The sequence below is a fragment of the Natrinema thermotolerans genome, from assembly GCF_031165565.1.
In the GTDB taxonomy this organism is placed as follows: Archaea; Halobacteriota; Halobacteria; order Halobacteriales; family Natrialbaceae; genus Natrinema; species Natrinema thermotolerans.
The window spans coordinates 779632-1005741 of sequence record NZ_CP101873.1 but is presented as its reverse complement, the minus strand read 5'-3'; the positions used below and the strand labels follow the sequence as shown (position 1 = coordinate 1005741).

Below are 226110 nucleotides of genomic sequence, written 5' to 3'. Positions count from 1 at the left end.
CGCGGCAACGACATCGATTGTGCCGTTCTCTACGTCGACTGCTCCGAAGCGAACACCGAGACCCGTGCGACCCGACAGCTGGCACTCAGTCTGAAAGACCAGACCGACTACCAGCAGAACATCCCGCTTCGCGGCGTCGGAACGATGGAGTACTACCAGCACATCTGGGGGATTCTCGAGGACTGTTTCGACGCCGTCATCGTCATCTTGGACGAGATCGACAAACTGGACAACAGCAACATTCTGATGCAGCTCTCGCGCGCTCGAGAGGCCCGAAAGACCGACGCCTACATCGGCGTGATCGGGATCAGCAACAAGGTCCAGTACCGGGAGACCCTCGACGAGCGGATCGACAGCAGCTTCGGCCACCGGGAGCTGTTCTTCCATCCGTACGACGCCTCCCAGCTCCGCGAGATCATGCGCAATCGCGAGGACGCATTCCAGCCCGACGTCCTCGAGGACGGAACGATCGAACTCTGTGCCGCCCTCGCGGCGAAGAAACACGGCGACGCACGAAAAGCGATCGAGATCCTCAAGGAAGCCGGGGAACTCGCCCGCCGCACCGACAGCGAGACGGTTTCGGAGACCCACATTCAGCAGGCTCAGGAGGTCGCCGAGATCAACCGCATCGAAGAACTCACGAGCGGCGCGACCGTTCACGCGAAACTCGCCCTCTATGCGCTCGCCAGTTGTATCATCACGGGCGATCGGGAGACGTACAAGACCCGGGAGGTGTACGAGCGCTACGTCGGGATCTGTGAACTGGTCGCGACCGATCCGATCACCGAGAACGGCCTCTATCGCCAACTCAAAGAGCAGGCGTTTCTCGGCGTCATCGAATCCGAGAAGACCGGTGGCGGTCGGTCACAGGGGAGTTACCTCCTGCACCGGCTCGTGACCGATCCGAAACACATCGTCAAGGCGGTCCGTCGCGACGCCTCGCTCGAGGACCTGCCGACGTACGACCGACTTCGGGAGACGGGGCCGTCGACTGGGAACCGCGACGCCGATCTCGAGTCCTTTTCCTGATCCGTCGAACTACCACCACCTCGAACACGCGTTTCACTCTGAACGAGGGGTGTGGGACCATTCCCCGGTCCCGCGCTAGACCGCTTTCACGGTCTCGCGCCGGCGTCGCGATCGCCGATCGACGACGCAGCCACAGTCGACACAGACGAGCAGTCGCTCGTCGCCGGCTGTCACGGTCTCCCAGTCGCCGGTAACCGGACTCTCGTGGCCACAGTCCGGACAGAAGAGAACGGTCTTCCGCGCTTCGGGTGGCGGTTCGAAATCGTCGTGGGACGTGTCAGTTGACATGGTCGCTCGTAGGGATCCGACCGGCATAGGGGTTGTGTGGCACGAACGACCGTGACGGATCGACTCACCATTGGTTGGCAGCCCCGCGTACTAAGCGATTCGTCGTGGTCGATCACGGCATGTCAATCGAAAGCACGAACCCGGCGACGGGCGACGTGGTCGACAGCTTCGAGGCGACCTCCGACGAGGAACGCGAGGCCCGACTCGAGCGGGCGACCGAGACCTTCGCGGAGTGGTCCGAGACGCCGATCGAGACGCGCCAGCGGCTGCTCGCCCGGGCGGCCGACGTCCTTCGGGAGAACACCGACGAGTACTCCGAACTGATGACCGAAGAGATGGGGAAGCCGATCGGGCAGGCCCGCGACGAGGTCGCGAAATGCGCGTGGGTCTGTGACTACTACGCCCAGAACGCGGCACAACACCTCCAGGACGAGGTGATCGCCGGCGACGAGAGCGCCCGCACCGTCGTTGCCTACCAGCCGCTGGGGCCGGTACTGGCGATCATGCCCTGGAACTTCCCCTTCTGGCAGGTCTTTCGCTTTGCCGCGCCGAACCTCGCAGCGGGCAACGTCGGCCTGCTGAAACACGCCTCGAACGTCCCCGGCTGCGCCCGGGCCATCGAGGACGTCTTCGACCAAGCGGGGTTTCCCGACGGCGCCTTCACGTCGCTGCTGATCGACTCGAGCGAGATCGACGCGGTCATCGAGGACGACCGGATCCGAGCCGTCACCATCACCGGCAGCGACGCCGCGGGTCGGGCGGTCGCCGAAACCGCCGGCAGCCAGCTCAAGAAGTCGGTCCTCGAGTTGGGCGGGAGCGACCCCTTCGTCGTCCTCGAGGACGCCCCCATGGACGAGGCGGTCGAGACGGCGGTCCAGGCGCGACTCATCAACAACGGCCAGTCCTGCATCGCGGCCAAGCGGTTCGTCGTGGTCGACGACGTCTACGACGAGTTCGTCGACCGCTTTATCGACGAGATGGCGGCCCAGACGGTCGGCGATCCGATGGACGAGGCCACCGACCTCGGGCCGCAGGCCCGCCCGGACCTCATGGAGGAACTCCACGAGCAGGTCGCGGAGACGGTCGAGCAAGGCGGCGAACTCGAGTTGGGCGGCGAGCCGATGGACCGCGACGGCGCGTACTACCCGCCGACGGTAATCACGGACGTCCCCGAGAACACCCCCGCCGACCGGGAGGAACTGTTCGGCCCCGTCGCTTCCGTGTTCCGGGTCCCCGACGAGGACGCCGCCATCGAAAAGGCAAACGACACCCGCTTCGGTCTCGGTGCGAGCGTCTGGACCGAGGATCTCGAGCGCGGCGAGCGGGTCGCCCGGCAGTTCGAGTCCGGGCTCGCCTTCGTCAACGAACTCGTCAAGTCCGATCCTCGGCTGCCCTTCGGTGGCGTGAAGGATTCGGGCTACGGCCGGGAACTCGCCGAACACGGGATCACGGAGTTCGTCAACACGAAGACGATCTGGATCCAGCAGGACGCCGGCGACGAGGCCGATAGGGTCGAGTGATCGGCCGCTGCCGGTCACTCGATGTCGACCGACCACTCGCCGTCGGACTTGATTTCGACGTAGCCGACGCCGTCGAACTCGGTCGGGTTCTCGATACTGTCCTCGTGAAACACGAACTGGGTGGCCTCCCGCGTCGTCGAGAGGATGGTGACGTTGATCTCCGTTCCGTCGTAGTCGCCGGAGGGCTGGTGCGATCCGTCGAACTCGAACGGACCGTGGACTTCGTTTCCGGTTCCCTCGAGGGACACGGGCATGGAATCCCCGGAGGTCTCACGCGGCTCGCGGACGGTCACCGTCCAATCGCCGCCGGCGACGACGCTGAGTTGGTAGGTCCCGCCCTCCATATGCCACGCGGTCTGTCCGTCGTACTCGCCCGACGAATCGGCGAACAGCGTCCCAGTTGACTCCGTCTCGCTTGTGTCTTCCGTGTCGTCCTCACTACCGTCGTCTTCCTCGGGAATCAACCGAACTTGGAACTCGCCGTCGCCCTCGTGGGTAGCGTCGACGACGGTGAGCCCGCCCTCGACACTGACGTCCTCGAGCGCCTCCGATCCGGTCCCGGAGAACTCCCGTTCGTCCGATTCGTCGGCGGAACCGTCTTGGTCGTCAGTGTCGCCATCCGTATCGTCGTTCTCGTCATCGCCCTCGGCCGCCTCGTTCGAACAGCCGGCAAGCGGAACTGCGACGCCGCTCAGTGCAACCAATCGTACGACTTGTCTCCGCTTCATTCGAGCCCGTTGGTACGGTGAAACGCCGTTTAGGAAATGGGGGGCATTGCAGAATCTGAAACCGGAACCGCCGGATTGTCTCCCTTCCTCGAGTCGTTCGACGACACCGCCACTGGTCCCGCCCGTCTTCGGCCGCTCACACGACCGTCGAGATCGTATAGACGTTGAGAACTGCAGCGGCCAGCCACGGCACCGCGAGCCCCGCGGGCACGATCGGCCGATACGCCCGCTCGAGGAGAGGCCGGCAGGCCAGCGCGACGCCGACCGCGAACGCCTTCAGCCCGAGCATGCCGACGACGCCGTAGCTCTCGATCGCGCCGCGGGCCGCGGGGTTGGACTCGGCCAACCCGAGGTTGAGCCCGACGAAGGTCGTGACGATGTCGGCGACCAGCGAGAGCGCGACCAGCCCCCAGAGCAGCCGCTCGAGGTCGACGGGCGTCACATCGCCCGGCAGCCACTGGCCTGGGGTCGCGCGCTCGGAACTCATAGACTCCCGGCCGGAATCGAACCGACCGCTGCCGTCGGGAGCAAGAACCCGTACCAGTACGCGGGGTATTGTTATGGCAGGCGTAGGGGGATCGCCGTCGCTGGTAATCGCTTACAATCGACGGCAAACGGTTCGGGCGGCTGCCGTGACGATTTCGGGGTTGTAACCGGGTCGTACTTCGAAGGCGGGGTCAGCTATGCGTCGAAACCACCTGATACTGGATCTCCTGCCGGCCGAATACTGTCGTTACCGTCGTCTCCGTGTCGGACGGTCACACGAACCGATCACGGACTGGATGGGACAGTAGAGGGGGAGAGGGGTCGCGCCGACGGATCGCCACTGATCGTGTGGCGGTCGTCGCGAGGGGAGACGGATCGACTATGGCGCGACCCGCTCGAGAGTGCGTTCTGTCTCCGTGGTCACCAGCACGGAGACATCATACACTGTCGGGTCCGATGATACGAACGCTCGCGTTCAGTAGTCCACGCGTTACGTGGGAGTCCGCGTTATATGGGTGTCCGAGAGGCCGCGATCGACTGGCGGGCAGCACCACGGCCGCTGCCGACCGACGATCCGGCCGCGAGAAAGACGTTCGACGGCAATTGCAGGCAGCACGGCTTTCCGTCGAATGGCCGTTCGTTTCGACGGTTAGCGATCCGTTCCAATAGTGTGGAGCGGGGTAGATAGCGATATGTCGGAGGTACACACCGAACGTTCGGGACAACGGAGAGCGACGCTTCGCGACCGGATCGGGCGGGGACTGGACCGACGCGAGTTCCTGCGGACGGTCGCCGGCGGTGGCTACGCCCTCGGGATGGCCCACTGGATCGGCGTCGACGACTTCCTCGCCGCCGGCGACGGCGAGGTCCCCGTCGTCACTGCCCTCGTCAGGGACGATCCGGCCGACCCGTGGTCGATCCGGGAACGAACGGAACGCGTCCCTGCAGCGTGGTACGCCGCCGTCGAGAAGGCGCTCGAAATCAATGATCTCCTGTCCCGGGTCGGGTTCACCGGCTACCTCGGGAGTGCCGTCGTCCCCGGTGACTTCGATAGCGGGACCGCAACCGTCTCCGTCGGCGTCTCGAGCGAGGGGCATTCCGTGAACGAACTGCTCGGCGAACTCGCCGAGGGCGTCGAGATCGACGTGGAGACGTTCATCGATGTCGACGACATCGGGGACGACTCCGAGGCGAGCGAACCCCGGCTTGGCTACCCCGGTACGGACGGTCGCGTCCCCAGCGGCGTCGCCTGCGAGACGCCGACGAGTCTGGCGACGCTCGGTCCGGCGCTGTATCACCCCGACGGGGAACGGCGGTTCTTCGTGACGGCCGATCATGCCTTCGACGGGATCGAGGGGTCGACCGAGGAATCCCTCTCGCTGCCCATCGGGGGCGACGACGCGGCCGAACTGGGGACCGTTGCACGACACCATCCGGTCGCCGACGTCGCGACCGTCGAACCGACAGGCGGCATCGAACCGACGAACAGGATCGACGCCCCCTCGAGCCCGCGGGTGCGGGGCCAGTTCACCAAGTTCGGCCTCGCGACGCTCGTCGCACGCGACGCCGAACTCGAGAAGGTCGGTGCGATGACCGGTCACACGGTGGGGAAGATACAGGGAATCGACGCCGTGACCTGTTTCACGGACGACTTCTGCCGGCGCGGCCAACTCCGCTGGGGCGGCGAGATGGACCTCACGGACGGCGATAGCGGCTCCGTGAGCTACCACCGCGATCCCGAGGGCGGGCCCGACGACGTCCTCATCGCCGGCTTCAACAACGCCCGGACCTGGTGGCCCGGCCAGAGCTACGTCTGGGGCGTGGGGGCCTATCGACTGACCGAAACACATGGCTATCACTTCTGAGCGACGACCGACGGGGGCCACGAGGATCGAATCGACGACCGACGGGGGCCACGAGGATCGAACCGACGATCGACCGGAGCCACGAGGACCGAACCGCGATGCGTAACGATACCAGTCGGTCCGAGGAGGGCGCGACCGGACCTGTTAGAACGGCCGTCCAGACGATCGGCCGCGTCGTCGGGGATCTGATCGCCATCTCCCTGTGGGTCCTGTTTCTCACCCTGGCGTTCCTCGCGACCGGCTGGCCCCGCTGGGCGTTCTACGCGCTGTTGCTCGTCGGTGTTGGCGTCTACGTCGCCGTAACGGCCGCCTGGATCGACTGACGATACCAAAAAATGGATCGGCGGGCTACGCGAGGGCCGCCTCGAGGCGCTCGATCAGCTCGTCGTTGCCGACGTGGACCGGCGTGCGATCGTGGAGGGCGTCGGGCTCGACGGCGAGTAGCGAGCGGTCCCCGTTCGAGGAGCGCCCGCCGGCCCGTTCGACGACGTAGCCGATCGGGTTCCCCTCGAACTGCAGGCGGAGTTTGCCCTCGGGCCGGGACTCGAGGCCGGGGTAGCCGAAGGTGCCGCCGTATGTCAGTACCTGATTGACGTCGCCGATCAACGCGCCGCCGTAGCGGAGTTTGAGTTCGGCCTCGATCTCGCGGGCGTACTCGCGGAAGTCCGCGGGCCAGTCGGGGACACGGCCGCCGAAGCCGTAGACGACCGGCTCGTCGGGGAGGGTCACGTCGTCATCGACGACGTTCCGCTCGCCCCCGGAGAGTTCGTACTCGGCGACGGTCTCCTCGGTGGCGATCACCATCGTCGTGATCGGGCCGTAGAGGACGAAGCCGGCGGCCACGAGCGTCTCACCGCGGGCGGGCAGTGCGGCGTCGTAGACGCCGAAGATCGTCCCCATGGTGTTGTTGGACTTGAGGTTCGAGGAGCCGTCGAGCGGGTCGACCGCGACCGCGTACGCGTCGCCGTCGGCCGGACCCACACCGCAGTCGACGACGTCGGCGCGTTCCTCGCTGGCGTACTGACCGACGCCGTCGATCCCGGTGAGGCGCTCGCCGAGCAGTTCGTCCGCCCAGACGTCCGCCTCGGCCTGGGTCTCGCCGCTTGGGTTTTCCTCGTCGACGGTCCCGCGGCGGCCGATCAGTCCCTGCCGTATCTCGGTCGCCGAGCGACTGATCGTCGCGACGATGTCCTCGACGACCGGGTCCGAGACCGTCATCTATTCAGTGGCCTCGAGCGCGGCGTCGGCCGTCGCCTCCTCGTAGATGACCTTCTCGAGGGCGTCCAGCAGCCGCGTCGGGTCCTCGCGCTGCCAGACGTTGCGGCCGACGGCCAGCCCTTTCGCGCCGGCGTCGATGACCGCCTCGACCTGCGAGAGGAACTCGTAGTCGGAGGTCTTCGAGCCGCCCGACATGATGACCTTCATATTGCCGGCACAGTCGACGGCGTGGGCCATCGCCTCCGGGCTCCCGGGGTACTTGACCTTCGCGATGTCGGCACCCAGCTCGAGGGCCAGCCGCGTCGCGTAGGAGATCGTCGAGGGCTTGGTGTCGTTTTTCAGTCCCTGGCCGCGCGGGTAGGACCACATGACCATGGGGAGGTCGTACTCGCGGCCTTTCTCCTGGGCGTCGCGGAACTCCTCGACCATCTCGATCTCGTGGTTCGAGCCGCCGTAGACGGTAAATCCGAGGGCGTCGGCGCCCAGTTCGGCGGCGTAGTCGACCGAGCAGTTGACCGCCGAGTCGGGCTCGCCCATCCAGAGGTTCGAGGTGCCGTTTAGCTTCAGCAGCAGGTTGACGTCGTCCTCGTAGCTGGGATAGTAGCCCTCGGCGATCCCCTTCTGGACCGCCATCGCGGAGACGGCGTCGTGGGTCGCCGTCTCGAAGACCGTCGACGGGTCGAGCTTCTCGGGAACCTCCTCGAAGTCGACGGGGCCGTGTTCTAAACCGTGGTCCATCGCCAGAATCAGTGACTTGCCGTCGCGTACGATCGGGGAATCGTCGATCGGAATCATCTGTTAGACGGTCCAACAGTGCGCTATAAATCTCTGATGGTCCTGATTGTCGAAATTGAGTATACGTGTAGTAATCGCACGCTCTCGAGCCGTGCGACGTGACGGCGATCCGACTCATCGAGTACTCGAAACGGGATCGAAATCAGCTATCGGGAGCCGACTGCCAACGCGGCGTCGGCTCGAGCGACGAGTGCTAGCGACAGCGTCACCGTGCTATCGCCGCGTCACTCGAGCAATTCGCGGGCGTTGTGTCGCCACGTACGGACGTGCAGGACGTTCAGATCGAGCGCCGTGGCGACGGTCATCGCGCTGATCGTCGCCAGCCGCTCGGCCGACTGGATCCCGGCCTCGGCCAGCCGATCGGCGTCGTCCGGGCCGACCCCGGTGACGGCGGTTACCGGGGTCGGCTTCGGATACGGCCGCTGTGAGGGGCGTTCCCGACCGATCGAGACGGCCGCCTCGTCGTACTCGAAGGCCTGCCAGTCCTCGTCGTCGCTGACCGCGATCCACTCGCGTTCGGCCGCGCCGAGCCCGCGGACCTCGCTCGAGCGCCGTTGGAGATCGCCGTCGGACTCGAACGACCACGGCAGCGAGAAGCGCCTCCGGAGAGCGGCCGCGACGTCCTCGTCGACCCCGTCCTCGAGCAACAGTCGATAGGAGTACTCCTTGTCAACGACCGCCTCGGGGTCGATGTCGGCGGCCGCGAGCGCCTCGCGTTCGGTCGGTTCGATCGCCGCGTCCCGCTCCGAACCCGCGGGGGCTTCGTCGTCGGTGTCCGCGGTCGCGGCGTCGGTCGCCGCGAGCAGTTCGTCCTCGTCGAAGGCGAGTTCGACGGGGTCGGAACCGTCGGCGACGACATCGGCGGTGTCGTCGCCGACGTCGACGGTGATCCCGATGTCGACGACGGTCGTGTCCCCGTCCTCCCCATCGCTCGCCGGGCCGGCTCCCGTCTCCGCGTCGCTGACGACTTCTTCCTTGCTCACGCGATTCACCGGTCGTGCGTAGCTCACACTGTCTCGTCTTGAAAGTTACCCTCGCGCGCCGACACGACTCCAGCCGACCAGCACGCTTACGGCCGCGACGACGGAAGGGAGCGTATGGTTCGCGAGCAGCTCGACCGGATCGGCGTCGTCGGCGCGGGGACGATGGGCAGCGGCATCGCACAGGTCGCCGCCACGAACGGCTACGAGGTCGTCATGCGCGACATCGAATCGCAGTACGTCGAGAACGGCTTCGACACCATCGACGACAGCCTCAGCCGCCTCGAGAGCCGGGGTGCCCTCGAGGAAGCGCCGGCGACGATCCGCGACCGGATCGAGGGGACCACGCTCCTCGACGATCTCGGCGACTGCGATCTGGTCGTCGAGGCCGCCCTCGAGGAACTCGCGGTCAAGCGGGAGGTCTTCGCCGACTTAGAGCGGGTGTGTGCCGACGACGTAGTGCTGGCGACGAACACGAGTACGCTCTCGATCACCTCGATCGCCAGCGACCTCGAGTGCCCGGAGCGCGTGATCGGGCTGCACTTCATGAACCCGGTGCCGATCATGGAGGGCGTCGAAGTCGTCGTGGGTGAGAAGACGACCGACACAGTGACCGAACTGGCCCACGACCTCGCCGCGGACCTCGGGAAGACGACCTGGGAGGCCGACGACAAGCCCGGCTTCGTCACCAACCGGATCCTGATGCCCTGGATCAACGAGGGGATCCGGGCCTACGACGAGGGCGTCGCCTCCAAAGACGACATCGACACGGGAATGGAACTCGGGACCAACGTGCCGATGGGGCCGCTGACGCTGGCCGACCACATCGGCCTCGACGTCTGTCTCCACGCCTCCGAGACGCTTCACGAGGAGCTAGGCGACCGATACAAGCCGGCCTACCTTCTCAAGCGCAAGGTCGAGGCGGGAGATCTCGGCAAGAAGACGGGGCAGGGGTTCTACGAGTACGAGTGACATCCTCCTCGCCGTAAACGGCGAGGCTTCCCCGGCATGGGGAATACCAGTCAGTCGTCACTGGCAGAGGGTTTCGACTCTTGGAAGACCGCGAGAGTCATCTGCTGTGGTGAGCTCGTCTCACAGTGAGTCGTGGCGGTGTCACAACCGCTCCCATCCCGAGGCGAGTCATCGCGTTCCGCCTTGTCAAGCGGGACGCTCTCTCCCCACGGGTCAACCCGTTGTGCGATATTCGCGGAAGCATTGATGTCGGCCTGAAACGTCGAAACGTGGCAGTCGTCGTGCAGACACCGGAACTCGGCTTGTGAATCTCGCCGACCGATGCGGTGGCACGAGTGGCACGTCTGCGAGGTGTACGCCGGATTCACGTACTCAACCGGGATGCCTGCTTCCGTCGCTTTGTCCTCGATGCGTCCTTGAAGTCGGGCGAACGCCCATGAGTGAAGGCGACGGTTCATGTACTTCCCGTAGTCGAGGCGTTCTCTGATGTACGTTAAGTCCTCCATCACCAACACCGGGTTCTCAAACTGTTTGGCATACTCGACGGCATGTCGAGATGCTTTCTCTACGATGTCGGTGAGTGCGTTCTGGTAGTGGCTGAATCGGTCTTCAATCCGCCACTCGGATGCATCACGCTCTTGGAGTCGTTTCAGGGTGGTGTGCATCTCTTTGCGGAGGTGCTTCGCTCTGCTTCCGTCACACACGAATGGGTCAGTCGGAGAACCGTCCTTGAGGGCACAGCCCGTTATCAGGGCGGTTTCTCCGATGTCTAAGCCGATGTGTGTGGTGTCACCGTCCGTAGATGGTTTTTCGACCGGGTACTCGACGGTGACGTGCAGTACCCAGTTCTTCCGGTGCTTCTGAAGCCGTATCTCCCCCGCCTTCGCATCCTCTGATACGAGATCATGCCAGAGATCTTTCTGTTCGGGGTTGATGCGGAGCGGTATCCAGAAGTTCGTCCCCCGGCCGGGTCGGGGAACCCACCATGTAAACTCGTATTTCCGTTCATCAGAGTGGTCGAACTTCGCAGCTTGATTCGTGAGCCGTATCGGGTGTTCGTCGTCCAACTCCTCCGCGTTGTACGTCTTGTGAAGTTTCGGAACGTAGTTGCAGAGGGCAGCCTTCGCCTGATACGGTAGGTCGTAGGGCGTCACAATATCGCTTACATCCGACATGGTACTCGCCCCAGCGTCGAACGCCTCTTGTAGGCCCTCACGGTAAGTCTCGAGCAGGTCGTTCAGTTTTGACTGTTTGTGAGCTGTCGGTGGGGCGAGCGTCGCTTGAAGTGTCTTAGTTATCGTCGTCACTGGCGTCTAATCCTTTCTCGATTAGTTCAGCGTAGGCGCGAGGATGCCGGATGCCATTGTCGCGGGCGTAGTCCTTTACTCGTTCATGGAGGTCGCTCCCTCGCTCCATATCGATTTCAGCTCGCACAATTCTTTGTACGTTTTCTTGTCACTAATAGATTCCGTTTGGTATTCGGGCTGCTGTAGTCTGTGGGTTACATAGTCGAGTGACGCGATTCACGCCCGCCCTAAAGGGCGGGATTCTCTCGCTGTTTAAAGATAGTCACGCCTGTCGTTTCAGCTTGGCACAATTTATTTGGTGCCGACATGCGTCTGCGAAGACGATGCGAACCGCCCGCGTTCTCCCGCTCCTCCTCTGTTGGTGTCTCGTCGGACTGATCGCCGTCGTCGCGGTGGCGGCCGCACCGCCTCCGACGCAGCTCTGTGGCGTCTGCGGTCCCAGCGTCGCCAACGACGCCGAAGTCGCGGGCGCGACCGATCACGGAACCCTCGACGTCTACGTCGACGAGACCGGTGATTCGCTATGGCACGCCCGGATCCCCGTCACCGACTCGGCCGCCGAACGCTATCGGTCCAACGAGAGCGCCCTCGAGGCCGCGGTCGACGACGCCTGGGCACACTCTCACGCCGCAGATGGCGACGTTCGGGCCGTCGAGGCGGCGGTCGAGGACGACACCGTCGTGGTGAACTACACCGTCGACGACGTCGCTCGTCGCGGCGTCGGCGACAGTTGGATTCTCGACTACTTCGCGACCGGGACGTCGTCCACGCGCTACGAGTTGGCGGCCGAGCGGCTGACGATCCATACGCCCGACGGAACGGTGATCACGAACCGTCTCCCCGCCGCCGACGTCGACGGTAACGAGGCGACCTGGACGAACGAGAACGACGGGGCACGGGACCGTGGCTTCGACGACCAGACGTACGTCACCTACGGCGAGGGCGGCCTCCTCGGTACCGCGAGCGGCTACGCGACGATCGCCCGCGTGACCGGGCCGCCGGCGCTCGCTTGCGGGTTAGCTATCGGGGCCGTCCCCGGCGCGCTGATCGGTCTCCTCGGTATCGTGATCGGCCGTTCCAGCCGCGGATCCACCGTGGTCGAGCGGGTGACCAGCCGCCTCGGCCTCGAGCGGCCGACGGTCGATGCGGCGACGCTCGAGCGGTTGCTGGTCGCCGTCGGCATCGGCGGCGCGATCGGCTTCCTCGCCTACGGTGCGGTAGCGACCGACCGGGTGTTTCCGCCGGCCGCCATCGTGCTGTCGTCGCTGGGGGTCGGATACGCGTTGATCGGGCTGGCCGCCGCACGGATCGGTCCCCGTCTCGAGACGCGCGGGCTGTTCGTCCTCGCGGTCTTCGCGACGCTCGTCGCCGCCGCTTACACGCGAGCGCTCGCCGGCGGGGTCGTGTACGCGCTACCGCTCCTGTTCGGGGTTGCTACCGCACTCTTCCTGCCGATCGGCCACGCGTTCGAGCGCGACCGGCGCCCGGTCGCGCTACTCGGGGCCGCCGCGCTCGTTCCGAGCGCCGTCGGCGCGCTCGTCTACCCGGCGAGTCCGATCGGCGTCTGGACCGTCCTCGTCGGTATGCTCGTCTTCCTGCCGTGGGTCGCAGTCGTTGGGATTTTCGGCTATCCGCTGGCGCTGCTCGGCCGAACGCTCGCGGCCGCGGACGGCTGACGGCGTAATCTCCCGACTCCCTGTCGCAGTTCGTCCCCGCTCTCAGCACGACCGTTCGACGACCGTCGTCGTCTCCGGCGGCGGGGCCTCGCCCTCGAGCGCGATCCGCCGTTCAGTGTACGTCACGGTGACGTTCTCGACGGGGCTCCCGCTCGCCGCGGTCGCCCGCTCGCACATGTAGCCCGCGAACCGATCGGCGCGGGCGTCGCTCTCGAGCAGCGAATAGAGATACTTCCGCCAGCGGAAGTCGGGGCCCGTGTCGGCCGCGGGCGGGTGGTCGGCCCGAACGGCGGCACCGCGAAGAACGTCGATATCGGGCCCGCCGTCGACGTGGCCGACCGCCGTAAACCCGCCGTCGGTCGTACTCGGATCGGGTGCGAACATCGTCCACCGATAGTCGTCGGGCACCCGCGAGTCGGCCGGCTCGAGGCCTGCCGTCGCGCCGAGCAGCAGTCCGCTCCACAGGAGGACGACGGCCAGAACGCCGACGAGTGCGACCGATCGATACCGACCGATTCGGATCCGGACCGTCGACGGCAGCGGCGAGCCGACGGACCGCGGCGGTGTCACGCGATCGATCCTGAGCCGGCAGGCCGTCAGAGCGCGCTCGAGCGGGGCGACCCGATCGACCGCGCCGGCGGCGACGCGCTCCAGAGCGTCCCAGACGCCCGGTGGGAGAAAGAGGAGGACCGCGGTGAACAGGACTGCCGGGAAGAGGCCGACGGCCATCGAGAACGCCATTCCGGAGACTGCGGTCAGAAACGCCGCGGCGTAGGCAGTTCGGAGACGGCCGGTAAGCAGGAGCAACAGGGGTGCGCCGGTCACGAGTCCAGCCCAGGCGTAGGTGCCGGCCGTGAGCGCGAACGGGTAGGTCGCGACGGCGTCGGCGAGCGGGAGCGTCAGTTGGTCCTGCCGGAGCGCGTAGCCGAGGGCGTCGCCGCTATACCAGGTGCTGCCCTCGGTCTTGAGGACGGCGTTGCCGACGAACAGGGTGACGACGTGAACGAGGACCGCCGCGGTCGCCGGCGTCGCGATCAGCGCGTCGCTGCCTGCTCGCGCCGCGGCGTCGTTCCGTCCCGCCCTCTCTCGAGCGTCGATCGACCAGCGGTTGCCGAGCGGGAGGAAGACGGCAAGCACCAGCAGTTCGCGCAGGAGCCTGTCGGCCCCGTTCAGGACGAACGGGTTGCGAAAGTGCAGCGAGAAGAGCAGGAGTGCAGCGAGGGCCGTCGCGGTTCTCGTCCGGTAGCCCACCAGCAGTGCGACCGCGAGGAGCGCCGAACAGCCGAACAGAACGACTTGGACCCACGGCTCGCCCGACAGCGCGTGGATCGAGTAGCGTCCGAGCGCGTACTGTTCGCGGAGGAGCGCCCGCGGCAACACGCCGTCGTCGGTGTAGAAGGCGCTGAGAAACCGCACCCGGTGAGAGACGTCGAACAGGAGGAGGCCGCCGAGCGCGATGCGAAACACCGCCAGCGCGCGCTCGTCGATGCCGACGCGGCGCTCGAGGGCGGGACGGACCATCGGGGTAGAACTCGTCAGGACGCTCGCATACGTCTTGTGTCTCCGCCGCGGGCCGGGCAACGGCGCTGCCGGTTCGGTTCGACGGCTCGAGAACGGCCCTCGTCGGGCGTTTCAGGCGCAGTGGTGGCCGTTCACTGATGGAGCGGCTGGTTGGCCATCTGCTCGCGCAGTTCGGCCAGTCGCGAGCGGGAGACGCCGTCCTCGAACTGCTGGAGGAGGGCAAAGACCTCCGCCCGGGAGACTTTCACGTCGCCCTCGCGGACCACGTCCTCGGGCCGTTCGCGCAGTTCGCGGAGCGTGCCGACCGCCAGCAGATAGGGGATCGCCCACGCCGAGAGGCGGTTGCCGTTGTGTTCGGGGACGACCTCGAGGTATCGCTGGGCGTCGTCGAGGTAGCTCTCGGCGCGGCCTGTCACCCGCTTGATGACGTTCGTGACGCCACCGTGGTGGGCCTCGTCGGTGACTGCCTCGACATCGACATCTTCCGCGGCGAGCCATTCGGCGGGGAGATAGACGTTGTTTTCCTCGCGGTAGTCGTCGTCGACGTCTTTCGCGATGTTGACCAGCTGCAGGAGGAGGGCAAACGAGCGGGCGTTCTCCCGCATCTCGTCGGCCCGGTCCTGTGAGGTGCCGCGGGCGACCAGCCCGGTGATCAGGGTCCCGACGGTGCCGGCGGCGTACCAGCAGTACTCCTCGAGTTCCTCGATGGTCTGTAAGCGCAGGCCGCCCTCGTCGGCGTACCGGTCGGTGAACATCGCCATCCCGTCGACGAGTTCTCGGACGGGGTCGCGCATGATCTCGCGGGGCTCTTCGTCGAGGGACTCGAACGTCCGCAGGACGCGGGGGGTCCGGGCGACGACCTCCCAGTCGTCGTTACGGTCGTCGGGAATCCAGGGCCCGACGTCGTCCATGAACGCGTCGACCGACTCCGTCGCATCGGGATCGAGCAGCCGGTCGTACCGCGTGAGCAGTTCGGTCTGTCGCGCCGGCGGGATGTGGCCGGCGTCCTCGATGGTGTCCGCGATCCGACAGAGGAGATAGCCGAGACAGATGTGTCTCGCCATCGGCTCTTCGAGCCGATCGATCGTGATCGAAAAAGTCCGCGAAACGCCGTGAACCGCATCGTAACACCACTCGAGGTCGTCCTCGAGGTCGGCGTCTGGTTTGGGTTCGGGCTGGCCCGTGGTCATCTACTCGAGTTAGTTTCGTTATCATCCCGGAAAAACACCGCGGTCGCGGCGCGCTCTTCCGCCCGGCGCTCCGAGCGGGCCGGCCCGACCGATCGGGGGGCCGGCAACTCCCGCCGAAACCCGTATGCGTGCGAGCGGCGAATCCGGACCCATGCATCAGTCGATACTCGTCGCCGGCTCCCACGGCGGGGTCGGTCAGCACGTAACGGCGCTGCTAGCCGAAGGCGACTACACCCCGCGAGCGATGATTCGCGACGAGTCCCAGCGGGAGGAACTGGAACGACTGGGCGGAGAGCCGGTCGTTGCGGACCTGACCGAGCCGTCCACGCTCGAGCGCGCGCTCGAGGGCTGTGACGCCGTCGTGTTCGCGGCCGGCTCCGGCGGCGAGGACGTCTACGGCGTCGACCGCGACGGCGCGATCAACCTGATCGACGCCGCGGGCGAGGCGGGCATCGACCGGTTCGTCATGCTCAGTTCGATGGGGGCAGACGACCCGGATGCGGGGCCGGAGCCGCTGCGGGACTACCTGATCGCGAAGGCCGAAGCCGACGAGTACCTCCGACACAGCGGGCGCGCGGACACGATCGTCCGGCCGGGTGAACTGACGGACGAACCCGGCACCGGCGAGATCCGGGCCGCCGAGGGGCTCGAGCTGGGCGAGGATGACATCCCGCGCGAGGACGTGGCCGCGACGCTCGTGGCCGCGATCGACTGCGAGCCCGTCGTCGGCGAGACGTTCGAGATCCTTTCGGGCGAGAACCCGATTCCGGACGCGCTCGAGGCCGTCGGCTCGGGCTGATCCCCGTCGGGGAACGGACTGCATAGACGAGTCCCTGTTCTATACTGGCAGTCGATGGACGTCCGACCGTACGGCTGCCGTGCGGTCGGTGTGTGAGTCGTTTCGGTCGCCGGTGGCCGGCCACTTCTCGGACTCGCACTTGTCTCGGCCGAGACGGATTGTATCGCCGAAACTCCAGCCGTTACGGGGACTGCAGACGATACGTTGGGGCGGAAGAAGCGTCCGAACCCCATCATATGTATGGAAAGAATAATACAGTATTTCTCCCTCTATATAGGACGACATGCCAGCAGGTACTGATCAAACGCTTCGGCCGTTCTTGTGGCGGGCAAGCAAGCTGTATTCCGAGACGGAGATCGTCTCCCGGAATCACGATGGAATGCAACGATACACGTACGGCGAGTACGAGCAGCGAACGAGCCAACTCGCGAACGCGCTCGACGAGTACGGAATCGAGGAAGGTGATCGGGTCGGAACCTTCTGTTGGAACCACTCGCGCCACTTCGAGACGTATTTCGCCGTGCCATCGATCGGGGCACAGCTCCATACGATCAACCCGTTGCTCCCCGACGCACACATCCAGTACATCGTCGACAATGCCGACGACGAACTGATCTTCGTCGACCAGTCGCTCGCGCCGAAACTCGCGGGTGCCGTCGCCGACGCCGACGACGAGTTCGACGGTATCGACTTCGTCGTCATGGGGAGCCAGCCGGCCGACGACCTCGAGGCAACACCGTACGAGTCGTTCATCGACGGCCACGAGACCGACTACGACTGGCCCGACGTCGACGAGGAACAGCCCGCGGGGATGTGTTACACCTCGGGGACGACTGGCAACCCGAAAGGCGTCGAATACACCCAGCAGATGCTCTGGAGCCACACGATGGCCTCCCAGACGCCACAGGGGATCCCGATGGCCGACGACGACGTCGTCATGCCTGTGGTACCGATGTTCCACGTCAACGCCTGGGGAATGCCGTTTACGGCGACCGCCGGCGGGGCCAAACAGGTCTTCCCCGGCCCCTCTCCCGAGCCCGAAGACCTCGCGTCCCTCATCGAAAACGAGGGCGTGACGATCAGCGCGGGCGTCCCGACCGTCTGGCTGGGGCTGATGGAGTACTGTACGGAGAACGACGTCGACCTCTCGACGCTCGATACCGTCATCGTCGGCGGCTCGGCCGCGCCGAAGTCGATGATCGAGTGGTTCGACACGCAAGGCGTCGAGGTGCTTCACGCCTGGGGGATGACCGAGATGGCGCCGATCGGTGCGGTCTCCCATCTCAAATCCGACCTGCAGAACGCGGACTACGACACGCGGGTCGAAAAGCGCGGTAAGCAAGGGCTGGTCGTTCCCGGCCTCGAGTTCACGGTCATCGACGACGACGGCGAGGAGATCGAGTGGAACGGACAGGAGTTCGGCGAACTGTGGATCCGCGGGCCGTGGGTGACGACGGAGTACTTCGAGCGCCCCGAGGCCAACGAGGCGGACTTCGAGGACGGCTGGCTCAAGACGGGTGACGTCGTCACCGTCGACGAGGACGGCTACATCAAGATCGTCGACCGCGAGAAGGACGTGATCAAATCGGGCGGCGAGTGGATCTCTTCGGTCGAACTCGAGAACGCGATCATGGCTCACGACGGCGTCGCCGAGGCGGCCGTCGTCGGCGTCCCCCACGAGCGCTGGCAGGAACGACCGGTCGCGTTCGTCGTCCCCGCCGAGGGAGCCGATCGGGACGCGCTCGTCGACGAGGTCAACGAGATGCTCGCCGACGAGTATCCCAAGTGGTGGCTCCCGGACGAGATCGAGTTCATCAAGGAGGTGCCCAAGACGGCGACGGGCAAGTTCTCGAAGAAGGACATCCGCGAGGAGTACGCCGACCAGTCCCTCGTCGAGGGACAGGTTCCGGAAGACGCCGCGCCGGACGAGAACTGAGGCGATCGGCTGCCGATTTTTGGGTCCGCGTTCGTACCTGCGGTTCGTCGTCGATTACTGCCGGTCGAGACACTACTGCACGACGTTCCCTCTCATGACACTGACAGACACGATAGCGCAAAGAGAGAACAGTAAAGGATCATGATTCCTAATCCCGCCATATGGACTTTGCACTCTCGGCCGAGCAGCAACAGATTCGGGACATGGTGTCGGAGTTCGTCGACGAGGAGGTCGTCCCCGTCGCCGAAGAGATCGACCACGACGACGAGTTCCCACAGGACCTCGTCGACCAGATGGCCGAACTGGGGCTGATGGGGATGCCCTTCCCCGAGGAGTACGGCGGTGCCGGGCTGGACTATCACTCCTACGCGATCGGGCTCGAGGAGATCGCCCGGGGCTCGGGCGGCCTGGGGACGATCGTCGCCGCCCACACCTCGCTGGCGGGCAACATGCTCTACGAGTTCGGCGACGAGTCCCAGAAGGAGGAGTACCTGACCCCCGTCGCGGCGGGCGAGGACATCGGGGCGTTCGCGCTCTCGGAGGCCGGTGCGGGCAGCGACGTGCCGGCGATGGAGACCACCGCCGAGAAAGACGGCGACGAGTACGTCATCAACGGCGGCAAGCTCTGGATCTCGAACGGCTCCGTCGCGGATACGGTCACGCTCTTCGCCAAGACCGATCCCGACGCGGGGAACAAGGGCATTTCGTCCTTTATCGTCCGTCCCGAGGAGGACGACGGCTTCATCGTCGAAGGCACCGAGGACAAACTCGGCGACAAGGGCTGTCCGACCGCCGAACTCCGGTTCGACGATCTCAGGATCCCCGAAACGCGCCGACTCGGCGATGAAGGCGACGGCTTCGTCCACGCGCTGAAGACCCTGAACGGCGGCCGGATCACGATCGCCGCCCGCGGCGTTGGCATCGCCCGCGCGGCCTTCGAGGAGGCCCGCGACTACGCGAACGAGCGCGAGCAGTTCGGCCAGCCCATCGGCGAGTTCCAGTCGATCAAGCACAAGCTCGCGGACATGGACACCAAGATCCAGGCCGCGAAGATGCTCATGCACAAGGCCGCCGACAAGAAGATCCGCGGCGAGGACTACATCAAAGACGCCTCCCAGGCCAAGCTCTACGCCTCCGAAGTCAGCCGCGAGGTCGCCAACGAGGGCATCCAGATCCACGGCGGCTACGGCTACACCAAGGACTTCGCCGCCCAGCGGTTCTACCGCGACGCCAAGCTCAACGAGATCTACGAGGGAACCAGCGAAGTGCTGCGCAACACGATCGGCGACCAGTTGCTCGAGGAGTAGCGCCGCTTCGCCGACTCCATCTCAGTACTACCTTCGTCGCCCAAATATTGATCCGCCTGTAGCGTCAACGCTGTCAACAGGGATGTCACAGCAAGTTCGCCTCGACGAACACGTGTACGAACGGATCAAATCGAAGAAACGAAGCGACGAGTCGTTTAGCGAGGCCGTCGAACGGCTCATCGGTGGTCGATCACTTCGCGATCTCCGAGACGTATTCGACGCGGAACAGGTAGACGAGATGCGTACGGCTATCGACGAGGCCGATCGTGTCGATCGCGACGAAGTCCGAGACGTCGGCGATCGGTTCAAATGATCGTCGATACGAGCTTCGTTTTGGACGTTATCGACGGCATCAACGAAGCCCTCGAGAAGGAACGGGCACTCGAGACCGAAGGCGTTCCGCTGGTCATTCCGACGATGACGGTGCTGGAACTCTATATCGGCGTCGGAAAAGTCGCGCACACGACAGCCGAACGGCAGCGTGTCGAGGCCGTCCTGGACTCCTATCCGCTCGTGCCGATGACGCCGAGTATCTCGCGACGTGCCGGTCGTCTCCTCGGTCGGCGACTAACCGACGCGGCTGCCGGCGACGGGCCGGGGATCGGCAAGGGAGATGCGGTCGTCGCTGCGACCGCTCTCGAGCGCGACGAACCGGTCCTCACTGGCGATACTCACTTCGAAACGATCTCCGCTATCGATGTCGAGACGTACCGGTAATCGAGTCGACCGGTACGTTTGGCCGTCCGTCGACTCCGGCCGTGTTCGTACGCATTCCCACGCTTATTCGATTCAAAACGGCACTTACGCTGATTCTCCACCAGTATCTAGACACGCTCCGACCCAGTCGGCGTGGTCCCGCATCCGCCGTTCGCCAGCGTCGGTCAGCGCGTAGACGTCGTGGAGTCCCTCGGTCCGCTTCTCGACGATGCCCGCGTCGACCAGCGCCGAGAGCGAGCCGTAGAACGACTTGGGCTCGAGCCGGTCGTCGTAGTGGGACTCGAGGCGCGTTTTCAGCTGCTGGCCGCGCAGTTCGCCGTCCGCGGCGGCGGCGAGCAGGAAACAGATGTCCCGGCGGCGGCCGCTGTGGAGCCACTTGCTCATGGCGCGGTCTGGGTCGGGAACGGGCTCGAGCGTTACGGTTTGTGGGGAGGACTGGAAACCGAGAGTAACAACTGAAACGATTCACACCGATCGCACGACGGCTGTATGCTTGGGTATGACTTAATTCATCACATAAAATTCAGACAAGCATAAAATACTTATATGACAATATTTAATAGAAGATTGTAATATGAGAAAAATGCGACTAATGGGACGACGACGGTTCTTGAGTACTCTCGCTGGACTTGGTGTCTCTGCCAGTGCAGTGGCCGGAATGAGTCAGTCCGTAATGGCCGAGCTTATCGATAATCCAAAACGCGAGGTTCCGCGTGTACACGGGTACACCCATACAAATCACGAAGCGGTGAAAGACGGTGCCTCTCCGAATCGGGAACCCATTTATTACAAGATTTCCCGGAGTCGATGGCGTCGAGTAGAAAGCGCTCACGACGCCCGAAAACGGATAGAACAAAAACTGCAGAATCGTCCCGAAACGATCGCTGTCTGGGTTACGACCAATTCAAACGATGAGAAGCAGATCTCTGTTAATATATATGATAATGGCGAAGTGACGACGCCAAACAGAACGGTTCAACAGATCGAAGACGCTATCCCGAGTACGATAACTGGAGTTGCCGGCCGCGGCACAATGATGGAAGATTCTGTTCGAGACATCCCGGTTTCGGTCGAACGTATTTCGACCAAGTCAGCGACTCCGAGGTTACAAGATGATGAGCCGAACTACTATTGGAGCGATTGGGACGAAATCCCTGCAGGGAGTGCGTGCAAAGTGGCTCTTTATGATGATTCTGTCCGTATCGGCTTTGGGACTGGAACGCTCTGTACACCGATCTATCATAATGGGACAACGAAAATGTTGACTGCTGGTCATAATATTACGGCACCGGGGATATCAGCACAAACGGAATGGCTTGCAGGGAAACCACCAAAAGACGAGTCGGATCTCGTCCCGGATGAAACCCGTCTCACCGGGAGCCCCGGTCCAGACACATTCGATGCAGCGACACTAGGTCTCGAATCGGATACGCAGGTCACATACGAACTTGCTAGAGGGAATGGAATGACAGCCAACGATATCGTTGGCTCGATCTCGGAAGACAAGTTAAAAGATATCGAAGACGACGGAACGATGGACGGAGAATCGTTCCAACGACAGGGTTCCCGAACAGGTACGAGTAGTGGCTTCGGTATCGATAAGATCGGAAGCGATGGGTTCGTAACGACACTAGATCAAGACGAAACTGATCAAGGTGACTCGGGTGGACCGTATCACCTTGCAATCAGCCCAATGAGGGCCAGTCATCTCGTCGGATCGGATATGATTCTGAGTCCGGCGGAACCGACCAGCCATATTGCAGGCGTTCATCAAGGCAATTTTGTTGATGGCAAATACACTGCCGCAACATCGATGTACAGGATCGAGGAGGAATTTGGAGTAACTGTCTAAGCACACGAATAGTGACAAACAAATGTGTTGCTGCCCTGTCCTGTGAATATGTCCACAACGCTTTCATGCCTAGATTTCCAGTGATCGGAGACCCAAGAGCATACACGGACCACTCGATGCCAGAAACTGATCCGTCTAGACCCACCCGTCGTCGTATTCTCGGAACTCTCTCAAGCGCGAGTCTCGCTGCCATCGCCGGCTGTTCGCGCGAGACCGGCAGTGGTGATTCCGAGAGGACGGCCGACGACGGGCCGTGGGACGACCTCGATCTGTCGGGTAACCTGACGTTCGAAGACGATCCGAACTGGCGGATGCTCGGTCACGACACCGGAAACACGTTCACGAATCCACAGGCAGACGGTCCGTCCGACGATCCCTCGGTCCAGTGGACCGTCGAAGATACGGCATCGGCGGCATTCGATGGGTACCGATGCCACCATCCGTTGATCGTCGACGGCACCGTCTACACGAGCGTCGAGGACGAGAGTACTGCAGACGACGTGACCGCCGAACAGCGATCGTTCGTCGCCGTTGACGCCGAGACCGGCGAAACGGAGACTCGCTTCAGTGTCGACGGGCGCATCTGGCGACCGCTGATCGACGGTGACACGCTGTACGCCGCTGTCGGCGGAACGATCCGCGCGTACGACCTCGAATCGGGGACGGAACAGTGGCGATCAGAGACGAAGTTGCCGATATTATCGGCCTCAGCCATACGACTAGTGGGTGATGTCGTACTTGCGACCGACAATGCAGTAGTGTGGTCACCGGACGGCGAACTCCTCCCACAACTGTACGCATTCGATGCCGATACTGGTGAACTACTCTGGGAGCGCGCCGGTAGCAGTAGCGTCGGTATCGAACCGATGCTGCCGGTGACTGCAGATGGAATGACCGTCCTCCACCACACGACTCCGCTCAGAGACGTTGGATCAGGCGATCGATTAGCCGAACTCCCGATCGAGCCCCGGTATCCGGTTCTCGACGACGGAGTGCTGTACGCGCTCGTCGATGGGGACGACGAAACAGTGCTGGCCTCCTACGACTGGTCGTCGATGACGGAACGGTGGACGTACGAACCGGACGAGAGCGTGTATCAAGGCTGGGTCGTCACCGTCGACGATATCGTCGTCGCGAACGGCGGTTCCCATGGACTGCTCGGAATCGACCGCGATACCGGTGACCGTCGCTGGCGAACCCAGCCCTGGGACGACCACCTCGGCACGATATTTCGGGTCGCGACACGGGATACCGTGTACGTCGTTTACGAGGGCGGCGCAGCCGTCGCACTGGATCCAACCGACGGTGGTATCAAGTGGCGGCTCCGGACCGACGAAATGAACTGGGGGCCGATTTCGGGATGCGCACTCGCCGACGATCTCCTGGTCACAGTCGGTGACGATGGAACGCTGTTTGGCATCTCGTAACCGCCGGCGTCGTCTCCGGTCTCGTTTCCGTGACCGGGCGCGTCGAACGCTCACTCGAGTCGCTGTCGCAGCGCCGCCACGACCGTCCACGCCAGTCCGCCGAGGGCCGCCGTCCCGAGCATGGCTCGATCGCCGATCTCGAGGAGGGCGCTCCCGTCGGGGCGGCGGTCGTGCTGGACGAGCAGCCAGCCCCGATCGGGATCGCCGAGGACGACGTCACCGGAGCCGAAGGCCAGCGAGAGCAAGACGGCCACCAGTGCGTAGGTCACGACCACGGCGAGGGTCCCGACGCTTCCGGTCAGGAACCGCGAGAGGAGTCCCATGCCGGGCAGCCGGTCGCTTGTGCCCTCGCCCGTCCCGTAGATGCCAAAGCCCTGGACGCCGCCGGGCGGATCGCCGACGCGGACGTCGGCGGGGTACTGACAGAGGACTGCGGCCATCCAGAGATCGCCGATCGAGCCGGCCGCGTTCGCCGCCAGCGGGACGACAAGCAGCGGCGACGGGGAGACGACCATCGCGGCGAGGCCGACGGCGGTGATCACGGTCACCGGCGCGAGCAGGGCGACCAGCAGCTGGTTGCGGGTGTAGCTCGAGCCGTCGGTTTCGGCGTAGGCGTAGGGGAGGACGAAGTGGGAGACGCCGACGCCGTAGCGCGGCGAGCCGCCGTAGCGGGCCAGAAAGAGGCCGTGCAGCAGCTCGTGGGGGACGACCACGACGACCAGCAGGCCGACGGAGACGGCCAGCCAGACGAGGACCGTCGGCGGCGACGACGGCGCGATCACGATCGGCTCGAGGGCGACCCCGCGGAGCCGGGCGAGGACGCGGGCGAACGCGTAGACCGCGCCGAAAAACCCCGCGGCGGAGACGACGAGCCACTGGAGGGCGACCGCCCGAGTGAGTCGAAACGTCGCGAGCGGGCGACGGGACGTGGCGGCGTCCGATCCGTTCACGGCCCGCATCTCGAAGGCGACCGAAAAATCGGTGTCGATGTTCGCTCCTTCCGGCGGGCCCGACCGGAACCGACAGCTTCCCGGTGATCGATTCCTCACTGTCGCCCATGACCGACGAACGGACCGCCGAATCCAACGGGATCGCGGCGACCTACGACGAGACCGAGACCGAACGGATCCTGTCGTTCGAACGCGAGGCCGGGGCCGGAGCCGGCTCGAGCGCCACGGCGGCGATCGCACAGAACGTCGAGGGCTACGCCATGCTGAAGGTGCGGCCGACGGCCGACGGCGACGAACTCGAGCGCTACTACGGGTTCGACATGGCGCTGGATCACGCCGGGGAACTGCTCGGCGTCTCGCCCCACGACCTGCCGGTCCCCGAGGCCGCCGAGGATATGGGGATGTGAACGGACGGTAACGAGCCCGGGAGTGGACGACGAACGCCGGATCAGACGACGAACGCCGCGACGATCAACAGGCCGAAATAGATGACGACGACCGCGCCGACGGCGTACAGTCGGACTCGCCGCATCGTCTTGCTTTCCGCACGGCGGGCCCGCTCGAGGGCTGCCCGCTCCCGGTCCGAGAGTCGCGCGGGGTGGGCGCGGCCCCGGTGGAGTCGCTCGTAGCGGACTCGCCGAAACGGCCGCCCGCAGTACGGACACCGCGCTGGCGGGTCGCCGTCTTTGCCGCCCTCGGGTGCGTCGACTGCGGGTTCGGTGCCCGTCGTGGCACCACGAGTGAGATTCGCACCCGTCGGCGCGTGATCGCTCGAGTCGCCCGACACGGCGACGACTACGACGACCCGTCATATGCGTTTTCGGTCGGTTTTCGCCGACTGTCTCGCCGGCCAAGACGACCGGCGTCGGTGTCCCGCTGTGGGAAAAAGCGGGAGCCCTAAATACGCGGAGTCGAAGGGTGTAGACGAGAATAGCCGTGGCAACAGAGTCGTTTCCCCGCCCCGTCGGCACGCGACATCGCTTCTCCGCACTGCTCGCAGCGACCGCGCTGGGCGTTTACCTCCTCCTCATCGTCGGCGCGACGACGTCGCTGACGAACGCCGCCGCGTCGTGTTCGACGTGGCCGACCTGTCACGCGCCGGTCGACCCGCTGAGTCAGACCGAACTCGCGATCGCGTGGGCCCACCGGCTCGCCGCCGTCGTCGTCGGCCTGCTCGTGGCCGCGACGGCCGCCGCCGCCGTTTTCGGTGACGTCTCGAGCCGCGTCCGAACGACGCTCGCCGTCGCCGCCGTCCTCTACGTCGTCCAGGTCGGTGTCGGTGCCGTCACCGCGACGATCGGCCCCGCCGCGATCGTCCCCGGACTGCACCTCGGGCTCGGGCTCGTCATCTTCTCGGCGGTCGTCCTCGCGCTCGCCTGGGACTTAGAGATCGCGACCGGGAGCGAAGACGAGGACGGCGTCACCTCCCCGGAACCCCTCGAGGAGTCGGTCCCGACTGCGACCGAACGCACGCTCCCCTCGAGTCGCCTGGCGCGCGCCCGGCTAACCGCCTTTGCCTACTTCCAGATGATGAAGCCGCGCCTGATGTGGCTGCTCTGTCTGGTCGCCGCCGCCGGAATGGCGCTTGCCGCCGGCCCCGGCCTCGAGACTTACACGATCGTCGCGACGCTCGGAGGCGGCGTCCTCGCGATCGGTGCCAGCGGGACGTTCAACCACGTCCTCGAGCGCGACGTCGACCAGAAGATGTCCCGGACCGCCGAGCGCCCGCTCGCGGTGGATCTGATTCCGGTCCGGAACGCGCTGGCCTTCGGGCTCGCGCTGACCGGACTGTCGCTTGCGGCCTTCCTGACGATCAACCGGCTGGCCGCGGCGCTCGGCCTGGCTGCGATCCTGTTTTATAGCGTCGTCTACACGCTCCTCCTCAAGCCGAACACGGTCCAGAACACGGTTATCGGCGGCGCTGCGGGGGCGCTGCCAGCGCTGATCGGCTGGGCCGCCGTGACTAACGAGATCGGCTGGCCCGGCCTCGCGCTCGCGGCGGTCATCTTCCTGTGGACGCCGGCGCACTTCTACAACCTCGCGCTGGCCTACAAGGACGACTACGCCCGCGGCGGCTTCCCGATGATGCCGGTCGTCCGCGGCGAGACGGAGACGCGAAAGCAGATCATCTACTACATCGCCGCGACGCTCGTGAGTACGATCGCGCTGGCCTGGATCACTGACCTCGGCGCGCTGTATGCCGGGACCGTCGTCGTCTTCGGCGGGATCTTCCTCTGGGCCGCCGTGCGACTTCACTTCGAGCAGACCGAAGCCGCCGCGTTCCGCTCGTTCCACGCCTCGAACGCCTTCCTCGGGGCCGTGCTGGTCGCGATCCTCGTAGACGCGCTGGCGTTCTGACCGATCGCGCTCTCGGCTCGAGCGAATGGGGGGCCGTTTCCGTCCCGGTTGAACCCGGCTGTTCGACGGATACAGAGACGTTACGGCCGGAACGGGTGCCAATTTTGGTGCCACGGAATACACCCCTACCGCTGTCGAGACAGAGCGGCGGTTACTGCTCTGACTGATTCGTCGGAGTCGTCCATGAAGGCCCGGTGCGTCTGGGGATCGATCTCACCGATACCCGTTGAGAACAGCGTGCGGAATAGAGTGTGTAGTCTGCGACTGCTCCGCGTTCATTCCGCGGTTACTCGGGTGGAGATACCGGTCACAGAACTGCTCATCCTCCCGTGTTATTGACAATAATCCTCCGAATACATTATTATTGGAACGTAAGAAGGCGAAGTATGAAACTCGTAGAAGCCACAGCAGACGATCTCGACGCGCTGGTCGACCGCTGGCACTCCCTCGCAAAGTCGATGGAAGCATACGACGAATTGAACCGACTCGTCCGCACGGACGTTTACGATGTCGCCGAGGACGGCTTCCAAAAGTTGCTCGATGCCGAGAATACCACCGCCTATCTCGCCGTCCGCGAGAATGAGACTGTCGGTTACGTCCTCCTTCGGGAGGGCCACCACCCGTCTCGCCAGTGTTCGGAGTTCCTTCGCATCGTGGACCTATTCATCGACGACGACCAGCGGAGTCGCGGTCACGGCACAGCGGTCGTCGAACGCGTAAAAGAGATGGCTCGCAACAGTGGCTGTGATTTCCTCAAAGTATCTTGTGAGTGGCAGAACGAAGATGCACGGCGGTTCTACCGGGAGACGGATTTCAGACCGAAACAAATCGAATACGTGCAGTCACTGTAGTGACCGTTCGCACGGTTCCGGTCTACCGCACGAGAGCGAACCGGGATTTCGCGGATCTCGCAACCCCTTCGATCCCACACGGCGACGAGACGCCCCGGTCTCGAATCACTTGCCCCCGAGGCGGGTCACCAGAGCAGGTGCGGCCAGACGAACGTGAACAGGAACCAGATGATAGCCGTCAGCACGACCGTCATGATCGCGTTCAGGACCAGTCCGGCCCGGAGCATGTGGCGTTGTTTGACGTATCCGCTGCCGAAGACGATGGCGTTGGGCGGCGTCGCGACCGGCAGCGCGAACGCGAAGCTCGCGGCGATCGCGCCGGCGACCGAGAGAAAGAGCGCGGTCGAGAAGTCGGTCAGCCCGAGCGTCGCCGAGAAGACGCTTCCGAGGCTGATCAGAATGGGGACGATGATGCTGGTCGTCGCGGAGTTCGAGGTCATTTCGGTGAGGAAGATGACGACCAGAACGACCGCGCCGATGACGAGGATAATGGGCGCGCCGACGAGTCCGCCGAACACGGTGTCGGCGATCCACTCCGTCGCACCCGTGTCAGCCAGCGCGTTCGCGAGGGAGATCCCGCCGCCGAACAGCAACAGCGTTCCCCAGTCGATGTCGACCAGTTCGTCCCACTCCATCGTGTCGGCCAGCACGAGCGCGGGAATCGCCGCGACGCCGACCATGACGTAGTAGAGCAGCCCTTGATGGCCCTCGACGCCGAAGACCGTCATCCCCTCGCCGCCGAACACAGTCGTCATCCAGGTGGCTGGGAGGTACGGCTCGAAGAGGTCACCGAGTCCGCCGAGCATCCAGAGCCCCGCCGTCACGGCGAAGATCGCCGCCACCCGTTTCCCGCGGGGATCGAGTTCGCCTTCGGCCTCGAGTTGCTCCCGGGCGGTGGCTCGCGCCCGTTCGACGTCCGGCACCTCGGGCGGATACAGCACGTACGTCAGGAGGAACCAGACGAGCGGCAGCGTCACGACGACGACCGGGAACCCGACGAGGAACCAGTCGGTGAACCCGATCTCGTAGTCCAGAATGGCGTTGAGTTGGCCGACGAGAATCGCGTTCGGCGGCGTCCCGATGATCGTCCCGACGCCGCCGACGCTCGCGGCGTAGGCGGTCCCGAGCAGCATCGAAATCTGGAGGTTGGTAAAGGCAGCCGTCGATTCGGCGGTCCCGCCGTCGGCGGCCGTCTCGGCGGCATCACTCGCCCGATCCTGCTCGTCCGACGACGCAAGATCGTCCCGGTCGAGGACCTGGCTGAGGACGCCGACTGCGATCGGCATCATCATCGCGGCCGTCGCGGTGTTTGACACCCACATCGACAACACGGCGGTCACGACCATGATCGCGAAGATCAGCCGCCGCGGCGAACTGCCCATTTTGGCGATGGAATACAGCGCGATCCGCCGATCGATATTGTACTTCTGGATCCCGTTAGCCAGCATGAACCCGGCCAAAAACAGGAAGATGATGTGATCGGCGAACCCGACGAGGGCCGCGTCCATCGAGTCATAGACGCCGGTCCCCGTGAGCAAGACGGGGATCGTCAGCGCGGTGACCGCGAGCGGGAGCGCGCCGGTGACCCAGAGGAACCCGGCGAAGAACATCGTTGCGAGCGCGTACTGGCCCGTCATCGACAGCCCCGACGGCGACGGTGCGGCCGCGATTGCTACTGTCCCGATCCCTGCGAGGGCGAATAGGGATGTCCGGCGGTCTAAACCACCCAAAAGTCCGTGTATCATTGATACACGGAGGAATTATCATTATGGATCTTAAGCGCTTCCATTCGAGAGTTCCCTTAGAAGTGGTCGACGATCGCCCGCACCTGTTCGACGGTCAGTTCCGCGGCGTAGAGTTCCAGCAACGTCTTCCGGCGCGGTCGGGACAGGGACCGGCTCCCGCTCTCGAGCATCGAGAGGTGTGCCTGCATGAGGTCGTCTATCTCCCGTTCGACCGCCCGTTGTTCGTATCCGGCCGCAACACGGAGGAGTCGCCACGCCAGCGGGGAGATGCCCTCGGGGTCGGGGAGGTCGGAAGTATCCATGAGCGTCAGTTACGGGAGACATACTACGGTGACTTGAAATGCGTTCCGTCCGGCGGCGGTGGAATCGTCGTTTCTGGCCCACGATCACCACGAATGCCGCGACGGGCGTGTCCGCGAGATCATAGTCGAGTTTTTCACCTATCGGAACCCATGTCGGTGCATGGAGCAACAACGCCGTCGGTTCCTCGACGAATTACTTACCACAGCGACGCCGTCCGGATTCGAGACACCGGGTCAACGCCGCTGGGTAGAGTACGTCGAGGAGTTCGCCGACGAAGTGAGGACCGACAGTTACGGAAACGCCGTCGCTGTGCTGGAGGGGAACGAGACGTCGATCGCCCTCACTGGACACAGCGACGAAATCGGCTTCATGGTGCGGGACATCGAAGAAAGCGGCATCCTCCGAATGACTCCTGTCGGGGGGTCGGACCGGACCGTCTCGAAGGGCCAACACGTCCGTATTCATACCGACGCTGGGCCGGTTCCGGGAGTGATCGGTCAGACGGCGATTCATCTTCGTGATCACGAAGACGAATCGCTCACCGATATCGACGAGCAGTATATCGATATCGGCGCCGACGATGCGGCCGAAGCCGAGGAATTAGTCGAGCGCGGCGATCCGGTTACGTTCGATCAAACGATCTCCGAACTGGAGAACGGACGGATCGCAGCACGCGGGTTGGACAATCGTATCGGTATCTGGGCTGCGGCGGAAGCACTTCGGCGGGCAGCCGAACGTGACCACGAGGCGACGATCTATGCCGTCTCTACGGTTCAAGAGGAGGTCGGGTTACAGGGCGCGAAAATGGTCGGCTTCGATCTTGCACCCGATGCAGTAGTCGCGATAGACGTGACTCACGCGACGGATACTCCGGATATCACGTCAGCGCAAAAAACCGGTGTCGAACTCGGTGACGGCCCGGTCGTCGTACGCGGAAGCGCGAACCATCCGCGACTCGTCGATGCGGTTCGGCGGACTGCCGCTGCGGCCGACATCGATATCCAGTTACAGGCATCGGGAACGAACACCGGGACGGATGCTGATGCGTTCTATACGTCCCGCGGGGGGATTCCATCGGTGAACGTCGGCGTCCCGAACCGCTATATGCACACACCCGTCGAGGTTGTGGACCTGGCGGATCTCGAGACGGTCGCCGAACTGCTGAGCGCCGTCCCAGCTACTGTTGCTGACCGTGACCTTTCCACGAGCATCGAATAGCGCGAGCAGCCCCTCGTAGCGTCCGCCGTTCGTCGTGGGGTAGGGCGATACCGATCGACCCGCCACCCAGCTCACGCAAGTGGCACTCGTCGCCGTAACCGCCGAGTATTAACGGATCCGTCCACTACGCGTGTGTACATGAGTGACGTACGTGTTGCAGGGACAGGGCTGACGCCGTTCGGGAACAGTCCCGAGCGGACCAGCCGTGATCTCTTCGCGGAGGCGAGTATCGCGGCCTTCGAGGACAGCGGCGTTCCCCGCGAGGACGTCGAGGGCGTCTTCTATGGCAACTTTATGGGCGAACTCTCCGAGCATCAGGGCCACCAGGGGCCGCTGATGGCCGAAGCGGCCGGCGTTCAGGCCCCTGCGACCCGGTACGAGTCCGCGTGTGCCTCGAGCGGTACCGCGGTCCGCGAGGCGGTCACACGGATTCGCAACGGCGAGAACGACGTCCTCCTCGTCGGCGGGGCAGAGCGAATGACCAACCTCGGCACCGCGGGCGCGACGGAGGCGCTGGCGATCGCCGCCGACGACCTCTGGGAGGTACGGGCCGGCGTGACCTTCCCCGGCGCGTACGCGCTGATGGCTCGGGCCTACTTCGACGAGTTCGGCGGCGAACACGAGGACCTCGCTCACATCGCGGTCAAGAACCACGCCAACGCCCTCTCGAACGAGAAGGCCCAGTACCAGAGCGCGATCGAGGTCTCGGACGCCCTCGAGGCACCGCCGGTTTCCGAACCGCTCGGGCTCTACGATGCCTGTCCGATCTCGGACGGCGCGTCGGCGCTGGTGCTGACGAGCGAGTCCTACGCCGCGGAACACGACCTCGAGGCCCCGGTCGCGATCACGGGCACCGGACAGGGTGGCGACCGGATGGCGCTGCACGACCGGGAATATCTCGCTCGCTCGCCCGCGGCCCGCGAAGCCGGGGCGGAAGCCTACGCCGACGCCGGCGTCTCGGCCGGCGACGTCGACCTCGCGGAGGTCCACGACTGCTTTACTATCGCCGAAGTGCTGGCGCTCGAGGCGCTCGATCTCGAGCCGATCGGCGAGGGGATCACGGCCGCCCGCGACGGGCGGACGACCGCGGACGGCGAGACGCCGATCAACCTCTCGGGCGGGCTGAAGGCCAAAGGCCACCCGGTCGGTGCGACGGGCGCCTCCCAGATCGCCGAGGTGACCGACCTGCTGGCCGGCGAGCATCCAAACAGCGACCACGTCGCGGACGCGACGACCGGCGTCGCCCACAACGCGGGCGGCACGGTCGCGAGCGCGACCGTTCACGTTCTGGAGGTGATGGAGTAATGAGCGAAGACACCGTCACCGACGCCGGCTTCGACGACTGGCTCGATGCCGCCGAGGACGGCACAGCCTACTACCTCGAGTGTCCCGACGACCACACCGCCCTGCCGCCGCGTCGGGTCTGTCCCGACTGCGGCGCGACCGACCTCGAGGAACTTGCCCTCCCGGACACCGGCGAGATTCGGACGTTCACCGTCACGCACGTACCGACGCCGGCCTTCGAGGAGGACGCCCCCTACGCGACGGCCGTCGTGGACTTCGGTCCCGTCAGCCTGACCGGCCAGGTCGTCGGGATCGACGTCGACGACGTCGAGACCGGCCTCGAAGTCGAACTCGAGATCGCGACCTCGGAGACGACCGGCGAGCGCGTGATCGGTCTGCGACCGGCGTAAGCCGCCGAACGGGGCGGCCGTTGCGGGGCCGCCCGCCGATGGCTATTTCACTCGCGAGACGTCACGGCCGCTATGAACGTCTGGGATACCGTCAGGCGGAGTTTCGTTGCCGGACTCATTCTGGTCGCGCCGCTGGTCGTCACGCTGTACGTCCTCCGGTTTCTCGTCAACTGGTCCTTACAGTTCGTGGATCCGCTCGTACGCGCCGCGGGATTGGCCCAGTACACCGGCAACGTGACGGTCGTCGCCCAGGCGTTCGCCGTGGTCCTGATCGCTGTCGCGGTCGTCGTCCTCGGCTTTCTCGCCCAGTTGAGCGTCGGCCGACATCTGTTCGGGAACGTCGGGCGACTCGTCAACGTCGTCCCATTGGTCAGTACGATCTACGGCAGCGTCCGTCAGGTCGCCGACTCGCTCGTCGAGCGCAAGACCAGCTACGAGAGCGTCGTGTTGGTCGAGTACCCCCGCGAGGGCGTCTACATGATCGGGCTCGTCACCGGCGAGGGGCCACGGGAGGCCGAGGCGATCGCCGGCAGTGACGTCTACAACGTCTTTCTGCCGAACAGTCCGAACCCGACCGCCGGCCGGCTCGTCTTGCTCCCCGAGGACCAGGTCCACGAGACCGATATGAGCGTCCGCCGCGGGATGCGCCTGATCGTAACGACCGGGATGGGCGACGAGCGGGCACCGGAGGGGGTGTCGCCGCAGCTACTCGAGCGCGTCGAACGGTGACTCAGTCGCCGGCGTCGGCCCGCGGTAGTTCCGCGCGCAGGTACTCGACGAACTCGTCGGGGTGTTCGGCGTGGGGCAGCTGGGTCGCGTAGTCGATGACGACCAGATCGAGGTCCGCGGCCGCCGCCAGATTCCGCCCGTCACGCAGCGGGACCAACTCGGCGTCGCGGCCCCAGACGAGCGTGGTCGGGGTCTCGAGGGCGGCCAGCTCCGTCGCGAGGTCGAAGTCGGGATCGAGGGTGCCGGCGGCGAAGGAGGCTGGGGCATAACGCGACCCGGGCTGGTGGGCACTCTCCCAGGCGTACTGGACCTCGTCGGAATCGATGCGATCGGCGTCGTAGTAGCCGTCGCGGTCGTAGAAGTGGCGGATCGATGGCTTGCTCGCGAGCAGGTTGTACAGCGTCGTGCCGACGATCGGCGTCCGCAGGAGGGTGCGGACCCACGGCCGTTCGTCGGTCGTTTCGCCGGTTGGACAGATCAACACGAGGCGTTCGAAGTCGGTCTCGTCGGCGGCCTCGACGGCGAAGGAGCCGGACAGCGAGGAGGCGACGACGATCGGCTCGTCGGTGACCTCGCTCGCGAAGTCGCGGACGAACTCCGCGTACAGCGTCGCGGAGTAGACCAGCGGCGGCCGCTCCGAGCGGCCGAAGCCGGGCAGGTCGACCGCGTAGACGTGGTAATCCTCCGCCAGTCGGTCGACGATCGGCTCGAACTCGTGGCTGCTCGCGCCCGCGTAGACCCCGTGGAGCAACAACATATCGGGGTCGTTCGGGTCGCCGGCGACCGTATACTGCGTCTCGATCCCACGCCAGCGATACGTCCGTTCGATGCCGACGAGCGGGTTCTCGAGGTCGCCAGCGCGCCGCTTCAGGAGGCGGTTACCGAGAACGGCTCCACCGACGGTTCCGAGGGCTGCACCGAGGACTGTTCGGGCTTTCATACGCTGCCGTAAGTTGCCAACGAACTTAGACCTCCGGTTCGGGAACGGTTTCTGCTGGGATCCCGGTCACGGCCGGCGGAGACGGCGGTTTCGCCGGTGGGTCGAAGACCCGAGCGACGCCGCGTCGGTGCCGGCCGGCTCACTCCGTGCCCGATCCGTCCGGCCCGGTCTCGAGGTTCTCGAGGCAGGTCGCGACGGGCTCGAGAACGTCGGTCGCGATCGAGTAGGGATCGGTCTCGCCCTGCCGGACGTCTTCCGCGAGGTCGTCGATTCCCCCGGCGGCCTCGAGTTCGGTCTCGAGCATGGCGTGGACGTCTTCGCGCAACAGGGTGCGGATCTCCTCGGCGTAGCGGGTACGTACCTGCTCGGCGTGTTCGCCGGAGGCGACGAGGTAGTCCCGATGGGCCGCGAGTTCGTCGATGAACTCGTCGACGCCGGTGCCGTGGATGGCGACGGTCTCGACGATCGGCGGCGTCCAGCCCGCGTCGGTCTCGTCGGCGTCGTCGGCCTCGCCGTCCCAGTCGTCGTGGGCGTCGATGATCTCCTGGCTGTGGTGGCCACCGCCCTCGTGACCGCTCCCGTCGCCGAGTTGAACCATATCGCGGAGTTCCTGTACCGTCCGATCCGCGCCGTCGCGGTCGGCCTTGTTGACGACGAACACGTCGGCGATCTCGAGGATGCCCGCTTTCAGCGTCTGGATGTCGTCGCCCGAGCCGGGCGGGACGAGGACGGCGACGGTGTCGGCGGTCCGAACGATGTCGATCTCGTTTTGCCCGGCACCGACGGTTTCGATGATGATCTTGTCCTTGCCGAAGGCGTCCATGGCCTTGACGGCGTCCGCGGTGGCGGTCGAGAGTCCCCCGAGGGTTCCTCGGGCACTCATCGAGCGGACGAAGACGTCCATGTCGCCCACCGTGGAGGCCATCCGGATGCGGTCGCCGAGTACCGCTCCGCCGGTAAACGGTGAGGAAGGGTCGATCGCGATGACGCCGACCGTCTCGCCCCGATCGCGGTAGGTCTCGGCGAGCTTGTCGACCAGCGTCGACTTACCCGCGCCCGGCGAGCCGGTGATCCCGATCACGTCCGCGTTCCCGGTGTGGGCGTACAGCTCCGAGACGAGATCGCGATAGCCCGGCGCGCGGTTCTCGATCTTCGAGATCACGCGGGCGAGCGCACGGTGTTCCCCCGCGAGCAGATCCTCGAGGAGCGACCGGTCGTCGGCGTCCATGGTCATCGCTGGGGCGCGTTCTCGCGGACGAATTCGATGGTCTCCTCGACGGAGGTTCCGGGGCCGAAGATGGCTGCGACACCCTGTTCTCTGAGTTCGTCGCGGTCCTCCTCGGGAATGACGCCGCCGGCCAGCACGAGCGTGTCCTCGGCCGCACCGTACTCCTCGAGGCCGTCCATGATCTTCGGGACGAGCGTGTCGTGGGCCCCCGAGAGGATGGAGATGCCGAGGACATCGACGTCCTCTTGGACCGCTGCCTGGACGATTTCGTCGGGCGCTTTGTGGAGCCCGGAGTAGATGACCTCGAAGCCGGCATCCCGGAACGCGCGCGCGATGACGTGTGCGCCGCGATCGTGACCGTCGAGGCCGACTTTGGCGACGAGACACCGAATCGACTCCGCTTCCTGTTCGCTGCTCATACCCCCTACTTCCCGAGCCCGCGGTTTGACTTTAACGGAAGATCGTGGGAATCGTCGACGGAGCGTCGGGATTTCGCCCGGAGTCTGTCCCGTCGATCGGGGACGCTGTTCGACTCGTGACTGTCACGAGCGGGCGAAACCGTCACGAACCAAAGGCTAAAGAGCGAAACGACCGAACATTCAGTCAATGACTATCGTTCGTCTATTGCGGAGGGATCTATCGTGGGCGTCGAAATAAAGGAGACGCGGGTGTCCGACGCCGAACTCGAGGAGATGAAAGGGTTCGTCTTCGAGTATCTCGCGGCCAGTGTCGAGAAGGAAGAGGAGGGCGGCCGCATGCGCTGGTACCCGTGGCACTCCGCCGAGTACCGACACAACCACATCCTCAACGTGGTCGATCTCGCGACCGAGATCGCCGAGGAGGAGGGTGCCGACGTCGACGTCACTCGCGTCGCTGCCCTCTTTCACGACGTGGCCAAACTCGAGACCGATCAGGAACTCCACGCCGAGGCCGGGGCCCGGGTCGCCCGGGAGTTCCTCGAGTCGCGTGCGGACTATCCCGAGTCGTTCATCCAGCAGGTGTGTCGCGCCATCGAACACCACTCCTATCAGGGCGACCTGACGGACCTCGATCTGGAGACGCAGTGTCTCATCGAGGCCGACCTGCTCGACAAGGTCGGCGCGAACGGGACGGCGTTGATGCTGTTGCGGATGGGGTATGAGGCCCGCACGCACATGGACTGTGACGAGATGGTCCAGCGCGTCTTAGAGCGGGGCTACGACGCCGCCTCTCGCGTCCAAAGCGACACCGCGGAGGGAATCGCCCACCAGCGCCTGAAACGCGTCAAGTGGTTCAGCGAGTGGCTCGAGGACGAGATCGCCGCGCTGGGTGAGTGAGCCGTCGGCGTGTCAGTCCCGTCACGACGGCCACGTATCGGAGCGTCGACCAGTCGATCAGTGAGTTCTTGCAGACATAGTCGCGAGACTGTCGGTAATAGTACGTGCCCCCTCGATCGACATCTATCGCAGCCCCCGCCGTCTGCGAGCCGTTTCCCGTAGCGTCCGCGGCTCAGACGAACTGTACCGTTCCCAGTCCCAGGAAGGCGAGTCCGAACCCCGCGAGGACGACGGCGCTGCCCGCCGCGACGAGGGGGGCAAACGTGTCGACGCGTCGTCCGGCCCCGACCAGTGCCGCCGGGTAGCCCACGATCCAGCAACCGATCCCGCCGAAGAACCCGAGCAAGAGCGCGGGTGAGCCGGTCCGGACGACGAGGGCTCCCTCGAGCAGCTCCCCGACGGCCGGCACGTACGCCAGCACGTCGAGCGTCCCGGGCTCGAGCAGGCCGACGCCGACGGTGAGCCAGAAGCCGATCTGGTAGGGGTTGGTCAGCGAGAGGACGAACGTCTTGCGGAACCCCCTCGAGACGCCCCGATCGGCGTCGGTAAACGAACTCGCGGTCCGGGCCTCCCGGACCGCACCGACCGCGAAGTACAGCATGAGGACGCCGCCGGCGAGATAGAGCGCGGGTCGGACGACCGAAACGCGGTCGATCACGGCGACGAACCCCGCGAGCGTGAGGGCGAAAAAGACCGCGTCGGCCAGCATGGCACCGAGCCCGGCCCGGAAGCCGGCTGGCCAGCCGCGAACGACGCTCTCCTCGGCGATGATCGCGTTCATCGGTCCCGGCGGGGCCGCGAGTGCGAGCCCGAAGACCACGCCGGCCAGTCCCGTCACGACGAGTTCGATCACGGCTATCGGTTTCGGGTGGGAGCCGCGGCGTGAAAAACACGACGAACCGGCCGTGGTGGGGACCGATACTGTCGTCGCTCTTGAACGTCGATTCGCACCCGAACCGCAGAACAGCGTTGCGATCGGTGTGTAAATCCTTTCAAGAGCGACCACGGCCGATGGCGCGGTCGGGGATGCGACCGGCGATGGGGTCGCCGCCGGACCTGTCGCGACCAGTGACTCTTTGCGCGGGGCGTCCATACGAGCGGTATGGACGGAATGGGGACTCATAGCATGGGGACGATCGGCGGCGCTCGTGTCGGACGGCCGGCCGTCCGGCATCGGTGCGACGGGGAGACGGGATCGCGATGAAACGCCGACACCTGCTCGCGACGACGGCCGCGACGACGGCGCTGGTCGGCTGTCTCAGCGGGCCCGACGACGAGGGCGACGGCGAGGACGACGACGCACCGACCGAGCCCCCCTTCGAGATCGCCACGCTCGACGCGCCGGGCAGCGAGAGCGGGACGATCACGGTACCCGACTCGAGCCGGCCGCTCCTCTGTAACTTCACCCGGACCGAGTGTCCGACCAGCCGGGGGTTTCTCTCGACGCTCGCCGAGGCCGCGTCCCGGCTCGAGGGCGGGGGGTACGCCGTCGGCGGGGCGGATCCGGACGTGCGATTCCTCTCCGTGACCGACGGGACCAGCGGCCCCTCGCCGACCGACGACGAACTGGCCGCCTGGTTCGAGGCGAACGGGGGGAACTGGTGGCTGGGCCGTGACGAGCCCGGGACCTGCTACGACTACTACGGCATCGACGGCTATCCGACGACGATCCTCGTCGACAGTGCGGGGACGGTCCACTGGCGCAACCGCGGCGAGAGTTCACCCGGCACCGTCACCGCGACCGTCCGTGACACCCTCGAGGCGGACGCCGGCGGCTCGGACGGCGGTAACGAAAGCGCAGGCAACCGGACCGACGGCTGATCGCCGCCCGCTCGGACTCCCGTCGGTCGCGCCGAGCCACTCGAGCGGTCGATTCCCGCGTTACGGCTCGAGCCTGTCGTCCGGGACGAGCGGATACGACTGCGTCCCGCCGCTCGAGCGTCTGGCGACCAGCGTCGCGACCGCGACCGGCTCCCCGTCGTCGGTCGGCCGCTGCCGCTCGGTATACGAGAGGACCATCAGGTCGAGACACGCCCGCAGCAGGTCGTTCGAGCGGTACCGATAGCGGTCGGTCGAGGGGCCCGCGACCGGGTCGCTCGAGCGGAGGTGGTGTTCGGAGACGAGGACGCCGCCGGCCGCAAGCGCCTCCTTGAGATCCGGCAGGAACTCGAGGGCGGCGAAGTAGCTCACGACGATCAGGTCGTATCGGCCCGGTTCCGGATCGAACTCGGCCAGGTCGGCCCGGGTCCAGTCGACGTCGAGACCGCGCTCGTCGGCCCGCTCGCGTGCCGTCTCGATGGCCTCATCAGCGATGTCGACGGCGTCGACGTCGTAGCCGCGCTCGGCCAGAAAGAGCGCGTTTCGCCCACTGCCGGTCGCCACGTCTAGCGCACGACCGTCGGGAAGCGTCTCGATCCGGCGCTCGAGGACTCCCACCGGATCGTCGCGGAGTTCGCGGTCTCGCTTCTCGTAGCGCTCGTTCCAGCGCTCGCGGTCGTCGTTCACGAGCGTCCCGACGACTGCGGGTCCCTTAGTTCGTGTCCTCTCGCTGGCGTGTTCGACGTTCGGACCAGTGTCTTCTTTCAGTCTCGCGTACGTACTGGGACGTATGACGGCCCATCGAACCCGACCGGCGATCCCCGCCACCGGCTCGCACGTCCGCGCCGCGGAGGTGAGTCGGCGATGAGACGGCGCGAACTGCTCGCGGGCGTCGGCAGTATCGGCGTCCTCGCGGGCGGAACCGGCGTTGTCCTCGCTGGCCTCCCGTCGTTCGGGACCGACGAACCGGCCGCCGACTCGGACGGCGACGACGGCTCGGAATGGCCGATCGAAGTCGAGACGATCGACGCTCGCGGCAGCGACGGCGGGACCGTGACGGTTCCAAACGACGGGGTCACGGTCGTCGAGTTCTTCGTCACGGGCTGTGGCATGTGTCAGGCCCAGATGCCGCGCCTCGCCGAGGCTCGGTCGCGACTCGTCGACGACTACGGGGATGATCTCACGGTCCTCTCCGTTACCTACCAGTCGGCGGACTCGATGCCGGACGACGAACTCCGGTCCTGGTGGCGAACCCACGACGGGAACTGGGCCGTCGGCCGCGATACGACGTCGTCGCTGACGGCGAACTACGGCATCGCCGGCTACCCGGTCACGATCGTCGTCGACGAAACGGGGAAGAAACGCTGGGAGAAACTCGGCGTCGGCTCCAGCGACGACATCGTCGGGGCGGTCGAGGACGTGTTCGAATCGTTCGAGGAGCGCGACGACGCCGAGGCCGAAACGAACGAATCCGCGACGGCCTGATCGGCCCCTGTCAGGTCGACCGTGACTATTCTCACGCCCGCCGCTCGAGGGCGTGGGCGACGTTCAACATCGCCTCGACCGCCGGCGGTTCCCGGGGAGCCGGCCACTCCCGTCGGCCGACTCGTTCTCGCCAGCGCGCCCCGGGTTCGAGGTGCCGAACCGGCACAGGGCCGCCGACGAACCCGACCCAACGGAGCGGCTCGCCTGGACGGCCGGTCGTGAACGGTCGGTCAGGCCTTCGCCTGCCAGCTCCGGATGCGATCCGCACTGACGCCCTCGACGTCGTCCGCGACCGCGTCGGGATCGGCCTCGGTCAGGTCCTCGAGGTCCTCGATCCCCGCGTCGGCGAGTTTCTCGACGGTCTTCGCACCGACGCCGTCCAGCGCCTCGAGATCGGAGCCGGAGTCGCTCTCGCGGGCCTGGAACTCCTGGTAGTTACAGATCGGACAGCCCAGCTCCCAGGGGTCGTCGCCGCTGTGGACGACGAGTTCGGGCAGATCGTGGTCGTCGCAGTACTCGTCGGTGACCTCGATCTCGCCGCGGCGGGGCAGCGGCAGCGAGTACTCGCAGTCGGGATAGCGCGTACAGCCGACGAGTCGCGAGCCGTTCTGGAGCGTTTTGATAGCCAACTCGCCGCCGTGTTCTTCACCGCACTCGGGACACTCACCCAGCACCGGCCCTTCGCCGGCGTCCTCGGCCTTACAGAGCGGACAGCCGTGGACGAACGTCTGCCGGCCCGCGAGCATCTTGACCTCGTTGAGCCCGTGTTCCTCACACTCCTCCTCGAGGATCAGCGGCTTGCCCGTCGAGGGCAGCGGCAGGGTGTTCTCACAGTCGGGATAGCCGTCGCAGCCGATGAAGTACGAGCCGTGACGGCTCCGGCGGACGAGCAGGTCTTCGCCACACTCCGGACAGGGGCCGAGTCGCTTGTCGTCTTTCAGCGACTTCCGGAGGTGATCGCCGATCTCCTCGCGCGACTCGGCGAGGTTCTCGAAGATCTCCTCGAGCATTTCCCGGGACTCGTCGGTCACGTCGTCGAGCGTCGCCTCGCCGTTGGCGATGGCGTCCATGTCTGCCTCGAGCTGGGCCGTCATCTCCTCGCTGACGACGCGGTCGGCGTAGTTCTCGGCCGCGTCGACGACGGCCATCGCGAGCTTGGTCGGCCGCGGCGGATCGTTTTCTATATATCCGCGATCGTATAATTTCTCTAAAGTGTTATGTCTAGTACTCTTCGTTCCGATCCCCATGTCCTCCATGGTCTCGATGAGCCGCGACTGGCCGTAGCGTCGGGGCGGCTGGGTCTGTTTGGCCTCGAGTTCGACGTCGGAGAGCGCCAGTTCCTCGCCCTCGTCGACGTCGGGGACGAAGTTCTCCGTCGTCGAGAAGTAGGGGTAGACGTCGTGGTAGCCGGGCTCGACCAGCCGCTTGCCGTTGGCCTTGAGCCGGTAGTCGTCGACATCGGCGACGACCTTGAGGTGTTCCCACTCGGCGGCGTCGGCGACGGTCGCGTAGAACCGCCGGACGACGAGTTCGAAGATCTCCCACTCGTCGTCGGAGACGTCGCCCCGCGAGGGGATCTCGCCCGTCGGATGGATGGGCGGGTGGTCGGTCGTCTCCTCGTCGCCTTCCGTGGGGGTGATCTCGTCGGCCTCGAGTAGCGATTCGGCCGAATCCCCGAGCGTCGAGTGAGTGACGAACTCGTCGAGGAGGTCCTCGGGGTCTAGATCGTCGGGGTAGACGGTGTTGTCGGTCCGCGGGTACGTGATGTAGCCGGCGGTGTAGAGGTCCTCGGCGATCGACATCGCGCGCTTGGCCGAGTAGCCGATGGCACCGGCCGCCCGGATGAACTGGGTGGTGTTGAACGGCTCTGGGGGCGTGTCGGTGCGGGTCCGACGGTTGACGTCGACGACGGTCGCGCTCTCGCGGTCGGACAGCGTTTCGTAGACCTCGTCCGCGATCTCCTCCTCCCAGACGCGTTCGGCTTCGTTGCCGTCCTCGTCGCGGTAGAAGTACTGGGACTCGAAGGCGGTGTCGTCGTCTCGCGGTTCCTCACCGCTCGATGTCTCCGAGGCGCGTTGCGCCTCGCTCTTTCGTAAGTCCGCGAAGATCTCCCAGTAGTCCTCGGGATCGAACGCCTCGATCTCGCGCTCGCGGTCGACGATCAGTTTCAGCGTCGGCGACTGGACCCGGCCGACGGAGATGAAGTCGTCGCCCAATTGGCCCGCCGACAGGGAGAGAAAACGCGTGAGCGCGGCCCCCCAGATCAGGTCGATGATCTGGCGGGCCTCGCCGGCGGCGGCCAGGTCGAAGTCGAGGTCGTCGGGTTCGTCGAACGCCTGCTGGACCTCGTTTTCGGTGATCGAGGAGAACCGCACCCGACGGATGGGTACGTCCTCGTCGACCTCCCGGACGATGTCGTAGGCTTCCTTGCCGATCAGTTCGCCCTCGCGGTCGTAGTCGGTCGCGATCGTCACGCGCTCCGCGCGACGGGTCAGCAGCCGCAGCGTCGCGACGATGTTCTCCTTCGTCGCCGTCTTCTCGACGTCGGCATCGATCAGCTCGACGGGCTCGACGTCGCGCCAGTCCGAGTACTCCGACGGGAAGTCGACGCCGACGACGTGGCCCGACAGCCCCACGCAGCGCTTGCCGCCCCACTCGTAGACGTTGACGCCGTTCTCCCGGCTCGAGTCGTAGGTGCCGCCGGAGAGGATGTCGGCGATCCGGCGGGCCGCGTTGTCCTTCTCGGTGATTATCAGCTCCACCGCGGCTCACCTCCGGCTCGGCCGTCCGGTCGGGGTCGTCGCGGACGAGTGTCGGTCATCGTCGCTCGGTACGACTGAGGATCTGATAACGCTTTCGCCGAAAACCGAGGGACAGCGCGGGTGTGCGTGCGGTCGGGCGTCGCGCAGGCGCGTGGGGATGACGAAAATAAATGCACAGCACACCGGCAGCGGGGACGGCTCGCTCGAGCGAACGTCATGTGGGATGTTACCAGATAGCTTATCTTCGCTCGAGTCATAGAGGGGATCGCGTGAACTCACGCGGAGAATACTGAAATGAAACACACTCTCGGTGGATTCGATCGCGCCTGGCGCTTGGTCGGCGGCGCGCTCGTCGCGTTCGTCTTCGTCGCCTCCTTCGTCGGCCTCGTCTCGATCGGGCTCGCCCTTACCGTGGTTCTGCTCGTCGCCGTTCCGGTGGCGCTTTCGACCGGTGCCCGTCGGCGGCGCGTCGTCAACCGGTTGCCGGGGATCGACACCCTATCGCGGCGACCCGGTGGAGGCAGGTTGGACTGACGACGTCTCGATAGAACTAACCGATCGACTGGGTCTGTGATCCGCGAGCGGTTCGGAATCATCGCCAGAAGCGGCCGAGCGCCGTCGGTACCGGAACCGGCAACGGCCCCCGTGGGCCAATCCTTTTTATCATGCCTGGCTGAGATTCACACACGAGACCTCGTGGCAGCGACGGACCCCGAGCGAAAGCGCGTCGACATGACGACGGGGGCGATTTCCCCGAAGCTCCTCCGACTCGCGTGGCCGCTGGTCCTGGGAAACCTCCTCCAGACCGTCTACAACCTGGCCGATATGTTCTGGGTCGGCCGCGTGAGCAGCGACGCCGTCGCCGCCGTCTCGCTGATGTTTCCCCTCTCGTGGCTGTTCGTCTCGACCGCGATGGGGATCACCGCTGCGACCATCGCGCTGGTCTCCCAGTACGTCGGTGCGGGCGACGAACGAATCGCCGATCGCGTCGTCGCCCAGACGATCCTGCTCACGCTCTCCGTCTCGTCGGTCCTCGCCGGTCTCGGGTTCGCCGCCCGGCGGCCGCTGCTCGAGTTGATCGGCGCTCGCGGGCCGGTGTTCGTCGAGGCGCTCGCGTATATCGAGGTGATCTTCCTGGCACTGCCGTTTACGTTCCTCTTCTTTGCCTTTCGGGCCTCGCTGCAGGGGGCGGGCGACACGAAGACGGCGATGTGGCTCGTCTTCGTTTCGGCCGGGCTCAACGTCGTCTTCGATCCGTTCCTGGTCCTCGGCTGGGGGCCGTTCCCGGCGATGGGGACGCGAGGCGCGGCCATCGCGACCTTCGTCTCGCGCGGGCTCGCCACTGCCGCCGGGATCGCCGTCCTGCTGGACGGTCGGTTCGGCGTTCGGCTCCGACTCGGCGATCTCACACCCGACGTCGCCCTCCTGAAACGGCTACTCGACGTCGGCTATCCGGCCACGCTCGATGGCTGGGCCCGGAGTTTCGCGGCGGTCGCGTTGGCCGGGTTCGTCGCCCGGTTCGGGGCCGCGCCCACGGCGGCGTTCGGGATCGGGGTTCGACTCATGTCGGTGACGTGGGCCGTGGCCGGGGCCGTCGGGCAGGCGACCGCGGCCGGCGTCGGACAGAACCTCGGTGCGGGGGCACCCGAGCGGGCCGTCGCGGTCACGCGGACGGCCACCGCCGCGACGACGGTCTGTATCTTCGCCGTCGCGGCCGTCCTGTTTGTGTTTCCGGCGACCGCGATGAGAGCCTTCATCGCCGATTCCGCCGTGATCGCCGAGGGCGTGGTCTTCCTGCGGATTACGGCTCTCTTCTGGGCCCCTTACGCCGGTGTCATGGTCATCCAGGGTGCGTTCCGCGGGGCCGGCGATACTCGTACGGCGATGGTCCTCTCGATCCTCTCGCGGTGGGTCCTTCGGTTCCCGCTGGTGGTCGTTCTCGCGTTCGCCTGGTCCGTACCGATCCCCGAAACCGGCCTCGAGATCGCCGGGCTAGGCTGGGGTCCCGAGGGGATCTGGTGGGCGATGGTCGCCGGGATGGTCGGTTCGTTCGTCGTCGCCGTGGTCTGGTTCCGTCGGGGGACCTGGACCGAGGGCGTCATCGACGACCGTCCCGAGCGGCGCCGGTCGCCGGACGAACGGCCGACCGGCGACGAGGACGATGCCGGGTTCGTCGACGACTGAGACGGACCGTCTCGGTTCTCACCCGCTTTTGATGCGACTCGAGGCCGGAGCCGCGTTCGACCGTGCTGACGCACTCACACGGACGGAGCCGTCCGCGGACCGCTCACGACCGCCGATCACGTTCGGGCATCGGCTGCGATAGACTTTTTACTACCAGGTCATACCACCTAGTTGTATGAGCGAATTCGAGCAGTTCAGTCAGGTCGGTGAAGCCGATGTCACCCGCGCGATCGGACAGGAGTGGACCGAGGAGTTCATGGACTTCTCGGACTCGGACGTCATCATCGTCGGCGGCGGTCCCTCGGGGCTGACCGCGGCGAAGGAACTCTCCGAGCGCGGCGTCCAGACGATGGTCGTCGAGAAGAACAACTACCTCGGGGGCGGCTTCTGGCTCGGCGGCTTCCTGATGAACAAGGTCACGGTACGGGACCCCGCACAGGAGATCCTCGCGGATCTCGACGTCGACTTCAAGGAGTCTCAGGACAGCGAAGGGCTCTACGTCGCGAACGGCCCCGAGGCCTGTTCGGGCCTGATCAAGGCCGCCTGCGACGCCGGCGCGAAGATGCAGAACATGACCGAGTTCACGGACATCGTCATCCGCGAGGACCACCGCGTCGGCGGCATCGTGATGAACTGGACGCCAGTGCATGCCTTGCCCCGCGAGATCACCTGCGTCGATCCGATCGCCGTCGAGGCCGACCTCGTCATCGACGCGACCGGCCACGACGCGATGGCGGTCAAGAAACTCGACGAGCGCGGCGTCCTCGACGCGCCGGGCATCGGCGACGCCGCGGAATCGGCGACCGGCATGGACCAGACCGGCGACGACTCCTACGGCGCGCCGGGCCACGACTCGCCGGGCCACGACTCGATGTGGGTCGGCAAGTCCGAGGACGCCGTCGTCGAACACACCGGCCTCGTCCACGACGGCCTCATCGCCACCGGGATGGCCACCGCGACGACCTACGGCCTCCCGCGGATGGGCCCGACCTTCGGTGCCATGCTCGTCTCCGGGAAACGCGCCGCCCAGGAAGCGCTCGACGAACTCGAGGTCGACGCCGACCCCGTCGAACTGACCTCGCGTGCGACGCCCGCGGACGACTGATCGCGGCCCCACATGGTCGAGCGTATCATCTGCTATCGAGCGCCGTCGACCGTCGCAGACGTCGACGCGGTCGCCGACTGGCTGGCCACGCGGGTCGACGCCGACGTGGCCGTCCGGGACCGGTTCCTCGACGTCCACCGCACGGACGACCTCGCGGAGCGGTTCGCCGAGGCGCGGGTCCCCTCGCCCTACGAGCGCGAGACGGGCACCACGATGCTGGGGACGATCCGCTACGAGGAACGCGCCCTCGAGAATCCCGAACGCGAGGGCGGGGTCCTCTACGACGGCGTGCAAGTCCAGCGCGCGCTCAACGCCGCGCTGCCCGCGGCCGAGCGCGGTCTCGAGACGCTGCACGTCCCGATCCTCGACCGGGCGATCGGCACCTGGGGCGACCACGACGGCCGCTGGCACAAGCGCGTGACCGTCCTCGGCCAGCCGGCGCTGGTCTCGGTACCCGGCCTCTACGAGGCCCCCGCTAAGCCCGAGTCCTACTACAAAGAGAAACAGCGCCACGCCCTGCTCTCGGGCGAGACGCCGCCTCGGGAAGTCCTCGAGAACCAGGTCGACGGCGAGTTCCTGATCGCGGACGATCCCCGGACTACCGACGTGCTGAAAGGGACGGTGTTACAGGGGTATCACTACCTCGAGACCGGCGAGGCGTTTTGCGACCGCGAGGGCTGTCGCCTGTTCAACGCCCACTATCAGGCGGACCTGCTCGCGGCCCACCTTCGCGAGCCGGCGTTCTGTGACGACCACGCGCGACTGTACGGGCCGTGAGATCGACCGCCCACGTCGCCGTCTCGCGGACGGGCGGAGCCGTAACCGGTACGTATTTTTGATCCAGTCCGCTTCGACAACGTACAATGAGTGCGGAGTTTACCGTCGACGTTCCCGTTCGCTATCGCGATCTCGACCCGCTGAATCACGTCAATCACGCCGTCTACGCCAGCTACCTCGAGGCGGCCCGGACCGACTACCTCAGAGACGTCGCCGAACTGCACTCCGAGGACATCTCCTTCGTCATCGCGAACCTCGAGATCTCCTACGAGCGGCCGATCAGAATGGGCGACGAGCCGACGGTCGCGCTGTCGGTCTCGCGACTGGGTGAGACGAGTTGTACGATGCGCTACGAGATCCGGGTCGACGGCGATATCGCGGCGACCGCCGAGACGACCATCGTCCACGTCGATCCCGAGACGGAGCGACCGAGCCCCATCCCGGACGGGATCGCCGACCGGATCCGGGCGTACGAAGGGCTCGAGGCCGCAGCGTAATCGGCGACTCTGCGTCGCGCTCGAGCCAGCCGCTGGCGTCGGTCCGAACGAAGCAGTCCGGCGACCGGAACTCTCAGGGGTTGCAATCGCACGGGTACGGTTTTCCGTTCGGGTGTGGCCGAGTCCGATACGGGTTCGATGACGCGACTCGCCGATCACCGTCACTCGGGACAGGACCGCGATGGAACTGCTGTCGACGAGCCGCGTCCGGCTCGAGGAGGACCGAACCGTGGGTGACGGATCACAGTCTCGCGGTCGGGTCCGGTCGGATATCGCCCGCGTTCGAGTGGGGATCACGCGGACCCGGCTCCGTGCGCTCTTCGCCGTGTTGCTTCTCGCCTCGGCAGTCGTCGTCGCCAGCGCGGCGTCGGGGGGCCTCTCGACAGGGTCCGCCGACGCCGTCCCAGAGGCCCCGCCGACGGAGAACCACACGGTCGTCACCGAGTCGGGACGGGCGGGGACGATCACCGCCTACGCACCCGACGGTGAGGTCGTCTACTACAACAATTCGCGGACGAAGTACTTCGACGTCGACCCCGTCGAGGGCGATCCACTGACCGTCGAGTACACCGCGACCGACACGATCCACACGGCCGGGCCGACCTGCGGCGACCCGCCGTGTGCCCGCAACGTCATCGAGCGGGCGAACCTCACCACCGGCGAGGTCGAGGTCGTCTACGAACGGTACGACTACGCGGAGAACGCCGGCGAGTGGCACGACGCCGATCGCATCGACGAGAACCACGTCGTCGTCGCCGACATCATCGCGGATCAGGTCTTCGTCGTCGACACCGAGACGGAGATCGTCGAGTGGCTCTGGGACGCCCAGAGCGCGTTCGACCTCGAGAGCGGCCACTCCTTCCCCAACGACTGGGCCCACATCAACGACGTCGAGTACGTCGAGGACGGTCGGATGGCGGGCCGGATCATGGTCAGCGTCCGCAATCAGGACCAGGTCGTCTTCCTCGACCGGGACGAGGGCTTGCTCGAGGACTGGACGCTGGGCAGCGAGAACGAGTACGATATCCTCCACGAGCAGCACAACCCCGACTACATTCCCGAGCATCGGGGCGGCCCCGCGATCGTCGTCGCGGACTCGGAAAACGGCCGCGTTCAGGAGTTTCAGCGCGAGAACGGCGCGTGGACCCGGACCTGGCAGTGGGAAGATGACCGGATGCAGTGGCCCCGTGATGCCGACCGACTGCCCAACGGCAACACGCTGATCACCGATACCCACGGCAATCGCGTCCTGGAAGTCAACGAGAGCGGCGCGATCGTCTGGCAGGTCGAATCGACATTGGCCTACGACGCCGAACGCCTCGAGACGGGAGCCGAGAGCGCCGGCGGACACAGCGCCCGGTCGCTCGGGCTCGAGTCACGGACGGCCGCCGGCGGCGGTAACGGGGAGCCCGGGTTCCGACCGCTCGAGTCCCTCGGCAGTCTCGTCGAGTCGGTCCTCCCACACCGGGTCACCAACGCGTTGCTCTTCGTCACCCCGGTCTGGGTCGGCAAGACCGAGGCCGTCGCCATCGCCGGCGGCGTCCTGACGGGATTTTGCTGGGCCGCGCTCGAGGCCCGGTGGCGACTCCGTGACGCCGGGATCGGATTCAGATCCCCTGTCGCTCGCGACCGCGAGTGACCGTCGCGGCCGTCAGCGGCGGCCATTGCCGTCCGCCCGACCCGAGGGTGCGACTTCGGTCCGACTCTCGACGCGACTCGAGTGCGGGACGCCGTGTCGGAACGGGAGCCACGTCCAGAGGACGCGGCCGGCGATCGCACAGAGCGCGGTGGCAAGCAGCAGCGAGCAGAAGTACCACGGCTTGGACTGGACTACCGCGAGCCCCCGCGTCGATGCGGGCACGACGCCGATCGCCAGCAGGTAGAACCCGGTGAGGGCGGCCAGCGACGACCGGTGATGGCCGTGCCAGTAGAGCAAGCCGACGAGAACTCCCGAAAGCAGTCCGAGCTGTCCCGAATGCAGTTCCGGGATCGTATTAAAGATCGACGAGAGGACGTTTGCAACGGTCGCCATAGGTGACCGTTCTCGAGCGGGAGGCTATGCGTTTGCCTGCACGTCGACAGTCTCTATGAGGCATCCCCTCTTGTGGCTCGCCTACGCTACCCGACCGCCGGTCAGCCGAACGACGCCGAACAGGTGGGTTTCGTCCGCGACGGCGACCGCCCGCTCCCGGAGTCGCTCGTGGGCAGCGTCGATCTTCGCGTCGAGGCGCAGGTGAGGCGAGTCGTCGTAGCGCAGCCGCGTCGTCGGCGGCGTCGAGAGGACGACGATCGCCCGGAAGACGGCGTTGACCGGCGGGGCGTACCACTCGTCGCTCCGGGCGGCGTTCGCGAGGACGACGTGCCCCCCGGGCCCGACCAGCCCACACCAGTCGTCGACCGCGCCTGCCGGGTCCGCGAGCATACCGACGACGAACGTGGCGAGGACGGCGTCGACGCCACCGGCCGCGACGGCCTCGCCGACCGCACTATCGGCGCCGTTCGAGACCGACCGCGCCGCCTCGAGCCCGACCGGCGGCTCGGTCGCGTCCCCCTGCAGGACGTGGACGTTGTCATACTCGGCGGTGGCGGCGCGTGCCCGCTCGAGGACCGGTCGGGTGAAATCGATCCCGATCACGGTCCCCTCGGAACCCACCTGTTCGCGCAGATGGGGGAGGTTCGCGCCGGTGCCACAGCCCATCTCGACGACGGTGTCGCCGGGCTCGAGGCGGCAGGCAGCGGCCGCTCGTCGCCGGAGACGGGCGATCCCCGGCGTCTCGCGTGCGATCAGGTCGTAGAGGCGGGCCCAGCGGCCGTAGAACTCCTGTGCGGATTCGGACATCGTGGACGCTCAGACCAGCGATCGGATCGTGTCCGCGACCGACTCCGCGTCCGATCCGAGGACGTAGATCAGCGGCTCGATCCCCATCCCGCCGGTCTGGTAGAGGACGGTCGCTTCGGGTTCCTCCTCGATCGCCGCGCCGACGCTCGAGGCCACGTCGCCGGATTCGTCGAACTCGGCGGCGACGTGGCCCCGCTGGGCCAACTCATCGATCAGTTCCGGATCGTACGTGACGTTGATTCCGGCCGCGACGGCGGCCCCGTGGCGGCGGGCGGCCAGCAGCACGCGCGCGACGTGTTCTGAGACGCCGAACTCGGGGTCGGCGGGGACGGTCGCCCGCCCCTTCACGTCGAAGATCCGGCCCGGGACGCCGGCCACGTCGTCGACTCCTTCGGCGTCGGGCGTACAGGCGACGAGGTTCGAGCCGACCGCGGGGATCAGCCCGGTAAAGCCGCTCGTCGTCTCGAGGACCCGCAGCCCCCGGCGCAGCGAGGAGAGGACCCGCTCGCTCGAGCGCAGTTCGCTCTCGGGGTCGTGGACCCGAAAGCTCGAGCCGTGGTCGGCCAGTTCCGGGACGGCCTCTTCGTGGAGTTGCGCGAGGAGGTCGCCGCCGCTCTCCAGCTCGCGGATCAGGACCTCGAGTTCGATCAGAGCCTGGACCGGAGAGGTTTCGCCGCCGGCCAGCCCGCTGCCGAGTTCGTCGACGAGGGACTGGACGCGCTCGTCGTCGGCGATACGGTCGTTGACGGTCACGTCGCCGTGGGCGTACTTCGAGACGGCGCTCTGGCTGATGCCGAGGACCGCGGCCACCTCGCTCTGGGTGAGTCCGCGATCGCGGAGATCGCCGGCAAGCAGCGAGCGGACGGTGGGCAGAAACTCGTCCACGACGATTTCTTCGACGAATTGCATTCGTTGCTCGAGGCTATGACCGGCGCGGGGATAACTTGTGGGTCCTGCGGGACGGTGGGCCGGTCGGTCAGAACAGTACTGGGACCAGCATCGCCGCGAACTCGTAGGAGAAGACGTGATTGAGCAGGGCGTAAGTGACGACGCCCAGGAAGAGGCTCAGGATCCACGCGGCGGCGGCGATCCGCCCGATTCGGGCGTGGGCCGTTCGCCGGAGTTCCGCGGGCGTGTGGGTCAACCCGAGGATCAGGGCGTAGAGGACCACGGGGACCGAGACGATCGAGAGGATGATGTGGATCGCGAGCATGATGAGGTAGGGGTAGTAGACGAGGTCGGGACCGACGAACTCCTTGGTCCCGCCGCCGCCGACCTTCAGCAGGTAGACGACCAGAAAGCCCAGGATCAGGACGAACCCGGAGACCATCGCCAGCCGGTGTTTCTCGACCTCGCCGTTGCGGATCCAGTACCACCCGAGCGTCAGGACGACGGTCGCGGTCGTGTTGATCCCCGCGATGACGTGCGAGAGCAGGTTGACCTGTGCGTTCGTCAGGTCGGGGTAGATCGGCACGTCCAGCAGGAAAGTCCCGAGGACCAGCGCGTAGCCGACGATGGTCAGGACGATCGTCGCGCCCTTCGGCCGCTCCCGGAGTCGCCGTCTCGCGTCAGCGGTTGCCATTGCCGGACGTTAGGAGTACCACCCTTTCACCCTTGCTGTTCCAGCAGACCGCGTCCGAAACGCAACGTCGGTCGCTCGAGTCGGCCGAGCCGTCTCTCGCCCGTCTACTCGTCCGCCATCGCACCGGTTTCAGTCACGCTCGAACGGCAGCCGGCTGCGCCGCTCGCGGACCAGCGGTCGCAGTTCGAAGCGGGAGCGCTCGGTGTCACCGGCCCCGCCACTCGAGCGGCCGGAGGCCGGTGTTGTGGGCGCGGAGAAAGCCACTGTTCCGAGACGCCGATCAGGGTCCGGCGGGCCGTTCAGTCGGCCGGCTCGACCGCCTCCTCGAGCGTGACCAGCCCGTCCCGATCGACGGTCACGTCGTAGCCACAGAACCGAAACGAGACGGTGCCGCTCGGTCGGCCCCTGCCGTCCGACCGGGCAGCGAAGAGTCCGTCGAGCGCCGTCGGATCGACGACGGCATGCAGCGGTTCGTACGCCGGCGGGGCGAGCCCCTCCGGTTGGACGCCTTCGGCCTCGGCGACGGCTTCGATCACCGCCTGACTCGGCGGCCGGTTCGACGGTTCGCCAACGGTATCGCCACCCTCCACCATCGTGTCCGGGGCTTCCGATGCCGATGGAATAAAACTACCTCTCGATCGCCGGGCCACCCACTCACTGCGGTCCGACCACTGGGCGGCTGACCGTCGTCGCTGCCCCGATCACTCGATGCGGATCGCGGGTTTGCCCGGCCGGGCCTTGGCCGCGAGGTCGTCGTCGGCGTCGGCCTGTCGAACGGCGACGGTCGCGCCGAACTCGTCGGTGACGAGCCAGTCGGCGCGCTCGAGGACGGCCAGTTCGCGGTCGGCCGGCAGCACGTCCTCGCCGTCCCCGCCGTCGCGGCCCGTGAGTCGGCCGACGAACGCCGCGACCTGATCCCGGTCGGCGTCGATCTCGAGCGCGCCGTGGTCGAAGAGTCGGTCGACGATTTCGTCGACGTCGATCCCGTCGCCGGCGGCGTCGGCGACCAGTTCGGCGGCCCGGTACTTCCAGTCGGCGGCGACGACGAGTTCGATCCGGTCGGGCTCGTCGATGTCGGCGACGTCGACGATGTCCCGGACGTCCTCGAGGGTGCGATCGACGAGCTGGCGCTCGCGCTGGTAGGCCGCGACGTTGCCGTCGGGTTCGGGCCAGTCGGCCTCGACGACCAGCCCCTCGCCGCGGAGCTTGTTCCAACACTCCTCGCCGAGGTGGGGAGCCATCGGCGCGATCAGCGCGGCCAGGGTCAGCAGGCCGCGTCGGTGGACCGCGCCGTTGGGACGGTCGTACTCGCGGTAGCGCCGGAGCAGTCGGGCGAGTTCCCGAATCTCGGTGGCGGCCCGATGGAATCGGAATCGTTCGTACTCCTCGGTCGCCGCCGCGATGGTTCGGTCGATCTCCCGTGACACGTAGTCGTCGTGGGCCCGACGCTCAATGCGAGTGTCGCCCTCGTCGACGAAGTCCGCGGCCATCCCGTAGAGGGTCTGCTGGAGGTCGTAGGCCCCGCGGACGTTGTTGGCGGTCCACTCGAAGTCCTGTTCGGGGTGGGCTGCCGAGAGGACGAACAGCCGGGTCGTCTCCGCGCCGTACTCCTCGGGGACGACGACGTTGCCTTTCGAACTGGACATCTTCTCGCCGTCGTACAGGACCGTCCCCTGACTCTTGAGTTCCCGAATCGGTTCCCGTTCCTCGAGCAGTCCGAGATCGGCAAGCGCCTTCGTGAAAAAGCGGGTGTAGAGCAGGTGCAAGACGGCGTGTTCGTCGCCGCCGACGTAGACGTCGACGGGGAGCCAGTCGTCGGCGCGGTCGACGTCGAAGGGCGCGTCCGCGAGGTCGGGCGAGAGGAATCGCAGGTAGTACCACGAGGAGTCGACGAAGGTGTCCATCGTGTCGGTCTCGCGCTCGGCCGGCGCGCCGCAGTCCGGACACGTCGTCTGCTTCCACTCCTCGGCGGCGTCCAGGGGGTTGCCGGTCGTCCGGACGAACTCGGGGAGTTCGACCGGGAGTTCGTCCTCGGGCACCGTGACGGGGCCGCAGTCGTCGCAGTGAACGATCGGGATCGGCGTCCCCCAGTAGCGCTGCCGGGAGATTAGCCAATCGCGCAGCCGGTAGGTGACGTCGGCCTCGAGGGCGTCGTTCTCCGCGACGATCCGCTCGCGGGCGGCCTCGCTCTCCATGCCGTCGTACTCGCCGCTTCCCTCGAGGACGCCCTCGCCGGTGTAGGCCTTGGTTTCGACATCGACATCGGCGTCCGCGGGCCGGATCACGCGCTCGATCGGCAGGCCGTGTTCGCGGGCGAACTCGTGGTCGCGCTCGTTGTGTGCGGGGACGCCCATCACGGCCCCGGTCCCGACGTCCTCGAGGACGTAGCTGGCGACGTAGACCGGCAGTTCGTCGCCGGTCAGGGGGTGGACGGCGGTCGCGTCGGTCTCGACGCCGTCGAACCCGACCTCGTCGGGGTCACGGGTGCGGGCGGTGTCGACGTACTCGGCGACGGCGTCGTCGGTCTCGGCCAGCTCCCGGGTGAGGTCGTGGCCGGGCGAGACCGCGAGGTAGGTCGCACCGTGGATCGTTTCGGGGCGGGTGCTGAACACGTCGACGGTGCCGGCGTTACTAGCGTCACCGCGGTCGTCGTCGCCGCCTCCGTCGCGGGACACGTCGAACGTGATCCGGGCCCCTTCCTGTCGGCCGATCCAGTTTCGCTGGATCTCGCGGACCCCCTCGGGCCAGCCCTCGAGGTCGTCGAGCCCCTCGTGGAGTTCCTCGGCGTAGTCGGTGATCGTGAAGAACCACTGGTCGAGTTCCCGCCGACCGACGGGCGTCTCACAACGCCAGCAGACCCGATCACCGTCGGTTTCGCTGACCTGCGCGTCGGCCAGCACCGTTTCGCAGTCCGGACACCAGTTGACCGCCGCCGCCTCGTACTCGACGAGGTCCTCCTCGTAGAAGCGTTCGAACAGCCACTGGTTCCACCGATAGTAGTCGGGCTCGCAGGTGGTGATCTCGCGCGACCAGTCGTAGCCAAAGCCCATCGTCTCGAGTTCCTCGCGCATGCGCCGGATGCAGGCCTCGGTCCACGAGCGGGGGTCGGTCTTGCGCTCGAAGGCGGCGTTCTCCGCGGGGAGGCCGAACGCGTCCCACCCCATCGGGTGGAGGACGTCGTCGCCGCACATTCGCCGATAGCGGGCGTAGGCGTCCGTGATCGCGTAGTTGCGGACGTGTCCCATGTGAAGCGTCCCCGACGTGTAGGGGAACATCCCGAGGACGTACGTCGGGTCGACGGCGTCGTCGTCGAGTTCGTAGACGTCGTCGCGTTCCCAGACGTACTGCCAAAACTCCTGCACCTGCGCGTGATCGTAATGACTCGTCATGGTCGGCGAGATCCGTTGATTCCCACTGGGTGGGCCGCCCATATCATTGTTCGGCCGTGCCGCCGGTCCGTGGGTCCGGCACCCCGCGGGGCCGACGGGTTCTTGCTGATCGGCGATCGAACGCGATCCGCCGTACACCTGTCGAACAGGCCGTTTATCAGGATCTGTTACATATGTTTGGCCATGACAGAGGTGGACGATGCGAACCGGCGGACTCGAGCGGACCGATCGCGGATCGACAGGCGAACCGTCCTGCGGACGGCCGGTGTGGGGCTCGTCGGGACGGCGGCGTATTCGTCGGTGGCGAGCGCCGCGGTTCGAACACGCCGGGCGACGATTCAAGAGACCAGCGAGAGCGAAGAGGAGGGACCGGTCTCGGGCGAGCCCGACGAGCCGAGCGACGACGATCGGGTCCGCTGGGCGTTCGACACTGGGCGGGACGTCCGCTCCTCGCCGACGGTCGTCGACGGGACCGCCTACGCCGTCAGCGGGGACGGCGTCCTGTACACGATCGACGCCGAATCGGGCGAGCAGGAGTGGACGTTCGACACCGGTGTCGTCCGGTCCGGCGGCGACGTGCTGTATCCGACGCCGGCGGTCGTGGACGGCACGGTCTACGTCGGCAGCGACGAGGCGAGTACCGTCTACGCGATCGACGCGGCCTCCGGCGAGCAGCGCTGGAGCTACGAGGCCGGCTCGAAGGTCCTCTCCTCGCCGTCGGTCGTGGACGGCACGGTCTACGTCGGCTGTAACGACGCCACCGTCTACGCCCTGACGGCGGACGGCGGCGACGAGGTCTGGATGTACGAGGCCGAGCGGCCGATTTCGGCGTCGCCGACGGTCGTCGACGGGACGGTCTACGTCGGTAGCTGGGACGGCTACGTCTACGCCCTGACGGCGGCCGGCGGCGACGAAGTCTGGCGGTACGAGGTCACCAGCTCCGTGGTCTCGTCCGCGACGGTGGCCGAGGAAACGGTCTACGTCGGGGGAGCCGATACCCGGGTCCACGCGATCGACGCGAACGCGGGCGAGGAGCGCTGGACGTTCGACACAGGTGGCGTCGTCGGATCGACGCCGACGGTCGCCGACGGCACGGTCTACGTCGGCAGTGACGACGGGACCGTCTACGCGCTCGGCGCGGACTCGGGCGAGACGGCGTGGACCCACGAGACAGACGGCGAGGTCCGATCATCGCCGACGGTCGCCGACGATACCGTCCTCGTCGGTAGCGACGACGGGACCGTCTACGCGCTCGCGGCCGACTCCGGGGACGAGCGCTGGGCCTACGAGACCGACGATCGCGTCGACTCGTCGCCGACGGTCGTCGACGGGACGGTCTACGTTGGCGGCTGGGACGGCCACGTCTACGCCCTCGAGGCCGGCCTCGAGGGCTCGAGCGACGGTTCCCGCGTGCTGCTGGGAACGCTCGGTCACCACGGCGATCTCGAGTGGGGGACCGGCGGCGGGGCGGACGGCGGTGGCGGAACGGGCGGTTCCGACGATGGCGTCCCCGGTTTCGGTATCGGGGCCGGGCTCGCCGGCGTCGGCGGGGCGGCGTCGCTGCTCGCGCGACGACTCGAGCGAACGGCCGGGGACTGAGTGTCGACCGGAGCGCTGGCCCGTCTCGCTCGCTCTCGACCGGACCCGTCCACAGCCGTGACGGTCCGCGCGACCGACCGACGCGGAGCCCCTTCTGTCGGGCCGTCGTAGACGCTCGCATGCCATCGACCGCACTCGTGACCGGCTGTTCGTCCGGGATCGGCTACGAAACCGCCCGCGCCCTGCTGGACGAGGGGTGGCGCGTCTACGCGACCGCCCGCGATCGCGACCGGCCGGGCCTCGAGCGACTGGCGGACCGCGGGGCCGACATCGCGGCGCTCGATCTCACCGAACCCGAGGCGCCCAAGCGCGTCGTCTCGCGGATCCGCGAGGAGGCCGGCGGCGTCGACTGTCTGGTTAACAACGCGGGCTACGGGCAGTTCGGGCCCGTCGAGGACGTGCCGACGCGCCTGCTCGAGCGCCAGTTCGCGGTCCACTGTTTCGGGCCCCACCGACTGATCCGCGCGGTGTTGCCGGGCATGCGCGAACGGGGTCGCGGCCGGATCGTGAACGTGACCAGCGCCGCGGACCGGCTCGCACTGGCGGGCATCGGCGGTTACACGGCCTCGAAGTGGGCGCTGGCGAGTCTCAGCGACGCGCTTCGACAGGAGTTGTCGGAGACCGAGATCGCGGTCGTCGTCGTCCAGCCGGGGATCGTCGCGACGCCGTTCTACGACCGCGCGCTGGCGGCCGTCGAGGACGCGGCTGCGAGCGCGGAGTCGCCGCGACCCGGCGCCGACGGGGCGACCCCCGATCGCGACCCCACGACCGCGGCGCGCAGGAACGTGACCGTCGTCGGATCGGACGGGAACACCGACCTCTATCGGGTCCTCGAGCGGCTCCGAGCCGTCGAAGGCGGCGGGCCGTTCGTCAACGAGCCCGAGCGGGTCGCCGAGACGGTCCGAGAGGCCGCGACCGCTCGAACTCCCGACACGCACCACCGCGTCGGACCGGTCCCGCTGCTGGGCTCGCTGTACGGCACCCTCGTCCCCGCGACGATCCGGGACCGACTCACTCGACTCGGGATCCGCCTCGCCGCGAGCGAACCCGTGCTGGACTTGCTCGAGCGCCGGACGCCCGCCGCCGCGTCGGATCGGTATCCGCGCGGTGATCGATGACGCGGCCGGGTCGTCGTCTCGAATCGTCGGAGACTGAGGAAAACCTATGTGTCGCGGGCCTGACTTGGGAAGGGACACAGCACCGGAGCCGCCCGATCGCTATCGGCTCCTCGCGTCCCGCCGGCCCGCCCGGCCCGCGAGCTGTCCACACAGCTATGCAGTCGCCACACGTTCGCGCCGTTCACGGCCCGTTCTCGAGCGCCTTCCTCGAGCGGCGGCTCCCGGAGACCGACGAGTGGGCCGCGATCGACGACGCCGACTGCCGCGAGACGTTCGACGAACTGCGCCGCTGTTGGGATCGGGTCCGTGACTCGGCGGCGACCGACGCCATCGAGGAGCGATTCGTTCGCCCGGCGTTCCGGACTCTTGGACTGTCGGTCGTCCCGGTCGAGTCGACCGGGCCACCGAGAAGTCGGCCGGATTACGCGGTTCTGGCGGGCGACGCCGGGGCCGAGCGCACGGCACGAACCGACCGTCCAGATCGTGACGATTCGAACGCGGCCGCGAGCGAGGTCCCGGACGCGGCCGTCGCGATCGCCGACGTCAGGTCGTGGGGCCGAGCCCTCGACGGGCGCGGGGCCGCGGGGGACGATCGGCCCGCCGAGAACCCCAGTCACAGGCTCCACGTTGCCGTACAGGAGAACGACGTTCGCTGGGGCATCCTGACGAACGGCCGGCGATGGCGGCTCTACGACGCCTCGACCAGCGGCCGGCTGGATTCGTACTACGAATTCGACCTTTCCGCGATCCTCGAGGCCGGCGACCGTGAGGCTTTCAGGTACTTTTACTGTTTCTTCCGTCGCGAGGCCGTCAGTCCCGACGCCGACGGCGACTGTTTCCTCGATCGCGCCGCCGAACGGTCGGCCGCCCACGCGCAGACGCTCCGAGACGACCTCCGAGTGAACGTCGCCGAGGCCGTCGCCGTTGTCGCCGACGGCTTTCTCGCGTCGCCCGACACCGACCTCGAGCGGGACACGCTCGACGAGAGCGACCGCGACCTCCTCTTCGAGGCCTCCCTCACCGCCGTCTATCGGCTGCTGATCGGCGCGGTGGTCGAGCGGGAACGGACGCGCTCGAGCGCGACCGACCGGTCCGACGGCGGCGGACTGCGGTCGTGCATGCGCTCGATCGCGCTCGGCCCCGACGAGTCAAACGAGTCTGACGATGTCGACGGGACCGACGCTTGGGCGCGCCTCGAGGATCGGCTCGAACGGTCGGCCGGCGTCTCCAGCAGTCGGTCCGTCGACGAGCGCTCGAGCCCCGCATTGCGCTTTCTCGCCGCGCACGGCGTCGGCGACGACAGCCTGTCGCACGCGCTCGAATTGCTCGCCCGACGGGACGGGGACGGACGGCTCGTGTTCGTCCCCACGTCGCTCGACGTCCGCGACCTCGGACGCGTTTACGAACGGTTGCTCGAGGCGCGCCTCGAGGTCGCCGACGAACCGCTCGCGCTGATTGACGGCGAGTACGTCCCGGCCGACGGGGGCCCCGTCGCCGTCGACCGGGGGAAGCCGTATCTCGCCGCCGACGGGAGTCACCGGAAGACCTCGGGCTCGTACTACACGCCGCCGTCCATGGTCGAGTACATCGTCGATCGGATCGTCGGGCCGCTCCTGTCCGAGATCCGCGCCGACCTCACCGATCACGACCCCGAGACGGACGCGCCGGTCGCGGACCGGGTCGCCGACCGCGTGTTCGATCTCGCCGTCCTCGACCCCGCGATGGGCAGCGGCCGCTTCCTGACCGCGGTCGTCGACGCGCTCACCCGGGACCTGGTCGCCGCACAGGAACGACAGGCCCGCGAGCGTGGACTCGAGTCCCTCGCCTCCGAGCGCGACGCCGACTGGGCCCGCCGACGGGTCGTCCAGCACTGCGTCTACGGGGTCGATCGCCGCCCCCTCGCGGTGGAACTGGCGACCGCGTCGCTCCGGCTCCGGACGCTGACCGCCGACCGGCCGCCCGTGGCCCTCAGTGGTCATTTCCGGGCCGGGAACACATTGGTCGGCAGCGACCGCGACCCGCTCGGAACGACGGCGACGGGACGGGACGATCCGATCGATTGGACCGAGGCATCCGTCGACCTCTCGTCTCTCGTTCGGGATCGCATCGCCCTCGAGGCCGACCCGCCAGCCGCTCCCGCGGAACTGGCGGCCGGCGTCCGCTCGTTTGAACGCGATCCCCACTGCCGGCGACTCGAGGCGGTCGCGAACGTTCGGACCGCCCGCGCGTTCGGCCTCGAGTCGGCCCCCGACGACGCGGTCGATCGGCTGCTGGCCGCGCTCGACGGCGACGGGGACGAAGCGTGGGATCACCTCGCACGGACCGACTGGTTCACCGCTGCACAGCGGACAGCCGCGGCCAACGGCTTCCTCCACTGGCGGCTGGCGTTTCCCGAACGGTTCTACGACCCGGCCGGCCGCCCGCTCGAAGCGGGCGGCTTCGACGCGGTCGTCGGCAACCCGCCCTGGGTCGCGACCGCGGGCCGGGCCGACATCAGCGCGTCGCTCGAGCCCGCGCTCCGCTCGTACCTCGCGGACGCGTTCGTCACGACCGAGAACCAGTTCGACCTCTACGTCGCCTGCTACGAGCGGGCGGTCCGCCTGTCGACGGACGGGCGCGTCGGATTCGTCGTCCCCGACTCGATCCTCACCCGCGAGGGCAACGCGCCACTCAGGGCGTTTCTCCTGACGAACGCCCCGCCGTCGACGATCGTCCGCGTCGGCGCGGCGTTCGACGGCGTCGAAACGGGCGCGGCGATCGTCGTCAGCGGCGGCGATACCTCCAGCGACGGCGACGTCACGGTCGACTGTGCCGATACGACCGACGTCGGTGACCTCGACGCGCTGTCCTACAAATCGATCCCCGCCTCGGTCTTCGAGTCTCAGGACGCCGCCCGGTTTCGCATCTATCTGGACGCCGAGACGCGACGCGTGCTGTCGACGCTCGAGGAACGGCCGGCTCTGGGGTCGTTCATCGACATCTCCCGCGGCGAAGAGATCGGCAAGCGCGCCGATTCCCTCGCCGACAGCCCGGGGGCAAACCGCCGCCCGATCGCGCCTGGCGCGGCGATCCGCCGGTATGGACTCGACGCGGACGAACTCCGATACGTCGACCCGGCCGACGTGGCGAAAGCCGAGCGACAGTACGAGAGCCCAAAACTCCTCCTCCGACAGACCGGCGACGCCCTCGTCGCCGCCTACGACGCCGACGGCCTCGCCACGATCAAGTCGGTATACAACGTCCGTCTCGAGTCGGGATCGGCGGCCGAACTGAAACACCTGCTCGGCGTCCTGAACTCGTCGGTACTCGCCTTCTATCACCACTACAAACACGCCGCCTATCGTGCCGTCTTCCCCCAGCTCAACCAGTCCACCGTCGAGTCGTTGCCCGTCCCGATGGCCGACGCTCCCGATCCGGAACTCGTCGCAGCCGTCGACGAACGGCGCTCGCTGACCGCCGAGCGATCCACCCTCTCGCTGGCGCTTCCCGACTACCTCGGCGACTACCGAGATGGTCCGTCGGTCGACGATCTCCCCATCGTCCGTCGAGCTGACGGCGTAGCGACGACGCCCCTCGTGGCGACGACGACCGATCGTCCGACCCTGAAACTCGGCTCCGTCGCCGTCGACGACGGCACGACGTTCCGACTCTCGGCGACCGTCCGGTACAAGCCCGACGACGCTGCCGTCGATACCGACCGCTGGGGATACGCTGAAACCGATCCCATCCCTGCACTCGAGGTCACCGATCCCGACGACGACCGGGCGGCGCTGCTCGCGGCGTTCGTCCCCCACGCGGTCTCGGCGGGCGACGGGGCCGCGGGTTGCAGACGCGACGCGACGAAGACGATCTCCCCGCTCGACCGACTCGAGTCGCTGGCCCTGCCCCGACTCGAGGACGTCGCCGACGGACTCGCGGCCTATCGTGAGGCACGGGAGCGTGTGGCGGCGTTGGACGCACGACTCGAGACCCTCGACCGACGGATCGACGAGCGAGTCAGTGCGTTGTACGGCCTCTCGGCGACCGAACGCGAGACCGTACGACGCGAGTTCGGCAGCGAGTGAGCCGCGTTCGGAATCCGCGATCGCGACGACTCGAGATCGAAGCCGTTCGAACAATTGATCGCTGGTCGATTGCGACGCAACGAGAGGTCTTCGCGCTGTATTACTCTCCGACTCGAGGCAATTGAATCGGTGAGCGATCGCGTCTCGTTCCGGGCGTCTCTCGGCGGTACGATTCAGGCGCGTTCGGGGAAGCGTCGCTCGAGCGTCGTTCCCTGATCACGGCGGAAAATTTCGAGTGGACTCGCCGGGCGGGCAACTGAAATCCTCGGCCATGGTCAATCGCAGTACTGCGGGGGTGTCGGAGCGTGACCCGATACTGTCCACACTGCGGTGGTCAGATGATCACCGAGACCACGACCGGCGGCCTCCCCCGTCGCGTTTGTGAGAATGGTCCACACGATCTACAGGAGGTGGCTCGAGGCCGATGAGTACCTTCCCGAAACCCACTGATGGGAAGCCTATCGACTTCCTCGAGGAACGCGACGGTGAGACAGAGTCGTGGGCTCGAGCGGACCCACGCGAGGCGCTGATCGAATCGTTCGGACGGTTCGGCTACAAGGTCACGCTCAGAGATGGCGAGAGCGTCCACTACTGTGCGCTCGGTCTCGAGGACGGCGAGTACCTCGGTCGGTGCGACTGCAAGGGCTGGGAGTACCACGACGGCCCGTGCGCCCATCTCTGCACGCTTCGGAAGGCCGACTTCCTCGAGTTGATCGACGTGGCGTCGACCGACGGCAGTCCCGACGACGAACACAAGATGCGCCACGCAACCAACGAGGCGCTCGAGGGCGAACCCCACGACGGGCCGATCGAACGATCACGCAACTACGAGCGGGAGATGGAGGGTCGCGCATGACGCGCACGCACACCCGCGCGATAGCCTCCTCCGTAGGCATCCCCACCCCCCTTGCATACGAACTGTCGATCCCGACGCCGTCTGCGTATTCACGGGATATGCAAATCGGGGTGAACCGCTGATGGGACGGATGGATCACGACCCCTCGAGTCGCGTGTCGTTCGGTTGCCCCGACGACCTGCTCGAGACGCTCGACGAGATCGCCGACCGCGAGGATATGAACCGAAGCGAGAAGCTTCGCGAGCTGGTCCAGAAAGAAGTCGAGGCGAAGGGTGATCTCGACGCTCCCCAGCCGGTCCTTCCCGACGACGAACGACTCGCCGAGGCGTACCGCATCCTCCACGAGCGGGCGTCGGCTCCGCACAAGGACAAGCGCCGGGTCAAACTCGAGATGGCCAAGAACAAGCTCTACGACAACACCACGCCCAAGAGCGCCGTCCCCGACGAGATCATCAAGCCCCTCGAGAGCGAGGGCTACGTCTCGGTGTGGGCGGGCAACCAGCACGTCTGGGTGATCGTCCCGCCGATGCGCTACACCGACGGTGAGGATACCGTCGAGCCAGGAGAGAAAGCAGTCGCGTAAGCGGTCCTCTGTCTTCTTTTCGAGACCGATCGTACGGTCGTCCTCGAGTGCTATTCGATCATCCCATCTTTACCCCGACAGAGGCATCAAGACCGTTCGTTACCTCCGATTCCTCGAAGACGAGGACGACCTCGGCCCGGGTCGAGTCGATAACCGTCCGCCGGTACTGATACCAGACGTAGTCGAGCCCGCTGTAGTCCTCAGCCTCGACGAGCAGGGCGAAGTTCTCGTACTCGTTCCGGAGGAGATTAATCTTGAACTCTCCGTTGTCGTCGACCTCTCCAGCGGTCGGGAGGCCGTCCTGAGCGATGACCCACTTCGCGTTGGTGATCCGCTCACCCTCCGGGTTGATCGCCACGCCGTCAACCAGTCGGAAGTACGCGCTCGGGATGTACGCGGCCGTCGGGAACTCCATACCGGCAGAGACTCCGCTGAAGTCGTTGTCCGACTTCGAAGCGGTTGCGGTGGCTTCCGGTTCTATCCCTCCAATATCGTGGTCAGGACGCACGTACTGGCCTACTCGATGCTCGAGGTTGTGGTCGGTCGTCGCTGCTTGGCCTTCGATCGCGGTCCCGCCTCGAGCGACCATGCTCCGACTCGAGAGTGAGACGTTCCCCGGTCGGGCGATCGTCGTCGAGCGAGTCGTATCGCCTTTGCTGCCGAACCCGTCCGAATCGGTCTGTGCAGTGGTCGTCGAGTACGTTGTCATCTATTCGTACCGGAGACCGGCGGTGATCGTCGTGCTGGTTCCGGCCCCGGACTGGCGAACGACCCGGTAGGTTTCCCCGTCGTGGTCGATCGTGTCGCCATGGGCACCACCCTCGTTGATGTCGTTGCCGATGATCGCCTTGAGGTAGGCGACCGGGACGCTGTTGTTCGAGGTTTGGTACATGACCCCCCGGCGGAAGAAGTACGTATCGTCCCCGCTGTCGGGGTTGACCATGCACCATGCGGGATTGTCGAATCCGGAGGCCTTGTACGGGTAACTCGGGTCCGTTTCATTGTGCCCGTACATCGTTTTCCAACTCGAGAGGGCCGTCTGGTTTCCGTGATTGACGCTTGACTGTGCGTAGGCCGCGAACGGGTCGTTGCCGTCGGCCCAGAACTTGCTGTTGACGTACTCGAAGGAGTAGTAGCCAGCTCGGCCGTTTGTGCCGTCTTCAGTGTTCCACGCGCCGAAGTTGATCCAGTTGTTCGTCACCGAGCCGAAGTACGTGACCTCGGTCGACTGGAGGACATCGACACCGTGGTTCCCTTCGAGGATGTAGACCTGCGTCGAGCCGCTTGCGTTGCCGTACGCGTAGTCGTGGTTTCCGGTACCGTAGTCGGTGGTCGTGAACGATGCTCCCGCGTGGTTACCGACATCGCCACTCCACGGGTCGGCCGATCGAACGTCGGTACTTCCTGCCGGAACGTTGTTCTCGGTATCCCAGTCGGTGGAGTGAACGATTCGGATGCCACCAGCGTGACGCGAATTGTAGTCGTCGTCCTCGTGGGCGTATTCGGACGTTTGCAGGAACAGCCCGACGAAGATCCCACTCGAAGAGTGCTGTAAGACCCGTCCGTTATCGACGTAGTTGGTCGAACTGCCGTCGTTGGTAATAGCGGAGTCCGCGTCTGACCACTCGCTGAGGCTGGTTGCTGCCGATGCGATTGCGTCGATGAGATCCGGGAGCGTTCCCGTCGTTTCTGCGATTGTCGTCATTTGTATGCTTTGACCTTCACAGTCGTGTCGTTCGTGTCTTCACTCTGCTTCCGAATCCACGCGCTCGAGGCTCCGAGGCCGCCCTCTGGCGCTGCGTGGTAGGGAGCGTCACCGGGCTCGAGGGGGATCTTCCGATAGTCGCCCTCTGACCGGAACGCGACGTAGATCGGCTCATCGTATCCCCAGACAGTGACCGAGGTCGCCGGATACCCCCAGTTGAGTCGATTCTCGTCGATCGAGTCGACCACCAGCGGGTTCTCCGTGACGAAGTACGCCGCCTCCTGGCTGTCCTCGGACTCGGGGTTGAGCGCCTCGACCGCATTCTCCCCCCGATGCTCGAGCAGGAGCGCGAGGAGCAGTCGCTCGGTGTCGCTCTCGACGAGGTCCTCGCCCCAGGAAGAGGCACCGACGCCGTAGTCCTCGAGGACGCGTTCGATGGGGCTGTTCGGGCCCACTGTCGAGGAGCCGATCACGATGCATCCCCCTCCTGTTCGCCGCCGTCGGTCGCGACCGTCCGCACGTCGCGTCGGAGATCGCGCACCGCGGCCGTGTGTTCCTGGATCGCCTCGAGCCAGTTGCCCCGCTCCTCGCGGCGTTGGTCGCGTTCTTTCAGGTAGAGGCGGTACATGAGCAGGAACGCGACGGTCGGGAAGCCGAAGTTGTTGAGCAAGGCGGTGGGCTCCATCGCTAGATCAGCCCTCCGGTGAGGTTGCCCACGGCGTCGCCGGCACCGTCGACGAAGTTCCCGCCAGCGTCGGTCGCGCCGTCGACGAAGTTTCCACCGGCGTCGGTTGCACCGTCGATGAGGTTGTCGCCGGTATCGGTCGCGCCGTCGACCATGTCACCGCCGGCGTCGGCCGCGTCGTCACCGGCACCCATCAGACCGCCGAAGAGGTTGCCGCCGGCATCGGTGACCCCATCGAAGGTGTCGCCAATCGCATCGCCGACGCCGTCCGCCGCATCGGTCGAGCCGCCCCAGACATCGCCCAGGACATCACCACCGAAGTCACTCGCGCCGTCTGCGAGGTCGGTCGCGCCGCCCCACACGTCGCCGATCGCGCCACCGATTCCGCCGGCTGCGTCGGTCGAGCCACCCCAGATATCGCCGATCGCACCGCCGACACCGGCTGCGGCGTCGCCGGCTCCACCGGCGGCGTTGGTCGTCCCGCCGATGATGTTGCCGAGCGTGTCGCCGATCCCGTCGGCGGTCTGGCCGGGCCCGCGCATCATCTGCATCCAGCGATAGACGACGTAGCCGACGATCGCGATGCCGACGATCATCGCGATGTTGAACCCGCGGCTGTTCTTGGCGGCGTCGCTGAAGTTGTCGGAGACGTTGCTCACGGCCTCCGCAGCGGGTTCGGCGGCATCGCCGGCCTTGTCGGCCGCCTCGCCGGCGGCCAGGGCCGCTGCAGGTCCCGGCATCTAGCTCACCTCCATGTCGATACTGTCGGTGGGGCCCGTCACGAGCCCCTGCGTGTGTCCGTTCATGATCGAATCGTGACGAACACCAGCAGCACCGCCTGCAGCGCGAGCAGACCGATCATGATGTCGTCCTGCGTCCACTGCGTGCCGTAGACGAGTCGCGCCGTCGGGCTCTCCGGCGGCTGCTGGGGTTGATTTTGGTTCGCCGGCCTCGAGGTCGTGGTCGCAGTCGCTTCGGACGACGTGGTCGTCACCGCTACCTCTCCGGGTCCGGTTCCTTCGGAAAGACCGCCCTGCACGGGGGATCACCCCCGAACTCCGATCATGTCCTGCTTGACCGCCGCGCCCAGCCCGTCGATACGGGCCTCGGTCTGGAACCGCGGTAGCGACAGCAGGGCGTTGCGCGCTCGAGGGGTCCCGTTGGCTCGTTCGGGAGCCTCGAAGGCGACCTTGTACGGCGCGTCGACGACGACCTGCAGCCGGAACTTCCGCGGCAGGTACGGCTGCAGCGGCGTCCGGTCGAAGCCGAACCGAATCTCCTGCTGGGCCTGGTCTCGAGTGTGCAGGATCGCCGTCTGTGCCTCCTTGAGCGTCTGATTGACCTTGCCGCCCGCTCCGGGTGCGGTCTTCCGGATCTCGACCGCCGCCGGATCGCGGGGAACGTAGAAGACGTCGAGGTCGGTGTCGGTCCCGCTCGACGTGTAGTCGAACGAGTTGGCGTCGTAGTCGACGCTGTCCGGATCGACGACCGCACCGTCTTCGTAGAGGACGAACGACTCGGTGGTCGGGCACTCGATCAGGTTGTGATCGAGTTCGAACGTCTCCTGATCGTCTGCCGTCCCGTTGGTCGTTCGATGTTCGTGGGCCGGGAGGACGACCCGCAGTTCGCTGTTGGGATCGTCGCGGAGTTGGAGCGGTCGACCGAGCTGGATCTCAGCGACGACGCTCGCCTCGCCGGGAGTAGCCGCCTGGGTCTCGAACTCGCGGAGGGAGATGCTGCCGGGAATCCAGTTTGCCGACTTGAGCTTGTGTTTGACCGCCATTACTCGAGGTCCACCTCCGCAAGCGCGGCTTCCTCGAAGTAGATCTCACTCTGGGCGTGATCGATCGGTTCGGAGGAATCGACGAGGATGTACGCTTCGTCGATGTCCCGCACCTCGAGCTTCTCGCCCTTGAGCTGGTGCTTGATGGCGTCGACCTTGCGGTCGTCCTGCTGATCCGAGACGGAGTTTTTGATGTAGCTCGCAATCGTCGACTTCGGGTCGGAGACGACCTGAATGCTCTCGTCTGTCGGAGCCTGGTAGCCGAGCGCGATGCGAGTGTTTGCGGGGAGCGGGTTGCCGTCGGCGTCGCGAAGCTTCGCGTAGATCGGGACGCCGACCTTGCTCCCCATGTCGACGGCGTTGCGGATGAGAACGCCCACGCCGTCCTTGGGGTTGATCGACAGCACCGGAGTCAGCTGGTCGGTGACGTTCGTCTTCGTCTCGACGTACTTGCTCGAGTCGCCGAGGGCGGCGTAGAGTGAGAGGCTCATTTACGCCAGCACCTCGTTGATCATGCCCTGGGCGTTGAAGCGCTCGGCAGCCTCGCGGACGACGAACGCGCCCGAACCGAGAGTGAACGCGCGCTTGTTGACGACCATCTCGCCCAGCGCCATCCCGCCGATACCGAAGATTTCCGACGGGAGCATCGTGCCAGTTGCCGTGTCGACGAGGTACGGAGCGAGGTAGCCGCCCGCGACCATGCCGACATCCATCCACACGTCGCTGTCAGTCAGGGCCTGCGTGGCCTGATCGAAGTTCATCGCCATGCAGTTCGGATCAACCGGTCGAATTCGGATATATGAGCGCGTCAGGACCGCAGTCAGTCGACGTAGCTGGTGGCGGTCTGCGGTGATCCGAAGTCAACCGCTGTCGCAAGCGGACCCCTTCTCCAAAACTCCCGTCTCGTATTTTGCGTAGGGCCGTCCCAGGCACCAGTAATCAAATCGGTTTAAGAGCGATATGATTAACAGGCCGGAGTTCGTGGTATAGTCAAATGCGGACTCGAGACCTTCCGGAAGAGGCACCCGGGCACTATCGCGAGTCTCATCCACATCCGTACTACATTCCCGACAAGCTCCCCCTCTCGACACGGATCGATGTCGACGACGAACTCACGGAACGGATCGCCGATGCGTCCTTTCAGCTCGGCCGAATCGACGGTATCAGTCCGACCGTCGATTTCTCGCCGGTCCTCTACACGTCTCTCGTCCGACTCGAGGCCGTCGAGACCGCCGAAATAGAAGGGGCCGATGTCGACGTGGACGAGGTATACGCCCATCACACTCGGACCAGCAGAGACGAGTCCGTCGACGTGAGTCGGGACTTGCAGGAGGTCTTGAACGCCGAACGCGCCCTTCAGAAAGGATTCAACGCGATCAAACAAGGCGAGCCGATAACGCTCGATCTCTTCCAGTCGCTCCACGAGTTGCTCCTCGAAAACGTGCGGAACGAAGGTGAGGTCGTCGGAGACTGGCGGACGACCGATGTCCACCTCCCCTCTCCGTACGCCAGTCAACCGCCGTTCGTTCCCCCGCCGCACGGATCAGTGCCCGAGCTGATGGACTCGCTGGAGACGTATATCCAGATGGGCGGCCAATATCACCCGCTCGTCGATCTGGCGATTACGCACTATCAGTTCGAGACGATCCACCCCTGTGAGGACGGGAACGGCCGGCTCGGCCGCATTCTCATCGTCTTACAGCTCTGTGCTGAAGGCTATCTGAGCGAGCCGTATCTCTATCCGAGCGCCTACTTCAACCGCAACAAACAGGAGTACGTCGAGAAGATGCGCGCTGTGAGCGAAACCGGGGACTGGCGGGACTGGATCACGTTCTTCCTCAAAGGGATCGAGGTACAGGCGCGGGACTCATACGAGCGGACACAGCGGCTGATGGAACTTCGGCGCGACTACGAGCAGCGGTATCCACACCAGAAAACGAGTCATCGCCTTGCGCGCGGCGTCTTCGATATGCCGTACTTCACTGCCAACGATGTCCAAGACGAGTTCGATGTCAGTCGACAAACCGCGTACAACGCCATCGAGGAGTTAGTCTCCGACGGCGTTCTCGTCGAGGCGACCGGCAAACAACGGAATCAAGAGTACAAAGCGATCGATATCTTCGACATCCTCGAGAGGCGGCCTGATAACTAGTTCGGAGATCGTGGGCTCATTTCCCACTGCACCGTCGAACGGACCCGCCGCGGGTGTTCTCGAGGTCCTGCTCGAAGTCCGCCATTAGGGCCCCAACGACATCGGCCCGCGAAAGTTCGTGACCGCGACGGTCCTCGAGGTGGTTTTGAATCCGTTCGAACTGGTCGGCCTTGCTCCCGCGGAGCGTGATGTCGGTTCGCATCTGATTAGTCGTCGAAGGGGTGTTTGATCCGGACCCGATCACTTCCGTAGTGGGTACTCTCGAGCGTCCACTCCCGCGAGTCGATCCGCTGCAGCGTCGTATCATCCGAGTAGATCCACTCGGAGCCGATCGTGTTGCCCGCGTCGTCGCTGAACCGGCGGAGCGTCAGCGGTTCGCCGTCAACGAGCAGTTCATCGGGGAGCGTCCGCGGACAGCGTTCGGCGTCGGCTTTGTGGACATCGGCCGGGTACTCGACGATTCCCCGGACCTTGTCGAGATCGTTGCCAGAGCCAAACCCGCCGAGCATTGACGCCTGACACTGCGAGGCGATGTCTTCGTCGAGTTTCGCGAATCGCTGGGTGACCCACGCGACACCCATCCCGTCGCCGTGCCAGGTCGTCGCGAGTGTGTCGAACTCGTCGGGGTAACCGTCCCGCTGAGGAGCGAGGCGGTGGGCCTCGTCTAGCCCCAGGAACGTGCGTTCCTCGAGCTGGGCCAGCGCGGCGATGGCGGTCGCGATCGCCTCGCGCCAGGCGTCGTCGGTCATGCCGTCCCGGGCCAGTTGCAGGCTGCCGTTGTCCTCGAAGATTCGTCGCCACTCGGCTCGCGAGAGATCGTCAGTTCCTGGTCGGAGCGGGAGCCGCTGCAGGAGTCCCGACTCGACGAGGCCGGTGTACTCGTCCTTGTAGTCGATGAGGATCGTCCGGTCGTACTCCGGCGCGTTCCGTTCGGTATACGCCTGCAGACCGTACGATTTGCCCCAGTTGGTCCGGGCACCGAACGCGAGGTTCATCGGTCCTCCGAGTCAACGGCGTTGGTTACGTCGCGAATCCCCTGCTCGGCCATCTCGAGGCCGCCGGCGAGGGCCTCCTCGAGGACGGCTTGCTGCCGCTCGTTCGGCCAGTCGACGACGGCCTCGCGGAACGTCTCGAGGTCGTCGACGTCGAACCGAGTCCGGACGTGAGCCGTGGCGAGTTCGTCGACGCCGCCCTCGACGCCCTGCTCGCGGTAGCGGTCGGCCCACGTCTCTTTGGTCGTCTGCCATTCCTCGTCGGTGAGGTCGGCGTACTGGGCGGCTTCCTCCGCGTTTTCGATGTCGATCGCTTCCTCGACGTACCACGAGGGGAGCGAATCGTCGATCATCGCGAGAGCCATCGAGCGGATTTGCTCAACGCGATCGTCGACCGACGGCAGTCCCTCGAGGGGTTCGATATCGTCCTCGTCGACGGCCTCCTGGAGGTCGGCGACGGCCTCCATAATCCGGCGCTCGCGGTGAGCGACGATCGAGAGGAAGGCTTCAGCCTGCTTGCTCTGGAAGAACTTCGTCGCGAGGGCCTTCCGTGGGTCGCCGCCGGTCGCGATCTCGCGGAGGTTCATGCTTCCACCTCCGCGGTAGCCCCGCTCATGGAGTCGATCGCGCCGTCGAGCATCTCCGTGTCCTCGACGAGGACCATCACGGCGAACAGCGAGGTCATCGCCACGAGCCCCTGACCGGGCCCGAGTTCCGAACTGCCGCTGAGGTTCTCCCGGTACCACTGGTCCATGTACTCGTCGAGGTCGAGTTCCTTCGCGAGGTCGGCGTACTCGTCGATCACCGCCGAGCGATCGTCGACGCCCGAGCCCATCCGATCTTGGCTGATCGCCGCACCGGCACCGAGGGCCCGACAGTAGACGTGACCGACCGTCTTTCGATCACCCGTGGCGGCTTCGCCGACGTCGTCGTCAGGTTCCTCCGCCGGGTCGTCGACGTCTACCTCGTCGTTGGGGTCCTCGGCGTCGGCTTCCGCGACCTGCTCGGCGATCTCCGGATCGATCTCGGCGTACGCCTCTTCCTCGAGGGACTCCTCAGGTTCGGGATCGTCCTCGCGGTCGCCGTCTCGGTCGTCAGTCAACGAGACCACCTCCGGCTTCGCGGTCGATGCCGTTGCCGCTCGAGTCGTCCTCGTCGGGTGCCGGTTCGGCCGAGTCGGCGTCGATCGTGTTCGACCGGCGACGACGCCACAAGAGGATCAGGAGCGCCACGGCGACGGCCGCCCCGATCAGGACGGCAGTGGTCCGGAGACTCGGCCCACCGATCGAGGCACTGCTCGAGGGGGTAGAGCCACTGCTCGGGCCCCCTTGAGCCGTCCCTTCTTGCTGGTCGTTTGGCTGCTCGTCTGGGTCCCACGGGTCGGTGCTGTCTGCGGGTTTCACTTGCTCGTCTCCCTGGTCGTCGTTGCTCTCGTCGGTCGTGTCGCTGCTCGAGGGGGCGGGTTGGTCCCCTTCGTCGCTGCTTTCTGCCTGCTCGTCTGGCTGGTCGTCGCTGCTCTCGGTCCCTTCGGGTCGCTGCTCGTCACTGCTCTCGACCCCGTCGCCGTCTGTGCCTTCGCTGGTGGTCGGGGCCCCTTCCCAGGCCCCTTCGTCCCTTGCTCGCTGGTGGTCGTCGCCGCTCATCGCATTGATGTGGCTCCTGACCGCCTCCCTCGAGGCAAAGGGAGGTTGCTCATCGTCCCATTCGTCGTCGTGTTTGTCGCACCCCTCGACGGGGCAGAAGTAGCCTGTCATGTGTCGCTCTCGAAGTCCTCGAGTGCTTTCGTGTCGCTTCTCCTGGCTCCGAACTGCCCGAGTCCCTCGCGTTCGTCGACGTCGTCGCCGTCACCCTGTCGGAGGTAGCCGTCTTGCTGAGCTGCGCGGAACTCCCTCGAGGGGTTCTCGATCCCCTCATCGGGTTCGTTCACCGCGTGGTCGAACAGCGTCTCGTCGGCCTCGTCCTCGAGGTGGCGGTCATCGGCGAGCAGTTGGTCGTCAGGCTCGTCGGTGCCGGGTTCGTCAGTGATCTCTGTCGTGGGGTCCCACCGAAGGGGCCGCTGCAGTCGCTCGAGTTCGGTGAACGCCTCGATTTCGTCCTGACCGTGCGCTCGGCGGATGCCATTGATGGCCTTCGCCGCGGCGATCGCGTGGTTGACCGAGTCGCCGGCTTCTGCGAGAGCCGCCTCGAGCGTGTCGGTCGCGTTGTGATAGCCTTGCCAGGCGCGCCGGATCGCACCGAGCCACTTCCCGGTGATTTCGTCGGACGGGACTTCGTCATCGAAATCGGAGAGCAGTGTCTGTACCTCCGATTCGTCGAAGCCACATTCGTCGGTGAGGAACTCGCAAGCGGCATCGTCACCGTCCTCGCAGTGTGTCGCCGCGTTGCCGCATTGATCGCCTGCAGCTCGTGTCCGGGCGAGTTGCTCGTCGACATCCGATTCGGCATCGAGGCGATCGCCGCGCTCGTCTCGAGTGGCCCGCTTGGCAACCTCGCGGTGTTCGTCGACGGTGAGCGACGGATCGAGGTAGGCGAGCCAGTCGTCGACGCCCTCGTCGCGCATCGCCGCCTTGATCGAGCGGGCCCACGGGACGTTCGCCCGTCCCTTCGACCAGTCGATCGACTCGATTTCGTGGTCCTCGAGCGGGAGCTGTCCCGAGCCGTCACGGTCGGCTTGGCCATCGGACGCTTCGACCGTCGCCGTCTCGAGGATGTGGGCGGGCGCGTCCGACGAGATCGCGACGGTCTTGAGTCGGCGGTCGTCGTCGGTACAGAGGTGATCCTCGTAGTCATCGCGGAATTGGTCGGCCGCCGCTTTCGATCCGAACTCGATCCGTTCCGTCATCAATAGGCTCCAGTGATGTAGCGGGCGAGTCGGCAGTTCTTCAGCGTCCGCGAGTAGCCGTCGTAGCCGCCGGTCGGTTCGGTCTGTTGGAGTGACGACCGCTCGAGGACGTCCTCGAGATCCGGCGTAACGTGCCAGGATTTCTGGCCGGTCGGCGTATCGACCCAGACGACCGGCCACTCGTCGTGCCAGTACCAACCAGCGGTGTTCGGGCCCCACGTGAGCCGGATCGCTCTCGCGAAGGCGATCGCGAGGAGATTCCGGTCGTGGTAGACCTCGTCGATGGGCTTCTCGTCAGTCGGTGGCGAGTTGTCCGTCCCCATGCTTCGATGAGACTCTCGAGCGAGTGATAGCGGTCGGGAATATCATAGTCTCGTACTGGTGAGACTAATGTTTAAACAGATTCAGGACCAGTTAGGAACGTAGCCATGCCGATCCACCAGTTGACACAAGTTGGTCGTACGTCGGGCGGTGTTGTACTCCCGAAGGGCGAACTTCGGGCGCTCGGGTTGGTAGACGAGAACGGCAACGTGAAAGATCAGCCGGTACGAGTGACGCGGACCGATACAGGAACATGGGAAGTTTCCGTTATTGATCCAGACGAGTACCCTGTTTGAACCGATAAACAGCGATCCTCTCGAGCCAATTTTGCTAGGATCCTAGTCCTAGCACCGCTAGTATAACCTGTCCCGTACCCATAGGGTACGGGACACCTTGAACATCGGTATTAATCCGTCTTATTCCCCACTTCAGCCACTGTTAAGCAGATTTCAGGCCCAGAGGGCGAGGTTGTGTTGGGAAGTTTTATCTATGGCAATCCCATAGGTACTCGCAGTACCCATGAGTCTCCAAGAAGCTGTTCGCGATGTCAGTGAACAGTACGATGTCCCGGACAACGAGCGTCTCCGGGAGTTGGCGCGATCGAACGCGCACCTCCGCGACTAATTCTTATTCCGCCTCAGAACTGCTGTTTTCGCTACGCAGGAAGTCGACGAATCCCTCTTCGGATAGTGCTGGCTCCTGAACGAGGTTCCCTTCCCCACCTCGAGTGGCCAGTTCCTCCGCGAACTCGATGCAGTGTGCCTCGTGCAGCTCGGCGTATTCCTCCCACGCCTCGTAGTAGTGCATATCGAGGTCGTAGTCCTCGAGGGGAATCTCGATATCATGCTTTCGGCGGACGATCTCACACCCGTTCTGTTTTAACGTGAGGAAGTACAGGTTGTGCCGTCGAACGGTGAGCAGCCGCTTTGACTCGACGATGTAGGGGTCGACCCACTCACGCCATTCGTACTCTTCGGTGTGTGTTTTCGGCGTTTCAAAATCGGCCCCAGCCGCCTCGAGATAGGTCTGTGCCATCGTGATCCCCGTTCGGTGATTCGCGTTCGGAAGCGAATGTCTCAGGATCAGATTCGACATCAGGCTCCCGGCAACGTCCGTTGCCGATCCATCCCACGAAACGTGATCGACTGCTTCAGGGACTCGCTCGATCTCGAGGTCCTTGTAGATCGCGAGTTCACTACCGTTCTCCTGTTCTTCCTGTTGCATCTCGGCGAAGAACTGGAGTAACCAGATCGCGATGACCCGGCTCGTCGGGTCCATCGGCTCTAAGTCTTCCTCCAACTGAGCTGGGCTAATTTCCCGATCGAGATCGTCAGCCGTCCCAGATACACCCGTTGTATAGAGAACACGCACGTCGCCGTCCGGGAATGAGTAGTCCATCACCTTGACATCGGCCGTCGGGTCGCGGAGTTTGTCCTCGAACGCATCCGGATCCGTACTGACATCCTCGAGAGAGTAGTTGATATCGTCCGGATGGTGTTGATGAACAACTCGAGTCGGCATCTGATTGGCTTACTACTACGAGGAGAGACGGATATATCCGTTGTCCTTAGCGTTCCGTGGTGTCCGCGAACCCACTCTTCGCGGACAATTGACTCCGAGATCGGGGTCGATTGCCGTACTGATAACCCCATTCTTCATGGTTTGTTGGGCTAAAAATGAGTATCGAGGACAGCGATGAGACTGAAGCCCTACCCGCAACGCGAAGGGAAGCGCGTGTGGTTGAGTGAAGACGAACTGCAGGCCGTGATCGACGAGGCGGAGGACAACCGCCAGATGATCGCGTTCCTGCTCGCCGGTCGATGTGGACTCCGCCGCTGCGAGATCGTCCAAGTAACGCCCGCCGATGTCGTCGAGACGCCGACCGGGACACACTTGCGCGTCTGGGAGGACGTTGCGAAACAGGAACACTACCGCGAGCCGCCGGTTCCCGACCAACTGGCGACGTACATCGATGCCCACACCGACGCCGCCGGGATCGCACCGGACGAGTCGATCGTCGACGTGACCGCCAAGACGGTCTACCGCTGGGTGCAGCGAGCTGCCGAACGACTCCACGCTGAGAGCGGCGATCGCGGCTGGTCGTTCCTCGACGTCCACGACCTGCGGCGGACCTGGGGGACGAACCTGCTCGAGCAGGGCGTCCTACCATCGGTCGTGATGGACTGGGGCGGTTGGGAGGACTGGGAGACGTTCCGGCGGCACTACCTCGGCGAGTTCTCGCCGGAAGCGATTCGGCGGGAGCGTGGGAAGGTGAATTACCTCGAGGACGATGTCGCGAGCGAGACCGAAGTCATACAGCCGCCAGCGACAACGACTGAGACGAACCACGTTCACTGAGCGCCTGTCGAAAGTTGATTTCTCTGTTGGTTCTAGTGACCGAAACTTTCTAGGAAACATAGTTTCTAGATATCGACATGGCACAGTTCCATTGTCCGCAGTGCGATGCGACGAACGACATCGACATCAGCATCGATACCGACGCCGAGATCGGGGCAACGGACCAACCCGGACTTCCGTTCATCGGCTGTTCGTGCGGTGGCGTGTTCATGCCTGCCGACACCGAGGCCGTCAGCGAACTCGATGGAGCGACCTTCGCGACGCTTTACACTGGGGCCGTCTGCTACGGGCAGCAGGAAGCACTCGGCGACGATTACGAAAACTGGTACGACAAGTTCGTCTCGGAAGCGATCTCGGCGTAGCTATTCGTCGGATTCGAACTTGTCCTCGAGGAAACTCTCGAACGAATCGACCAACTGATCTGCTTCTTCCTCGGTAAACTCGCCGTCACGCTCGATACCGTTGAGTAAGTTCTCCGCAGTTTCCTCCTCAATTATCCCGTGGTCACCAAATACAGTTATTGCGTTCTCAAGAGCTTCTTGTCTCGAAACGCCGGAATTGCTATCGGACATAGTGACAGTTGTCACAAGAAACTACGTTCACTTAAACCTAGTATTCGAGTGATGTATCGCACCCATTTCTCACTGGTTGCAACGAGCTGCCGAACGGCACCGTGCCGAGCGCGGAGATCGCGGCCGATCGTTCCTCGGCGTTCACGACCTGCAGCGGACCTGGCGAACTAACCTGCTCGAGCAGGGCGTCCTACCACCGGTCGTGATGGACTGGGGCGGCTGGAGAACTGAGAGACGTTCTCTATAGTTGTGCAAAATATTAGAATCGGCCCTGTGAGGCAAATGACTCAGGTGAAACCTGTTTCCTCATATTCTTTAACTTTCTTTTCGTATCACCGTGAGATGAATTCACTAGTTTCCGATCTGGCCAAGAGTGAACGGTAACGTTGCGGAAGTCATTTGCTAATTCCTGCACTAACTCAATGTGCTCAACAGCATACTCTGCCCATTGATCATTCCGTTGAATCCGCTCTAGGTCTTTTGCTACGTGTTCGTATCCGGCTTCACGGGTGGCTTCAAGACACATCTCGAAGTTCTTACCTCGTGGGTTCATTGGTTCGTGAAAGACTACTTCCGGATCAATTGCTTCAAACCAGGATAGAGTTTCGCGAATCTGATCTCGATCCATAGTCGGATACGTAGGTGAGAAGGACACAAACCGAGGTATTCCAGCTCGGAACATCTCGTCTAATGCTTCCCACCGCGCCTGGGGTGGTGGTGCCTGAGGTTCGAGTGCTTTTACTAACGAGGTATCAAAACTAGGTATAGACATCCCAACCGTAACCAATCCATCTGATTTTTTGAACAAATCAATATCTCTCGTAACATTAGGACTCCGTGTGAGAATGCGGACTGGGATATCGGCATCAACCAGTTCATGCACGCATCCACGAGTGATCTGAGCTGCTCGACGATCTTGATAACAATCTGTTCCACTAGATAACATAACGGCCCCCCTCCCTCGTTTTGTTACCTTCCAGTCACTGAAGTCTGTCTCCTTCAGTCCGTTATGGGTACGTTCGGGAAGATCATCTCGGTACAAAAGATAACTTCCCCAATCCTCCTGTGGATTTTCCACTTCTGCCTGTTTTTCAAGCATCCTATCTCTATTTTTGATAGCTGGTGTACTGGGTACGTAGCAAAACCGGCATCCGTGCTTACACCCAGTAGCAACGTTTATGACATAATCACAGAGACTCTTTTCATGGAGTTTCGATTCGCTTAGGACACTCTTTGTTGGATCAGTATTGACGGTCAAATCACCCTGCTCATAAGGTTCTTTAGACGTTGCACAATCCCAACAAAGGAGATGCCCCTCCAAAGTTGAACTAAATCTTTTATTGATTTGATTCCCGCATTCATAACAAACCAATCCCTGCTGCCAGAGATTAATTCGGACACTATGCTTACGTTCTATCTCCCGAAGCTCATCTAATGTGGGATGTTTACCGAGTTGCTCTATAGTGCGACCCTCGCTATCAACCAATTGGACATATCGGTCGTACCATCCACCCTCTGGGTCGCGCTCGGTTTTAAGGTACATAGGTCCCGTTATTTACAACCCATATCTGTACGCCTATAAAAAGAACCCAAGGTCGGAGTGAAAGTGAAAGTGGAAGATGGATCTATGTCGTGGGGACGGGCTTTGGATATGATTCTGGTGAATCCTCTTTGTTCCGTTCTTTTCGGAAAAATTCCTTGTGATCATCCACATACTTCACGAATTTTTTGTCAGGCCATAAGTGGACTGGGAGGTCCAGGTCTTCTCCTATCTCTCGAACAGCAAGCAACTGGTTTTTCGAATATTCGACCCAATGATCACGGTCACGAAGTTTTGCAAGTTCATCTGCTAGTTCATTCTGACCGGCCTCCCGTGCTGCTTGGATAGTCATCTGGAAGTTACCACCTCGTGGATTGATTGTCTCGTGAAAAACTACATCTGGGTCGAGTCTTTCTTTGAATGTACTGAGCAAATTTCTAAGATCAGTGCGATCCTGAGTGGGATAAGTTGGAGACATAGACACGTAGACCGGAACTCCTGCGTTGCTAACTTTTTCAAGAGCATTTAGCCGAGTAGTAGGGGCTGGGGCTCCAGGTTCAATCGATTGAACTATTTCGTCATCAAGACATGGGATAGATGACCCCACGGTGACTAACCCATTTGCGGCTTTAAACACATCTAAATCGCGAACCATAGCAGGACTTCGAGTAAGGATCCGAACTGGCTTCTCATGCTTTACCAGTTCAATCACACAACCTCGAGTAATCTGAGCTGCTCGTCGGTCCTGATAACAATCAGTCCCGCTGGAAATCATAACAACCCCTCGTCCATCTGGTGTTGAATCCCACGTTCTCTTCCGCTCGAGATTCCTACTAAGACGCTCAGGGAGATCGTCACGGTAGAGTAAATAACTCCCCCATTCTTCTTGACCATTATCAACATCTGCCTTATCTTTCAGCATATCCTTACGCATTTTTATGTTCGGAGTTGATGGAACGTAGCAAAATTTGCATCCATGTGAGCAACCTGTTGCGACGTTTATGACATAGTTGCAGAGGTTCTTGTGATGTAATGAGGATGAAGATAATACAGCCTTCGTGGGATCGATTGTAGAAGTCACCCCCCGTTGATCTGTTTCGGCAAGCGTCCCCTCTACACAATCCCAACAAATTATGTCTCCAGAGGGTTTTGATCCGAAACGGTCTGTGACTTTAGATCCGCATTCAACACATTGAATACCAGATTCAGACACATCTAACCGGTCTAACGGTTCACCAGTAGACCGGCTAACTCCTCTCAGTTCATCTAATTTAGGAGTTGGGGATAGATTTCCACGAATTTGCCCAGATCTATCTCGGATAATCAACTTGGGGGTGTCCGAACGTGGTGATTGGCATCGCTGTATCTCCATGTGCTTAGTCCTATATAACTGGTTTTCAATAAATTGTACCCCGTAGCGAATCAGACCACCCGATAATATTATTATCTACGCTTCAATATTTTGGGATTGCATGGAAGATCCGGTGAAGCCCGATGATGCCGATGAAAAATGGGAGCAATATTATGGCCATACTCGGGCAAAACATCAGTTGCTTCGCTACTATCTTGGGCCCTGGATGAGAAAATTAGGTCCTAACTTCCCAAAGATAAGGGTATTTGATTGTTTTGCTGGTAGGGGGGAATATGATGCAAACAGTGATACCAGTCCTATAGAATTAACGGAGATTGAGACTAGCACTGATATTCCCGGGTCTCCACAAATCATCCTAGATAGAGCAGTAGAACACTCTGCTATCTCTGAAAATATAGAATGTGTATTTATAGAGAAAACTGGGAAGAATGCTCGGATTCTAAGAGATAATCTCCCCGCAAGACGTACACTCCCAGATAATATTTCATATAAAGTAGTAGAAGGGAGATTCCAAGATGTTACTAAAGAACAAGTTAAGAAAAGTGGTGGTTGGAATCTCCCCGCTTTCTTCTTCATAGATCCATACGGATACAGTCAGATAGAGTATGATTTGATCACCGATCTATCTTGTAGATCCGGGCACGAGATACTGATCAACCTAATGGCAAGTGAGGTGATTAGGTGGCAAGATGTTGATAAACACCAGGATGCACTAAAAAAGCCATTTGGCACTGATAACTGGAGGGAAGAGCTTGAAAATTATGAGCCGGATCACCTCGAGCATCGAGAAGTAGGTTACTATTGTGAAAGACTACAAGAAAATGGTCCAAATGAAACACTCGCATACTTAGTAACAGAAGAAGATTCTACTGCGATGAAATATTATCTAGTATTTGGTACAAATAAATCAGATGGTTTAGAAATAATGAGAGAAGGAATGAGGTCATGTGGCCCTGGTAAATTTGCATATGCACCTCACCGGGAAGATATTGCAAATGATCAATCCGGTCTAGATCAGTTTTATGGAAATAAGGTTCGCGAAAAGTTATTGGACCTATTTTCCGGAGAAACAATGCCTTTCGACGATCTTATTAAGGAATATGTGGTTGAAGAGAAACGATCTGCCTACCGTAGAAAAGATATTAGATCTGAACTTAAAGACATGGAAGATGAGGATTTAATCGATGTCACCCGAGTCACATCAAAAACAGAAAGAGGACTTGGAGGACACGATATTATATCGTTTCCTGATGAGTAATGGTGGTAGACTAAACAAAGAATCGAATACTCCTCGAGGTGAAGGGAACTGACAAAGTCCAATCACTAAAGAATTCGATGGGGGGTTGGTTCTGGCCGAGTTTCAACATCAAGTTCCCCATCCAGATACTTCTGTCCCTCATACGTAATTTCGTACATGCTACTATCTTCAAAGATCGGGGCAACTAGCCCTACCTGAGAAAGCAGTTGGCACCGCTCCTCAACCCGCCCACGCGAAGCAGTGAGATTGACTGCTTGAGACATATGCCGTGGTGTTGACCACGGATCTTCCGAGAGATGCTCGAGAATCCGTTCATCAAGTGTACACATCCAGCGGGCGGGCTTTCGGCTCATTAGGGTTGAGTGGTTCCACTGGCGCTCGGTCCGTCTCTCGAGCTGCCGCTGTTAAGGTAGGTCTCGTTTTCGGCATCATATTCTTCATCGAGATAGGCTTCCCCAATATCGGAGATATCGTAGACGCCGTTCCCGATTGGGATCAAGAGTCGGTGATCCGCCAGTTTCTGGCACCTTCGAGAAACTGATGACTGACTAATTCGAACTCCATCGCGTTCAGTCAATTTACCTACTGGTGTTGGACCTTCGTTACGAATGATTTCGAGAATCCGGTCATCCCAGATTGTCATCCAAGTACCCGATTGCCTCATTAAATCCTAATACAGGATGGGGGAACCTATTTCCCAGTATTTATCCAAATCTCTATCTTGAATCGCTTTTCGAGGCTGCGATGCATTTATGCATACTGAATACAAAGGTGGAGTTGCGGAGTTACCAACTCGGATGAAGATGACTCTTGTTGGTATGTGAGATCGGGCGGCGTTGGAGCGCCGCCCGGAAGGTAACTCCGGTGATCCGGAATGAATCTCGGAACTTCCGTGGGGAATGCACCCCACGCACGGCAAGAGGCATCGCCATCCAAAAGGTCTAACGCTCGGTGCGCCTGCGGCGCTCGAGCGGACGGCTACGACGCTCGGAGCAACGAACCGGCCTGCCGCTCCTGTGCGTACCTCCGAGCTGACGGTGGTCCTGCATCGGGCTCGCCTAAAGGTCGGCAGCAAGCGGACGAACTCGTCGAGGACTACGAAGCCGAGCCCGAGCTGGTGGCCGACGGTGGCACCGTCTGGGGCGATCTCTCTGGCTTCCAGCGGGACATCCTCGAGGTAATCGCCGCTATCGAGTCCACCGGTGAGGAATCCTACGGCCTCGCGATCAAGGAGCGACTCGAGCAGCACCACGACGAAGTCCTCCACGGGCGGTTGTACCAGAACCTCGACAGACTCGTCGACGACGATCTCCTCGAGCGCGGCGAACTCGACGGGCGGACGAACAGCTACACGCTGCTGCCCGAAGCCGAGGCACTGCTCGAGGAGAGCGTTCGCCGACGTGCGGACGCCTGTGGGCTCGATGTCTCCGACGCCGATGACGGTGACGAGAGCGGTGATCAGGATGAGTGACGAGGCGTACACGACAGGCTTCTGCACGAACGGTGGCGCATACGTCCTCGCCGTCAAGGACAAGAACGGTGCGACCTGCCCCGTCTGTGGTTCAGAGGTCGAAACTGCGACTCCAAAAATCGAAGGGCGACTATGAGCGGTGATCCCGAGACAGTCAGCTGCACGACTTGCGGCGCGACCGCGCGGCGTATCACCTGGGGATCGACGGATACGACCTGCTACCGCTGTACCGAGTGCCACGCCGGCGGCCACATCGTCTACACCGACGGCGGCAGGGAACTCCGGCGCGGCGGCGTCTTCCGTCGGCTCAGCAACTACGCGACGCGGAGGGTGACAGCATGAGCGACGACCTCGAGCCGATCTCTCCCCGAGAGGCGGTCGACCTCTACGTCTCGCACCGCGAACTCGAGGTGAGCGAGAAGACCCTCCAGAATCACAAGTACCGGCTCGACGCTTTCGTCGAGTGGTGTGCGAAGGTCGGCATCGACAACCTCAACGATCTCACTGGCCGGCATCTCCACCAATACCGGGTGTGGCGACAGGAGGACGTGAACATCGTCACGCTCCGCGGGCAGCTCGCGACGCTCCGCGTCTTCCTCGAGTTCTGCGCGTCGATCGACGCCGTCGAACCGGGGATGCGCGAGCGGGTGAAACTACCGGACGTCGACCGCGGCGAGGAGGCTCGCGACGAGATGCTCGACGCCGATCGCGCCCATAAGATCATCGGCTACCTCGAGCGGTACAAGCGCGCGAGTCGCGACCACGTCATCATGGCGATCCTCTGGCACACCGGGATCCGCCTCGGGAGCCTTCGCGCGGTCGATCTCGAGGACTACGAGCCCGACGAGCAGTGCTTCTGGTTGCGGCACCGGCCCGATACGGGCACGCCGCTCAAGAACCAGGAGCCGGCCGAACGGGCGATCGCGCTCGACGACTACTACTGCGATGTCCTCGACGAGTACCTCCGCTTCCACCGCCACGATGTCGTGGACGAACACGGCCGCGAGCCGCTCATCACGAGCGACCAGGGGCGGCTGAGTTCCGGACAGATTCGCTCGGAGGTGTACCGGCTTACCCAGCCCTGCATGGTCGGGGAGTGTCCTCACGACCGCGATCCGAACGACTGCGAAGCCACGGAGTACGGGCACTACTACGACTGCCCGAGCAGTCTCTCGCCGCATACGATCCGGCGCGGGGCGATCACCTACCAGCTCCGCGAGGACATTCCCGAGAAGATCGTCAGCGATCGGTGCGACGTGTCCTCGGAAGTCCTCGATCGCCACTACGACCGCCGTACAGACCGTGAGAAGATGGAACAGCGACGCGACTTCATCGAAGACCTATAACAGGAACATGACTCTCGAGCAAGCAGCTGTCAGCACTGTCGTATCGATAGCCGTCAGAATACCCTTAGGGAACGGAATTCGGCAAGTAGAAAGCCTGAAACGCCAAATTTCGAGTGGACTCGCCGGGATTTGAACCCGGGGCCTCTCCCATGCCAAGGGAGTGATCTACCCCTGATCTACGAGCCCTCGAGCGCATTCTCCAGTTCCCGTCGGGAATAGATAAACCCCTCGAATTCATCGAGGCCCGTCACGGATACACATTCGTCGGGGCGACACGGGCAGCCCGTACCGTTGCTCGCGGTGGCGAACGCTTTTTGACCGTCCCGAGACGAGAGTCAACGGATGGCCGGGAACCGGGACCGAACGCAGCGTCGGGACGAAAGTGATGTGAAACGCGGCGATGTCCGGGAGACGTACGACCGGATTGCGACCCACTTCGCGTCCACGCGCGAGTACGCGTGGCCGGAGGTCGAATCGTTCGTCGCGTCCCACGCGACCGATCGGGGCTTCGATGCGGTCGGGCTCGACCTGGGGTGTGGCAACTGTCGCCACGCCGAACTGCTCGCAGCAGAGTGCGGGTCCGTCGTTGGCCTCGACGTGAGCCGTGGCCTGCTCGAGACGGGTCGGGAACGCGCCCTCGAGCGGAGGTTCGACGTTGAGTTGGTGCAGGGAGACGCGGCCGCGCTGCCGCTCACTGACGACGGCGTCGACCTAGCGGTCTACGTCGCGACGCTGCATCACCTGCCGACGCGAGCGGCGCGGCTGGCAAGCCTCGACGAACTCGCCCGCGTGTTGTCCCCGGACGGTCGTGCGTTGGTCAGTGCGTGGTCGACCGCTCACGACCGGTTCGATGCGACTGAGGGGTTCGATACGACCGTCGAGTGGACCCTCCCCGGCGGCGATCCGGTCGATCGGTTCTATCATATTTACGCGCCCGAGGAGTTCGAGGCCGACCTCGCTGCCAGCGACCTCACGCTCCGGGAGTGGGAACTCTCGAGCGGGAACTGTTATGCCACGGTTGCGGGCGCGGGCCAGTCGGGATAGCGCGACCGTACCCGGAATTCGGTTTCGAGAGGGATCGTTCGGCCGACGGTCGCCCGGTGGCTATGGTGGTATTTGTTCCCGTGACAGGTGATTCCACAAGCGATCCGACTCGCTATTTTAGCCGGTCGAATCCGTAGATATCGGGCTCAGTCCCACTCGATGAAAACGGTTTGAAATCGAGTAAAAGGTCCGGAATAGACGCTAACGATCTGAAGAACGTCCGGCTTTTATGATGGTCTCGTCCACCAGACCGGAATGCGCTATGACGCGCTTGACTCGACGTTCGGCGCTGAAGGTCGCAGGCGCATCGCTTGCCGCAGCCACCGTCCCCGCGACGGCTGCCGCCGCCGAGAGTGACGACGGGTGGACCGTCGTCGAGACGCCGGTCGATAGCACCCTCCACGACGTCGCCTATACGGCCACCAACCCGCACGCGGTCGCGGGCGGTGGGCTGGTGATCGAACGCACCGCCACCGGCTGGGAGGTCGTCCTGCAGGGTGGCCCGACCGGCAACGGGAACGACCTCTACGGGGTCGACACCACCGACGACGGCAAGCGGCTCTGGGTCGTCGGCTCGAGCGGTGCGATCGGCGAGTACGACGTAACGACCGGGAACCTGGTCGACCGCTCGGCGCCCAACGATTACACGGCGAACTTCAACGACGTCTCCGTCACCGGTCCCGCCGGTGAGGCCGACGTCTACGTGGCCGACGACTCCGGATCGATCCACTACAGCTTCGACAACGGTAAGGAGGGCACCTGGAACTACGTAGTGCCGGGCAGCGGCTCCGGGCTGAACGCGATCGAGTTCTACGCCGACGGCGCGGGCCACGTTATCGACACCAACGGGAAAGTCTTCGCCACCGACGACGGCGTCACCTGGAACCCGATCGGCATCGAGGACGCCGGCGTCACCTACTACGGCCTCGACAGCGACGCCGAAGACGACGTCTACGTCAGCGGCGGTAACGCGTCCGTCTTCGACTACACCGGCAGCCGCTGGATCCCCGAGAGCCTCGGCGACGCCGCCCTCTTCGACATCGAAACCGAGGCCGGCACGGGCTACACCGTCGGCAGCGGTGGCGCGGTGTTCGAACTCGAGGACGACAAGTGGACCCGGAACACGACGCCGGTCGGTGAGAACCTCCGTGCCGTCGCCACCGGTGACGTCGACATCGCCGTCGGCTCCTCGGGCGCGCTGCTCGAGCGGTAACCGCCGGCCGACCCGCGGTGTGGACCGCCCGGTAGCCCGCTGATCGCTGAGTACCGATCTCCTGTTTTTCCCCTCGGCGACCGTGATCGCGAGCGGGCGGCGACACAGAAAAGGAAGAGCCTTAAACGTGGACCGAAAAGCCGGTGATGCGCGCGGATGGTCTAGTGGTAGGACCTGAGCCTTCCAAGCTCATGGCCCGGGTTCAAATCCCGGTCCGCGCACTCCTCACGCCTTCTCTCGTCGGTTTTCCGGGTTTCCAGCAATGACCCGACTATGCCATTCGAAGCTTACAACGTGGGTTGGTGTATCGCACCCCGGAGCCGTCCCCGGGTTTTAAGAAGTTTCAGGCTTACTAGAACTAGAGTTAGCGGTTCCCCTGTTTTCGCGGAGCCGGAGGTGAGGGCTTATGCAGGATGAACGTGACAAGGTCGATGGAATCGTTGTGGTTCCGGAGCAGTCGGAGGAATACTTGAACCAGCGGCAGCTCGAGGACTACATCGGTTTCCGGAAGCAGTTGATCAAGTGGCTTCTTAACCTCGGAAAGGATCCGGAGATGGCCGAGGGCTACGCGTTCGACACCGTACGGCAGAGAGGTTACAAACTCGACCAATTCTATCGGTGGATCTGGAGGCAGGAGGACGGATACACGCTCCGCGTCACGACAGACCACGCGGACGAGTACTGCAAGGAGTTGGTGTACGAGGAGACGTCGAAGACCCACAAGGCTGCCGTCCAAAAAGCGATCAAATCGCTGTTCAAGTACTTGAACCATGAACGAGGGAGGGATATTGACTGGGAGCCGGAGATCAAGTTCTCCAGCGGCGGAGCTACACACCAGATACGGGACTTCTTGACAGGGGATGAACGGAGGAAGATCAAACAGGCCAGCCTCGAGTACGGCTCCATCCCACACTACAACTCCCTCGATCCACGGGAAAGGGATAAGTGGAAGGCTCACCTGGCGCAACGGTTCGAGAAACCGAAGGCTGAGGTGACCAGGAGTGACTGGGAGAAAGCGAACGGCTGGAAGTATCCGTCGATCGTCTACACATCGATGGATGCAGGACTGCGACCCAAAGAGGTCGGACGCGCCAAAACCTCTTGGTTAGACCTCGAAAACGGAATGCTCCGTATCCCGAAGGACGAGTCCACGAAGAACACGGACAACTGGCACGTCGCCCTCAGCGAACGCACATCGAACATCCTCCGGAAATGGGTGAGTGAACGAGAAAACTACGAGAAATACCGTGGGACGGAAGCACTATGGCTTACCAAGTACGGAAACCCATACGGTAGCTCCTCGCTCAATCGGTTGCTCGGAAAGCTGTGTGAAGAAGCCGGGATACCGGTGGAACATAGAGACATGTCATGGTACTCGATCAGACACTCAGTGGGTACGCAGATGAGCCGTGACCAGGGACCCGCCGCAGTACAACAACAACTCCGACAGAAGTCGTATGAGATGGCGGTCAGATACGACCAAGCACCAGTAGGCGATCGTCAAGAAACAGTCAACAAATGGGACTGATAGACGATCAACTAGTTTAGACTGGTGTTCATGGCTCGTTTTCACCATACGGTGGCTAGTCGATAGAGATTTCTCAGCCAATTCAGAGCTGCATCTCAGAACTGACGACGCTTATTCAGGGCTGGTTCGGAGTGTGGAAGTTATCCCCACCACACGTCTGGATTGCCCTTTTTGATGAATGGAACAGGAAGGTACAGTACGATACAGGAGTCACCCGACCGAGTAACATCAAAGAATTTGGTACCCCAATCTGAGTTGACCTTATTCCCATAAGGCACACCTGTCTGGGATAGCTCTTCAGAAATATATGTTATCCATGTGTTCCCTATCCACGTTATATCTCCACCTTTTGCAGGAGATTTCTGCCATATTTTGAATCCCGGCATTGTCTAGTTCAGCACCTCCTCGACCGGCGTCTTTCCGCCGAGAGCTTGATGCGGTCTCTGACGGTTGTAGTAATGCATGAACTGTTCAAGCCACTCGCGGACGCTCGACCGACTGCCCACCCACGAATTATGGAAGCGGTCGATCCGCATTTTGAGTGTGTGAAACCACTTTTCGATGAGGTTTCGGTCGGTATAGTTGACCCGACCGCTCAATCCTACCCGAAAGAGGGCAGTCCGATAGCCGAACTGATCGACAAGAAACTCAGCCTCGGAGAGATCGTGTTTCTCGTCGAGTCGATGCAGAAATGCAGCCGCCGGATCAGTGCCATGCCGACCAAATAACGCGACGTCAAGAATCAGTTTTGTCTCGGTGTCTATTGCAGCGTACAACCAAGACCACTCGCCGTTTATCTTGACAGCGGTCTCGTCAACCGCGACCCGCTTCGGCTGCGCCTCAGGCGGGTCGCAACCGCTGTCAGCCAGCCGATGTACCCAATTCCAGACAGCCCCATGAGAGCGTTCAACGCCTAATTCAGCAAGAATCGTTGTTGTCTCTCGAAGCGAACAGCCGGTCTGGTGGAGGCGGACGGCGAACGCCCTGACGGGCGTCGCCGTCCGCTCGTTCTCCCAAGATTCTTCTAAATCCGCTTCATAGCTCTCACTGAGCAGGTCTGCGAGCATCTCTAGGCAAGTTACTCAACGACCTGCTCACTTCTCAAACTGACTCAACTAGACAGTGCCCAATATAGGCATCTGTATTTGATCATAAAAATCATCGCTGAGAGTATTAGTATGAAACCAACCGAAAGAGGGGGGCAAGATACAATCACAACGCCCATTTGACGGTTCGTTCACTGGGCGTCGAGCCCATACCACCAACCGTTCAGTGGGCATCCAACCGAACACCGGTTCTGAAGTGCATACGAAAGCCGGTCTCTCCTCTCCCTCTTCTACAACCGAGATGTGAACTACAACCATGTCCACGACCAACTACGTCGACGTCAATCGCAGCCTCCAAAATCTCGAAGACGCCATCGACCGCGAAAACTACCAGGCGATTCAGGAGTTTATCGACCATCAAGCCGCAGAAGGCATTAGCGACGTCCAACAGGAGCGACAGATACAGTCGTTCAAGACACTGCTGACCAAACTCGCCCCATCCGGCTTCCGGCTTCGCGACGCTACCGAAGCCGAACTCAAAGAGCTGCTTGCTAACATCAACAGAAGTAGCTACGCTGACGGAACCAAACACAAGTTCAAAGGCACGATCAAGAAGTTCTACAAGGTCGAGAACGGCGGTCGCGAACACCCGAATAAAGTCCAGTTCTTCACAGTCACACGGAAGAAAGCGACTCCGGTCACCCGAGACGACCTTTTCACCGAAGATGAACTGGGCCGACTATTTGAGGCATTCTCGTCGACTCGAGATCGAGCGTTAACGAAGGTTCTATACGAATCAGCAGCACGACCCGGCGAGGTACTTTCCCGGAATATCGGTGACTTCATCGTAAATGGGAAGGGAGACTTCATTTCGATTGAAGGCCTGAAGAACACGCCTGACCGGACGAACCAGTTGATCCGAGCTGGGCGAACAATCCGAGAATGGCTCGCCACCCATCCACTCGGTGGAGACCTCGGAAGTATTCGTGATCCCAGCGCACCACTCTGGGTAAAAACAGAACAGCAGAGATGCAAGAAGTGCGGAGAAATACCCCATCACCATGATGATCCGGAGTGTGCGTACGAATCCGATCTCCGCGACCGGCTCAAGTACGACGCCTTTCTCCGCCGATTCAAGCAAGCATGTGAACAGGCAGAGATCCCGGAGAACAAACGTCGACCGTACAACCTCCGCCACACCCGTTTGACCGAGGTGGCGACGTTCATGGGTTACGAGCAACTGAATAAGTTCGCCGGATGGAAACCTGGAAGCGATCGTGCGAAGGTCTACGTCCACCTGAACAACGATGACGTCAACCAGGCCATCAGAGATGAATACGGACTCAGTGGTGAAGAGGACGAGACTCAACCCGTCAACTGTAGCTTCTGCGGAGCCGAGAACCAGCCAAAGGAGACCGAATGCCGGACCTGTGGACGACCGCTCTCCCTCGAGAAACAGTCAACACAGGAGGAGAAATACCAGGTCCTCGAACGGCTCGCAGAACTCGAGGAAAAAGGAGTACTCGACCAGCTGGATACGTTCACACAGGCAGACGAAGAAGAGTAGACTGGATTTCCTGACGCTGTATCAGAGACAGCAACTGTAACACGGCCTTCTGAAGCATAGACAAAGCTGGCCATCCCAGCCAGTTTCGTGAAGACAGATGGGAGTTCACGAGATTGCGGAGGCCGAACGGTTACTCGAAAAAGTTGAAAACTGGACAGAGACTGAACTCGAGGAGCTACCCCGGCTCTATCGTGAACGGGCGAAGCGGTACCGGAAGCTTCGGAAACACGGCGATTCCGAACACCTGTAGATAATACAGTCCACTGTAGGATGGGATGGTCTACGAAGACTACACAGACCTGCTGGAGTCTGCCGATCCTGTGCCACAGCCCGCTAGCGGTGACGACGGATACCCCAGTAAGCGAGAGATCGACCAGCTGCTGACCGAAGCACACAGAGAAGAACGTGAACGCGTTGAAAACCTACTCGAGGAGATCGAGGGTCAGATCCAGGAGCGTACCAACCTGCATGAAGACCTGATCCACGAACTGGAACAGGAGTTAGAACGGTACGAGGAAAATCTACAGCAGCTACTCAGACAGTTCGGCAGCGGTAGCCGAGAAAAGAAGGAACACCAGAAACGCCGTATACAGGAACTCAGCAAAGAAATCCGGAAAGAACAGCGGCGGCACTGGCATGACCGACAGAAGTTACTAGCCGAACGACGCGAAGTCCGCCGTGAGTTAGACGCACTCGACGATGACCTCCTAGCTAGTCTCCTCTGAATCCGAACGGCTGTTCCAGTCGACCAGCTTAATCTCACGCGTCTTCCCTTTTCGTCCGCCACGGTAGTAAGTGGCCTCGATCAGATCAAGCAGTTCCAAATGAGTCAGGAAGTCGCTTATACGGCGTTCGCTAAGAGGTGCAACACCTGCTGTCTCACACCGCTTACTGTACTCACTGTAGACGGTTCCAGTTGTGAGGAGTGGGCCCCGTTCCTGTTCGAGACGGGCGATGGTATTGTACAGCCGTCGGTGATGAGTAGTGAACTCGTTGAGAAGCGATTTCACGAACTCATGATACGCTGTCACCTCTACATTCTGGACAAGATCACGTGTAATTCTGTCATCAGCGGTCTCAGCCGCTTCACGTAGCCAGGTGATCCCAATGGAGATATTCTGCGTTGTCGCTGTGATATACGTCAAAGCCGCTCTCTGTAATGACTGTGGCTGAAGTGCTTTCCGTGCCCGATCAGCGAGAATCTGACGTGCCGCATTGGCTGTATACTCGTTCAGTGTCAGATGCTGCGGATGGAACGAGCTGTACGTCCTTTCATCAAGTGGTTCTTCAAGCGACCGCCGGTTGGCTGAGACCGTGATGACCGCGGTGTTCTCGAGACGAGTGAGGTAATAGAGGAGGTCGTCCCCGTCGTTCAATAGGAGAAAGTCGACTTCATCGACCACAATCACGGTCGGCAAGGTAACCTGCTCCTCGACTTTCCGCTGAATATCGGCGACATGGTGACCTGTCCCAAGTGTAGTCCCGGTTAAAAGATGGTAGAGACGTTCCAGAGACTTGTACTGTGTATTCTGGTGGATCCCGGAGAGGTAGCAGGTGGTGAACGTCGGCGGAAACGTTGTCAGAAACCGCTGAAGGAGATGTGTCTTTCCTGTGCCCCGCGGCCCGTAGACATGGAAATTCTGGAGACGGCTTTCCCCCTCGACGCCGAAGGCATCAGTGAGAGTATCCTGTTCAGCCTCCCGTCCGACAAACTGTGCCGGGAGATGTGAGAGTTCTAGAGGCGTTCGCGTATCGATAAGATCGGACATTGTAACGTAACCGTTGGAGAACATCTACACAGGTTTTCACACACCCGTGTTCACTTGGGACTCAAAACCGCCAAACGGGTAGGGCATCCTATCTCTATACATCTTATTCGGCACGGATGTTTTCGAGGATGAATGCAGACTTCCGCATACGAAATACCGTCCACGACTCCGTTTTTCAATACGGACCGGTAGATATGATATAGAAAGGACGTGGTTTCGATATGTTCGACGATACATCTAACAGAAGCATCATCCGGTCAGAACAACTCCTCACTGCTGACTCGCCTCCCCCAGAGATAGTGGGACGAGAAGGCGAGATTCACAATATTCGGGATGCGGTCCGCCCACTCACAGAAGGGAAGACTCCGGACAACCTTCTCGTATATGGCCCGCCAGGCAGCGGGAAAACCGTCTGCGTCAACCACGTCTTCAATGCGCTCGAAAATGAGACGAGAGTGAAAACCATCCGGATCAACTGCTGGCAGTACAGAACCCGGTCCTCCCTCCTGACGGAACTACTGATCCAGTTAGGGTACCCCGCTCCCCGGAAGGGAAAGCCGGTCGATACATTACTTAAACTGATCGGCACCTGGCTCGACAAGAACCGAAGTATTGCGGTTGCTCTCGACGAATTCGACCGGTTCGAAGACAAGGCCGAGATCATTTACGATCTACACATGCTGAGCCAGCAGTCGGAGAACAAGCTCGGCCTCGTACTGGTCTCAAACCTGCCGCCTGAGGAATTCCTCTTCGATTCACGTAGCAGAAGCAGATTGAACTGCCGATCCCTCGAGTTTCAACCCTACACAGTTGAGGAGCTACAGAAAATCCTCGATGACCGGGTTGAGAAAGCGTTCGAACCTGGAACCGTCCAGCCCGAGGTCGTAGAAACGGTCGCAGAAGAAGTCGCTGAGTCTAGCGGAGACTGCCGGGACGCATTTGACCGCCTTCTTCGGACAGGACGAAAGGCAATGCAGGAAGGCGTCCACGAGATCACGCCTCAGTTTTTGCGCGATATCGACATATAATATCACCTACTATACCGCACTAATTGTGGACTTATAACTGAAGAGTGTTAACCAAAGATAGACTCTGTCAACTGTACTTCTTCAATTACTGCATCAGCAGCGTATTCAATATCTTCTTCAGTAAGATCTTTTCCTAGTCCAAAGCGAACTGCTCCTTGGATCCGCTCTTGATCATCTGTAATTTGCTCTAATACATGCGAAGTATCTTCACCACTCGCACAAGCCGACCCAAGAGCAGCCATTACGCCATGATCAGTTAGGGACATTCGAACTAGCTCTTTGACATTTACATTTGGGAAGCTGACATTCAGGTTGTTTGGAAGGCGGTCCTCAGGATGCCCATTCAGTACGACATTATCAAGCTCATTGGAAAGGCGGTTCCATAGTTGGTCTCGAAGGCCTTGGACATGTTCAACACGTTTTTCTCGGTTTTCCGTGGCTAACTCAAGTGCCTCGGCCAGTCCTACAATTCCCGGAACATTTGGTGTACCTGAGCGTTTTCCGCTCTCGTGACCTCCACCAAGTTGGAGCGGCTCGATCTTATTTTTTATTTTGAGATCCACATAGAGAGCGCCGATCCCCTTTGGACCGTAGATCTTGTGGCCTGATATCGACATTAGATCGATTCCCATCTCGTTAACATCGATGTCGACTGCCCCGACAGCCTGAACTGCGTCTGTATGGAACCAGATGTCCTCATAGTCCCTAACTACAGAACCAATCTCTTTGATAGGGTTAATTGTCCCAATCTCATTGTTTGCGGCCATGATTGAGACTAAGAAAGTATCATCTTGAATTGCATCCCGAACTGTCGCTGGGTCTACCTGTCCGTACTTATCTACGGGGAGGTACGTGACATCAAATCCCTTCTCTTCAAGATACTTGCAGGGTTCAAGAACAGCTTCATGTTCTATCCGAGAGGTGATAATATGCGATCCAAGATCATTCTTCTGCGCATGCTTAGCCAGTCCCCTGATTGCGAGGTTGTCGGACTCAGTCGCACCACTGGTGAAGATAATCGATTTAGCGACGGCCTCTCCACCAGCTCGTGCGCCGATTCCCTTGGCAACCTGCTCTCGCGCCTGCTCGATGCGGTTGCTAGCAGCGTGCCCAAATGAATGGTTCGCTTTGCTAGCAGGATTACCGTAGTGTTCGGTGAAATACGGCTCCATCGCCTGCAAAACCTGTTCGTCGACTGGCGTCGTCGCGTGATGATCGAGATAGACTTCCCGATCAGAGTCTGTGGTCATGATTCTGTTGTTGCCCCCTCATCGTGTTTAAGTTCTCCAGGAATTAAGTCATAAAGGTCGGTGAGATCGCTTATCCGCCCAGAGAGTGTTTCAATACCGCGATTGAGATGGGCGAGGAAATAATCCTCCAATTCTGTTTCAGGGTCACGCCCTTCATTCAGCATTCGCTTTTTGACGATGGCGATGTACATTGCATCGTGATCTCCTAGAAGCGTGTACCGGGTGAACTCCTTCCCTTCCTTGTCATATTCTTCCATGCTGGGTGGTCGATCTTCGCCAAGCGAGTATGTAAGCCCAATCCGAGCAATGTAATTTGGCGTCATTCCAGTTGCTTTTCCCAGATTTCGGAGCTTGTAACTGACACTTTCATCGATGTGAACGCGGTTGAGGTCTTTACTCATTGTTGAAAGGAAGTTGCGTCTGAGAGTTCTCTCCTAATTCGGGTGTTTCTGTTTCATCAGCTTGGTCAGACCAGAAGTACCCCGATTCAATTTCGGTTTGGCCATTATAGCTGCCGTGTTGAAGATGATACTCATGAGCAATATCATCACTGATCCGCTCATAATAATCTTCAGTTATCTCAGTGTCAGTCGAGAATAACAAGACCTGATGTGACGCGGCAGGGAAGAACTGGTCAACCAGATTGCTTCGATGCTCTTTGTCAAGCCGGCCGAGGGGCGTATCGATAATGAAGGGGAGTGGCCGATCAGAGATCTCAGCAAGCGCCCAGAGCATCGCCGTCGCGAATATTTGCCGCTCACCAGCGGATAGCTCCGATTGATCTTTCCTGTTCCCATTCACTGTCTCGATTTCGATCGTAAGCTCGTCAGGATCTACGATGATGTTATCATAGAGCTCGTTCTTGTTGGTGAGCTGTAGGTATCGATCAGTTAGTACTGATTCGAGCCGTTGGAGCTTCTTCCGAACCAATGCTTCTTGATAATCCTGCACAGCTTTTCGAGTGCGCCCTGCAAGCTCCGCACGTTCCGAGAGATCCTCTAGATTTTCCAGTTGATCTTCCTTTTTCTCAAGGTCACTCTCGAGTTGGCTGATCTTTGTCTCAAGCGTTTCAAGTCGATCGACATGTTGTTCGATCTTGTTCTGGAGCTTTCCCTGTTCTTGATTAAGTTCGTTAATATCCTCAAGAATCGGCGAAATCACGGATTGCTCGGGTGCACGCTGCAGCTGTTGAACCGTGTCCTGTCGCTCTCGGTTCAGTTGTTCGAGTCTTTCAGTAAGTTGCTGAAGTTTCTCTGGCACGTCATTGAGTGCATTGTCAACGAGCCTGTGCATCTGATCTTGCTGACGATCAGAGAAATCCTTCGAGAGACGTGGTCCAGAGTCATCGTCCGTCTCAAATTTCTCGGCCAGTTCAAACTGTAGTCTTTGGACTATATCTGGAGCCTGTTCTTCCGGAAGATCGAAGTCCGTCCACAGTTCATCATCGGTTGCTAGGTCGTCGAGTTCGTCAATGACTCGTGCTTTGGCTGCAGCCTCCGTTTTGGCCTTCTGTTCGGTCCGAAGTTGGTCGACGACCTCTTGACACAAACCCGGAACGAGTGCGAATGGGTAGGTGCTACGCCCAACTTCACGGATTTGCTCTTCCAGGTCTTCGATTTCCTCGTCTAATTCGTCACGTCGCTGTTTCAATGAATTACGCTCTTTTGCGAACGCACCACCTTCTTGTGCTAATTTGGTTTCCTTCTTCTCGATACGTTCCGTGATTTCGTCCATCTCACGGCGTTTTCGCTCTATTTTTTCCTCGAGTTGATCGTATTCCGCTTCGAGATCGGCTTTTTTGTGTCGAAGGGATTCGATCTCTTCTGCGATTTCTTCATGACCGCTTTCATCGAGCTTACTGGAGAGGTAGATCGAGAGATCGGCATCGAGGCGTTCCACGAGATCCAACCCAAGCAGTGAGAGAAGTGCTTCCTCGAAATCGTTGCCCTCCTCTATCGCACTCGCTAACTCCTGTACCTTCTCACCATCAAAAAAGAAGAGTTGAGAGATTCCTGGGGGAATGAGTTCTTTCAGGAAGTCCTCCCAGTTATCTTCGCGGAGATCGGTGAGTTCACTCCCATTTCGCATGATATCGAGGGATTCCTCGAGAGATTTCCCTCGGTTTCGCCAGCTCCGCTCTACAACGTACTCTTCAGTGTCGCCAAGATTCCCATATTCAAACGCGAGCTTGATGGACGCTTCATCCGCTTTTTTACCATTTGATGTATGGAGTTTCGAGCGGATTCGGCTGTGATACTCCTGTCTGCTAATACGCTCCGCAAATGCACTTCGTCCATGAAGACAGATCTGGATCGCATTGAATAGCGTTGTCTTCCCAGCACCGTTCATCCCACCAAATAATACGATTGGCTTATCGTTGGTGGTACTGAGGTTCAATTCGTTTGTTCCATTGTACGGCCCGTAATCGGTTATAACAAGTCGGTTGAGCTTCATTTCTCGATTTACTCCATCATCTCTTCATATTCGACGTCATACTGCCATTGTTCGGGGTCTTCAGACTCATAGTCGTCAGTAATCTCCTCGATAGAGCGCCAGTCCTCGCGGAATATCTTATCAATTTTGTTGTAGATGGCAGCACGGCGTTTCATACCATGGTGCTGGAGTTCTGTATCAAGGAGTCGCTTAACTAATTTTTCGGGAACATCGTGTTCCGCGCAGACCTGCTTCAATACTTCAGCCTCTTCTGTACTGAAGGACCCGAGGTCATCACGAACCCAGTCGAGATCATCGTCCATGACATCGTTATAGATCTTCGGTACAGAGTCCTCCCAGTCTGCCTCTTCGGTGCGCCAGAGACGACGGATTTCTTTTAGCTCTTCGTCGCGAATGAGATCGAGATACTCTGCATCGTCATCTCGAAGCTCGTTGACCTCTTTTTCCGTTTCGAGGAGTTTCCGGAGGAGATCCTTACGGAACTCATGTTTGTATGCTCGAGGGATAATGCCGTCTCCTCCGTTGGTTTTACTCTTTACACGACCGTGTTGGCGACCTTTGGGCTCCCTGTACTTAGATTTCTGTTCTGGATCCTGTGTAGATTTGAGGAAGTTCCGGAACTCGAGCAGTGGCTGCATCCAGCGATCACCACCGTCGACCATGTTTTCCATTGCCTTGTCGTCTTCAACTACAGTACAGGTCCAACAGCCGAAACGGCTGTTCCCACAGGATGGCGTGCTAGTATCGATCACCATCGGACACTCATCATCAGCTTCGTTATAGAGTGCTGCCAGCTCGTCGTGATCTTTCCCCCACGGACACGGATCGTTCATGAGATACTTCCACACGTCCTGGGTTAGCCAGTCCTCGATTGGTGTATATACGAAGGCGTTGGCGAACTTGGAATGGCGAGCGAGGTTTGTTCCCTCGATGCTGTGAAGATTCATCACCTGTTCTCGGGTAGCGCTTTCCGCCTTCCGGGCACCCAGAATGACAACCACTTCACCATGTTCTGAAACCTTGTCCATGATGAAGTTATCCGCGGGATCGATCTTCAGGCGCTCAGTACACCAGCGGAAGGTCTGGTTTGGTGCCGGATATCCGCGGCCAATGAGGTTAACCCAGAAAGAGTCATCTACATCAGGGTATACCTTCTGAGCTGAGAAAGGAAGATCTTCTTTTTCAGCGTACTCATTGATCTTTTGCAGGGAAGAGGTGATATGATTGACTATTTTAGGTGTTTCAACGAGAGTGTCACTGGATATCACATAGATCGGTTTACTCTGTTTCTCTTTTGGAAGTTCATCAATCGCTTTCCAGATCAGCTGCAAGGTCGTCGTTGAGTCTTTTCCACCGCTGTAACCAATAACCCACGGCCGACTATCCGCTAAATACGTTTCACGGATTTCCTGATAGATATCGTCTAAGGATCGGTACTCCCACACAGAGGTTTTGTGGGGGTCCGATTGCTCGTCTTCTTCACTGCTTGATCGGGTTCCCATTGTTGCAACCCACGCCATCCACTCCCTATAAGATTGTGAAACCGTGGCGAAAGTGAAAGACAGTCGACTGAGTAGCTTAGTAGAATTTTTCCTGCGATAATATTGAGGACACGGTCTTCATCCTCGAAAGACAATCATTTCATCTAGTGTAAAGATAGAATTAAACGGCAACCGATACGTTAGTATCAGTAGTTTTGCGGGAAGTACTTCTCACCAAGTATTTATTGGACAGCATGGACAATTCTTGATAGAAAGTTAATGCCTGAGGACAAGCCGAATCCATCATCATTGGCGGACCTACATCTTAAGCGAAGCTATCGCACAGGTAGTAAATTGCTCAATACATTCTATGTTCCCTGTCTATCAGTGGCTGAACGATATGACCGTGCAGCTGGCTTCTTTGACAGTAAATCTCTCAGTATAGCAGCCAAGGGTATTGCTGGTCTGATCGAGAATGAGGGACAAATGCGCCTACTTACTAGCCCTCGATTTAGCGATGACGACTTAGAAATTCTCAAGCAGTACACCGGTAGTGTCGAGAATACAGATATCTTTGAAACTGCGTTAAAGCGAGGTATAGAGGGAGAAGGTGTTGAAGAGTATCTCCAGACAGACCGTTTTAAATGCCTGGCGTGGATGCTTGAGCAAGAATATCTGGATATCAAAGTGGCTTGCATGCCAGCGGATGAAAAGAAGAACCCTTACCGATTATACCACGAAAAGTTAGGGACTATCGAAGATAAAGAGGGTAATCGCATAGCGTTCACTGGATCAATAAACGAAACAGAGGCTGGTTGGACTGACAACTACGAATCATTTGAGGTCTTTCGGTCATGGGTCGGACATGAAAATAAACGTATTCAAGATAAACAAGACGCATTTGACCGGTTATGGAACGATGAGGATCCAGAGGTGGATGTCTATAATCTACCTACAGCTGTAGAGAAGAGCGTTACTGCTCATAGTCCAGACACTATTGATGGTCGGCCAGCAGTCAACCTATTCCTCACTGAGGAGGGCAGAAATGAGTATGCAGTTGATGAGGACGAGAAAGACCTTTGGCCTCATCAACAAGAAGCTATTGACTGGTGGAAGTTACATGACTATAGTGGCATTTTTGCTATGGCAACTGGGACTGGCAAGACTTACACTGCTCTTCGAGCCGCTCGATTGCAGGCCGACACTAGACTTACCGTAATTGTAGTGCCTACTAAGGTCCTGGTTGATCAATGGTTGGATGAATTACCAGAGGTCTTTGGTCCTCAGACCTCAGTTTTAGAATGTACTGGTCGAGAAGATTGGCGAAAACAAATCCTGAGCCTTGTTGATCCATATCGTGTCGGCGATTTAAACGAAATTGCTAATGAGGACCGTGCTGTACTCATTACAACCCCACATACTGCTTCGGGTGATGCTTTTCGCCGAGCGGTCGATCATATTCCATCAAAACGGCTTCAGATCATCGTCGACGAAGTCCATAGAATTGGCTCAACTCAGTTCCGCAAAACGCTAGAGATTGAGGCTGGACGTCGGCTTGGACTATCAGCAACACCAAACCGACAATGGGATCAGGAAGGGACTCAAGCGATCTATGACTACTTTGGAAACCATGATCCATTTCGGTTTAGCACGCAGGATGCTATTGAGAACGGATATTTAGCAGAGTACGACTACCACCCCTTGCTCTGCGAATTAACTACAGAGGAATTCGACGAATATCTCGAATATTCTAATCAGCTTGGAGCTATCGAGGCACAACTCAAATCGTCTGAATCACCTCCAGATCATCTCTACCAGCGTCGTGAACAGTTGCTCAGACAGCGCGCTCAAATAAAGAAAAGCGCCATCCGGAAGCCTAACCGGTTCGGATCGTTCCTGGATACTGAACATCTAACACCAGCTATTATTTTCTGTGAAGATAACGAACAAATAGATGACTTAGAAGAACAACTTCAACAGCGAAACAAGAACTACGCCGTTTATGTGTCGGACCGAGCAGATGAGCAAGCCTCTGCATTTCATAAATTCGAGACAGGAGCTATCGATTACTTATTGGCAATTAAATGTTTAGATGAGGGGGTCGATGTTCCCGATTGTCCTACAGCAGTTATTGTCTCAAGTTCCACCAACACTCGCGAATTCATTCAACGACGAGGAAGAGTTCTCAGGACCTCTGAAAATAAGGATCATGCAGCGATTTATGATCTGTTGGTTCTCCCTGGAATAAATGCTCAGCCAGATGATAAAACTGCAAGGAAACTCGTTAAACAGGAACTCCGCCGTGCAAAGTTACTCATGGATGCTGCCAGAAACGGTGAAAAGGCGGAAGTACAGCTTGCAGAGGAGCTCGCCAGCTATGGGGAAGGACTCAAAACAATGGTATATACGATTGAACCGCCGGACCCGTTTGAAGCCGGTTTGCCAGAGTCTTCTTGAGTCTGTAAGAAGCAGAGCAGCTAGCGGTTCACCTTATATCGGAGGGGTTGGTCAAGACATGTGGCAAAAGTTTAGATGAATCAGAGCTATTAGCGGTACTATGGAATACAGCGATGAGGTTGATGGCGGGGAGATCAACCGGTTGATTGAAAAATATGCAGAGAAGCATGATGTGCCAGCTGAGCTATTGACCGAAATCTACGAAGCGGAAAGCCAAGTAGTAGGAATGGAACGTCGCTCATCGATCCACAAGGACGTACAGGAAGCAATTGAATCCCACGTTAACGAAGCTGAAGACTAATAATGAGGATTACACGAATTTCACTCGAGAATTTCATGCCCTTCTATGGGACGGTTGAAGTAGAACCGTACACCCAAGACGAGAAACCATTGGTGCTGGTGAAAGGAGAAAACGACACAGGAAAGACATCCTTCCATACGGCAATCAAATATTGTTTACATGGGGTAGAGAATCGATCACAACGGGACCAGTTCATTAACCGCCAGGCTGCAACAGAAGGAGATGGTATCTCGAAGGTCGAGATATCGTTTGTTGATGATAACGGTGACGTCTACACGATCGAGCGAGGTGTCGAATTTAGTCAAGTGGCTGATGAAGATGACCGGTCTGCCGATCAATTCTTCCTTCGTGTATCGGATGCTGACGGGAATACTGTCGTCGGAAATGATGATCGACGAGACAACTATAGTCGATTTATCAACCAGTTCATACCGGAGAACGTCGCCGATTTCTTCTTTTTTGACGCAGAACAACTTGAGAAATTTGAGGAGGCAAACGATGAGGAGGTCCGAGATGCCATAGAGACCGTCCTTGGGATCAAAGAGATCGAAAATGCGGTCAGGGACTTAGAGAAGCGAGAGAAAGACTATGAACGCGAATACGCAAAAGTTGAGTCCACTGTTGCCGAGGTCGAAGAACTCCAAACAGAGCTAACAGAGATACTTGACGAAAAAGAAGAGCTAGAAGGACCAGAAGGTAATGGTGGTAAAATACAAGAGACAAAGGAACGAATCGATACGAAGCGCAAAAAGCTTCAAGATATACAATCGGAGCTGGACAAAATTGAGGAGGCGGACGACAAGCGTGAGGAGCTTGAAAAGGTGAGTGAAAATTTGGAAAGCGTGAATGCGGATCTCGACGATAAACTCACTGAGAGAAACACGCTTCGTCGCCGTGCTGGGCCGTTAATGGCGGCCGTTTGCGCAGGGACTATTCAGCAACTCTACGAGGTAGAAGGAACAACGGACGAAGCCGATGTGATCAATGCGGTCCTAAATCGGCAGCAGTGTATCTGTGGAGAGCCCCTTGATAGTGATCCAGATCACCGCGAACACTTGCTTGATCGGTACAAAGAGCTACAGTCTTCGGAGCGTCGAAAGATTGCAGAACTGTTGGACCGGGCAAGTGAAGGGCTCAATGTTGGTGTTCGGAAAGAACTAGACAGATACCAACGTCTTCAGAAGGACATCCGTCAAGCCAGAACGCGCAAGAGTGATCTCAAGGATCGCAAGGAAACGCTGGAACAGGAACTTGAGGCAATAGAGCGCAAGCATCTCTCGGATTACAAAGATCAAGAAGAAGAGCTTGAGGCAGAGATCCAAACCCTGGAGAGCGAGGTTGAGAGCTACCAAAAACGAGTTGGAGAGCTCAATAATAAGCGCGACTCATTGCGAAAAAGAATTTCGTCACAACAAGAAGCATCTGAGGAAGAAGAGCGCTATCAAAAGCTGATTGACCTCACTGGCCGTTGTCGAGATGCAATGGCTGATATCCGGTCTGAACTGGTGGACAATCGACGGGATACAGTTGAAGAACATGCTTCTCAGACCTTCCTGAAGCTCACAAATCGACCGAACTATTATCGGGGGCTAAGGATCACGGAGAACTACGAACTACGTGTCCTCACAGAAGAATCATCCCGTTCAATCGCCGAACAAAGACCTAGTGAGGGACAGAAACAGATCATAGCGTATGCATTCATTGCAGGCCTCAGCAAATATGCTACTCGAAATGCGCCTGTCGTAGTTGACACACCGATCGGGCGTCTAGATCCAACACACAAAAACAACCTCCTTGGTTATTATCATAATTTTAGTGATCAAGTGATGATCCTTTACCAACCAAACGAATTAGAAGGTAGCGACATCGACCGTATCGCTGAACGGACATCTAAACACTACGAAATCGACCATCGAGATGGCGACCAGGAGTCCTCCCGGATCGAGGAAGTAAAACTATCGCCTGAGTCTATTGTGGGTGATGACTAATGGCTCGAACGCTCAAAACTGCTCGGCAGGACATCTACAAACGCTTGGTGAAAGATGACGATGAGGAAAATACTATCTTCAAATATAACTACGAATTGTTTAGTCTTGGAGCGATCTACGGATATTTCCATGGAGATCAGAAGGCAGTAGATGAAGAAGAACGGAGTCAAGACTTCATCAAGGTGTCAGATATTACTCCAGAAGAACATCGCCAGAGTATCGAGTTAGTCTACCAGATGGTGAAAATCGAAAGTGAACAATCCGACGAATCAGAGATCTGGAAGGAAGTGCTGAAGTACGCCGATCGAGGTGTCGAATTGATAGATGAAGGTATCAGTACTCAGGGAGACTTTGACCTCGTGGGTATCGTCCAAGGTGCCAACGCTGAAGATTGGGAGTCTCGATTAATCGATTCACTTGGTGACCCAGGTGAGCTCGAGGGCGTTCGTCCAAAGTAATCGTACTTAGAATCGTTTCGCTACGACAGCAACTCTTATTCGAGAACCAAATCTTTGATACTCTCAGCCTCGGCGTCTGGCTTCTGTTTTAGGAACATCTTCAGAGCGCCCGACCACTCGTCTTGAAATCGGTCGAGCCAGGTCAACATTTCCTCGTTATCCTCGTACCGCAGTTCCGCGTGCGCAGCCGCCAATAGAATTAGGTCGATCAGAACCGCCGCTTCCGACAGTTCGTCGTCAGCGTCGACATCGTGCAGACCGGAGTAGATGTCGTGGAACAGGTGATCAGTGTTGATTTTCACGTGCGCCTGCTTGCCGCGGAAATCTGCCTCGTAGAACTTCCCGCTGCCGACCGTCTCCGGTGTCACCTTGAACGGATCAGTCATGAAGCTGTCGTACTTACGCTCGATCTGCTCGATCTTCTCCTCCATCTCGTCTTCGTTGAGATTTTCCTCCTCTTCTAGGATCCGCTGTATCTCCTGCTGTTTCTTCTCCCTGATCTCCTCTTTGAGTTCCTCTTCTTCTTTCTCCGACAGGTTCTGGCGGTCCTTCAGATACTTGTCAGCATCCTTCGCGACCTTCTCGCTCAGCGACGGTTCTGTCTCCCTTTTCTCTTTCTTCGCTTCCGCCTTCAGCTGGTCAATCTTTTTCCTAGTCTTCCGATGGATCTGGTTCGGGACGCCGCCGAGCGCCTCGTCGAGCTGGTCCTTGACCGGATCTTTCAGCGAGAACCGGCTCTTGTTCGTCTGGATTCCGAAATACCGGTCGAGCTGCGGCGGGAACTCGATCTCCCCTCGCATGTAGTTCTTGTCGCCATGCTTCTTGAACAGTTTCAGCGACAGTCCACGGTCGATCTCGCGGCCGTTCCGGATCAGGCTGAACCCCTGGTAGTTCTCTGTCAGGTTATGCTTGCGCATCCACCCGGGACTCCATTCGTCTTTCGACCGAATCTCCTCCACGTCGAGCCAGATGACCTTGAGGCTTACCTCATACATCGTGTCGTCGCCGTCCTCCGGCGACTCGACTTCGATCGTCTCCTCGTGATACGGATCGTCGACGATCGGGATGTCGCCCGGGTTATGGCAGTCTTCTATCATATACAGCGGATCTGACGGATTCAGTTCCTTGCCGTTGACTGTGAGGGTATGGGCGCCATTGATGTAATTGACGTTGAGTGTCCGTCCGCCGTCGATGTAGTGCCGGTAGATCCGTGAGAGTTCGCGAACGAGCATGCTCGTCATCGCGTTGACCCGCTTCTTGTCCGGCTTGTCGCACTTTTCGAAGACAACGATCGTGCCGCTGTCCTTCTCCCGATCCTCGATATCGAGGTCGTCAGGGAGTTCGCAGGGCTCCGCGGCCGGCGGAACAGTGTCTCGTTGCTCGCGCATCTCCTCGATATCGATGTATGTACTCCGCCACTGATCCTCGTCCTTCGTCTTCGTGTAGACGGTCGTGCGCAGCGACTGGCAGGTGGCAGAGGCACTGAGTCCCCAGCCAAACTTCCCGATGGAGACATCGGAGTTGGCGTGGCTGCCACCGAACGAGAGGACGTACGTGAGACCATCCCACTCCTGGCCGTCGGGATCCGTGATGACGGGCGGGATACCGTGGCCGTCGTCCTCGACGTAGATGCGGAGGTGCTCGCCGTTCTCCTCGACCTTGACGTGGACGTTCTGGGCGTCGGCGTCGAAGCTATTGTCGATCAGTTCCTCGACGGCGTCGTCGGTGCTGAGGCCGAGGTCGCGGGCCCCGATGATCATCGACGTATCGCTGACGAAATTGCGTGCTTTAGCGGACATTGGTGTAGATACCGTTGTTGGCAGTGTTGATCTCGGTGATTTGCTCGTTGTACGAGCAGTACGGGCACTCGAGGTCGGACCCCTTCGGTTGGGCAGGGTGGACCTTGTTCGTGGTCTGGTCGCCCTGGAGGTGCCAGTCGAGACATTCCATCTCGAAGGCGTCCTGAACGTCTTCGGCCTCGCGCGCCGTGAAGTGGGTGTAAAACCCGTTCGAGGCGTGGCGGAGCAGACGCTGCCGAAGATCCTCGTCGCTCCGGCCGAAGTAGTAGGTGAAAAACTCGCCGTTGACGATGGTACCGAGGCGATAGAAGCCGGCGATACCAGGCTGTACGTGCTGTCGGACCCCTTGAGGGGTGAGGGTGTGCGGACTCATTCGACTGTCACGCCACTTTCTCGGAGCGCACTATGGCCCCGAGTGACGGACGCTTAGCTCTATAGATGGGTGGCTAGTTTTTATAATTTTGGATGAAGATCACGCTGGGTTACCTAGTCGGTAATACCAGAAATATACGACAGCAATACACGCACTATAGCGAGGAGGACAGTGGTACAATTACGACAGTAAAATAATATATCTCTCGAGTAATCGGCAATAACGTGTGCGCATCTATTATTTATAACTGAGTCATGGCTCAGTCATCATAATTAAGTCCCCAAGCTCACGACACGGGTCTTTATAATATCCTAGATAGTATTACGAGTCGAGGAAACCGGGAACGCTAACGAGGGAAAATGCAAGATGGAGACGGGGTAGCTGTCGAAGTCGGTGTTGAATCTGTGTCGTTCTGCGTCGAATTGAACCCTGTTTGATGGGTGAAATCACACGGATTGTGGTGTAAGCCTTCCAAGCTCATGGCCCGGGTTCAAATCCCGGTCCGCGCACTGTCTGCGAATCTGTGATTCGCAGGTCAGCAAATCTTTGATCTGCGCTACTGTCGTGAGCAAACTCGCGAGCGACAGCAATCGGAAGCGGGATTTGAAGCACGCGAGTCGCAGCGCGAACGTCGTGAGCGACCGTCTCGCAGTCGGGTTCAAATCCCGGTCCGCGCACTTTTCGACGAGCAGACGACGGGAACAACGCGTCGAGGCCATAGTTACGAACTCGTGAGAGACAGCAGTACTCGGCCCCGTTTGCAGGACGCTGTGCGATGACTCGAGACGGTGACAGGCCGGACCGACCGTCGTCGGTCGCGGGGTGGCTCGAGCGATGGCGGACCGAGCGGTCCAGAAGTGTCGATACGGCGGAGACAACAGATCATTCTGACGGTGCAGTCGGTTATTCGGACACAAATACGAGTAGTAGACGAAAATACAGACAGACCATACTATTCTAAACACTCGTCTACTCGAGATGGATTTTGGAAAACAGATGCAGAACCCTTATCCGTGTATCGGACTTTCGTCTAATCGCAATGGCAAACGGAACGGTTGATTTCTTCAACGACACGGGCGGTTACGGTTTCATCGAGACTGACGACGCGGACGAGGACGTTTTCTTCCACATGGAGGACGTTGGCGGTCCGGACCTCGAAGAAGGCACAGACATCGAGTTCGACATCGAGCAGGCCCCCAAGGGCCCGCGAGCGACGAACGTCGTTCGTAACTAACACGGGTTCGCACCGTCGTCTTACGGCGACGTCGCGTGACTTCGTTTCTTCGACACCCTTACCCTCGAGAGTCATCGATAGACAGTGGGTGCTGCCGACCGACTCGGCCCGATAGCGACAGCGCTGCCGAAATCGGGCGTAGACTGTGACCCGAGTTCTCACAACGGTTATATACCCCTCCGCGTCGTCGTGGGTTTACCGTACCGGTGATCCCTGCGTGGACGACGTGATCGTACGACGTGAGTTCGACTGGTCGGAGACACCGCCGAGCATCGCTATCGTGACCGCCATCGCCGACATTGAGAACGTCGATCCGATCGACCTCCCGACGACCGCCGGGACGACGCTGTACTCGTACGTCGATCCCGGTGCGCTGGACGCGCTCGTCGACGGCGAGCGAGTCGCTGTGTCGTTTTCCATGGCGGAGTATCGGATTCGGATCGACGGTGCCGAACTGACAGTGGCCGCCGAGTAGTCGTCGCTCGCTTTCGGTTACGGCTCCGGGTCCTCGACGGCGGCCAGCCCCGACGAGATCAACCGGCGGAGCAACACGACGATCCCGTTCTCGAGGCCGCTGGCGAAGATCGCCTGCTCGGTCGGGTCCTCGCTGTCGGGATAGTACGACCCGATCAGCAACGTCTCCCGATCGACGAGCAGGATGCGACTGATCGCGACCTCGTGGTCGGTCATCGAACCGATGAGGAAATCGAGGTTCGTCTCGAACACGCTGGCGGCCGGCAGCTCCGTCTCCAGCCGCGAGGTGATCTCCTCGGTCCGACCGCCGAGGACGACCGAGACGTCTCGATCGACCGCGCCGTGTAACGTCTCGTAGACCTCGTCCGAGAGGAAGGTTTCGTCGGCGACGACCAGCGCGATCTCGCTGTCGGCCTCCGCGAGCAGATCGAACGTCCGCGATTCGATCGCGTCGCGTCCGGTCAGTGACCACACCTCCTGCATCCGGTCGTCGTCGGGTTCGGTCTCCCGGTGTTCGACGGTTTCGAGATATGACTCGAGGGTGTCGATCCGGTCGTCGTACTTCTGTCGGAGCGTCCGCGTGGCCTCATCGATACCGACCGCCCGGAACTGCTGGGGGCTCGAGTGTTGTACCTCGACCAGTCCCTGTGATTCGAGTACCCGAATGGCGTCGTAGACCCGCGTTCGGGGGACCTCCGAGATCTCGTGTATTTCTTTGGCCGTACCGCTGGGTAACCGCGTCAGCGCCAGAAAACACCGCGCTTCGTACTCCTGAAGCCCGAGATCCTGGAGTAGACTGACCGCCTCGTTCGTAAGATTGTCCTGTGTCATGGCCCAACCACGTGTCCGGCGTTCCGAACAGGTACAATAGGAACTGACGGCGGGAAAAGGATTCGTGTCTGGCTTGCAATCACTGATACGAGCCGCCGAAAACGGTGGTTTCAGACGGAGTCTCCGATTCACCCAGATTATCACACAAGCTACTTGAGTCTACGACCGGTAGAGTTCGCTGGCGCGCCCCGTTACGGCCCAACCACGGCGGGGCGTGTCGTTTCATTCGTTCGAGCGACCCGCTCAAACCCATTACTATTAGATAAGACATCTGTTCCCATACTGGTATGTGTGGCGCGCCGGGGGGAATCAGCGTCGCGAGACCGGAGGAAAGAAACCGCTTCGGTCGCTCTCAGGGCCATCCATCGGGGAGTTCGTCCCGATGGTTCTCCAGTAGCTCGAGCAGCGGACGTATCTCGTCGAACCGCGGCCCTTTGACGACGTTTCCGGCCTCGCGGTGCCACTCGATGTAACCGTAGTCGGCCAGTTTCGGGAGATGGACGTGGTATTTCTGCGTCAGTCCCTCGTCGATCTCAGCGACCTCCCAGGGGATGCCGTCGACCGTCGAGACGTCTTGCGGGTTGTGATCCAGGAGACTGAGCAACAACCGTCGTCGGTGACCGTCTGCCAGCGCATCGAACGCATCGTCGACCATGGAGAGTTCCTCTAACCGCCGGTAGCACGCCCGCTCACTTGACGTAGTGCGGTTTTCACGTGAAAGCTTTTTTTGAGTAAGCGAGTGAACGGCTCGTTCGAGGAGACCGGCCGACCGGTCGATCGGAACGGGTCCAACCCACCTTCGTAACCGATGGGAGACGCGCGTGCCGAGGGACCGTCGGATTCCGAGGGTTGTTGTGCGGTCCCCGCGAAGCGACACCGTGGAGTACGACCTGCTCGGCTGGCCGCCCGACGGCCCGAAACTCCGGCTCGATCACGAACGGTTCAGCTACGCCGGCAAGTTCGTCATGACGAACACGGGCAAGGCCGTCGCCCGTACCGACGACGGCCGGCTCGTCGCCGCCGTCGCGTTCAACGAGGACCGGACTGACGCCGACACGCTGTGGCTACGGTACGTCACCGTCGATCGGGACCGTCGCGGCGAGGGGATCGGCCCCGCGCTCTGTCGGCTGGTCCGCGATCGGGCCCTCGAGCGAGGCTACGAGCGACTCCGGATCGCCGTCAACAACCCCTTCGCCTACGAGGCGCTCTACCGGACCGGCTTCGTCTACACCGGCGAGACGACCGGCATCGCCGAACTGATCCTCGAGTACCCGATGCCGGACGACCCCGATACCGCGACGTGGACCGACCGCGAGCGGTACCTGGCCGGCCTCGCGGAGTACCGCGATCGGGACCTCTCCGAGGCGGAAGAACGGTTCCTCGCTGAACGACGCGACGGCGAGCCGCCAGGCGTCGATCCGAGCGACGAGTGAGTGGACGGCCGCGCCCCGATCACGAGAAGGTATCGACGACCGTCCCCGCGTCGGGACCGGACGTGTAGTAGTAGCCGTCCGCGTCCGAGAGTGTCCCCCAGTCCTCCCAGCTGCCCTCGTAGTTCCGGACGGTGTCCCAGCCGAGTTGTTCCATGACGAACCAGCCGACGGAGCCGCGAACGGCCGTCGAACAGTACGAGATCGTCTCCTCGCTCGGATCGAGCCCGGCGTCGTCCAGCCACAACGTCTCGAGGTCTGCGGGCGACCGCAACCGCTCGCCCCCGTCGACGAGGTTCTGTGTGAACTTGACGTTAACCGCACCCGTGATGTGGCCGTGTCGGTCGACGTCATCGTCTCGCTCCTCCCCGCGGTACTCCGCCGGCGACCGGTTGTCGACGAGTTGTACGTCCGCGCCGTCCTCGCGAACGTTCGCCGCGACGCGCTCGCGCGTCGCGATCACGTTCATCTCGAGGTCGGGTTCGTACTCCTGGGTCGCCGTTTCGGCTGCCCCAGTTTCGGTCTCGCCGTTCGACGCCGTCCAGGCCGCGTACCCGCCGTCCAGGAGGGAGACGCGCCCCTCGTGACCGATCGCGCGGAGCGTGTAGATCGCGTAGGTCTCCCAGAGGTTCGATCCCTCGCCGTAGACGACGACGACGTCGTCGTCGGGCGCGATGCCGGCCGCCCCGATGGCGTCCGCGACCGCGTCCGGCGACGCCCGATAGCCGTCGGGCGTCTCCTCGTAGTGGGTATCGAGCAATTCGGACCGCGGGATCCGGCCCGCGCCCGCAACGTGACCCTCGGTGAACGCGTCTTCCGCCCGGATGTCGAGCAGCGCGACGTCCGCCAGCCGCTCCTCGAGTCGCATGCTATCGACGACCGCCTCGAATGCATCGGCCGCCGGCGTTTGAAACAGGTCCGGCTCCGCCGCCTCTCGAGTCTCGCCCAGACACCCGCCGAGCGAGAGACCACCGGCCGCTGTCCCGATACCCCGAAGCACCGTCCGTCGGTCGGCCCGGCGATCTGCGCCCATGTTCTGGGCGAAAACGGGACCGAGAAGCAAAAGCGTAGTGCCCGACGGCGCTCGCGCTCGGGACATCCCCGACCGCCGCCGCGAGTCCCCGTCCGGAAGCCGACGATTCAAATCCCGGTCGACCCAACTACCGCCAATGGGAAACGCTGCACTCCGGGAGATCGCCGCGATCGAGGAGATCCCCTTCGACGATATCGAGGGGGTCGTCGCCGTCGACGCGCACAACTGGCTCTATCGCTATCTGACGACGACCGTCAAATGGACCGACAGCACGAAGTACACGACCGCCGACGGGACCGAGGTCGCCAACCTCGTCGGGATCGTGCAGGGACTGCCGAAGTTCTTCGAACACGACATCACGCCGGTGATGGTCTTCGACGGCGGCCCCTCCGAGCTGAAAGACGACGAGATCGAGTCCCGGCGCGAACAGCGCCGCAGCTACGAAGAACAACTCGAGACCGCCCGCGAGGAGGGCGACGCGGTCGCCATCGCGCAACTCGAGTCCCGGACCCAGCGGCTGACGCCGACGATTCAGGAGACTAGCCGCGAACTCCTGCGCCTGCTCGATGTTCCGATCGTCGAAGCGCCGGCGGAGGGCGAGGCCCAGGCCGCCCACATGGTCAAACGTGGCGACGCCGACTACGTCGGCTCCGAGGACTACGACGCCTTGCTCTTCGGTGCGCCGCTGACCCTGCGCCAGCTAACCAGCAAGGGGGATCCCGAACTGATGGATCTCGAGGCGACGCTGAAGCGCCACGACCTGACCCTTGAACAGCTGATCGACGCGGCGATCCTCATCGGGACCGACTTCAACGACGGGGTGTCGGGGATCGGCCCGAAGACGGCGCTGTCGGCGATCGCGGAACACGGCGATCTCTGGACCGTCCTCGAGGCCCGGGGCGACCACGTCGAACACGGCGATCGTGTCAGACAGCTATTCCGCGATCCCAACGTGACCGACGACTACGAGTTCGAGACGACGCTCGAGCCGGATCTCGCCGCCGCCCGCGAGTACGTTACCGACGAGTGGGGTGTCGACGAAGACGAGGTCGCACGCGGCTTCGAGCGAATCGAGGACAGCGTCACCCAGACCGGGCTGGACCGCTGGACGTGAGTTCCTAACCTGCTCTTGATCGAATTGTTGCCGAGGGTGCGCCAAACAAAACGTCGTCTCAGAACAGGTGTTTGTCCTCGTCCAGGAGTTTCGCGGGGCCGCCGACGTCCCAGACGGTGGTGGAGACGCCGCAGTCGGCGACGGCTTCCTCGACCTCGTCGGCGTGTTCCTCGGTAGTGTTGACGTAGACGCTGGCTCCGGTGTCCGTCGAGAAGTAGACGGGGATGTCCTCCTCCTCGCGGAGTTCGCGGACTGTGTTGAAGATCGCGAGCGTGGCCGGTTGCCAGTAGACCCAGCCCGAGGGGCCGGTCATGGTCGTCGCGGCCAGCGACAGTGAGTCGTGTTCGGCGCGTTCGAACACGCCCTCGAAGTCGTCGTTGCGCAGGGAGTCACGCATCTTCGCGATCTGTTCGTGGATGTGGGCGTTGCGGGCCTGGAACATGTGGCTGTCGGCGGCCTCGCGGTGGGCGTCGTCGGTGTCCTTGTGGTAGGGAACGAGGCCGACGATGATCTTGAGATCCTCGTGGAGGTTCGAGGGGACCCGCTCGGAGCGACAGTCCTCGTCGTTCATCCCGGTGCGGAGATGCGAGAAGGCACCGGTGACTGCTCGCGCGGCCGAGGCCGACCCGACGCGGGCGATCGTCGAGATCTCCCCCTTCGAGGCGTCGAGTTCGGCCGCCTCGGCCAGGGCCATCGCGGCGGCCGCAAAGCCCGAGGAGGACGACCCCAGACCGACGTTGGTCGGGAAGCTGTTCTCGCTCTCGAGGCGGACCGGGTAGACGGTGTGGGCGGCGTCGGACTTCGAGCGGGCCTTCTCGACGACGGCCTCGACCCGTTCGTACGCTCGCCCCTCGAGTTCCTCGCCGTCGACGATGAAGGAGTCCTCGTCGTAGTCCATCGAGAACTCGACGGTCGTGCGGGTGTGGCTGGGGGCCGTACAGACGCTGATGCTGTCGTGATAGGGAAGCCGCTCGATCTCGTCGCGCATCCCGTGATACTTGACAAGCCCCTGGATGGGGTGGGCCATGGCCGTGGCTTTCATACCCTGATAGGTGGCTGAAGGCCGCTTAAAGCTCACGGCATCCGCCGACCCGAACCCGAACGCTGAAACGAGCCGACGCTAACCACGCCCTATGGGAACGCCACGGGACTCGACGCAGGCCCAAGCCGAGGTAGTGGTCGACCGCCTCGAGGACGAATACCCCGACTCGACGATCTCGTTGCGGTACTCGAACCGCCTCGAGCTGCTGATCGCGGTGATCCTCTCGGCGCAGTGTACGGACGAACGGGTCAACAAGGAGACGAAACACCTCTTCGAGAAGTACGACGGCCCCGAGGACTACGCGAACGCCGACCAGGACGAACTCGCCGAGGACCTGAACTCGATCACCTACTACAACAGCAAGGCGGGGTACATCAAGAGTTCCTGCAAGACGATCCTCGAGGACCACGACGGCGAGGTGCCCGACACGATGGACGAGCTGACCGAGCTGTCGGGCGTGGGCCGGAAGACGGCGAACGTCGTCCTCCAGCACGGTCACGACATCGTCGAGGGCATCGTCGTCGACACGCACGTCCAGCGGCTCTCCCGGCGGCTGGGCCTGACCGAGGAGGAGTACCCCGAACGGATCGAGGAGGATCTGATGGGGATCGTCCCCGAGGAGAGCTGGCAGGAGTTTACCCACCTCTGTATCGATCACGGACGGGCGGTCTGTACGGCACAGAACCCCGACTGCGGCGACTGCGTGCTGGCGGACGTCTGCCCCTCGGAGAAAGGCGACGGTGAGATCGATCTCGCTTCCGGCGATCCCTGGTAACGGGCCCGTCGCGGGCAGCTGTCGGGAACCGGCCGGGACGCCGACCTTCGCAAGCCCAACGTCTTTTCGGGGACCGCGGGTATCCCCGGACGGGATCACGATGTCCGACACATCCGAGGAACGCGACGACACCGACAAGGACGAACACGGACGCGATGTCCAACTGGAACACGAGGCGACCGATCCCGAGGAGGCCCGCGACGAGGAGGGGCTCACTGAGGAGGAGAAAGAGGCCCGCGAGCGGGAGGCCGAACGAGAGCGCGAGCAGGACATCGAGGAGGGATCGGTCGACAGAGAGGACGACGCCCTCGAGAACCAGAACCCGGACAATCACCGCGACGAGGAGCCGTACAACGGGTAGCGGTCTCGGACGGTCGGTCGCTCTCTGACCGACGCCGTTTTTCGCGCTCGCTCTCAGTCGTCCTCGAGACGAGTCGCCGGGACCGAGAGCGTCGACAACCCTCCGGCGATGGCGACGGTGACCCGCCGATCGAGGGTGACGGTGCCGACGGCGTCCCCGTCGGCGACGAGCGTCACGTCGCTTTCCTCGCGTTCGACCGTGACGCCCAGCCCGTCGTTCGGCAGGACCCACCGTCGGGTCTGGGTCACGAACGGGCCGATGGGCGCGACCGCGACGGCGTCGACGGCCGCCGACAGCTGCGGCGCGTCCACGGCGCTCGCGTAGCCGTGGGTGCCGGCCGGCGTGGCCGCGACGACGCCGTCGGCCCGAAACGTCGCGACGGACGACCCGCGGCTGTGAACGCCGTACTCCGAAATGCGGGCCGGCTCGGCGGTGATCAGGGTGACGTCGAACAGTGCGCGCTCGCGAGCGATCGGACCGCTCGCGGCGTCGGAACGCGACTCGAGCGAGACCTCGAGAACCGGCCGTTCGCGGCGGGTCGCCGTCCCCCGAAGTGCCTGTCGGACCGCGTCGGGCAGTCGATCGCGGTCGACCGACTCGATCCCGCAGACCGGACCGACCGGGAGGACCGGCGTGTCGACGCCGGCGCGGGCGAGCGCCGACAGCCCCGCTTCGCCGGGGGTCACGAGCAGCGACGGGTCGGCCGCGAGAACCCCTTCGAGCCCGCCGTCGACGACCGTCCCACCGGCGTCGGCGACCGCCCCCTCGAGGCGGCCGGCCTCGACGCCCTCGGTTCCGTCGGCCTCGGGGTCGACGACGCCGACGACGGGGGAGTCGCCCGCGCTCCACGCGGCATCCATGGGCGCCAGTTCACACGGCCCGCTCAAAAGCGTACGGTTGTCGATCCGGGCGGTCCGATCCGGCCGCGGGGGCGGCTACCCGTCGTAGGGCCAGTCGCCGGTGACCTTCATCCCCTCGGCAAGCCCCTGTGACTCGAGGTCGGCGGCGATGGCGGCCGTGTCCCGGGCCTCGACAGACACGTCCTCGCGGGCGAGTTCGACCACGTAGGCGGTCAGCAGGATCGCCTGTTCGCGCAGGGTTCTGGGCTCGAGTTTCTCGATGGTGTCGGCGAAGGTATGTCCCCAGCCCCGACCCGGTCCCTCGGACTTCGCTTTCACGTGACAGCCGGGGACGCCCCGCTCGACGAACGGCCAGTGGTCGCTGTGGGGGCCAAGCGTCGGGACTGTCTCGATCGGGTGGTCGTACCGGTCCGCGACCTCGTTGGCGGCCGCCTGGAGGCCGCCGAACCCGTGGGTGACGATCGATAGCGTCCGATCGCGGACGACGCCGTCGTTGTTGACGACCGCTTTGATGCGCTCGGGATCGGCCGCCGCGGCGAACCGTTCGGAGCCGGTCAGTCCGACCTCCTCCGCGCCGAACGCGACGAACTCGACGCGGGTCTCGAGGTCGTCCTCCCGAGTCGCGAGCGCGTTCGCGAGTTCGACCACCACCGCGGTGCCGGCCCCGTTGTCCATCGCTCCCTCGGCGATATCGTGGGCGTCGACGTGGCTGGTCACGAGGACGCGCTCGTCGGTGTCCGGCCCGAGTTCGGCACGGACGTTTTGACTCTCCGCGGGGAGGATATCGGCGTCGACCGACAGCGTGATCTCGTCGCCGTCGAACCGACGCGCCAGACGCGCGCCGACCTCGCTCGAGACGCCGACGGCCGGGATCGGCCCGATCGGCTGGTCCGTCCAGCCGACGCTGCCGGTCGGCGGCAGACAGCCCTCGACGTGGTTGCGGTAGACGAACCCGGCCGCGCCGTTCTCGATCGCGTGGAAGTACTTCTCACGGCGGTGGAGATACCGGTCGTAGTAGTCCGGCACGTCGCTGCGGACCATGACGATCGTTCCCTCGAGGTCGGTCTCCTCGAAGTCGGCGGGCAGCCCGTAGCCGAGATCGACCAGCGGCGCGTCGACACGGTCCGCAGGGCTGCGCGGCAGTGCGATACAGTCCTGAGTCGTCTCGCCGGCTTCGATCGCGCTGTCTGCCCGTTCCCAGCCCTGGATCTCGAACGGCTCGAGGCGGGCGTTTCGCGCGCCGGCGTCGGCCAGCGCGTCCCGGGTCAGTTCGGCGGCCTCGCGTTCGCCCTCACTGCCTGCCATGCGGTTCCCCACGTCGACCAGGGCCTCGAGGTGGTCCCAACCGACGTCGCTCTCGAAGACGTTGCCGATCCACTCGGACATGTCCGGCCTATCACGGTAAGCCCGGGTAACGGTTCCGCTCGCGGAGCCGGCCCGCCGATGGAACCGTCCCGGGGTTGATGACAGTTCAGTCACACGGAACTACGAATCTTTTTTACGCCGCTCCCTCTCGGACCGCGTATGCGGGAAACGCTTGCCGACTGGCGACCGGCTATCGACGACGCCATCGCCGAACTGGTCCCACGGGAGATCGACGCCGACTACCTCGAGTCGTACTTCGGATCACCGACCTACGCGTACGATCCCGAGGGTATCCAGCGAGCGCTCGCGACGCCGCTGTGGGACCTGCTCGACCGTGGCGGCAAACGCTGGCGGGCGGTCCTCTTTCTCGTCTTCATGGAGGGGTTCGGGGAGGATCCCGCCGAGTATCTCCCCTACGCCTGCATTCCGGAGATCCTGCACAACGGGACGATCATCGTCGACGATGTCGAGGACGGGGCCACGATCCGTCGAGGGGAGCCGGCGCTCCACCGCGTCTACGGCCGCGACATCGCGCTCAACGCCGGCAACGCGATGTACTTCCTGCCGCTGAAGATCATCACGAACGACCCGGCCGACCTCCCGGCCGACCGGCAACTCGCCGCCTACGAGATGCTCATGGAGGAACTCAACCGGACGCATCTCGGGCAGGGCATGGACATCTGCTGGCACAACGAGCGCGAGGTCCGGATCGGCACCGAGGAGTACCTCGAGATGTGCGCGTGCAAGACCGGCTGTCTCGGGCGGATCGTCGCTCGACTGGCCGCGATCATCGCCGACCAGCCCCCCGAGGTCGAGGCGGCGGTCGCGAAGTACGCGGAACTGACCGCAGTCGCCTTCCAGATCGGCGACGACATCTTGGACGTCGAGAACTCGCTGGGGCGGGCCGGCGACTTCGGCAAGGCGTTCGGCAACGATATCCGCGAGGGCAAGAAGACGCTCATGGTCATTCACGCGATCGAAGCGAGCGATCCCGAACGCGCCGACCGACTCCAGACGATTCTGGCGGCCGACGACACCACCGACGACGACGTCAGTGAGGCCCTCGAGATCATCGCCGACGCCGGCAGCATCGAGTACGCCCGCGATCGCGCCCTCGAACTGGCGGCCCAGGCCCGCGCCGAGATCGACGGCCTCGGCTTCGACGACGAAACGTCCCGCAAGCTCGAGGAGTTCACCGAATTCGTCATCGAACGCGACGAGTGACGCCGGGTCGAAACGGACGTCGCTTCGGCCGTCGAACGACACTGACGCCGCTCGAGAGCGGTGATAAATCGGTGGACAGAAACTGCGAGTACCCCTACCCGCTGTCCACCGTCCTACCCGATGGGTAGGCGTTGGGCAGAATATGTCTTGTGGTCCCGTCCGCTCTCGAGGGGGCCCGACCGAACGAGTCGCTCGTCGTTCTGAAACGAAGCCAGTAGTCACGGCACCGACCGCGGTTTGCGTCGAAAGCGGTGTGAGAAACGACGTCGACCTCCCGACGCGGTCTCAGGCGAAGGTCTTCGAGACGTCCTCGGTCTCGTCGGACTCGGCCTGAACCTTGTCCCAGGCGTTGCGGAAGTCCTCCATCCGGATCTCGGTGCGGTCGTCGCGGATGGCGAACATGCCGGCTTCGGTACAGACGGCTTTGATGTCGGCACCGGAGGCGTTGTCGGCCTCTTCGGCCAGTTCGGCGAACTCGACGTCGTCGGCGACGTTCATCCCGCGGGTGTGGATCTCGAAGATGATCTCGCGGCCCTCGGCGTTCGGTTTCGGGACCTCGATCAGGCGGTCGAACCGACCGGGCCGGAGGATGGCACGGTCGAGCATGTCGAAGCGGTTGGTCGCGGCGATGATCCGGATCTCGCCCCGCTCCTCGAAGCCGTCCATCTCCGAGAGCAGTTGCATCATCGTCCGCTGGACCTCGGCGTCGCCGGAGGTCTTCGACTCCGTTCGCTTTGCCGCGATGGCGTCGATCTCGTCGATGAAGATGACCGCGGGTTCGTGTTCGCGGGCGACGTCGAAGAGGTCTCGAACCAGCTTCGCGCCCTCGCCGATGAACTTGTGGACCAGTTCCGAGCCGGCCATCTTGATGAAGGTGGCGTCGGTCTGGTTGGCGACGGCCTTCGCGAGCATCGTTTTCCCCGTCCCCGGCGGCCCGTAGAGGAGAACGCCGCTGGGCGGGTCGATGCCCACGTCGTCGAACATCTCGGGCTTCTCGAGGGGCATCTCGACGGTCTCGCGGACCTCCTGCATCTGCTCCTCGAGCCCGCCGATGTCCTCGTAGCTGACCTCGGGGCTCTCGGTGACTTCCATCACACGGGCGCGGACGTCGGTCTCGTTCGAGAGGGGCTTGACGATCGACAGCGAGTTGTTGACCGCGACCCGGGCGTCGGGTTCGAGATCGTCGCGCATCTCGTCAGTGACCTCGGTCAGGGCCTCCTGGTTGTTCCCGTGCTGTTTGATGATGACGCCCTCCTCCGTGACTTCCTGTACGGTGGCGACGAACAGCGGGGACTGCTTGAGCTTCTTGTTCTCGTGTGTGAGCCGCTCGAGTTTCTGCTGGTACTTGTTGTTCTCGGCGTTGGCGTCGAGGAGTTTGTCGCGCATCTCCTCGTTTTGCGCCTCGAGGATCTCCAGCCGTTCCTCGAGCGCCTGGATTTTCTCCTGTTGGGACGCCTCGTCCTCGTCGTATGGGAGGTCGACGTCGTCCACGGTGTCGCTCATCACCCGACCTTTGGGTGTTGGTTCTTAAGAGACTTCGGGTAGGTGCACTCAACTCGGAGTATAACTGTTAGACATTAATCGGAATAGAAAATATTATTACCCCGTATTCGGAATGGAGGAGTAAGATGAGTGCTTCAGAGCCGCTTCGACAGGAGACCAACGAGCGCGGAACGTGGGATGACGTCCGAGACCTGCCCCCGAGTGCGAAACTCGTCGCGAAGGTCCTCGAGTACAACGACACGATGACTCAGCAACAGCTCGCCGACGAGACGCTGTTGCCCTCGCGGACGGTTCGATACGCCCTGAACCGACTCGACGAGGCAAACGTCATCGACTCGCGCTTTTCCTTTTCCGACGCGCGAAAGCGCCTGTACAGCCTCGACATTCAGTCGTAACGACGCAGTCCTTCTTCGAGCAGTTCTCCTCGGCACCGATTTTCGGCATCGGTCGCGATCACCCGTGTGGCGATCCACCGTGCTGTCAGCGTCTCGTGTGCCCTGTCGTTTTCACTTTCACTTCGGTTACAGAACCCCTTTAGGGCGGGCTCGCCAACGACTGGCCAATGACGCGGGTTATCCATACGGGCGATACCCACATCGGGTACCAGCAGTACAACTCGCCCGAGCGACGCCGGGACTTCCTCGAGGCCTTCCGCTCGGTCGTCGAGGACGCCGTCGCCGATGACGTCGACGCGGTGATCCACGCCGGCGACCTCTTTCACGACCGCCGGCCGAGCCTCGTCGATCTGCAGGGCACCGTCGAAATCCTCCGAACGCTCTCGGCGGCCGACATCCCCTTTCTGGCCGTCGTCGGCAACCACGAGTCGAAACGCGACGCTCAGTGGCTCGATCTCTTCGCCGATCTCGGCCTCGCGACGCGGCTCGGTGCCGAGCCGGTCGTCGTCGACGACGTCGCCGTCTACGGCCTGGACTTCGTCCCCAGGTCCCGGCGCGAGGACCTCGAGTACGAGTTCGATCCCGTCCCCGCCGAGGCCGACCACGCCACTCTCGTGAGCCACGGTCTCTTCGAACCGTTCGCGCACGCGGACTGGGATACGGACACCGTCCTCGCGGCGTCGACGGTCGATTTCGACGCCGTCCTGTTGGGGGACAACCACAAACCGGATACCGCCGAGGTGCGCGACACCTGGATCACCTACTGCGGGTCGACTGAGCGGGCAAGCGCCAGCGAGCGCGAGGACCGGGGCTACAACCTCGTGGATTTCGACGACGAGGTCGCGATCAGTCGCCGCGGGCTGACCGACACCCGCGAGTTCGTCTTCGTCGACGTGGACCTGGCCGAAGGCGAGGGCGTCGACCGCGTTCAGGAGCGGGTCCGCCAGCACGACCTCGCGGACGCGGTCGTTATCGTCACCGTCGAGGGCGAGGGCCGGCCGATCACCCCCGCCGCGATCGAGGAACTCGCGATCGATCGCGGGGCGCTGGTCGCTCGGGTCAACGACCGCCGGGAGCTACCCGACGAGGACGAGGACGTCTCGGTGAGCTTCGCCGATCCCGACGCCGCCGTCCGCGAGCGGGTGCGCGAACTGGGCCTGAGCGACGCCGCTCTCGAGATCGACGAGACCGTTCGCACCGACGACCTGGCCGACGCGAACGTCCGCGAGCGCGTCGAACGCCGGGTCCGGGACCTCCTCGAGGACGACGCATCGGCGCTCGAGCCCGCGCCCGACCGGGAACCCGCGGACGACGACGTGACGACGGTCGCCGACGAACTCGACACTGAAGAGGCCGACTCGAGCGGTGGCGAAGCCGACGGTGAGACGGAGCCGACGGCCGCCGACGGCGACGGTGGAGCGGCCACCGACGAGGACGGTACAGTCGCCGACGCGGCCGACGGGTCCGGAGAGGGAGACGCCCGAACGGACGACGACGCCGACGCTGACGTCGACACCGCCTCGCTGGGTGATTTCGCGTGAGGGTCGACCGCGTTCGCCTGCTGAACTTCAAGTGTTACGGCGACGCCGACCTGACGCTCGAGCGCGGCGTCACCGTCGTCCACGGCGTCAACGGCAGCGGGAAGTCGACGCTGCTCGAGGCGGTCTTCTTCGCGCTCTACGGCTCGAAGGCCCTCGACGACCGTACCCTCGACGACGTGATCACGACCGGCGAGGAAGAAGCCGAGGTCGAACTGTGGTTCACCCACGACGACCGCGAGTACCACGTCAAGCGCCGGCTCAAACTGCGCGGCGACCGCGCGACCACGACCAAGTGCGTCCTCGAGACGCCCACCGAGACCTACGAGGGCGCTCGCGACGTGCGCCGGAAAGTGACTGAACTCCTGCGGATGGACGCCGAAGCGTTCGTCAACTGCGCGTACGTCCGCCAGGGCGAGGTCAACAAGCTCATCCACGCCTCGCCGAGCGACCGCCAGGACATGATCGACGATCTCCTTCAACTGGGCGCGCTCGAGGACTACCGCGAACGGGCCAGCGAGGCCCGACTCGGCGTCAAAACGGTGCTTGATGGCCAGCGGGAGATCCTCGAAAACGTCCGACGAAAGGTTCAGGAGAAAGAAAAGAAGGACCTCCACGAGCGGTTGAACAGCCTCGAGTCCCGCCGGAACGACGTCGCGGAGGAGATCGATCACTACGAGACACAGCGCGAGCAGGCCCAGGAAACCCTGGAAGCCGCCGTGGACGTCCTCGAACGGCACGAGGAGACCCGCGAGGAGATCGCAACGCTCGACGAGGAGATCGAGGAGTTGCGCTCGAAGATCAGCGACACCGAGCGCAAGCGCGACGAGGCCGGCGACGAGATCAGCGAGATCCGAGACCGACGCGAAGAACTCGCAGACGAGCGTGCCGACCTCGTTGCGGCCGTCGATCTCGAGGTCGACGAACCCGACGAAAAAGTGGTTCAGGACCACATCGACGACCTCGAGGACCGCGACGAGGAACTCCGGGACGAACTCGAGGACGTTCGCGTGACGATCACGGAGGGGAACAACGAGGTCGAGCGGCTCCGTGAGGAGGCCGACGACCTCGAGGAAAACGCCGAAGCGGCCCGGACGGAGGCCGACGACCTCGAGGCACAGATCGAGGCCGACGAGAACGCGATCGCGGAGCGCGAGGCGAAACTCGACGACCTCGACGACGAGATCGCATCCGCGCAGGCGACGTTCGACGATGCGCCGGTCGAGTTCGGCGCGGCCGAATCGTACCTCGAGGACCTCGAGACCGAGCGCGACGAACTGGTCTCGCGAATCAACGACATCACCGCCGATATCAGGACTGCTGAGAACGCGATCGAGGACGGCGAGCGGCTGCTCGAGGAAGGGAAGTGTCCCGAGTGCGGCCAGCCGGTCGAGGACTCACCGCACGTGGATGTCCTTGGCGATCGCCGGGAGGAACTCGCCGACCTCGAAGCCGAGCGGGCGACTCTCGAGACCGAGCGCGACGAGATAGACGAGCGGGTCGACCGCGCCGAGGAACTGCGAGACGCCGAGCGGCGGGTCGACCGGCTCGAGGAAAACCGGGACAACATCGAACAACTGCTCGAGGAAAAACGCGAGAGCCTCGCGGACCGGCGCGAGCAGCGCGATCGGCTCCGTGACGACGCCGAGGAGTACGAGGCCGAGGCCGAGGAGAAACGGGCGGCAGCCACAGACCGCGAGGACGAGGTCGCCGATGCCCGGGCGGAACTCGGCGAGATCAACACCGAGCGGGGGGAGATCAAAGAGACCCTCGAGACGCTCGAGCGTATCTCGGAGATTACCGACGAGCAGGCCGCTCTCGAGACGGAGATCGAGAACCTGCGCGAGCGGCGAGCCGACTGGGAGACGATGAACGACGAGCGCCGCGAGACGCTCTCGGAAAAGCGCGACCGCAAGCGCGACCTCGAGTCGGAGTTCGACGAGGACCGCGTCGAGACCGCCCGCGAGGACAAGGCCAACGCCGAGCAGTACATCGACAAGGTCGACGGGAAACTCGACGAACTCGAGGCCCAGCGCGACGAGATTCAGAACGCGATCGGTGCCGTCGAGAACGAAATCGCGGAACTCGAGGAACGACGCGAGGAACTCGAAACCGTCGAAGAACGGTGTGAACGCCTCGAGTCGCTGTACGAGGAGGCCGAGACGCTCCAGACCACCTACGGCGAGTTGCGGGCGGAACTGCGCCAGCGCAACGTCGAGACGTTAGAGCGGTTGCTCAACGAGACCTTCGAGCTGGTCTACCAGAACGATTCCTACGCGGCGATCGATCTGGACGGCGACTACCGACTGACGGTCTATCAGAAAGACGGCGAAGCCTTAGAGCCCGAACAGCTCTCGGGCGGCGAGCGGGCGCTGTTCAACCTCAGCTTGCGGTGTGCGATCTATCGGCTGCTCGCGGAGGGCGTCGAGGGATCGGCACCGATGCCGCCGCTGATCTTAGACGAGCCGACGGTCTTCCTCGATTCGGGCCACGTCACGCAACTGGTCTCGCTGATCGAGTCGATGCGCAACGACTTCGGCGTCGAACAGATCGTCGTCGTCAGCCACGACGAAGAACTCGTCGGCGCGGCCGACTCGCTCGTCCGCGTCGAAAAGGACGCCACGTCGAACCGCTCGCGACTCGAGCGTGGCCAGCCGCCCGAGTCGGAACTGCTCGCGTCGGACTGAGGAAACGGGGCCTGCGGCTCAGGCGGTGTCGCCGTCCGACTCGGCCGTCGACTCGACAGCCGGTCGGATCGCCTCGAGCGCCGTCTCGCAGTCCGCAGTCACTCGATACCCCCGTTCCCCCGCGATCTCGGCCTCCTCGAGCAGGCCGGCGGCCGAGAGGACCGTCAGGCGGCCGTGTAGGTCGCTCTCGCAGAAGTCGTAGGCGTCGAGCAGGGTCCGGACCCCGAGCGGCCCCCGCTCTGCGAGTTCGATGAGGAGGCCAAGCGTCTCCGCGTCGTGAACGTTCGTCAGGAAGGTGAGAACCGGGTCTGGGACGCTTTGCGCCGCCGTCTCGAGGGCCGTTTGGTCGACGGCCTCGAGGCGGTCGTTTCGGATGTAACACTCGTTGCCGGTTTCGGGATCGCGGACCAGACTCGCGTCCTCGGAGCGTTTGCGAAGCAGGTACCGCTTTCCGGTGTCGTCCTCGACTGTGTTCATGAGCGGTCGTTTCCGTTCGGTGACTGGCGTTGGGTCACCGACCCTGAAGTAGTTTCGGCCGCATCGTCGGACCGGGTCGTCGCCTCGGAGTCCTCGTCGTCGGACGCCGTCCCGGCGTCGGAACCCCCGCCGTCGGATTCCGGTGGCGTTTCGGCGTCGGAACCGTCGTCGAGATCGCCGGAATCGTCGGCTCGGAACCGTCTGTATCGTCGAACGGCGAACCCCAGCAGGACGAGGCCGGCGACCACCAGTGCGCCCGCGCGGGTCGAGACCCCCTCGAACAGCAGGAACAAGAGACCGAGCGAGACGGCCAGTACCGCGGCGTTGATGACCAACACGAGCGCCCAGAAGGTCTGGAGGAGGTCCGCGGATGCGTCCGTTTCCCCCATCTCCACTTCGGGGGGGTCGATCGCGCTCGAGAGGTCGTCGAGATCGTCCGGACCGTCGTCTCCCGACACCTGTGGGATGGTCAACCCGTCGCTGTCGGGGTCGTAGTACTCCTCTTCGGGGTCCCACTCGTCGGGCTCGTTCTCGGTCCGGTCGAAGACCACAGGCGGATCGTCGGGCAGTGGAAGGAAAAGCGTTCGCTTCGCGGACGGCTTAGGCCAGTTCCTCGAGGGTGAGCGTCCGGGAGGTTTCCACCCAAGCGAGCGGGTTCTCGGCGTCATAGAAGACGACGCCGTCCTCGGTCTCGTAGGACTCGATGGTCGCAGTCCCCGCCGGCTGGCTACTCGGTTCGCGCCGGTCCGTCGCGTCGTCGTTTAGGTAGGTGGACACATCGATCACCTGATCCCATGCTAAGTGTTACCACGTTATATGTCTTGTTGCCCCCGCAAGTGTTCCCCCGAACGCCGTCTCGCTGGTCCGACGAGACCGTGCCCTACGCGTGACTGTTCGCAATGGCCGACCGCTTCCGAACGACCCGCCGCGAGCCCCTCGCGGGCGGGGATTGCAGGGGTTTTTATCCGGCGACTGCCAACCGGAGTACCATGACTGAGGCGGGCCAGACCGGACTCACGGAGTTCAGCGGCGACTCCGAGGCAGCCGACGACCGGCCGGAGGAAGAGGCCGTCGCCGTCGCCGGCAACGGCGGTAGCGACGCCGCGGAGGTGATCGACGTCGTCGAGGAAACCCTCCCCGAATCCGAGGGCGATCTCGAACTCGCCGTGATGCAGGTCGACTACACCATCGTCGGCTACGGCGACGAGGAACGACCCATCATGCACGTGTTCGGGCGTACCCCCGATGAGGAACTCGAACACGTCCAGATCGTCGGTTTCAAACCCTACTTCTACGCGCCGACGGAGAGCCTCGAGCGACCGCCGGCGGAGGAATACGACCGACTGACCGGCAGCAGGGAGTACGACCACGACGGCGACCCCTACGAGAGCATCCGGGGGGAGAGACTCACCAAAATCTTCGGCCAGACCCCCCGCGACGTCGGGCAGGTCCGCGACGACTTCGAACACTACGAAGCCGACATCCTGTTCCCGAACCGCTTTCTGATCGACAAGGACATCCGCAGCGGAATGCGGGTGCCCGAACGACGGGCCGAGGACGACTCGCTGGTCGTCCCCCACGACGAGGTCGAACCGGTCGACGTCGACGCCGACCCCCGCATCAACACCTTCGACATCGAGGTCGACGACCGGTCGGGCTTTCCCGAGGACGGCGAGGAGCCGATCGTCTGTCTCACCAGCCACGACTCCTACCGCGACGAGTACGTGATGTGGCTCTACGAGGCCCCGATCGGCGACGGCGAGATTCCGGCCGAGATCGACGACTACGACCCGATCGAGGGCGAGATCGACCACGAGGTCCGCAGTTTCGAGGAAGAGGAGGCCATGCTCGAGGCCTTCATCGAGTACGTCGACGAGACCGACCCCGATGTACTGACCGGCTGGAACTTCGAGGACTTCGACGCGCCCTATTTCCTCGACCGCCTCGAGGAACTCGCCGGCTCCCACCACGAGTACGACCTCTCGATCGATCGGCTCTCACGCGTCGACGAAGTCTGGCGCAGCAACTGGGGCGGCCCGGACATCAAGGGTCGCGTCGTCTTCGACCTGCTCTATGGCTATCAGCGGATGGTCTTCTCCGAGTTGGACTCGTACCGGCTCGATGCAGTCGGCGAGGCGGAACTCGGCGTCGGCAAGGAGCGTTACGCCGGCGACATCGGCGACCTCTGGGAGGAGGACCCGACCCAACTGCTCGCGTACAACCTCCGGGACGTCGAACTCTGTGTCGAACTCGACCGACAGCAGGAGATCATCCCCTTCTGGGACGAAGTGCGGGCGTTCGTCGGCTGCAAACTCGAGGACGCGCCGACGCCGGGCGATGCGGTCGACATGTACGTCCTCCACGAGGCCCACGGCCGCTTCGCGCTGCCCTCGAAGGGGCAACAGGAGGCCGGCGAGGAATACGAGGGTGGCGCGGTGTTCGAGCCCATCACGGGCGTCAAGGAGAACGTCACCGTACTGGACCTGAAGTCGCTGTACCCGATGTGTATGACGACGATCAACGCCTCCCCGGAGACGAAAGTCGACCCCGACGAGTACGATGGGGAGACCTACGTTGCGCCGACGGGGACCCACTTCCGGAAGGAACCCGACGGCGTCAACCGCGAGATGATCACGGAACTGCTCGCCGAGCGCGAAGAGAAAAAGGAACTGCGAGACCAGCACGAACCCGGCTCGCCCGAGTACGAACAGTACGACCGTCAGCAGGGCGCGGTAAAGGTTATCATGAACTCGCTTTACGGAGTATCGGGGTGGGAACAATTCCGTCTATACGATAAAGAGGCGGCATCCGCAATCACGGCTACTGGCCGCGAAGTGATCGAGTTCACGGATACAGCCGCAAACGAACTCAATTATCAAGTTACGTATGGGGATACTGACTCAGTCATGCTCGAGTTAGGCCCCGACGTACCCAAGGACGACGCGCTCGAGCAGTCCTTCGAGATCGAGGAGTACATCAACGGTCGCTACGACGACTTCGCGCAGAAGGATCTAAACGCCGAGGAACACCGCTTCCAGATCGAGTTCGAAAAACTCTACCGGCGGTTCTTCCAGGCGGGCAAAAAGAAACGCTACGCGGGCCACATCACCTGGAAGGAAGGCAAAGACGTCAACGACGTCGACATCGTCGGCTTCGAGTACCAGCGCTCCGATATCGCGCCGATCACCAAGGAGGTCCAGCACCGCGTCATCGAGATGATCGTCCGGGAGGGCGACATCGAGGGTGCCAAGGAATACGTCAACGGCGTCATCGAGGACGTGCTGGCAGGCGAGATCGCCCTCGAGGAGATCGCCATCCCGGGCGGGATCGGCAAGCGACTCGACAACTACGACACCGACACGGCACAAGTCCGCGGCGCGAAGTATGCCAACCTGCTGCTCGGCACCAACTTCCAGCGGGGCAGCAAGCCCAAGCGGCTCTATCTCGAGCGGGTCGATCCCTCGTTCTTCGAGCGACTCGAGGCGGAAGAAGGGTTCGACGCCCGGACTGACCCGCTCTACGGTGCGTTCAAGCGCGATCCCGACGTGATCTGTTTCGAGTACGAGGACCAGATCCCCGAGGCGTTCGCGGTCGACTACGAGAAGATGCTCGAGAAGACCCTGCAGGGGCCGATCGAGCGCATCCTCGAAGCACTGGACATCTCGTGGGACGAAGTGAAAAACGGCCAGGAACAGAAAGGTCTCGACTCCTTTATGTAGCGCGCCGGGACGCCTCGGTCCCGGTCGTCGCTTCTTATCACAGCCGTTCCGACGAGTTTCTCCGCCGTCTTCGGGGTTCGAACAGCCCCGTAATCCGTTCCTGTGGCCCTGCCGATCCCACCGGTGAACAGGGGTCTATATGGCGGTATTTCTCCATCTACCCAAAGGCTGGTTTTCGAATGGGAAACTTATTTTGCTAATGCGAGACTGTATCCAATTGGATACGAAACCGTTATCAGTCATACGGCCCACCGTTCGAGTGACAGAGTACTATGGCACGTCTCGAACTATCCAACCTGCACGCGGAAGTGGCGGAGGGCGACGAGCAGATTCTCGAGGGGGTCGACCTCGAGGTCCAGTCGGGCGAGATCCACGCCCTGATGGGCCCGAACGGCTCCGGGAAGTCGACGACCGCGAAAGTCATCGCCGGTCATCCCGCCTACGAGGTCACCGAGGGCGAGGTTCTCCTCCACCTCGAGGACGACGAGTTCGGCGAGGACATCGAGATCGACGAAGACCAGCGCACCTGGAACCTGCTCGATCTCGAACCCAACGAACGTGCCGCGCTCGGGATCTTCCTCGGCTTCCAGTACCCCGCCGAGATCGAGGGCGTCACGATGACGAACTTCCTCCGCACGGCGCTGAACGCCAAGATCGAAGAGCGCGAGGAACTCTTCGAGGACGAGGATGACGAGGACGAAGCGGAAGACGACGAAGGCTTCGAGAACTCGCCGATGGAAGGCCCCGCGGACGAGGGCGAGGTCGGCGTCGCCGAGTTCCAGGGCATCCTCCAGGAGAAGATGGAGCAGCTGGAGATGGACGAGAAGTTCGCCCAGCGCTATCTCAACGCCGGCTTCTCCGGCGGCGAGAAGAAGCAAAACGAAGTGCTGCAGGCCGCCATCCTCGAGCCCTCGGTCGCCGTGCTGGACGAGATCGACTCCGGGCTCGACATCGACCGCCTGCAGGACGTCTCGGAGGGCATCAACGCCCTGCGCGACGAGCAGGGCACCGGCATCCTGCAGATCACCCACTACCAGCGCATCCTCGATTACGTCGAGCCCGATCACGTCCACGTGATGCTCGACGGCCAGATCGCCAAGAGCGGCGGTCCCGAACTCGCCGAGAAGCTCGAGGACAAGGGGTACGACTGGGTCCGCGAAGACGTCTACGGCACCGCGTAACCGGATTCGACTAGAACAACCGTAATAACGCTACAGCCGTAACCACAACTACATCAACCAATGAGTTCCGATCAAGACCACCTAAAAGAGACAGACACTGAGGCCCGGTTCGAGTTCAAGAAAGAGGAGAACTCCGCCGTCAGATCCGGCAAAGGCCTGACCGAAGAGGTCATCCGCATGATCTCCGAGGACAAGGACGAGCCCGACTGGATGCTCGAGCGGCGTCTCCGTGCGCTCGAGCAGTATCACAACATGCCGATGCCGTCCGACTGGCCCGGCATGCCCGACCTCTCCGAACTGGACGTCGAAGAGATCATTCCCTACATCCGACCGGACGTCGACAAACGCGAAGGCGTCGACGACTGGACGGAGCTGCCAGACGAGATTCAGGACACCTTCGACAAGCTCGGCATCCCGGAAGCGGAGAAGAACGCCCTCTCGGGCGTCGGTGCCCAGTACGAGTCCGAGGTCGTCTACCAGAACATGCAAGAGCAGTGGGAGGAGAAAGGCGTCATCTTCTGTAACATGGATGAGGCCGTCCGCGAACATCCCGAGCTCGTCAAAGAACACTTCATGACGACCTGCGTGCCCCCGAGCGACAACAAGTTCGCCGCCTTGCACGGGGCCGTCTGGTCCGGCGGGTCGTTCGTCTACGTCCCCGAGGACGTCACTGTCGAGATGCCGGTGCAGGCCTACTTCCGGATGAACTCGGAAGGGATGGGCCAGTTCGAACACACGCTCATCATCGCCGAGGAAGGCTCCGAGGTCCACTACATCGAGGGCTGTTCCGCGCCCAAGTACGGGACCCACAACCTCCACTCCGGCGGCGTCGAGGTCTTCGTCGGCGAAGACGCTCACGTTCAGTACTCGACCGTGCAGAACTGGTCGAAGAACACGTTCAACCTGAACACCAAGCGCGCCATCTGCGAGGAGAACGGGACGATGGAGTGGGTCTCGGGCAGCATGGGCTCGAAAGTGACCATGCTCTACCCGTGTACCATCCTCAAGGGTCGCGGCTCGACCGACACCCACATCACCATCGCCCTGGCGGGCGAAGGCCAGGACATCGACACCGGCGCGAAGGTCTACCACAACGCGCCCGAGACGAGTTCGACCATCGAGTCCAAGTCGATCTCCAAGGACGGCGGCCGCACCAACTACCGCGGCCTCGTCCACATCGCCGACGGCGCCGAGAACGCCTCGACCGCCGTCGAGTGCGACGCCCTGATGTTCGACAACGAGTCGACCTCGGACACCATGCCGTACATGGAGATCGAGGAGTCGAAGGTCGACGTCGCCCACGAGGCGACCGTCGGCAAGATCGGCGACGAGGACATCTTCTATCTGCAGTCCCGCGGGCTGGACGACGACGACGCCAAGAAGATGATCGTCGCCGGCTTCATCGAGCCGATCACGGAGGAACTGCCGATCGAGTACGCGGTCGAGCTCAACCGCCTCATCGAACTCGAGATGGAGGGGAGCCTCGGATAATATGAGTACGCAGGTACACGCCAATCTGACGGAGGAACAGGTACGCGAAATTTCGGGCGACCTCGACGAGCCCGACTGGCTCCTCGAGACGCGTCTCGAGGCGCTCGCGGCGCTCGAGGACCTCGAGATGCCCGACGTCATCCGGACGCCGGGTCGGGACTGGACGAACCTCCACGAACTCGACTTCGAGTCCCTCGTCGATCCGCTGAACGCGGCCGAGGACAAGGACCAGGTCGGCCCCGAGGAGGCCGAGGTCCTCTCGTGGGCCGACGCGGTCCAGGAACACGAGGACCTCCTGCAGGACCACTTCGGCAGCATCGTCGACCCTCAGGAGAACTACCTGACGGCGCTCTCCACGGCGCTGTTTAGCACCGGCACGGTCATCTACGTCCCCGAGGGCGTCGACGCCGAGGACGTCACCGTCCGGACCGAACAGAACTCCCGCTCGCTGTTTAACTACACGCTCGTCGTCACCGAGGAGTCGTCCTCGGTCACGATCCTCGAGCGCCAGTCGACTGGCGAAGAGGCCGAGGAGCAGTACTACAGCGGGATCGTCGAGGTCGCCGCCGGCGAGAACAGCTACGTCCAGTACGGCAGCCTCCAGAACCTCTCGGAGGAGGCCTACAACTTCACGCTCAAGCGCGGCGTCGCTGACACCTACGCCACGATCGACTGGATCGAGGGCAACCTCGGCACCCAGCTGACGAAGACGGAGGTCTCGACGGAGCTGCGCGGCGACTCCTCGGAAACGCAGATCGTCGGCGCCTTCTACGGCCACAACGACCAGCACTTCGACCTCGACGCGAAGGTCTGGCATCGTGCGGAACACACGACGGCCGACCTCGTGACCCGCGGCGTCACCGACGACGTTGCCCGCTCGGTCTACGAGGGCGTCCAAGACGTCGGCTCCGACGCGTGGGACACCAGCTCCTACCAGCGCGAGAACACGCTGATGCTCTCCGACGAGAGCGAGGCCGACGCCTCCCCGAAGCTGATCATCAACAACCACGACACCGAGGCCAGCCACTCCGCGACGGTCGGCCAGATCGATCAGGAGGACCTGTTCTACATGACCTCCCGCGGTGTCGACCCCCGCGCGGCCCGAAACATGCTCGTCGAGGGCTTCTTCGTGCCCGTTCTCGCGGAGATCGACGTCGACGAACTCCGAGAGGACCTCGAGGAGCTGATCGGCGCGCGACTCCGCAAGCGGGACTGATCGCCACCGACCGACCGTCGTTTTGCCGCGTTTTCGACGTCCGCGCTCCGAGACGACTAAGTAACCACGGCTCCCTTGTCGTGATATGAGTCTGGGACAGCGTGTCTCGAGCGACCACCAGCTGACCCGATTGCTACAGATCGGGGTCGTGCTGGAGGAACTCGTCGAGTCACGCGCCGCCCACCACATCGAGTCGCTCCCGCCCGACGAGCGGGCGACGGTCGACGAGGAGGTGGAGGAGTTGCTCGCGGAGGCCGCCACGGAGTCGGCCGACCACCGCGAGCGACTCGAGGCGCTGATCGACGATCTCGAGGCCGAAACGGTCGGATACGAGGAGATAAACGCCTTAGTCGACGCCCAGTACGGACCGCCCGAGGACACGGACGGCGTCCTCTATGACCAGCTCGCAAACGAGGAGACCGCCTACAAGTTCTACGACGACCTGATCGAGGCGATCGAGGCCTCCGACTCCGAGTTCGCGGTCGACCGCGAGCGACTCCTCGAGACGCTATACGGCATCCGCGAGGAGGAAAAGGAGGGCGTCGAGGAAGTGACCGCAATTATGGAGCAGCGAGCATGATCGGGGCGATCGTCACCTCGACCGGGGCTGGAACGGCCGCGGAGTCGGCGACATCGTCCATGACGCGTATCGACGCCCGGCCGCGAGACTGCCGGCGAGGAACCGACGTGTCACACACCGACGGAGGGACGGCATGAACACTGCAGATCAATACCTCAAGGCGATCTATCTGGCCCAGCGCATCGAGGACGGGCCTGCATCGACCGGTACGCTCGCGGACCTGCTCGAGGTGAGCCCGGCCAGCGTCAACGAGATGATCGGCAAGCTCGAGGACCGCGAGCTAGTCGACCACGAGAAGTACAAGGGCGCGAGTCTGACCAACGAGGGGCTCGAGCGCGCCCACGACGCCCTCCAGACCTACTGTATCATCGAGCGGTTCCTCGCGAACGTCCTCGAGGTCGAGGAGTTCAAAGACGAGGCCCGCGCCCTAGAGAGCGTCATCGACGACACCGTCGCGGAGCGGCTCGATACGATCATCGACCGACCCGACCAGTGTCCCGACTGTTTCGACGCCGAGGAGGACTGCTGTGAGCTGCTCGAACTCGAGGCCAGCGGCCACGCCGACTGAGCCGGCTCAGTCCTCGTCGTTCGCGTCCGGCGTGACCGGGTCCACGGCCGACTCGTTCTCCACGGCCGACTCGTCCCCGAACCTGACATAGCGCCGGCCGACGACCGCGGCGACAGCAAGTGCAACCGCGACCGCGACGCCGGCACCGATCGGGAACGACCACGAGTCACCCGCCCAATCCGACTCGAAGACGGTCGCGTAGTAGTCGGCGACCGCCTCGCCGTGAAGCGCCACTAACACCTCCCGGTTGTTCTCGAGCGAGTTCGAATTCCAGTTGGCGCTGCCGACGACCGCCGTCTCGCCGTCGATCACGATCCCTTTCGCGTGTATCTTCTCGAAGCGGTCCGTGTCACCGACGAGTCGAACCTCGAGCGGCAGGTTCTCGCGGTCGGCGATCTGCTCGAGATCCGCTGCCAGCGCCTCGTTCTCCGCGGCGTTGTACCGCGCCGAGCCGACCAGGATACGGACCTCGACCCCACGGCGGGCGGCCTCGAGCGTGGCCTCGAGCAGCGAGACGTCGTCGGCGATCGACGGCTGGAGGACGAGGATCTCCTCGTTGGCGTTCTCGAGCATCGCCGTCAGCCGGGCGTCGGCGTTGTCCGGTGCGAGCAGGAGTTCGGCCGACTCGACGGGCACCGGAGTCGGCTCGTGGGTCGTGGGATACTCGGGAGCGGACGAGGAGTAGACCGGCCCGTCGTCGGTAAACGTCGTGTTCCTGCGATAGGCCGCGCCCACGGTCGTGTCCCGGCCCGCGAAGTCCGCGTGGAAGACGGTCGCGAGGTCGGCCGCGAGGGGTTCGGACTCGAGGCGAATACCCCAGCCGCGATTGCTCTCGCCGCCGACACCGGACGGCTTCCAGTTCTCGGTGGTGACCAGCAGGCGATCGTCGGCGACGGCGTACTTGGGGTGGTGGTACCGGTATCGCGAGTCCTCGCCGCCGATGACGCGCACCTCGACGCCGCCGTCCGCGAGCGTCTCGAGGACGCCCTCGGTCGCCGCGGGCGTTCCCCCGACCGGACTCGCCTCGAGGAGGACCGCGACCTCGACGCCGCGGTCGGCCGCCGCCACGAGGTCGGCGGCGATCGCCTCGGAGGTGACGGTGTAGCCGGCCAGCAGGAGCCGATCCTCGGCGGTTCGAATCGTCTCCCGCGGGACCCCGGGACCGTCGGGGAGGACGAATGCCGTGGCGTCGTCGACGGCGGCCGTCGAGACGGGGAGACAGGTGGCGTCGCGGGGCCACCACCGGCCGTCGTTCCCACGGTTCGCCTCGCCGTCGGTCGATGTCGTTCGATACCATTGCTCGGCGGTCGGTGCCCGGTCGTAGGAGACCGAGTCGACGGTCGCCGTCGCGTTTCGGAGCCGGAGGGCGTCGCCGTCGGCCGCGAGTCGAAGCCGGCCCTCGAGTTCTCGGACGGGAACGTCGGTCAGCGTCGCCGTCACGTCGGGTGCCATCGAGAGGGCGATCCGGCCGGACACCGTCTCGTTCGGGAGCCGGGCCGTCGTGTGGCCGTCGGTCAGCGTCAGGTTCCCGAGTCGGGTGTCGGGCGGCGTCTCGAGGGCGACGAACTCGCCGACGTTCTCGTCGGTGGTCGGATTCGGGTAGAGGCCGGCGATTCGCGGTTCGTCCGCCGTGTCGGCGCCGGAGGTGTTCGTCTCGCCCGCTCGAGGCGGGCAGGCGAGCGACGTCACGTTCGCGGCCGGGAGCGTGGTCGCTCGAGCGACGGACGCGCCGTCGATCGCTGCCCCGTTCGTAGCGGGAACGGCCGCGAGCATCGCGGCGCCGACGACGAGGGGACAGACGAACGCGGCGACGAGGGCGGCCCGTCGGGTATCCATCGCTCCGTCTGGCCGGTCGTTCGTACTTAAACTGTCGGAACGGTGCAATCGGCTCGGCCCGCAGCACGAACCGTGCGACGGTCTGTGTGGGAGGCGACTCCCGTGGCCGACACGACGAGGAATACAGTCACGTTCGACCGCTGTCCGTCGAGCGGGTGCCGATTCCGATGCAGGTGTGGCGTTGAAGGACCAGTACGACACTCATACACCATGGCTCGCGAGACGGCTCCACCCTCTCGAGCGGAGATCGAAGAGCGACTGCAACGGATCGGGACGTACTCCCGAGCAGTCCGCGTCGGATTGCTCATCATTCTGAGCGCGTTTCTGTTGGCCGTCGGTGTCGTGCTTCCAGCGAACCTCGACAGCCCCTCACAGGCGGTCGAATCGATACTCATGCCGCTGACGTTCGTCGGGCTGGGCACCATCTTGTACGGGATCGGGATGCACCTCCACCTGATGCATTTGAACCTCGTCCGGCAGTTACAGCCCGAGCGGCCGGACGACTAGCCGTCGATTTCCGGGACGAGTCGTTCGGAACGGGGAGAGGGTCGTCCGTCGACGCCGCGTCAGGCCGCGGGCTCGAGGTCGGCGTTCTCGGCCTCGGCCTGGACGAGGTAGGCGCGGTCGTCGTCGTAGTCGGCGACGATCTCGAGGGCCTCCTGCGTGCCGATGCGGTTGAGCGCCCACGCGGCGCTGGCTCGGACGCGATCGGCCTCGTCGTCTTCGAGGACGTCCGCGAGCGGCTCGATGGCACGGGTGTCGCCGATCAGGCCGAGCGCGCGGGCGGCCCAGCTGCGGACGTCGGCTTCCTCGGCGACGAGTTGCTGGGCGATCGGTTCGACGGCGTCTTCGGCACCGATCTCGCCGAGGGCGCGGAAGGCGGGTTGCTGGAGGTTCGGATTGGAGTCGACGTAGTCGACCAGCGTCTCGACGACCTCCTCGTCGGCGACGCCGATCTTCCCGAGGATGCGCATGGCGGCCTTATCGCGGCGGTTGGCCTTCTGCAGCATTGCGTCGGTGGCCGGTTCCGCGCGTGATCCCATGCGCTCGAGCGACTCCATGCAGTGTTCTTCCATGAAATCGGAGTCGAAGGTCTCGAGGGCAAGCAGGATCATGTCGACGTTGCCCTGCTTCTCGTGGACCTTGAGCGCGTGCCACTCCGGCGGGAAGTCCTTGACGTGATCGAGGACGTCGTAGTAGCCCTCGCGGCGCAACTGTTCGCGGATCTCGAGGTCGGTCCACTCCGTCGCATCGTCGACGTCGCCCTCGAGATCGTCGGTGGCCGTGAGCAGGCCGGCGATCGTCTCGGCGTCGTCGTCGGCGTCGAGGCCGGCGTCCGCGACGGCGTCGGCCGCGTCGTCGAGGGTCGCATCGAGCTGTTCGGAGACGTCCTCGCCCTCGTTGACCAGCGTGACCGAACTCTCGAGCAAGCCGTTCAGTTCGTCGAGGAAGCCATCGACGGCTTCGATCAGCTCGGCGTTGCCCTCCTCGGTCCAGCGGGTGCCCGTGATCGTCCCGCTGACGCCCTCGATCTCGCTCACCACGTCCTCGCCGTAGGGGCCGCGCTGGTCCTCGAGGTCGGACTCGAGATCCGAGAGATCGCTCTCGATCTCGTCGTACTGCTCCTGGAGTTCCTCTTCCGGGGCCGGCTCCTCGTCTTCCTCGTCCTCGTCGTCGGTTTCCGGCGGCTCCGGCACCTCGACGCTCTCGAGTTCCGCCCGGAACGACTCGAGGTCGGCCTCGACGACGTCTAGATCGTCTTCGGTCTCGGCCGACTCGAGGCTCGACTCGAGGGCCTCGAGGTCGGCGGCGAGTCCGTCGAGGCGCTCCCGGATCGCCTCGAGGTCTACGGGTTCTTGCTCGTCTGCCCCCGCTTCGGCCGCGTCGTCAGTTGCCTCGTCCTCGCTCATGGTTCCACCTCGGGACGACGCCGACGCGTGACGGTGTACATATCCTACGGTCGTATCAGGACGGCCCTAAGCGTTTCCATGCACGTCGACCTCGCCGGTGCGTTCGGCGTCGCCCCAGTAGAACCAGGGGCTGAGTGTCATGTAGGCCAACCCGAGCGTCAGGAGGGCGTAGGGGAACGTCCGGCCGGCGAAGTCGGGGACGAGGATCGCGAGTGCGTGGACGATCCCCATGATGCCGGCGTCGCGGGCGAGCAGGTCGGGGTACTGGATCCGGGAGACCATCAGGTAACAGAACGCGCCGGTGACGCCGAGGACGAGCCACGGCTGGGTTTCGCCGGCGAGGATCGCCGCACCCAGCACGGTCGCAGCCAGTGTCGTCTGAACGCCCTCCGTGTAGCTCCCGGAGATGTCGTAGGCGGTGTACATCCCGAGCCGGGTGACGGCCATGGCGACGAACAGCGCACAGACGCCGGCCACCGCGAGCAGTTCCGGCGTGACCGTATCGAAATCGACCGCGAGGCCGTCCGTGACGACGGTAAAGGAGAGGACCGCGGGGGCGAGGGCGAAGGAGGCGACGTCGGCGAGCGAGTCGAGGTACGGCCCGGCCTCGGTGCCGCCGTAGCGGCGCGCGAGGATGCCGTCGAGCCCGTCCGCGATCGCCGCCAGGAGGATCAGTCGGGCGGCCAGCTCGATGTCGACGGCCGCGACGACGACGGCGACGAAACCCAGGGCGGCGTTCGCGATCGTCACCGTGTCGGCGACACCGAGTCGACCGACGAACCGGGGGAGCATATCGCCGAGTCGGCGGGGCGTTCCCTTACGTGTTTTCGTTTCCACGGGTCGGCCGTCCTCGAGTCGGGGCGGAGGCTACTCCTACGGACCGGGAATCGAACCGGGGTGATTATACCGGGAGTCCCCTAAGCGCCCGTATGAACCGGCGCGCCTATCTCGCTACCGTCGGCACTGCCACCGCTGTCGGACTGGCCGGCTGTTCGTCCGCGCTCAGCGTGTTCGACGACGATTCCTGTACCGGCGAGGACTGTCATATCGGCATGACTCGGACCGAGTTCCGGCCCGAATCCTACGAGGTCTCCGTCGGCGAGACGGTCGTCTGGAAGAACACGAGCGAGGCCTATCACACCGTGACCGCCTTCGAGTCGAGCATCCCCGACGGGGCCGACTACTTCGCCACCGGCGGGTTCGAGGACCAGGCGACGGCCTACGAGGCCTGGCACGAGGACCAGGGCGGTCGCCTCTCCTCCCGCGAGACGTTCGAACACACCTTCGAGGTCCCCGGCACCTACGATTACGTCTGTATTCCCCACGAGCGAGCGGAGATGCTCGGCGAAATCGTCGTCACCGAGTGAGCCGCGGACCGAAAACGGGGTCCCGCCTTGCCCGTGTGCCTACCTTTATCACGCCTCGCCCGCACCGTGTGCCCGGCATGATCGTTATCCACGCGAGTTTCCCGATCGATCCCGACCGCCGCGAGGAAGCCCTCGATCTGATCGCGGACCTCGTCGACGAATCGCAGGCCGAAGACGGCATCCTCGACTACCGAGCCACGACCGATATCGCCGAGCCGAACGTCGTCCGCTTCTTCGAGCGCTACGAGGACGAAGCGGCCGTCGGCGCACACGCCCGGAGCGACCACTACCAGGAGTTCGAGGCCACGCTGCCGGAACTGCTCGCCGGCGAGCCCGAGGTCACCCGGTTCGACGTCGACTCGGCCGAGGACGTCGAACTGTAGCGGCCAGCGATTCGCTCGAGCGATCGGCGACCACCTCGAGCGAAGCGGCGGCGCGTCCTACCGGTGACGACGGCGGTTCAGCCGATCGAGGAGAGCGGTGGCTCACGGGTCAGGTCGTCGTCAAAATACGAAATTTCGGTCGGGCGAGCGATGACGAGCCGCGCCGATCGCGGTCAGTCCTCGACGTCGACCGCGGTCGCTTCCTCTTCGGCGACTTCCTCGGGGTGGGCCTCGAGGGTGGTCTTCTGGATCTCGACGCGTCGCAGCGGGTAGATCGTCTTGGCCTCGCCGTAGATGGCGGAGGAGAGACGACCCTCGACGACGCTGTCGACGAGTTCCTCGAAGGAGCGCTCCTCGGCGGCCTCCTCGATCATCTCGACCATCTGTTCGCGGATGGCCTTCTCCTGGCTCGCGTCGGCCTTCTTCGTCGTGAAGGCGACGGGCTGGATCTGGACGCGGTAGTCGTCCGTCGTGAGGACGGTGACGTAGGCCTCGATCTTGGAGGCTCCGCGGCGGACGAGCGAACGCAGGTAGTCCCGCGTCAGCGAGTGCTCGACGAACTCGGTGTAGGCCGAGTCGCTGCCGACGTCCGTGATCTTGAAGGTCAGCTTCGTGTTGTTCTCGCTGGCGTTGTTGTTGAGGTCGCCAAGCGTTGTTTCGATGGTTCGGTCGTAGACTTTCTCCGGTTCGTCAGCGGGGGTTTCGCCGAGTTCCTGGCGGTCGAACTGTTCGGGTGCCAGGACGGTGTACCACCGCTTCTCCTGTTTCGCGCGTGAAACTGATCGTTCACTCATTGTGTGTTGTATCGGTGTCGTGGTCGGACACAGGTCCCGTGTCCGTCGGTCGGTCGTCCTGTTCGGTTCGTGTCGTCGACGCGACGTCGATCGCGACGGCGAGGTTGACGACGTAGTCGTCGACCGTCGACTGCAGGCCGCTCGTCGTCCCGCGGTCGATCCGCGTGACGACCGTGCCGTCGTCGACCGTCGTCGCCATCTCGTCGGTGTTGTCCGGCTCGAGCGCCCGTGCGACCAGCGCTGCGTCGTCGTGGGTCGTCCGGATCGTCGCTCGTCGGCTCATAGCAGTTCCCTCGCTGTCGTGACGATCGTCTCGTCCTCGAGTCCGGGGTCGAAGCGCAGGTAGCCGCGGCGATGGCCGACGTCGTACTCGACGCCGCCATCGGCGTCGGGCTCCGCCGCGTCGGTCGCCGGGACCGCATCCGCGAGGTCCCGCGCGATCGCCTCGAGCGCCGCGCCGAGGGCGTCGGCGTCGCGGGTCGCGATCGCCGCCTCGTCCTCGCCGAGTGCGAGGGCGGCCGGCTCCGGCGACCGGTAGTCGACCGCGAGCCGCGCGACCGTCTCGACGGGGGCGTCGTCGACGTCGACGACGACCAGCCCGTCGTAGCGGTCGATCGAGGCGTCGGCAAGCGCCGCGTGGGCGCGGCGGCCGTGATCGCGCCAGCCCTCGAGCGCCCGTTCGCGGACGTCGTGGCCGAGCGCGAGCGCCGTTGCGGTGCCAGGCTCGGTCCGGGCCAGTGCCGCGAGGACGTCGGCGAAGCCGCCGAGCGTCGCGACGGCGGCCTCGGGTGTGGCATAGGGCCGGAGCGCCCGGCCGACCGCCTCGGCGGCGGCGTCGGTCGCCGTGTCGGCGCCGACGGTATCGAGCGCGACCAACGATCCGATCGCGCGGCGATCGTCCGCCTCGAGCGCATCGGGATCGACGGCGACATCGGCGAGCGCCTCGCGCGTCGCCTCGGGGTCGCCGGACCACGGCGCGTGAAGCCGCGTCGAGTGGGCGAGCCCGTCGACCGGGTCGGCGGTCGGCACGGCGACGCCGGGTCGGCGGTCGACGAGGCCGCGCTCGAGTGCGCTCTCGAGGAGCCACTCGCTTTCGCCCGCGCCGGGGTCGCCGCCGGCGGCGACGACGCCGGCCAGTGCGAGGACCGGGTCCGGCGTCGCGCCGAGGTCGCGAACGAGATCGACGGCCTCGAGTACCGCGGGTCGGTCGGTCGCCGGCAGCCGGATCGGTTCGTCGGTGGTCGCGTCGGCGGTACCGACGACGACCGTGGCGTCGCCGTCGGCGGTCGGCGCGCGCATGCGCCGTGCCCGCTCGGCGATCGTCCGGCCGACGGTGATCTGATACGGCGTATCACGGTCGGCAAGCGCCCTCGCGAGGAGGGCGCTGGCGGCGATGGCGTCGCCGTCGGCCCGCGCGATCAGCCGGACGAAGCCGGCGCTCTCGAGCGCGGTCGTGGCGGACGACGACGGTGCGGATCGACCCTCGGTTGCCATGTGGCGTTACTCGGCGTCTCCGATGAGTTCCTTCGCGAGTTCGGGCGTGTACGTGAAGTCCGGCTCGAGTTCGTCGCCGCGGTAGTAGTCGGCCAGGCGACGGACCTTCGCTTCGGTGTTCTGCAGAGCGCGTTTGTTCTGGTGGTCCTGCTGGTTCTGCTGGACGTGTTCGCGCAGGCGCACCGCACGCTCCATCAGGTTCCAGAGGTCCTCGGGGATGTCCGCTCGCGCGTCGTTCTCCTCGAGGATCTCGGTTATTTTCTTCCCGGTCGCCAGCTTGACGTCCGGGATCGGGGTGCCGGTGACGCCCTCGTCACGCAGTTTCATCCCGATCTGGCTGGGGTCGTGACCCTGTTCTGCCAGTTCGACGACCCGCGATTCGATCTCTTCGGGGTCGACGTCGCTCCACTCCGGTGGTTCGTCTGCCGAGGGCTTGTCCGAACCGGACGAGCCGCGTCGGCGGGTGTGCATTCGTGCCATTGTTGAGGATAGGAATCGCACTGACCGCTGCGTTGTACTGCCGTTGGCAGTACTGCTCTCGTCTGCACTTCCGCAATCCCAAGCCGCCCCAAAGAGCGGGCGACGGAGTCGGATTTGCGGCCGTGCGCTTCCCACTACCGCTTCCGCCGTCGAGGACTAAAGGGTTTCTCATCGCCGGTCAGCGCCCTACAGGACGACCGTGAAGAGTCCGATGGCAAGTGCGAGCATGATCGCGGCGTGTTTCGCGCCGGCGCTGACGTCGCCGGTACTCAACTGGCCGGCGATCAGGCCCGACAGCAGTCCCTGCACCAGCGTCGCGTGGTAAAACAACGTCGCGTAGGCGTCGGCGTCGCCCTCCGAGAGGCCGCCCAGTTCGGTCGTGCCGGTCCCCGAGGCGAGTTCCGCCCCCTCGGCCGGGAGGTTCGGCAGGAGATAGCCCGACAGCACGCCGATGATAAACAGAAAGACCAGAAAGGAGACGTAGACGACGACCACGTACTCGATCATTGCCTGTCTGCGCTCGCGCTCGAGTCGGCGGTCGGCGGCGGCCCCGCGTGCGGCGATACGGAGCGTCGTTCCGAGGTTGCCGCTGGCCGCCATCGATTCGGTCAGCAGCGTCACGACCCGGGAGACCGACCGGGTGCCGACGCGACCTTCGAACCGGCGGAGCGCGGTCTGAAGGTCCGCACCCCACTCGACGTCGGCCCAGACGCGGTCGAGTTCGTCGCCGAGCGGCCCGAGTTCGGAGTCCCGGACGCGGTCGATCGCCGAGACGATCGAGGAGCCGGCCTCGTTGGCGCTGGCGAGTCGATCGAGCAGGTCCGGCACCGCGGCCTCGATCGCCGAGAGCCGGCGACGCCGGACCTCCTCGGCGACCGCGAAGACGCCGATCGCGAACAGCGCCCCGACCGCGATGGTGTCGTCGACCGCGGTCACTGTGATCTCGCCCGCGAGGGGCGAGTGGCGACCGACGAACGCCGTGAGGACAAGGGGAACGGTAATCACGAACGTCAGCGACGGCCGTCCGACGAGCGTTCGGAGTGGCTGCCCGAGCCGCTCACGAAGGCCGCGGAGCCGCCGGTAGTACCGAACGCGCTCGACGTTGGGATGCGGTCGCGCCCCCGGCAGATCGGGAGCGCGTTCGGTCGGGACGGCGTCGACCGAGGGGGGATCGAGGGTCTGTTCACCTCCGCTGGCGTCACGGCCCGGCGTGAGGTCGTCGGTTACCGTACTCAGGTAAACGACGAACCCGAGGTTTGCAAGCGGCAGGAACAGGTAGACGAGGAGCTGCAACTGGCCGAACGTCTCGCCCGCGGCGATCCCGATGACCACGAGGATGGTGATCAGAAAGAGCGGCCCGGCGACCAGCACCGTGACGTAGGCTTCGGCAAGCGTCGCGAGCAGCCCGAGTGCGCTCTCTTGCTGGGACTCGGCCTCCTCTCGGTAGTCTCGATACTGGCGCTCGAGGAACGTCGAGAGGGGCTGTCCGCTCCGGAGGACGCCGACGAGGTTCTCGGTAAACTCCCGGAACTGGGGGCTCGGCGAGCGCCGCCCCATCGTCTCGAGGGCGGTGATGACGTCGGTGCCGAACGTGTCCATCTCCCTGACCGCGACCGAGAACTCGGCGGCGACCTCGCCGTAGGTGTCCTCCTGGTCGGCGAGGACCCGGACCGCGTCGGGGACGGCCATCCCGCTCTTCGAGAGGGCATAGAGGAAGGCGACGGCCGCGGGGAGACTTGCCTCGATTCGGCGGGCACGGCCGTCCGCGAGGTAGCCCGGATACCACCACCGAAACCAGTAGGTCCCCGCGCCGGCGACGGCCCCGACGGTCACCGCCGAGCCGAGCAAGAGCGCGGCGAGTTCGATCGCGGACAGCGACGGGATGCCGGCCAGCCCCGCGAGGAACGCGAGGGGGCCCGGGACCGCCGCCCGGATGGTCTCGGGATCGATCGCGAGCAGCGACAGCAGTCCCCAGCCGGCGTAGATCCCGAGGACGGCACCGACGACGGTAGCGATCGCGGCGTACAGCAGCGTCGTCGCCCCGTACTCGCGATCGGTCGTCGGGAGCTGGGCGGCCTGCAGGGCCGCCCGCCGGTCCGGTCGCTCGCCGCGAAACAGATCGACGTGGGACCCGAAGCAGCGGTTCGCGATCCGGGCGAGAACGCGATCGACCCGGGCGACGTATCTCGCCGCCGCGATCGGGACGAGACACGCCAGGGCGAGCGCCAGCGGGAGGAGGGGTACCAGTCTCATCGGTCCCGAGGGACGTCCGGTCCCCCGCTCGAGTCCGCAGCGTCGGAGTCGGCGGCCGGAATACTCTCGTCCGCGAGCCCGTCCTCGCCTCCGGTTCGGTTCTCGTCCCCGTACCCCTCGTCGGCCCCGTCTTCGGCCTCGAGCCGGCTCTCGACCCCGATCCGCTCGAGGACACTCGCCGTGTCGCTGTAGTACTCGTTGACCATGGCGGTGAACCGCCGGTAGTCGCTGATCCCGTTCTCGCGGAGGTACTCGAGGAACTGCTTGCGGTTCTCGAGTTCGGTGAGCAACTCCGTCTGGCTCCAGCCACGCTCGTCGCGGATCTCCGAGAGGACGCGGCTATTGGCGCTCCGAAAGCTGTCGCTTTCGCTGTCCCAGCGGTAGGCCGTCGAGTAGTCGAGTTCGCCAGTACGCTGGTCGACGCCCTCGATCTCGGCGAGGACCTTGTTGCGGCGCACGCGCCCGTCGCCGGCCCGGGTCAGGGTCTGGACCGAGAGGATATCGAGACTCTGGACCATCGATCGGGGAACGTTGATCGGCTCGCTCTCGAGGCGGTTGATCGCCGTCTGGACCGAGTCGGCGTGCATCGTCGAGTAGGTCGTGTGGCCGGTGTTCATGGCTTGGAAGAGCGTCATCGCCTCCTCGCCGCGGACCTCGCCGACGACGATGTACTCCGGGCGGTGACGCAGCGCCGATCGCAGCAGATCGTACATCGTCACGTCGGTCCCCTCGTGGACCCGCTCGCGGGTGATCGCGGAGAGCCAGTTATCGTGAGAGAGCTGCAGTTCGCGGGTGTCCTCGATCGTCACCACCTTCGACCGGGGCGGGACGAACATCGAGACGGCGTTCATGCTCGTCGTCTTCCCCGAGGCGGTCCCGCCCGCGAAGATCAGACTCTTGTTGTGTTCGATCGCCAGCCAGAGGTAGGCCAACTGTTCGACGCCGAAGGTTCCGTACTCGAGCAGGTCGATCGGGGTAAACGGCTCGTCGGCGTACTTGCGGATGGTAAAGGCCGAGCCGCGGGGAGTGACCTCCTCGCCGAGCGCGAGTTCGGCCCGCGAGCCGTCCGGCAGGGTCGTCTCGACCATCGGATCGCCGATCGAGATGTGTCGCCCCGAGTGTTGGGCGAGTCCAACGACGAACCGATCGAGCGCGTCCGCCTCGAACGAGACGTCGGTCTCGATGTCGGTGTACTCGTCGTGATAGACGAAGATCGGCAGCTCGTAGCCGTCACAGGAGACGTCCTCGACGTGGGGGTCGTGCATGATCGGCGCGAGCCGGCCGTAACCCCGGAAATCCCGGTAGAGGTAGTAAAACAGGCGATAGAACGTCGTGGTGTCGACCGCGGCACCGTAGCGCTCGAGGTACTCGCGGACCGTCTCCCGGAGCAGGGATTCGACGTCGTCGCCGTCCTCGGCGCGATACAGGAGCGGATCGCGGACGTCCTCGAACAGCGTCTCGAGCAGCACCGCTTCGTCATCGCGCAGCCGCGGTTCGACGGGCCGGTAGCGGTGTTCGTTGGCCTCGTGATCGTAGCCGATCGTGACGTACGAGAAGGGGGCGTCGACCCAGTAGCGTTCGATCACCTCGAGGTCACCGGGGTCGTCGAGTTCGACGAGCGGCCCGTGCGTGTCCGGCTCGTAGTCGCCGACGTCGACGGTCGTCCCACGGAGCGTCTCGACGACCCGTCGGACGACCCGCCGCGCGGTCTCGATCGTTGAGTCCTCGGCGTCGCCGCCCGCGGCCGGCTCCGTGATCTCCTCGACGGCCCCGTCGGCTGCGCTATCGGTCGCGCCCGCGACCGCCGGCTCGTCGTCGGCTCGAGGAGTCGTGTCCCGCTGGTCCATGATCAGGGCTCCGTGACAGTCCGGACGCGACCGGCATAAATGAGGCGGCCGTTTCGATTACCGATCGACGTAGCGCGTGCGACGGCGAGGCGACGTGCGTCGACCCCGTCGTATGAACGGGTTGCTGTGCGTTACGTTCATACCGTGGGAGTCCGAACTACCGCGTACGGAATGAGGCGCGAGCACTTCACGCTAGACGTCACGCACATCGACTGGGTCGAAACCGACGGCGAACCACGAAAGCCATCGGTATCGATCGACTTCACCGGCCCGGCGACGATGCTTCGCGAGCGCCTGACTGGCCCCGACGGCGACGTCCTCGACGCGAGCGAGACCGACGTCGCACTCCGGCTCCAGGGGCCGCTCGGGGACGACACTCAGGGAGTCGTGAGCGTGACCAACCGGGTCACCGGCGAGTTCATTCTCGAACTCAACGAGGACGCCGACGACGTCCTGCAGTTCATCCGCGCGGCCCGGGGCTACGGCGAGGCGGCCGCCGAGGACGACGGCCGCTACGAGGTCACGATCACGCTCGACGGCGACCAGTTCGTCAGCTACGACAAGGGAACGTTTCTGGTCTACGACGACGACGGCAGCCTGCTTCGCCAGCACAGCCTGATCCCAAGCGGCGTCGAACTCTAGACTCCCAGCGCTCGGGAGCCGACCGGCAGTTATAAGTATTTTAGGGCCGCCTAAAGGGAATGTACGCCGGCAGACGCCGGAGAGGACCCATGGCGAACGGACACCTACTTACTACGGCCGCCGAGGACGGAACGCGGGAACCCACTGGAGCGCCGACGGCCGACGAGGCGGTCCTCGAGCTCGACGGCATCGCCAAGCGATACGGCAGCGAGGACGTCATCGGCGACCTGTCGCTGTCGGTTCGCGACGGCGAAATCTTGACCCTGCTTGGCCCCTCCGGCTGTGGGAAGACCACGACGCTCCGGTTGATCGCCGGCCTCGAGCGACCCAACGACGGCCGAGTTCGATTGGAAGACGACACCGTCGCCGGCGAGGGCCGGTTCGTTCCGCCGGAGCAACGCGACGTCGGGGTCGTCTTTCAGGACTTCGCCCTCTTTCCACATCTGAGCGCACGCGAAAACGTCGCCTTCGGGCTAAAAGACTGGACGGAGAGCGAGCGCGACGCCCGCGTCGACGAACTGCTCGAACTCGTCGGGCTTGCCGACCACGGCGACGACCACCCGGACGAACTCTCGGGCGGCCAGCAACAGCGGATCGCGCTCGCCCGATCGCTCGCGCCCGAGCCGGAGATGCTGTTGCTCGACGAGCCCTTCTCGAATCTGGACGTGGACCTCCGTGTCGAGATGCGTGAGGAGGTCCGCCGGATCATCAAAGAAACGGGCGTGACCGCGGTTTCGGTCACTCACGATCAGGAGGAGGCGCTGTCGATCTCCGACCGAGTCGCCGTGATGAACGACGGCGACATCGAACAGATCGACACCCCACAGCGGGTCTTCCAACAGCCCGAATCGCGGTTCGTCGCGGGCTTTCTCGGCCACGCCAGTTTCCTCCCGGGCGAGGTCCACGGCGACCACGTCGACACCGCGCTCGGGCGCGTCCTCCGCGACGACGTCAACGGGCTCGCCCACCAGTACGACGGCAGCGTCGTCGACTTGCTGGTGCGGCCCGACGACGTGACGGCCTACCCCGAAGAAGGGGCGGAGGCCGACGGCCGGGTCGTTTACCGTCGCTATCTCGGTCCGACGGTCCTCTACCGGGTCGAACTCGACGGCGGCGAAACCATCGAGTGCATGCACAACCACTCCGACCGGATCGATCTCGACGAACGCGTCGGCGTCCGCGTCACCGCCGATCACGACCTCGCGTGGTTCCCCGCCGACCACCGCGAGGACGAGACCGACGCGGCCGCGACCGCCGCCGCCGACGACTGATACCGCTGGACAGCAGTCACTCCGACGGCCGAAACCGTCCGTTCTTCGATACCGCGATCGAAGCGTGCTTGTAGCGGTGGTCGCGTCTCGAGGGACCCGTTACTCGCGTTCCGTCACCGGACGATCTCACCGCCTGTCGTCATCGAAACCCCCTCGAAAATATATACGTCTTCGGACCCCTTTCGCGAACGTGATTTCCGCGAGCGATCGGGAGCCGGTCTCGTCGACGATCGAGGCCGTCGGAGCCCGCGGTCGCGTCGCGGACGAACCCGCCTCGCCATCCCATGACTGAGACGAAACGGCTCGCGACCTACTGTGGCATCGCCGCCCCGCTCGTCACGCTCGGGGCCATCCTCCTCGCGACGCTCGTGGCGCCCCCCGAGACGTTCTCCTGGCGCGCGCGGGCGCTCTCGGACATGGGCCGGTACGGCGCGCCGACGTTCCCGCTTTTCAACGGCGGGCTGATCGTCGGCGGACTGATCGGGTTCCCCTTCGCCTGGCGGCTGTGGACGGCGAGTCGCAACCGCCTCGAGCGGGCCGGCATCGTATTGCTCGCGGTGACCGTACTCGGACAGATCGGCGTCGGGATCTTCTTTCTCGAGCATACGGCCATCTACCTCGACCGGAGTTTCCACGCCGTCGCGGCGCTTTCGGTGTTCGGCGTCGCCCCGTTCGCGGGCTGGGTCTACGGGGCCGGGGCGGCGCTGGCCGGCGACCGCCGATTGGCCGTCCCGTCGATTCTCATCGGACTCGTCCATCCGCTGGCGTGGGCAGTGTGGATAGGCTCCCTGGACGGCGGGGCCGATACCGACACGTGGTTTGCCGTCCCGGAATTTATCGCCGCCGTCGCCTTCGGCGGCTGGGTCCTCCTGCTCGCGGTCACGATCGCATCCCGGAACGACGATCCCGGCTGGTCGGCACGCTGAACGCCTCGAGCCGGATTTGCGACGTCTCGCCACACAACGCTTAACTTCAAACCGTTCCAAGCGGTGTGTATGCATAAAGACGAACTTCTCGAGCTCCACGAAGAACTCGTCGTCATCATGGAGTACTTCTCGGAGCGCGAGGAGGTCGACGAAACGCTGTTCGATCCCTACCGCCAACTCGACGTCGATCCCTCGCACGTCCACAAGTCCAAGAGCGAACACAAACACGCCGTTTTCGTGCTTGGCAACGCCCTAGCGAGTGCGATGAGCGAAGACGAGTTCTCGAGCGCCGGCCGGATCGGCAAGCGGATGAAGGAACTGGCCGAGGACGCCGAATCGAAGATTTAACTCGCGGCGTAGTCTAGGCGAAACGTATTTGGTGTGGTTCCCGCTTGTTGACGTATGGACCCGCGCACGCAAGAGCGCGTCGAGGAGTGGGACTCCCGCCCGTTCAGCGGCGGTTTCGATGGCCTCTCCGATCTCGCTGCCGCCGATTTCTCGGGTGCCGTCTCGGGACACGGCACGTGGCTCTTTATGCTCAATGGCCGGATCGTGGGCGTCATCGACGGCGACATCGACGACTTCGAAACCGCCTCGGGGACCCGCTACGAGGCACCACACCCGTCGCTGCCGCTGCTCTGTGCGATGGAGGAACGCGGCGGCGACACGAGGGCGAAGTACTACACCAACGAGACGCCGCTCCGGGAGGTCGACAACACCCTCCAGAGCGGCTCGTTTACCGGATACGTCGAACTGAGCGAGAACGTCCTCAGCGGCGACTACTACGCCGTCTACTACGGCGGTCGCCGGATGGCAGCCGCCTACATCGGCAACGCCGAACGGCTACTGACGGGCGAGGAAGCCTTCGAGCGCGCGGCCGACGAGGTCGGTATCTACGAAGTCATCGACGTCGAGATCGACGTGACCGACGTTCCGGGTGCGGCCGACGACGAGCCGGCGGCCGCGGGCACGACCGACAGCGCGGCCGGCTCGAGTCAGCCAGCGGCCACTGACTCGGCGTCCAGTACCGGGACGGCCGGGGCAAACGCCGCGACCGATGCCGATCCGGCTTCCGAACCGACCGCATCCGCGGCCGACAGCCCGACGACCGATCCGACGGACTCGTCTATCGAGCCGATCGACGTTTCGGGAGCGGACTCGGTCGAGGCCGATCCGATCGAGGACGTGGCCGCCGCCGACACCGAGTCGACCGAGGGCGTGGCCGACGACGCGTCGTCGCTGTCGTCGGAGATCGATCTGACGGAGGACCCGTCGGGGATCACCGCGACCGACGAGGTCGACACCGAACCCGAACCGACCGGTATTACCGACGCGGAGTCGGCTATCGATACCGACCCGTCCGGCAGTCAGGAGCCGGCCCCCGAGGGTACTGCCGACGCCGGTTCGGTGACGAGCCCCGCGGCTGCAGAGACGAAACGGCAAGACGCCGCCGACACCGGCGCGATGTCGCAGTCCGACGCCGATCGAGGGACGACGGAGCCAGCCGATCCCACGACCACCGGGACCGAAGACGGGGCCGCCGACGGCCCGATAGGGACGGAGCCGGCGGCGTCTGCCGAGGCGGCCGAACCCGTGGACGACGCCACCGACTCGAGCGAACCGAGCGGAGTCGAGACGGACCGTCCCACGGACCCGGACCTCGCCGAGGTCGAGGCGGCAGCCGAGGAACTGGACCGCAACGATATTTCGTGGGTCGATGAGGACGACGAGGACTCGACGGTCGAGGGTCCCGCGACACCCACCGATCCCACGACGGCCGAGGACGCCGAGACACCCGACGGCGACCTTGAGGAGGAACTCGAGCGTGAGGAACAGTGGCGGGAGACGCGGCGCATCCCGTCGATCGATCCGGACAACAGCGAGTCGGAGTCGGAGTCCGACGAGCGCACGCGTTCGGGCGACCGGTCCGCGACGGCGACCGGTTCCCGGTCGAGCGACGGGCGGACTGACTCGAGCGCGACCCAAGCCCCGTCGACGACGGCGGAGGCGACCACGACGGGAGCGAGTCGGGACGCGTCCCGCGACCGCGCCGCCGGTAGCGGGGACACCGACGCGAGCGGTCGGTCGGCCGCGACCGATGCCGCAAGCGAGCGGGTCGCCGCACTGACCGAGAAGCTCGAGACGCTTCAGGAGCGATACGGGGCCCTCGAGACGAGAGCCGAGGAACTCGAGGCCGAACGCGACCGGCTGCGATCGGAGAACGACGACCTCTCGTCGACGGTCGAGCGGCTCCAGTCCCGAATCGAGAGCCTCGAGACGGAACTCGAACGGGCGCGGGAAGCCGACAGTGAAACGGCCGACTCCGGTGCCAGTACCCAGCTCTCGGCCCAGCGAGCGCTCGCGGGGACGAACCTCTTCGTCCGGTACGCCTCGAAGAGTCAGCCGACCCTCGAGACGGCCCACGACGGCGACGCCGACCGCAGCGAGGTCGCATCGAACCTGCAACTCGAACATCACACGCAGTTCGATTCGGCCGACGCGGCCGTCGACGGCCGGCCGTACGACGAGTTCCTCGCTGCCTCGATGGAGTACCGGTTCGTCGACTGGCTCACCGCGACGTTGCTGTACGAGATCCGCGACACCGGCAACGCCGACGGGCTGGGCGATCTCTACGACGCGATCCCCCGCATCGACCGGGCCGAACTCGGCGCGACGATCTCGCTCGAGGACGACGACACCGAGGACGTCCCCGACGAGGTCACCTTCGACATCGTCGCGTTCGACAAGATGGGGAATCCGTTAGTGCTGGTCGCGCTCAACGACTCGCGAGAGCCCGCGACTCAGGACACCCTCGAGGAACTCGAGGCGGCCGCCTCCGCGGTCAAGGCCAACTATCCGGACCTGGCCGCGGCGATCGCGGTCACCTCGAGTTTCTTCGAACCCGGCGCGCTCGAGGTGGCCGAGCAGGCTACCAGCGGCGGACTGCTCAGCCGCGGCTCGAAGCTCAGTTACGTCAACCTCTCGCGCAAGACGGGGTATCATCTCTGTCTGGTCGAATCGCGGTCGGAAGGGTTCCACATGAACGTGCCCGAACTGTAGGCTCGCGGGTTCCGACCTCGTTTTCGACGGCTGTCCGGCGATCGCTCGACAGTTCCTGGCAGTCGCTACCGCGGTTGAAAACGGCGATGAGAAATCGGTTCGCGTCGGCTCCGGTCGCGGGGACGGGCGATGTCCGAAGCGAGCGGAGGGACTACCCTTCGATCTCGGCGACGTCTTCGATCTTCATGCCTTCGAGCTTGTCGACGATGTCGTCGATCTTGCCGTCGAGTTCGTCGACGAACTCGGCGGTGCGCTCGGTCTTGATCGCACCCTGGCTCGAGGGCTCGATCAGGTTCTCTTCCTCGAGGACCCGGAGGGAGTACCGGACTTTGTGGTGGGGGTAGCCGGTCTCGTTCGACATCTTGACGATGCCGATCGGCTCGTTCTCGATGACCATCTTCAGGACCTGCAGATGGCGTTCCAGCATATCGACTTCCTTCTCAAGTCGGTCTATCATGGCATTTGTTAACTTGTCTTTGGACCTTTTAAAGGTTGCCCTCGAGAACTGAAACGTCCACTCTCAACTCGATGCTCGTTCCTGTCAGTAGTTAACGCTTCCGATCGGGGCAACGCCACGACACAGTATCGGTCGTGTCACACGTTATCCCGTCATTGGTGCTGTGCGCATAAATACTGATACCTTCTGGACGGACCCGTATACCGTAATCTGTTTATCGGCCCGGCATGAACCCGCCGCTGTTATGACCGTCACTATCGTCGGGTCGCAACTCGGCGACGAAGGCAAGGGTGGCGTCGTCGACCTCTACGGCGACGCCGCCGATGTCGTCGCCCGCTATCAGGGCGGCGACAACGCTGGCCATACCGTCGTTCACGACGGCGAGAAGTACAAACTGTCGCTGGTACCCTCCGGTGCCGTTCGGGGCAAGATCGGCGTCCTCGGCAACGGCTGTGTCGTCAACCCCGAGACGCTGTTCGACGAGATCGATACGCTCCGCGAACGCGGGCTCGATCCGGACGTCCGCGTCGCCGAGCGCGCCCACGTCATCCTCCCCTATCACCGCGCGCTCGACGGGATCGAGGAGGAGGAGAAAGACGACTTGGCCGCCGGCACGACCAAACGCGGCATCGGCCCGACCTACGAGGACAAGGCCGGCCGCCGCGGCGTCCGGATCGGCGATCTGCTCGACCCCGACACGCTGCGCGAACGCCTCGAGTACGTCGTTCCCCAGAAGAAGGCCCTCGCCGAGGACGTCTTCGACAAGGAGACCGGCGAGGCGTTCGACATCGACCACCTCTATGACACCTACCGCGAGTACGGCGAGCGCCTCGCCGAAGAGGGAATGACCGTCGACTGCGGGACCTTCCTGCAAGAGCGCATCGATGCCGGCGAGAACGTCATGCTCGAGGGCGCGCAGGGGACTTCGCTCGACATCGACCACGGCGTCTACCCCTACGTCACCTCCTCGAACCCGACTGCGGGCGGGGCGACCGTCGGCACCGGGCTCGGCCCGACCGTCGTCGGCGACGGCGAGGTCATCGGCATCGTCAAGGCCTACCTCTCGCGGGTCGGTACCGGCCCGCTGCCGACCGAACTCGGCGGTGTCGAGGGACAGACGCCCGACTACGATCCCGACGAGGGAGCCGGCGAAGACGAGGAGGAACTCGCGACCTACATCCGCGACGAGGGCGGGGAGTACGGCACCGTCACCGGCCGCCCCCGCCGCGTCGGCTGGCTCGACATGCCGATGCTGCGCCACGCGGCCCGCGCGAACGGCTTCACCGGGCTCGCGGTCAACCACGTCGACGTCCTGGCCGGCCTCGACGAGGTCAAAGTCGGCCACAGCTACGAGTTCGACGGCGAGGAGATCCTCACGATGCCCTCGACGACCGAACAGTGGGGCCGCTGTGAGGCCACGTTCAAGTCCTTCGACGGCTGGCCCGAGGTCGACTGGGCCGCGGTCGCCGAGGACGGCTACGAGGCGATCCCCGAGAACGCCCGGACCTACCTCGAGTACGTCAGCGACGAACTCGATGCGCCGGTCTACGCCGTCGGCGTCGGCCCCGGCCGTGAGGAGACCGTCGTCGTCGAGAACCCCTACGAGTAGGCGTCAGCGACCGAACGGGGTCGAATCGCTCGGAGCGTTCCCGAAACCTTTTGCTGGAGGCGACTCGCCTACGTAGTATGAAGGAGTCGCTACTGGAGATTCTCTGCTGTCCGCTCGACAAACACGATCTGGACCTCGAGGATGCCGACTACGACGGTGAGGAGGTCGTCGACGGCGCGCTCGTCTGTACCGAGTGCGGCGAGTCCTACCCCATCGAGGACGGCATCCCGAACCTGCTGCCGCCGGACATGCGCGAGGAGACCCCGGCATAGGGCCAGCCAGTCATGCCCGACACCGAGGTCACCGTTCACGTCAACCGCGAGTCCACGGGCGCCCTCGAGACGGCCGCGAGCGCTCTCGAGGTCGACGGCTCGTTCGCCCTTCGATTGAAGGGCCACGACGCGCCCGCACACGCCCACTGTCGGCTCGCCGGTGACCTCGAGCGGATCGCCGCCCTCGAAGCGGGGAACTACTACGTCGAACCGAACGCCGTCACCACCGTCCCCGTCGCCGTCGACGCCGACGCGATCGACGGACCCGTCGAGGGAACTCTCGAGGTACTCACGGGGTACGGCGCGGAATCGATCTCGATCGCCGTCACCGTCGTTCCCGGCCCGTCGGCCGTCGACGTCGACGACTCGCTGGCCGAGCCAGCCAGTCCCGAGCCGGCGTCGGCCGAGGTCGAGCAGCCGCTCGCTCGACTCATCGGCGGCCTCGAGCCGGCGACGCTGGCGGTCGCCGCGCTGGGGCTGGTCGCGATCGGCGTCGGGGGCGCGACCGCCGCGACGATCGGCGGCCCCGTCACCGCGGCCGGCCTGGTGATCGTCTTCGTCGGCGTCGCCGTTGCACTCTTGTTACTCGCTCGATAACGGTCGAAGCCGGGCTCAGTCGTCGACTTTGGTCGCCTCGAGGTCGCCCTCGTCGTCGAACCGTTTGGCCCGGAGGTATCGCGCCCGGTAGCGGTTCGCGCCGTCGTAGACGTCGGCCTCGCGGATCTCGTCGGTGCGGCCCTCGGCGACGGCGTCGATCAGCTCCGTGAGCTGGTTGATTTCGCTGGTCGTCAACTCGAGTTCGTAGGTGTGTTCGTCTTCGGACTCGAGGGTCGTCCACTTGCGGGCGGCGGCGACGACGAGCGAACACGGCTCGCGACAGGGGAAGGGGCCGTCGCCGCCGTCGACGTCGAGGTCGTCGCCTTCCTCGTACTCCCACTCGCGGCGGCGGAGACACTGTGAGTCGACACAGCAGGCCTCGGCCATCCACGCGACGGCCTCGCGGGGGAGTTCGTCGATCACGTCGTAGATTCCCGTCTGGCGCTCCGCGGTCTCGAGCCAGTGGTCGACATCCAAGTTCCCCCGCAGTTCGCGGTGCCAGTTGGCGACGGTCGCGGGGTAGAAGAACTCGACTGTCTCGACGAGGTCGTCACCCGAGAGGCCGGTAAAGGCCCAGCCGCCGGGCAGGGTCGGTGCGGTCTTTAACGGTCGGTAGCGGCCGTCCCCGTCGTAGGTCGCGAGTTCGCGGGCGTCCCGTGGATCGTCGTAAACCTCGAGGTCGGCGAGATCGGTGTCGGCGTCGTCGACGTGCCAGAGGTCGTAGACGCGCTCCCCGTCGGGGTCGTCGACGTCGACGAAGCGGGCGGTGATCGAGAGTTGTCCCCACTCTCGGTCGATGCCGTCGCGGAGCGCGTCGTAGCGCTCGGGCACTGCGAGGGGATCCTCACCGGCATCCGCGTCGCCCTCTCCGCTCTCGCTCCAGGGCCCAGTCGTCGCGTTGCCGGTCTCAGCGTCCGCGAGCGGCGCTCGCTCGCACCAGCGGAGGAACGCGCGGCGAGCGGTCCCCTCCCCGCCGACCCGTTCCTGCCAGTAGCGCCAGTTCGTGACGTACTCGTCGGCGGCGTCGAGTGCGCGCCGCAGTTCGTCCTCGTCGAGGCCGGTCCATTCGTCGTCCGGCGTCGCGAGCCGATAGCCGTCGTCGGCCTCCTCGACGCGGAGCCCGTCGACGGAGACGCCCGCCGACGCGCGCTCGAGGAGGGCGTCGAGATCCGCCGTCGCCACCGTCACGAGTCAGTCCCCCGCGCCCGCTCCCGCGTGCGGTTCCGACTCGGCGGCCGACGCGGCCAACTCGCGGACCGCCTCCCGGGCGTCACCGATGTCGGCCCCGGCGTCCGCCGCCCGCTCGAGGACGACGTCGGCCATCAGGTCCTCGGTCCCGACGGCACCGGTGTACCAGATTCGGTGGCCGTCGACCTCCGCGGGGACGTCCCAGCCGAGCCGGTAGTCCTCGGTCAGGCCCATGTCCTCGGGGATGTCCTCCTGGGTGTGGTAGCCGTCGGCGATAAAGAGCGGGACGACGACGACGTCGTCGCTCTCGAAGTAGTCGGTGACGTCGTCGACCTCCGGCTCCTCGTCCATGAACAGGGCTTTCACCTCGTCGAAGCGGTCGCGCTCGGCGATGCGGTCGCTGTGGTACTCGATCGCCTTCGCGGAGTTCTCGTTGCGGTCGGTGCCGTGACCGACGACCGAGAGGCCGAACCCGTCGCCGACGTCCGGATCGCCCGTCGCCGTCTCGGCCCGCTGGACGATCACGTCGGTCATCGCGTCGTGGGTCCCGACCGGCCCGCAGTAGTGGATCGTCTTCCCGACGTCCTCGGCCTCGAGGGTGGCCTGCGAGGCGCTGGTGCCGTCGGACTCCCACTTGTCGGGGTCCCAGTCGTCGAGTCGGAGTTCCCGCGGGATGACCTGCTCGGTGAAGTAGCCCTCGCTGATAAACAGGGGGACGACGAACACCTCGTCGGACTCGAGCGTTCGGATGACCTCCCGGAAGTGGGGTTCCTCCTTCCAGAACGCCTCGCGGACCTCGTCGAACGCGCCCGTCTCGCGGATCGTGTCCGCGTGGGCGTAGGTGGGGTCCGAGGCGTCCGGATTCAGGTGCGATCCGTGTGCCGCGATGACCAGCGCTTGCATGCGCGACCGTTCGGACGGAGCCGGTTTATACCCTATGGAGAAGCACAATAGTTCCCCTTCGTCTGACGAACGAGAGTTTCGATATGGCTAAAACTGATTCTATAAATCGTAATCCGGCCGGGGAACGGTCACGTCCCGCGCGGCGTCACTGTTCGCTCTCCGGCACGGCGACCGTCGTCGTCGCCTCGCAGGTCCGCTCTCGTGCCCGCAGTTTCGCGACGGCGGTGTACTCGCCCGACTCGGGATCGGACCACTCCGCCTCGTAGGTCGTCGACCCGCCGGGCTCGAGGCGGTCCGAACTCAGCATCTGCGCGAAGGCCCGCCCCTCGCTGAACCGCCAGACTTCGGTGCCGTCGTCTACGACGAGAAACTCCGCCTTGCAGGCGTCGGCGAAATCGAGTTCGATCGCCGCCTCGCCCGCGTTGGTCACGGTGAACACGAACATGACGGCGTCTCTGGAGCCGTCGGCCGCCGTCTCGAGCGAACTCTCGAGGGTCATGGCTCCGTGTTGGGGGCCGTCGCGGATAGGTCTTGGCCGTCTCGAGCGCTCGGGCTCAGGACGTGACCCACTCCCGGAGGTCGCCGTCAACCTCGACCCGCTGGCCGACGTCCTCGAACGTGACGCCGCCGTAGGCGACGCTGCTGTCCGGGCCGACGTAGACCCCCACGGTGCCACAGTCGGCCGCGCGGGCGGTCGTCAGCGTCGCATCGACGCCCTCCCTGAACCGAAACGCTTGGTGTCTGGCTCCCGTCGCGGTGATTCCGGTCAGCTTCAGGTCGTCCATGTCGTCGAAGACGACGGCGTTCGTGAACGCGCCGTCGATGACGACGTTCGAGACCGTCGCGCCGTCGAAGCCGGCCGCGTACAGCCCCGAGCCGGCGGCCGTCGCGTCATCGTCGGTCCTGATCGTGACGTTGCTGATCGTCAGCTCCCGCCGGCCGTCGGCGACGTGGCCCAGTGAGATCCCCCGCGCGTTGTCGATACACGAGACGGCGTCGATCGTCAGATCCGAGAAGCGGGAGCCGGTGTCGGCCCTGATAGCCGCATACCCGCAGCCGGTGATGTACCCGTCTTCGATCGTGATCGATTCGGTGCCGTCTCGGTGGAGGTGGACGCCGTACTCGGGCCCGTTCGTCGGATCGATCTCGAAGTTCGCGAGCGTGCAGTTCCGCGTCGGAGTCCCGTCGTCGGTGACCAGCGACTCCCGCTTGCCGTCCCAGACGCCGTTCACACCGGTGCCCGCGTTCTGGTTGTCGAACTGGACCGGCGCGTCGGAGTCGCCCTCGCCGCCGCGGGTCGCCCAGTAGCCGTCGACGGTGACGTTCTTCGAGGAGACGACGTCGACGTGGTGGTAGTAGATGCGGTCGCCGTAGATCCCTTCCAACCGGACGTTTTCGGCGTGGGCGGGCATGATCCCGGTCGATTCCGGCGCGTCGATCCGGAGGTCGCGAACCGCCCAGTTCGACGCGCCGTCGTACCCCGTCGCGTCGAACCCCCTGTTCGAGAGCAGTGCCCGCCCCTCCTCGCTCTCGGGGCGGGGCCCCTCGAGGACCGTCGCCGGGCCCGCGCCCTGCAGGATCGTGTCGTCGCCGATCAGCGGCGTCCGCTCGAGCAGGTAGCGGCCCGGCGGGAAGTAGACGATCCCGCCGCCGGCCTCGTGAACCGTCTCGAGGAGGGCGTGGACGGCCGCCCCGACCTCGGTCTCGCCGTCGCCCTCGATCCCGTGTGCCTCGACGTTCCAGACGGGCGACTCCGCGGTGCTGGCGCGGGTCATCGTCGCCGCCTCGAAGTGGCTCGTTCCGGGGACCGGCCGCTCGGGGCTCCCCCGACCGCCGAAATAGACCCAGTCCTCGCTTGCCCCGTCCCACCGCCAGGTGATCCCCTGGTCGGTGGCGTGGTAGAGTTCGTCGTCGTACTCGCCCGTCTCGGGCCGGTCGGCGATCGGTCCGTGGACGATGGCGTGTCGATCGACTGCCTCGACCGTATCGGTGTGGTCCCACTCGTCGCCCGGTTCGTACGTCCCGAGTCCGAGCCGCGGGGTTTCGTCGGCCACGCTCACTCGCCTCCGTACTTTCGCCCGTACGACTCGCCGTACGCCGGTCCGCCGAGGAGTCCGTCGGTACAGCCAGCAAGCGCCACGCAGCCACACGACGCCGCGCCGAGCAGCTCCCGCCGCCGCAGTTCCGAACCGTCCATACGGGGCGACTCTCTCGAGCCGACATATAGCCACGGGTCGTGCGGTTCGTCGCCTCGCCGGGGTCGACCGAGACGCTACGTCTATTTGCGCCCGGTCCCAACCCCCGGTCGTGCAACTGGTCGGCTACGAACCGAGCGGACGGGGATCGGCGCTGCTGGTCAGCGACGCCGACGCCGAGATCGACGCCCGCCCGCTCGAGGCCGGCGACGACCTCGCGTACTCGCTCGGCGAGCGCCACTGTGCCGGTACGATCGACGAGTCGGGGGTTCACGTCGCCTGCGATCGGCCGTCGGCGCCTCACTGCGAGTACCACACCAGCACGTGGGTCTGTGCCCGCTGTACCGGTACCTGCCTGAAAGACGAGATGGACTGTTACGAGGACCACGCGGTCTACATCGCCGCCTTCGCACCGGACACGTTCAAGGTCGGCGTCACCAAACGCCGGCGGCTCGAGACCCGACTGCGCGAACAGGGGGCCGACCGCGGGGCCCACGTCCACACCGTCTCGAACGGCCGCATCGCCCGCGAACTCGAGGCCGAAATCGCCGAACGGCTGGTCGACCGCGTTCGGACGCCGGCGAAAGTCGCCTCGCTCGCCGCGACCGTCGACGAGGCCGGCTGGAAGTCGGTCCTCGCCGAGTTCGACGTCATCGATCGGTACCGGTTCGACTACGGGCTCGGTCTCGAGGCCCGGCCGGTCCGCGAGACGATCGCTTCGGGGACCGTCGTCGGCGTCAAGGGTCGACTACTGGTGCTGGAAACGGGCGGCACCGCCTACGCCGTCGACATGCGCGACCTCGTCGGCTACGACCTCGAGGGCGGGCGACCCGATCGGAACCTGCAGTCGTCGCTGGGGTCGTTCGGCACCTGATCGGGTCGGCCGGCCGCCGGACCGACACGCCACGGTCGTCGCGTTCGGTCCGCCGCGAGCGAGTCGAGGGCCGATATCCGAGACATGGCAACCCTTTTCCCCGCCGCACCAGAACCCGATTGTATGACGGACGACAACGACGCCCCCGACGACGGCGACGCCGGTGAGGAAAGCGAGGAGAAATCCTTCCGAGAGCGAGTCGAAGAGATCCGCGAGAAACGCGCCGAAGAAGGAGACGGCGAGGGCGAACCCCCCGAAAGCCCGTTCGGCGGCGGTGGCGGCCCCGGCGGTCCCGGCGGCATGGGCGGTGGCAACCCGTTCGCACAGATGATGGGCGGCATGATGGGCGGCGGTCCCGGCGGCCCCGGTCCGGGCGGCCCCGGCGGCAGCGGACAGGACGAAAGCAACGAGGAACTCGTCCGCGAAGTCCGACAGATGCGTGACGAACTCCGCGACCAGACCCGCGCGCTCAAGCGGATCGCCGACGCGCTCGAGGACCAGTAACACCCGCGCCGTTTTCGCCGTTTTCCGTTCCCGAGAGTCCAATAGTAGCTCTTGAAAGTCACCGGACACCCGATCGCAGGACAGCGTTGCGATCGGTGTGAATCGTTTCGAGAGCAACTACCGCTTCGACGCTACTGTCTGACCCGGAGCCGGCCCTGCTCGTCGTAGCGGAAGCCGGCCGACTCGAAGGCCGCCTCGACCGCGTCCTCGTCGACCTCGCCGTCCGTGCCGAGGAACGGCGTTTCCGGATCGGTGCCGTTCCACTCGAGGCTCTCGGGAACCCACTCTTCGGTCACGGGCGTAGCGATGGGACGCGCGTAGCCCTGGAACACCTCGTCGACCAACCACTCCTTGTCGATCAACTGTGCGATGACACGGCGGAATCGGGGATTGCTGAACGGCGCGTCCCGCGCGTTGAACCCGAGACAGTAAAACGACCACGACGGGGACTCGAGGACGCGAGTACTGCCGGACTGATCGACGCTGCCGACGACGTTCGTCTCGAGGGGTGATGCCGTCACGTCAGCGGTGTCGTCGATGACCCGCTGGACGGCCGACCCTGGTGGATCGATACTGACGGTCAGTTCGTCGACGCTCGGTGCCGGGAGGGCGACACCCGATCGCAGCGTGAAGTGGTCGTCGAACCGCTCGAGCGTGAGTCCGTCGCCTTCGGTCCGACTCACGAACTGGAACGGCCCGCTCCCGATCGGTTCGATATTGTCCGTTACGACCGCTTCCGTGGTTCCCTGCGCGATGGTCGCGCCTCCCGGTCCGTTCGCGTCGCTGGCCCGCTCGCGCCAGATATGTGCGGGGAGGATCGGGACTAGTAGCGCCCGTTCACCGACCGGCCGGCCGGCGTCGATCCGCAACTCGAGCCGATCGCGGTGGACGACGTCGACCGAGTCGACGGCTTCGACCAGCCCGCGGTATCGGGGCGCGGGAGCAGAAGTCTCGGCGTCGTCGGGGTGCATGTCCGCGAGGAACCGATAGGTAAAGGCGACGTCTTCGGCCGTCATGGGCTCGCCGTCGTGGAACGGACAGTCGGTCCGGAGTCGCACGTCGATCGTCCCGGCGTCCCACTCCCACGAGCGGGCAAACCAGGGTTCGATCTCGCCGTCGGCGGTTTCGGTCGCCAGCGAGTCATACAGTAAATCGACGAACGGACCTTGGCCCCGATAGTCGACCGCAAGCGGATTGAGGTTCGTCGTCGGCCGGGAGTCGGTATGCGTGACCCGCAGCGTCGAGACGTCCGGTGTCGGGTCGAGGTCGAGATAGCCCTGCGGGGTCGCAAGCGCGCGTTCGTCCCAGTCGAACCGATCGGTCCTGACCGCGCGGTGTTGGTCCGGAATACAGATCGGAACGAACGGCTGTTCGATCGCGACTGCCTCGAGGACGTCCGTGACGGCCTCGCGGCGCTTTTCACCCTCGAGTTGGCGCTGGGTCTCGAGGGAGTCATCGACGGTCAGGTTGGTGTACCCGAAGGGGTTCTGCCAGCCCGATTCGTCGGTATAGACCGAATGCAACGCCTCGTAGAGGAAATCCGGATCGGTTCCGCCCGGATGCTCGACGATACAGATGTCGAACTCGTGATCGTACAGCACCGTCCGGCGGAAATCGACCGGGGATCGGATATCGAACGAGACGTCGATGCCGACCGCCTCGAAGACGTCGGCCAACTCCCGGGAGAGCCGAATGCTCTCTCTGTCGCTGTCCGTGGGGAGGGTCGTGATCGTCAGCGAGAGTTGGTGGATGTTGTCCGGCATGAGAATGTCCCGAACTTGCCGAATGCATCCGCTGGTCGAAACCGTCAGGCCGGCCGCCGCCGCCAAGGCGCCCCGCCGACTGACGCTCAGGCCGCCATCACCGGGGCCCGTTCGGTTCGGTGCGGCTGATCCTCCGTTCATTTCGTTCGTTTATCATAGTTGAAGAGCCACGATATAACAGTATTGCGCTCAGTCAACGGCCGACGATCGCCGGACGGCTTCGGCCGGCTGCCGCTGGTCACTCTTCCCGGTGAAGCCAGGGCAGTCGGTCGCTGAGCCGCTCGAGGCGGTCCCCGAACAGGTCGGACAGCGACCAGCGGTCGACCAGTTTGTCCGAGAGGACGACACAGGTCGCTGCGAGGACCAGCCCTGCAGCGACGTCGATCCCCCAGTGGATCCCCAGATACATCGTCGAGAGCGCGACGCTTGCGCCCAACACGACCGCGATGGGGAACCACTTGGGGTACGCCGAGCGCGTCATCGACGCAAACGCCGCGACGGTCGCCGACAGCGAGGTATGCAGCGACGGGAAGACGTTGGTGTTGGTGTTTACCTCGCGGGTAAGATACTGGTACTGGGGGTTCGTGTCGTACAGCATCCGCTCGGTGAGTTCGGCCGGCATCACGTTCCTCGGCCCGTACGCGATGATGAGGATATACAGGACGAGCCCGATCGCGTAGTTGAGGGCGTAGGCGGTCAACAGCCGACGGAAGATCCGCGTATCAGAGAGCATGAAGTACGCGATGACCGGAAAGATCAACAGGAACGTGTAGCCGAAGACGTAGACGGACGCGAAGTATGCCGTCAGCTCCGGCGTCTCGACTGACTTGAACAGGAGGATGAACTCCCCCTCGACGTTGTAAAACGTCGCGGTCAGATGGATCCCGATCTCCCGAGAGAGTTTCGGTGCCGTCTGTCTGGCGACGCGGTTTATCAGGAGAACGACGAGCAAGACGGCGATGACCGGCGCGTTCGTCCGCAAGCGGTCACGCCACTCGGCTCGAGTCCGGACGAGTCGCTCACGGCCGATAAAGACGAGGACCGAAACCGGGAGCAAGATCCCGATAACGAGGGCGACCTGTGTCAGCACCTCGGCGAGCATCGCTGTTAGTAGCCTCCAAGCAACCGTCCGTTATCATCGTATCGGAAGCCGGCCGTTTCGAAAGCGGACTTCGCGGCTTCGACGTTGAGACGACCGTTCGAGCCGACGAACGGCGTCACTGGGTCTTCTCCACTCCACTCGAGGCGCGACGGAACCCAATCGTCGGCCACCGGCGTCGCGGTCGGCGTCGCGTAGTCGTAAAAGACCTCGTCGACGATCGTTTCCTTGTCGATCAGTTGCGTGATCGCCCGCCGGAAGTGGGGATTACTGAGCGGGGCGTTACGGACGTTGAATCCGATATGATAGAAGCTCCGGTGGGTGGCGGTCAGTTCCGTGATATCCGACGAATCGGGAATTCCGCCAATGGCGTACGCGTCGAGAATCGAGGCCGTCAGGTCACCGCTGCCGTCGGAGACTCGTCTGACCGCCGCCGCGCTCCCGGGCTCGATAGTGAACCGGAGCCCCTCTGTGACCGGCTCGCCGAGGTCGACGTCCTCCCGCAGCGTGAAGTGATCGTCGTATCGCTCGAGGACCAACTGTTCGTCCTCGGTGTGGCTCTCGTACCGGTAGGGACCGCTCCCGACCGGCGGGATGTGATCCCCGGTGACGGCCACCCACCGGCCCTGTGGCGCGGAGAACTCGCCGCTTGCCGCCCGTTGATCGATCAGTTCCTGCCATACGTGTTTGGGGAGGATCGGCACGGTCAGTGCCCGTTGCCCGGCTGGCGTTTCGCCCCGCAGGGTGATCGTCAGTCGGCGGTCGTCTTCGATCTCGACCGATTCGACCATCTCGACCTGCCCTCGATACCTCGGTGCCGGCGATTCGGGCGCTCGTCCGAGCGACGTGTCCTCGAGGAACCGGTAGGTAAAGGCCACGTCGGAGGCAGTCAGTGGCTCGCCGTCGTGGAACCGACAGTCCTCCCGGAGCGTGATCGAGACGGTCCGCCGCTCGTCGCCGCGTTCGTCGGCGTTCGCGTCGTCTTTCTCGCCGTTCGTGTCGTCGCCCGATGCTGTTTCGGACGGCGTCGCGGACCACTCGACCGACTCGGCGAGCCAGGGGACGAGTTCGCCGTTGCGCTCGCTCAACAGCGAGTCGTAGAGCAGGTCGATCATCGTCTCCCGCTCTCGTGCCGTCGCCGAGAGGGGATTGAGGTTCCGCGTCATGCGACTGTCGGTTGCGAGGGCATGGAGCTGGCCATCGCCCTCGAGCCCGAGATAGCCGTGTCGACTGCCGAGCGTTCCCTCGTCCCAGCCCTCGAATCCGTCGGTCCGTGCGATGCGGTGTTCGTCGGGGAAACAGATCGGTTCGAACGGTTTCTCCTGGGCCAGTCCGTGTAGGACCGACCCGAGGCGTTGCTTTCGTTGCTCGCCATCGACCCGACGCTGTTCCTCGAGGAGGGTATCGAAGTACATGTTGGCGAACCCGAACGGGTTCTGCCACCCCCGTTCGTTGGCGAACGTAGAGTGGAGGGCGTCGTAGAGGAAGTCGGGGTCGTAGTCGGCGGGGTGGCGGCCGACGTAGAGATCGAACTCCTGATCGATCAGGACGGTCTTCAGTAGCTCCGATGGCGAACGCATGTCCAATGCGACGTCGATACCAACGGCCTCGAGGTTCGCCTCGAGCCGGCGGGCGATCTGGATGTTTTGCCGGTCGGCGTCGGCCGGCAGCGTCGTGATCGAGAGTGTCATCTGGTTGTCTCCCGCCTGTTCGACGACGTTTCGGACGCTGTCGATACAGCCGCTTGCCGTCACCGCGGCGGCGGCCGCGCCGGCGGCCAGAAATGAGCGCCTGCTAACGCCGTCGTCGGGCGAAGATGGGGACCAATTCATTCCGTTCTCTTGCACCTCTTTGTATGCGATATATAACAGTACTGCGTACTACTACCGAATACGTGGACGGGTAAAGAATCTTTTCAATCGACGGTACATTCGCCGTGATCGAGGGCTTGGTTCTCGTTCCCAGGGGACATGGGTGCCGGGCGGTCAGTCCGGAGCGCAACATGGATACGTCGACCGACGAACACACGCGTATGGACATCGCGGCCGAGCGGATCGAGCGCCTCCACGACCTCGCTCGAGCGGCGGCCGCGGACGGTGAGGACGACCGGGCTCGGTACTACGTCCGACTCGCCCGACGAGTCGCGGAGCGAAACCGACTGTCGCTCCCACGGCGGTTTCGCCGGTTCACCTGCGATCGGTGCGACGCATATCTCCGGCCGGGGACCAACGCTCGCGTCAGGCTACAGGACGGCCACGTGGTCATCACCTGTGACTGTGGTGCCCACGCCAGATACCCCTACGAGGAGTGACCCGATGTCGACGCGTTCGCGCGGGCGCGTCCCCATCCGAATCGCGAAGATTGAAACGGCTCGCTTCGTTACACGGGGCCATGGATACAGCAGAACGCAAGCGCCGCGCACACGATCTCGATGTTACCGTCTGGGTCGGCAAGAGCGGTGTCGACGCCGTCGTCGACGAACTCAACGACCAATTGGACGATAGAGACCTCGTGAAGGTGAAGTTCCTGCGTGCGGCCCGTGCCGGCAGTTCGACTGCGGAGAAGGCCGCCGACCTCGCGGACCGCGTCAACGCCGATCTCGTCGAGACGCGCGGTCATACCGCGGTGCTGTACCGATGACCGGTGGTGCGGTCGGCGCATCGCTGTCCGGGATCGTCCTGGGCGTGATCGGTGAGACGCTCGAGGATGCGGGGCTCACGGCAGCGCAAGCCGGGGTCGCCGAGAGTGGCATCCGATTTCTGGCCGCGCTCGCCGCGATCTGGTTCGTCGGGCGGCTCGTTTTCGTTCCGCTGGTCGGTCGTGCCCTCGACCGGCGTGAACTGGACGAACACGCCAAGAACCCGCTGTTGATGCTCACGCGGTTCGGGGTCGGGTTTCTCGCGTTCGCGGTCGCCTTCGGCTTCGCCGGCTTCGGAAACTTCCTGGTATCGATGGCCGGCATCGCCGCCGCCGGCGCGCTCGCGATCGGCCTGGCGATGCAGGACGTGATCTCGAACTTCGTGGCGGGCGTGTTCATCTACACCGACAAGCCGTTCCGGATCGGCGACTGGATCGAGTGGGACAACGGCGACTACTCCGGCGTCGTCGAGGACATCAGCCTCCGGGTCACCCGCGTACGAACGTTCGACAACGAACTGCTTACCGTCCCCAACTCGGCGCTGACCGACGGCGTCCTCAAAAACCCCGTCGACGCCGACAAGCTCCGCCTGAAGTTCGTCTTCGGGATCGGCTACGGCGACGACATCGAGCGGGCGACAGAGATCATCGTCGACGAGGCCGAGCGCCACCCCGATATCATGGACGACCCCGAGCCCTCGGTCCGACTGACGGAACTCGGCGACTCCGACGTTGGCCTCCAGTCGCGGTTCTGGATCGCCGACCCCTCGCGCGCGGACTTCGTCCGCATCCGCGGGGAGTACGTCACCGCCGTCAAACGCCGCTTCGACGAGGAGGGCATCGACATCCCCTACCCCGTTCGCACCCTCGAGGGCGGACTCAGATTCGAGAGCGGCGACGGGCAAAGCGTCGTCCAGCCGGCCGAATAGGACTCACCACTCCTCGACAGTCGTGTTTTCCGGCGGCTCGAACGCGAACCGCTCGTCCTCGAGGCCGACGTTGAACGAGATCGACTCGTACTCCATACGCAACTCGTAGCGGTCGCCGCTCGGGGTCTCGTACACCAGTCGTTCTTTCAGCGGGTAGTCGTACTCCGTATCGATCCAGAGACGCTGCTCCACGACGTCGATCTCGTCCGTCGGGTCGCCCGTCTCCAACGGGTAGACGAACTCGGTGTTGCCGACGATCAGGGACACGTCGCGTTCGACGGTCTCGTTTTTCGCCTCGACGGCGAGGACGTGGGCCTCCCGGTCCGCGACCCGGTCGGTGCCCCGGTACTCGAGGTCGTAGAGGCTGCTGACGTTCGCCGCCATCTCGGCACGACTCGAGCGGACCGCCTCGCTATCGAATCCGTCGGGCGCCTCGAAGTGCTGTGTGACGTTCGCGTCGGAATAGTAGAGCCAGTTGTCGGTGGCGTTCGACACGTACAGGTTTCCGACCACGACCGGGTCGGAGGCCTCGACGACTTCGCTTCGCTCGTCGACGTAGGGTCGTCTCTCGATCCGGAGGACTTCCGTCACGGTTCGGTTCCCGTCGGTCATCTCGACCCGTCGCACGCCTCGGAGATCCTCGAGGTCCTCGCTGTGGACGTACGCGCCCTCAAAGACCGCTTCGGGGTCGGGATCGTCGGTCTCGCGTTCGGGGTCCTCGAACGCCACACAGCCGGTCAGCAGGACGCTGACGACCAGGACGCCGAGGACGGCCGCGAGTCGGCGACTTGTCATTACCGTAGTCACTCGGACCGTAGTAGTAATCTTTACCCTTCTGTAATCCGGGTTGAGATAACGACCGTCTATCGGAAAACGGCCGGGAGGACGGCTCGAACGACAGTGAGAGCCGTCCGACTCTACGGAAGAGCAAGCTCTTCCGAGCAGCGAGGGACCGCGGTCCCTCGAGCAGTCGGCGCTACGCGCCGACGACCTCGCGGACGCTGCGCGTCCGCTCAGCGAGGGAGGGCAGGCGGCTACCCGATACGACCGCGAGCGCCGGAGGCGCGAGCGGGCCGACGACTGATCCGGAGCGAGCGGCTGCGCGGCGCTACGCGCCGCGAACGGACGAGCGGTGAAACCGCGAGTCAGCGAGTGGAGGGGAAGGAGGAGTGCTTTTGATCGACCTTTTACCGAGTGAGCAAGGCGCGCAGCGCCGCCGCTCACGCAGCGTAAAAGGTCGGTGAGTATGAATGCGGACGACCGCGGTTGCCCGGCGTTCCGACCGGGGGAATCCCGGTTGCCTTCTCCACCCCGCGACCCGGCGAGCGACAGGTGTCCGGCGGTCCACTGCTCGCTTCCGCGCCTGATGGGCTGTCGCCGGCTAACCACGATGGGACGTCCCTGCGGACGGCCATCGTGGACCGCTGTCCCCGACGGACGAGGCTTCCATGTTGGCTCCCGGGGCCCCGGTCGGTCTGACCGGACGCCCGCGGCGTTCGGTCCCCGCTAATGACCATAGCGCGGGTAACGAGCAGGGCCAAACTGCCCGACCTAGTCCACTCCTACGTAGGGGGTGGGAACTTAAGGACCTTTCGTCTCCATCGCTCGAGTCCGGTGACGGCGGCCGCCCGTCGCAACGCGGTGAGTGCTGTCCGATCGTCGTACCCGCTCCCGACCGGTTGCCGGGCCGGTCCGGATCCGGTTGGTATCCGATCGGGTTCCAGGGCCCTTTCACAATATATATTCACCCAACGGCCACGTATGGGTTTCAATTGGGGAATGTTGTGCCAAGAAACAGTTATATCGTGTAAACAGACTCACTCGAGTAACCGATGAAATCCCAGTCCCGCCGCCCGACCGACGGCCGACCGATAGCCGGTCCGTGGTCGGGAGATCGACGGAGCGGTATCGACAGCCCCTCGAGCGCGTCCCTGCCGTTCGTGATCCGAGGGGTGCGATGACGGTGTCCGGCTTCGAGTCGCCGATCGCGGACCTGCCTCGCGGCTCCGACGGCCTCGCGACGACCGACGACGCGCTGTCGCGGCTCCGCGAACGGCTGCCGACGTTTCTCGAGCGGGTGGTGGCCGACGCCGGCGCGGAGGGAGTCGTCGTGCCGCTCGACGGCGGGGTCGAGACGGCGCTGGCGGCGACGTTCGCCGTCGATGCGGTGGGACAGGACCGTGTGACGGGGTTCGTGATGCCGGCGTTTCTGAGCCACGAGGCGGTGTCGCGCAACGCGGAAGCAGTTGCGACGTCGCTGGGCATCGACCACAGTCGCCTGCAACTGCAACCGGTCCTGGCGGCGTTTCAGGAGACGATCGGCGGGTCGTCCGGGCCGGCCGACGACCTGGTCGCGACCACCAACGCGCTGTCGCGGCTCCGGATGACCTGCGCCTACTACGTCGCGAACGCGACGGACGCGCTCGTCGTGGGCCCGATCAACCGCACCCAGTACCTGCTCGGCTCGGTCGCGAAACACGGCGAAACGGGGGCCGACTGTCTCCCCTTCGCCGACCTCTACCGGGCCGAACTCGAGGCCCTCGCTCGAGCCGTCGGGATCCCCCAGGATCTGACGGTCGAAGCGTCGGGCTCGCCGTTACATCCCGGCGGGTCGCCGGCGACAGGGCTTGATACCGATCCCGAAACTGTCGATCGGATCCTCCGGCGGAGAATCGACGAGGGCGTCGACGCGGGAACCGTCGCGGACCGGACCGGCGTCGAGACCGAGACCGTCGAGCGACTCGCGGCGTGGGTCGAGCGGACGCGTCACAAGCGTCGCCGGCCGGTGCGGCCGTCAACGCGGATCTGACGCCGACTCGAGCGGGGCTGCCGCCGATGAGGCAGTTTCGGGACGGCCCCTCGACCGCTCGCGGCGACCGCTTAGGTCGTGGTATCGGTTTCGCGAAGCGCGTGCAGGCCCGCACTCGCGAAGAAGACGGTGCCGCCGACGACGGGCGCGATACCGATTCCGGTGCCGCTCGTCGCGCTCGATCGGTGTCGCCATAGGTGGCTCCCGTCCGCGCCGTCGTAGGCCGATACCGTGTCTAGACCGCTCACGTAGACGGTCCCGTCGGCGACGACCGGCGGATCGGGTTCTTCGGTGGGAGTCGTCCACCGTTCCGATCCGGTCTCGGCGTCGAGCGCGGTCAGTTGCCAGCCGTTCGTGACGTATAGCGATCCCCCGGCGACCGCCGGTGAGGAAACGGGGTCCGACCCGGATCCCTGACCGCCGTGTTCGATCGGTTCTCGCCATCGAAGCGTTCCGTCTCGGTCGAACGCGGCGACGGTTCCGTCGCCGACGGGGGCGTAGACGGCTCCGTCGACGATGGTCGGCGAACCGGCGATATCGGCCTCGAGGTCCCGCGTCCACTGCCGCTCGCCGTCGGCCGCCGACAGCGCGACGAGTTCGGTTCCGCCCTGATAGACCGTCCCTCCACCGACCGCCGGCGGCGTCGGCCAGAATCCCCCGTCGTCAGCGAGGGGTGCGGTCCAGCGCTCGCGCCCCGTCTCGAGGGCGAGGGCGACGAGCGTCGGCGGGCCGGCGTACGTGGTCTCGATCGCGTACACTGTCCCGTCGGCGACCGTGATCCTGTCGGCGAAGTCGTGGCCGACCCGCCAGCGTTCGTCCCCCGAATCGGTCGCGATCGCGACGACCGTTCCTCCGATAGAGAGGACGGCCGTTCCGCCGACGACCGCGACCGGGCCGGCGACGTTGGTCCCGGAATAGGACCGTTCCTACTCGATATCACCGGTCGCGCCGTCGAGGGCGTAGACGACCGTCTCCGTGCCGCCGTCACCGACCGAGTGGCCTTCGGCGACGTAGACCGTTCCGTCGACGACCGCCGGCGGGCCGATATTGTAGGACGGGTCGTCGGCCCCCTCGTGGAACGTCCAGACGGCGTCGACGTCGTCGACCGGGCCGGCGCGAGCCGTGCGACCGACGTGGGTCGGGCCGTACTGGTGCATGCGGTATGGGTCGGCGTCGGTCAGCGCGTCGCGCAACTCGGCGGTCGCGTCGGTCGACGCGTTCTCAGTCGTCGACTCCGCGGCGTCTCGCTCGTCGTCGAGAACGCCGAGACAGCCGGCCAGTCCGGTCACGGTCGCCACCCCCGCCGCGGAGAGGAGGTCTCGCCGACGCCGGCCGTCCGTCTGCGATCCCCTCGTGGAATTCATGCACGGTGTTGTGTCTCGGAGTTACATATATACGGGTGCTGTCAGCCGGCCGCGACGAAGCGAGACCGCGGGGGGACCGGTCACTCCGCTTCGATCCCGGCCTCGAGCCCGGCATGTCGATCGGAAGGACGAACTCGTCGTCCGACGGAGGAAAAGGCCCATTAGCGCTCCGACACATCGTCCGGTTATGGGACTTGGCAGCACTGCAAAGAAGATTCAGGGCCTCTCGGACCGCGCCGAAGCGATGTACAAGCAGGTACAGAAGCTCCAGAACCGGATAACGGGACTCGAGGAGGAGATGGACGAGACCCACGACACGGTCACACGCATGGACCACCAACTCACCGAGCAGCGCGCACTGTTGCTGGCGATCGCCGAGGAGCAGGGGATCGACGGCGAGGAAATCCTCGCTGAGGCGGCCATCGACGAGGCCGAACTCGCGGCCGAGGAGACCGACGAATCGACAGCGAGCGACGCATCCGAGTCGACGGCGAACACGGCGAGCGAACCCACGGACACAACCGCCGAGTGAAACGGTGAGACGGCTGTCACGCGGTGTCTCCATCGCAAACGTGTTTCTCCGGCTCGAGGTGACCCAACGACTGCGTTGGAGAGCCGCCGGGACGGCAGCGTCGACGCCACCGGAGTCCGATAGTGGCGGCTCACCTTCGCTCTCCGGTCGATCGTAATCGTTTCTCACCGGCACCCTCGGATATCCGCCGTACCGGTCGTAATAATAAGAGCTAACAACGGAAGCAACATTTGCCAGCACGATGACGACCCACGAGCAGCCGGTGGATTCGGTCCTCGAGACGATCGGTCGAACGCCGCTCGTCCGCCTCCGAGGCGGGGCCGGAGACGTATCGATCTACGCCAAACTCGAGTCGTTCAACCCCGGTGCCAGCATCAAAGACCGCATCGGGAAGTACATGCTCGAGCGAATGCTCGAGCGTGGCGACGTTCCCGCCGGCGGGACGATCGTCGAGCCGACGGCCGGCAACACCGGGATCGGGCTGGCGATCGCGGCCAAGCAGCTGGGACTCGAGGCGGTCTTCGTCGTTCCCGAGCGGTTCAGCGTGGAGAAACAGCAGTTGATGGCCGCACTCGATGCGGAAGTCATCAACACGCCGACCGAGGACGGCATGGACGGTGCCATCGCCCGGGCACAGCAGTTGGCCGACGAGCTGGACGACGCCGTCGTCCCCCAGCAGTTCTCGAACCCGCTAAACGCCGAAGCACACTACGAGACGACCGCCCCCGAGATCTACGACGCGCTGGATGGACGGGTCGGTGCCGTCGTCGTCGGCTGTGGAACGGCGGGGACGCTCATGGGAATCGCCCGCTACGCGCTCGAACAGGACCCAGAGACACACGTCGTCGCGGTCGAACCCGAGGGCTCGGTCTACGGGGAACTCCTCGGCGACGAGCGCGAGGAAGACGAGTACAAGATCGAGGGGATCGGCACGCACGACACCACGACCAACGAACTGTTCGATCCCGAACTGGTCGACGACGTCAGTGCTGTCTCGGATCAGGACGCCCACGACGAACTCGTCCGGCTCGCCCGCGAGGAGGGCCATCTGGTCGCCTCGAGCGCAGGTGCTGCGAGCGTGGCCTCGAAACGGGTCGCCGAACGGATCGCCGACGGCGACCTCGACGTCCCCCACGAGACCGTCGCTACGATCTTCCCGGACTCGAGCGAGCGCTACCTCTCGAAGGGCATCTATCGGTCGTTCGAGGAGTGGACGTCGTAGGCCGACACCGTCGTCGGGCCCTGGGCCGCCGGTAACCAGTACACTCTTTGCGGTCCCCGAAACCACTGGGGATATGAGCCGGCTGCCCGATGCCCTCCCGGACGACGCACTCTCGTCGGCCCTCCACCCGACGCTCGAGGCCTACGCCGACCAGGGGGGACTGCTCGGGGCGTTCACCTACTTCTTTACCTATCTCGAGACCCGCGACGAGGTCCTCGCAGAAACGCTCGCGTCGATCCCGACGGACCTGTTCGTGACGAGCGCGCTCCACGACGACGCGATCGACGAGATCGACGCCTGGGACGATCGCAAGCGACGGCTGAACGAACACGTCACGACCGGCGACCTCGTCTTCGCGAACGTCGCCGCCGCCGTCGCCGATGCGCCGGCCGACGTCGATCTAGGCCACGCCCTCGAGACCGTCCGCGAGATCGGCGCGGGCCAGCTCGCCGAGGAGTCGTTCGACGCCGCGGCGGCGACCGTCGACGACGCGATCGCGCGAGTCGACGAACGCGGCGGCCGCTGGGGCGATCTCGCGGTCGAACTCGTCGCGGCCCCCGGCGGCTACACGGCCGCACAACTCGCGTCGATCCGAACCATCGCGACGGACGGCCTGTTCGTGTTGACCGTCATCGACGATCTGGCGGATCTCCCGGAGGACGTCGACAACGGCGTCGCGACGCTTCCGGTCGTCCTGTTCGAAGGCGATCCCGACGCGTACCGGTCGACGACCGCCCTGGTCGACGATCTCCTCGCGTCCGATGTTCCCGACCGGCTCGAGGCCCTCGTCGACCGTCGCCGGGCCGCGATCGATGCGGCGGCTACCGACCTCCACGCGTCGCTCGACTACTCCGATGAGACACTGCTCGAGGCCGCCGCACTCGCGCTCCAGTGGTACTGCGAGACGGTCTGTTCGGTCCCGGTCGCCGAGACGGTCCCGCAGACCCGTCGTGAGGCGATCCGCGAGGGGGTATCCGGTGGGGAGGCGTCGACGCGGCAGTTCGTCGCCGAGCGTGCCGCCGACGCCCCCGTCGCGATCGAGCCCGACGCGATCGCGGGAACCCTCGCCGGCCTCCCCGACGAACCGCTCGTCCGGACGGCGATCCGACTCGAACACCTCGAGTCAGTCGTCGACGACCGCATGCATACGACGGTCGAGGACGCGCTCGCGGACCTTCGTACTGCATCGACGCCGGCCTCGTAAGGACCCACTCAACCGTCGGCTCAGGCGACGAGCCGGCGGTGCTGGACCTTCATACACCGATCCTGGACGACGGCCCGCCCCGCCGTCTCCGCGCGGGCCGCCGCCTCGTCGTCGCGGATTCCCTGCTGCGTCCAGATGACGTCGACGTCGTCGCGCTCGAGGGCCGCGTCGACGATCCCACTTACCTCCTCGCTGGGCCGGAAGATACAGACGACGTCGATCTCGTCCTCGACGTCGGCCAGCGAGTCGGAGACCTCGCGGCCGAAGATCTCCTCGGCGTAGGGGTTGACCGGGATCACGTCGTAGCCGTGATCCAGCAGGTACTTCGGCACGTCGTGGGCCGCCTTGCCGGGCGTACTCGAGCAGCCGACGACGGCGATGGTGTCGGACTCCAGGATCTCCTCGATCTCCGCTGCGGTGTCGACTGGCATGGTACCCGAAGGTACGCGGTCCTCGCTGAAACGTTTCGGGGTCGATCGGTTGGGGGCCGACCGGACTCGAGTCGATCGATCGTCACGGAAAACCGAAGCCAGTGGACGCGAACGGAGCCGGGAGTTCGGAACCGGTTACGCCGAGAAGCCGGCGGTCCGGATCTCGGGCTCCTCGCCGTCGGCCGTCTCCTCGAGTTCGATGACGGCGTCGAACAGCTGTTTGAGCGTGTTCATGGTCTGGTCGTCGTGGGCAGTCGAGTCGATGACGTAGACGCCCATGGCGTCGGCACTCTGGATCCGGCCCGTGAAGACGTGGAGGAACCGAAAGACCGTCTGGAGATCGGAGTACATCAGCAGTGTCGACACCGAGTGCAAGAGGACGCGATTCCGAGTCAGCCCGCGGGTCTCGTAGAAGTCCTGCAGGAACTCCGAGAGCTTGATCCCGATGCCGGTCATGTCGACCGGGGAGGAGGCGTACTTGATCCGTGGGTCGTCGTCGATCGTTCCGATACCGCGTTGTTTGGTGACACAGTCGACGACGCCGATATCCGGCTCGACGCCCTCGCCGACGTGGTCGTCGAGGCTCTCGAGGACCTTGTCGGCACTGTCTTTGGTAGTGACGACGATCGAACCGTCACCACGGGCCGCACCGCTCGCGAGGATATCGAAGGCGATCCGCCGTTTCCCCGTCAGTGGCGGACCCGCGACGAGTACGTTCGTTCCCGGATCGATTTCGACGTCCGGAAGGACATCTGCGAGGTCATACATACGGAATACTCACATCCATCGCCGTAACGACGAGCTGGTACCACAGCCCACTCCGACTGCCGGCGTATGGTATGAAGATACGCGAAGCAGCTTATAGTACTTTTGATAACGTAGCTGGCGTCTCGCACTGTCTTCGCACGCTGAACGGGGCCGTCGACGGGTCGGTCCCACCCTCGCTGGGCGAACCGGCTCCGGTCAATCGGCCCGTGTCTGCGATGTGTATCCGACGGCCCGCCGGCCGCGACTACAGCGCGCTTCTCGATACCGTCGGCGTGTCCTACACCAACAGGGGGACCTCGAGGGCGGCTCGACCGACGATAAACGCCAGCGCGGCCAAGAACATCCCGTACTTGAGACGCGACTGGCCGGTCGTCGGATTCGCGAAGCTTTCGTAGGCGGCAAGCAGCATGACGGCATCGGCCGGTGCGACGACGAGCAGGTACGCGACGCCGAAGTAGCCACGGAGGAACGGAATCGGGCTGGCGACGACGGCGACGACCAGCAGGACGGCGGCGACGACCAACGCCTTCCGCTCCCCGATCGCGATCGGGAGCGTGTTCAACCCCTCCTCACGGTCCCCTTCGATGTCCTCGACGTCTTTGATGATCTCGCGGGTCAGCGTGGCGATCGCCGCCAGTACGAAGAGAACCACGGCCGGTGCGATCTCGCCGACTGCCGCAGCGCCGAAGAGGAACGTGCTTCCGACGAGATAAGCGACGAGCGCGTTCCCGAGACCCGGCAGCCCCTTGAAGAACTCGGTGTACGCGACCAACGCGAGGAGGTTAACGCCCGCGATGGCGATCGCCGTCGCCGGAAGCGTCACCGCGAGCGCGACCGCACCGGCAAAGAGCAGGCCACTGAACGCGAGCGCACCGCGCGGGCTCACCGCACCACGGGGGATCGCCCGCCCGGGCTGGTTGATTCGGTCGATCTCTCGATCGAAGTAGTCGTTGATCGCGTTTCCCGCACCGACCGCCAGCCCCGTGGCCGCGACCGCCGCAGCGACCGCGAGCGGCTCCTCCGCCACCCCACCGGCGACGAACGCTCCGATGAACGTCAGGGCACTCGCCGCGATCACGTTTACCGGCCGCGTCAACTCGAGCAACCCGCGACCCGTCTCACCGACAGTCATACGCTCGAGTGGTCATGCGGGCTGGTTAAACGGTACGGTCCGGTCCCGGCGACGGATCATCCCGGAGACGATCGCACGCATCGCTCACGCGATCGGTGACGGGAGAGAAGGCGTCGCGGCTCGCGTCTCAGCGCCACTCCTCGAGATCACAGAGGACGTCAGCATCGATCTCGAGCCATTTGCTCACCCGGTCGTCGCCGCTCGCGTCGGCCGGCACGGCCGTCCAGCTCCCCTCGTCGTCCGAGAGCAACTCGAGGGGCGTCGCGCCGGATTCGACCTCGTCTGGGACGGGGGCTTCGGTCTCGCTCATGCTATACGTAGCCGTTGCAGCTACAAAACAAAGACCCCCGCCGCTGATTGTCACCGACTGAAAACTCTCGAGCGGCGAGCGTGGTGGTGTCTATCGAAACCGACCCGAATCGAGTGACTTATATGGACACATCGGAAATGAACTCGTGCGGGCGCTTAGCTCAGCCTGGACAGAGTACTTGGCTTCGGACCAAGCTGCCGCGGGTTCAAATCCTGCAGCGCCCACTCCCAAACGGCTCGATTCTCGACTGATTCTAATTCCTCAGTAGAGGCGTCGATAGTTGTCTTTTCCGCGGTTTCGGCCTTCGGACGATGGGGGTCGAAATCTGATACCAGTTCGGAACGGGTTGCGGCCCCGTCACGTCGTGCGATACCAAGCGCACCAGTCTGAAACTCACCGACGAACGCCAGCGTAAACTTGAGAGTACGAGCGCGATCGTGGCCGAAGACGACCTCGACGACCCACCGATGTCCGTCGTCATCGACGCCGCCCTCGAGAACTTAATTGAACACGAACAGAACCTCGACGACACCCGCGGCGAACTGCCACCGGAGACGATCCAGCGGTTCAACACCTCGGTCGTCGGGCTTCGGTATCGGACAAGCATCGAGAGTCGATACCGATAGTTACCTTGTAAGAGCGACCTATAGGTCGAGTACGCTTTCGAGAGTAGACTGGTCTCGAAGTGGTGACTGTTCAGCTTCAGTCTCAAGACTTTCTGCTTTTGAAATGCGCGAATTCACCGTGTCGGGGTCTCTATCGTTATCTGCGGCTTGAGCTGCTTGCTTATATTGTTTTGCTGCGTTGCGTAGTGTTGCTGCGTGAGATTCGCCCCGTTCACAGATCTCACGTGCGTCTGAGTTTTCGACTTCATAGGTTAGCTCAACACCCTCTGAAAACTGTTCTTCAGCTCGTTCAAAGGACTCTATAGCACTTTCGAAGCTATCAATTGCTGAACTATATCTATCGATGTTGAAGTCGATGATTCCGTTCTGAATCCCTGCCTTCCCCCCCTTCTACGCTCGTGGTCCCCAATTGATATTGTTGCGAGATGTCTCGGCGAGTCGCGTCCTCTTCAAGTTGGTCTACGTCGGTATTCTGGCCAGTATCTTTCTCTTCATCCCCACCATTTTCGCTACCGAGACACCCAGCAAAAGAACCCACTGTGAGAACCCCTACAGTTCCTATAAAGTCCCGTCGGTTAACCATACAGTTCTCTTAGAGCGATTGAACTTCTAATTGATGGACATTATCGGGAGTGATAACTAGTTTAGGTATTGCTCTGAGATCAGGTGTAGGCAGTCCTCTTTTGCACAACTCCTCCGAATTATCGTTCTACGCGATCGCGATACTCCTACGAAGCTATAAAACAGACAGTTCAGGTCTGAAACTGACATAACTATCGCAAGAGATGATCGCACTTGAGGATACTTTTCACACTCAAAACTGCTCTTGATGTGCAAGATCGAAGTGGAGATTATATTGGCGTACAACCCTTGGGTGTGATATTGAGTATATGATTACAGATAGACCACGATACTCAGTTCCTCTGAAATCATATAACAATAAAATATCTATGAATCTCCTATATGGCTTCGGAGTAAGTTGGTCAAATCTCTAATTTTCTCTTCTTTATCTTGATCAAGATCCGTATCCTCCAACCACATGTCAATTTGATCGAAGCCCCAGTTGGTGGTGAATTCTTCCTCGCACAGACTTCGATATTCGTCCTCCTTAGCACCAATATCCTCATCAGTAGCAATCTTTGTGATAAGTTCCAACAGTAGACTTGTTGCTTTTTTATCCTTTGACGTAGCGTATGTTGCCGCTTCTACTGCATCATCTCGTGCCGACTCATATTCACCAATCAGAATTCGACTTTCTGCCCGATTCAAGAAAGATAAGATATATTCTGGATTGAGTTCAGTGGCCTCGTCATAGTCCTCAATAGCATCCTCGGGTCGGTCAAGCGCCTGTTTCGCAGTCCCGCGGTTAAGATATGCCGTCGCGTTCTCGGGATCAAGGTCAATGGCTTCGTCGTAGTCTTCGATGGCGTCCTCGTATCGGTCAAGCGCTGCCTTTGCAATTCCCCGGTTGAGGTATGCCATCGCGTTCTCGGGATCGAAGTCAATAGCTTCGTCGTAGTCCTCAATAGCATCCTCGTACCGGTCAAGCATTCGCTTCGCATTCCCACGATTAGTAAGATCTGACTCTACGTCATCGGGTTCAAGGTCGATTGCTTCGTCGTAGTCTTCGATAGCTTCCTCATGTCGGTCAAGCGCCTGTTTCGCACTCCCGCGGTTGAAGTATGCCATTGCATTCTCTGGATCGAGATCAATGGCTTCGTCGTAGTCTTTGATGGCGTCCTCGTACCGGTCAAGCGCCTGCTTCGCAGTCCCGCGGTTGAGGTATGCCGTCGCGTTCTCGGGATCGAGGTCGATGGCTTCGTCGTAGTCCTCAATAGCATCCTCGTTCCGGTCAAGCGCTACCTTCGTAATTCCCCGATTGAGGTATGCCGTCGCGTGTTCGGGATCGTGGTCGATGGCTTCGTCATAGTCCTCAATAGCATCCTCGTACCGCTCAAGCATTCGCTTTGCATTCCCACGATTAGTAAGATCTGACTCTACGTCATCGGGTTCAAGGTCGATTGCTTTGTCATAATCCTCAATAGCATCTTCGTACCGCTCAAGCGCTCGTTTCGCATTCCCACGATTGTAGTATGCCGTTGCGTGTTCGGGATCGAGATCGATGACTTCGTCGTAGTCCTCAATAGCCTCTTCATACCGCTCAAGTGCCTGTTTTGCATTCCCACGGCCGACATGTGCAGTTACGTTTTCGGGATCGAGGTCAATAGCTTCGTCGTAATCCTCAATAGCCACTTCGTACCGGTCAAGTTCCCTTTTCGCATTTCCGCGGCTGACATATGCCGTTGCGTTCTCGGAATCAAGGTCGATAGCTTTGTTGTAGTCCTCGATGGCATCTTCGTACCCGTCAACCGATTCCTTCGCAAGTCCACGGACGGTATATGCCATTGCATCCTCGGAATTTGAGGAAATAACTTCATTAACTAACTCAATTGCTTTAGAGTACTCATCATTTCTTATAGCTTGTACAGCCTTCCATCTTTTCTCTGTTCGATCAACGAGTTTCTCTTCCTCATCGGTTGCGCCTTCTTCACTTTCTGCTAACGTCCCGCGTAGTTTGTTTGCCCGTATTTCCGCTCTATCGATAATATCTTCGGGTGCAGGTAACTCTACACCAGGAAGTTCTTCTTCGAACTTCGCCATTAAACTACCGAACCCATCGATTTCAACAAGATGTGTATTTGGTTGTTCCAGTAGTTCTTCGACTTTTGGATCAAGATTTTCCGAAGAGAGTACGCACCAGTATATTCCATATTCTGAAAGATCAGCATCAAGAAGTGGCTCCATTATCGACATATCGCCACCGCCATAACCAACGACCACTAGACCGTACTCGCTTACAGTCCGCTGGAGAACTTCTTCCATAGCTGGCTCCAGATCCGCAGTTTCTGAGTCAGTGTTTTTCAGGTTGTCGTAGAGATAATCGCCATGTAGTTTTACGATGGTCGGGTCGTCACGAATAAGCTTGAACTCAGGAGCGACAGTCCGGTGATCAATTAAATTCGGTTTGTCTTCCAGATATAGATAGAATGCATCAAACAGAAGATCATCAAAGTTCGGTGTTAGCACGTGAGGGACGTACCCCTCTGACATCATGGTCGCGAGCAGAAGATGGGACAAGGTCGGATCAGCATCTTTGACGAGTTCCTGAATGAATTCTCGTCGATGAACTCTCATCGGATTTCGATCTTCAAACCAAAAGCCATATTCACTTTTTTCGTCTTCTATCTCTTCATCTTCAACGCCCTTAACCCACTCCTCAAAATCCCTATCACGATCAACTTCTTCGTAGCGTTGCTCTTTCCATTTCTGTATAAGTTCTCCGGAAGTTGGAATTCCAGCAGGCTTAGATGTGCCCGCTCCAATTAGAAATGCATACTTTTGAAATTCACCTACGTCTTGGATAACCTGAGAGACATCCTCTTTAGAGATACTATCGTTCGCCATTGCATTGTCTGATGAATTTACTATATCTAAAACTTCTCCTTTGGTACTTGAAGCGACATCTGTGTTGGATCCGTTTACGGACCATATCCAGAAACGATAATCAAATTTTGTGTGATTATTGCTGAATAGGTTTGCTAGCACTGTTCCAAACAGCCTCTATGACCTACTCACTCCCCAAGTTGGTCTTGACGCCGATCTAAGATAGTCATGTGATGATGTTTCATTCATATACTGACTATCCATTCATATATGATTACTAATCAAAGTGTTCTTGAGACAACCTACGTCCCCAAAGATCTCGAGCATCGAGACGGGAAAATCAGTCAACTCGCGACGGCGTTGGAACCGCTGACACACGGTGTCGGCGGCGAACACAGCCTCATATTCGGTCCGTCGGGGTCAGGGAAGACGACTCTCGCGAAGTTCGTCGTTCGGAAACTCCGCAAAGAATCGTTCGGGGTGCGCCGGGCGTACTGGAACTGCATGTCCGGTTCCTCCAAGACCGAGGTTCTCCACGGACTCGCTCAGAATTCAGGGATCGGGAACCACCTACCGCGAGACGGGACCGCTACCAGCACGTTCATCGATGAGTTCCGCGAGACCGACGACCATATCGTCGCGATTCTCGACGAGATCGACGCGCTCGAGGACGAGACACTTCTCGTGGGGCTCGGCGATCTCCCGAATGTGACGATCGTCGCGATCACGATCGATGAGGACGACTTTTTCGCGAACTACCGGTTGAACGGGCGCGTCAAATCCCGCTTCTCGAGCGCCGAGATGATCCGGCTGCGGAAGTTCACCAACGACGAATTGGTCGATATCCTCCTGGCGCGGACCGACGCTGGGCTCCGTCCCGGCGTGATCGGAAGGGACGCAATCGAGTATATCGCGGACCTCGCAGCTGGCGATGCACGCAAGGCGATCAAGCGACTCGAAAAGGCCACGCGACGAGTCGATCGCACGGACCGGTCCCAGATCACGCTCGAGGACATCGATGCGGTTCACGACGAGGCACGCCGCGATCTCCAGCAGGATCATATCGAATCACTGGGGATACACAAGTGACTCCTGTTCGATATCGTTGCGGACGCCGGCGAGAACGGTGTAACCGAACTGCATGCGACCTACGAGGAACGAGCCGCGGACTCGAGGACGAGGAGGACGCCGACGAGATCAGCATCGTCGACCGATAGGCGTCGTTTCGGAGGGGACGGGTCGAACGGAACGTGATGATGCCGACACCATCGTCGGCGTCCGCTATCGACAATCACCCGTCGGACGCTACGAGCCAGGCCTCGAGCCGAGCGACGAGAGCGTCGGCGATGGCGTCGCCGAGCCGGTCGGGCGTCTCGGAGAGGTCCCAGACGTAGTCGCCGCTCCGGGTGACGGTCACCCAGTCGACGAACTCGTGGCGGTCCAGTTCGAGGAGGAGCGTCTCGAGGGTGGCGTCGGCGAGCCGACAGCCGAGCGCGTCCGCGATCGATTCGGAGAGCTGTGCGGTCGTGGCGACGACGCGGTCCTCGAGGGGATCGTCGCTTGCGGGAGTGGGGGTCGGCGGCGAGGGCGGTCGATCGGTCATCGTCGACCGCTGGGTGTGAGTTCGGACGTAATAGGTTTGGTGGGAGTCGTGGACGCGGGACGGTATCGGCGAGCGACCGATCGTCGGGCACTCATACGGTTTGCTGTACGTCATTGCCGGTGGGACCGCAGAGCGTCGCGGTCCCACCGGGACCGGTACAGCAAACCGTATCACTCGGCGGCGACGAGCTTGTAGCCGCCGCCGTCGGTGTCGGTCTCTCCGCCGTCCTCCGGGTCCGGGTTCGGTGCCCGTTCGGCGTAATAGATGGCCCCGTCGATGATCCGCGGCGTACTCGTGACTACGCCGTCGTTGTCGACCTCCCAGACGAGATCGCCGCTGCGTTTCTCGAGCGCGTAGAGGCCGCCGTCCTTCGAGCCGACGAGGACGCGATCGTCGTAGACCGTCGGACAGCCGGTGATCGGGCGGTCGGTCGGGAACGACCAGTGTCGGTCACCCGAGGCCGCGTCGAGCGCGTAGAGGTTCCCGTCGTGGCTGCCGACGAAGACCGTGTCGAGCGTCGGGTCGATGGCGGGCCCGGACATCACCAGACTGCCGGTCTCGAACGACCAGTCCTCGCTGCCGTCCTCGAGGTTCACCCGGTACACGTGGTGATCCCACGAGCCGAAGTACGCGCCGCCGTCGTAGGTCGCGATCGGGCCCTTGATCTCGCCGTCGTTGTCGTTGCTCTCGGTCTCGAACGACCATTCGAACTCGGGGTCGGGGTACGACCAGCCGTAGAGGATGCCGTCGTTCGACCCACAGACGAGGCGGCCGGTCTCGAGGTCGACGGCGGGCGTCGAGTGGGGGTGGTCGGTCGGCCGGCCCTCGGGGTCCTCCCAGACGACCTCGCCGTCGTCGGCGTTCACGACGAAGGTACTCCCTTCCGGATCGGGATACTCGACCGCCATGACGATTCGGCCGTCGTGATAGAGCGGGCTCGAGCCGATGGAACCGCCGAGTTTCGTCTCCCAGTCGACGTCGCCGGTCTCGGCGTCGACGGCGTAGAGGACGCCGTCGTACGCGCCGACGTAGACTCGGCCGTCGGCGACCGCCGGCGTCCCGTGGATTCCCCGGGCATCGGGGCCGGTGTCGGTCCCGGTTCGCCATCGCTCCTCGCCGTCTGCGTCGAGCGCCACGAGATAGCCGGTGTCGCCCGGAAAGACGACGCCGCCGTCGGGAAGGGGGGCGGCGCTCGCCTTGGCCGCGGTGTGGGTGCCCGTGTTGAGTCGGTCGAGCCGCCAGTCCTGCTCGACGGCGTCGGGAACCGACGCGTCCGGATAGTAGCCCCACCGCTCGAGCGAGCGTCTGAATTGGGCGATGCCGTCCGGCACGGTCCCTTCGCGATCGGTCTCCGTCTCGGGAATCAGGTCGTCTTCGCCGTCGCCGAGACAGCCCGCGAGGGCGACCGTCGCCGCCGTCGCGCCTCCGACCGTCCGCAGTACTCGGCGCCGTCCGTACGTGCGGTGGTCGCGGGCGGGGTGCGAGTCGTCAGTCATCGTCCCGACGCTTGCGCTCGAGCGATACAGGTTTTGTGTTAGCAAACGTATCGATCGAGCTATCGGGCGATGCCGATCGTCCGTCACGTCCCGCCGGGAGACGCCACCGTCGATGCGTCGGACCCGACTACTCGTCGGGATGGTCGTTGATGATGACGACGGCCTCGCCGTCGATGACGGGGTCGTCGTCCTCGTCGACGACCGTCGTGTGCAGGCGGTAGCGATCGCCCCCGAGGTCCTCGACGATCTCGCACTCGGCAGTGACCGTCTCGCCGATCTCGACCGGGCCGGTGAACTCGAGGTTCTGCGAGAGATAGACGGTCAGTCCGGGGAGCCGGGCCAGTGCGGCGCTGATCGTCCCGGCGACGAGGGTCCCGTGGGCGATCCGGCCGCCGAACTGGGTGTCGTCGGCGAATTCGGCCTCGAGGTGGAGTCGGTTGGTATCGCCGGAGACCTGCGCGAAGGCAGTGACGTCGGTGTCGGCGATCGGCTTGCTAAAGCGGACGTAGTCGCCGACACCGAGCGAGTCGTGATCGTCGGTCGAACGCTCCATGACCCAGGCCTCGTCGCCGAACGCGACCTCGGCGGCGGCGGTTTCGACCGTCGTGCCCGCGGCCGGTCGAGCCGCGTCCGAACCGGCCGTGGGCCGAAAGCCCATCGCGGCCAGCAATGCGTTGTTCGCCTCTCGGTAGCTGTTGAGAACGTGTCTCGAGACGCTGGACCAGTGGTCGTCCGGCGGGGCGGAGCGAGCGTCGTCGACGTCCGAAGGGTGACTACTCATTGGTTTGGATAGCAGGGGTCCGATCGGTCGGTCGGTCGATTCCGGACGTACCTAGAACGGAGATCCCCTTCGGGGTATCGCCAAAGTACGTTGGGAAACCGGCGCCGACAGTGGAGGCCGTCGACGTGGCGTCCCGACCGATCGAACCTACGCGGCGGGAAGGAACTCGGCCGTAGCCGTGTTGAACGCATCTGGGCGGTCCTGATTCACGAGGTGGCCCGAGTCGGACAGCAACAGGCGCTCGCCGTCGGTGACTGCCGAGACGATCTGTTCCCCCTGTCGTTTGACGAGCGGGGCCTCCTGGTCGCCGTGGACCACGAGCGTCGGAATCTCGAGGCCGGTCAGCGCGGGCGGGTCGTACCGATAGAGCGCGTCGAAGATCTTGCGGAACTCGCCGGTGGGGATCTCGCCGGCAGCGTCGATCGCCGCGGCCCTAGTTTCGGCGTCGACCGACAGCCACTGCTCGCCGGTCGTCGCCCGAATCGAGTACAGCATCGACCGGAAGGTCCCCGCCGATCCGGAGACCGACAGCGTCGCCGACAGGGCCGGCAGCGGCGACCAGAACGACTTCAGGCCGCCGGGGATCTCGACCGGCGGCATCGACCGGACCGCGCCGCCGAGGACCGCCGCCCTCGCACCGTCGGGATGGCGGTCCATGTACTCCTGGACGACCATCGACCCCAGCGAGAGCCCACAGAGGACCGGCCGCTCGATCTCGAGGGCGGCGAGCAAGGCCTCGAGATCGTCGGTGAAGAGTTCGATCGAGTACTCGTCGACGTCGGTCGCGCCGGTCCGGCCGTGGCCCCGAACGTCGAGCGTGACGACGCGGTAGTCCTCAGCGAAGCGCTCGATCTGGGGGGCCCAGGCGTCGCCGGTCATCCAGCCGCCGTGGATGAACACCAGCGGGTCGCCGTCGGTCACACCCGTCGTTTCGTACCAGATCTCCCCGTCCGCGAGTCGGAGTTCCGCCATGCATCCCATTGGGGCTCGGCAGCTATTAGAACGCCGGGTTGCGTTGGCACGGGCTGTGAACGGGGTCCAAAACCGGGAAAACGGTGAGCGGTCAGTCCGCGGACGGACGGATCAGTCGTCGTCGCGGGCGAGCCAGCGGTCCCGGAACGATTCGAAGTCGGCGTCGTCCTCGGTGATGCGGTCCCACGCCGCGAGGCCGCGTTCCTCCCGGGAGCCCGGGATGGTGTTGTCCAAGATGAGTGCGGCGAGGCCGCCGACGGCCATGCCCGTCGAGCCGATGATGTAGACGGTGTCGACGACGGCCTGTGCGGCGGCTTCGATCGGCGTCGCGACGCCCGCCTCTGCGAGGAAGGCCTCGAGGCCGACGACCTCGCGGAACGCGATCGTACTCTCGAAGTTGCCCATGTAGGCCGGGATCGCCAGCCCGATGAAGAGCGCGAAGCCGATGACGAAGGTGTTGCGCGAGGAGTCGAGATCAACGTGGCGTAGGTTCGAGATCCCGACGGCGACGATCTGGCCGAACATGGCGATGAAGAGGCCGCCGACGATCGGGTCGGGGATCGTCGCGATCAGTTGGCCGAAGTAGCCGACGAAGCCGACGACGAGCATGACCGCGGCCCCGAGCTGGACGACGTATCGCGAGGCGACGCCGGTCAGCCCGATCGCGCCGATGTTCTCGGAGTAGGAGGTCGAGCCCCCGGTACCCATGATGCCCGAGAAAACGTTCATCAGCCCCTCCATGCCGATGCCGTGGTTGATCCGGCGCTCGCTGGGCGCGCCCGAGCCGGTGATGTTGGCCACCGCGTAGTAGTCGCCGATGCTCTCGACGATCGAGGCCAGCACGCCGGCGAACATCCCGACGACGAACGCGGTCGTCACCTGTGGCATGCCCCACTGGAAGGGGTAGATCGGCAGCAGCGGCCGCGTGTTCGCGACCTGACCGAGGTCGACGTAGCCCGGATGGCTCCCGCCGATGATACCGGCGACCGACAGCGTGGCCGCGGCAACCCAGGCGATGACCAGTGCCAGAATAACGGGATACAGGCGGAACGCCTTGTGTTTGACGTCGAGATACTGCGAGAACAGCAGGATGAGTCCGAGCGTGAGTCCGAGCAGCCACCAGCTCTGATCGGGCGTCGTGATCTGGGGCGCGTTGAACAGCGAGAGCCCGATCAGGGCGATCGTCGGGGCGACGACGACCGGCGAGAGGAATCGGCGGAGTTTCCCGACCAGTCCGAAATAGCCCATCGCGACCTCGACGACCGCAGCGACGATGATCGCCCCCTGTAACTGTACCAACGCGGTCTCCCAGCCCGAGCCGCCCGAGACGCCACCGGCGGTGACGACGCCGATGATCGCCAGCGCGGGCGCGAGCATCGAGAACGGTGCGCCCTGCACGATCGGATACCGGTTCCCGAACGTCGTCTGGGCCAGCGTCGCGATCCCCGAGACGACGAAGAAGGTCCCGACGAACCGCGCGGTCACGTCGCCCGGCATTCCCATCGCGTCGGCCAGTATCAACGGCACGGCGATGTTCGCGCCGACCATCGTCAGGTAGTGCTGGATCCCCAGCACCACCGACTCGCCCAGCGGCGGCTGTTCGTCGATTCCGTATTCGATGTCGTCGCCGACGCCCTCGTCGGCGACTGCCTCGTCCCCCGTCATCGATTCTCGTCGGATAACGCGCGAGGGCGCTCAAAGGGGTGTTGATATCCGTCCCGCTGTGGGTCGGCGTCCCGTCCCAATTCGTCCGTCCGCCGCACCGCGCTCGAGCCCGCCCTATCGCCGCGTCTCGTCGGCCGCCCGCTCCGCGGCGGCCCGGACCGTCTCGACCGACAGCGACTCGAGATCGACCAGTTCCCCCTCGGTCTCGCCGGCGACTAACTCGGAGAGGCCGGCCCGGGAGTCGTCCCCCGCGTCGACGACGACCACGCGAGTGTCGCCGTCGGCAAGGGCTCGAGCGGCCCGCCGCGTTGCCTCCGTGGGGCTCCCGTCGGCGACGTTCGCCCGGCCGTCCGTGACGAGGACGACCACCGAGGCGTCGGTCTCGGCCCGTTCTATGACTCGGCGCGAGGTCTCGAGGCCGGCCGGCAGCGGCGTCCGGTCGCCGGAGGGGAGGTCCTTGAGATGACGGGCGGCCAGCGAGACGCTGTCGGTCGGTGGGAGCAAGACGTCGGCGTCCTCGCCGGCGAAGGCGACGAACGCGACCCGATCGCGGTGTTCGTAGCTGTCCCGCAACAGCTCGAGGACGACGCCTTTCGCGGTACGCATGGCGGGTCGCATCGAGGCGCTGGCGTCGACGGCAAAGACGATCGTCACCGAGGTGTCGCCGGTGCGGACCGACTGCCGGAGGTCGTCCTCGCCAACGCGGGACTCCCCACGGGCGGCAGCCGACCGGACCGACGCCGCGGCGTCGATCGAGCCCTCGCCCGAGGCGGGTTCGGTGCGGACGCGAGCGCCCCGGTTGTCCGTACTCGGCGACGTACTCGCACGGGAGCCGGTCGCGGTCGCCGTTTCGCCGTCGACGGTCGGCGACTCGAGGTCGGGCGCGGCCGCCTCGCCGATTTCGGCCCGCTGCTGGCCGGGCACGAGCGGCTGGGCGGTTTCGTCGTCTCCGTCCCCGCCGTCGGACTCGTCCGAATCCGACTCCCCGTCGCTCGAGCCGTCGTCAGACCCGCCGTCGCCGGCTTCCGCGGGCGACTGGTCCGCCGGGCCGGGCCGGCCGTCGTCGGGTCGGCGCTCTGGGCCGTCGTCGGTGTCGGCGCTGTCCTCGTCCCCGTCGGAACCTGCTCTGTCGCTCGAGTCCTCACCGTCCGTGCCGTCGTGCCCGTTTCCCTCGCCGCGATCACCGGGTTCGTCACCGCCGTCCGGATCGGACTCGGCGTCGCCGTCCTCGCCGTCCGTTTCCGCCGCGCTGTCACCGTCGTCCGCGTCACCTCCCGCTTCCCCGTCGGCCTCGTCCGGCGACTCCTCGTCGAACCGGTCCTCGAGCAGATCGTCGAGGTCGGGTTCGTCCTCGAAGGGCGTACTCCGGAGGCGATGGGGGAGCGCGTAGGTCGCCGCCTCGTGGACGTCGGACTCGATCACCGTCTCGCGGCCCTCGAGCGCCGCGATGGTCATCGCGGTCCGGGCCGTCGCCACGTCGCCCCGGTGGCCGTCGACGCCGGCCTCGAGACAGAGGTCGGCGATCTCGGCCTTGAACTCGGTCGGGAGGTCGACCCGCGAGAGGCGCTCTCGAGCCGCGGCCAGGTCGTCGCGCAGGGCGTCGACTTCGTCGGCGTACTCGGTCCGCGGATCGGACGCGCCGCCGTCGGCCTCGAGTGCGCGGTCGATGATCTCGACGCGGTCGTCGATCTCTCGGCAGCCCTCGACGCTGGCCTGCAGCGCGAAGCGGTCCCGCAACTGCGGTCGCAGATCGCCTTCCTCGGGGTTCATCGTGCCGATCAGGGTGAAATCGGCGGGGTGGGAGACGCTGATCCCATCGCGCTCGACGGTGTTGACGCCGCTTGCGGCGGCGTCTAAGATGACGTCCACGAGGTGATCGTCGAGCAGATTGACTTCGTCGACGTAGAGGATCCCCCGGTGGGCGCGGGCCAGCAGGCCGGGGTCGAAGTCGGCCTCGCCCGCCAGCGCGTCCTCGACAGAGAGGGTGCCGACGACGCGGTCCCGCGTCGCACCGAGTGGAAGGGTCACGAGCGGCACGGGCCGGGTTTCGACCGGCAGATCGTCGGCATCGCGGTCGCGACAGTCGGCACACTGCAGGTCGGGGTCGTCGGGCGAACAGCCGTACGGGCAGTCGGCGACGGCTCGCTGTTCGGGCAGCAGATCGACGAGCGCCCGGACGGCGGTCGACTTCGCGGTGCCTTTCTCGCCGACGATTAGGGCCCCGTCGAGGCCGTCGTTGGCCGCGACGGTGAGCAACACGCGCTTCAACTCGTCCTGTCCGACGATCGCCGGAAAGGGGAGTGACGACAGCTTTTTGCCCCCGGCGTTTGCAACCATACTTGAGCTAATACAACAGAGGTTTAAAAACACGATGACACGCATCGGGATCTATACTGCGACGGAGAACGAACTCGGCTCGATCGGGCGGGCCGCCGAGCGCCTCGAGGACATCGACCTCGTGGTGCGCTCGGAGAGCGACCTCGACGAGGAGGCCGACGTCGAGTCGTTCGTCGACGAATTGGACGACGCCGCGGCGGCGATCTTCTGGCTGCACGGGGCCGAAGACAGCATGCCGGGCTACGACTACGCGACGGGCGCGCTCGCGGAGGCGGGCGTGCCGCTGATCGTCAAGGCGACCGGCGACGCCTTCGCCTTCGAGGACACGACGGTCTCGGACGATCATCGAGACCGGGTCTACGACTACCTCGAGAAGGGCGGCACGATCAACGTCGCGAACCTCTGTCGGTTCCTCGCCGCCGAGTACGAGGGCCGCGATATCGAGTTCGACGAACCGACGGAACTCCCCACGGAGGGGGTCTACCACCCTGACCATCCGGGGATCGAGTACGAGGAGCTTCTCGAGACCCACGATCCGGACAAGCCGACGGTCGCGGTCTGGTTCTACGAGTCCCACTGGACCCACGAGAACACCAGATACGTGGACGCACAGGTCCGGGCGCTCGAGGAACAGGGTGCGAACGCGCTGCCGATCTTCTGTAACCCCGCGACCGACACCGACGAGCAGGAAGACGCGGAGTGGGTGACCGACAACTGGCTCGTCGATGACAACGGCCAGTCTACCGTCGACGCCGTCCTCTCTTCGTTCATGTTCTCGCTCTCGATGGACGAGCGCGGCCGCAGCGCCGACGACGAGGGCAGTTCGGCCGAAGACGTCTTCCTCGACCGACTCGGAGTGCCCGTCCTGCAGACGGTCACCACGATGCGCTCGCGGTCGCGCTACGAGTCCAGCGACACGGGCGTGATGGGCTTCGAACTCGCGCTCTCGGTCGCGCTGCCGGAGTTCGACGGCAACGTCATCACCCATCCGATTTCGGGCAAGGAACGGACCGACGACGAGGCCGGTATCGGCTCCGCGCCGAAACACCACTTCCCGATCGAGGACCGGGTCGATCACGCGACCCGACTGGCGGTCAACTGGGCCGAGCTTCGGCACACGCCGAACGAGGACAAGCAGGTCGCCGTCGTCCTCCACAACTACCCGCCGAGCGACGACGGGATCGGGACCGCGTTCGGCCTCGACAGTCCCGAATCGACCGTCAACTTGCTCGAGGAACTCGAGGCCCGCGGCTACGATCTGGGCGACGACATGCCGGACAGCGGGCAGTCCCTCGTCGAGAAACTGACCGCCCAACTCACGCTCGAGGACCGCTGGGTCGCCCCCGAAGACGTCCGTGATCTCTCGGTCGACGTGGTATCGCCGGACACCTACGAAGAGTGGTTCGCCGACACCGACGAGCGCTTCCAGGAGAATATCATCGAGGAATGGGGCGAGGTGCCCGACCGCCCGTTCGCGATTCCGGGCGTCGAGTTCGGCAACGTCCTCGTCACGGTCCAGCCCCCGCGCGGGTTCGGGATGGACCCCTCGAAGGTCTACCACGACTCCGACCTGCAGCCGCCACACGACTACTTCGCGTTCTACGGCTGGCTTCGGAACACGTTCGAGACCGACGCGGTCGTCCACCTGGGTACCCACGGCAGCCTCGAGTGGCTCCCCGGGAAGACCGTCGGCCTGAACGGCGAGAGCGCGCCCGACCAGTTGATCGACGACATCCCGAACGTCTACCCCTACATCGTCAACAACCCCGGCGAGGGGACCCAGGCCAAACGCCGCTCCTACGCCGCCATCGTGGACTACCTGACGCCCGTGATGCGGAACGCGGGCACCTACGACGAACTCTCGGAACTCGAGGAACTCGCGAACCAGTACCGCGAGGCCGGGATGGAAGACGCCCGCGCCGACGACGGCCAGCATCTCGAGGACCTCATGCGCGAAAAAGTCGCGGAACTCGACCTCGCCGTCGAGTTGGGGATCGAGGGCACCATCGACGAGCAGGCCGAGGTCCGCGGTCCCGACGAGGCCGGCTCGAGCCTCGCCGAGGGCGAGGTCGAGGGTGACGAGGTCGATATCGACGAACTCGTCGAACGCATCCACGAGTACCTCACGGACGTCAAGACGACCCAGATCCGGCTCGGGCTCCATACGATGTCCGAGCCGCCGGCCGACGAACGGCTGGTGGAGTACCTCGTTGCCCTCACGCGCCTCGAGAACCCCGGCGCGCCGAGCCTGCGCGAGAGCGTGGCCGGCGTCTTGGGCGTCGACTACGAGAAAATGCTGAACGCGCCCGGCGAGTACGACGAGGCGCTGGGAATGACCTACGCCGAGGCCGCCGACGAGGTCTACGAGACGAGCGTCGCGTTGATCGAAACACTCGCCGAACACGACTTCGACGTGCCCGAGTCGGAACTCGAGGGCGGCCCCGACGACGAGGTCAACATGAACCTGCTCGTCGTCGACCTCGAGACGATCGGCGACGCACGGGCCAAATCCCGCGCCCACGACGACCTCCGGAAGGCGCTGGCCTACATCTGCGAGGAGGCCCAACCCCGCGTGCAGGGGGCCGAAGACGAGATCCCCCGCACCGCGGACGCCCTCTCTGGCGAGTACGTCCCGCCGGGTGGCTCCGGTGCGCCGACCCGCGGCGGCGTCGACCTGCTGCCGACCGCACGGAACTTCTATACGCTCGATCCGCGGAAGGTGCCGGCGAAGGCCGCTTGGCAGGTCGGCAGCGAGGTCGCGGAGGGCGTCCTCGAGCGCCACTACGACGAGAACGACGAGTACCCCGAGGAGATCGGCGTCGTCGCGTGGGGGACCCCGACCGTCCGCACTCGCGGCGAGACGATCGCCCAGGTGCTGGCCATGATGGGCGTCGAACCGCAGTGGACCGATGCCGGCCGCATCGATGACGTCGAGCCGATCCCGCTCGAGGAACTCGACCGGCCGCGAGTCGACGTGACGACCCGCGTCTCCGGGCTCTTCCGCGACGCCTTCCCGGCCGCGGCGGGTGTCATCCACGACGCCGTCGACGCGGTCGTCGACCTCGACGAGCCCCACGAGATGAACTACGTCAAAAAGCACGTCGAGGAAGAGCAGGCGGAACTCGAGGAAGAAGAGGGCCTCGACGAATCGGACGCCCGCAAGGCTGCCAAACACCGCGTCTTCACGACCCGGCCCGGCGGCTACGGTGCCGGGACGAACAAGGCCGTCGACGAGGGCAACTGGGACGACCGCTCCGACCTCGCCTCCGTCTACGTCCAGTGGGGCGGCTACGCCATGGGCTCGAGAGGGCGCGTCTCCGACGCCCACGACGCGTTCGAACGTCGCCTCTCGTCCGTCGACGCGACGGTCAAGATCGAGGACACGATGGAACAGGATGAGTTCGACTCCTCGGACTGGTACGCCTTCCACGGCGGCTTCATCTCCGCCGTGAGCGAGATTTCGGGCGCGGAGCCCGCCTCCTACGTCGGCGACTCCTCGGATCCCGACAACGTCGACGTCTACACGAACGAGGAGAAGGTCCGCAAGGCCATGCGCTCGCGGGTCCTGAACCCCGACTGGCTCGAGTCCATGGAGGACCACGGCTACAAGGGCGCGGGCGACCTTTCGACGACGGTCGACGTGACGTTGGGCTGGGACGCCACGACAGGCGTCGTCAGCGACACCCTCTGGGAGGAGGTCGCCGAGAAGTTCGCCTTCGACGAGGACCGGCAGGACTGGATGCGCGACGTGAACCCGTGGGCCCTCGAGTCGATCACGGACACGCTGCTCGAGGCCGTCGAACGCGATCTGTGGGACGCCGACGACGAGACGGTCGACCGCCTGCGCGATCTGAACCTCGAGGTCGAGGGTGACCTCGAGGCACGGACGACCAACGAGGCCGTGGGGGCGGCGACTGATGACTGACGAACCGATGACCGATCGAGGTCGACCGACGAACGATAGCAGCCACGATGAGTGTGATACGCAATGACTGATCAGGAGTTCGAGGAGGAGTACGCCGATCTGGGAGCAACGACACAGAACGCCATGGACATCGCCGAGACGAGTCTCGATATCGTCAGGCAGTTCACGCCGGACGAGACGCTGGCCGATCGCGTCCGCCAGAAGTCGGTCCACTCGATGGGCGACATCGAGTTCCAGCACCTCGTCGAGTTCACCGGCGGCGACGACCTCGGCGACGACGAGGACGCGCCAGTTCGGGCCGGCGCGCGGGCCGTCCTCGAGGAGGCCGATATCTTCACCGATATCACGATGGTGAAAGCCGGCATCACGGGCCGGGGCCACGACTGCGAGGTCTCGAAGGCCATCGGTCGCGGGAAGGAACTCGCCGCCGAGACTGGGATGACCCGGACCGCCGCGGCGATGCTCGAACTCGACAAGGAAGACGCCTTCGAGGGATCGATCGTCACGATCGGGAACGCGCCGACGGCGGCGCTGGCGCTTGCGGACTGCATCGAACAGGGGACCCGGCCGGCGGTCGTCGTCGCGAACCCGGTCGGGTTCGTCAAGGCCGAAGAGAGCCGCGGGCGGATCCGCGAGGTCAGCGAGGAGTTCGGCGTGCCGGCGATCACCCACGTCGGTCGCCGCGGCGGGAGCGGCCTCGCCGCCGCGCTGACGAACGAACTGATCCACGTCGCAAAGGACGTCCGGACCGACGAGATCGACCTCGAGATCGACGCCGAGACGCGGGCCGCGGACGGTCGGAACCGATGAGCGGCGAGTACGATCTCGACGCGGGGCCGGACCCGGCGACGTTCGCCGCCGGAGCGGCGGAGCCGGACATCGATGAAGCTGCCGACGATCCGGTCTACGCCGTCGGCGTCGGCCCCGGGAATCAGGAGTATCTCACTCCGCGGGGCGAGCGCGCGATCCGCGAGGCCGACGTCGTCGTCGGCTTCACGACCGTCGTCGAGTTCGTCGCGGACCTGACCGACGCCGACCTGCTGACCTGCGGCTACAAGGACGAGGCCGAGGCGCTCGAGGAATTCGGCGAGCGCGTCGCGGCCGGCGAGTCCGGGACTGCGGTCGCGATGGGCGACCCGAACCACTCGGGGTATCAGTTCGTCGGGAAGGTGCAGGATACGGTGGAGCGACACGATTCTACGATCCCAGTTCGCGTCGTTCCCGGCATCTCCTCGATCCAACTGGCCGCCAGCCGCGCCCGGACGCCCATGGAGGACACCGAGTTCGTCACGCTGCACAAAAGCGGCGACCTCGAGTCGGACATGGACCGCCTCGCGGCCGCGGCAACGACCGACGAGCGACATCTGCTCGTCCTCCCCCGACCGTACGACCGGATGCCCGGCGATCTCGCTGCCTTCCTGCTCGAGGAAGGGGCCGACCCCGACCTCGAGGCGCTGGTCTGTGAGAAGCTGACCCACGACGCGGAGGAGATCCACCGGTTCACGCTCGAGGAGTTGGCGGACCACGCCGGCGGAGACGGGACGGAGGACACCCCGTTCTCCGATCTGGTCGTCCTCGCGGTACGGCAGCCGGTTTAACGGCCCCGCTGCGTTCTCATCGCGAACCGAGCCGAAGCGAGCGGGCCCGAGACGGGGGCCGTCGCGATCTCAGTCCTCTTCCCAGTAGAACAGTTCCTCCCGCGGTGCCAGGCAGTCGGGACACGCCTCCGGCAACTCGTCTTCGAACCGTCCCATCTCGCCGCAGGACCCGCAGCGCCACATGGTGTATCCGCGTCTCTCGGGCTCCCGGGCCTCGCCGATCGGGAGTTCGGTCTCGTTTTTGTTCCGCAGCTCGTCCGCGATCGACGGCTGGTCGGTTTCGGGCCTCATCACGGTCGTGACTACGCACTGTGGTGAGTTAAAACATACCATGGTAGGGTGAGCAGCACTCGAGATCGGGGCCTCGAGACGAGGTTGTGTTCGTCGAAAAACGGAGCTGAACGGCCGTTATCCGTCGTCTTCGTACTCGCGCAGGACGGACGACACGGTGTTCGACACTTCCTCGAGCGCGACGGCGTGGGTCTTCCGGAGGTCGTCGTCGTCCTGTGCCGCGCCGAGGTGACGGAGCGCCTCGCGGAGGTGCCGTTCGGTGTCGGATCCTGGGTTGTCACTCATGATTCGAGCGCCGAAGCGTAACTGCCTCGAGCGGTTAAGTTCGTCGGTGGTCCGCACTCACTCGAGGGCATCCCGGACGGCCGCGCGGCGTTCAGCGAACGTCGCGTCGTCGAGGACCGGCGTCGCCGCGCCGGGCTCGATCGGCGCGTCGTCGGCGAGGTCGATCCAGGCGCGACAGCCCCGGTAACTGCCGCGTTCGGTGATCAGTGCCGGCGAGTCGAGTTCGGCGACGCGGAGCAACAGCACCCGCAACTCCCCGTCGGGGTCGTACTTGTCCCGCAACCCGTCGGGCGTGTAGACATAGTGGTCGGCGAGGGCCTTGAGGTCGTCGCTCGAGACGGCGTATTCCTCGCGGACGTCGGCGACGGCGCGGATCGGGACGCCCGCCTCGGGCTTCGCACTCGAGCGGTGGTAGTACGCCTCGTATCGTGATCGGTACCGGCTCGGCTCCTGATGGCTGTACGCGGGATAGAGCGCGAACCGCTCGTCGATCGTCCCCGGATCGAGCGTCGGGTGGCGGACGAGGACGGTCTGTGCGCCGTCGAGCAGGGCGTTGACGACGCCGGCGCGTTCCTTCAGCGCCGGTCCCGACTCCGCGGCGGTCCCAGTAGTGTGGTCGCTCATCGGTCTCGGGTACTCGATCGTCGCGGCGACCCAATTCGGTTTCGGTCGCTCGTGGCCGGACGCCTCCCTCACCGACGGATTCAAGTACAGTTGTGCGAACGAAACTGACGATGAACGGATTCGTCCTCGGCGGCGTCAGCTCCGGCGTCGGGAAGACGGTCGCGACGCTGTCGATCATCCAAGCACTCGAGGACGCCGGCCACGAGGTCCAGCCCGCTAAGGCGGGCCCGGACTTCATCGACCCGAGCCATCACGAGGCGATCGCGGGCCGGCCCTCCCGCACTCTCGACCTGTGGCTCTGCGGCGAGGACGGCCTCCGACGGAACTACCGCCGCGGCGAGGGCGACATCGACGGGTCACACCCGTCTGTTCGGGGGACGTCGTCCCCCGCCATCTGCGTCGTCGAGGGCGTGATGGGGCTCTACGACGGCGACGGCTCGAGTACCGCGATGGTCGCCGAGGCGCTCGACCTCCCGGTCGTCCTCGTCGTCGACGCCAAGGCGGGGATGGAAAGCGTCGCGGCGACCGCGCTGGGCTTCCGGGAGTATGCCGCCGAGATCGGCCGCGATATCGATGTGGCCGGCGTGGTCGCCCAGCGGGCCCACGGCGGCCGCCACGAGCAGGGAATTCGTGACGCCCTGCCCGAGGGCCTCGAGTACTTCGGACGGATCCCGCCGAACAACGACCTCGAGATTACCGATCGCCATCTGGGGCTCGAGATGGGCGGGGAGGCCGCGTTACCGAGAGAGGCCTTACGAGAGGCCGCCGAGTCGCTCGCGGCCGAGCGGTTAGCGGACGTGGCCAGCGAACCGTCCGCTCCCCGCGAACCGATCGAACCCGCCGAGCCGGTCGACGCTACCGTCGCCGTCGCCAGCGACGCCGCCTTCTGTTTCCGGTATCCGGCGACGCTCGAGCGGTTCCGCGAGCGCGCCGAACTGGTCACGTTCTCGCCGGTCGCTGGCGATCCCGTGCCGGACTGTGACGGGGTCTATCTCCCCGGCGGCTACCCCGAACTCCACGCCGACGCACTCGAGTCCGCCGACACCCTCGCGGAACTGGGCGACCTGGCCGCGGACGGGCTGCCCGTCCTCGGCGAGTGCGGCGGCCTGATGGCCATGAGTCAGTCCTTGACGACCGCGGAGGGCGAGCGCCACGAGATGGCCGGGATCCTCCCCGCCGACGTGACCATGCACGACCGCTATCAGGCCCTCGATCACGTCGAACTCGAGGCCGTCGACGACACGCTGACGGCCGACGCCGGCGAACGGATCCGGGGCCACGAGTTTCACTACTCGAGCGCCGACGTCGACGCCGACGCCCGTTTCGCTTTCGAAACGGTCCGTGGCGACGGCATCGACGGCGACCACGACGGGCTGACCGAGTACGAGTCGCTGGGCACCTACGTCCACGTCCACCCCGAAAGCGGGGCGTTCGATCGGTTCCTCGAGGCCGTCGAGGCGAATGGGATATAACAATCTACCCGTCTTTCACGAGAGCTGAAACGGAGTCAAATGACTAACACGAACGGCCGCGTAGGGGCGGGTATGGCCGAAACAGTCCAGCGCCTCGAGCCCCTGGAGCGTCGCCCGCTGACCGACCGAACCTGTCTCGTCACCGGTTCCTCACGGGGGATCGGTCGCGAGATCGCGTTCGAACTCGCCCGGTGTGGTGCCGACGTGGCGGTCAACTACCGGTCCTCGGAGGACCGCGCGCTGGCGGTGACCGAGACGATCGAGGAGAACGGCGAGACGGCCGTCCCAGTACAGGCCGACGTTTCGGACCTGGCGGCCGTCGAACGGATGGCCGCCGAGGTCCGCGAGGATCTCGGCGAGATCGACGTCCTCGTCAACAACGCGGGAATCACCATCGACCGGACCTTCGAGGACATGACCTACGAGGACTGGCGGACGGTCATCGACGTCAACCTCCACGGCACGTTCAACTGCACGAAGGCCTTCTACGAGGACATCAAGTCCTCCGATCACGGTCGCCTGATCAACATCTCGAGCGTGGTCGGCCAACAGGGCAACTACGGGCAGGCCAACTACGCCACCTCGAAGGGCGGACTCTTCGCGTTCACCCGGACGCTGGCGCTGGAACTGGCCAGCCATGACTCGACGGCCAACTGCGTCGCCCCCGGCTTCACCGAGACGGACATGTTAGAGAAGGTACCCGACCGGGTACAGGACAAGATCTGCGAGGACATCCCGCTGGACCGGTTCGCCGAACCGGAGGACATCGTCGGGATGGTCCGGTTCCTCGCCAGCGATCAGGCCGAGTACATGACCGGACAGGTACTCGGCATCAACGGCGGGATGGAATGGTGAGGACGGCGAGTCGTCGCTGATAATCGGTTCTCGAGACCATCCGTTTTCGGTCGCGTTCACGACGAGTGGATACTCCACTCACCGTCGACAATTTTCGTTGTCCTACTACAACTCCAACTGGGCAAACGCAGTTGTCCTACCCCAAACAAAATTGTTTTAGGGACGGACTCTGTTCCAACGGATGATGCCACCCATCGCGCTTCCACACGACGCGAAGGCCGGCCCGACCAAGTCGGAGGTCCGGGCCGTCGTCGGCTCGAAGCTCGCGCTCGGGCCGGACGACCACTTCGCGGAGGTCGGCTCCTGTACGGGGGCCGTCACCATCGACGCCGCACAGCGAGCCGGGCGGGTGACCGCCCTCGAACGGAAACCCGAACGTCTCGAGACGACGGAGAAAAACCTCGCGGCAAACGAGGCGTCCGTCCGCGCCGATGTCGAACTGCGCAACGCGGAAGCGCCCGAGGGACTGCCCGACGACGCCGACGCCCTGTTTCTGGGCGGCAGTCGGAACTTCGAGGCCGTCCTCGACCACGCGGTCGAGACCGAGATCGACCGCGTCGTCATGAACGTCTCGCGGCTCGAGGTCGCCGGCGAGGCCACCGCGGCCTTCCGCGAGCGGGACCTGCTCGAGGAAGTCGTCCAGTTTCAGGTGAGCCACGGCTACGAACTCGCCGGGGCGACGAGTTTCGATTCGGACAACCCGGTCTACATGCTAGTCGGGAGTGCAACGCCGGAGACGGACGAAAACGGCGACGAGATCGCAGCGGACGGCGGCGAGGTGGACCGATGACGCTGTACGGCGTCGGACTCGGTCCCGGCGAGGCCGACCTCGTGACCGTTCGCGGGAAAGAGGTCCTCCAGAACGCCGACGTGGTCTACTCGCCGGGCCGGCTCTCCCGGACCGTCGCTTTGAATCACGTCGACGAGTCGAAGATCGGGGACCTCGATTTCCCGATGACGAAAGACGAGGAGAAGCTCCGGGCGGCCTGGAAGGAGGCCGCCGCGGAGATCGCCCCGAACGCCCGCGATGGCGACGTCGCCTTCGTGACGCTTGGCGATCCCAACGTCTACTCGACGTTCGGCCATCTGCGCCGGACGATCGACGCGTTCCACCCCGAGGTCGAGTTGGAGATCGTCCCCGGCGTGAGCGCGGTGACGGCCTTTGCGACCGCGATGGGGGTCGAGATCGAGGCCGGCGCGGGCCTCTCGCTGCGAGAGGCCGCGAGCGGTGCGAGCCCGACGGGACCGGATCGGATGATCCTGTTCAAGGTCACCGACGCACCGGCCACCCACGAGGGACTCGTCGAGGCCGGCTACGACGTGACCTACGGCCGCCGACTCTTCATGGAACAGGGTGAGACCCTCGTCACCGACGACCCCGAAGACATCGACGAGCGTGACTACTACACGCTCGCCTACGCCGAGAAGGAAGATCTCGAGGTCGAGCAGGCGACGGCCGCCTTCGCCGACGACGAGTCCGGGTCGGAGGACGCGACGACGGACGGGGAGCCGGTGACCGACGGCGGAACGCTGGTCGACCTCGAGCGCGCCGAGGGCCGTGAGGGCGGCGACTGTGGAGGACACCGATGACTGACGACACACCGAACGACCCGCAGGACGCGATCGACTCCGAAGGCCAGCGCCGCCGCGAGGAGCTGGACGACCGGATCTTCGACCACAGCGCCGGCGACGATCAGGAGGGGGTCCCCTTCGTCGGTGCCGGCCCCGGAAACCCCCGGCTGCTGACCGTCGCGGGCAAGGAACTGCTCGAGGCGGCGGACCTCGTCGTCCACGCGGGCTCGCTGGTCAACAGCGAACTGCTGGACGAGTACTGCGGCCACGCGGAACTCGTGAATTCGGTCGGGAAGGACCTCGAGGAACTGATCCCGCTGATGCGGGACGCCTACGAGGACGGCGACAACGTGGTGCGACTCCACAGCGGCGATCCGGCCATCTACGGGGCCGCGCTCGAGCAGATGGACGCTTTGGAACACGAGGGTGTCCCGACCTACTTCGTGCCGGGCGTCACGTCGGCCTTCGCGGCCAGCGCGACGCTGCGGACGCAACTGACGCTCAACGAAGTGTCGAATCACGTCGCGTTCACCCGGCCCCAGGGCAAGACCCTGACGCCGGAGGAGGACCACATCTCCGATTTCGTCGAGATGGGCGACGTGACGACCTGCATCTACCTCGGGACCCACGCGGTTCGGGACACGATGGATCGCCTGCTCGCGGACGACCACGACCCCGAGACGCCGGTCGCGGTGATCTACCACGCCTCGTGGCCGGACGAGGACGTTATTATCGGCTCGATCGGCGACATCGCCGACAAGGTCGAGGAGGCGGGCTATCGCGCCTCGGCGCTGGTCGTCATCGGCGACGCGGTGACCGGCGCGGGCTACGAGCGCTCGTTCCTCTACGGGGACTGGGCCAACCGTGGCCCCGACTCGAGCGACGGGAGCGAATCGGACGCACAGGCGAACGAAACGCAAGCGGGAGACGATTGATATGAGTACGGACAACGCTGACAACGCGAACGACGAGTCGGGATCCGACGGCGGCCACTGTTCGACCGCGGACTCGGACGGCGAGGTCGCCGAGGAGATCGCGATCATCTCCTTCGGGCGGAAGATGGACACCGCCGAGGAGATCAAAGCCGAGATCGGCGATCGCTACGAGGCGATCGACATCATCGAGTACCACGGCGACGTCTTCGAGGAACACTGGGGCGAGTACGACTGCTTCATCGGCCTGATGGCCTCGGGGATCGCGATGCGCAAGACCGCCCACCTGCTCGACGACAAGTGGGACGACCCCGCGATCTGTGTGGTCGACGAGGAGCTGACGTGGGCCATCCCGATCACGGGCGGCCACCACGGCGCGAACCAGGTCGCACAGGACTTGGCAACGATGGGCGCCGTGCCGGCGATGACCACCGCCAGCGAGGCCGCAGGTAAGCAGGGCGTCGAGTCCCGCGCGAAGGCGATGGACACCCACGTCGTCAACGGCGACTCGACCGTCAAGACGAACCTCGCCGTCCTCGACGAGAACCTCGGGCCCGTCGCCCGACTCGACGGTCCGAAGGCCGTCCTCGTCGGTGACGACGTGACGGTCCTCAAACGGAACAAGGACGACGGCGTCGTCCTCGGGACCGGTAGCGTTTCGGGGGCCAGCAAGGAGGCCTTCCTCGCAGCGTGGGAGGAAGCCCTCGAGCAGACCGACTACGACGTCGACGACGTCGAGTTCGTCGGGACTGCGACCCGGAAAGAAGACGAGGAAGGGCTGCTCGAGGCGGCCCAGGAACTCGACCTCGGCGTCGTCGCCTTCGACAAGGAGACGCTGCTCGACCACGAGGGGCCGACCCCCTCGAAGTCCAAGGAACTGATCGGCTGGCCGGGCGTCTCCGAGGCCAGCGCGATCGCCGGCGGGCGCGAGCAGGAACTGGTCCTCGAGAAGATGGGCTACGAGAACGAGGTCACGGTGGCGATCGGCCGATGAGCGTGGAGGACGCAGCTCCCAGCGGCGACGGCACCCCCGACGACCACGGCACCCTCTACGTCGTCGGCATCGGCCCCGGCCTGCCCGACCACATGACCAAGCGGGCCAAGGAGGTCATCGAGTCCGCGGACGTGGTCATCGCCTCGAGCCTCTATCAGGAGTTCCTGCGGGACGACGGGACGATCCCCGCCGAAGAGCGAACCGACGAGGACGGCACCGCGACCCGCGAGGACGGCTTCGAACAGGAGATCGTCCGCTCGACGATGGGCCGCCAGATCGAACTCGCCCGCGCGGCGTTCGACCACGTCCGCGAGGGGAAAGACGTGGCCCACGTCTCCGGCGGCGATCCGTCGGTCTACGGCAAGTCCGACCTCATCTTCAAGATGGCCGAGGAGGACGACGCGACGGATATTCCGATCGAGATCGTCCCCGGCCTCACCGCGGCGCTGGGCGGGTCGGCGAACGTCGGCGCGCCGCTGTGTAACGACTTCTGTACGGTCTCGCTGTCGGACAAGTGGCGCGGCTGGGACGAGATCGAGGAGAAGCTTCGGGCGGCAGCGATCTCCGATTTCGTGATCGTCCTCTACAACTGCTGGCGCAACTACGAGGAGGCCGTCGAGATCGTCCGCGAGGAGCGGACCGACGACGCCTACGTGGCGATCGTCAACGACGCCGGCCGCGAGGACGCCGGCCGCAACGGCGAGAGCCAGTTCATCACGACGCTGGGCGAGGCCGCCGACCACGACGACAAGGTGTCGGGGATGGGCACTTCGCTGATCATCGGCACCCACGAGACCGAGACCTGGCGCAACGACGACCGAACGTACCTCGTCACCCCGCGCGGCGGGCGTGACGTCGACGACTTCTGAACCCAACAGCACGCAACCATGAGCACGGACACCAACGCGGACGCTGACGACGAATCGACTTCCAAGTGTGGCGCATCGACGAGCGACGCGAGTACCGACACCTCGAGTTCCGGCTCGAAGTGCGGCGCGTCCAGCAGCACCGACGACTCGAGCGAGTCTAAATGCGGCGCCTCCTCGAGTGCCGATTCCTCGTCCTCGAGCTGTGGTGGCTCGAGTTCCGACGACGATAGTTCGAACGAACAGGAGGTCGGCGCGACGGTCGACGATTTCGACGCCGAGCCCGGCCAACTGATCGCCGTCGGCCTCGGCCCCGGCCATCCCGAGGGGATGACCGACCGCGCGAAGGCCGCGCTGCTCGAGGCCGACCACATCGTCGGCTACACGACCTACATCGACCTCATTCCGGACGAGATCACCGACGAGGCCGAGGACATCTACGACACGCCGATGTGCGGCGAGGTCTCCCGCACCGAGGAGTCGATCGACCGCGCGCTGGCGGGCAACGACGTGGCGATCGTCGGCAGCGGCGACCCCAACGTCTACGCGCTATCCGGACTCGCCCTCGAGATCCTCGAGTCCAAGGGCGCGACGGCCTCGATGGTCGACTTCGAAGTGGTGCCGGGCGTCCCCGCGGCACAGTCCTGTGCGGCCCGTCTGGGCGCGCCGCTGGTGAACGACACCGTCTCGGTCTCGCTGTCGGACCACCTCGTCCCAATGCCGGAGATCGAGTCCCGACTGCACTCCGTCGCCAGCGAGAACTTCACGATCACCATCTACAACCCGTGGAGCCGCAAGCGCCGGGAGAACTTCGAGAAGGCCTGCGAGATCCTCCTCACGCACCGTGAGCCCGACACGCCGGTCGGCATCGTCCACGGCGCCGGCCGCGAGGACGAGGAAGTGATGATCACCAAACTCGGCGAGCTCGAGGAGTTAGGCGAGAGCGAGATCATCGACATGACGACGACGATCGTCGTCGGCACCGAGGACACCTACGTCTGGGACGACCGGATGGTCACGCCCCGGGGCTACGAGACGAAGTACGACTACTGAGCGACGACCCACCAGCGACCTACATCATCATGCCACGATACGAAGTCACCATCGAGAAATCGGCCTGCGACGGCATCTTCGCCTGTCTGACCCGCGACCCGCGGTTCGTCGAGGGCGAGGACGGCCTCGCGACCGTCGACCCGGACGCGGACCCGGTCTACGACTGCGAGGGCGAAGTCACCGACAATTCCGAGCGGGTCGTCGCGACGTTCGACGACGACCGCATCGACGAGGCCCAGCAGGCGGCCGCGGCCTGCCCGACGGACGCAATCATCGTCGAGGAGGTGGGCGAATGAGCGACGCCCAGCCGTCGGCCGACGACGCTCTCGAGATCGCGGTCCCGTCGGACCCGCTGGCCGGCCACGCTGCGACGGCGTACTTCTGGGGCCACGTCGCCGGCAGCGGCGACGTCACGGACGACCGGATCGAGGTCGTCGCCAACGACGAAGCGTCCGCAGGGGTGCTGGCCGCCGTCGCGGGCGGCGACCTCGAGCGCGAGACGACGACCCGGGACTACGCCCACGATACCTCGATTACACGCACCGAGGACGAGTACGTCCTGACGATCGACGCCGACGACGGCGAGTCGGGGCTGCTCGGCCGCAGCGGCGCGCTCGGCCTGCCCGTCGACGGCCGCGGCAACTACCGGTTCGGTGCCTTTGCGGGCCACGACCGCGAACTGCTCCGGGGACTACTCGAGGGCTGTGGCACCGTCTGTTTCAAATCCTCGAGCGGCACCGTCGGGATCTCGTTCGTCCACGACGATCGGGACCTGCTCGCGTTCGCGCAGGAGTTGATCGACGACTGTCCGGTCGAGGCTCCCTACGACGACCTCTCGGAGACCTCCTCGGGGGGCTACTGGTTCGGCGTCGACGACGCGGCCGCACCCGACTTCGGCACGTGGCTCTACGAGGACTGCGAGGAAACGGGCCTGTTCGCGCCGACTCGCCGACGCAAGTTAGAGCGCAGTCTCGAGCAGGCCGACGCCTACGACGAGTAATATGAGTACACCCGACGACACCACGGCCGCGCCCGCTGCCGGCTTCGACGACGAGGCCGTCCTCCTGATCGGCCACGGCTCCAGACGCGAGAAGTCCAACGAACAGGTCCGCGAACTGGCCGCCGACCTCGAGTCCCGACTGGGAATCCCGGTCGACGCCGCCTTCCTCGAGCTCGCGGAGCCGGCGATCGACGAGGCCTTCGCGGGACTCGCGCCCGTCGCCTCGCAGGTGACGGTCGTCCACTGCTCGCTGTTCGCCGCGAGCCACGTCAAGAACGACGTGCCGCTGGCGATCGAGCAGGCCCGCGCCGAACACGACATCGAGATCAACAACGGCTCGCATCTGGGCGTCCATCCCGCAATCTTGGACCTGCTGGACGACCGCGCCGCGGCGGTCGAGGCCGAACTCGGCGTCGACCGCGCAGACGACGACGTGGCCGTCGTCGTCTGCGGCCGCGGCTCGAGCGATCCGGACGCCAACGGCGACGTCCACAAGCTCGCGCGACTGCTCTACGAGGGGCGCGCGTTCGACCGCGTGGAGGCCTCGTTCATCGGCGTTACCGAGCCGACGCTCGAGGACACCCTCCACGGGCTTTCGAAGCACCGCCCCGACGCGGTCGTCGTCCTACCGTATATGCTCGGCGACGGCGTCCTCACCCAGCGGGTGCGCGATTGGACCGCCGAGTTCGACGAGGACTATCCCTACGTCGACGCGCTGGCCGGCGATCCGCTCGGGACCGACTCCCGGCTGCTGGACGTCTTCGCCGACCGCTGGGAGGAGGCCCGGACCGACAGCGTCGAGATGTCCTGTGACACCTGCAAGTACAAGGTCGACCTCGAGGGCTACGAGGAAGACGTCGGCGGCGCTCGCGCCATGCTGCGCGCGCTGGCCCACCAGGAGACCCACGCCGACCGCGACGACGTCGACGACGACCCCCACAGCCACGACGCGCCCGAGAAACACGTCGCGGTCTGTACCAACCAGACCTGCGCGAAGATGGGGTCGCCGGCGGTCCTCGAGCGACTCCGACAGGAAGTCCGGGACTCGGATCACTGCGACGCTCGCATCACGCGATCGTCCTGTCTCGGCCGCTGTGGCGACGGGCCGATGGTCGCGGTCTATCCGGACGGGGTCTGGTACGGCGGCGTCGACGACGGCGACGCCGAACGGATCGTCTCGGACCATTTAGACCGGGACCGAATCGTCAGCGATCTCGTCGATCAGACGCTGTAACGCCGTTTCGAAATACACGAACCCAATAATTCATACAGATACACCAATGAGCTGCCACGAAATCGAAGCACTACGACTCGGACTGATGACCGTCCTCGGCGTCGGGGACGACAGCACTCGCGATCACGCGGAGAAGGAACTCGAGGGCCATCTCGAGGGGCCGATCAAGGGCCTCGCGGAGGCCGAGAGCCTCACGGAGATCGAACGCCACCTCGACGCGGCGCTGGTCGACCTCGAGGAAGAGGTCGCCGCGCTGGATAGCGAGGACCCCGAATTCGACTACACGCGCGGCCGGTTGCTTGAGGTCCGCAACGCCGAGCGAGCGGTCCAGCGGCTTCGGACGCAGGGATCGAGCATCGTCGACGGGCTCGGCGACGCCCACGACACCCTCCACGAGACCTTCCCGGTAGAAGAGTGACGATGACCGGGACTGTCGACGCCGAACGGGAAGACGCCCTCGACGTTCGGACCGCCCCGCTGGGCGAGATCGAACCCGCCCGCAGTCGCCACATGTGGACCCGCTCGGCGGTCGCGGTCGCCGAGTCGGGCGACCTCGTCGTCACCGGCGAGTGGGACGGCACCGTCACCGCCCGCGAGGCCGACTCGCTCGAGGCACGGTGGACCGTCGACCATCCGGATCACGCGGTCGGGATCGCGTCGCTCGGAGGCGACGGAGCCGGAGACGACGAGACGGTCGTCGTCGCCGGCCGCGGCGAGACGGGGACGATCGCGGCCTACGACGCCGCGACGGGCGACCGGCGGTGGCGCTACGACACCGCCGCCGACGTCGGCGAGGCGGTCAAGGACACCGTCTTCTACCTGCCCTACGTCGTCGCCTGCGAGACCGGAACGGACGCCGACGGGAACGAGCGCGTCTACGCCGCGGCGCGGCGCTACGAGCGCGACGGCGACCGGCGGCAGTGGCACAGCACCGTCTACGCGTTCGACTCCGCGGGGTCGGTCCGGTGGACCTACGAGACCGACGCCTCGCCGATCGCGCTCGATCCCTCTGCCGACGGCGAGCGCCTCGCGGTCGGCTACAACCGCTGCATGGGCGACCACGACACCGGGCTCGTCGTCCTCGGAGCCGAGACTGGCGACCTCGAGTGGACCTGGGACCCCGGTACCGAAGGCGACCGCCGCGTCGGCGACGTCTCGTTCGACGGGGATTCGATCGCCGTCTCGAGCCACGGCGACAAGCGGGGCTACCTGCTCGGACCCGGCGGGGCAGAGCGCTGGAGCGTCGATCTCGCCGTCGAAACGGAGATCGACGGCGAGACCCTGTACGCCTATCCGAACCACGTCTACGCCGACGATGGCCGGATCGCGTTCGTGACCGGCAACACCTACGCCGTCGAGAGCCGCGAGACCGAGAGCCGGCATCCGAACGAACACCGCGTCGCGGCGTTCGACGCCGGCGGGAACCCACTGTGGGACGACGACGTTCGGGGCTTCGTCCACGGCCTGGCCGCTGACGGCGACCGACTCGTCACCCCCTGCGCCCAGAACTTCCGGGTCCGCGATCCCGACACCCACGCTGTCCGCCGGTTCGACCTCGAGTCCGGCCCGGTCGGGGTCGAACGGCTCGAGGGAATCGCCACGGCTGCCGCCGTCAGGGATGGAACGCTCGCCGCGATCGAGGAACCGGTCGCCTACCACGACGACGGCGAGACCCGCGGCGAGTACGCGCTCCGAGTCGGCTCGCTCGAGTAACGCGTCGAGGGCCGACACCCGGTTCGATTTTTACCCGTATTCGGCCGTTGAACCCGCCGTGTCGCATACGCAAGGCCAACCCCCACAACGCTCACTGCCGTTCGTTTTGCCGTACAATGACCGCAGAGTTCGAACACGGCGGCCCGAGCGAGCGTTCGGATCCCGAACGGGGCGAGCGCTCCGCGCGCCGTCCCGGCGAGGACGAGCGGCCGACGGGGCCGCCGCGCCGAGTGCTGACCGACGGCGGCCAGGCGGAGATGGAAGACCCGGACGACGAGAGGGACGGCTCCGAGAGTGGCGAAGGGACCGGGGCGGCCGAAGACGACGGTGAAGGGCCGGACGAGGAAACGGCGGACGAGGAAGCGACGGAAGACGACGGAAACGAGGGCAAGGAGTCGGCGGAGGACGATGAAGGAGCGGCCGAGGACGTGAAAGAGGGTGCCGGAGACGAGATGTCGGCCGGCGCGGACGCTGCGGAAGCGGGCGAAGACGGGGACGAACGGGCCGATACCGGCGACCTCGTCGAGGACGACCGCGAAGAGGGCCACGCTGCGGACGCCGAGGACGTCTACGAGGGCGACGACGCCGCCGGCGTCCTCCACCTCGACCTCGACGGGCTCTTCCTCGACGTCCTCGGCCTCGAGGTGAACCTGAACCCGGTGCAGTTGGACGTCTCGGCCCGGCCGGGATCGAACAACCTGCTCGGGAACCTGCTGTCGGCGGTGACGGGGCTGCTCGACGGCCCCGGTGCCGTGCTGGACGGAGCGAAGTCGCTGCTGAGCAAGCCGCTCGAGCTTCTCAAGAAGGTCCCCGGGAAGGCCAAAGCGGCCCTCAGTGGCCTGCTCGAGAGGCCCAAGGCGTTCCTCAGCGGGCTGGTGAGCAAACCGAAGGAGTGGCTGACCGGCCTCTTGGGTCTCGGCGGCGAGGAGGCGGGAGCCGACGGCGAGGCGGCCGAGAGCGAGGACGAAGGCGACGAGGCGGACGGCGAGGAAGCCGCGGCCGAAGCGGACGAGGAAGGCGCGGGCGAGGAATCGCCCGGCCCGCTCGCCAGAGCGGGCGGCTGGCTGCGGGAGACACTCTCCGGGCTCGTCCCCAGCCTCCCCGTCGAGGAGATCGTCGCGGCCGTCGTCTCGCAGGTGATCGAACGACTGATCGAGCGACTCGAGCCGGAGGGCGAGGAGGCGGCGTCCGGCGGCGAGCCGGACTCGGCGGCGGGAGCGGAGGCGACATCATGAGCGACGAATCCATCACACAGCGGATCGACACGGAGGCGATCACGGAGAACATCGACGTCGACCAGCTCGTCGAAGGGACCCAGTGGGAAGACGAGATCGACGGGGACATGCCCCTCGGCGCGGCGCTGGGCGGGCAGATCGGTGCGCTCGTCGGCCGCAAAGTCGGCGAATCGCTGGGCCGGACGATCGGGACCATCGTCGTCGAGGAACTGCTCAGCGGCGACGAGTCAGAGTCGGAAGCCGAGGAGGAAAGCGGCGCCTCCGAGGAGGAAGCCACCGAAGAGGCGTCCGACGAGTCGGAATCCGAGGGCGAGGAGTCGCCCGACGAGGAGAGTGCCGAGTCCGAAGACGAAGCCACCGAAGAAGAAACCGAGGCGGAAGACGAGGCCGAAAGCGACGCCGATGCCGGCGACGAGGAGTCGGCGGAGGGCGACGACGCGGCCGACGAGGACGCCGAGGAGGAAATGGAAGCCGAAGCCGAGGAGGAAGAGTAAGCCCGTGAGACGGTTTCGCTACGACGCCCGCTCGAGCGGCGGTGATCGGCGTGAGTGACGAGTCCGGGCTGAAGGGGATGGTCGCCGACGAGGTGAAAGAACAGGTCGACGTGGCCGACTTGCTCGGCGACGGCAGCCTCGAGGACAGTATCGACGGCGGCGAGGTCGGGGCCGCGGTCGGCCGCCAGTTCGGCGAGCAGTTCGGCCGCCAACTGGGGACCGCGGTCGGTCGCGAGGTCCACGAGACGGTCGCCGAGGGCCTCGAGGAGGGCACGGAACTCGGCGACCTCCCGGCCGAGGTCCGGACGGCGGTCGCGGACGGCGTCCGCGACTCGTTCGCGGAGATCGAGGGCCGCGACTCCCTCGAGTCGATGGCGACGGGCGTCACCGAAGGAAGCGGCGTCGAGGGGCTCCTCGAGGGGGTCGACGGCGAAAGCGAGGGCGCCGACGACGCGGAGTCCGACGCCGGGGAACCGTCGGTCGACGAGGGGACCGAGGCCGACGAAACAGACGGGGATAGCGAGGGCGGCGATGAGACCGAGGCGGACGCCGAGAGCGACGAGAGCGACGAAACGGCGGACTCGGACGACGGCGAGGGCGACGCCGAGCCGTCCGTGGAAGAGATCGAGGACCTCCGGAAGGACACCCTCGAGGACTTCCTCGGGGTGCTGTCCTACAGCGACCTGCAGTCGGTCGCGAAAGACGTCGGCGTGAAGGCCAACCTCAGCCGCGAGGAGATGACCGCGGAAATCGTCGAGGCGGTGACCGACGAGGGGGCGGACGACTCGGAGACGGAAGCGGCCGAAGCCGGGTAGTCGACCGACCGCGTCGGAGGAGAATCCGGGAACGCAGTGATCCAGTCAGCTATGAGCGAGACACGACTACGGGACCGCGTCCGCGAGGTACTGCACGACGTCGACGAGCGCGGCGGCTCGCTCGTCACCGGCGACGGGGACGCCGAGTCCGACCTGCTCGAGACCGCACGCGAGGCCGCCGACATCCTCGAGTCGGCCGACCCCGACGACCTGCTTTCGGCGGTCGGACTGGACACGCTCGAGGACGGCTCGGAGCCGGACTCGATCCCCGAGGCGATCGCCCGGGGCGAGCGGGAGCGCGTCGCGGACCTCCAGCGACTGCTCCGGCTCTCGAGGCTCGCCGACCGAGCGGACGACGGGGGACTCGGGGACGCCGTCGGCGATCTGCAGGAAGCGATCGGCGACCGGGGCGAGTCGGCAGCCGACACCGCCGAGAGCGCAGTCGACGCGGACGGTAGTGAAGGGACGGCCGACGCCGAGACGACGGCGGGGTCCGACGCGGCCGAGTCGACGGAAAGCGAGAGCGGGGCCGAGTCGTCGACCGACGACCTCGGCGACGGGCTCCGGTCGGCGATGCGCGACTCGTTCGCCGATTTCGGCGACGAGGTGTCGCAACTGAAGGCGCGACTCGAGGAGCGACGCGCCGGCGCTGCCGATAGCGACGCGGACGACACGACGGCCGGGGACGAGGCTGCGGCTGCGGAGGCCGAAGCCGCCGACGAGGACGAGGGGCTGCTGGGCCCGGGACTCGGCGGCGATAGGGAGCGGGGCACGGCCTCGGGCGGGCCGAGCCGACACTCGACGATGGCACCGCCGCCGTCCCAGCGGGCGGACATGCGCGGGACCGCCCGCCACTCGACGATGCCGGACAAACGCGGGTAAGCGATCGTTCTCCGGCGCGTCCCGCTCGAGCCGACCTTTTCCGCGGACCCGAGCCGAGCCGTATCGGCCCGCCCGAGTAACCGATTGGGGTTACGATAGCGCCGCTCGACGGCCCTCGAGCGCGTCGCGTAACCGTCCGCGGGTGCCCCGAGCGGTACGTTTATACGATTGTGTTCCATCGTTGTTCCCAGTATGGAATATCGACGCCGGGAGGTACTCGGTGCGAGCGCGGCGGGGATCGCCGCGGCGGTCGGCGGCTGTCTCGGAGACAGCGGCGACGACGGCGAGGGGTCGATCGCCGGCGAGGAACTGGCGATGGCGACGACGACCAGCACGGAAGCGACGGGGTTGCTCGACGAACTCAACGCCGCTTTCAGGGAGCGGTTCGGCACGCGCGTGGCGGCCAACGCGGACGGGACCGGTGCCGCGATCCGGTCGGCGCGGGACGGCAACGCCGACGTCATTCTGGTCCACGCCCGGTCTCAGGAGGACGAGTTCATGCGGGAGGGGTACGGCGTCAACCGGCGCGACCTGATGTTCAACGACTTCGTCGTCGTCGGGCCGAGCGACGATCCCGCGGGCGTCGGCGACACCGAGCAGGCGACGGCGGCGTTCGAAGCGATCGCGGACGCCGAGGCGACGTTCGTCTCCCGCGGGGACGAGTCCGGAACCCACACCAAGGAGCTGGCGATCTGGTCGGAAGCGGGTCTCGAGCCCGGCGGCGAGTGGTACCAGCAACTCGGACAGGGGATGGGCGAGACGCTGACCAACGCGAACGAGTCGAGTGCCTACACCCTCTCGGACCGGGGCACGTACCTCTCGCGGGACGACCTCGACCTCGAGATCCTGTTGCAGGGGCCGATCGAGGGCGGGCCCGAACTGCTCGCGAACCCCTACGGGATCATGGCGGTCAACCCCGAGATCCACGGCGACGTCAACTACCAGCTCGCGATGGCCTACATCGGCTTCGTCACGAGCCCCGAGGGACAGGCGGTCATCGAGGACTTCACCGCGAACGGCGAGCAGTTGTTCTTCCCGGAAGCGCTGTCGGAAGATCCGAACTTCCAGCAGTACGTCCCGGAGGGCTGGCAGCCGAACGGATCGGAAGAGTAAACCCCGGCCTGTGAACACGGACGGACACCACCACTACAGATGCCACTCGACGCGCTCTCGGACCCGACGTATCTCCGGAGTATCATTCGGCTCTCGCTGACGGTCAGCCTCGTCGCCGTTCTGGTGAGTACCGTTTTGAGCCTCCCGATCGCCTTCGCCGTCGGGTTCGCGGACTTCCGAGGCAAGCGGTTCGTCACCGCCGTCATCAACACCGGCATGGGGTTCCCGAGCGTCGTCGTCGGCCTGCTCGTCTGGTACGCCCTCTCGAATCAGGGGCCGCTGGGAACGCTGAACCTCATCTACACGCCCGAAGCGATGATCATCTCCCAGTGCGTGCTGGCCGCACCGGTGATCACCGGCGTCGCGCTGTCGGCGGTCGAGAGCGTCGACGACGCCGTTCGGGACGCCGCCTACGGCGTCGGCGGGACGCGGGCCGACGTCGCCCTGATCACGCTCAAGGAGGCCCGCTACGGCGTCATAACCGGAATTCTCGCCGGCTTCGGCCGGGCCATCAGCGAGGTCGGCTCCGTCCTGATCGTCGGCGGCAACATCGCCTACGCCGACGGCACCTCGAAGACACGCACCCTGACGACCGCGATCCAGTTCGAAGTGCGAAAGGGCGAGTTCGAGGTGGCCCTGATACTCGGTGCGGTGTTGCTCGTCCTCGTCTTGCTCGTCAACGGGGTCGTCCTGCGGCTCGGGGGGCGATGACCATGCCGGGGATCGAACCCGGACGGCCCGCAATCGAGGTGGGAACGGCGTGAACCTCGCGTTCGAGAACGCCGCCTACGGCGTCGACGACGCGTCGATCCTGACTGACGTCTCGCTGTCGATCGGTGCGGGCGAGGTCGTGTCGGTCATCGGCCCCTCGGGGGCCGGCAAGACGACGCTGTTGCGGCTGGCCGCCCTCTTCGAGCGGCCGACGGCCGGGACCGTTCGCTGTGACGGGACCGATCCGTGGGCGCTGTCCCGGGCGGAGCGGCTGGCGGTCCGACGGCGGATCGGGATGGTCTTTCAGCAGGCGAGCCTCTTCGAGGCCTCGGTGGCCCGCAACGTCGACGTCGGCCAGCGGATCCGCCGCCCCTGGTCCCGACGGCTGCGCGGGTTCGGACGGCGGCTCGCGGACCGCTGGCTTCGCGACGGGCCGACCGTCGACGACCGCGCCCTCGAGGCCCTCGAACTCGTCGGCCTCCGCGACGCGTGGGACCGCGACGCGGGGTCGCTGTCCGGCGGCGAGGCCCAGCGGGTGTCGTTCGCCCGCGCGCTCGCGACCGAGCCGGACCTGCTCGTCCTCGACGAGCCGACCTCCGATCTCGACCCGCGGAACACGGCCATCCTCGAGCGCGCGATCGACCGCGCGCGCGAACGCGGCCACGGCGTCCTGCTCGCGACCCACGACATGCACCAGGCCGAGCGGATCTCCGATCGGGTCGCGTTCCTGCTCGAGGGCGAACTGGTCGAGACCGGGCCGGCCGAGCGGGTCTTCGAGAACCCACGAGACGAGCGGACCGCACGGTTCGTCCGCGGCGACCTGCTGTACGATGAAAACGAACTTCTCGCGTGACGGCAAAGGGCGAGTCGAATGGAGAAGGAGTTCGACCCCTACCTGCGGATCGACGACGTGACCGTCGATCGGAGCGACGCCGCGATGTTGCGCGCGATCGACGACCGCGGCTCGCTGTCCGGGGCCGCCGAGGCCCTCGAGCGGTCCTATCCCCGCCTCCAGCAGCGCGTGGTCGAACTCGAGGACGCGATCGGCCCGCTGGTCGAGCGCACCCGCGGCGGTGCCGGCGGCGGCGGGAGTTCGCTGACCGAGCGGGCCCGGGACCTGCTGGCGCGGTTCGATCGGCTGGTCGCGGCCTACGAAGGCGTCGCCCGCGTGGACGAGACGGTGCTGTCGGGGCCGGTCGTCGACCGGGACGGCGAACTCGCGACCGTCGCGACCGACGCGGGCGAGGTGCTGGCGGTCGTCCCGAGCGAGGCCGCGGCCGCGTCGGTGACGATCCGCTCCGACGCCGTGAGCCTCCACGCTCCCGAAGACGTGCCACGGGCCGAGGGCACCAGCGTCCGTAACCGATTCCCCGGGACCGTCTCGTGGCTCGAGGCCGGCGACGCGGTCGCTCGGGTCGGGATCGACCTCGAGGCCGCCGAGGGCAACGGTGGCGACGCGGACGACGCCGAACTCGTGGCGCTGGTTACGCGCCGCAGCGTCGAGGCGCTGGGGCTCGAGCCCGGCCGGTCGATCGTCGCCTCGGTGAAGGCGACGGCCGTGCGCGGCGTCGAGGACCGAGGGACCGACGGCGACTGAGTCGGGTTACTGCGTCCCGTCGACGCCGATCTCGTTCTCGAAGCGCGCGAAGAAGTCGTCGACGAACTGCCGGCGGGACTCGCCGAGACGGCGACCGGGGTCGGTATACAGCGCGTCTAGCCGCTCGTCGACCCACTCTCGAAGGAGCGCGACGTCCGGCAGTCCCGACGCGGCCAGTTCGGACGCCGACGCGTCGTCGATAACCGCGTACGCCTCGCCCTGCCTGCCCGACCGTTCGCCGACGATACAGGCCAGCCGGACGATCCCGCGCCCGCCGGCGGCGTCTAACTTGTCCGCGTCGAAGAGCAACCGCGCCTCGAGCGTCTCGGGCTCCGGCGAACTCGCCCGGATGCTGTGGGCGCGAACGCAGTGCGTGACGGCGTCGATTCGGTCCGGCGCCACGCCTTCCGACTCGAGGCGGGCCGCGGCCTCGGCCGCCGCCCACGCGTCGTGGTCGTCGATCTCGCCCGTTCGCTCCAGCGGCCGGCCGATGTCGTGTATCCAGGCCGCCGCGGCGAGGACATCGTTGTCGACGGGCCGTTCGCAGTCGTTTGCCAACCGAATCGCCAGATCGCGGACGCGCTCGGCGTGGAACCGATCGTGTGCCGGGAGGGCGTCGTCGTAGTAGGGCAGCGATAGCTCTCGAGCGAGCGGGCCCAGTTCCTGTGCCATCGTACCCGTGAGAAGTACCGACCGATACTATAATTCTTCTGAACTGTCGGGTCCCGTCAGAGGGGGACCGACGGCCGACGAGCCGTAGACCTTTCTCGAGGCGGGCCGTACCGACGCCCATGTACGACTCGATTCTGGTTGCGACCGACGGCAGCGAGGCGGCGGCGACGGCGGTCGACCACGCCGTTGCGCTCGCCGATCGGTTCGACGCAGCGCTGTTCGGCGTCGCCGTCGTCGACGAACGAACCGACTACGACACCGGTATCGTCGATCCCGGGGAGGCCCGCCAGCACCTCGAGGAGCGGGCGGCCGGCTGGCTCACGGACCTCGAAACACGGGCGCGCGAGGACGGGATCGAGGCCGAGACGGCGGTTCGATCGGGCGTCCCCCACGAGGAGATCCTCGCCTACGCCGACGAGGTCGGGGCCGATCCGATCGTGGTCGGCTCCCGCGGACGCTCGTCGTTCAAAGGGGCGCTGCTTGGCAGCACCGTCGATAGGGTCGTCAGGACCACGGCCCGATCGGTCCTGGTCGTCGGCGGGGGCGAAGACGCCGACCGGACGGCCGACGATCCGACTCGAGGCGCGGACGGGGAACGGACGTAGGTCCCAACGTTGGGGCGAACATTTACCTTCGCTGTCGTATGACCTAGCGCCATGTCACTGCTCGTTCCCTTCGACGGCTCGGCGTTGGCGACGCGTGCGCTCGAGCGCGCGTCGACGTTCGGCGACTTGCTCGACGAGGAAGTCGTCGCGCTGACGGTGATCCCGGACGACCCCGAGTACGCGCGGGACCGGGGCTGGATCACGCAGGGCGAACCGTTCGACATGGACGCGATCGCCGCGGGGATCGGGGATCGGGCCAACGAGGTCGCGCCCGAGGCGACGGTCCGGACCGAGCGCGTCGACTCGGACGAGCCGACCGCGACGTCGACGACCAACGTCGTCCGCGAGATCCGCCGGGTCGCCGCCGATATCGAGGCCAGCGTGGTCTTCATCGGCTCCGAGAACGCCGGCTCGGTGATCGCACCCCAGTCGAGCGTCGGGAGCCCGGTCGCGAGCGACCACCGCTACGACGTCTACGTCGTCCGCGAGCCCGGCCACGAGGTCGACCCCGAGGACCTCGCGGACATCGACTCGACGCAGGACGACCTCTGAGACGGTCCGTTGGACCGATTTACCGGTGGGACCGCGGCCCGATCTGGCTCCTTCTGCCAATGGCCGACAGGAACCGTCTGTGCGACGGTGACCCCCGTCGGAACCGGCCACCGGCTGGCGATTCGGAGGAACGTTTATTCCGTTGACCGACGACGGTTCGGACGAAATGGTCGATCGGAACGGGTGGGACCGGGACGGCACCGCGCCGACCGGGACCACCCATGACCCGCCGGCGTCGTTCGTCGAGCAGGCGAACGTCTCCGATCCGGGGATCTACGAGGCGTTCGAGGCCGACTGGCCGTCCTGCTGGACGCGCGCGGCGGACCTGCTCTCGTGGGACGAGCCCTACGACACCGTCCTCGAGGACGCGGACGCCCCCTTCTATCGGTGGTTCCCCGACGGACGACTCAACGCCGCGTACAACTGTCTGGATCGACACCTCGAGTCGGGGCGCAAGAACCACGCCGCGATCCGCTGGGAGGGCAAACAGGGCGAGCGCCGCACCTACACCTACCGCGACCTCTACGTCGAGGTCAACGAGTTCGCGGCGGCGCTGCGCGATCTCGGCGTCGAGGAAGACGATGTCGTGACGATCTATCTGCCGATGATTCCCGAGTTGCCGATCGCGATGTTGGCCTGTGCCCGCATCGGCGCACCGCACAGCGTCGTCTTTGCGGGACTCTCCGCGGACGCCTTGGCGACCCGGATGGACGCCGCCGACAGCGAGTTCCTCGTGACCTGTGACGGCTACTACCGCCGCGGCGACGCCTTCAATCAGAAGAGCAAGGCCGACAACGCACGGCTCGCGCTCGAGCAGGACGTGCGGACGGTCGTCGTCGACCGACTCGGTGACGACCTGCCCCATGTCCTCGGCGACGACGAGTACGACTATCACGAGCTTCGGGACGCGTTCGCCGGCGCGACCGTCGAGCCGGTCTCGCGGGACGCCGAGGACATGCTGTTTCTGATGTACACGTCGGGGACGACCGGCGAGCCGAAGGGCGTCGTCCACTCGACGGGCGGCTATCTCGCCCACGTCGCCTGGACGAGCCACGCCGTCCTCGACGTCAAGCCCGCGGACACCTACTGGTGTGCGGCCGATATCGGCTGGATCACCGGCCACTCCTACATCGTCTACGGCCCGCTGGCGCTGGGAACGACGACGGTGATGTACGAAGGAACTCCCGACTATCCCGACCGGGACCGCCTCTGGGAGATCGTCGACCGCAACGCCGTCGACGTCTTCTACACCGCGCCGACGGCGATCCGGGCGTTCATGAAGTGGGGCGAGGAGTACCCCACCGAACACGACCTCTCCTCGCTGCGGCTACTGGGCTCCGTCGGCGAGCCGATCAGCCCCCGGCCGTGGAACTGGTACCGCGACCACGTCGGGGGCGGCGATTGCCCGGTCGTCGACACCTGGTGGCAGACCGAGACCGGCGCGGTGACGATCTCGACGCTGCCCGGCGTCGACGAGATGAAGCCCGGCTCCGCGGGGCCGCCCCTGCCCGGCATCGACGCGAACGTCGTCGACGAGGCCGGCGATCCCGTCGAGCCCGGCCGGACCGGCTACCTCACGATCGACCGGCCGTGGCCGGGGATGGCACAGACGCTGTACGACAACGACGAGCGGTTCGTCACGGAGTACTGGCAGCGCTTTTCCGACCCCGCGGCCGACGACTGGCGCTACTTCAGCGGCGACACCGCCCGGATCGACGAGGACGGCTACATCACTGTCCTCGGCCGGGTCGACGACGTGATCAACGTCTCCGGCCACCGGCTGGGCACCATGGAGGTCGAGAGCGCGATCACCGACGTCGACGGCGTCGCCGAGGCCGCCGTCGTCGGCCGCTCGAGTCCGGCCGGCGACACCGAGATCTACGCCTACGTCAGCACCGAGAGCGGCCGCGAGCCCGGCGACCGCATCCGGGAGGCGATCCGCGAGAACGTCGCGGCGGCGATCGGACCGATCGCCAGCCCGACCGAACTCGTCTTCACGCCGGAACTGCCCAAGACCCGCTCGGGCAAGATCATGCGCCGACTGCTCGAGGACGTCGCCAACGGCGAGTCGCTGGGCGATACGAGCGCCCTGCGCAACCCGGAGATCGTCGGCGAGATCCAGGCTGAGGTCGGCGACGAGAGTTCGGACGGCGGCCGCGACCGGTAGCAGTTTCGCGCTCTCTGCGATCGCGAAACGCGGTCTGTGGACGAATCAGTCCCGTAAACGACCGCTCGTTCACGGCACCGCTGGACCGGCGATACAATTATGTTCGGGTCGCCAGAATAGGCGAACCAGACGCTATGAGTCTCGAGGGGACCACGGGGGCGGTACTCAGGCGGCGGGAGTACGAATCGCTCCTCGACGCCGCGGAGACCTACCGCGAGGCGCTGGTGATCCGGCTCTGTGGCGACGTGGGGCTGCGGCCGGCCGAACTGACCCGGCTCACGATCGACCACGTCGACCAGGTCCGGATCGACCCGCCCCGGTATCTGGTGCGCGTGCCGACGGACGACGAGCGGGGCGAACGGACCGCCTACCTGCCGACCCGCGTCGAACGCGAACTCCGGCGCTACGCCAGCAGCAACGATCTCTCGCCGGCGGATCGGATCTTCTCGGTCACGCCGCGGCGGCTCCAGATGCTCGTCTCCGACGTGGCCGACCGGGCCGGCGACCTGTTCGACGACCCCGCCCTCGCGGACGTCTCCACCAGCGACCTCCGGCAGTACTTCGCCCACACCGCCTTGGTCGACCACGACGTCAACCCCCGCGTCGTCAAGACCGCGGGGGGGTGGCGCAGCTTCGAGGCCCTTGAGCCCTATCTCCCCGAGCCCACCGACGCCGAGATCGTCGACGCCTTCGACCCCGTCGAGGGGCCGTCCGGTCCCCGGTCCGGCGATCCGGGGGCCGGTCCCGCGGTGAGCGACGACAGCGTGATCCGGCTGTTGCTGGCCGCCAGCGATCGGTACGCCCTGCTGCGGCTGGACGCGGACGGCTACGTCGAACGCTGGAACCGCAGCGCGGCCGCGATGTTCGGCTACCGGGCCGGCGAAATCGTCGGGACCCACGTCTCGACGTTTTACACCGACGACGCCGTCGCCGACGGCGCGCCCGAACGCGCCCTCTCGACCGCCCTCGACGAGTCCGGCTGCGAGACCGACGGCTGGCGCGTCCACAAGGACGGCTCGCGGTTTCGCGCGACCGAGGTCGTCTCGCCGCTCCGGGACGATCAGGGCCATCACCGCGGGTTCGCCGTCTTCGTCCGCGACGTCACCGCCGCCCACGAGGAACTCGCGGCCGCCCGCGACCGACGCGACGAACTCGAGGGACTGTACGCCGTCGCCCGGCGACACCGCGCTGTCACCCACGCGTTGCTCGAGGCGACCGACCACGAGGAGGTCGAGACGGCCACGTGCGCGACCCTGACCGACGGCCGGGCCTACGCGTTCGCCTGGATCGACCGGGCGACGTTCTCCGATCGCCGCCGCGAGTGGCGCGCCGCCAGCGGGATCGAACCCGACGCCGTTTCCCGGCTCGTCCCCGAGGAGTGGGACGGCGACGACCCGACGGTCGACCTCGAGAGCGCCGCGTTCGTCCCCGACACTGGGACCGATGGCGGTGAGCCGCCGGTCACCGTGGCCGACGACGTCGCGGCGACCGTCGGCGGGGAGCCCTTCGAGGGCGCGATCGCGCGAGTGCCGCTGGCCTACGGCGATACCGTCTACGGGACGCTCGCGGTCGCGACCGACCGGTCGACACCGTTCGAGGACGACGAACGAACGTGGCTCGCGACGGTCGGCCGGCAGGTCGGCTACGCCATCGCCGCGATCCGGCGGCGCAACCTCCTGTTGTCCGACCGCGTGATCGAACTCGAGGTCGCCTGTCGGGACGACCGCTCCTTTTTCGTCGACGCCTCGGGGCGGCTCGACTGCCGGCTCGAACTCGACTCGCTGGTGCCGATCGACGAGTCCACCCGGCTCTACTACGTCCGGCTCGCGGACGGCTCGCCCGGCGACGTCTTCGACCTCGCGGCGGACGACCCCGCGATCGAGGACTGCCGGCTGGTCGAGACCGACGAGGACGGCTGGCGGATCGAGGTCGTCGTCGAGGGCTCGTGTCCGATCGGCACGCTGACCGAGTACGGCGCGACCGTCCACGAGGCGGTCTTCGACGGCGGTACGGCGACGATCACCGCCGAGTGCGCGGCCGACGCCGATCTCCGGACGATCCTCGACGGCCTCCGCTCGGCGTTTCCCGACTCCGAACTGGTCGGCAAACGCGAGACCGAACGGGCCGTCCAGACGGCCCGCGAGTTCCGCGAGGGCCTCGAGGATCGGCTGACCGACCGTCAGGAGGCCGCACTCCGGGCGGCCTATTTCGGCGGCTACTACGACTGGCCCCGGGAGAGTACGGCCGAGGAGGTCGCCGACGCGATGGGCGTTTCCTCGCCGACGCTGCACAACCACCTGCGGAAAGGCCAACACGAACTGCTGCGGACCTTTTTCGACGATCCGGACGGGTAGCGCGGACTCGGCAGCCGACGCCGGTCGATACGTCGAGGGCTACATACCTAGAGGACCCACTCGAGCGATCGCCGACCGCGGTCGCCGGCGTATCGACGACCGCGCGATCGGCTCGTCGCGCCGTCGATTCACCCCCGTTTACGCGCGCCTCGAGCGCCTATCACGTCCTAATATAGTCAATATATGCTAGGGTATCCGGGGTGAATGGGGTCGATTTTGCACAACTAGAGGGGCTCTTTACTATGGAGGTACGTGATTGAGTGTCTGTACCATGTCACAGGAGGATGCCGAACTCGAGGCACGACTCGAGGAGCAGGAGGCCTTCGAGCCCCCCGAGTCGTTCGTCGAGCAGGCAAACGTCACTGATCAGGGGATCTACGAGGAGTTCGAGGAGAACTGGCCGGAGTGTTGGGAGCGTGCGGCCGACCTCCTCTCGTGGGACGAGGCGTACGACACCGTCCTCGAGGACGGGGACGCCCCGTTCTACGAGTGGTTCACCGGCGGCGAACTCAACGCGTCGTACAACTGTCTCGACCGACACGTAGAAGACGGTCGCGCCGACAGCGTGGCGATCGAGTGGGAAGGCGAACTCGGGGAGACGCGCACGTACACCTACGAGGAACTGCTCGACGAGGTCGAGGACTTCGCGGCGACGCTGCGGGACCTCGGCGTCGAGGAAGACGACGTCGTCACGCTGTACATGCCGATGATTCCCGAGTTGCCGATCGCGATGCTGGCGTGTGCCCGCATCGGCGCACCGCACAGCGTCGTCTTCGCCGGCTTCTCGGCGGACGCGCTGGCGACCCGGATGAACTCGGCCGACAGCGAGTATCTGGTCACCTGCGACGGCTACTACCGCCGCGGGGACGCGCTCGATCACATCTCGAAGGCCAACGAGGGCCTCGAGGGGGTCGATCACGAGGTTTCCGACGTCGTGGTCGTCGACCGGCTGGGTGACGACCTCGATCACGAGCTGGCGGGCAACCAGCACGACTACGACGACCTCGTGGCCGACCACGAGGGGTCGACGGTCGAGCCGGTCTCCCGCGACGCCGAGGACATGCTGTTCCTGATGTACACCTCGGGGACGACCGGCAAGCCGAAGGGGGTCAAACACACCACCGGCGGCTACCTCGCGTACACGGCGTGGACGAGCCACGCGGTGTTGGACATCGAGGCCGACGACACCTACTGGTGTTCGGCCGACATCGGCTGGATCACCGGCCACTCTTACATCGTCTACGGCCCGCTGGCGCTGGGGACGACCAGCGTCATGTACGAGGGGACGCCCGATTACCCCGACAAGGACCGGCTGTGGGAGATCGTCGAGAAGAACGGCGTCGACATCTTCTACACCGCGCCCACGGCGATCCGGGCGTTCATGAAGTGGGGCTCGGAGTACACCGAGAACCACGACCTGTCCTCGCTGCGGCTGCTGGGGACCGTCGGCGAGCCGATCAACCCGCGGGCGTGGAAGTGGTACTACAAGCACATCGGCAACGAGGAGTGCCCGATCGTCGACACCTGGTGGCAGACCGAGACCGGCGGGATGATGATCACGACGCTGCCGGGCGTCAACACGATGAAACCCGGCTCCGCCGGCCCGGCGCTCCCGGGCATCGACGCACAGGTCGTCGATACCGAGGGCGAGGAAGTCGAGGCCGGACGGGCCGGCTACGTCACGGTCAACAACCCTTGGCCCGGCATGCTCCGGACGCTGTACAACAACGACGAACGATTCGTCTCGGAGTACTGGGACGAGTACTCCGACCCCGACGCCGACGAGTGGGTCTACTTCCCCGAGGACGGGGCGAAGATCGACGAGGACGGCTACATCACCATCCTCGGCCGGGTCGACGACGTGATCAACGTCTCCGGCCACCGGCTGGGCACCATGGAGATCGAGTCCGCCGTCGTCGGCGTCGAAGGGATCGCCGAGGCCGCCGTCGTCGGCGGCGACCACGAGGTCAAGGGCGAGGCGGTCTACGTCTACGCCATCCCCGAGGACGGCTACGAGGACCGCCACGCCGAACTCGAGGAGAAGGCCATGGCGGCCGTCCTCGATTCGATCGGGCCGATCGCCAAACCCGAGCAGATCATCTTCACGCACGAACTGCCCAAGACCCGCTCGGGCAAGATCATGCGTCGGCTGCTCGAGGACATCGCGAGCGGCAACGAACTCGGCAACACGTCGACGCTCCGGAACCCGGGGGTCGTCGACGACATCGCGGAGCAGGTGTCGGACGACTGACGACCTGACGAACGAATTTTTCAACAACAAACGAGACCGATACAAACGATTCGCAAACATATGCCAGATAATAACACTCACGACTCGACCGACGACCGGACCGTTACGGACGGTGGCGTGGCCGGCCAAGCGGGCCAGGCCCACCGAAACACCGACTACCTCAGCTCGGAGGTGAACCTGCTGAACCCGAGTACCCAGTTCATGCGTGACCACCTACGCATCGTCTGGACGGGCTTTGTCATCTGGGTCCTCGCGGTGTGGGGCCCGGTGACGGCGACGTACCTGGCGACCGACGCGATGACGGTCGAGATGCCGGTACTGGGCTTCCCGCTGCACTACTTCCTGGTCGCCTTCGGCGCGCCGACCAGCGCCTTGCTCCTGTCGTTCTGGTACTCGCGCAAGCGTGACGCGCTAGACGAGAAGTACGGCATCGACCACGCGTCCGTCGAGAGCGCCGGTCACGAGAGCGGTGACGCGACGGCCGCCGACGGGGGGATCGACGAATGACGGGCGCTGCGACCGTTCCGCTACAGGAGAGTCTCCTGCCGGAGGCGCTCGACATCTCGTTCAAGCTCATCCCGGCGATCCTCGTGATCGGGATGCTGGGGCTGTTCCTGGCGATCGGCTTCGTCTTCCGCGTGGCCGACACCGAGGACATGTGGGTCGCCGGCCGCTCGATCGGGAACGTCGAGAACGGGATGGCGATCGGTGCCAACTGGATGTCGGCGGCGTCCTATCTCGGGATGGCGGCGTCGATCGCACTGGCCGGTTTCTACGGGCTGGTGTACGTCGTCGGCTGGACGACGGGCTATTTCATCCTGCTGATCTTCATGGCCGCACAGCTGCGCCGGTTCGGGAAGTACACCGCGCCGGACTTCGTCGGCGACCGCTTCAACTCCGACAGCGCACGCGCCATCGCGGCCGTGACGACGTTCCTCATCGGCTTCGTCTACGCCATCGGGCAGGCGAAGGGGATGGCGCTGGTCGGCCTGTACATCTTCGGTGACTACGGCGGCCTCATCCCCGGCCTCGACGGCTACCAGGTGATGGTCGTCGCCATGATGGTCATCACCGTCGGCTACCTGACGCTGTCGGGCATGATGGGCGCGACCAAGAATCAGGCCGTCCAGTACGTCATCCTCATCCTGGCGTTCGTCGTCGGCCTGTTCGTCGTCGGCTACACGAACGGCTACTCGACGGTGCTGCCACAGCTCGAGTACGGCATGCTGATCGACGACCTCGGCAGCGAGTTCAGCGAACCCTTCGCGACCTCGAGTTACTACCTGTGGGTCGCGACCACGTTCTCGCTGATCGTCGGGACCTGTGGGCTGCCCCACGTGCTGGTGCGGTTCTACACGGTCGAGAGCGAACGAACGGCCCGCTGGTCGACCGTCTGGGGGCTGTTCTTCATCTGCATCCTGTACTGGAGCGCCCCCGCGTTCGCGGCGTTCGGGACGGACCTGTACACGCAAAACGTCGGCGCGACCTACGGTGACCCCGGCATGACCGGTGCGGCCAGCGAGGTCATCGTCGTGCTGGCGGCCCAGCTGTCGGCCCTGCCACAGTGGTTCGTCGGCATCGTCGCCGCCGGCGGGATCGCCGCGGCCATCGCGACGGTCGCCGGCCTCTTCATCGCCGGCTCGTCGGCGATCAGCCACGACATCTACACGAACATCATCAACGAGGACGCGACCCAGCGCCAGCAGATCCTGGTCGGTCGCCTCTCGATCGTCGCGCTCGGCGTGCTGACGACGCTGGCCGCGCTCGATCCCGCGTCGTCGATCGCCGCGCTCGTCGGCTACGCGTTCGCGCTCGCCGGCTCCGTGCTGTTCCCGATGTTCTTCCTCGGCATGTGGTGGGAGAACGCCAACCGGCCGGGCGCGCTCGCGGGGATGACCACCGGGCTGGTCGGCTGGTCGATCCCGATGATCAACGAGATCGTCCCGACCTACGTCTCCTCGCTCGAGGCCCCGCTGTCGGCGGGCCTGGCACAGTGGATGCCGGCGATCGGCTCGGCGCTGATCACCCTGCCGGTCGTGTTCATCGTCACCATCGCCGTCTCGCTGGTGACCGAGGAGCCGGACATCGAGACCAAGCGGGTCGTCCGGCAGTGTCACAGCCCCGAACCGATGGGTCAGCAACAGACCGCCGAAGACGTCGTGACCGACGGGGGCGAGACCCCCGCGGATGACTGAATCCATGTACGATCGAATACTCGTTCCGACCGACGGTAGCGATACGGCCGAGTTGGCGGTCGAGCACGCGCTCGACCTCGCCGAACAGTACGGGGCCACGGTACACGCCCTGTACGTGGTCGATACCAACGCGATGAGTCTCAGCCTCGGTGGCGAACAGCTCGACCGCATCGAGCAGGGCCACTACGGCGAGATGGACGAGGTGCGGGAACGAGCCGAGAACGCCACGGGCTACGTGGCCGACCGCGCCCACGAACTCGGGATCGAGACCGTCGAACACGTGTCGGCGGGGCGACCCCACGATATGATCGCCAACTACGTCGCGAACAACGACATCGACCTCGTCGTCATGGGCTCGCACGGGCGCACCGGCGTCCGCCGGGCGCTGCTCGGGAGCGTGACCGAACGGACGCTCCGGTCGACCCGCGCGCCGGTACTCGTCATCGACGCCGACGAGGAGTAACGCGACTCGAGGCTCGTTTTTTCGACGCCCCATCGATCAGCGGCGACAAGACCGCGAGTCGAGACTCGAGAAGACGGGGCGACTGTGGCGGGACCGTTCGCGGGACTACTGGTTTTGCCGGACCGCCAGTTCGGCGTTCCACATGAACCCGAAGTAGGCGACGATTCCCGCGAGCATGAGCATGTAGTACACCCAGGTCGGCGGCTCGAGGAAGTAGGCGACGACCTCGACCAGCGTCACCCAGACGACCGCGAACGCGAGGTCGGTCAGGATTCCCCACCGCTCCTCGCGGGCGGTCCGCAGCCACTCGCCGGCCCCTGTCATCGGCCGCTCACCCGACGGTCGGATCCGTTCATCGTGTGGTACGTTCGCAGGGTCACGGAAAAAGCCTATCGACGCTCGTCCCCCTCCCAGTACTCGACCTCGTCGTCGAGGGCGTAGTAGCCCTCGAGCGAGCGCTCGTCGCGGCCGCCCGGCGGCGATCCGACGTAGATCCCGAACTTCTCCATCTCCGGGTAGACGGTGATATCGGGCTCGTTCATCGTCGAGAGCGCCAGATACCGCAGCGGTTCGTCGCCGTCGTTGACCACCCGGTGGCCGCCCGACTCGTCGGCCGGGAAGGTCGCGTAGTCGCCGGCCGTCAGGGGCTCGAGGCCGTCGGGCGTCCGGAGTTTCCCGTCGCCCGCCAGCACGTAGATCGCCTCCTCGTTCGCGGTGTGGTAGTGGTAGGGCCAGGACCGCTCGCCCGGC

225 protein-coding genes, 3 tRNA genes and 1 other RNA gene (2 of these 229 cut by a window edge) are annotated in these 226110 nt (G+C 64.3%); 124 read left to right on the top strand and 105 right to left on the bottom strand.

Going from position 1 to position 226110, the window contains the following annotated elements; translation table 11 throughout:
• Nucleotides 1-1029, top strand: the 3' portion of a protein-coding gene (locus NP511_RS05195) for a Cdc6/Cdc18 family protein (RefSeq protein ID WP_006649260.1). Its footprint begins 258 nt before the window's first position; only the last 1029 of its 1287 coding nucleotides appear in the window; the start codon falls outside the window, past its left edge; its stop codon occupies nucleotides 1027-1029.
• 75 nt (nucleotides 1030-1104) lie between these two features.
• On the opposite strand, the gene NP511_RS05190 is transcribed toward NP511_RS05195, so the two are convergent.
• Nucleotides 1105-1317: a DUF8106 domain-containing protein gene (locus NP511_RS05190; RefSeq protein ID WP_006649259.1), complete on the bottom strand. Its 213-nt coding sequence runs from the start codon at nucleotides 1315-1317 to the stop codon at nucleotides 1105-1107.
• 119 nt (nucleotides 1318-1436) lie between these two features.
• Here NP511_RS05190 and NP511_RS05185 point away from each other — a divergent pair, with 119 nt between their 5' ends.
• Nucleotides 1437-2837: an NAD-dependent succinate-semialdehyde dehydrogenase gene (locus tag NP511_RS05185; RefSeq protein WP_049964696.1), complete on the top strand. Its 1401-nt coding sequence runs from the start codon at nucleotides 1437-1439 to the stop codon at nucleotides 2835-2837.
• A 14-nt stretch (nucleotides 2838-2851) separates the two neighbouring features.
• Here NP511_RS05185 and NP511_RS05180 read toward each other — a convergent pair whose 3' ends face one another.
• Nucleotides 2852-3541, bottom strand: a complete 690-nt coding sequence (locus NP511_RS05180) for a hypothetical protein (RefSeq protein ID WP_308986954.1) — start codon at nucleotides 3539-3541, stop codon at nucleotides 2852-2854.
• Between the two features lie 160 nt (nucleotides 3542-3701).
• Complete coding sequence (locus NP511_RS05175) at nucleotides 3702-4052, bottom strand: DUF5658 family protein (protein WP_006649256.1); 351 nt, start codon at nucleotides 4050-4052, stop codon at nucleotides 3702-3704.
• A gap of 691 nt (nucleotides 4053-4743) precedes the next feature.
• Between NP511_RS05175 and NP511_RS05170 the strand changes: the two genes are divergently transcribed.
• Together NP511_RS05170 and NP511_RS05165 are read left to right on the top strand one after the other, a co-directional pair.
• Nucleotides 4744-5916 carry a hypothetical protein gene (locus NP511_RS05170; protein WP_049964694.1) on the top strand — a complete coding sequence of 391 codons (1173 nt, stop codon included), beginning with the start codon at nucleotides 4744-4746 and terminating at the stop codon, nucleotides 5914-5916.
• A gap of 98 nt (nucleotides 5917-6014) precedes the next feature.
• Nucleotides 6015-6239 (top strand): DUF8119 family protein, encoded by a 225-nt coding sequence (locus NP511_RS05165; RefSeq protein ID WP_049964693.1) that lies wholly within the window; start codon nucleotides 6015-6017, stop codon nucleotides 6237-6239.
• Nucleotides 6240-6264: 25 nt separating this feature from the next.
• Here the strand turns inward: NP511_RS05165 and NP511_RS05160 are convergent, their stop codons facing one another.
• From NP511_RS05160 to NP511_RS05150, 3 genes are all read right to left on the bottom strand, one after another.
• On the bottom strand, nucleotides 6265-7134 hold the full coding sequence (locus NP511_RS05160; RefSeq protein WP_049964692.1) for a class 1 fructose-bisphosphatase: 870 nt from the start codon (nucleotides 7132-7134) through the stop codon (nucleotides 6265-6267).
• Nucleotides 7135-7929 (bottom strand): class I fructose-bisphosphate aldolase, encoded by a 795-nt coding sequence (locus NP511_RS05155; protein ID WP_006649252.1) that lies wholly within the window; start codon nucleotides 7927-7929, stop codon nucleotides 7135-7137.
• A 224-nt stretch (nucleotides 7930-8153) separates the two neighbouring features.
• Nucleotides 8154-8912 (bottom strand): DUF7409 domain-containing protein, encoded by a 759-nt coding sequence (locus tag NP511_RS05150; protein WP_049964691.1) that lies wholly within the window; start codon nucleotides 8910-8912, stop codon nucleotides 8154-8156.
• A 114-nt stretch (nucleotides 8913-9026) separates the two neighbouring features.
• On the opposite strand from NP511_RS05150, the gene NP511_RS05145 reads away from it, so the two are divergent.
• Nucleotides 9027-9881 carry a 3-hydroxyacyl-CoA dehydrogenase family protein gene (locus tag NP511_RS05145; RefSeq protein ID WP_049964690.1) on the top strand — a complete coding sequence of 285 codons (855 nt, stop codon included), beginning with the start codon at nucleotides 9027-9029 and terminating at the stop codon, nucleotides 9879-9881.
• 50 nt (nucleotides 9882-9931) lie between these two features.
• On the opposite strand, the gene NP511_RS05140 is transcribed toward NP511_RS05145, so the two are convergent.
• A complete protein-coding gene (locus NP511_RS05140) occupies nucleotides 9932-11188 on the bottom strand; it encodes an RNA-guided endonuclease TnpB family protein (RefSeq protein WP_049964689.1) in 1257 nt (418 codons plus the stop codon).
• Between the two features lie 323 nt (nucleotides 11189-11511).
• On the opposite strand from NP511_RS05140, the gene NP511_RS05135 reads away from it, so the two are divergent.
• Entirely contained in the window at nucleotides 11512-12864 is a 1353-nt protein-coding gene (locus NP511_RS05135; RefSeq protein WP_049964688.1) for a hypothetical protein, read from the top strand.
• Nucleotides 12865-12906: 42 nt separating this feature from the next.
• Here NP511_RS05135 and NP511_RS05130 read toward each other — a convergent pair whose 3' ends face one another.
• Together NP511_RS05130 and NP511_RS05125 are read right to left on the bottom strand one after the other, a co-directional pair.
• Nucleotides 12907-14385 carry a hypothetical protein gene (locus NP511_RS05130; protein WP_049964687.1) on the bottom strand — a complete coding sequence of 493 codons (1479 nt, stop codon included), beginning with the start codon at nucleotides 14383-14385 and terminating at the stop codon, nucleotides 12907-12909.
• 131 nt (nucleotides 14386-14516) lie between these two features.
• Complete coding sequence (locus tag NP511_RS05125) at nucleotides 14517-15575, bottom strand: phytoene/squalene synthase family protein (RefSeq protein ID WP_049964686.1); 1059 nt, start codon at nucleotides 15573-15575, stop codon at nucleotides 14517-14519.
• A 151-nt stretch (nucleotides 15576-15726) separates the two neighbouring features.
• Here NP511_RS05125 and NP511_RS05120 point away from each other — a divergent pair, with 151 nt between their 5' ends.
• The 5 genes from NP511_RS05120 to NP511_RS05100 all read left to right on the top strand — a co-directional run bounded on the left by NP511_RS05120 (nucleotide 15727) and on the right by NP511_RS05100 (nucleotide 20334).
• Nucleotides 15727-16374, top strand: coding sequence for an SDR family oxidoreductase (locus NP511_RS05120; protein ID WP_371827947.1), 648 nt, complete (start codon nucleotides 15727-15729; stop codon nucleotides 16372-16374).
• Nucleotides 16375-16657: 283 nt separating this feature from the next.
• Nucleotides 16658-18310: a long-chain fatty acid--CoA ligase gene (locus NP511_RS05115; RefSeq protein WP_049964684.1), complete on the top strand. Its 1653-nt coding sequence runs from the start codon at nucleotides 16658-16660 to the stop codon at nucleotides 18308-18310.
• A gap of 161 nt (nucleotides 18311-18471) precedes the next feature.
• The gene (locus NP511_RS05110) at nucleotides 18472-19617 is read left to right on the top strand and encodes an acyl-CoA dehydrogenase (protein WP_049964683.1); all 1146 of its coding nucleotides are present in this window, start codon (nucleotides 18472-18474) and stop codon (nucleotides 19615-19617) included.
• 82 nt (nucleotides 19618-19699) lie between these two features.
• Entirely contained in the window at nucleotides 19700-19930 is a 231-nt protein-coding gene (locus tag NP511_RS05105) for an antitoxin VapB family protein (RefSeq protein ID WP_049964682.1), read from the top strand.
• Nucleotides 19927-20334, top strand: a complete 408-nt coding sequence (locus NP511_RS05100) for a PIN domain-containing protein (protein ID WP_049964681.1) — start codon at nucleotides 19927-19929, stop codon at nucleotides 20332-20334. The genes NP511_RS05105 and NP511_RS05100 overlap by 4 nt, the downstream gene beginning before the upstream one ends.
• An 84-nt stretch (nucleotides 20335-20418) precedes the next feature.
• Here NP511_RS05100 and NP511_RS05095 read toward each other — a convergent pair whose 3' ends face one another.
• Nucleotides 20419-20718, bottom strand: coding sequence for a PadR family transcriptional regulator (locus NP511_RS05095; RefSeq protein WP_049964680.1), 300 nt, complete (start codon nucleotides 20716-20718; stop codon nucleotides 20419-20421).
• Nucleotides 20719-21007: 289 nt separating this feature from the next.
• Here NP511_RS05095 and NP511_RS05090 point away from each other — a divergent pair, with 289 nt between their 5' ends.
• Nucleotides 21008-22186, top strand: coding sequence for a hypothetical protein (locus NP511_RS05090; RefSeq protein ID WP_136396854.1), 1179 nt, complete (start codon nucleotides 21008-21010; stop codon nucleotides 22184-22186).
• 116 nt (nucleotides 22187-22302) lie between these two features.
• Nucleotides 22303-23613: an outer membrane protein assembly factor BamB family protein gene (locus NP511_RS05085; protein ID WP_084158238.1), complete on the top strand. Its 1311-nt coding sequence runs from the start codon at nucleotides 22303-22305 to the stop codon at nucleotides 23611-23613.
• Between the two features lie 50 nt (nucleotides 23614-23663).
• On the opposite strand, the gene NP511_RS05080 is transcribed toward NP511_RS05085, so the two are convergent.
• Nucleotides 23664-24572 (bottom strand): DUF3267 domain-containing protein, encoded by a 909-nt coding sequence (locus NP511_RS05080; RefSeq protein WP_371827946.1) that lies wholly within the window; start codon nucleotides 24570-24572, stop codon nucleotides 23664-23666.
• Nucleotides 24573-24670: 98 nt separating this feature from the next.
• Between NP511_RS05080 and NP511_RS05075 the strand changes: the two genes are divergently transcribed.
• Nucleotides 24671-24970 carry a DUF7111 family protein gene (locus tag NP511_RS05075; RefSeq protein ID WP_049964679.1) on the top strand — a complete coding sequence of 100 codons (300 nt, stop codon included), beginning with the start codon at nucleotides 24671-24673 and terminating at the stop codon, nucleotides 24968-24970.
• Nucleotides 24971-25011: 41 nt separating this feature from the next.
• On the opposite strand, the gene NP511_RS05070 is transcribed toward NP511_RS05075, so the two are convergent.
• Nucleotides 25012-25350, bottom strand: coding sequence for a DUF7410 domain-containing protein (locus NP511_RS05070; RefSeq protein ID WP_006649241.1), 339 nt, complete (start codon nucleotides 25348-25350; stop codon nucleotides 25012-25014).
• 149 nt (nucleotides 25351-25499) lie between these two features.
• Here NP511_RS05070 and NP511_RS05065 point away from each other — a divergent pair, with 149 nt between their 5' ends.
• Entirely contained in the window at nucleotides 25500-26921 is a 1422-nt protein-coding gene (locus tag NP511_RS05065; protein WP_049964678.1) for a heme o synthase, read from the top strand.
• 386 nt (nucleotides 26922-27307) lie between these two features.
• Nucleotides 27308-27772, top strand: coding sequence for a GNAT family N-acetyltransferase (locus tag NP511_RS05060; RefSeq protein WP_049964677.1), 465 nt, complete (start codon nucleotides 27308-27310; stop codon nucleotides 27770-27772).
• A gap of 125 nt (nucleotides 27773-27897) precedes the next feature.
• Here NP511_RS05060 and NP511_RS05055 read toward each other — a convergent pair whose 3' ends face one another.
• Together NP511_RS05055 and NP511_RS05050 are read right to left on the bottom strand one after the other, a co-directional pair.
• Nucleotides 27898-29517: an SLC13 family permease gene (locus NP511_RS05055; RefSeq protein ID WP_084158236.1), complete on the bottom strand. Its 1620-nt coding sequence runs from the start codon at nucleotides 29515-29517 to the stop codon at nucleotides 27898-27900.
• Nucleotides 29518-29573: 56 nt separating this feature from the next.
• Nucleotides 29574-29819 carry a hypothetical protein gene (locus NP511_RS05050; protein WP_006182027.1) on the bottom strand — a complete coding sequence of 82 codons (246 nt, stop codon included), beginning with the start codon at nucleotides 29817-29819 and terminating at the stop codon, nucleotides 29574-29576.
• 160 nt (nucleotides 29820-29979) lie between these two features.
• Here NP511_RS05050 and NP511_RS05045 point away from each other — a divergent pair, with 160 nt between their 5' ends.
• The 4 genes from NP511_RS05045 (at nucleotide 29980) to NP511_RS05030 (ending at nucleotide 33461) form a co-directional block, all read left to right on the top strand.
• Nucleotides 29980-31038 carry a M20/M25/M40 family metallo-hydrolase gene (locus tag NP511_RS05045; RefSeq protein WP_049964676.1) on the top strand — a complete coding sequence of 353 codons (1059 nt, stop codon included), beginning with the start codon at nucleotides 29980-29982 and terminating at the stop codon, nucleotides 31036-31038.
• A gap of 138 nt (nucleotides 31039-31176) precedes the next feature.
• The gene (locus NP511_RS05040) at nucleotides 31177-32343 is read left to right on the top strand and encodes a thiolase C-terminal domain-containing protein (protein ID WP_006182025.1); all 1167 of its coding nucleotides are present in this window, start codon (nucleotides 31177-31179) and stop codon (nucleotides 32341-32343) included.
• On the top strand, nucleotides 32343-32732 hold the full coding sequence (locus NP511_RS05035) for a Zn-ribbon domain-containing OB-fold protein (protein WP_049964675.1): 390 nt from the start codon (nucleotides 32343-32345) through the stop codon (nucleotides 32730-32732). Before NP511_RS05040 ends, NP511_RS05035 begins: the two co-directional genes overlap by 1 nt.
• Nucleotides 32733-32804: 72 nt before the next feature.
• The gene (locus tag NP511_RS05030) at nucleotides 32805-33461 is read left to right on the top strand and encodes a DUF502 domain-containing protein (RefSeq protein WP_006649236.1); all 657 of its coding nucleotides are present in this window, start codon (nucleotides 32805-32807) and stop codon (nucleotides 33459-33461) included.
• Between the two features lies 1 nt (nucleotide 33462).
• Here the strand turns inward: NP511_RS05030 and NP511_RS05025 are convergent, their stop codons facing one another.
• The 3 genes from NP511_RS05025 to NP511_RS05015 form a co-directional block, all read right to left on the bottom strand.
• Complete coding sequence (locus tag NP511_RS05025; RefSeq protein WP_049964674.1) at nucleotides 33463-34401, bottom strand: alpha/beta fold hydrolase; 939 nt, start codon at nucleotides 34399-34401, stop codon at nucleotides 33463-33465.
• A gap of 139 nt (nucleotides 34402-34540) precedes the next feature.
• A complete protein-coding gene (meaB, locus tag NP511_RS05020; RefSeq protein ID WP_049964673.1) occupies nucleotides 34541-35635 on the bottom strand; it encodes a methylmalonyl Co-A mutase-associated GTPase MeaB in 1095 nt (364 codons plus the stop codon).
• Nucleotides 35632-36048 carry a cobalamin B12-binding domain-containing protein gene (locus NP511_RS05015; protein WP_006182017.1) on the bottom strand — a complete coding sequence of 139 codons (417 nt, stop codon included), beginning with the start codon at nucleotides 36046-36048 and terminating at the stop codon, nucleotides 35632-35634. The genes meaB and NP511_RS05015 overlap by 4 nt, the downstream gene beginning before the upstream one ends.
• A gap of 222 nt (nucleotides 36049-36270) precedes the next feature.
• Here NP511_RS05015 and NP511_RS05010 point away from each other — a divergent pair, with 222 nt between their 5' ends.
• The gene (locus tag NP511_RS05010; protein ID WP_015299133.1) at nucleotides 36271-36945 is read left to right on the top strand and encodes an HD domain-containing protein; all 675 of its coding nucleotides are present in this window, start codon (nucleotides 36271-36273) and stop codon (nucleotides 36943-36945) included.
• Between the two features lie 172 nt (nucleotides 36946-37117).
• On the opposite strand, the gene NP511_RS05005 is transcribed toward NP511_RS05010, so the two are convergent.
• Nucleotides 37118-37798 (bottom strand): LysE family translocator, encoded by a 681-nt coding sequence (locus NP511_RS05005; RefSeq protein ID WP_084158235.1) that lies wholly within the window; start codon nucleotides 37796-37798, stop codon nucleotides 37118-37120.
• Nucleotides 37799-38145: 347 nt separating this feature from the next.
• Here NP511_RS05005 and NP511_RS05000 point away from each other — a divergent pair, with 347 nt between their 5' ends.
• The gene (locus tag NP511_RS05000; protein WP_049964672.1) at nucleotides 38146-38766 is read left to right on the top strand and encodes a TlpA family protein disulfide reductase; all 621 of its coding nucleotides are present in this window, start codon (nucleotides 38146-38148) and stop codon (nucleotides 38764-38766) included.
• 60 nt (nucleotides 38767-38826) lie between these two features.
• Here NP511_RS05000 and NP511_RS04995 read toward each other — a convergent pair whose 3' ends face one another.
• The gene (locus NP511_RS04995) at nucleotides 38827-39450 is read right to left on the bottom strand and encodes a class I SAM-dependent methyltransferase (protein ID WP_049964671.1); all 624 of its coding nucleotides are present in this window, start codon (nucleotides 39448-39450) and stop codon (nucleotides 38827-38829) included.
• Between the two features lie 177 nt (nucleotides 39451-39627).
• On the opposite strand from NP511_RS04995, the gene NP511_RS04990 reads away from it, so the two are divergent.
• A complete protein-coding gene (locus NP511_RS04990) occupies nucleotides 39628-40248 on the top strand; it encodes a TlpA family protein disulfide reductase (protein WP_006649230.1) in 621 nt (206 codons plus the stop codon).
• 230 nt (nucleotides 40249-40478) lie between these two features.
• On the opposite strand, the gene NP511_RS04985 is transcribed toward NP511_RS04990, so the two are convergent.
• Entirely contained in the window at nucleotides 40479-43010 is a 2532-nt protein-coding gene (locus tag NP511_RS04985; protein WP_049964670.1) for a DNA topoisomerase I, read from the bottom strand.
• A gap of 294 nt (nucleotides 43011-43304) precedes the next feature.
• On the opposite strand from NP511_RS04985, the gene NP511_RS04980 reads away from it, so the two are divergent.
• From NP511_RS04980 to NP511_RS04955, 6 genes are all read left to right on the top strand, one after another.
• A complete protein-coding gene (locus tag NP511_RS04980; RefSeq protein ID WP_006649228.1) occupies nucleotides 43305-43544 on the top strand; it encodes a hypothetical protein in 240 nt (79 codons plus the stop codon).
• A gap of 198 nt (nucleotides 43545-43742) precedes the next feature.
• Nucleotides 43743-45194, top strand: a complete 1452-nt coding sequence (locus NP511_RS04975; protein WP_371827950.1) for an MATE family efflux transporter — start codon at nucleotides 43743-43745, stop codon at nucleotides 45192-45194.
• Nucleotides 45195-45369: 175 nt separating this feature from the next.
• The gene (locus NP511_RS04970; protein ID WP_049964668.1) at nucleotides 45370-46299 is read left to right on the top strand and encodes a sulfide-dependent adenosine diphosphate thiazole synthase; all 930 of its coding nucleotides are present in this window, start codon (nucleotides 45370-45372) and stop codon (nucleotides 46297-46299) included.
• A 12-nt stretch (nucleotides 46300-46311) separates the two neighbouring features.
• Nucleotides 46312-47076 carry a DUF7001 family protein gene (locus NP511_RS04965; protein WP_006649225.1) on the top strand — a complete coding sequence of 255 codons (765 nt, stop codon included), beginning with the start codon at nucleotides 46312-46314 and terminating at the stop codon, nucleotides 47074-47076.
• An 86-nt stretch (nucleotides 47077-47162) separates the two neighbouring features.
• Nucleotides 47163-47573, top strand: a complete 411-nt coding sequence (locus NP511_RS04960; RefSeq protein ID WP_049964667.1) for an acyl-CoA thioesterase — start codon at nucleotides 47163-47165, stop codon at nucleotides 47571-47573.
• A 181-nt stretch (nucleotides 47574-47754) separates the two neighbouring features.
• Nucleotides 47755-49212 (top strand): arylsulfotransferase family protein, encoded by a 1458-nt coding sequence (locus NP511_RS04955; RefSeq protein ID WP_233274308.1) that lies wholly within the window; start codon nucleotides 47755-47757, stop codon nucleotides 49210-49212.
• A gap of 12 nt (nucleotides 49213-49224) precedes the next feature.
• Here the strand turns inward: NP511_RS04955 and NP511_RS04950 are convergent, their stop codons facing one another.
• The 6 genes from NP511_RS04950 to leuS form a co-directional block, all read right to left on the bottom strand.
• Nucleotides 49225-49605 (bottom strand): hypothetical protein, encoded by a 381-nt coding sequence (locus NP511_RS04950; RefSeq protein WP_049964666.1) that lies wholly within the window; start codon nucleotides 49603-49605, stop codon nucleotides 49225-49227.
• Nucleotides 49606-49686: 81 nt separating this feature from the next.
• Entirely contained in the window at nucleotides 49687-50412 is a 726-nt protein-coding gene (locus NP511_RS04945) for a class I SAM-dependent methyltransferase (RefSeq protein WP_049964665.1), read from the bottom strand.
• Between the two features lie 9 nt (nucleotides 50413-50421).
• A complete protein-coding gene (locus NP511_RS04940; RefSeq protein ID WP_049964664.1) occupies nucleotides 50422-51321 on the bottom strand; it encodes a thiamine-phosphate synthase family protein in 900 nt (299 codons plus the stop codon).
• Between the two features lie 67 nt (nucleotides 51322-51388).
• Nucleotides 51389-51994 (bottom strand): DUF420 domain-containing protein, encoded by a 606-nt coding sequence (locus NP511_RS04935; protein ID WP_006649219.1) that lies wholly within the window; start codon nucleotides 51992-51994, stop codon nucleotides 51389-51391.
• Nucleotides 51995-52293: 299 nt separating this feature from the next.
• The gene (ddfA, locus tag NP511_RS04930; protein WP_049964663.1) at nucleotides 52294-52587 is read right to left on the bottom strand and encodes a DdfA family disk-determining factor; all 294 of its coding nucleotides are present in this window, start codon (nucleotides 52585-52587) and stop codon (nucleotides 52294-52296) included.
• 108 nt (nucleotides 52588-52695) lie between these two features.
• Complete coding sequence (gene leuS / locus NP511_RS04925) at nucleotides 52696-55383, bottom strand: leucine--tRNA ligase (protein WP_049964662.1); 2688 nt, start codon at nucleotides 55381-55383, stop codon at nucleotides 52696-52698.
• 183 nt (nucleotides 55384-55566) lie between these two features.
• Between leuS and NP511_RS04920 the strand changes: the two genes are divergently transcribed.
• The 5 genes from NP511_RS04920 (at nucleotide 55567) to NP511_RS04900 (ending at nucleotide 63603) form a co-directional block, all read left to right on the top strand.
• On the top strand, nucleotides 55567-56982 hold the full coding sequence (locus NP511_RS04920) for an outer membrane protein assembly factor BamB family protein (RefSeq protein ID WP_049964661.1): 1416 nt from the start codon (nucleotides 55567-55569) through the stop codon (nucleotides 56980-56982).
• 119 nt (nucleotides 56983-57101) lie between these two features.
• Nucleotides 57102-58100 carry an SDR family oxidoreductase gene (locus NP511_RS04915; RefSeq protein ID WP_049964660.1) on the top strand — a complete coding sequence of 333 codons (999 nt, stop codon included), beginning with the start codon at nucleotides 57102-57104 and terminating at the stop codon, nucleotides 58098-58100.
• A gap of 155 nt (nucleotides 58101-58255) precedes the next feature.
• Nucleotides 58256-62164, top strand: coding sequence for an Eco57I restriction-modification methylase domain-containing protein (locus tag NP511_RS04910; RefSeq protein WP_049964659.1), 3909 nt, complete (start codon nucleotides 58256-58258; stop codon nucleotides 62162-62164).
• Between the two features lie 424 nt (nucleotides 62165-62588).
• Complete coding sequence (locus NP511_RS04905; protein WP_049964658.1) at nucleotides 62589-63020, top strand: SWIM zinc finger family protein; 432 nt, start codon at nucleotides 62589-62591, stop codon at nucleotides 63018-63020.
• 121 nt (nucleotides 63021-63141) lie between these two features.
• Complete coding sequence (locus NP511_RS04900; RefSeq protein ID WP_211249089.1) at nucleotides 63142-63603, top strand: ribbon-helix-helix domain-containing protein; 462 nt, start codon at nucleotides 63142-63144, stop codon at nucleotides 63601-63603.
• Nucleotides 63604-63661: 58 nt separating this feature from the next.
• On the opposite strand, the gene NP511_RS04895 is transcribed toward NP511_RS04900, so the two are convergent.
• From NP511_RS04895 to NP511_RS04855, 9 genes are all read right to left on the bottom strand, one after another.
• The gene (locus tag NP511_RS04895) at nucleotides 63662-64312 is read right to left on the bottom strand and encodes a hypothetical protein (protein WP_049964656.1); all 651 of its coding nucleotides are present in this window, start codon (nucleotides 64310-64312) and stop codon (nucleotides 63662-63664) included.
• Nucleotides 64313-65308 carry a hypothetical protein gene (locus NP511_RS04890; protein WP_049964655.1) on the bottom strand — a complete coding sequence of 332 codons (996 nt, stop codon included), beginning with the start codon at nucleotides 65306-65308 and terminating at the stop codon, nucleotides 64313-64315. It abuts the gene before it with no gap.
• The gene (locus NP511_RS04885; RefSeq protein WP_049964654.1) at nucleotides 65305-65781 is read right to left on the bottom strand and encodes a hypothetical protein; all 477 of its coding nucleotides are present in this window, start codon (nucleotides 65779-65781) and stop codon (nucleotides 65305-65307) included. The genes NP511_RS04890 and NP511_RS04885 overlap by 4 nt, the downstream gene beginning before the upstream one ends.
• The gene (locus NP511_RS04880; protein ID WP_049964653.1) at nucleotides 65778-65993 is read right to left on the bottom strand and encodes a hypothetical protein; all 216 of its coding nucleotides are present in this window, start codon (nucleotides 65991-65993) and stop codon (nucleotides 65778-65780) included. The genes NP511_RS04885 and NP511_RS04880 overlap by 4 nt, the downstream gene beginning before the upstream one ends.
• A gap of 2 nt (nucleotides 65994-65995) precedes the next feature.
• Nucleotides 65996-66733, bottom strand: a complete 738-nt coding sequence (locus NP511_RS04875; RefSeq protein ID WP_049964652.1) for a hypothetical protein — start codon at nucleotides 66731-66733, stop codon at nucleotides 65996-65998.
• Between the two features lie 62 nt (nucleotides 66734-66795).
• Complete coding sequence (locus tag NP511_RS04870) at nucleotides 66796-67032, bottom strand: hypothetical protein (RefSeq protein WP_049964651.1); 237 nt, start codon at nucleotides 67030-67032, stop codon at nucleotides 66796-66798.
• A 6-nt stretch (nucleotides 67033-67038) separates the two neighbouring features.
• On the bottom strand, nucleotides 67039-67776 hold the full coding sequence (locus NP511_RS04865) for a hypothetical protein (RefSeq protein ID WP_049964650.1): 738 nt from the start codon (nucleotides 67774-67776) through the stop codon (nucleotides 67039-67041).
• The gene (locus NP511_RS04860; RefSeq protein WP_049964649.1) at nucleotides 67776-68267 is read right to left on the bottom strand and encodes a hypothetical protein; all 492 of its coding nucleotides are present in this window, start codon (nucleotides 68265-68267) and stop codon (nucleotides 67776-67778) included. The genes NP511_RS04865 and NP511_RS04860 overlap by 1 nt, the downstream gene beginning before the upstream one ends.
• Nucleotides 68268-68543 carry a hypothetical protein gene (locus tag NP511_RS04855; protein WP_006432817.1) on the bottom strand — a complete coding sequence of 92 codons (276 nt, stop codon included), beginning with the start codon at nucleotides 68541-68543 and terminating at the stop codon, nucleotides 68268-68270.
• Nucleotides 68544-68770: 227 nt separating this feature from the next.
• Here NP511_RS04855 and NP511_RS04850 point away from each other — a divergent pair, with 227 nt between their 5' ends.
• Nucleotides 68771-69928 carry a Fic family protein gene (locus NP511_RS04850; protein WP_049964648.1) on the top strand — a complete coding sequence of 386 codons (1158 nt, stop codon included), beginning with the start codon at nucleotides 68771-68773 and terminating at the stop codon, nucleotides 69926-69928.
• A 16-nt stretch (nucleotides 69929-69944) separates the two neighbouring features.
• Here the strand turns inward: NP511_RS04850 and NP511_RS04845 are convergent, their stop codons facing one another.
• Genes NP511_RS04845 through NP511_RS04815 form a run of 7 tightly spaced genes read right to left on the bottom strand, consistent with a single transcriptional unit; the run spans nucleotide 69945 to nucleotide 74085 of the window.
• Nucleotides 69945-70130 (bottom strand): hypothetical protein, encoded by a 186-nt coding sequence (locus NP511_RS04845; protein ID WP_049964647.1) that lies wholly within the window; start codon nucleotides 70128-70130, stop codon nucleotides 69945-69947.
• Nucleotides 70131-70134: 4 nt separating this feature from the next.
• Nucleotides 70135-70923, bottom strand: a complete 789-nt coding sequence (locus NP511_RS04840; protein ID WP_049964646.1) for an ATP-binding protein — start codon at nucleotides 70921-70923, stop codon at nucleotides 70135-70137.
• Entirely contained in the window at nucleotides 70920-71507 is a 588-nt protein-coding gene (locus NP511_RS04835; RefSeq protein WP_049964645.1) for a hypothetical protein, read from the bottom strand. The genes NP511_RS04840 and NP511_RS04835 overlap by 4 nt, the downstream gene beginning before the upstream one ends.
• Nucleotides 71504-72031 (bottom strand): hypothetical protein, encoded by a 528-nt coding sequence (locus NP511_RS04830; RefSeq protein WP_049964644.1) that lies wholly within the window; start codon nucleotides 72029-72031, stop codon nucleotides 71504-71506. Before NP511_RS04830 ends, NP511_RS04835 begins: the two co-directional genes overlap by 4 nt.
• Complete coding sequence (locus NP511_RS04825; protein WP_049964937.1) at nucleotides 72015-72674, bottom strand: hypothetical protein; 660 nt, start codon at nucleotides 72672-72674, stop codon at nucleotides 72015-72017. Before NP511_RS04825 ends, NP511_RS04830 begins: the two co-directional genes overlap by 17 nt.
• Nucleotides 72671-73762: a hypothetical protein gene (locus NP511_RS04820; protein WP_084158233.1), complete on the bottom strand. Its 1092-nt coding sequence runs from the start codon at nucleotides 73760-73762 to the stop codon at nucleotides 72671-72673. Before NP511_RS04820 ends, NP511_RS04825 begins: the two co-directional genes overlap by 4 nt.
• Nucleotides 73762-74085 carry a hypothetical protein gene (locus NP511_RS04815; RefSeq protein ID WP_049964643.1) on the bottom strand — a complete coding sequence of 108 codons (324 nt, stop codon included), beginning with the start codon at nucleotides 74083-74085 and terminating at the stop codon, nucleotides 73762-73764. Before NP511_RS04815 ends, NP511_RS04820 begins: the two co-directional genes overlap by 1 nt.
• Before the next feature lie 105 nt (nucleotides 74086-74190).
• On the opposite strand from NP511_RS04815, the gene NP511_RS23030 reads away from it, so the two are divergent.
• A complete protein-coding gene (locus tag NP511_RS23030; protein ID WP_084158232.1) occupies nucleotides 74191-74379 on the top strand; it encodes a DUF8053 family protein in 189 nt (62 codons plus the stop codon).
• Nucleotides 74380-74710: 331 nt separating this feature from the next.
• Here NP511_RS23030 and NP511_RS04810 read toward each other — a convergent pair whose 3' ends face one another.
• Nucleotides 74711-75604 carry a DUF8172 family protein gene (locus NP511_RS04810; RefSeq protein WP_049964642.1) on the bottom strand — a complete coding sequence of 298 codons (894 nt, stop codon included), beginning with the start codon at nucleotides 75602-75604 and terminating at the stop codon, nucleotides 74711-74713.
• Nucleotides 75605-75778: 174 nt separating this feature from the next.
• Here NP511_RS04810 and NP511_RS04805 point away from each other — a divergent pair, with 174 nt between their 5' ends.
• Nucleotides 75779-76441, top strand: coding sequence for a site-specific integrase (locus NP511_RS04805; RefSeq protein ID WP_049964641.1), 663 nt, complete (start codon nucleotides 75779-75781; stop codon nucleotides 76439-76441).
• A gap of 77 nt (nucleotides 76442-76518) precedes the next feature.
• Complete coding sequence (locus NP511_RS04800) at nucleotides 76519-76803, top strand: hypothetical protein (protein WP_049964640.1); 285 nt, start codon at nucleotides 76519-76521, stop codon at nucleotides 76801-76803.
• On the opposite strand, the gene NP511_RS04795 is transcribed toward NP511_RS04800, so the two are convergent.
• The 3 genes from NP511_RS04795 to NP511_RS04785 form a co-directional block, all read right to left on the bottom strand.
• Entirely contained in the window at nucleotides 76804-77013 is a 210-nt protein-coding gene (locus tag NP511_RS04795) for a hypothetical protein (protein ID WP_049964639.1), read from the bottom strand.
• Nucleotides 77014-77272: 259 nt separating this feature from the next.
• On the bottom strand, nucleotides 77273-78556 hold the full coding sequence (locus tag NP511_RS04790; RefSeq protein WP_049964638.1) for an SPL family radical SAM protein: 1284 nt from the start codon (nucleotides 78554-78556) through the stop codon (nucleotides 77273-77275).
• 82 nt (nucleotides 78557-78638) lie between these two features.
• A complete protein-coding gene (locus NP511_RS04785) occupies nucleotides 78639-79634 on the bottom strand; it encodes an SPL family radical SAM protein (RefSeq protein ID WP_345784577.1) in 996 nt (331 codons plus the stop codon).
• Between the two features lie 391 nt (nucleotides 79635-80025).
• On the opposite strand from NP511_RS04785, the gene tcmP reads away from it, so the two are divergent.
• Complete coding sequence (tcmP, locus tag NP511_RS04780) at nucleotides 80026-81183, top strand: three-Cys-motif partner protein TcmP (RefSeq protein ID WP_084158231.1); 1158 nt, start codon at nucleotides 80026-80028, stop codon at nucleotides 81181-81183.
• A 352-nt stretch (nucleotides 81184-81535) separates the two neighbouring features.
• Here tcmP and NP511_RS04775 read toward each other — a convergent pair whose 3' ends face one another.
• Nucleotides 81536-81847 carry a PhiH1 repressor gene (locus NP511_RS04775; protein WP_049964635.1) on the bottom strand — a complete coding sequence of 104 codons (312 nt, stop codon included), beginning with the start codon at nucleotides 81845-81847 and terminating at the stop codon, nucleotides 81536-81538.
• A 453-nt stretch (nucleotides 81848-82300) separates the two neighbouring features.
• Between NP511_RS04775 and NP511_RS04770 the strand changes: the two genes are divergently transcribed.
• The 3 genes from NP511_RS04770 to NP511_RS04760 all read left to right on the top strand — a co-directional run bounded on the left by NP511_RS04770 (nucleotide 82301) and on the right by NP511_RS04760 (nucleotide 84000).
• A complete protein-coding gene (locus NP511_RS04770; RefSeq protein ID WP_049964634.1) occupies nucleotides 82301-82654 on the top strand; it encodes a helix-turn-helix transcriptional regulator in 354 nt (117 codons plus the stop codon).
• A gap of 132 nt (nucleotides 82655-82786) precedes the next feature.
• Nucleotides 82787-82996 carry a hypothetical protein gene (locus NP511_RS04765; protein ID WP_049964633.1) on the top strand — a complete coding sequence of 70 codons (210 nt, stop codon included), beginning with the start codon at nucleotides 82787-82789 and terminating at the stop codon, nucleotides 82994-82996.
• Nucleotides 82993-84000 (top strand): tyrosine-type recombinase/integrase, encoded by a 1008-nt coding sequence (locus NP511_RS04760; RefSeq protein WP_049964632.1) that lies wholly within the window; start codon nucleotides 82993-82995, stop codon nucleotides 83998-84000. The genes NP511_RS04765 and NP511_RS04760 overlap by 4 nt, the downstream gene beginning before the upstream one ends.
• 114 nt (nucleotides 84001-84114) lie before the next feature.
• Here the strand turns inward: NP511_RS04760 and NP511_RS04755 are convergent.
• Nucleotides 84115-84186: transfer RNA gene (locus NP511_RS04755), tRNA-Ala, on the bottom strand.
• A 156-nt stretch (nucleotides 84187-84342) separates the two neighbouring features.
• On the opposite strand from NP511_RS04755, the gene NP511_RS04750 reads away from it, so the two are divergent.
• The 4 genes from NP511_RS04750 (at nucleotide 84343) to NP511_RS04735 (ending at nucleotide 87785) form a co-directional block, all read left to right on the top strand.
• Nucleotides 84343-85044: a class I SAM-dependent methyltransferase gene (locus NP511_RS04750; protein WP_049964631.1), complete on the top strand. Its 702-nt coding sequence runs from the start codon at nucleotides 84343-84345 to the stop codon at nucleotides 85042-85044.
• 262 nt (nucleotides 85045-85306) lie between these two features.
• A complete protein-coding gene (locus NP511_RS04745; RefSeq protein ID WP_006649182.1) occupies nucleotides 85307-86257 on the top strand; it encodes a WD40/YVTN/BNR-like repeat-containing protein in 951 nt (316 codons plus the stop codon).
• A 150-nt stretch (nucleotides 86258-86407) separates the two neighbouring features.
• Nucleotides 86408-86478: transfer RNA gene (locus NP511_RS04740), tRNA-Gly, on the top strand.
• Between the two features lie 185 nt (nucleotides 86479-86663).
• On the top strand, nucleotides 86664-87785 hold the full coding sequence (locus NP511_RS04735) for a tyrosine-type recombinase/integrase (RefSeq protein ID WP_049964630.1): 1122 nt from the start codon (nucleotides 86664-86666) through the stop codon (nucleotides 87783-87785).
• A 389-nt stretch (nucleotides 87786-88174) separates the two neighbouring features.
• On the opposite strand, the gene NP511_RS04730 is transcribed toward NP511_RS04735, so the two are convergent.
• Nucleotides 88175-88852 (bottom strand): IS6 family transposase, encoded by a 678-nt coding sequence (locus tag NP511_RS04730; RefSeq protein WP_049964629.1) that lies wholly within the window; start codon nucleotides 88850-88852, stop codon nucleotides 88175-88177.
• A 295-nt stretch (nucleotides 88853-89147) separates the two neighbouring features.
• On the opposite strand from NP511_RS04730, the gene NP511_RS04725 reads away from it, so the two are divergent.
• Nucleotides 89148-90398, top strand: a complete 1251-nt coding sequence (locus NP511_RS04725; protein ID WP_049964628.1) for a tyrosine-type recombinase/integrase — start codon at nucleotides 89148-89150, stop codon at nucleotides 90396-90398.
• 275 nt (nucleotides 90399-90673) lie between these two features.
• The gene (locus NP511_RS04720; RefSeq protein ID WP_049964627.1) at nucleotides 90674-91123 is read left to right on the top strand and encodes a DUF8104 domain-containing protein; all 450 of its coding nucleotides are present in this window, start codon (nucleotides 90674-90676) and stop codon (nucleotides 91121-91123) included.
• Here NP511_RS04720 and NP511_RS04715 read toward each other — a convergent pair.
• Nucleotides 91106-92167, bottom strand: coding sequence for a Cdc6/Cdc18 family protein (locus NP511_RS04715; RefSeq protein ID WP_049964626.1), 1062 nt, complete (start codon nucleotides 92165-92167; stop codon nucleotides 91106-91108). The genes NP511_RS04720 and NP511_RS04715 overlap by 18 nt on opposite strands.
• Before the next feature lie 221 nt (nucleotides 92168-92388).
• Between NP511_RS04715 and NP511_RS04710 the strand changes: the two genes are divergently transcribed.
• Entirely contained in the window at nucleotides 92389-93195 is an 807-nt protein-coding gene (locus NP511_RS04710) for a Cdc6/Cdc18 family protein (protein ID WP_049964625.1), read from the top strand.
• 47 nt (nucleotides 93196-93242) lie between these two features.
• On the opposite strand, the gene NP511_RS04705 is transcribed toward NP511_RS04710, so the two are convergent.
• Genes NP511_RS04705 through dndC form a run of 4 tightly spaced genes read right to left on the bottom strand, consistent with a single transcriptional unit; the run spans nucleotide 93243 to nucleotide 98401 of the window.
• Nucleotides 93243-94445 (bottom strand): cysteine desulfurase family protein, encoded by a 1203-nt coding sequence (locus NP511_RS04705; protein ID WP_084158228.1) that lies wholly within the window; start codon nucleotides 94443-94445, stop codon nucleotides 93243-93245.
• A complete protein-coding gene (locus NP511_RS04700) occupies nucleotides 94442-94846 on the bottom strand; it encodes a DndE family protein (protein ID WP_084158227.1) in 405 nt (134 codons plus the stop codon). Before NP511_RS04700 ends, NP511_RS04705 begins: the two co-directional genes overlap by 4 nt.
• A complete protein-coding gene (gene dndD / locus NP511_RS04695; RefSeq protein WP_084158226.1) occupies nucleotides 94839-96899 on the bottom strand; it encodes a DNA sulfur modification protein DndD in 2061 nt (686 codons plus the stop codon). The genes NP511_RS04700 and dndD overlap by 8 nt, the downstream gene beginning before the upstream one ends.
• An 8-nt stretch (nucleotides 96900-96907) precedes the next feature.
• On the bottom strand, nucleotides 96908-98401 hold the full coding sequence (gene dndC, locus NP511_RS04690; RefSeq protein ID WP_233274305.1) for a DNA phosphorothioation system sulfurtransferase DndC: 1494 nt from the start codon (nucleotides 98399-98401) through the stop codon (nucleotides 96908-96910).
• A 258-nt stretch (nucleotides 98402-98659) separates the two neighbouring features.
• Here dndC and NP511_RS04685 point away from each other — a divergent pair, with 258 nt between their 5' ends.
• From NP511_RS04685 to NP511_RS04670, 4 genes are all read left to right on the top strand, one after another.
• Nucleotides 98660-100837 carry a DEAD/DEAH box helicase family protein gene (locus NP511_RS04685; protein WP_084158225.1) on the top strand — a complete coding sequence of 726 codons (2178 nt, stop codon included), beginning with the start codon at nucleotides 98660-98662 and terminating at the stop codon, nucleotides 100835-100837.
• A 100-nt stretch (nucleotides 100838-100937) separates the two neighbouring features.
• Complete coding sequence (locus NP511_RS04680) at nucleotides 100938-101138, top strand: DNA modification system-associated small protein (protein WP_049964621.1); 201 nt, start codon at nucleotides 100938-100940, stop codon at nucleotides 101136-101138.
• A gap of 35 nt (nucleotides 101139-101173) precedes the next feature.
• A complete protein-coding gene (locus tag NP511_RS04675) occupies nucleotides 101174-103126 on the top strand; it encodes an AAA family ATPase (protein ID WP_308986953.1) in 1953 nt (650 codons plus the stop codon).
• Complete coding sequence (locus NP511_RS04670) at nucleotides 103126-103584, top strand: hypothetical protein (protein ID WP_049964619.1); 459 nt, start codon at nucleotides 103126-103128, stop codon at nucleotides 103582-103584. Before NP511_RS04675 ends, NP511_RS04670 begins: the two co-directional genes overlap by 1 nt.
• 35 nt (nucleotides 103585-103619) lie before the next feature.
• Here NP511_RS04670 and NP511_RS04665 read toward each other — a convergent pair whose 3' ends face one another.
• Entirely contained in the window at nucleotides 103620-105383 is a 1764-nt protein-coding gene (locus NP511_RS04665) for an ATP-binding protein (RefSeq protein ID WP_084158224.1), read from the bottom strand.
• On the bottom strand, nucleotides 105373-105756 hold the full coding sequence (locus NP511_RS04660; protein WP_049964617.1) for a hypothetical protein: 384 nt from the start codon (nucleotides 105754-105756) through the stop codon (nucleotides 105373-105375). The genes NP511_RS04665 and NP511_RS04660 overlap by 11 nt, the downstream gene beginning before the upstream one ends.
• Nucleotides 105757-106795: 1039 nt before the next feature.
• Here NP511_RS04660 and NP511_RS04655 point away from each other — a divergent pair.
• Entirely contained in the window at nucleotides 106796-106990 is a 195-nt protein-coding gene (locus tag NP511_RS04655) for a cold-shock protein (RefSeq protein WP_006181985.1), read from the top strand.
• 226 nt (nucleotides 106991-107216) lie between these two features.
• Complete coding sequence (locus tag NP511_RS04650) at nucleotides 107217-107465, top strand: HalOD1 output domain-containing protein (protein WP_345784573.1); 249 nt, start codon at nucleotides 107217-107219, stop codon at nucleotides 107463-107465.
• Between the two features lie 17 nt (nucleotides 107466-107482).
• On the opposite strand, the gene NP511_RS04645 is transcribed toward NP511_RS04650, so the two are convergent.
• The gene (locus tag NP511_RS04645; RefSeq protein ID WP_049964615.1) at nucleotides 107483-108295 is read right to left on the bottom strand and encodes a TrmB family transcriptional regulator; all 813 of its coding nucleotides are present in this window, start codon (nucleotides 108293-108295) and stop codon (nucleotides 107483-107485) included.
• A gap of 352 nt (nucleotides 108296-108647) precedes the next feature.
• On the bottom strand, nucleotides 108648-108950 hold the full coding sequence (locus NP511_RS04640) for a hypothetical protein (RefSeq protein WP_049964614.1): 303 nt from the start codon (nucleotides 108948-108950) through the stop codon (nucleotides 108648-108650).
• Nucleotides 108951-109173: 223 nt separating this feature from the next.
• Between NP511_RS04640 and NP511_RS04635 the strand changes: the two genes are divergently transcribed.
• Nucleotides 109174-109728, top strand: coding sequence for a GNAT family N-acetyltransferase (locus NP511_RS04635; RefSeq protein ID WP_049964613.1), 555 nt, complete (start codon nucleotides 109174-109176; stop codon nucleotides 109726-109728).
• 19 nt (nucleotides 109729-109747) lie between these two features.
• Here the strand turns inward: NP511_RS04635 and NP511_RS04630 are convergent, their stop codons facing one another.
• A complete protein-coding gene (locus tag NP511_RS04630) occupies nucleotides 109748-110758 on the bottom strand; it encodes a sulfurtransferase (RefSeq protein WP_049964612.1) in 1011 nt (336 codons plus the stop codon).
• A gap of 136 nt (nucleotides 110759-110894) precedes the next feature.
• Between NP511_RS04630 and fen the strand changes: the two genes are divergently transcribed.
• Entirely contained in the window at nucleotides 110895-111872 is a 978-nt protein-coding gene (gene fen / locus NP511_RS04625; RefSeq protein ID WP_049964611.1) for a flap endonuclease-1, read from the top strand.
• A 58-nt stretch (nucleotides 111873-111930) separates the two neighbouring features.
• Here fen and mvaD read toward each other — a convergent pair whose 3' ends face one another.
• Complete coding sequence (mvaD, locus tag NP511_RS04620; protein ID WP_049964610.1) at nucleotides 111931-112914, bottom strand: phosphomevalonate decarboxylase MvaD; 984 nt, start codon at nucleotides 112912-112914, stop codon at nucleotides 111931-111933.
• A gap of 91 nt (nucleotides 112915-113005) precedes the next feature.
• On the opposite strand from mvaD, the gene nth reads away from it, so the two are divergent.
• Together nth and NP511_RS04610 are read left to right on the top strand one after the other, a co-directional pair.
• The gene (nth, locus tag NP511_RS04615) at nucleotides 113006-113689 is read left to right on the top strand and encodes an endonuclease III (RefSeq protein WP_049964609.1); all 684 of its coding nucleotides are present in this window, start codon (nucleotides 113006-113008) and stop codon (nucleotides 113687-113689) included.
• Nucleotides 113690-113789: 100 nt separating this feature from the next.
• Entirely contained in the window at nucleotides 113790-114050 is a 261-nt protein-coding gene (locus NP511_RS04610) for a hypothetical protein (protein ID WP_049964608.1), read from the top strand.
• 53 nt (nucleotides 114051-114103) lie between these two features.
• On the opposite strand, the gene NP511_RS04605 is transcribed toward NP511_RS04610, so the two are convergent.
• The gene (locus tag NP511_RS04605) at nucleotides 114104-114910 is read right to left on the bottom strand and encodes an NAD(+)/NADH kinase (protein WP_049964607.1); all 807 of its coding nucleotides are present in this window, start codon (nucleotides 114908-114910) and stop codon (nucleotides 114104-114106) included.
• Between the two features lie 75 nt (nucleotides 114911-114985).
• The gene (locus tag NP511_RS04600; RefSeq protein ID WP_049964606.1) at nucleotides 114986-116296 is read right to left on the bottom strand and encodes a M28 family peptidase; all 1311 of its coding nucleotides are present in this window, start codon (nucleotides 116294-116296) and stop codon (nucleotides 114986-114988) included.
• 138 nt (nucleotides 116297-116434) lie between these two features.
• Between NP511_RS04600 and NP511_RS04595 the strand changes: the two genes are divergently transcribed.
• On the top strand, nucleotides 116435-117499 hold the full coding sequence (locus tag NP511_RS04595; RefSeq protein WP_049964605.1) for a polyprenyl synthetase family protein: 1065 nt from the start codon (nucleotides 116435-116437) through the stop codon (nucleotides 117497-117499).
• Between the two features lie 285 nt (nucleotides 117500-117784).
• On the opposite strand, the gene pan1 is transcribed toward NP511_RS04595, so the two are convergent.
• Nucleotides 117785-119002 carry a proteasome-activating nucleotidase Pan1 gene (pan1, locus tag NP511_RS04590; RefSeq protein ID WP_006181969.1) on the bottom strand — a complete coding sequence of 406 codons (1218 nt, stop codon included), beginning with the start codon at nucleotides 119000-119002 and terminating at the stop codon, nucleotides 117785-117787.
• A gap of 125 nt (nucleotides 119003-119127) precedes the next feature.
• Here pan1 and NP511_RS04585 point away from each other — a divergent pair, with 125 nt between their 5' ends.
• From NP511_RS04585 to rad50, 3 genes are all read left to right on the top strand, one after another.
• Nucleotides 119128-119397, top strand: coding sequence for a MarR family transcriptional regulator (locus NP511_RS04585; RefSeq protein ID WP_006649167.1), 270 nt, complete (start codon nucleotides 119128-119130; stop codon nucleotides 119395-119397).
• 167 nt (nucleotides 119398-119564) lie between these two features.
• A complete protein-coding gene (gene mre11 / locus NP511_RS04580) occupies nucleotides 119565-120938 on the top strand; it encodes a DNA double-strand break repair protein Mre11 (RefSeq protein ID WP_049964604.1) in 1374 nt (457 codons plus the stop codon).
• Nucleotides 120935-123622 (top strand): DNA double-strand break repair ATPase Rad50, encoded by a 2688-nt coding sequence (gene rad50, locus NP511_RS04575; RefSeq protein WP_049964603.1) that lies wholly within the window; start codon nucleotides 120935-120937, stop codon nucleotides 123620-123622. Before mre11 ends, rad50 begins: the two co-directional genes overlap by 4 nt.
• 18 nt (nucleotides 123623-123640) lie before the next feature.
• Here rad50 and NP511_RS04570 read toward each other — a convergent pair whose 3' ends face one another.
• From NP511_RS04570 to NP511_RS04560, 3 genes are read right to left on the bottom strand one after another with little or no spacing between them, the layout of a single operon-like run.
• Nucleotides 123641-124099 (bottom strand): DUF7346 family protein, encoded by a 459-nt coding sequence (locus NP511_RS04570; protein WP_049964602.1) that lies wholly within the window; start codon nucleotides 124097-124099, stop codon nucleotides 123641-123643.
• Nucleotides 124096-124650: a DUF7322 domain-containing protein gene (locus NP511_RS04565; RefSeq protein WP_049964601.1), complete on the bottom strand. Its 555-nt coding sequence runs from the start codon at nucleotides 124648-124650 to the stop codon at nucleotides 124096-124098. Before NP511_RS04565 ends, NP511_RS04570 begins: the two co-directional genes overlap by 4 nt.
• 49 nt (nucleotides 124651-124699) lie before the next feature.
• Nucleotides 124700-124885, bottom strand: a complete 186-nt coding sequence (locus NP511_RS04560) for a DUF7331 family protein (protein WP_006649160.1) — start codon at nucleotides 124883-124885, stop codon at nucleotides 124700-124702.
• Nucleotides 124886-125088: 203 nt separating this feature from the next.
• Here NP511_RS04560 and NP511_RS04555 point away from each other — a divergent pair, with 203 nt between their 5' ends.
• The 6 genes from NP511_RS04555 (at nucleotide 125089) to NP511_RS04530 (ending at nucleotide 132854) form a co-directional block, all read left to right on the top strand.
• The gene (locus tag NP511_RS04555) at nucleotides 125089-127818 is read left to right on the top strand and encodes a DNA-directed DNA polymerase (RefSeq protein WP_049964600.1); all 2730 of its coding nucleotides are present in this window, start codon (nucleotides 125089-125091) and stop codon (nucleotides 127816-127818) included.
• Nucleotides 127819-128090: 272 nt separating this feature from the next.
• Nucleotides 128091-128999 carry an ABC transporter ATP-binding protein gene (locus tag NP511_RS04550; protein ID WP_049964599.1) on the top strand — a complete coding sequence of 303 codons (909 nt, stop codon included), beginning with the start codon at nucleotides 128091-128093 and terminating at the stop codon, nucleotides 128997-128999.
• A gap of 60 nt (nucleotides 129000-129059) precedes the next feature.
• A complete protein-coding gene (sufB, locus tag NP511_RS04545; RefSeq protein ID WP_006181959.1) occupies nucleotides 129060-130490 on the top strand; it encodes a Fe-S cluster assembly protein SufB in 1431 nt (476 codons plus the stop codon).
• A gap of 1 nt (nucleotide 130491) precedes the next feature.
• On the top strand, nucleotides 130492-131706 hold the full coding sequence (sufD, locus tag NP511_RS04540) for a Fe-S cluster assembly protein SufD (protein ID WP_049964598.1): 1215 nt from the start codon (nucleotides 130492-130494) through the stop codon (nucleotides 131704-131706).
• 85 nt (nucleotides 131707-131791) lie between these two features.
• Nucleotides 131792-132286: a rubrerythrin gene (locus tag NP511_RS04535; protein WP_049964597.1), complete on the top strand. Its 495-nt coding sequence runs from the start codon at nucleotides 131792-131794 to the stop codon at nucleotides 132284-132286.
• 133 nt (nucleotides 132287-132419) lie between these two features.
• The gene (locus tag NP511_RS04530) at nucleotides 132420-132854 is read left to right on the top strand and encodes a metal-dependent transcriptional regulator (protein ID WP_006181956.1); all 435 of its coding nucleotides are present in this window, start codon (nucleotides 132420-132422) and stop codon (nucleotides 132852-132854) included.
• Nucleotides 132855-132860: 6 nt separating this feature from the next.
• Here the strand turns inward: NP511_RS04530 and NP511_RS04525 are convergent, their stop codons facing one another.
• On the bottom strand, nucleotides 132861-134690 hold the full coding sequence (locus NP511_RS04525) for a phospholipase D-like domain-containing protein (RefSeq protein WP_049964596.1): 1830 nt from the start codon (nucleotides 134688-134690) through the stop codon (nucleotides 132861-132863).
• A 210-nt stretch (nucleotides 134691-134900) separates the two neighbouring features.
• On the opposite strand from NP511_RS04525, the gene NP511_RS04520 reads away from it, so the two are divergent.
• Nucleotides 134901-135197, top strand: coding sequence for a hypothetical protein (locus tag NP511_RS04520; protein WP_049964595.1), 297 nt, complete (start codon nucleotides 134901-134903; stop codon nucleotides 135195-135197).
• Nucleotides 135198-135256: 59 nt separating this feature from the next.
• Here the strand turns inward: NP511_RS04520 and NP511_RS04515 are convergent, their stop codons facing one another.
• Together NP511_RS04515 and NP511_RS04510 are read right to left on the bottom strand one after the other, a co-directional pair.
• On the bottom strand, nucleotides 135257-136600 hold the full coding sequence (locus tag NP511_RS04515) for a HEAT repeat domain-containing protein (protein ID WP_049964594.1): 1344 nt from the start codon (nucleotides 136598-136600) through the stop codon (nucleotides 135257-135259).
• 66 nt (nucleotides 136601-136666) lie between these two features.
• On the bottom strand, nucleotides 136667-137392 hold the full coding sequence (locus NP511_RS04510; protein WP_049964593.1) for a protein sorting system archaetidylserine synthase: 726 nt from the start codon (nucleotides 137390-137392) through the stop codon (nucleotides 136667-136669).
• A gap of 137 nt (nucleotides 137393-137529) precedes the next feature.
• Here NP511_RS04510 and NP511_RS04505 point away from each other — a divergent pair, with 137 nt between their 5' ends.
• Nucleotides 137530-137967 (top strand): cupredoxin domain-containing protein, encoded by a 438-nt coding sequence (locus NP511_RS04505; protein ID WP_006181951.1) that lies wholly within the window; start codon nucleotides 137530-137532, stop codon nucleotides 137965-137967.
• 77 nt (nucleotides 137968-138044) lie between these two features.
• Nucleotides 138045-138350: a putative quinol monooxygenase gene (locus NP511_RS04500; RefSeq protein WP_049964592.1), complete on the top strand. Its 306-nt coding sequence runs from the start codon at nucleotides 138045-138047 to the stop codon at nucleotides 138348-138350.
• A gap of 173 nt (nucleotides 138351-138523) precedes the next feature.
• On the opposite strand, the gene NP511_RS04495 is transcribed toward NP511_RS04500, so the two are convergent.
• The 6 genes from NP511_RS04495 to NP511_RS04470 form a co-directional block, all read right to left on the bottom strand.
• On the bottom strand, nucleotides 138524-139144 hold the full coding sequence (locus tag NP511_RS04495) for a 30S ribosomal protein S3ae (protein ID WP_006181949.1): 621 nt from the start codon (nucleotides 139142-139144) through the stop codon (nucleotides 138524-138526).
• Nucleotides 139137-139427, bottom strand: coding sequence for a KEOPS complex subunit Pcc1 (locus NP511_RS04490; RefSeq protein WP_049905626.1), 291 nt, complete (start codon nucleotides 139425-139427; stop codon nucleotides 139137-139139). The genes NP511_RS04495 and NP511_RS04490 overlap by 8 nt, the downstream gene beginning before the upstream one ends.
• Nucleotides 139424-140638 (bottom strand): hypothetical protein, encoded by a 1215-nt coding sequence (locus tag NP511_RS04485; protein WP_049964591.1) that lies wholly within the window; start codon nucleotides 140636-140638, stop codon nucleotides 139424-139426. Before NP511_RS04485 ends, NP511_RS04490 begins: the two co-directional genes overlap by 4 nt.
• Before the next feature lie 6 nt (nucleotides 140639-140644).
• Nucleotides 140645-141118: a 30S ribosomal protein S15 gene (locus tag NP511_RS04480; RefSeq protein ID WP_006649149.1), complete on the bottom strand. Its 474-nt coding sequence runs from the start codon at nucleotides 141116-141118 to the stop codon at nucleotides 140645-140647.
• Nucleotides 141119-141304: 186 nt separating this feature from the next.
• Nucleotides 141305-143371 (bottom strand): type II secretion system F family protein, encoded by a 2067-nt coding sequence (locus NP511_RS04475; RefSeq protein WP_049964590.1) that lies wholly within the window; start codon nucleotides 143369-143371, stop codon nucleotides 141305-141307.
• A complete protein-coding gene (locus NP511_RS04470) occupies nucleotides 143368-145218 on the bottom strand; it encodes a type II/IV secretion system ATPase subunit (RefSeq protein WP_049964589.1) in 1851 nt (616 codons plus the stop codon). Before NP511_RS04470 ends, NP511_RS04475 begins: the two co-directional genes overlap by 4 nt.
• A 171-nt stretch (nucleotides 145219-145389) precedes the next feature.
• Between NP511_RS04470 and NP511_RS04465 the strand changes: the two genes are divergently transcribed.
• From NP511_RS04465 to NP511_RS04445, 5 genes are all read left to right on the top strand, one after another.
• Nucleotides 145390-145860 (top strand): DUF5793 family protein, encoded by a 471-nt coding sequence (locus NP511_RS04465; protein ID WP_006181943.1) that lies wholly within the window; start codon nucleotides 145390-145392, stop codon nucleotides 145858-145860.
• Between the two features lie 89 nt (nucleotides 145861-145949).
• Nucleotides 145950-147131, top strand: coding sequence for an ABC transporter ATP-binding protein (locus tag NP511_RS04460; RefSeq protein WP_049964588.1), 1182 nt, complete (start codon nucleotides 145950-145952; stop codon nucleotides 147129-147131).
• Between the two features lie 284 nt (nucleotides 147132-147415).
• Entirely contained in the window at nucleotides 147416-148057 is a 642-nt protein-coding gene (locus NP511_RS04455) for a DUF998 domain-containing protein (protein WP_049964587.1), read from the top strand.
• A gap of 69 nt (nucleotides 148058-148126) precedes the next feature.
• Nucleotides 148127-148405 (top strand): UPF0058 family protein, encoded by a 279-nt coding sequence (locus NP511_RS04450; protein ID WP_006181940.1) that lies wholly within the window; start codon nucleotides 148127-148129, stop codon nucleotides 148403-148405.
• Between the two features lie 54 nt (nucleotides 148406-148459).
• Nucleotides 148460-151117 carry a DUF7527 domain-containing protein gene (locus tag NP511_RS04445; protein WP_049964586.1) on the top strand — a complete coding sequence of 886 codons (2658 nt, stop codon included), beginning with the start codon at nucleotides 148460-148462 and terminating at the stop codon, nucleotides 151115-151117.
• Nucleotides 151118-151268: 151 nt separating this feature from the next.
• Here NP511_RS04445 and NP511_RS04440 read toward each other — a convergent pair whose 3' ends face one another.
• Entirely contained in the window at nucleotides 151269-151574 is a 306-nt protein-coding gene (locus NP511_RS04440; protein WP_006181938.1) for a hypothetical protein, read from the bottom strand.
• A gap of 244 nt (nucleotides 151575-151818) precedes the next feature.
• Between NP511_RS04440 and NP511_RS04435 the strand changes: the two genes are divergently transcribed.
• The 3 genes from NP511_RS04435 (at nucleotide 151819) to NP511_RS04425 (ending at nucleotide 154052) form a co-directional block, all read left to right on the top strand.
• The gene (locus NP511_RS04435) at nucleotides 151819-153183 is read left to right on the top strand and encodes an adenylosuccinate synthase (RefSeq protein ID WP_006649142.1); all 1365 of its coding nucleotides are present in this window, start codon (nucleotides 151819-151821) and stop codon (nucleotides 153181-153183) included.
• 77 nt (nucleotides 153184-153260) lie between these two features.
• Nucleotides 153261-153455: a methytransferase partner Trm112 gene (locus NP511_RS04430; RefSeq protein ID WP_006649141.1), complete on the top strand. Its 195-nt coding sequence runs from the start codon at nucleotides 153261-153263 to the stop codon at nucleotides 153453-153455.
• Nucleotides 153456-153467: 12 nt separating this feature from the next.
• Nucleotides 153468-154052: a DUF7524 family protein gene (locus NP511_RS04425; RefSeq protein WP_049964585.1), complete on the top strand. Its 585-nt coding sequence runs from the start codon at nucleotides 153468-153470 to the stop codon at nucleotides 154050-154052.
• Nucleotides 154053-154067: 15 nt separating this feature from the next.
• On the opposite strand, the gene NP511_RS04420 is transcribed toward NP511_RS04425, so the two are convergent.
• The 5 genes from NP511_RS04420 to NP511_RS04400 form a co-directional block, all read right to left on the bottom strand.
• Nucleotides 154068-155240, bottom strand: a complete 1173-nt coding sequence (locus NP511_RS04420) for a DR2241 family protein (RefSeq protein ID WP_049964584.1) — start codon at nucleotides 155238-155240, stop codon at nucleotides 154068-154070.
• 3 nt (nucleotides 155241-155243) lie between these two features.
• Nucleotides 155244-156143 carry a CbiX/SirB N-terminal domain-containing protein gene (locus tag NP511_RS04415; protein WP_049964583.1) on the bottom strand — a complete coding sequence of 300 codons (900 nt, stop codon included), beginning with the start codon at nucleotides 156141-156143 and terminating at the stop codon, nucleotides 155244-155246.
• Nucleotides 156144-156288: 145 nt separating this feature from the next.
• Nucleotides 156289-156642 carry a BsuPI-related putative proteinase inhibitor gene (locus tag NP511_RS04410; RefSeq protein WP_049964582.1) on the bottom strand — a complete coding sequence of 118 codons (354 nt, stop codon included), beginning with the start codon at nucleotides 156640-156642 and terminating at the stop codon, nucleotides 156289-156291.
• Between the two features lie 55 nt (nucleotides 156643-156697).
• On the bottom strand, nucleotides 156698-158197 hold the full coding sequence (locus tag NP511_RS04405; RefSeq protein ID WP_049964581.1) for a glycosyl hydrolase family 28-related protein: 1500 nt from the start codon (nucleotides 158195-158197) through the stop codon (nucleotides 156698-156700).
• A gap of 2 nt (nucleotides 158198-158199) precedes the next feature.
• Nucleotides 158200-158340, bottom strand: a complete 141-nt coding sequence (locus tag NP511_RS04400; protein ID WP_158413750.1) for a hypothetical protein — start codon at nucleotides 158338-158340, stop codon at nucleotides 158200-158202.
• 110 nt (nucleotides 158341-158450) lie between these two features.
• On the opposite strand from NP511_RS04400, the gene NP511_RS04395 reads away from it, so the two are divergent.
• Both NP511_RS04395 and NP511_RS04390 read left to right on the top strand, forming a co-directional pair.
• Nucleotides 158451-159212, top strand: coding sequence for a DUF2797 domain-containing protein (locus NP511_RS04395; RefSeq protein ID WP_006649134.1), 762 nt, complete (start codon nucleotides 158451-158453; stop codon nucleotides 159210-159212).
• A gap of 123 nt (nucleotides 159213-159335) precedes the next feature.
• Nucleotides 159336-159716, top strand: a complete 381-nt coding sequence (locus tag NP511_RS04390; protein ID WP_006649133.1) for a hypothetical protein — start codon at nucleotides 159336-159338, stop codon at nucleotides 159714-159716.
• 131 nt (nucleotides 159717-159847) lie between these two features.
• Here NP511_RS04390 and NP511_RS04385 read toward each other — a convergent pair whose 3' ends face one another.
• The 3 genes from NP511_RS04385 to NP511_RS04375 all read right to left on the bottom strand — a co-directional run bounded on the left by NP511_RS04385 (nucleotide 159848) and on the right by NP511_RS04375 (nucleotide 164410).
• On the bottom strand, nucleotides 159848-161620 hold the full coding sequence (locus NP511_RS04385; RefSeq protein ID WP_049964580.1) for an ABC transporter substrate-binding protein: 1773 nt from the start codon (nucleotides 161618-161620) through the stop codon (nucleotides 159848-159850).
• 97 nt (nucleotides 161621-161717) lie between these two features.
• Nucleotides 161718-162581, bottom strand: a complete 864-nt coding sequence (locus NP511_RS04380; protein ID WP_006649131.1) for a phosphatase PAP2 family protein — start codon at nucleotides 162579-162581, stop codon at nucleotides 161718-161720.
• Nucleotides 162582-162586: 5 nt separating this feature from the next.
• Entirely contained in the window at nucleotides 162587-164410 is a 1824-nt protein-coding gene (locus tag NP511_RS04375; protein WP_211249087.1) for an ABC transporter substrate-binding protein, read from the bottom strand.
• Nucleotides 164411-164610: 200 nt separating this feature from the next.
• On the opposite strand from NP511_RS04375, the gene NP511_RS04370 reads away from it, so the two are divergent.
• From NP511_RS04370 to NP511_RS04360, 3 genes are all read left to right on the top strand, one after another.
• The gene (locus NP511_RS04370) at nucleotides 164611-164889 is read left to right on the top strand and encodes a ribonuclease P protein component 4 (RefSeq protein WP_006181925.1); all 279 of its coding nucleotides are present in this window, start codon (nucleotides 164611-164613) and stop codon (nucleotides 164887-164889) included.
• A gap of 80 nt (nucleotides 164890-164969) precedes the next feature.
• On the top strand, nucleotides 164970-165218 hold the full coding sequence (locus tag NP511_RS04365) for a YhbY family RNA-binding protein (RefSeq protein WP_006181924.1): 249 nt from the start codon (nucleotides 164970-164972) through the stop codon (nucleotides 165216-165218).
• Nucleotides 165215-166144, top strand: a complete 930-nt coding sequence (locus tag NP511_RS04360) for a mechanosensitive ion channel family protein (RefSeq protein WP_049964578.1) — start codon at nucleotides 165215-165217, stop codon at nucleotides 166142-166144. The genes NP511_RS04365 and NP511_RS04360 overlap by 4 nt, the downstream gene beginning before the upstream one ends.
• A gap of 3 nt (nucleotides 166145-166147) precedes the next feature.
• On the opposite strand, the gene NP511_RS04355 is transcribed toward NP511_RS04360, so the two are convergent.
• Complete coding sequence (locus tag NP511_RS04355) at nucleotides 166148-166939, bottom strand: LolA family protein (RefSeq protein WP_049964577.1); 792 nt, start codon at nucleotides 166937-166939, stop codon at nucleotides 166148-166150.
• Nucleotides 166940-167394: 455 nt separating this feature from the next.
• Nucleotides 167395-167706: signal recognition particle sRNA (gene ffs / locus NP511_RS04350), an RNA gene on the bottom strand.
• A gap of 395 nt (nucleotides 167707-168101) precedes the next feature.
• Here ffs and nadE point away from each other — a divergent pair.
• Nucleotides 168102-168953 (top strand): NAD(+) synthase, encoded by an 852-nt coding sequence (gene nadE / locus NP511_RS04345; RefSeq protein ID WP_049964576.1) that lies wholly within the window; start codon nucleotides 168102-168104, stop codon nucleotides 168951-168953.
• Between the two features lie 71 nt (nucleotides 168954-169024).
• Here the strand turns inward: nadE and NP511_RS04340 are convergent, their stop codons facing one another.
• A complete protein-coding gene (locus NP511_RS04340) occupies nucleotides 169025-169789 on the bottom strand; it encodes an outer membrane protein assembly factor BamB family protein (protein WP_233274316.1) in 765 nt (254 codons plus the stop codon).
• A gap of 90 nt (nucleotides 169790-169879) precedes the next feature.
• On the bottom strand, nucleotides 169880-170317 hold the full coding sequence (locus tag NP511_RS04335; RefSeq protein ID WP_233274304.1) for a hypothetical protein: 438 nt from the start codon (nucleotides 170315-170317) through the stop codon (nucleotides 169880-169882).
• 187 nt (nucleotides 170318-170504) lie between these two features.
• Here NP511_RS04335 and NP511_RS04330 point away from each other — a divergent pair, with 187 nt between their 5' ends.
• From NP511_RS04330 to NP511_RS04320, 3 genes are all read left to right on the top strand, one after another.
• Entirely contained in the window at nucleotides 170505-170849 is a 345-nt protein-coding gene (locus NP511_RS04330) for a DUF5798 family protein (protein ID WP_006649124.1), read from the top strand.
• Nucleotides 170850-171090: 241 nt separating this feature from the next.
• Complete coding sequence (locus tag NP511_RS04325) at nucleotides 171091-172071, top strand: PLP-dependent cysteine synthase family protein (protein WP_049964575.1); 981 nt, start codon at nucleotides 171091-171093, stop codon at nucleotides 172069-172071.
• Between the two features lie 73 nt (nucleotides 172072-172144).
• A complete protein-coding gene (locus tag NP511_RS04320) occupies nucleotides 172145-173275 on the top strand; it encodes a hypothetical protein (protein WP_049964574.1) in 1131 nt (376 codons plus the stop codon).
• A 20-nt stretch (nucleotides 173276-173295) separates the two neighbouring features.
• On the opposite strand, the gene NP511_RS04315 is transcribed toward NP511_RS04320, so the two are convergent.
• The 4 genes from NP511_RS04315 to NP511_RS04300 all read right to left on the bottom strand — a co-directional run bounded on the left by NP511_RS04315 (nucleotide 173296) and on the right by NP511_RS04300 (nucleotide 175916).
• Complete coding sequence (locus tag NP511_RS04315; RefSeq protein WP_049964573.1) at nucleotides 173296-173706, bottom strand: CoA-binding protein; 411 nt, start codon at nucleotides 173704-173706, stop codon at nucleotides 173296-173298.
• A 135-nt stretch (nucleotides 173707-173841) separates the two neighbouring features.
• Complete coding sequence (locus tag NP511_RS04310; RefSeq protein WP_049964572.1) at nucleotides 173842-174474, bottom strand: RAD55 family ATPase; 633 nt, start codon at nucleotides 174472-174474, stop codon at nucleotides 173842-173844.
• A gap of 277 nt (nucleotides 174475-174751) precedes the next feature.
• Nucleotides 174752-175606 carry a geranylgeranylglycerol-phosphate geranylgeranyltransferase gene (locus NP511_RS04305; protein ID WP_049964571.1) on the bottom strand — a complete coding sequence of 285 codons (855 nt, stop codon included), beginning with the start codon at nucleotides 175604-175606 and terminating at the stop codon, nucleotides 174752-174754.
• Nucleotides 175607-175733: 127 nt separating this feature from the next.
• Nucleotides 175734-175916 (bottom strand): DUF7511 domain-containing protein, encoded by a 183-nt coding sequence (locus tag NP511_RS04300; protein WP_006181914.1) that lies wholly within the window; start codon nucleotides 175914-175916, stop codon nucleotides 175734-175736.
• A 149-nt stretch (nucleotides 175917-176065) separates the two neighbouring features.
• Between NP511_RS04300 and NP511_RS04295 the strand changes: the two genes are divergently transcribed.
• Nucleotides 176066-176140, top strand: a tRNA-Arg gene (locus tag NP511_RS04295).
• A 162-nt stretch (nucleotides 176141-176302) separates the two neighbouring features.
• Nucleotides 176303-176542 carry a DUF7386 family protein gene (locus tag NP511_RS04290; RefSeq protein ID WP_345784576.1) on the top strand — a complete coding sequence of 80 codons (240 nt, stop codon included), beginning with the start codon at nucleotides 176303-176305 and terminating at the stop codon, nucleotides 176540-176542.
• Between the two features lie 948 nt (nucleotides 176543-177490).
• On the opposite strand, the gene NP511_RS04285 is transcribed toward NP511_RS04290, so the two are convergent.
• Nucleotides 177491-180007 carry a tetratricopeptide repeat protein gene (locus NP511_RS04285; protein ID WP_136396852.1) on the bottom strand — a complete coding sequence of 839 codons (2517 nt, stop codon included), beginning with the start codon at nucleotides 180005-180007 and terminating at the stop codon, nucleotides 177491-177493.
• A 249-nt stretch (nucleotides 180008-180256) separates the two neighbouring features.
• On the opposite strand from NP511_RS04285, the gene NP511_RS04280 reads away from it, so the two are divergent.
• Nucleotides 180257-181075: a Cdc6/Cdc18 family protein gene (locus tag NP511_RS04280; RefSeq protein WP_233274302.1), complete on the top strand. Its 819-nt coding sequence runs from the start codon at nucleotides 180257-180259 to the stop codon at nucleotides 181073-181075.
• A gap of 202 nt (nucleotides 181076-181277) precedes the next feature.
• Here the strand turns inward: NP511_RS04280 and NP511_RS04275 are convergent, their stop codons facing one another.
• From NP511_RS04275 to NP511_RS04250, 6 genes are all read right to left on the bottom strand, one after another.
• Nucleotides 181278-181589: a hypothetical protein gene (locus NP511_RS04275; protein WP_049964569.1), complete on the bottom strand. Its 312-nt coding sequence runs from the start codon at nucleotides 181587-181589 to the stop codon at nucleotides 181278-181280.
• Nucleotides 181590-181759: 170 nt separating this feature from the next.
• On the bottom strand, nucleotides 181760-183085 hold the full coding sequence (locus tag NP511_RS04270) for an outer membrane protein assembly factor BamB family protein (protein WP_049964547.1): 1326 nt from the start codon (nucleotides 183083-183085) through the stop codon (nucleotides 181760-181762).
• A gap of 127 nt (nucleotides 183086-183212) precedes the next feature.
• Complete coding sequence (locus NP511_RS04265) at nucleotides 183213-183866, bottom strand: MaoC family dehydratase (RefSeq protein WP_049964546.1); 654 nt, start codon at nucleotides 183864-183866, stop codon at nucleotides 183213-183215.
• Between the two features lie 147 nt (nucleotides 183867-184013).
• Entirely contained in the window at nucleotides 184014-184838 is an 825-nt protein-coding gene (locus NP511_RS04260; protein ID WP_049964545.1) for an alpha/beta fold hydrolase, read from the bottom strand.
• Between the two features lie 111 nt (nucleotides 184839-184949).
• Complete coding sequence (locus NP511_RS04255) at nucleotides 184950-186503, bottom strand: uracil-xanthine permease family protein (RefSeq protein ID WP_049964544.1); 1554 nt, start codon at nucleotides 186501-186503, stop codon at nucleotides 184950-184952.
• Between the two features lie 114 nt (nucleotides 186504-186617).
• The gene (locus NP511_RS04250) at nucleotides 186618-188840 is read right to left on the bottom strand and encodes a VWA domain-containing protein (protein ID WP_049964543.1); all 2223 of its coding nucleotides are present in this window, start codon (nucleotides 188838-188840) and stop codon (nucleotides 186618-186620) included.
• Nucleotides 188841-188874: 34 nt separating this feature from the next.
• On the opposite strand from NP511_RS04250, the gene cobN reads away from it, so the two are divergent.
• The 3 genes from cobN to NP511_RS04235 all read left to right on the top strand — a co-directional run bounded on the left by cobN (nucleotide 188875) and on the right by NP511_RS04235 (nucleotide 194363).
• Nucleotides 188875-192765: a cobaltochelatase subunit CobN gene (cobN, locus tag NP511_RS04245; RefSeq protein ID WP_049964542.1), complete on the top strand. Its 3891-nt coding sequence runs from the start codon at nucleotides 188875-188877 to the stop codon at nucleotides 192763-192765.
• Between the two features lie 63 nt (nucleotides 192766-192828).
• The gene (locus tag NP511_RS04240; RefSeq protein WP_049964541.1) at nucleotides 192829-193575 is read left to right on the top strand and encodes a precorrin-8X methylmutase; all 747 of its coding nucleotides are present in this window, start codon (nucleotides 192829-192831) and stop codon (nucleotides 193573-193575) included.
• Nucleotides 193572-194363 (top strand): cobalt-precorrin-7 (C(5))-methyltransferase, encoded by a 792-nt coding sequence (locus tag NP511_RS04235; RefSeq protein WP_049964540.1) that lies wholly within the window; start codon nucleotides 193572-193574, stop codon nucleotides 194361-194363. Before NP511_RS04240 ends, NP511_RS04235 begins: the two co-directional genes overlap by 4 nt.
• 69 nt (nucleotides 194364-194432) lie before the next feature.
• On the opposite strand, the gene NP511_RS04230 is transcribed toward NP511_RS04235, so the two are convergent.
• The 3 genes from NP511_RS04230 to NP511_RS04220 all read right to left on the bottom strand — a co-directional run bounded on the left by NP511_RS04230 (nucleotide 194433) and on the right by NP511_RS04220 (nucleotide 195563).
• Nucleotides 194433-194654 carry a DUF7130 family rubredoxin-like protein gene (locus NP511_RS04230; protein ID WP_006649062.1) on the bottom strand — a complete coding sequence of 74 codons (222 nt, stop codon included), beginning with the start codon at nucleotides 194652-194654 and terminating at the stop codon, nucleotides 194433-194435.
• Between the two features lie 117 nt (nucleotides 194655-194771).
• Nucleotides 194772-194939, bottom strand: coding sequence for a hypothetical protein (locus NP511_RS04225; protein WP_162834884.1), 168 nt, complete (start codon nucleotides 194937-194939; stop codon nucleotides 194772-194774).
• A gap of 57 nt (nucleotides 194940-194996) precedes the next feature.
• A complete protein-coding gene (locus tag NP511_RS04220) occupies nucleotides 194997-195563 on the bottom strand; it encodes a DUF1802 family protein (RefSeq protein WP_049964539.1) in 567 nt (188 codons plus the stop codon).
• Nucleotides 195564-195673: 110 nt separating this feature from the next.
• Between NP511_RS04220 and NP511_RS04215 the strand changes: the two genes are divergently transcribed.
• The 21 genes from NP511_RS04215 to NP511_RS04115 all read left to right on the top strand — a co-directional run bounded on the left by NP511_RS04215 (nucleotide 195674) and on the right by NP511_RS04115 (nucleotide 214101).
• Complete coding sequence (locus tag NP511_RS04215; RefSeq protein ID WP_049964568.1) at nucleotides 195674-197035, top strand: cobyrinic acid a,c-diamide synthase; 1362 nt, start codon at nucleotides 195674-195676, stop codon at nucleotides 197033-197035.
• A 72-nt stretch (nucleotides 197036-197107) separates the two neighbouring features.
• Nucleotides 197108-197890: a beta-ketoacyl-ACP reductase gene (locus tag NP511_RS04210; RefSeq protein WP_049964538.1), complete on the top strand. Its 783-nt coding sequence runs from the start codon at nucleotides 197108-197110 to the stop codon at nucleotides 197888-197890.
• A 184-nt stretch (nucleotides 197891-198074) separates the two neighbouring features.
• Nucleotides 198075-198680: a precorrin-6Y C5,15-methyltransferase (decarboxylating) subunit CbiT gene (gene cbiT, locus NP511_RS04205; RefSeq protein WP_049964537.1), complete on the top strand. Its 606-nt coding sequence runs from the start codon at nucleotides 198075-198077 to the stop codon at nucleotides 198678-198680.
• A complete protein-coding gene (locus NP511_RS04200) occupies nucleotides 198677-199480 on the top strand; it encodes a cobalt-factor II C(20)-methyltransferase (RefSeq protein WP_006649056.1) in 804 nt (267 codons plus the stop codon). Before cbiT ends, NP511_RS04200 begins: the two co-directional genes overlap by 4 nt.
• On the top strand, nucleotides 199477-200397 hold the full coding sequence (locus tag NP511_RS04195) for a cobalt-precorrin-4/precorrin-4 C(11)-methyltransferase (protein ID WP_006649055.1): 921 nt from the start codon (nucleotides 199477-199479) through the stop codon (nucleotides 200395-200397). Before NP511_RS04200 ends, NP511_RS04195 begins: the two co-directional genes overlap by 4 nt.
• 1 nt (nucleotide 200398) lies before the next feature.
• Nucleotides 200399-201388 carry a cobalt-precorrin 5A hydrolase gene (gene cbiG / locus NP511_RS04190; RefSeq protein WP_049964536.1) on the top strand — a complete coding sequence of 330 codons (990 nt, stop codon included), beginning with the start codon at nucleotides 200399-200401 and terminating at the stop codon, nucleotides 201386-201388.
• Nucleotides 201385-202257 (top strand): precorrin-3B C(17)-methyltransferase, encoded by an 873-nt coding sequence (locus NP511_RS04185; RefSeq protein WP_049964535.1) that lies wholly within the window; start codon nucleotides 201385-201387, stop codon nucleotides 202255-202257. Before cbiG ends, NP511_RS04185 begins: the two co-directional genes overlap by 4 nt.
• Before the next feature lie 18 nt (nucleotides 202258-202275).
• Nucleotides 202276-203307, top strand: a complete 1032-nt coding sequence (gene cobJ, locus NP511_RS04180; RefSeq protein WP_049964534.1) for a precorrin-3B C(17)-methyltransferase — start codon at nucleotides 202276-202278, stop codon at nucleotides 203305-203307.
• A 29-nt stretch (nucleotides 203308-203336) separates the two neighbouring features.
• Nucleotides 203337-203603 carry a ferredoxin gene (locus tag NP511_RS04175; RefSeq protein WP_049964533.1) on the top strand — a complete coding sequence of 89 codons (267 nt, stop codon included), beginning with the start codon at nucleotides 203337-203339 and terminating at the stop codon, nucleotides 203601-203603.
• Nucleotides 203600-204307, top strand: a complete 708-nt coding sequence (locus NP511_RS04170) for a hypothetical protein (protein WP_049964532.1) — start codon at nucleotides 203600-203602, stop codon at nucleotides 204305-204307. Before NP511_RS04175 ends, NP511_RS04170 begins: the two co-directional genes overlap by 4 nt.
• Nucleotide 204308: 1 nt before the next feature.
• Nucleotides 204309-205541: a CbiX/SirB N-terminal domain-containing protein gene (locus NP511_RS04165; RefSeq protein ID WP_049964531.1), complete on the top strand. Its 1233-nt coding sequence runs from the start codon at nucleotides 204309-204311 to the stop codon at nucleotides 205539-205541.
• 46 nt (nucleotides 205542-205587) lie between these two features.
• A complete protein-coding gene (locus NP511_RS04160) occupies nucleotides 205588-205959 on the top strand; it encodes a DUF3209 family protein (protein WP_006649048.1) in 372 nt (123 codons plus the stop codon).
• A 2-nt stretch (nucleotides 205960-205961) separates the two neighbouring features.
• A complete protein-coding gene (locus NP511_RS04155; protein ID WP_049964530.1) occupies nucleotides 205962-207254 on the top strand; it encodes an outer membrane protein assembly factor BamB family protein in 1293 nt (430 codons plus the stop codon).
• Nucleotides 207255-207370: 116 nt separating this feature from the next.
• Nucleotides 207371-208489 (top strand): hypothetical protein, encoded by a 1119-nt coding sequence (locus tag NP511_RS04150; RefSeq protein WP_049964529.1) that lies wholly within the window; start codon nucleotides 207371-207373, stop codon nucleotides 208487-208489.
• Nucleotides 208486-208983: a hypothetical protein gene (locus NP511_RS04145; RefSeq protein WP_049964528.1), complete on the top strand. Its 498-nt coding sequence runs from the start codon at nucleotides 208486-208488 to the stop codon at nucleotides 208981-208983. Before NP511_RS04150 ends, NP511_RS04145 begins: the two co-directional genes overlap by 4 nt.
• A gap of 41 nt (nucleotides 208984-209024) precedes the next feature.
• A complete protein-coding gene (locus NP511_RS04140; protein WP_049964527.1) occupies nucleotides 209025-209798 on the top strand; it encodes a hypothetical protein in 774 nt (257 codons plus the stop codon).
• Nucleotides 209799-209849: 51 nt separating this feature from the next.
• On the top strand, nucleotides 209850-210680 hold the full coding sequence (locus NP511_RS04135; protein WP_049964526.1) for a hypothetical protein: 831 nt from the start codon (nucleotides 209850-209852) through the stop codon (nucleotides 210678-210680).
• 192 nt (nucleotides 210681-210872) lie between these two features.
• Complete coding sequence (locus NP511_RS04130; protein WP_049964525.1) at nucleotides 210873-211793, top strand: ABC transporter substrate-binding protein; 921 nt, start codon at nucleotides 210873-210875, stop codon at nucleotides 211791-211793.
• A 39-nt stretch (nucleotides 211794-211832) separates the two neighbouring features.
• On the top strand, nucleotides 211833-212504 hold the full coding sequence (locus tag NP511_RS04125) for an ABC transporter permease (RefSeq protein WP_049964524.1): 672 nt from the start codon (nucleotides 211833-211835) through the stop codon (nucleotides 212502-212504).
• A 49-nt stretch (nucleotides 212505-212553) separates the two neighbouring features.
• Complete coding sequence (locus tag NP511_RS04120; RefSeq protein WP_049964523.1) at nucleotides 212554-213357, top strand: amino acid ABC transporter ATP-binding protein; 804 nt, start codon at nucleotides 212554-212556, stop codon at nucleotides 213355-213357.
• 18 nt (nucleotides 213358-213375) lie between these two features.
• Entirely contained in the window at nucleotides 213376-214101 is a 726-nt protein-coding gene (locus tag NP511_RS04115) for a TOBE domain-containing protein (protein ID WP_049964522.1), read from the top strand.
• A 6-nt stretch (nucleotides 214102-214107) separates the two neighbouring features.
• Here NP511_RS04115 and NP511_RS04110 read toward each other — a convergent pair whose 3' ends face one another.
• Complete coding sequence (locus NP511_RS04110; RefSeq protein WP_049964521.1) at nucleotides 214108-214773, bottom strand: HD domain-containing protein; 666 nt, start codon at nucleotides 214771-214773, stop codon at nucleotides 214108-214110.
• Nucleotides 214774-214892: 119 nt separating this feature from the next.
• Here NP511_RS04110 and NP511_RS04105 point away from each other — a divergent pair, with 119 nt between their 5' ends.
• From NP511_RS04105 to NP511_RS04070, 8 genes are all read left to right on the top strand, one after another.
• Entirely contained in the window at nucleotides 214893-215378 is a 486-nt protein-coding gene (locus NP511_RS04105; RefSeq protein WP_049964520.1) for a universal stress protein, read from the top strand.
• A 51-nt stretch (nucleotides 215379-215429) separates the two neighbouring features.
• A complete protein-coding gene (locus NP511_RS04100; protein WP_049964518.1) occupies nucleotides 215430-215930 on the top strand; it encodes a universal stress protein in 501 nt (166 codons plus the stop codon).
• A gap of 166 nt (nucleotides 215931-216096) precedes the next feature.
• On the top strand, nucleotides 216097-218097 hold the full coding sequence (acs, locus tag NP511_RS04095; RefSeq protein WP_049964567.1) for an acetate--CoA ligase: 2001 nt from the start codon (nucleotides 216097-216099) through the stop codon (nucleotides 218095-218097).
• A gap of 134 nt (nucleotides 218098-218231) precedes the next feature.
• Nucleotides 218232-220451 carry a bacterio-opsin activator domain-containing protein gene (locus NP511_RS04090; protein ID WP_049964517.1) on the top strand — a complete coding sequence of 740 codons (2220 nt, stop codon included), beginning with the start codon at nucleotides 218232-218234 and terminating at the stop codon, nucleotides 220449-220451.
• 271 nt (nucleotides 220452-220722) lie between these two features.
• Nucleotides 220723-222702 (top strand): acetate--CoA ligase, encoded by a 1980-nt coding sequence (acs, locus tag NP511_RS04085; RefSeq protein ID WP_049964516.1) that lies wholly within the window; start codon nucleotides 220723-220725, stop codon nucleotides 222700-222702.
• Between the two features lie 60 nt (nucleotides 222703-222762).
• A complete protein-coding gene (locus NP511_RS04080; RefSeq protein ID WP_211249081.1) occupies nucleotides 222763-223209 on the top strand; it encodes a DUF4212 domain-containing protein in 447 nt (148 codons plus the stop codon).
• On the top strand, nucleotides 223206-224897 hold the full coding sequence (locus NP511_RS04075; protein WP_049964515.1) for a VC_2705 family sodium/solute symporter: 1692 nt from the start codon (nucleotides 223206-223208) through the stop codon (nucleotides 224895-224897). Before NP511_RS04080 ends, NP511_RS04075 begins: the two co-directional genes overlap by 4 nt.
• A gap of 4 nt (nucleotides 224898-224901) precedes the next feature.
• Complete coding sequence (locus NP511_RS04070; protein WP_172704538.1) at nucleotides 224902-225360, top strand: universal stress protein; 459 nt, start codon at nucleotides 224902-224904, stop codon at nucleotides 225358-225360.
• Nucleotides 225361-225465: 105 nt separating this feature from the next.
• Here NP511_RS04070 and NP511_RS04065 read toward each other — a convergent pair whose 3' ends face one another.
• Together NP511_RS04065 and NP511_RS04060 are read right to left on the bottom strand one after the other, a co-directional pair.
• On the bottom strand, nucleotides 225466-225684 hold the full coding sequence (locus tag NP511_RS04065) for a DUF8119 family protein (protein WP_006181866.1): 219 nt from the start codon (nucleotides 225682-225684) through the stop codon (nucleotides 225466-225468).
• 65 nt (nucleotides 225685-225749) lie between these two features.
• Nucleotides 225750-226110, bottom strand: partial view of a cupin domain-containing protein gene (locus tag NP511_RS04060; RefSeq protein ID WP_049964514.1) — the 3' portion only. 128 nt of this gene lie beyond the right edge of the window; 361 of the gene's 489 nt are visible here — the last part of the coding sequence; its start codon lies beyond the right edge, outside the window; the stop codon is at nucleotides 225750-225752.

Coding starts and splice junctions, on each gene's coding strand:
- NP511_RS05190 (WP_006649259.1), bottom strand. CDS start 1,317: ATGTCAACTGACACGTCCCACGACGATTTCGAACCGCCACCCGAAGCG.
- NP511_RS05185 (WP_049964696.1), top strand. CDS start 1,437: ATGTCAATCGAAAGCACGAACCCGGCGACGGGCGACGTGGTCGACAGC.
- NP511_RS05175 (WP_006649256.1), bottom strand. CDS start 4,052: ATGAGTTCCGAGCGCGCGACCCCAGGCCAGTGGCTGCCGGGCGATGTG.
- NP511_RS05170 (WP_049964694.1), top strand. CDS start 4,744: ATGTCGGAGGTACACACCGAACGTTCGGGACAACGGAGAGCGACGCTT.
- NP511_RS05165 (WP_049964693.1), top strand. CDS start 6,015: ATGCGTAACGATACCAGTCGGTCCGAGGAGGGCGCGACCGGACCTGTT.
- NP511_RS05160 (WP_049964692.1), bottom strand. CDS start 7,134: ATGACGGTCTCGGACCCGGTCGTCGAGGACATCGTCGCGACGATCAGT.
- NP511_RS05155 (WP_006649252.1), bottom strand. CDS start 7,929: ATGATTCCGATCGACGATTCCCCGATCGTACGCGACGGCAAGTCACTG.
- NP511_RS05145 (WP_049964690.1), top strand. CDS start 9,027: ATGGTTCGCGAGCAGCTCGACCGGATCGGCGTCGTCGGCGCGGGGACG.
- NP511_RS05135 (WP_049964688.1), top strand. CDS start 11,512: ATGCGAACCGCCCGCGTTCTCCCGCTCCTCCTCTGTTGGTGTCTCGTC.
- NP511_RS05130 (WP_049964687.1), bottom strand. CDS start 14,385: ATGGTCCGTCCCGCCCTCGAGCGCCGCGTCGGCATCGACGAGCGCGCG.
- NP511_RS05125 (WP_049964686.1), bottom strand. CDS start 15,575: ATGACCACGGGCCAGCCCGAACCCAAACCAGACGCCGACCTCGAGGAC.
- NP511_RS05120 (WP_371827947.1), top strand. CDS start 15,727: ATGCATCAGTCGATACTCGTCGCCGGCTCCCACGGCGGGGTCGGTCAG.
- NP511_RS05115 (WP_049964684.1), top strand. CDS start 16,658: ATGCCAGCAGGTACTGATCAAACGCTTCGGCCGTTCTTGTGGCGGGCA.
- NP511_RS05110 (WP_049964683.1), top strand. CDS start 18,472: ATGGACTTTGCACTCTCGGCCGAGCAGCAACAGATTCGGGACATGGTG.
- NP511_RS05105 (WP_049964682.1), top strand. CDS start 19,700: ATGTCACAGCAAGTTCGCCTCGACGAACACGTGTACGAACGGATCAAA.
- NP511_RS05100 (WP_049964681.1), top strand. CDS start 19,927: ATGATCGTCGATACGAGCTTCGTTTTGGACGTTATCGACGGCATCAAC.
- NP511_RS05095 (WP_049964680.1), bottom strand. CDS start 20,718: ATGAGCAAGTGGCTCCACAGCGGCCGCCGCCGGGACATCTGTTTCCTG.
- NP511_RS05090 (WP_136396854.1), top strand. CDS start 21,008: ATGGCCGAGCTTATCGATAATCCAAAACGCGAGGTTCCGCGTGTACAC.
- NP511_RS05085 (WP_084158238.1), top strand. CDS start 22,303: ATGCCAGAAACTGATCCGTCTAGACCCACCCGTCGTCGTATTCTCGGA.
- NP511_RS05080 (WP_371827946.1), bottom strand. CDS start 24,572: ATGCGGGCCGTGAACGGATCGGACGCCGCCACGTCCCGTCGCCCGCTC.
- NP511_RS05075 (WP_049964679.1), top strand. CDS start 24,671: ATGACCGACGAACGGACCGCCGAATCCAACGGGATCGCGGCGACCTAC.
- NP511_RS05060 (WP_049964677.1), top strand. CDS start 27,308: ATGAAACTCGTAGAAGCCACAGCAGACGATCTCGACGCGCTGGTCGAC.
- NP511_RS05055 (WP_084158236.1), bottom strand. CDS start 29,517: ATGATACACGGACTTTTGGGTGGTTTAGACCGCCGGACATCCCTATTC.
- NP511_RS05050 (WP_006182027.1), bottom strand. CDS start 29,819: ATGGATACTTCCGACCTCCCCGACCCCGAGGGCATCTCCCCGCTGGCG.
- NP511_RS05045 (WP_049964676.1), top strand. CDS start 29,980: ATGGAGCAACAACGCCGTCGGTTCCTCGACGAATTACTTACCACAGCG.
- NP511_RS05040 (WP_006182025.1), top strand. CDS start 31,177: ATGAGTGACGTACGTGTTGCAGGGACAGGGCTGACGCCGTTCGGGAAC.
- NP511_RS05035 (WP_049964675.1), top strand. CDS start 32,343: ATGAGCGAAGACACCGTCACCGACGCCGGCTTCGACGACTGGCTCGAT.
- NP511_RS05030 (WP_006649236.1), top strand. CDS start 32,805: ATGAACGTCTGGGATACCGTCAGGCGGAGTTTCGTTGCCGGACTCATT.
- NP511_RS05025 (WP_049964674.1), bottom strand. CDS start 34,401: ATGAAAGCCCGAACAGTCCTCGGTGCAGCCCTCGGAACCGTCGGTGGA.
- meaB (WP_049964673.1), bottom strand. CDS start 35,635: ATGACCATGGACGCCGACGACCGGTCGCTCCTCGAGGATCTGCTCGCG.
- NP511_RS05015 (WP_006182017.1), bottom strand. CDS start 36,048: ATGAGCAGCGAACAGGAAGCGGAGTCGATTCGGTGTCTCGTCGCCAAA.
- NP511_RS05000 (WP_049964672.1), top strand. CDS start 38,146: ATGAAACGCCGACACCTGCTCGCGACGACGGCCGCGACGACGGCGCTG.
- NP511_RS04990 (WP_006649230.1), top strand. CDS start 39,628: ATGAGACGGCGCGAACTGCTCGCGGGCGTCGGCAGTATCGGCGTCCTC.
- NP511_RS04980 (WP_006649228.1), top strand. CDS start 43,305: ATGAAACACACTCTCGGTGGATTCGATCGCGCCTGGCGCTTGGTCGGC.
- NP511_RS04975 (WP_371827950.1), top strand. CDS start 43,743: ATGACGACGGGGGCGATTTCCCCGAAGCTCCTCCGACTCGCGTGGCCG.
- NP511_RS04970 (WP_049964668.1), top strand. CDS start 45,370: ATGAGCGAATTCGAGCAGTTCAGTCAGGTCGGTGAAGCCGATGTCACC.
- NP511_RS04965 (WP_006649225.1), top strand. CDS start 46,312: ATGGTCGAGCGTATCATCTGCTATCGAGCGCCGTCGACCGTCGCAGAC.
- NP511_RS04960 (WP_049964667.1), top strand. CDS start 47,163: ATGAGTGCGGAGTTTACCGTCGACGTTCCCGTTCGCTATCGCGATCTC.
- NP511_RS04955 (WP_233274308.1), top strand. CDS start 47,755: ATGGAACTGCTGTCGACGAGCCGCGTCCGGCTCGAGGAGGACCGAACC.
- NP511_RS04950 (WP_049964666.1), bottom strand. CDS start 49,605: ATGGCGACCGTTGCAAACGTCCTCTCGTCGATCTTTAATACGATCCCG.
- NP511_RS04945 (WP_049964665.1), bottom strand. CDS start 50,412: ATGTCCGAATCCGCACAGGAGTTCTACGGCCGCTGGGCCCGCCTCTAC.
- NP511_RS04940 (WP_049964664.1), bottom strand. CDS start 51,321: ATGCAATTCGTCGAAGAAATCGTCGTGGACGAGTTTCTGCCCACCGTC.
- NP511_RS04935 (WP_006649219.1), bottom strand. CDS start 51,994: ATGGCAACCGCTGACGCGAGACGGCGACTCCGGGAGCGGCCGAAGGGC.
- ddfA (WP_049964663.1), bottom strand. CDS start 52,587: ATGGTGGAGGGTGGCGATACCGTTGGCGAACCGTCGAACCGGCCGCCG.
- leuS (WP_049964662.1), bottom strand. CDS start 55,383: ATGACGAGTCATTACGATCACGCGCAGGTGCAGGAGTTTTGGCAGTAC.
- NP511_RS04920 (WP_049964661.1), top strand. CDS start 55,567: ATGACAGAGGTGGACGATGCGAACCGGCGGACTCGAGCGGACCGATCG.
- NP511_RS04915 (WP_049964660.1), top strand. CDS start 57,102: ATGCCATCGACCGCACTCGTGACCGGCTGTTCGTCCGGGATCGGCTAC.
- NP511_RS04910 (WP_049964659.1), top strand. CDS start 58,256: ATGCAGTCGCCACACGTTCGCGCCGTTCACGGCCCGTTCTCGAGCGCC.
- NP511_RS04905 (WP_049964658.1), top strand. CDS start 62,589: ATGAGTACCTTCCCGAAACCCACTGATGGGAAGCCTATCGACTTCCTC.
- NP511_RS04900 (WP_211249089.1), top strand. CDS start 63,142: ATGGGACGGATGGATCACGACCCCTCGAGTCGCGTGTCGTTCGGTTGC.
- NP511_RS04895 (WP_049964656.1), bottom strand. CDS start 64,312: ATGACAACGTACTCGACGACCACTGCACAGACCGATTCGGACGGGTTC.
- NP511_RS04890 (WP_049964655.1), bottom strand. CDS start 65,308: ATGACGACAATCGCAGAAACGACGGGAACGCTCCCGGATCTCATCGAC.
- NP511_RS04880 (WP_049964653.1), bottom strand. CDS start 65,993: ATGGAGCCCACCGCCTTGCTCAACAACTTCGGCTTCCCGACCGTCGCG.
- NP511_RS04875 (WP_049964652.1), bottom strand. CDS start 66,733: ATGCCGGGACCTGCAGCGGCCCTGGCCGCCGGCGAGGCGGCCGACAAG.
- NP511_RS04865 (WP_049964650.1), bottom strand. CDS start 67,776: ATGGCGGTCAAACACAAGCTCAAGTCGGCAAACTGGATTCCCGGCAGC.
- NP511_RS04860 (WP_049964649.1), bottom strand. CDS start 68,267: ATGAGCCTCTCACTCTACGCCGCCCTCGGCGACTCGAGCAAGTACGTC.
- NP511_RS04855 (WP_006432817.1), bottom strand. CDS start 68,543: ATGGCGATGAACTTCGATCAGGCCACGCAGGCCCTGACTGACAGCGAC.
- NP511_RS04850 (WP_049964648.1), top strand. CDS start 68,771: ATGCGGACTCGAGACCTTCCGGAAGAGGCACCCGGGCACTATCGCGAG.
- NP511_RS04845 (WP_049964647.1), bottom strand. CDS start 70,130: ATGCGAACCGACATCACGCTCCGCGGGAGCAAGGCCGACCAGTTCGAA.
- NP511_RS04840 (WP_049964646.1), bottom strand. CDS start 70,923: ATGAACCTCGCGTTCGGTGCCCGGACCAACTGGGGCAAATCGTACGGT.
- NP511_RS04835 (WP_049964645.1), bottom strand. CDS start 71,507: ATGAACCTCCGCGAGATCGCGACCGGCGGCGACCCACGGAAGGCCCTC.
- NP511_RS04825 (WP_049964937.1), bottom strand. CDS start 72,674: ATGACAGGCTACTTCTGCCCCGTCGAGGGGTGCGACAAACACGACGAC.
- NP511_RS04820 (WP_084158233.1), bottom strand. CDS start 73,762: ATGACGGAACGGATCGAGTTCGGATCGAAAGCGGCGGCCGACCAATTC.
- NP511_RS04815 (WP_049964643.1), bottom strand. CDS start 74,085: ATGGGGACGGACAACTCGCCACCGACTGACGAGAAGCCCATCGACGAG.
- NP511_RS23030 (WP_084158232.1), top strand. CDS start 74,191: ATGCCGATCCACCAGTTGACACAAGTTGGTCGTACGTCGGGCGGTGTT.
- NP511_RS04810 (WP_049964642.1), bottom strand. CDS start 75,604: ATGCCGACTCGAGTTGTTCATCAACACCATCCGGACGATATCAACTAC.
- NP511_RS04805 (WP_049964641.1), top strand. CDS start 75,779: ATGAGACTGAAGCCCTACCCGCAACGCGAAGGGAAGCGCGTGTGGTTG.
- NP511_RS04800 (WP_049964640.1), top strand. CDS start 76,519: ATGGCACAGTTCCATTGTCCGCAGTGCGATGCGACGAACGACATCGAC.
- NP511_RS04795 (WP_049964639.1), bottom strand. CDS start 77,013: ATGTCCGATAGCAATTCCGGCGTTTCGAGACAAGAAGCTCTTGAGAAC.
- NP511_RS04790 (WP_049964638.1), bottom strand. CDS start 78,556: ATGTACCTTAAAACCGAGCGCGACCCAGAGGGTGGATGGTACGACCGA.
- tcmP (WP_084158231.1), top strand. CDS start 80,026: ATGGAAGATCCGGTGAAGCCCGATGATGCCGATGAAAAATGGGAGCAA.
- NP511_RS04775 (WP_049964635.1), bottom strand. CDS start 81,847: ATGAGGCAATCGGGTACTTGGATGACAATCTGGGATGACCGGATTCTC.
- NP511_RS04765 (WP_049964633.1), top strand. CDS start 82,787: ATGAGCGGTGATCCCGAGACAGTCAGCTGCACGACTTGCGGCGCGACC.
- NP511_RS04760 (WP_049964632.1), top strand. CDS start 82,993: ATGAGCGACGACCTCGAGCCGATCTCTCCCCGAGAGGCGGTCGACCTC.
- NP511_RS04750 (WP_049964631.1), top strand. CDS start 84,343: ATGGCCGGGAACCGGGACCGAACGCAGCGTCGGGACGAAAGTGATGTG.
- NP511_RS04745 (WP_006649182.1), top strand. CDS start 85,307: ATGACGCGCTTGACTCGACGTTCGGCGCTGAAGGTCGCAGGCGCATCG.
- NP511_RS04735 (WP_049964630.1), top strand. CDS start 86,664: ATGCAGGATGAACGTGACAAGGTCGATGGAATCGTTGTGGTTCCGGAG.
- NP511_RS04730 (WP_049964629.1), bottom strand. CDS start 88,852: ATGCTCGCAGACCTGCTCAGTGAGAGCTATGAAGCGGATTTAGAAGAA.
- NP511_RS04725 (WP_049964628.1), top strand. CDS start 89,148: ATGTCCACGACCAACTACGTCGACGTCAATCGCAGCCTCCAAAATCTC.
- NP511_RS04720 (WP_049964627.1), top strand. CDS start 90,674: ATGGTCTACGAAGACTACACAGACCTGCTGGAGTCTGCCGATCCTGTG.
- NP511_RS04715 (WP_049964626.1), bottom strand. CDS start 92,167: ATGTCCGATCTTATCGATACGCGAACGCCTCTAGAACTCTCACATCTC.
- NP511_RS04710 (WP_049964625.1), top strand. CDS start 92,389: ATGTTCGACGATACATCTAACAGAAGCATCATCCGGTCAGAACAACTC.
- NP511_RS04705 (WP_084158228.1), bottom strand. CDS start 94,445: ATGACCACAGACTCTGATCGGGAAGTCTATCTCGATCATCACGCGACG.
- NP511_RS04700 (WP_084158227.1), bottom strand. CDS start 94,846: ATGAGTAAAGACCTCAACCGCGTTCACATCGATGAAAGTGTCAGTTAC.
- dndD (WP_084158226.1), bottom strand. CDS start 96,899: ATGAAGCTCAACCGACTTGTTATAACCGATTACGGGCCGTACAATGGA.
- dndC (WP_233274305.1), bottom strand. CDS start 98,401: ATGGGAACCCGATCAAGCAGTGAAGAAGACGAGCAATCGGACCCCCAC.
- NP511_RS04685 (WP_084158225.1), top strand. CDS start 98,660: ATGCCTGAGGACAAGCCGAATCCATCATCATTGGCGGACCTACATCTT.
- NP511_RS04680 (WP_049964621.1), top strand. CDS start 100,938: ATGGAATACAGCGATGAGGTTGATGGCGGGGAGATCAACCGGTTGATT.
- NP511_RS04675 (WP_308986953.1), top strand. CDS start 101,174: ATGCCCTTCTATGGGACGGTTGAAGTAGAACCGTACACCCAAGACGAG.
- NP511_RS04670 (WP_049964619.1), top strand. CDS start 103,126: ATGGCTCGAACGCTCAAAACTGCTCGGCAGGACATCTACAAACGCTTG.
- NP511_RS04665 (WP_084158224.1), bottom strand. CDS start 105,383: ATGTCCGCTAAAGCACGCAATTTCGTCAGCGATACGTCGATGATCATC.
- NP511_RS04660 (WP_049964617.1), bottom strand. CDS start 105,756: ATGAGTCCGCACACCCTCACCCCTCAAGGGGTCCGACAGCACGTACAG.
- NP511_RS04655 (WP_006181985.1), top strand. CDS start 106,796: ATGGCAAACGGAACGGTTGATTTCTTCAACGACACGGGCGGTTACGGT.
- NP511_RS04645 (WP_049964615.1), bottom strand. CDS start 108,295: ATGACACAGGACAATCTTACGAACGAGGCGGTCAGTCTACTCCAGGAT.
- NP511_RS04640 (WP_049964614.1), bottom strand. CDS start 108,950: ATGGTCGACGATGCGTTCGATGCGCTGGCAGACGGTCACCGACGACGG.
- NP511_RS04630 (WP_049964612.1), bottom strand. CDS start 110,758: ATGGGCGCAGATCGCCGGGCCGACCGACGGACGGTGCTTCGGGGTATC.
- fen (WP_049964611.1), top strand. CDS start 110,895: ATGGGAAACGCTGCACTCCGGGAGATCGCCGCGATCGAGGAGATCCCC.
- mvaD (WP_049964610.1), bottom strand. CDS start 112,914: ATGAAAGCCACGGCCATGGCCCACCCCATCCAGGGGCTTGTCAAGTAT.
- nth (WP_049964609.1), top strand. CDS start 113,006: ATGGGAACGCCACGGGACTCGACGCAGGCCCAAGCCGAGGTAGTGGTC.
- NP511_RS04610 (WP_049964608.1), top strand. CDS start 113,790: ATGTCCGACACATCCGAGGAACGCGACGACACCGACAAGGACGAACAC.
- NP511_RS04605 (WP_049964607.1), bottom strand. CDS start 114,910: ATGGATGCCGCGTGGAGCGCGGGCGACTCCCCCGTCGTCGGCGTCGTC.
- NP511_RS04600 (WP_049964606.1), bottom strand. CDS start 116,296: ATGTCCGAGTGGATCGGCAACGTCTTCGAGAGCGACGTCGGTTGGGAC.
- NP511_RS04595 (WP_049964605.1), top strand. CDS start 116,435: ATGCGGGAAACGCTTGCCGACTGGCGACCGGCTATCGACGACGCCATC.
- pan1 (WP_006181969.1), bottom strand. CDS start 119,002: ATGAGCGACACCGTGGACGACGTCGACCTCCCATACGACGAGGACGAG.
- NP511_RS04585 (WP_006649167.1), top strand. CDS start 119,128: ATGAGTGCTTCAGAGCCGCTTCGACAGGAGACCAACGAGCGCGGAACG.
- mre11 (WP_049964604.1), top strand. CDS start 119,565: ATGACGCGGGTTATCCATACGGGCGATACCCACATCGGGTACCAGCAG.
- NP511_RS04570 (WP_049964602.1), bottom strand. CDS start 124,099: ATGAACACAGTCGAGGACGACACCGGAAAGCGGTACCTGCTTCGCAAA.
- NP511_RS04555 (WP_049964600.1), top strand. CDS start 125,089: ATGACTGAGGCGGGCCAGACCGGACTCACGGAGTTCAGCGGCGACTCC.
- NP511_RS04550 (WP_049964599.1), top strand. CDS start 128,091: ATGGCACGTCTCGAACTATCCAACCTGCACGCGGAAGTGGCGGAGGGC.
- sufB (WP_006181959.1), top strand. CDS start 129,060: ATGAGTTCCGATCAAGACCACCTAAAAGAGACAGACACTGAGGCCCGG.
- sufD (WP_049964598.1), top strand. CDS start 130,492: ATGAGTACGCAGGTACACGCCAATCTGACGGAGGAACAGGTACGCGAA.
- NP511_RS04535 (WP_049964597.1), top strand. CDS start 131,792: ATGAGTCTGGGACAGCGTGTCTCGAGCGACCACCAGCTGACCCGATTG.
- NP511_RS04530 (WP_006181956.1), top strand. CDS start 132,420: ATGAACACTGCAGATCAATACCTCAAGGCGATCTATCTGGCCCAGCGC.
- NP511_RS04525 (WP_049964596.1), bottom strand. CDS start 134,690: ATGGATACCCGACGGGCCGCCCTCGTCGCCGCGTTCGTCTGTCCCCTC.
- NP511_RS04520 (WP_049964595.1), top strand. CDS start 134,901: ATGGCTCGCGAGACGGCTCCACCCTCTCGAGCGGAGATCGAAGAGCGA.
- NP511_RS04515 (WP_049964594.1), bottom strand. CDS start 136,600: ATGAGCGAGGACGAGGCAACTGACGACGCGGCCGAAGCGGGGGCAGAC.
- NP511_RS04510 (WP_049964593.1), bottom strand. CDS start 137,392: ATGCTCCCCCGGTTCGTCGGTCGACTCGGTGTCGCCGACACGGTGACG.
- NP511_RS04505 (WP_006181951.1), top strand. CDS start 137,530: ATGAACCGGCGCGCCTATCTCGCTACCGTCGGCACTGCCACCGCTGTC.
- NP511_RS04500 (WP_049964592.1), top strand. CDS start 138,045: ATGATCGTTATCCACGCGAGTTTCCCGATCGATCCCGACCGCCGCGAG.
- NP511_RS04495 (WP_006181949.1), bottom strand. CDS start 139,144: ATGAGTGAACGATCAGTTTCACGCGCGAAACAGGAGAAGCGGTGGTAC.
- NP511_RS04490 (WP_049905626.1), bottom strand. CDS start 139,427: ATGAGCCGACGAGCGACGATCCGGACGACCCACGACGACGCAGCGCTG.
- NP511_RS04485 (WP_049964591.1), bottom strand. CDS start 140,638: ATGGCAACCGAGGGTCGATCCGCACCGTCGTCGTCCGCCACGACCGCG.
- NP511_RS04480 (WP_006649149.1), bottom strand. CDS start 141,118: ATGGCACGAATGCACACCCGCCGACGCGGCTCGTCCGGTTCGGACAAG.
- NP511_RS04475 (WP_049964590.1), bottom strand. CDS start 143,371: ATGAGACTGGTACCCCTCCTCCCGCTGGCGCTCGCCCTGGCGTGTCTC.
- NP511_RS04470 (WP_049964589.1), bottom strand. CDS start 145,218: ATGGACCAGCGGGACACGACTCCTCGAGCCGACGACGAGCCGGCGGTC.
- NP511_RS04465 (WP_006181943.1), top strand. CDS start 145,390: ATGAGGCGCGAGCACTTCACGCTAGACGTCACGCACATCGACTGGGTC.
- NP511_RS04460 (WP_049964588.1), top strand. CDS start 145,950: ATGGCGAACGGACACCTACTTACTACGGCCGCCGAGGACGGAACGCGG.
- NP511_RS04455 (WP_049964587.1), top strand. CDS start 147,416: ATGACTGAGACGAAACGGCTCGCGACCTACTGTGGCATCGCCGCCCCG.
- NP511_RS04450 (WP_006181940.1), top strand. CDS start 148,127: ATGCATAAAGACGAACTTCTCGAGCTCCACGAAGAACTCGTCGTCATC.
- NP511_RS04445 (WP_049964586.1), top strand. CDS start 148,460: ATGGACCCGCGCACGCAAGAGCGCGTCGAGGAGTGGGACTCCCGCCCG.
- NP511_RS04440 (WP_006181938.1), bottom strand. CDS start 151,574: ATGATAGACCGACTTGAGAAGGAAGTCGATATGCTGGAACGCCATCTG.
- NP511_RS04435 (WP_006649142.1), top strand. CDS start 151,819: ATGACCGTCACTATCGTCGGGTCGCAACTCGGCGACGAAGGCAAGGGT.
- NP511_RS04430 (WP_006649141.1), top strand. CDS start 153,261: ATGAAGGAGTCGCTACTGGAGATTCTCTGCTGTCCGCTCGACAAACAC.
- NP511_RS04425 (WP_049964585.1), top strand. CDS start 153,468: ATGCCCGACACCGAGGTCACCGTTCACGTCAACCGCGAGTCCACGGGC.
- NP511_RS04415 (WP_049964583.1), bottom strand. CDS start 156,143: ATGCAAGCGCTGGTCATCGCGGCACACGGATCGCACCTGAATCCGGAC.
- NP511_RS04410 (WP_049964582.1), bottom strand. CDS start 156,642: ATGACCCTCGAGAGTTCGCTCGAGACGGCGGCCGACGGCTCCAGAGAC.
- NP511_RS04400 (WP_158413750.1), bottom strand. CDS start 158,340: ATGGACGGTTCGGAACTGCGGCGGCGGGAGCTGCTCGGCGCGGCGTCG.
- NP511_RS04390 (WP_006649133.1), top strand. CDS start 159,336: ATGACGGACGACAACGACGCCCCCGACGACGGCGACGCCGGTGAGGAA.
- NP511_RS04385 (WP_049964580.1), bottom strand. CDS start 161,620: ATGAACGGAGGATCAGCCGCACCGAACCGAACGGGCCCCGGTGATGGC.
- NP511_RS04380 (WP_006649131.1), bottom strand. CDS start 162,581: ATGCTCGCCGAGGTGCTGACACAGGTCGCCCTCGTTATCGGGATCTTG.
- NP511_RS04375 (WP_211249087.1), bottom strand. CDS start 164,410: ATGAATTGGTCCCCATCTTCGCCCGACGACGGCGTTAGCAGGCGCTCA.
- NP511_RS04370 (WP_006181925.1), top strand. CDS start 164,611: ATGGACATCGCGGCCGAGCGGATCGAGCGCCTCCACGACCTCGCTCGA.
- NP511_RS04365 (WP_006181924.1), top strand. CDS start 164,970: ATGGATACAGCAGAACGCAAGCGCCGCGCACACGATCTCGATGTTACC.
- NP511_RS04360 (WP_049964578.1), top strand. CDS start 165,215: ATGACCGGTGGTGCGGTCGGCGCATCGCTGTCCGGGATCGTCCTGGGC.
- NP511_RS04355 (WP_049964577.1), bottom strand. CDS start 166,939: ATGACAAGTCGCCGACTCGCGGCCGTCCTCGGCGTCCTGGTCGTCAGC.
- nadE (WP_049964576.1), top strand. CDS start 168,102: ATGACGGTGTCCGGCTTCGAGTCGCCGATCGCGGACCTGCCTCGCGGC.
- NP511_RS04335 (WP_233274304.1), bottom strand. CDS start 170,317: ATGAATTCCACGAGGGGATCGCAGACGGACGGCCGGCGTCGGCGAGAC.
- NP511_RS04330 (WP_006649124.1), top strand. CDS start 170,505: ATGGGACTTGGCAGCACTGCAAAGAAGATTCAGGGCCTCTCGGACCGC.
- NP511_RS04325 (WP_049964575.1), top strand. CDS start 171,091: ATGACGACCCACGAGCAGCCGGTGGATTCGGTCCTCGAGACGATCGGT.
- NP511_RS04320 (WP_049964574.1), top strand. CDS start 172,145: ATGAGCCGGCTGCCCGATGCCCTCCCGGACGACGCACTCTCGTCGGCC.
- NP511_RS04315 (WP_049964573.1), bottom strand. CDS start 173,706: ATGCCAGTCGACACCGCAGCGGAGATCGAGGAGATCCTGGAGTCCGAC.
- NP511_RS04310 (WP_049964572.1), bottom strand. CDS start 174,474: ATGTATGACCTCGCAGATGTCCTTCCGGACGTCGAAATCGATCCGGGA.
- NP511_RS04305 (WP_049964571.1), bottom strand. CDS start 175,606: ATGACTGTCGGTGAGACGGGTCGCGGGTTGCTCGAGTTGACGCGGCCG.
- NP511_RS04300 (WP_006181914.1), bottom strand. CDS start 175,916: ATGAGCGAGACCGAAGCCCCCGTCCCAGACGAGGTCGAATCCGGCGCG.
- NP511_RS04285 (WP_136396852.1), bottom strand. CDS start 180,007: ATGGCGAACGATAGTATCTCTAAAGAGGATGTCTCTCAGGTTATCCAA.
- NP511_RS04280 (WP_233274302.1), top strand. CDS start 180,257: ATGATTACTAATCAAAGTGTTCTTGAGACAACCTACGTCCCCAAAGAT.
- NP511_RS04275 (WP_049964569.1), bottom strand. CDS start 181,589: ATGACCGATCGACCGCCCTCGCCGCCGACCCCCACTCCCGCAAGCGAC.
- NP511_RS04270 (WP_049964547.1), bottom strand. CDS start 183,085: ATGACTGACGACTCGCACCCCGCCCGCGACCACCGCACGTACGGACGG.
- NP511_RS04265 (WP_049964546.1), bottom strand. CDS start 183,866: ATGAGTAGTCACCCTTCGGACGTCGACGACGCTCGCTCCGCCCCGCCG.
- NP511_RS04260 (WP_049964545.1), bottom strand. CDS start 184,838: ATGGCGGAACTCCGACTCGCGGACGGGGAGATCTGGTACGAAACGACG.
- NP511_RS04255 (WP_049964544.1), bottom strand. CDS start 186,503: ATGACGGGGGACGAGGCAGTCGCCGACGAGGGCGTCGGCGACGACATC.
- NP511_RS04250 (WP_049964543.1), bottom strand. CDS start 188,840: ATGGTTGCAAACGCCGGGGGCAAAAAGCTGTCGTCACTCCCCTTTCCG.
- cobN (WP_049964542.1), top strand. CDS start 188,875: ATGACACGCATCGGGATCTATACTGCGACGGAGAACGAACTCGGCTCG.
- NP511_RS04240 (WP_049964541.1), top strand. CDS start 192,829: ATGACTGATCAGGAGTTCGAGGAGGAGTACGCCGATCTGGGAGCAACG.
- NP511_RS04235 (WP_049964540.1), top strand. CDS start 193,572: ATGAGCGGCGAGTACGATCTCGACGCGGGGCCGGACCCGGCGACGTTC.
- NP511_RS04230 (WP_006649062.1), bottom strand. CDS start 194,654: ATGAGGCCCGAAACCGACCAGCCGTCGATCGCGGACGAGCTGCGGAAC.
- NP511_RS04225 (WP_162834884.1), bottom strand. CDS start 194,939: ATGAGTGACAACCCAGGATCCGACACCGAACGGCACCTCCGCGAGGCG.
- NP511_RS04220 (WP_049964539.1), bottom strand. CDS start 195,563: ATGAGCGACCACACTACTGGGACCGCCGCGGAGTCGGGACCGGCGCTG.
- NP511_RS04215 (WP_049964568.1), top strand. CDS start 195,674: ATGAACGGATTCGTCCTCGGCGGCGTCAGCTCCGGCGTCGGGAAGACG.
- NP511_RS04210 (WP_049964538.1), top strand. CDS start 197,108: ATGGCCGAAACAGTCCAGCGCCTCGAGCCCCTGGAGCGTCGCCCGCTG.
- cbiT (WP_049964537.1), top strand. CDS start 198,075: ATGCCACCCATCGCGCTTCCACACGACGCGAAGGCCGGCCCGACCAAG.
- NP511_RS04200 (WP_006649056.1), top strand. CDS start 198,677: ATGACGCTGTACGGCGTCGGACTCGGTCCCGGCGAGGCCGACCTCGTG.
- NP511_RS04195 (WP_006649055.1), top strand. CDS start 199,477: ATGACTGACGACACACCGAACGACCCGCAGGACGCGATCGACTCCGAA.
- cbiG (WP_049964536.1), top strand. CDS start 200,399: ATGAGTACGGACAACGCTGACAACGCGAACGACGAGTCGGGATCCGAC.
- NP511_RS04185 (WP_049964535.1), top strand. CDS start 201,385: ATGAGCGTGGAGGACGCAGCTCCCAGCGGCGACGGCACCCCCGACGAC.
- cobJ (WP_049964534.1), top strand. CDS start 202,276: ATGAGCACGGACACCAACGCGGACGCTGACGACGAATCGACTTCCAAG.
- NP511_RS04175 (WP_049964533.1), top strand. CDS start 203,337: ATGCCACGATACGAAGTCACCATCGAGAAATCGGCCTGCGACGGCATC.
- NP511_RS04170 (WP_049964532.1), top strand. CDS start 203,600: ATGAGCGACGCCCAGCCGTCGGCCGACGACGCTCTCGAGATCGCGGTC.
- NP511_RS04165 (WP_049964531.1), top strand. CDS start 204,309: ATGAGTACACCCGACGACACCACGGCCGCGCCCGCTGCCGGCTTCGAC.
- NP511_RS04160 (WP_006649048.1), top strand. CDS start 205,588: ATGAGCTGCCACGAAATCGAAGCACTACGACTCGGACTGATGACCGTC.
- NP511_RS04155 (WP_049964530.1), top strand. CDS start 205,962: ATGACCGGGACTGTCGACGCCGAACGGGAAGACGCCCTCGACGTTCGG.
- NP511_RS04150 (WP_049964529.1), top strand. CDS start 207,371: ATGACCGCAGAGTTCGAACACGGCGGCCCGAGCGAGCGTTCGGATCCC.
- NP511_RS04145 (WP_049964528.1), top strand. CDS start 208,486: ATGAGCGACGAATCCATCACACAGCGGATCGACACGGAGGCGATCACG.
- NP511_RS04135 (WP_049964526.1), top strand. CDS start 209,850: ATGAGCGAGACACGACTACGGGACCGCGTCCGCGAGGTACTGCACGAC.
- NP511_RS04130 (WP_049964525.1), top strand. CDS start 210,873: ATGGAATATCGACGCCGGGAGGTACTCGGTGCGAGCGCGGCGGGGATC.
- NP511_RS04125 (WP_049964524.1), top strand. CDS start 211,833: ATGCCACTCGACGCGCTCTCGGACCCGACGTATCTCCGGAGTATCATT.
- NP511_RS04115 (WP_049964522.1), top strand. CDS start 213,376: ATGGAGAAGGAGTTCGACCCCTACCTGCGGATCGACGACGTGACCGTC.
- NP511_RS04110 (WP_049964521.1), bottom strand. CDS start 214,773: ATGGCACAGGAACTGGGCCCGCTCGCTCGAGAGCTATCGCTGCCCTAC.
- NP511_RS04105 (WP_049964520.1), top strand. CDS start 214,893: ATGTACGACTCGATTCTGGTTGCGACCGACGGCAGCGAGGCGGCGGCG.
- NP511_RS04100 (WP_049964518.1), top strand. CDS start 215,430: ATGTCACTGCTCGTTCCCTTCGACGGCTCGGCGTTGGCGACGCGTGCG.
- acs (WP_049964567.1), top strand. CDS start 216,097: ATGGTCGATCGGAACGGGTGGGACCGGGACGGCACCGCGCCGACCGGG.
- NP511_RS04090 (WP_049964517.1), top strand. CDS start 218,232: ATGAGTCTCGAGGGGACCACGGGGGCGGTACTCAGGCGGCGGGAGTAC.
- acs (WP_049964516.1), top strand. CDS start 220,723: ATGTCACAGGAGGATGCCGAACTCGAGGCACGACTCGAGGAGCAGGAG.
- NP511_RS04080 (WP_211249081.1), top strand. CDS start 222,763: ATGCCAGATAATAACACTCACGACTCGACCGACGACCGGACCGTTACG.
- NP511_RS04075 (WP_049964515.1), top strand. CDS start 223,206: ATGACGGGCGCTGCGACCGTTCCGCTACAGGAGAGTCTCCTGCCGGAG.
- NP511_RS04070 (WP_172704538.1), top strand. CDS start 224,902: ATGTACGATCGAATACTCGTTCCGACCGACGGTAGCGATACGGCCGAG.
- NP511_RS04065 (WP_006181866.1), bottom strand. CDS start 225,684: ATGACAGGGGCCGGCGAGTGGCTGCGGACCGCCCGCGAGGAGCGGTGG.